Consider the following 224,322-nt stretch of genomic DNA (forward strand, 5'->3'; position numbering starts at 1 on the left):
GCGCATGTCATGCGTGACGTTGGCGAAGACCGTCGGGCGGACATGGTAGCCGCGGTTGAGCTCGGCCGGGCGGCCGGGGCCACCGGCAACCAGGGTGGCGCCTTCGTCGATGCCGCTCTGGATCAGGTCCTGGATCTTGTCGAACTGGAGCTGGCTGACCACCGGGCCGAGCTTCGACGTGGGCGCATCGGCCGGGCCGACGGTGAATTTCTCTGCCGCCTTCTTCGCATAGCCGGCGGCCTCGTCATGTCGGTCGCGCGGCACGAACATGCGGGTCGGCGCGTTGCAGGACTGGCCGCTGTTGCCGAAGCAGCCGGCGACGCCCTTGGTGACGGCCCGCTCCAGATCGACATCGGGGAACAGGATGTTGGCCGACTTGCCGCCGAGCTCCTGATGCACGCGCTTGACCGTGTCGGCCGCCGCCTTGGCGACCAGGATGCCGGCGCGGGTCGAGCCGGTGAAGGACATCATGTCGACATCCGGGTGGCTGGCCAGCGCCTGGCCGACGGTCGGGCCGTCACCGTTGACGAGGTTGAAGACGCCCTTCGGCACGCCGGCCTCGTCGATGATCTCGGCGAAGATGATGGCGTCGAGCGGCGCGATCTCGGACGGCTTGAGCACCATGGTGCAGCCGGCGGCAAGCGCGGGACCGACCTTGCAGGTGATCTGGTTCAGCGGCCAGTTCCACGGCGTGATCAGGCCGACGACGCCGATCGGCTCCTTGACGATGAGCGAGGTGCCCTTGATGTGGCGGAACTGGAAGGTCCTCAGCACCTCGGCCATCTTCTCCAGATGCGCAAGGCCGACGCCGACCTGGCTGTCCAGCGCCATCTGGCGCGGCGCGCCCATCTCGCGCGAGACCGCGAGCGCAAGGTCCTTGCTGCGCTTCTTATAGATTTCGATGATGCGGTTGAGGATGTCGAGCCGCTCCTCGACCGAAGTGAAGCCGAAACTGGCGAAGGCGCGCTTGGCCGCCGCCACCGCCTTATCGACATCGGCCTTGGAGCCCAGCGAAATCTGCGCGAAAGCGTCCTCGTTGGAGGGATCGATGACGTCGAGTGTGTTGGGCACAACAGGATCGACCCACACGCCATCGATATAGAACTGCAGATTGTGTGACATGGTTCTCCTTGGGCGGGATATCTGATGTGATTGGGGGGCGATCGCCGGATCGTCGCATCGCGTCAGAGATGACGATGCGGCAAGAGCGATGTCAAACGCAAGGGCGGGCGATTGAGCCAGGCGGCTACAGAAGAATGTGCCCCGCCGCGACCAGAAGCCCCCTTGCCGCGGCTTTGACGAGCAGATGGTCGCCATCGAAAGTGGATACCAAGAAAAATACCGAGTTCGTTTTCCGACAATGGCTTTATTACCGACAGCACGATGCCTGTTTCGTCGAAGGCAAAGGGACCCTGGAGTTTCAGGGCGACCCAGCCCCTGTCGCGCTGCACCCCGTCCGGCATCCGCTCCTGCAGGCAGACTACCGAAAGCTCGTCCTCGGTCCTGGTGATGCTGACGAAGCCCGGTCCGTCGGCCCAGCCGGGAATGCTCTCTTTTGCTTCGAGGCGCGAAACCGCATACCGCCCCGAGAGTGGCTTCAACCGGACCCTGATTGCCATCCGAACCTCCTCTGTTTGTCGGCGATCACGGATTCGATGCACGTCTGAGCGGCAGCAATCTGCTCCAAACCGAGATTCTGCGTCAACTTGGGAGCAATCCTACAGAGATCATCGATGGCGTTCTGCATCATGCCAGCTTCTTGCTCATATAGACCGTCGTGCCGTTCATGAACGGTTCTTCGCGGTCGATCGTATAGCCGTGCTTCTTGTAAAGCGACACATTGGCTGCGAAGGCGCCATTGGTCAGCAGGCGCAATTCGAAGCGGCTCGCCACGCGCGCCTTGTGCTCGGCCCGTTCGAGCAGCAGCCGGCCAATGCCCCTGCCCTGCGCGTCCGGCGCCACGCAGACATTCTCGATCCAGAGGTGATCCTCCTCCAGCATGGTCTCGATCATGCCGACAATGCGATCGCCCTCGACGGCGAGTTCAAACGGATGCTCGGCAACTGCTCTGTCATAGTCGGCGCGCATCGGCATCGGCTCGCGGCCGATCAACGGCACCCATCTGGAATAGGCGGAGCGCACGATGTCCCTGATCGTGGCAGAGTCAGCACGTTCGGCCGGCCGAAACCGGATGGAAGAATTGGTCACAGCAAGGCTCCAGACATGAAAGCCCCGCCGGCGGATGTCGCGGCGGGGCGGGAAACGAACAAACCGGAATTTATTCGGCCGGTGTTTGTCGTCGCGCAATCGGCTTACCGCTCCCCATCGTATAGAGGCGACGTCGCTTGATGATGGCGGGTGCAAAAACGAACATGCGCCACGCTGGGACAGGAAGTTCAGCCCGTCAAGATTTTGAGATTGGCCCAGCCTGTCGAATTCGGGAGGTGTTCCATCGTCAGCTCAAAAACCAATCGTTCGTGAAAATCGATCATTCCAACCAGAACAATTCGTTGGAAAGATTTGTTCGGGAATGACATTCCTCCGGCACACTCGCCTGGAGAATTGCATTGTCTTCCGCCACTCACATCGCGAACGATATTCCGACAAGCCCGATTTCTGCCGATCTGGCCGCGGGCCGCAAGCGGCTCGATTCAGCGTGGAACGGCATTATCCCCGGCATCGTGCTGGTGGCGATGATCACCGCTGTGGCGTTCTCAGCCCACAATGTCTCAGGCTTTGCCTTGTTCAGCCCGATGATCCTGGCCGTGGTGTCCGGCACGATCTATTCCAACGTGCTCGGCCTGCCCGCCCACGCCAAGGCCGGCATCGCCTTTTCGCAAAAGCGCCTGCTGCGCTTCGCCATCGTGCTGCTCGGCTTCCAGCTCACGTTCGGCCAGGTGTCGGGCATCGGCCTTGGCGGCGTCGGCATCGTCGCGGCCACGCTTGGCGCCACCTTGCCTTTCACCGTCGCGCTCGGCAAGCTGATCGGCGTCGATGCCAAGCTGGCCCAGCTGATCGCCGCCGGCACCTCGATCTGCGGAGCTTCGGCAATAGTCGCCACCAACATTGTCACCGACGCGCGCGACGAGGACGTGACCTACGCGGTTGCCGCGATCACGCTGTTCGGCACCATCGCCATGCTCGGCTTTCCGCTGCTGGCGCCGGTCTTCGGGCTCGACCAGCACGCCTTCGGCCTGTGGGCGGGAGCCTCGATCCATGAGGTGGCGCAAGTGATCGGCGCCGGCTTCCAGAACGGCACGCTTGCCGGCGAGACCGCGACCGTCGCCAAGCTGACGCGCGTCGCCATGCTGGCGCCGATGGTGATCGCGCTCGGCCTGATTGCGCGCCGCGGCAGCAGTGATGCTTCCGGCGCCAGGCCGCCGCTGCCTTGGTTCGTCGCGGCTTTCGTCGCGGTGGTGGCGCTGAACAGCCTGATCGCGATCCCGGCGCAGATCCATTCGGCGATCGCCCTCGCAGCACAGATCATGCTCACCATGGGCCTCGCGGCCATGGGCTTGCAGGCCGATATTTCGGGGCTTCGCTCGCGCGGACTGCGGCCGCTGATGCTGGCCTTCTCAGCCTTCATCTTCATCGGCTGCTTCAGCCTGATGCTGGTGAAGTTCGTGTAAGGCAGGCCGGGGTCGCCTCACCTATCAACCTTCATCATCGTCCTCGAACTCACAGGCCGCGACATAGATCGCGGCGAGCTTCTCTATGCCTGCCTGGTCTTCCTTGTCGAAGCGCCCGGGCAGCGGGCTGTCGAGGTCGAGCACGCCGAACGCGCCTTCGGCATCGCGCAAAAGCACGACCAGCTCCGAGCGCGAATCGGCATCGCAGGCGATGTGGCCGGGAAATTCGTTGACGTCCTTGACCAGCATCGACATGTCGAGCTCGATGGCCTTGCCGCAGACGCCCTTGCCGACGGCAATGCGAACGCAGGCGGGCTTGCCCTGGAAGGGTCCGAGCACCAGCTCGTCATCGGAGGCGAGGAAATAGAAGCCGGCCCAGTTGAGGTCGGGCACCATCTGATAGATCAGCGCCGCGGTGTTGGCGGCGTTGGCGACGGAATCGCCCTCGCCTTCGAGCAGCGCTTTCAATTGCGTGGCCAACTCCTTGTAGAAGACCGGCTTGTTGCTTGTGTCGATTGCCGTTGCCGCAAACATCGTGTTGTTGCTCCGTTGCAAGCCAGCCGAGGGGCCGGCTACAGTTTGGTCTTCTCTGCCACCAATGCAGCACGTGGGAAATACAAAAACGTGAGCGACAGCCTCGCCAGCCGAAAACGCGACCGTGCGCCGCCGGAACCGCGCGAAGCGCCCCTCACCTTCGCAGTGCTGGTTTTCCCTGGCTTTCCGATGATGGCATTTTCGTCCGTCATCGAGCCGCTGCGCGCCGTCAACATTCTTGCCAAGCGCGACTGCTATCGATGGGTGATCGTCGGCGCCGATGCGGGTACGGTTGAGGCATCGAACGGCGTCGTCATCCAACCCGGTTTCTCGGCCGCCGACGCGCCGAAGGTCGACCGCATCGTAGTGTGCTCCGGCGGCGACGCCGACCATGTCGTGGCCGATGAGGCGATGAGCTGGATCCGCAAAAGCCTGCGTGGCGGCGCGCATATTGGCGCCGTCGCGGACGCCGCCTTCTTCCTCGCCCGCGCCGGCCTGCTCGACGGCCATGCCTGCACCTTGCACTGGACCAGCCAGGCAGCCTTCAGCGAGGCTTTTCCGGAAATCGAGCTTCGGCGCGATCTGTTCGTCATCGACCGCAAGCGCTTCACCTCGGCCGGCGGCGTCGGCAGCCTCGACATGATGCTGGAAATTATCACGCGCGACTATGGCGCCGAAATCGCGGCGGGCGTTGCCGAATGGTTCGTGCACTCGCCATTGCGGTCGAGCGTCGACCGCAAGCTGATGCCGCTTAGGCTGCGCACCGGCGTCCAGAACGAGCTGGTGCTGTCGGCCATCGCCATCATGGAGGATGCGGTCGAGGAAAGGCTCGGCATGGCGGAGCTGGCGGAACGGCTCGGCGTGTCGGCCGACAAGCTCGAGCGCAGTTTCCGCGCCGAGCTGGATATCTCGCCCAATGGATATTACCGGCGGCTGCGGCTGAAGCGTGCAGCCGACCTGCTGGCGCATTCGACGCTGATGGTGCGCGATGTGGCGCTGGCGTGCGGCTTTGCGTCGATGTCGAGCTTTGCAAGGGCGTTTCGCGAGGAGCACGGGCACGCGCCTAAGGCGATGCGGCGGCATTAGGTGGAGTGGTGCGGCTCCACGCTCCTTCGTCATCCTAGGGCGAAGCGACGCGCAGCGGAGCGAAGACCCTAGGATCCATGCCGTGACCTGAAAGCGTCTCGGCGATGCAGAATTGGCACCCGGCCGCAGCAAGGATTTTCTGCATCGCTGCATTGTCTGGCCGACGTAACGGCATGGATTCTAGGGTCTGCGCGCGTCGCTTCGCTCCTTGCTCGCCCTAGAATGACGAAGTTATGATGCGGCATCCGGCACGACAATCGCGGAATTCCGCACAAGCCTAAAACCGTACCTGGCTATGTTCTCCACAACAGGAGGCCGCACATGAGCATCGTCGTATTCGATCCCGACAGCACCGAGGATGTGGACTTCAAGGACCGCATGCGCCATCCGGCAGCGGCTGATCCGGCCGGCGGCATGTGGCTTTCGGACACGGAGCCGTCCTTCATCGACGCCGACGCGCTGCGCAAGGGGCGGCTGGCCAAGCTGCGCGCCTGGATGCGCGAGGCGGGCTATGGTGGCCTCGTTTTGTTCGATCCATACAACCAGCGCTACGCCACCGGCTCGCGCAACATGTTCGGCTATTTCCTGCGCAACTCGACGCGCTATTTCTTCATCCCGACCGAAGGGCCGATCGTGCTGTTCGAATATCCGCAGAGCTACCATGTCTCGATGGTGCTCGACACGATCGACGAGGCGCGGCCGTCCAAGCTCGTCTGGTCGTCGGTGTCGGGCCGCGACGACGAGACCGCCGGGCCGTTCGCCGACGAGATCGCCGAGCTTCTGAAGAAGCATGGCGGCGGCTCGATGAAGCTCGGGCTCGACCGCTGCAGCCATCTGCAGGCGCTGGCGCTGGAAAAGCGCGGCTGCGAGGTGAAGGACTGCCAGGGCGAGATACTGGCGGTGCGCGCGGTCAAGACGCCGGAGGAAGTGAAATGCCTGCTGGCGTCGATGGCGGGCGCCGAGGCCGCGGTGGCGGCGGTGCGCGAGGCGATCAAGCCTGGCGTTTCCGAGAACGAGCTGTTCGCCATCATGTATGGCGAGGTGATCCGCCAAGGCGGCGAGTTCATCGAGACCCGGCTGCTCACTTCGGGACAGCGCACCAACCCGTGGTTCAACGAGGCGAGCGGGCGCAAGATCAGGCCGGGCGAGTTGCTGGCGCTCGATACCGACACGATCGGCTGCTACGGCTATTATTCCGACTTCTCGCGCACCTTCCGCTGCGGCCCGGGCAAGCCGACGCCCTATCAGAAATCGCTTTACCGCATGGCGCACGACCAGGTGCAGCACAACATCTCGATCGTGAAGCCCGGCATGGCGTTCCGCGAGATCGCCGAAAAAGCCTGGAAGATCCCGGACCGCTTCGTCGACCAGCGCTACACCTCGGTCATGCATGGCGTCGGCATGCATGGTGAGACGCCTTTCATCGCGCACGCGATGGACTACGAGACCTATGGCCGCGATGGCATCATCGTGCCCGGCATGGTGGTGAGCGTGGAAAGCTATATCGGCGAGAAGGGCGGTCGCGAGGGCGTCAAGCTCGAGGATGAGATTCTCATTACCGAGACCGGCACGGAATTGCTTTCGCGGTTTCCGTATGAAGACGAGTTTCTTGACAATTAGCGCCGACGCATCGACAGCACATTTCGCATGAAAACACCCATTTCCATCCGACGCGGTACAGTGGCCGCGGTGTTCATCGATCTCCAGGAGGAGCATCGCAAGGACAAGCGCTATCTGGTCGAGGGTTTTGCCGACATCCTCGCCAATGTGCAGCGCCTGCAGGAGGCGGCGCGGCGCAACTTCGTGCCGCTCTATCATTGGGCGTATATCGTCGATCTCGCCGCGGCGCGGCCGTTCCACCCAGTCGATGAAAGCGGCAAATCGGCCTTCTCCGACAAGGACGATCCGCTGACCGCAATCTGCCATGAAGTGGCGCCGCAAAATGGCGAAGCCACGCTGGTCAAGCAGGAAGCCAGCGCCTTCGCCAAGAACGATTTTGGCGACAAGCTCAAGACCTCGGGCATCGAATGGCTGGTGATTGCGGGCGTTTGGACCGAGGCCTGCATCGACGCGACGGTGAAGGACGCGGTAGCGCGCGGCTTTCGCGTGCTTTTGGTCAAGGATGCCTGCGGCAGCGCCAGTGCCGCCATGCACCAGACCGGCATCCTCAACCTCGCCAACCGCCTCTATGGCGGCGCCGTCACCAACACGCTCGACGCCTGCCGGCTGTTGGCGGGAGACACCGTGAAGGTGTGGCAGGTCGAGGGCTCGGTGCCGCTGCGTTTCACCTTCGAGAACGCTGTGCAGCTCTACGCCGAGCTTTGACGGCAGTGACCCGAGCCCAAACCGATCCGTCGAGCCGCGGCCAATATGCCGACCGGCTCGATCCGGAGTTGTGGGATTATATCGACGAGGTCAACAGCTGGTACCCGCCGGAGATCCTTGCAGCATCCATAGCCGAGCAACGCGCGATCTATGATCGGATGTGCGTCGCGTTTCACCAAGGTCATCCGGAAGGCGTGACGACCAGCGACGGTCTCGTAACGACGGCCGCGCATGCGATCCCGATCCGATACTACCGCATGGCCCACAACACCGCGGCGGCGATCATCGTCTATTACCATGGCGGCGGTTTTGTGCTTGGCGACCTCGATAGCCATGACGACATCTGCGCCGAAATCTGCGTCGGCACCGGTTTCGAGGTGGTCTCTGCCGGCTACCGGCTGGCGCCGGAGCATCTGCACCCGGCCTCTTACGACGATGCGCTTGCCGTGTTCGAATGGGTCGCCGCGGCGAGCACACTGCCGATTGTGCTTTGCGGCGAAAGCGCCGGCGGAAATCTCGCTGCCGCGGTGGCGCAAGCGACGCGGCGCCATGAACGGCACGCTGTTGGCCAGATGTTGATCTATCCGGAGCTGGGCGGCGACGAGACCGGGCGCTCTTATGTCCAGCATGCCGAAGCGCCGCTGCTCAGCGTAAGCGACATCGAGTTCTACCGTGGCATCCGGTCCGCGCCCGGGCAGTCACAGGACGATCCAACGTTCTCGCCGCTTCGAGACCACGATTTCTCCGGCCTGCCGCCGACGATCATCGTCACCGCCGAATGCGACCCGCTATCGTCCGACGGCGAAGTCTATTGCGACCGCATCCTTGCCGCCGGCGGCCACGCCTGGTGGCGCGAGGAGAAGCGGCTGGTGCACAGCTTTCTGCGGGCAAGGCCGACCGTTCCGCGCGCTGCGGAGGCGTTCGCGAGGATTGTTGCTGATGTTCACGCGCTCGGCGCAGCGACGAAGCGCTGATCTAGGAGCCTTGAGAGAAATCCTGCAGGACAGAGGGCCTGTGAAGGATCGCGGCCCCGGGAGATCAAGGTTCCTCGCCCCACGAAAGTGGGGAGAGGTGGCTCGGCGAAGCCGAGACGGAGAGGGGAGCGCCCTACGAAGGCCCCCTCTCCGTCCGCTTCGCGGCCACCTCTCCCCCGCCTTCGGCGGGGGCGAGGAACCCAAGCTTGGTTACTCTGCGGAACAGCGCACAAGAACTGCGGAAACCAAACCATTTCGTGGCGGAAAGCGGACCTATCATTCCCTCGCAGGCAACGGCGCTCCGGCGGACGCATCCGCCCCCGCATGGCGGCCCGGAGCGCCCAACAACAGAGGGAACGACGATGAAATTCATGCTGACCGACAGAAAACTGCACCCGCGTGCCAAGCCGATCGCCGACGATTTCAAGAAGGGCGCGATCAGCCGGCGCGAATATCTGGCTTTGATGGCCGGCTTCGGCGTCAGCGCCGCCGGCGCCATGGCGCTGGGCGGTATCGCTCCCTCACCTGCCTGCGCCGCCGAGCCGAAAAAGGGCGGCGTGCTGCGCGTGGCGATGAACGTCAAAGGTTTTAAAGACCCGCGCACCTTCGACGGCGTCGAGATGTCGAATGTCGCGCGTCAGTGCAACGAATATCTGGTGCGCTGGAAAACCGACTTCTCCTTCGAGCCCTGGCTGCTCGAAAGCTGGGAGACCAGCGACGACGCCAAGACGATCACGCTGCACGTGCGCAAGGACATCACCTGGTCGAACGGCGACATTTTCAACGCCGAGGACGTGATCCACAACCTCAACCGCTGGTGCGATGCCTCGGTCGCCGGCAATTCGGTCGCCGCGCGCATGGGCGCGCTGGTCAATGCCGACACCAAGAAGCCGGTCGACGGAGGCATTCAGAAGGTCGACGACTACACCGTCAAGATCAACCTGCCGAAGCCCGACATCTCGCTGATCGCCGGCATGGCCGACTATCCGGCGCTGATCATGCACCGCTCCTATGAAGGCGATGCCGATCCGAAGAAGGCTTTGGCCATCACTACCGGCCCTTGCGAGCTGGTGAGTTGGGACGCCGAGACGGGCGCGGAGGTGAAGCGCAAGGACAAGCCCTGGTGGAAGGGCGAATTCTATCTCGACGGCATAAAATGGGTCGACTACGGCTCCGATCCCAACGCCACGCTGTCCGCCTTCGAGTCCGGAGAGATCGACACCGACCACGAGACCACGGCGGATGCCGTGTCGCAGACCGATCAGATGGGCCTGCAGAATTCCGAGATCGCCACCGGCTCGACCATCGTCGCGCGCTTCAATGTCTCCAACGCGCCCTATGACGACCTCAAGGTGCGCCGCGCCGCCCAGCTTGCCGTCGACAATGCGGCCGTCCTGAAGCTCGGGCTCGACGGCCGCGGCAAGCCCGCCGACAACCACCATGTCGGCCCGATGCATCCGGAATTCGCCGATATCGGCCCGGCCAAACGCGATGTCGAACAGGCCAAGAAGCTTATTTCGGAATCCGGCAAGGCCGACCACGAATATGAGCTGATCTCGGTCGACGTCGAATGGCAAAAGAGCACCGCCGACGCGATTGCCGCGCAAATCCGCGAGGCCGGCCTGAAGATCAAGCGCACCGTGCTGCCGGCCGCGACCTTCTGGAACGACTGGGCCAAGTTCCCCTATTCCTGCACCGAATGGCTCGGCCGCCCGCTCGGCGTGCAGGTGCTGGCTTTGGCCTACAAATCGGGCGGCGCCTGGAACGAAAGCGCCTATGCGAACAAGGAGTTCGACGAGCTTCTCGACAAGGCGCTTGCAACGCCGGATGCCACCCAGCGCAAGGAGATCATGGCCAAGATCGAGACCAACCTGCGCGACTCCGGCATTATCGTCCAGCCCTATTGGCGCTCGGTCTACCGCACCTATCGCAAGGGCGTGCAGGGCTGCGAACAGCACCAGGCGCTTGAGCAGCATTTCGAGACGGTGTGGCTGGAGTCCTGATCCTCCCAGGAGCGAGCGGCCGGCGCGACCTTCCCGTCGCGTCGGCCGTCTGCCATTTGCCAGCGATTGCCTTCAGCTCAGATTGCGTCGGCGGCGCCGATTGCTAGGAAAAGACGGCCAACAGTTTGTCGACGCCACCGCCCTCCTTCGCACGCCGCAAGGCTATGTATGTGGTCGTCGCGACGGCAGGGCGAAAAAGCACACGGCGACCGCCAGCGAGAGAACTGGATTCCGTCCGACGAACGCCCAGCCGGAATTTACCGGCTGCACCTGGGCTTTCCAAAGCCATCGGGTGATCTCTGCTGCCTAGGAGAAGATCTCCGCCAGTTCGTCGATGCTTGCGCCTTCTTTCGCCTGGCGCAGCTCGACATAGCTCACCGCGGTTGCGATCGAGAGCACCATCGAGACCACCGTCTGCACCAGCGCGGCTCCGATCTCGGCGATGATGCCGCCGAACAGCACCAGAACGAGCAGCATCCCCCACTGGATGATCATCGCGATGATGACGAGAATGAGGAACAGACCGAAAAGCCCCCAGCGGCTGCCCTTGGTGAGAACCCGGCTGCGCGACATCGAGCCGAAGACGCCACGCCGCTCCTGGATCAGGACCGGCACCGACATCGACCAGCCGAGCCAGAGGATAATGCCCGGCACGATCAACAGCATCAGGCCGATACCCGCACCGAGACCGACGAGCAGGCCGATGCCAAGCGTCGGCAGCAGAAAGCGGATCGCAATCTGGATGCAGTCGGCAAAGGACGGACGCTTGCCATTGAGGTCCTCAATGGTCGCCCGCACCAGCGCCGACTGCAGCAGCAGCGCGCACGCGAACGAAATCAATCCGGCAATGATGGTGATGTAGGAATTGCGAAACATGGCGCCTGGGTCGGCCATGGTGCCGGGGTCGCGCTGCATCATGGCGTCGATCTGCGGCTGGGTCCACAGCCTGATGAGCAATGCCGGCAGACCCGAAAACAAAGCCGCCAACCCCGCGCAAAGTCCGAGGTTTCGGCCAATCACTCCGAAGGTGTTGCTGAATACCCTGCCGATCTCGAATCGGCCGGGTCGTCCCAACGTTGCCGTCGTCATGATAATTTTCCCCCGAGTCACCGCAGCATTCATCGGCGACTTCAAAGTAAATTTGCCAAGATTGAAAGGCTACGTCCAGTGCGCTTGCAATTGTCATGGCGTATTGCCAGTGTCGGCCCCGAACCGCAGGTTGCAGGGGGAACGAGCGGGTGACAGCCGCAGGGACGGAAGAGGCCGGACGGCTGGCGCAGCTGCACAAGCAACTGCTCGGGGACGATTCGATCCAGTTCGCCTTGCCGACCTACGTGCGGCCCGAGCCGCCGGAGTGGCTGAAGCCGCTTCTGGACGGCTTGGCGACGCTCGGTCCCTACATGATCTATCTGTTCTGGGGCGCGGTCATCATCGGCGTCGCGATCATTGCTTTTCTGCTTTTCCTTGAGGCGAAAGGCGTTGCCTGGCGCCTGCCATGGCGGCGGAAACGCGAAGAAACCGAAGCGAAGGAAGAGTGGCGCCCTGACGCGGGGGCGGCCCAGGTCCTGCTCTCCGAGGCCGATGCGCTCGCCGCGCGCGGCGAGTATGACGAGGCGGTACATCTTCTGTTGCGCCGCAGCGTCTCCGACATCGCCACCAGGCTGCCGGATTTCCTGCGTCCGTCTCTCACCGCGCGCGATATCGCCGCCGCCGGTTCCATCCCCACCCGGCCCCGCGCCGCCTTCAGCGAGATCGCCCGCATCGTCGAGGCGGCCTTGTTTGCCCGCCGACCCGTCGGGGTCGAAGGCTGGCAGCAGGCGCGCGGGGCCTATGAGCGGTTCGCCTTCCGGGATGCCTGGGCATGACCGCGCAGATGACAGGCGCAGCGCAAGAACCGTTCAGCCGCAAGACACTGTTCTGGGGCATTTTCGCCAGCATGCTGGCGGCGGCCGGGTTTTTTCTGCTGTCCACCTATGCGCCGGATTTCCGTCAGCCCCAGGGCGGTGCCACACCGTTCTCGAAGGGCGGCACCGGCTATGCCGGGCTTGTCGAATGGCTGAAGCTCACCAACGGACAGGCGCCGCCGATGGAGCGCGGCGAGAAGGACCTCGCGTCCCCCGTGGCGTCGACCTTCCTGCTCGTCGTCACCATCGCGCCGGGCAGCGACCCGGCCGCGCTCGATCGCCTTATCAAGCTGCGCTCTGGCAAAGACACGTTGTTCGTGCTGCCCAAATGGCAGACCTTTCCCTTGTTCAGCCATGAAGGCTGGGAGGAAAAGGTCGGGCCGCTGCCCAACAACGTCGTCAACGACTGGCTCGGCCGCATCGCCAAGACCAAGCTCGGCGAGGCCAAGAACACGCTCTCGCAGATCAACATCGCGGGCCGCATAGTGGCCGCGCCGGAGGAGCTGCAATGGGTGGCGGACGACCATCCGCTGATCGCGGCGGGCGACGGCAGGGCTATCCTGACCGAGCTCGACAACGAACCCTTCTACATCCTCACCGATCCCGATTTCCTCAACAATGCCGCGCTGAAGGACGAGCAGAAGGCGGCCGCCGCGCTCGACATCATCGCCATGCTGGAGCCCGCCAAGGGAGCCGTCATGTTCGACCTGACGCTGCACGGCATCGGCGGCAACTACGATCTTGCCAAGCTGCTGATCGAACCGCCTTTCCTGGCTTTGACGCTGTCGGTGCTGGTGGCGGCCGCGCTCGCCTTCCTGCACGGGCTCGGCCGCTTCGGTCCGCCGCGCGCCGAAGGGCGCGCCATCGCCTTCGGCAAGCGGGCGCTGGTCGACACCACGGCGATGCTTTTGAAGCGCGCCGGGCGGCTGCAGGAGCTTGGCGACCGTTACGCAGCGCTGATGCGCCAGCGCGCGGCCGCCCTGCTCGGCGCGCCGCACGGACTGCAGGGCGAGGCGCTCGACCGCTGGCTCGATTCCCGCGACAAGGAAGAACAGCACGGCTTCACCGCCCGCTTCAGGGCAGTACACGATTCCAACAATCTGGCCGCAATGCACTCAGCAGCCGAAAAGCTGCATGACTGGACGGCAAGGAGGCTCATTGAACGTCGATGAAGTGAAGACCCTGGCGAACGCGATCAGGGAAGAAGTGGCAAAAGCGATCACCGGACAGCGCGACACGGTCGACCTGATGCTGACGGCGCTGTTTGCCGGCGGGCATATCCTGCTCGAAGGCCCGCCCGGCACCGCCAAGACGATGACGGCGCGCTGCTTCGCGCAGGCGCTCGGCGTCGCCTATGGCCGCATCCAGTTCACGCCCGACTTGATGCCCGGCGATATCGTCGGCGCCAACATCTATAATTTCCAGACCGGGCAGTTCACGCTGACGCGCGGCCCGATCTTCTGCGACCTTTTGCTCGCCGACGAAATCAACCGCACGCCGCCGAAGACGCAAGCCGCGCTGCTCGAGGCCATGCAGGAGCATGCCGTCACCTTCGACGGCACCACCCATTCGCTCGGCCGGAATTTCATGGTGGTGGCGACGCAGAACCCCATCGAGCATCAGGGCGTCTATCCGCTGCCCGAGGCGCAGCTCGACCGCTTCCTGTTCAAGCATCGGGTGAGCTATCCGGATCTCACCGAAGAGCGCGCCATCATCGTCCATCACGGCGGCGGCTCGGCGTCGCACGACATCGAGCAATACGGCATCAAAGCGCGGACCGACCGCAAGATGCTGGAAGCGGCGCTGGCCACCGTCGGCGACGTCACGCTGGTCGACGACGTCGTCGGCTATATCGCGGCACTTGTGCGCGGCACGCGCGAAAGCCCCGACCTGGAAGTGGGAGCGAGTCCACGAGCGGGCGCCATGCTGGCGAGAGCCGCGCGCGCCAGGGCGGCGCTCGACGGCCGCAACTATGTCATCCCCGACGACGTCAAGGCGCTGGCCGTGCCGGCGCTGCGTCACCGTGTCGTTCTCTCGCCGGCCGCGCAGATCGACGGGCGGCTGGTCGAGCAGATCGTCTCCGACCTCGTCGACAATACGGAAGCGCCGCGTTGATCTATCCGAGCGGCCGAGCGGTCTGGACAGCTGCGGCGGGGGCAATCCCCGCCTTCCTCATCGCGCTCGCTTTGCCGCATGTCTGGTATCTCGGCCTGTTGTGGATCTGCCTGCTGCTTGCCTTCCTGGCGGTGGACGCAGCCGCAGGCAGGGGTCGCGCCTCGCTCGACGCCACGCTGACGGCGCCGCCGCAGGTCGGCGTCGGCGGGCGCTTCACGCTGCACGTGGCGGCCGGCGCCGGCGCAAGGCTGCGGCGCCTGCAGGCGCGTGTCGGGCATGACCAGCGGGTCCAGCCATTGGCCGGCACTGGCGGCGCGCTGCCGGCCAATGGCGGCACGCTCGATCTCGAATTCGAGGCCATCCGCCGCGGCATCGCCGGCTTCGACCGTCTCTGGCTGCGCTGGCAGGGTCCGTTCGGACTGATCTGGAACCAGGTCGTGTTGCCGGTCGACCGCAAGGTCGCGGTGCTGCCCAATGTCAACAGCGCGCGCGACGAGGCGATCACGCTCTTGCAGCGCTCGGCCCTTGCCGACGGCCATACGCAGAAGCGCGTCGGCCAGGGCCGCGAGTTCGAAGCGCTGAAGGATTACCAGCCCGGCATGGGGCGGCGCATGATCGACTGGAAGCGCAGCGCCCGGCACGGCAAGCTTCTGGCGCGCGAGTTCCGGATCGAGGAGAACAACAACATCGTTTTGGCCATCGATAGCGGCCGGCTGATGTGCGAGCCGGTCGACGGCGTGCCCAAGGTCGACCGCGCGGTGACGGCAGCACTTCTGTCGGCCTTCATCGCGCTCAAGGGCGGCGACCTCGTCAGCCTGTTTTCCTTCGACGCCCGGCCGCGCGTCTCCAGCGGCGCGGTGCGCGGCTCGCCAAGCTTCACCATGATCCAGAAGCGCGCCGCCGAGATCGACTATTCGACCGAGGAGACCAATTTTACTCTCGCGCTGACCACGCTTTCAGCCAGGCTCGACCGGCGCTCGCTGGTCATCGTCTTCACCGATTTCGTCGACCCGATCAGCGCCGAGCTGATGCTGCGCACCGTGGGCCGGCTGACCGAACGGCATCTGGTGCTGTTCATGCTGATGCGGGATGTCGAGCTTGAAACGCTGGCCGACATGGCCCCGGCGGCGCCCGAGGATGTCGCCCGCTCCGTCACCGCCGGCGATCTGTTGCGGCAGCGGCAGGTGGTGATCGGCAGGCTCAGGCTGCTCGGTGCGCATGTCATCGAGGCCGACCACCAGCGGCTCGGCCCGGCGCTGGTCGAGCGCTATATCCAGCTCAAGGAGGAGAACCTCTTATGACGCTGTCGGCCGGCACCGATTCCGTGCGCCAGTCGCTGGCAAGCTTCCGCCAGGAGCGCGAGGCCGACTGGAAAGCCTTCGAGGCGCTGCTTGCGCGCGTCGAGAAGCGCGCGCCGCGCGCGCTGTCGGAAGACGAATTGCTGTCGTTGCCGCTCCTCTACCGTTCGGCGCTGTCGTCGCTTTCGGTGGCGCGCGCGACCTCGCTCGACAGCGCGCTGATCGCCTATCTCGAGGCACTCTGCCTGCGCGGCTATTTCTATCTCTATGGCGCGCGGCGGAGCTTGAGAACGCGCATCGGCGACTTCTTCCTGCACGACTGGCCGGCGGCGATCCGCGACCTTTGGCGCGAAGTATGGACATCGGTCGGGCTCACCGTCATCGGTGCCATTGCCGGCTATTGGCTGGTCGCTTCGGACAAGCGCTGGTACGACGCCATCATCGCGCCGAGCCTGGCGGGCGGGCGCACCCCGGATTCGTCGGCCGAGACGCTGCGCAGCGTGCTTTACGGCGGCGGCGATCATTTCCTGTCGGGCTTCGCGGCCTATCTCTTCACCCACAACACGCAGGTCTCGATCCTGGCCTTCGCGCTGGGCTTCGCCTTCGCCGTGCCGAGCGTTCTGATCATCCTGATGAATGGCTGCATGCTCGGCGCCATTTTCCAGATCTATGCCGCCAAGGGCCTGGGTTTCGAGCTCGGCGGCTGGCTTTCGATCCACGGCACGACGGAGCTGTTCGCCATCGCCATCGCGGGAGCTGCCGGCATGCGCATCGGCACCAGCATCGCCTTTCCCGGCGAGCTGACCCGCATGGCGGCCGCGGCGCGAGCCGGGCGCGTGGCGGCGACCGCCATGATCGGCGTCACGGTGATGCTGCTTTTCGCCGGACTGCTGGAAGGCATCGGCCGGCAGACGATCACCAGCGACCTCGCCCGCTATTCGATCGGCGGCGGCATGCTGGCGATCTGGATCTCATATTTCTACCTGTTGCGGATGGTGCGGCATGGCGACCGCTAGGACAGGGAGGGTCAAGAACCCGGCAGCGCTGATCCGTCCGCTGGTGACACCCGAAGGCGTGGACCTGCGGGTCAAGCTGGCGGATGCCGGCACCCGCGCTTCCGGATTCCTGCTCGACGTGGTGATCATCGTCGTCACGGCCGTGATCGTCTCGCTGGTGATGATCTTCGGCCTTGCCGGGCTTGGTATCCAGGATGCGCAGCCGCTGTTCATCGTCTGGATCATCTTCATCTTCTTCCTGCGCAACGTCTATTTCATCGCCTTCGAAGCGGGCCGGCGGGCAGCCACGCCGGGCAAGCGCATGGTTGGCGTGAGGGTCGCGTCGCGCAGCGGCGCCGGCCTCACCATCGACCAGGTCATCGCGCGCAATCTGATGCGCGAGATCGAAGTTTTTCTGCCGCTGTCGATCCTCGCCGCGCGCGCCAGCGCCGATGTCGCCGACACGCTGACGACCATCTTCGGCCTGGTCTGGGCGCTGCTGTTCTCGCTGTTCCCGTTGTTCAACCGCGACCGGCTGAGGATCGGCGACCTGCTCGCCGGCACCTGGGTGGTCGAGGCGCCGAAAGTGGCCCTGGTCGAAGACCTTTCGCAGCGCAAGGACCTGGTCGCGGCCCGCTTCCAGTTCAGCCCCGCGCAGCTCGACGCCTATGGCATCGCCGAACTGCAGAAGCTTGAGGAAGTGCTGCGCCGCGACGATTCTTCGGCGCTGAAGGCGGTAGCCGAGACCATCGCCCGCAAGATCGGCGCCCGGGTCGAGCCGATCGATTCAAAGGCTTTTCTCACCGCCTATTACGGCGAGCTGCGGGCGCATCTGGAGCGCAAGCTGCTGCTGGGGAACCGCAAGGCGGACAAGTATGCCCGGTAGCGGAGCGTCCCTCGCCTACCCCACCCACTTCTCGTAATCCGACACCAGCAGGTGCAGCGGCGCCACATCCTCGTCGATGTTGGAGAAGCGGCCGATCGGGTCGCGGAAGACATTGTCGGTGAGGTCGTCATTGACCGTCGAGACCTCGCCGATCAGCACATCCTTGCCCTCGGCCCAGAAGGCGTGCCAGACGCCGGGCAGCAGCGTCACGCTCTGGCCCGGATCGAGCTTCAGCAGCCCGCCTGCCGGCAGTCTGGTCATGGTGCCGTCGACCGGCACCGAGACTTCGGCCTTGGGGTCGATGCCGCCGTCGCGGTCGTGCATGAACAGTTCCAGCACCAGCTTGCCGCCGCCGCGGTTGATGATGTCCTCGGCCTTGATGTTGTGGCGGTGCATCGGCGAGAGCTGATCCTTGCGCGAGATCATGATCTTCTCGGCATAGAGCATGCCCATGCCGAGCTTCATGTCCTCGTAACGGCCGTTGCGCACGGTGAACAGGAACAGGCCGAGCTCGTCGAACTTCTCCTGGCCGTAGTCGGTGATGTCCCAGCCGAGACGGGAGGTGAAGATGGCCGGGGAGTCGCCCTTATGCGCCTTCATCTCTTCCGGCGACCAATAGGCGAAGGGCGGCATGATATAGCCGAAGGAGCGGATGAAGGCGTCGGCTTCGCGGATGATGTCGTTGATCTTGGAGCGCTTCATGGGTTCTCTTCCTTCCGGCCGCCGCCTGCTGAAATCCGTCCTTCCGAATAGCCCAATGCCGGTCCTCTGTCGACGCAAACCGGCGGATCTGGCCCCGTGACATGGGCTTCGTTCGGGGCCATAACCCAACTGATTTGTTTTAACGCAATGTCTTTGTCCCACAGCGGATCGCCGCGCGGAAGACATGCTCGGACGGGTGATCTCATGGCAAGCATAGCCGATCTCGACACACCGGCGATCCTCATCGATGCTGCCCGCGCCGAGGCGAACATCAAGAAAGCGCAGGCCCATGCGGATGCTCACGGGCTGAAGCTCCGCCCGCATATCAAGACGCACAAGCTGCCTTACTGGGCGAAGAAGCAGGTGGAGGCGGGCGCCGTCGGCATCACCTGCCAGAAGATCGGCGAGGCCGAGGTGATGGCTGATGCCGGGCTGACCGACATTTTTCTCCCTTACAACATCCTTGGTCGCGCCAAGCTGGAGCGGCTGAAGGCGCTACATGGGCGCGTGACGCTATCGGTGACGGCGGACAGCCATGAGACGCTTGAAGGTCTTGCCGCCACTTTCACCGACGCCGGCCATCCACTGCAGGTGCTGGTCGAGTGCGACACGGGCATGGGCCGCTGCGGCGTGCAGAGCGCCGACGAAGCGGTGGCGCTGGCGAAGGTGATCGATCAGGCCAAGGGCCTCAGCTTCGGCGGGCTGATGACCTATCCGGCGGCTGGGCGCGCCGCCGAGACGGAGGCATGGCTGAGCAATGCACGCTCTACGCTAACAGCGGCCGGGCTTGAATGTGCCCGCATTTCCAGCGGCGGCACGCCGGACATGTGGCGCTCCGGCGAGGACGGCGTCGTCACCGAATACCGGCCCGGTACCTACATCTATCTCGACCGCTACCAGGTCGCCAAAGGCGTCGGCACGCTGGACGACTGCGCGCTGACCGTGCTGGCAACCGTGGTCAGCCATCCGACGGCGACTCGCGCCATTCTCGACAGCGGCAGCAAGGCGCTGTCCTCCGATACGCTCGGCCTGCCGGAGTTCGGCGAGTTGCTCGGCATGCCGGGCGCCCGCGTCACGGGCTTGAGCGAAGAGCACGGCTCCGTCACGCTTTCGGACGGCGCCAAGCTGCGCATCGGCGAACGCGTGCGCGTCGTTCCCGATCATTGCTGCGTGGTGACGAATTTGTTCGACCAGGTGCATCTGATCGACGGCGACAAGGTGCTGGAAACGCTGCCGGTGGCGGCAAGGGGCAGGATGGGGTGAAACGCGCCTTTCCCTTCTCCCCTTGTGGGAGAAGGTGGCCGCGAAGCGGCCGGATGAGGGGTGCTCCAGGCAACACAGACGTCTCACTCCGCTGGAACACCCCTCATCCGTCTCGGCGCTGCGCGCCGATCCACCTTCTCCCACAAGGGGAGAAGGTTAAGTGCGCTCCGCCTGCCGCGCGGCAACTCTGCGCATCGCGGTCACGCGCCTGCGGAAAATCTCCGTGCGCATCGCCATCAGGTGCAGCACGAAGAACAGCACGGTGAAGCCGAGCGCCATCACGGCCAGCGGCCACAGCATCGAGGGGTCTATGGTCGGGCCGCCGAGGCGGAAGACCGAGGCCGGCTGGTGCAGCGTGTTCCACCAGTCGACCGAGAATTTGATGATCGGGATGTTGATGAAGCCGACCAGCGTAATAATGGCGGCAGCCCAGGCGGCGCGGCCGGCATCGTCCAGCGCGCGGGTCAGCGCGATGATGCCGAGATACATCAGGAAAAGCACGAAGACCGAGGTCAGCCGCGCGTCCCAGACCCACCAGGTGCCCCACATCGGCTTACCCCAGATGGAGCCGGTGATGAGCGCCAGCGCGGTGAAGGTGGCGCCGATCGGGGCCGCCGCTTTCAGGGCCACATCGGCCAACGGATGACGCCAGACCAGCGTGCCCAACGCCGAGATCGACATGATCGTGTAGCACATCATGGCGAGCCACGCGAAAGGCACGTGAATATACATGATGCGCACGGTGTTGCCCTGCTGGAAATCCTCGGGCGCGGTGAAGCTCATATAAAGGCCGACGGCGAGCAGGATCGCCGCGATCGCCGCCAGCCATGGAACGACTTTGTCCGCCAACCCGACGAAGCGCGTCGGATTGGCGAGATCGGCCCAGGCGCTTAAGCGTGAGGTAGTGTCGCTCATGCCGACCTAAATAGACCGGAGATTGGCCTGGGGCAATCGGGGGAGTGTCGCGCTTTCCCTTCTCCCCTTGTGGGAGAAGGTGTCGCCGAAGGCGACGGATGAGGGGGTGTTCCAGGAAAGCCAGCGTCTCACTCCGCTGGAACACCCCTCATCCGTCTCGGCGCTATCGCGCCGATCCACCTTCTCCCACAAGGGGAGAAGGGAGAAGCGTTCTGTCTTACGCCGCTTCCGTCACCGGACGGCTGAGGCGGCGGACTTCCTCGTCGTTGAGCAGGCCGCCGGCGCGCAGCAGGGCGGCGAAGCGGCCGTTGCGCAGCGACAGCTCGGTGAAGCCGCCCATCTCGACCACCCTGCCCTTGTCCATGAAGACGACGAGGTCGGCGTCGCGGACCGTGGTCAGGCGGTGGGCGATGATGAAGGTCGTGCGGTTGCGGCGCAGCTCGTCGATGGCCTCCTTGACGCGATCCTCGGTTTCGACGTCGAGCGCGCTGGTCGCCTCGTCGAGCACCAGGATCGGCGCATCCTTGAGCACCGCGCGGGCGATGGCGATACGCTGGCGCTCGCCGCCCGAGAGCTGGCCGCCGCGCTCGCCGACGACGGTGTCGTAGCCGCCGCTCTTGGCCAGGATGAAGTCCTGAGCGGCGGCGGCATTGGCGGCAGCGTGAACCTCGTCATTGCTGGCATCGGCGCGGCCGACACGGATGTTGTCCTCGATCGAGCGGTTGAGCAGGCCGGCGTCCTGGAAGACGGTGGCGATCGAATGGCGCAGCGACTTGCGGGTCACCGTGCGGGTGTCGATGCCGTCGATCAGGATGCGGCCGCTGGCGGGCGTGAAGACGCGCTGCAAGAGATTGATGAGCGTCGTCTTGCCGGCGCCGGTCGGGCCGACGATGGCGACCGTCTGGCCGGCCTGGACCTCGAAGGAGACGTCCTCGATGCCGTGGCCCGAATTGGCGAACTCGAAGCTGACATCCTCGAAGCGGACGTGGCCGGTGACGTTGGTCAACTCGCGCAATCCGTCGGGCTCGGCGGTCTCGGCAGCCGAATCCTCGAGACGATAGAACTCCTCGAGCTTGGCACGAGCCTCGGAAATCTGAGTGGTGAAGGCCGACATCTGGTCGAGACGGGCGATCAGCATTCCGGCAAAGCCGGTGAAGGCAACGACATCGCCGACGCGGAGCTGGCCACGGGTGACGAGATAAGCGCCGATCGAGAGCACGATCATCATCGAGATGGTCGACGACAGACGGTTCAGCGCATTGGCGATCGCCCACCAGTCGAGCACCGGGTTCTGGGCGTCGAGCAGATCCTTCACATAGCGCTTCAGCGTCGCAGTCTCGTGGCCGATGCGATTGTAGCTCTGCAGCACGGCAACGTTGCTGACGCTGTCGGTCACGTGGGCAAACACGGTATGGTAGTGGCGTTCGACGGCAGTCTGCCCCGACTTGGTGCGGCGCATGACGAGGCGGCCGATACCGACATAGAGCACGCCCAGGCCAAGCAGCACGACGGACATGCGGATGTCCATGGACAGCGCGGTCGGAACCAGCAGCACCAGCGCGATGGCCGTCGAGAGATGCACGCGCATGAATTCGAGCCACAGGCTGAACAGGGTCTCGACCGCGCGCAGCAGCGTGTGCAGCGAATTGGATGTGCCGCGCTGATGGTGCCAGGCAAGCGGCATGGTGATGACACGCTCGAAGGACTGGCACAGCACCTCGGAGCGGCGGGCATGGGCGAAGCGGTCGGCGCCGCGCGCCACCAGCACGAAGGCGACGACGTTGAAGGCACCAAGAGCGGCCCAGACGGCGAGCGTCGAAAACACCGCGCCTTTTTCGGAGATGGCACCGATCACCCGGCCCAGGAGGATGGGCTCAAGGATCGCGATCGCCGCGAGCGCGACATTGGCGCCGCAAATCAGCGCAACGCGCTTCTTGTCGGACGCCAGATAACCCAGCGCTCTAAAGTAGATCTGCAGAAGTGACACTTCAGCTACTCCGCCAAACTCTTGTCTGTGCTCAATGCCCGAATTGTGCACCGCACCATTTTCTGACACGTATCGGTTAACGTGTCGCGAAACAATGCGTCGTCTATCGCTTCCGTTCCCATTTAGCGAACAAAAGATGACGACGGTACGAAATCTGACGTGATCACCTAACGGTTTGAGATAAAAGGTGAAATGTCAGGCTTGCGGCAAAATAATGGCACCTGCCTCGCGCTGCCACATTTTTAATCACAAGCTGCTTGCTTAGGCTGCCCTAAAGGAAGGCGCGCGATCGGGCGCGAGAGGCCGCGCCAAGTAAAAAGGGCGTCGGCCGCGCACCCCGAAAGATGCGCGGCCGACGAACCAAACCTTTGATTTTACGCAGGTATCCTGACGACGACCTCGGTCTTGTCGCCAGCTTTCGGCTCGAAAGAGGCCGATTTTTTCTTCGAACCATCGACTTCTAGCGAGATCGACTTGGTCTTTTTGTCGCGGATAACACGAAGCTTGATCTCGCCGTCGAACATCTTGAGCGTCGCGGCGTAGCCGTCCCAGTGCCCGGGCAGCTTCGGCCTAAACGTGATCTCCTTGCCGCGCCGCTCGATACCGAGAATGCCCTCCACCGCGGCGCGGTAAAGCCAGCCGGCCGAGCCCGTGTACCAGGTCCAGCCGCCGCGGCCGCCCTTGCCTTCGCCGGCATAAATGTCGGCGGCCACGACATAGGGTTCCACGCGATAGTGCTCGGCCGCCGCCTCGTCCGAAGCGTGGTTGACCGGGTTCAGCATCGAGAAGCAGCGATAAGCCTCGTCGGTGCGGCCCATTTCAGCCAGCGCGATGACGAACCATGTCGCGGCATGGGTGTATTGGCCGCCATTCTCGCGCACCCCCGGCGGATAGCTCTTGATATAGCCGGGATCCTTCTCGCTCTTGGAGAAGGGCGGCGTGAACAGCTTGACGATCTTGAGCTCGTCATCGACCAGCATCTTGGTCGCCTGTTCCATGGCCGTCGTCGAACGGGCAGGATCGCCCTCGCCCGACAGCACGCTCCAGGACTGGGCGATGGAGTCGATCCTGCACTCGTCCGAATTGTGCGAGCCGAGCGGCGTACCGTCGTCGAAGCTGCCGCGCCGGTACCACTGGCCGTCCCAGGCGGTGCTTTCCAAGGCCCGTTTCAGCGCGTCCGCGTGCTTGGTCCAGGCCTGCGCCCGCTTGGTGTCGCCCTGCCCTTTGGCGACAGGCGCGAAGTCGGTGAGCGTCTTCAGCAGGAACCAGCCCAGCCACACGCTCTCGCCCTTGCCGCCCTCGCCGACACGGTTCATGCCGTCGTTCCAGTCGCCGCCAAGGATGAGCGGCAGGCCGGCGGGGCTGCTGCGCTTGATCGCGAGATCGAGCGCCCGCGCGCAATGTTCATAGAGCGGCGCGGTGTTCTTGGTGATCTCCGGCGTGAAGAAGGCGTCGTGCTCGCCCTCGCCGAGCTGCTGCCCGTCGATGAAGGGCAACTGCTCCTTGAGGATACCGGCGTCGCCCGTCACCTCGATGTAGCGGGCCGTCGCATGCGCCAGCCAGACGACGTCGTCCGAGATCATCGTGCGCACCCCGGCATCGGTGCGCGGCAGCCACCAATGCTGCACGTCGCCTTCCGGGAATTGCCGGCGCGCCGCGTTGAGGATCTGGTCGCGCGCCAGCGTCGAGTCATGCGCCAGAAGCGAGAGCGTGTCCTGCAACTGGTCGCGGAAGCCGAACGCGCCGCTCGCCTGGTAGAAGGCCGAGCGCGCGCGGATGCGGCAGGCCAGGCTCTGGTAAGGCAGCCAATGGTTGACCATGGCGTTCATCGCTTTGTCGGGCGTCTCGACCTGGATGGTGTCGAGGAAGCCGCGCCAGGCGCGCTCGTTATCGGCCAAGCGCTGATCGAAATCCTTGCCGCGATGGGTCTGCACCAGCGCGCTCGCCTCGGCGGGCGTGGCAGCGTCGCCAAGCAGCCAGGACAGTGTCACGTCGCCGCCGGCGGGAATGTCGATGTCGCTGGCGACGACAGCGCAGGGATCGTCGCCCGCCTCGATGCGGCCGGAAAGCGCAAGCCCACCAAGCACGGCCTGCGGATATTCGGTCGTGCCGTGCCTGCCGATGAACTCGCTGCGGTCGGCGGTTACCGAATGGACAGGATGGCTGGCTGCCAGGAAGGCGACACGCTCGCCGAAATCGAGGCCATAGGGATTCTGCGCCAGCATGGCGTCAGTGGCAGCGTCGCGCGACGGCACGATGGTCGCCGCCGTGCGCGAGCGATGGCCGCCCAGCACCCATTCGGCATAGGCGTAAATGCGCAGCCGCGCCGGCGCCGGCCCGGCATTCTGGATGCGCAGCCGGGTGATCTTCACAGGATCGGTGGGATCGACCACCTGCGTCAGGTCCATCGACAGCGAACCGCGCTTGGAGCGGAAGGTCGAGAAGCCCTGGCCGTGCCAGGTCTCGTAGGTCATCGACGGATCGCGAACCGTCGCAGCCATCGGCGAGAAGGCCTTGCCGCTCAATTGGTCGAAAATATAGAAGCCTTCGCCCGGCCGGTTCGACACCGGGTCGTTCGACCACGGCGTCAGCTGGTAGTCGCGGCTGTTGCGACTCCAGGTGAAACCGGCGCCTTCGGCCGAGACGTGGAAGCCGAAGGAGGCGTTGGAGATCACGTTGATCCAGGGCTGCGGCGTCGAACGCCGGCCGGTCAGCCGGGTGACATAGTGGCGGCCGTCGCCGTCGAAGCCGCCAAAGCCGTTCCAGAGGCTGAGACCGCTGCCGTCGGCGGCGATATCGGCTCCGCCCCGGCTTGCCGGCACCGGCATGGGGAGCGGCGGAACGGGCTCGCGCGGCGTGCCGCCCTCGGCCTGCATCAAGGCGTCGCGGGCCTGGAGCGCCGCCGTCTCGGCACGTTCGAGCTGATCGAAGATCGTGCCGTTGCGGGTGTGCAGCACGACGCGCGCCACAGACAGCAAGGTCTTGTAGGTCGGCTCGTCCATCAGGTCGCGACGCACCGCGAAGATGTGCTGGCGGGGCCCGAGCTCACGGCCGCGCAGGCGGCTGTTCTCGCACAGCGTCTCCACCGCGCGCTGCAGGTCCTGCACATAGGACGAGGCCTGCTCGTTGACAACGACGAAGTCGATCATCATGCCCCGCGCCCGCATATATTCCTGGAAGCGGAGCGCCTGGGCGACGATCTCGAGATCGGCGACGTCGCCGATGCGCACGAGGAAGATCGGGAAATCGCCGGAGATGCTGGTCGGCCAAAGGCTCGACTGGCGGCCGAGGCCCGACGCTATGGATTCCGCCGGCAGGCGCAGGAACGGATCGGGATAGATCAAATAGCGCGCCAGCTTCTGCACATTGGCGGCGTCGGTGAGGCTGAGCCCCAGATGGCGCGTCTGCACCTGGCTGCGCGTCCAGGCAAGCATGGCCTGGCGGGCGAAGCTCTCCTGATGGTCGAGACGGGCGATCGCCTCGTCGAGCTCGCCGCGATTGGCGCCGACGGCGGTCCAGAAGGTCAGCGATATCTTCTTGTTGGCCGGAACGCGCACCTGGCGGCGCAGCGCCGCTACCGGGTCGAGGGTGAAGCCCTGGCTGCCCGAAAGCCTGACGCCGGGGTCGAAGGCGACGGCATCGGCGATGGTGCGGCCACGGCCGATGAAGGCGCGGCGGTCGGTCTCGGCCTCGGCATCGCGCGACGGGCCGGACGGGTCGGTGACGAAATGCACCATTGTGAGATCGGGATCGTTGTTGTCGCGCTTGCGCCTGGTGGCGAAGATCGCGCTGTTGTTCGGCGCGATCTCGGTCTCGACGAACATCTTGGAGAACGCCGGATGCGCGTTGTCCGACGTCTCGTTGCCGAGCACCAGCTCGGCGAAGGAGGTCACTTCGATGTGCCGGTCGGTGGCGCCGTCATTGTAGAGCGTGATGCGGCGGCCTTCGCCATTGCCTTCTGAAATGACGATGCATTCGACTTCCGAACGCAGCGAACCCACCGTCTTGGTGAAGCTCGCCTTGTCGTCGCCAAACAGCGTCTGGACGCGCTCGCCCTCGGCGCGCTTCGGCTCCGCGGTGGCGGACCACCAGTCGCCGGTCGCCGCGTCGCGCAGGAAGATATAGGAGCCGAGGCGATCCTCGCTCGGATCCGGCTGCCAGCGGGTGACGGCAAGCTCGCCGAAGCGGCTGTAGCCGGAGCCGGTGGCGGTGACCATGACCGAATAGCGGCCGTTGGACATGACGTTGGTCGCCCGCAGCGCCTTGATCGGATCGAGCACGACACGGCTGTCCGGGCTCTCGGCCTCGGTCTCGTCCTTGGAGCGCTCGTCGGCTTCCGTCCTGACGGTCGCCGTCGGAATGTCGCGCGGCGCCTTCTCCTGCAGCAGAAGCTCGGCCGATTCGATCACCGGGTCGCTGTGGAAACGCTCGCGCAGCCGGCCCTCGAAAATAGCGTCGGCTACCGCCGCGATCGTCATGCCGGAATGGTGCGCCATGTAGTTCTGCACCACAGCGTGGTCGGTGCCTTCGGGCACGCGTTGCGGCGTGAAATCGACCGCGTCGTAGAAGCCGTGGCGGCCGAGCGCCCCGATCGAACGCAGCCGCTGCAGGTTCTGCACCGCCTCGCGCGGATTGAACTGTGCGGCCAGGATCGTCGCATAGGGCGCGATCACGGTGTTCTGGCCAAGGCCGCGCTTCAGGCCGAGCCCGGGCACGCCGAAATTGGTGTACTGATAGGTGAGCTCGCGGTCGCGGGCGTTGTAGGCCGCTTCCGAAATGCCCCAGGGCACGTTCTTGGAACGCGCATACTGGATCTGGCGCTTGATGATGAGCTTGCTGGTCTGGTTGAGGATCGAACCCTGCGGCTCCTTCATCACCAGCGGCGGCATCAGATACTCGAACATCGAGCCCGACCAGGACATCAGCGCCCCTTGGAAGCCGATCTCGACGATCGGCCGTCCCAGACGGAACCAGTGCTCGGTCGGCAGGTCGCCCTTGGCGATGGCGAACAGGCTGGTGAGCCGCGCCTCGGAAGCAAGCAGGTCGTAGCAGCTCTCGTCGAGCTGGCGCTCCTCGACGCGGTAACCGATCGAGAGCAGCTTGCGCTCCTGCCGCATCAGGAAGGAGAAATCCATCTCGAAGGCGTAGCGGCGACAGCGCTCGCGCAAGGCGAGCAGCTTGGCGCGCAGAGCGGCGACCGCGCTATCGTCATTGTGCGAGTCGTGCACATGCGCCTCGCAGGTCGCTTCCAGCCTGGCCGCCCAGTCGGCGATGACATCGCTCTTCGGCGACGCCGCCTCGGTGTGGATGGCGGTGGCGAGCTTGCGGATCTCGCCGGCCAGCACCGCAAGGTTGATGGTGCGGATCGACGCCATCTCAGGCTGCGCCTTGATGGTCGCCACCGCGCGGCGCATGCCGTCGAGACGGTCGGCAAGGCGCTGGCGCAGCGGCCGCAGCTGCCGGCGGTCGTCCGGCAGCTCGTCCAGGCTCTCGTCGAGGATGGTGACGGTGTCGATGATGCCTTCGAAATCGCCTTGCAGATGCACGGACGGCGCTTCGGCCCATTCGGCGCAGGACGCCGCCACCGCGACGAGATGTCCAGCGAGATTGCCACTGTCGACCGCCGAGATGTAGAGCGGATAGAGCGGCTTCAGTGTCGTGGTGTCATACCAGTTATAGAGATGGCCGCGATCGCGCGGCATGTTCTCGATGGTCGTCATCGTGGCGTCGATGCGGGTGATGGCGTCCGACAGGCTGATCCAGCCGAAATCGCGCGCCGACACCACCGAGAGGAGATAGACGCCGATATTGGTCGGCGAGGTGCGCGGCGCCACAACCGGCGCCGGGCTTTCCTGGAAATTATCCGGCGGCAGGTGATGCTGCTCGGCCGTCACGAAGGTCTCGAAATAGTGCCAGGTGCGGCGCGCGAAGGTGCGCAGCGCGTGGATGTCGGCGGTCGAGATACGCAGCCTGTCCTCGGTCTCGGCCGAGCGGCTGATCCAGCAGGCGACGGCGGGCGAAGCGATCCAGAAGATGGCGAAGAAGAAGGCGACGAAGGCGCCGGTGGAATCGGCCAGCACCGGAATCGCCAGGCCGACGACGCCGATGATCACCGCGCCATACATCATGCCATAATAGGCGCCGAGATCGTTGCCGCCCTTGGCGGCTTGCGAGGCGGTACGCCATTCCAAAAGATTTTGCCGGCTGACGAAGAGCCGATAGATGGTGCGGATGATGGCATCGCCCATCATCCAGGCGAGATGCGCCATCAAAAGCACTTTCAATGCCACGAGCGCGGTGCCGAACACGGTATCGCGGGCCAAGGCGGAGAAATGGCCCCGCGGCGTCTGGTCGCCGCTCTTCGGCAGGATGCCGTTCACGATGTCGAAGGTCGGCGCCATGAACAGGCTGAGGATCATAAGAGCCTGCCACTGCGCCGCCTGGGTGAAGGGCAGCAGCGTCCAGCCGGCAATGCAGGCCATGACCCAGAAGATCGGGGTGACCGAGCGGCGCAGATTGTCGACCATCTTCCAGCGCGACAGCGCAGGCACGCCGGAGCGCGGGTCGAAGATGTAGCCGAGCAGCTGCCAGTCGCCGCGCGCCCAGCGGTGGTGGCGCGAGGCGTCGACCGAGTAGCGGGTCGGATAGTCCTCGACCAGCTCGACGTCGGTGACCAGCGCGGCGCGCGCCAGCGCGCCTTCGAGCAGGTCATGGCTGAGGATGGTGTTTTCGTCGATGCGGTTCTTCAGAGCCGCTTCGAAAGCGTCGACATGGTAGAGGCCCTTGCCGGTGAAGGAGCCGTCGCCGAAGACGTCCTGGTAGAGGTCGGAGACCGCGAAGACATAGGGGTCGAGGCCGCGATTGGCAGAGAAGACGCGCTGGAAGAAGGAGGCATCGTCGCCGCTGGTGAGCGAAGCGGTGATGCGCGGCTGCAGGATAGTGTAGCCGGCGGTGACGATGCGCTTGACCGGATCGAAATGCGGGCGGTTCAGCGGATGGGCGAGCTTGCCGACCAGGTCCGAAACCGCGTCGCGCGTGGTGCGCGTGTCGGCGTCGAGCGTCATCACATAGACGACGTTTTCCGGCAGCGGCACGTCGAGCGGCAGGAAGGTCGTATCACTGTCGCCGCGTAAAAGAAGGTTCAGCTCATGCAGCTTGCCGCGCTTGCGCTCCCAACCCATCCAGCAGCCCTGCGCCTGGTTGTAGAGCCGGCGGCGATGCAAGAGGTAGAAGCGCGGCGAACCTTCGGACGGATAGCGGGCGTTGAGCCTGGCGATCTCGTCGCGGGCGTATTGCAGGATCTCGATGTCTGCGACGTCGATCTCGGTCTTGGAATCCGGCCAGTCGGACAACAGCGCGAAACGGATCTCGTCCGCCGTGTTGGCGAGGTGGTGCACCTCGATGTTGCGGATGTTTTCCTCCACGTCGTCGCGCGAGCCAATCAGCGAAGGCACCACGACCAGGGTGCGCGATTCGGCCGGGATGCCGTGCTTGTTGTAATCGTAGCCGACAAGCCTGGTCGGTTTCAGGAACAGCGCCACCACGGTGTTGAAAAAGGCCAGCGCGCCTTCGCTGGCCGGAACGGCGAACAGCGCCAGCATCAGCGTGATCGATTCCACCGACAGGCCGAGATTGGCGAGCGCTTTGCCCGACAGCACCAGCAGCAGCGCCGTCAAAAGGAAAACCGGCACGACGATGCCGAGCCAGCCGGCGCTGGCAAAGCCTCGTTTGAAGGTCACATAGAAAGGCGGCCGGTAGCCAATCGCCCTTTCCAGCTCCTGCCGGCGCGGGCCGACCAGGAAGAAGCCGACATCGGTGTGCACGGCGGGGTCGGCGGTTTCGGGCACGCCGGATGCATCGGTGAGGCCGGGCGTGTGGCCGGCAAGCTCGATCGCCTTTTCGGCGACGCGGTACTCGGAGAGATGCGAGCGGCGCGCCAGCTGTTCGATCGCGGTGCGGTACTGGTCGCGCGAGAAGAAATCGAGGTTGGCGAAATCGGTCTTGTCGCGCAGCAGCGTGTCGATGCGGCTGACGCCCTCGAACCAGACCGTCCAGTCGACGTCATTGATGAGGCGCAGACCGCGAATGATGTTGCCGGTGGTGACATTGCCCGAGGACAGCGTCTGATGCTCGGAGATGATGATCTCCTCGGCATCGGAACCGGTCTTTTCGAGCTCGCCTTCCAGCCATTCCAGCGCGCGGCCGGCGTTCTGCGATCCGTCGCGCAGGCGGTAGAGCAGTTGGGTGGCGAAGGTGGTGTCCTGCGCATGCGCGCTGTAGTTGGACAGAATCCTGGTGCGGTCGGCATTGTCGTCGGTCGCCAGAACCCGGTCGGCGACCTCGTTGGCGGTCTGGCGCATCTGCCTGGTGCGCTCTACGCGCACGGCGATGCGGCGCAGGTTCTCGATCAGCACGAAGCGCAGTAGCGACGGCAGCGCCCAGAGCTCGCCGATCTTCATCGGCTCGACCGACTGGAAGCCCTCGACGATAGCCTTGAACATGCTGGCCGACACGGAGCTGTCGGAATGCTCGACATAGCTCCAGGCGACGACGAAGGCGCGTGGCAGCACCGTGCCGTCGCCGAGCGTGAGCGTCGGCAACTGCCGGTAGAAGCGGCGCGGCAGGTCGCGCTTGACCTGGAAGATGGTCTCCTCGACCAGGTAATTGTTGTCCAGCAGCCATTGCGCGGCCGGCGTGATGGTCTCGCCCTTGGCCTGCGCGGCATTGGTCGAGCGGTAGACTTCGAGAATTTTTTTGGCGCTGTCGCGGATGCGGGCCTGAAACTCGAACGGAGCCAGGCCGAACAGTTCCTTGACCTCGCCCTTGGCAAGCGCGACGCCCAAGGCGCGCAGCCGATCCTCAGGCAGGAAATTGGAGCGTATCGGCGCATCCGTTGCCGCCGGGAAGCCGGCGCTTGTGAGTTCGATCTTGTTGGGATTGGTCTGAATGTTCATTGAAAATTCCGTAAGCGGGGGCGCAATGCGGCGTCACCGCCACGGCAATGGCCCTAAAACCGGTTCAATTGCAATTGGTTGCATGACTGATCGGCCGAAAGTTTGTTTTGCGCACCACAACCGGGGCGTGCCCTTTCGACAGCTCGTGGGCGAACGCCCCTCGCTCTCCGCCCCCGGTTGGATCAGGGCAAGAATTCAGGCTTTTTCGTGATACATGCAAGGGCCCGGGCGATAATTCGCCCGAGCCGCGATCATGTTTGGCAACAGCCGTTAATGGTTGGCCGCGAGGCGGTGGAGCCCGATCACGAAAAGCAGGCCCTGCCCTTTAGGCTGAAGCCGCATTTCCGGGCTGTCGCGGTCGAGGATCAGCGTGTCGAGCGATCCAAGGCACGGCCCATCGTCCGTGAGGAGCGTGGCGCCGGCGCCGACGGCAAGAATGAGCGTGGTGTCGGCGCGCGGCGCGATCCGAATCTCGGCGGTGAAAGACCGGCGCTCGACCTCATGGGCCATGCGGCCACGGCGGGTCATGATGTTGAGATCGGTGATCGGGCCGCCGATCAGCGCCGCGCCGGTCGGCACGTCGCCCGGAAAGGCGAGCGGCGCCGAGGCCATGGTCAACCGCGTCGGCGCCTGGCCGGCAATGTCGAGAATGATCCCCTCGCCTTCCAGCACCGACAGTGTTCGATCGATGCCTGCGAAGCTTGAGAACGGGCCGCTCGTCTCGACCCGGGCCATCGAGACGCGCCAGTCGAAATCCTCGAGCCCGGCGCCGCCGGGCGAAACGGCGATTTCGGTCGTCGTGCCGCCGCCATTCTTCCACGGCATGACGCGGTAATCGGCGGCACGAAGGATGCGCATTCGGCTCAGACCCGGACGATTTCAAGTCGATTCGACCTGAAATCATCCGGCTCTGTCTTTTTGGTGAGGAGCATGATGTTGTCCGAAAACCGCTTCACACTTTTCGGCATCATGCTCTAGCCCAGAATGCCCGGCAGGTTCAGTTGGTGCTCCTTGGCGCACTGGATAGCGATGTCGTAGCCGGCATCGGCATGGCGCATGACGCCGGTCGCCGGGTCATTCCACAGCACGCGCTCCAGGCGCTTTGCCGCGTCAGCCGTGCCGTCGGCGACGATGACCATGCCGGCATGCTGCGAGAAGCCCATGCCGACGCCGCCGCCATGATGGAGCGACACCCAGGTGGCGCCGGACGCGGTGTTGAGCAGCGCGTTGAGCAGCGGCCAGTCGGAAACGGCGTCGGAGCCGTCCTTCATTGCTTCGGTCTCGCGGTTCGGCGAGGCGACTGAGCCGGAATCGAGATGGTCGCGGCCGATGACGACCGGCGCCTTGAGCTCGCCCTTGGCCACCATCTCGTTGAAGGCAAGGCCGAGCCGGTGGCGGTCGCCGAGGCCAACCCAGCAGATACGCGCCGGCAACCCTTGAAAGGAGATGCGCTTGCGCGCCATGTCGAGCCAGTTGTGCAGATGCGTGTTGCCGGGGGTCAGCTCACGCACCTTGGCGTCGGTCTTGTAGATATCCTCCGGATCGCCCGAGAGCGCCGCCCAGCGGAACGGACCGATGCCGCGGCAGAACAACGGCCGGATATAGGCCGGCACGAAGCCCGGGAAAGCGAAGGCGTTCTTGAAACCCTCGTCCTTGGCGACCTGGCGGATGTTATTGCCGTAGTCGAGCGTCGGCACGCCGGCGTTCCAGAATGCCACCATCGCCTCGACATGCTCGCGCATCGAGGCGCGGGCGGCCTTCTCGACGGCCTTCGGATCCGAGATGCGCTTCTCGCGCCACTCGGCCATCGTCCAGCCCTTGGGCAGATAGCCGTTGATCGGGTCATGCGCCGAGGTCTGGTCGGTAAGAATGTCGGGGCGGATGCCGCGTTTGAACATCTCAGGCACGATCTCGGCGGCGTTGCCGAGAAGCCCGACCGATTTTGCTTCGCCGGCCTTGGTCCAGCGATCAATCATCTCCATCGCTTCGTCGAGCGTCTCGGCCTTCTCGTCGACATAGCGGGTGCGCAAGCGGAAGTCGATCGAGTCCGGGTTGCACTCGATCGCGAGGCAGGAAGCGCCGGCCATGACTGCCGCCAAGGGCTGGGCGCCACCCATGCCGCCGAGGCCGCCGGTCAGGATCCACTTGCCCTTGAGGTCGCCATTGTAGTGCTGGCGGCCGGCCTCCACGAAAGTCTCGTAGGTGCCCTGCACGATGCCTTGCGTGCCGATATAGATCCAGGAGCCGGCCGTCATCTGGCCGTACATCATCAGGCCCTTCCTATCGAGCTCGTTGAACTTCTCCCAGGTCGCCCAGTGCGGCACGATGTTGGAGTTGGCGATGAGCACGCGCGGCGCGTTGGCGTGGGTTTTGAAGACGCCCACTGGCTTGCCCGACTGCACCAGCAGCGTCTCGTCCTCGCCCAGCGTCTTCAGCGAAGCGACGATACGGTCGAAATCGTTCCAGGTGCGCGCCGCCCTGCCGATGCCGCCATAGACGACGAGCTCGTTCGGGTTCTCGGCGACCTCGGGATCGAGGTTGTTCATCAGCATGCGCAGCGGCGCTTCCGTCGTCCAGTAGCGAGCATTGAGCTTGTCGCCGCGGGGGGCGCGCACTTCACGTATGTTGTGACGAGGATCGGTCATCATTGTCCCTTTCAAGCAAGGCGGGCGGCGCGGGTCAGCGCCCGGCCCAGTCAATGGCGGTTTCGAGGATTGTTTTCAGCGTGGCGCGGATCGGCGCGGCATAGCTTGGGTCGTAAGGCACCGGCCAATTTTCCGGCGAACCTTTTTCCGCAGGCTCGCGCATGTAGCCACGGTTGGAGAGCTCCATCTGCAGCGCATGCACGCCGTTCCCGGGCTGGCCGAAGCTTCTGGTGATCCAGCCGCCCTTGAAGCGGCCGTTGACCACCCAGGTCTCGCCGGTCGCGGCCAGGATGGCGGCCACTTTTTCCTGCAGCACGGGATCGGTGCTCTTGCCGTCATTGGTGCCAAGGTTGAAGACCGGCAGCGTGCCGTCGAACAGGCGCGGCAGCACCGAGCGGATCGAATGGCAGTCATAGAGCACGATCTTGTCATGTATGCCGCGCAACCGGTCGATCTCGGCCTGGAGGGCGGCATGGTAAGGCTCGAAATAGGTCTCGCGGCGCTGGTCGATCTCGGATGGGCTCGGCTCCTCACCCATGCGGTAGAGCGGATCGCCGTCAAACGTGTCTGTCGGGCAAAGGGTGGTCGTCGCCTGCCCGGGATAGAGCGAAACGCCCGACGGATCGCGGTTGACGTCGATAACAGTACGCGAGATGGCGGTGTGCACGACGGTTGCGCCGAGGTCGGCGGCGAAATCATAGAGCTTGTCGATCCACCAGTCGCAATCGCGCCGCCCGAGCCAAGTCGAGACGAGGCGCGAGTCGAGGCCTGCCAGGTCGATGCCGGTGTGCGGGATCGAAACCAGCAGCGGCGCGGTACCCTGGGTGACCGTGAGCCAACCGGGTGAGGTCATGAGAGACCTCCACACGTTGGCGCCCTACGGCGCCCCCCTCTGCCCTGCCGGGCATCTCCCCCTCTTGGGGGGAAATCAGATGTCACGACGGCTTTCGCCAATCGCCTGCGTTGAAGGAAGAGCGGCGCCAAAGCCGCTGCTGATCTCCCCCCTAGAGGGGGAGATGGCCGGCAGGACAGAGGGGGGCGCGAAGGAACTCGACCTCTCATAGCGTGAAGCCTCACGACGCGATCCCCGGCAGCTTCACGGCACCCGCCGCATTCACTGCGGCGCCGCTGCGGACCATGGCGATCGCCTTCTCCATGTCGGGATGGAAATGGCGGTCATTGTCGAGATGCGGGACTTCGGCCCGGACCAATTTGCGCACCGCCTCCAGCGCCTCGCTGGATGCAAGCGGCGCGTGAAAATCGCAGCCTTGCGCGGCGGCCAACAATTCGATGCCGATGACGGCGGTCGCATTCTCGATCATGCCGAGCAGCCGGCGCGCGCCGTGGGCGGCCATCGAGACATGATCTTCCTGGTTGGCCGACGTCGGAATGGAATCGACGCTCGCCGGGTAGGCCTTCTGCTTGTTTTCGGAAACGAGGGCCGCCGCCGTCACCTGTGGGATCATGAAACCGGAGTTCAGACCGGGCTTCGGCGTGAGGAAGGCCGGCATGCCGGACAATGCCGGGTCGACCAGCATGGCAATGCGACGCTCCGACAGCGAGCCGATCTCGCAGACGGCAAGCGCAATCATGTCGGCGGCGAAGGCCACCGGCTCGGCGTGGAAATTGCCGCCCGAAAGCGCGGTGTCGTCCTCGGCGAAGATCAGCGGGTTGTCGGTGACGCCGTTGGCTTCCGTCTCGAGCGTGTCGGCGGCCTTGCGCAGCACGTCGAGCGCAGCGCCCATCACCTGCGGCTGGCAGCGCAGGCAGTACGGATCCTGCACGCGCTCGTCGCCGACACGGTGCGATTCACGAATGGCGCTGCCGGCCATGAGATTACGCAGCGCGTCCGCGGTCTCGATCTGGCCACGATGCTTGCGCAACAGATGGATGCGCGGGTCGAAGGGGGCGTCCGAACCCTTGGCGGCATCGGTCGACAGCGCGCCGGCGACCAGCGCCGACTGGTAAAGAACCTCGGCCTCGAACAGGCCGGCGAGCGCGAAGGCGGTGGAGAACTGCGTGCCGTTGAGCAGCGCGAGACCCTCCTTGGCGCCTAATGTCACCGCCTCCAGTCCATGCGAGACGAAGGCCACCTTGGCCGGGAACCGGCCATGCGGGGTAAAGCATTCGCCGACGCCGATCATGACGGCGGTCATATGCGAAAGCGGCGCGAGGTCGCCGGAAGCGCCGACCGAGCCTTGCGCGGGCACCACCGGAATGACGTCGTTGGCGAGCATTGCTTCCAGCAATTCTATGGTCTGAGGCCGCACGCCGGATGCGCCCTGGGCGAGGCTGGCGAGCTTCAGCGCCATCATCAGCCGCACCACGGCGACAGGCATCGGCTCGCCGACGCCGGCGGCATGCGAGAGCACGATGTTGCGCTGGAGCGTTTCGAGGTCGTCAGCCGGGATGCGGACGCTGGCCAGCTTGCCGAAGCCAGTGTTGATGCCATAGACCGGCTCGCCCTTGGCGACGATGCGGGCGACGGCCTCGGCGCTGTCCCGGATCTTCAGCCGGCAGGCGGCGTCAAGCCGCGGCACGGCGCCGCGATAGATGGCGCGCCAGTCGGCAAGCGTCGCGTTGCCGGGCTTCAGGGTAAGTTCCGTCATTGTCCTCTCCAGATACGGGCATGGAGCGGGTTGAAGCCCATGCGGTAGACGAGTTCGGCCGGACGCTCGATATCCCAGATGGCGAGATCGGCCGATTTGCCGGCTTCCAACGTGCCGGTCTGTTCAAGCAAGCCCAACGCCCGCGCAGCCTCGCGGGTGACGCCGGCGAGACACTCGTCGACAGTCATGCCGAACAGCGTCGCGGCCATGTTCACGGTGAGCAGCAGCGAAGTAAGCGGCGAGGTACCGGGATTGGAGTCGGTGGCGACAGCCATCTTCACGCCGTGGCGGCGGAAGAGATCGACGGGCGGCTTCTTCGTCTCGCGGATGAAGTAGTAAGCGCCGGGCAGGATGGTCGCCACGGTGCCGGCCTTGGCCATCGCGGTGGCTCCTTCCTCGTCCGTATATTCGAGGTGGTCGGCGGACAACGCGCCATAGCGGGCGGCAAGTGCTGCGCCATGCAGGTTGGAGAGTTGGTCGGCGTGGAGTTTTACCGGCAGGCCGAGCGCCTTGGCCTTATCGAACACGCGCGCCATTTGCTCCGGCGAGAAGGCGATGCCCTCGCAGAACCCATCGACGGCATCGGCGAGCTTTTCGGCAGCGACTTGCGGCAGGATCGTGCCGGCGACCAGATCGATGAAGGCGTCCTTGTCGCCCTTGGCTTCCGGCGGCAGGGCGTGGGCGGCGAGACAAGTGGTGCGGATCGTTACCGGACGCTCACCGGCCAGACGGCGGGCTGCGCGCAGCGATTTCTTCTCATTATCGGCATCAAGGCCGTAGCCGGACTTGACCTCGACGGTGGTGACGCCTTCGGCGATCAGCGCGTCGAGCCGCGGCAGCGTCTGGGCGACAAGCTCGTCTTCGCTCGCGGCGCGCAGCGACTTGACCGAGGAGACGATGCCGCCGCCGGCGCGGGCCACTTCCTCATATGTGGCGCCGGCCAGACGCATCTCGAACTCGTTGGCGCGGTTTCCCGCATAGACAAGATGCGTGTGACAGTCGATCAGGCCGGGGGTGATCCAGCGTCCAACACAATCGACGGTCTCGGCGCCCTGCCCGGCCGCAACCGGCATCTCGGCTTCGGGGCCGGCATAGACGATAAGCCCGTCACGCGCGGCGACCGCGCCTTTCTCGACGATGCCGAGGCCGGCCGCACCCTCGGCCACGGTCGCCAGGCGCGCATTGCGCCAGACCCGATGACCGCTTCTGTTGTTTGCTCCACCCATCATCTTTTCCATTTGAAAGGATGGCGATTATGTATATACATATTGAAACGCGACGCAAGCAATATCGTCGCTCACACATCGAGATTGGAGACGCAGGTGACGGCGATCTTTGCGGAACAGGCGCTTCTGCCCGAGGGCTGGCAAAGCAATGTCAGGATCGTCTTCAAGGATGGCCGCATCTCGAAGGTCGAGGCCAGCGCTTCCGCGCAAGCCGGCGACGAGCGCCACGCCATCGTCATGCCCGGCATGCTCAATTTGCACAGCCACGCCTTCCAGCGCGGCATGGCGGGTCTGGCCGAATTGCGCGGCCCTTCGGCCGACAGTTTCTGGAGCTGGCGCGAGGTGATGTACCGCTTCGCGCTGTCGATGACGCCGGACCAGGTCGAGGCGGTAGCGGCGCAGCTTTATGTCGAAATGCTGGAGGCCGGCTTTTCGCGCGTCGGCGAGTTCCACTACCTGCACCACGATCACGACGGACAGCCTTACGCCAATATCGCTGAAATGGCTGAGCGGATCTCGGCTGCCGCCTCAGACACCGGCATTGGCCTGACGCTGCTGCCGGTTTTTTACGCCCATTCGTCCTTCGGCGGCGCGGCTCCCAACCAAGGGCAGCGGCGATTCATCAATGATGTCGGGCGCTTCGCACGTCTGCTTGAGAAAAGCCGCGAGGGGGTTCATTCGCTGGAGCAGGCCGTCGTCGGCGTTGCACCGCACAGCCTGCGCGCCGCGACGCCGGATGAGCTCGATGCGGTCGTCGCGATGGCGTCGGACGGACCGATCCATATCCATGTCGCCGAGCAGATGAAGGAAGTCGAGGATTGCGTTTCCTGGTCGGGCAAGCGTCCGGTCGAATTCCTGCTCGCCAACGCCAAGGTGGACAAGCGCTGGTGCCTGATCCACGCCACGCATATGACCGAGACCGAGACGATTGCCATGGCACGGACCGGTGCCGTCGCCGGGCTCTGTCCGATCACCGAAGCCAATCTCGGTGACGGTACGTTCGCGGCGCCACTGTTCATCGAGCATGGCGGCCGCTTTGGCGTCGGCTCCGACTCTAATGTGCTGATCGGCCTGCCGGACGAGCTTCGGCAGCTCGAATATTCGCAGCGCCTCGCCCATCGCGCCCGCAATGTGCTAGCCCGCGCTGGCGGCTCAACCGGGCGCGCGCTGTTCGACGCTTCGCTCGACGGCGGCAGCCAGGCGCTCGGCGCCGGCCAGTCGCGGATTGCCGCCGGCGGCCCCGCCGATTTGGTCTCGCTCGACGCTGGCCATCCGTTGCTTGCCGGCAAGGCTGGCGACGCGATCCTCGACGCCTGGATTTTCGCCAATGGCAGCAAGGTCGATTGCGTCTGGGTGCATGGCAAGAAGCAGGTCAGCGGCGGCAGGCATGCCAAGCGCGAGGCGGTTGCCAAGCGGTTCCGCGAAGTCATGACCGCATTGTCACAGGGCTGAACAGGAACATCAGATGAGCCTTGTCGAGATAAATGACATGGAAGGCGGCGAGATCCTCTCGCTGCATCAACGCATCCTGTCGGATATCCGCGAAAAGATCCTGTCGGGCGCCTGGGTGCCCGGCCATCGCATCCCCTTCGAGCACGAGCTGACGGCTCACTACAATTGCTCGCGCATGACGGTGAACAAGGCGCTGTCGCAGTTGGCCAAGGCCGGGCTGATCGAGCGCCGCCGCCGCTCCGGCAGTTTCGTGCGCCAGCCGCAGTCGCAGGCGGCGGTGCTGGAGCTGCACGACATCAGGATCGAGGTCGAGGCGCTCGGCCTGCCCTATCGCTATGAGCGGTTGGAACGCCTGAAGCGGCGCAGTGGCGCCGAGGACCGCGCGCTGCTCGGGCTTTCCCGATCAGGTCCGGTGCTGGCGCTGGAGGGCCTGCATTTTGCCGGCGAATGTCCGTTCGCGCTGGAGCAGCGGCTGATCAATCTTTCTGCGGTGGCCGAGGCAGCCGAGGAGGAATTTCTCGACATCGCGCCAGGCCCGTGGCTGATCGGCCGCGTTCCGTGGAGCGAGGCCGAGCACCGCATCCGCGCCATGGCCGCCGACGAGACGATCGCCGATGCGCTGGACATCGACGTGGGCGCGCCCTGCCTGGTGGTCGAACGCCGCACCTGGAGCGCCGAGCATCCGGTGACCCATGTACGGTTCATCTATCCGGCGGAGAGCCACACGCTGGTGGCGCGGTTTACCCCGTCGCAGGGGTGAGCTCTTCTCCTTCTCCCCTTGCGGGAGAAGGTGGATCGGCGCGCAGCGCCGAGACGGATGAAGGGTGTTCCAGCGGAGTGAGACGCTGGCGTTCCCTGGAGCACCCCTCATCCGGCCGCTTCGCGGCCCCCTTCTCCCACAAGGGGAGAAGGAAAGGCGGGCGCTTAAATCGCCGCCGTGACAATAATCTCGACCAGATATTCCGGGGCGGCGAGCTTGGCCTCGCCGGTGGCGCGTGCCGGGGTATGGCCTTGCGGCACCCACTTGTCCCATTCCGAGTTCATTTCGGCGAAGGTGCCCATGTCGGCCAGCCAGATGATCGCCTGGACGATCTTGGTCTTGTCGGTGCCGGCCTTGGCGAGCAATTCGTCGATGGTCTTGAGGATGTCGCGGGTCTGCGAGGCGACGTTGCCGCCGGGCTCGCCGACCTGGCCGGCCAGATAGACGGTGTTGCCATGGATGACGATCTGGCTCATGCGCGGGCCGACATCGATGCGACGAATGCTCATTGGAGGTTCCTTCGTTATGGGAGTCGCTGCTCTTTAGAGTCCGGGCGGACGCGGGGCAAGGCCGGCGGACGCGAAACCAATTGAGCCAAGTGTCCGGTCTCTGCCGCCCACCTACACGGCGAGTTGACCGGTCGTGACACAATTGCGCCAGCCTGGCGTGTTGACTAATGTAATAACATCACATATCGACAGCTCACTCGATTTCGCGGACCGCCGCCCGATGACCAATGCCTGCCTGACTTTCCGCGACCTGACGCTGGGCTACAACAGCCACGCGGCCATCCATCATTTGAACGGCACCGTCCGCAAAGGTTCGCTGACCGCGGTGGTCGGCGCCAACGGCTCGGGCAAATCGACGCTGATGAAGGGCATCGTCGGCGTGCTGAAGCCGATGGAAGGCGCGGTGGTCCGCATGCCGGGTGTCCGCACCGCCTATCTTCCGCAGCAGTCGGAGCTCGACCGCTCCTTTCCGGCGCGCGTCGTCGATCTGGTCTCGCTCGGCCTATGGCCAAAGCGCGGCATGCTCGGGCGCTACACCAAAGAGGACCGAGAATCCGTCAGCAAGGCGCTGATGGCGGTCGGGCTCGGCGGCTTCGAGAAGCGGCCGATCGACACGCTGTCCGGCGGACAGCTGCAGCGCACGCTGTTTGCCCGCGTGCTGTTGCAGGACGCCGACCTCATCCTGCTCGACGAGCCGTTCAACGCGGTCGACTCCAAGACCGTGGGCGATCTCATCCAGTTGATAAAGCGCTGGCATGGCGAGGAGCGCACGATCATGGTCGTGATTCACGACCTCGACCTGGTGCGGCAGAATTTCCCGGAGACGCTGCTGCTTGCCCGCCAGCCTGTCGCCTGGGGCGACACCAAGGACACGCTGCGGCCGGAAAATCTGCTCAAGGCAAGGCGCTTCCACGAGGCGTGGGAAGAAAACGCGCCGTGGTGCGAGCCGAGTGAGCATGAACACAGCCATGATCGCGCGCACGATCATGATCATGGGCATGACCACCGACACGACCATCATCACGGCTCCGGACCGAGGGCGGCATGATGGATTTCCTCTACGGCCTGTTCATCGCGCCCTTCGCCGACTTCGCCTTCATGCAGCGGGCGCTGTTCGGCTCGCTGATGCTGTCGCTCGGCGCCTGCCCGGTCGGCGTCTTCCTGATGCTCAGGCGCATGAGCCTGTCGGGCGACGCGATGGCGCATGCCATCCTGCCCGGCGCTGCCGCCGGCTTCCTGCTTTATGGCCTCGAAATCCTGCCGATGACCATCGGCGGGCTGATCGCCGGCATCATCGTGGCGCTCGGCGCGGGTGCCGTCTCTCGCTTCACCATCCAGCGCGAGGACGCCTCGATGGCGGCCTTCTACCTCATCTCGCTGGCCGTCGGCGTGCTGATGGTGTCGATCCGCGGCTCCAGCGTCGACCTGATGCATGTGCTGTTCGGCACGGTGCTGGCGCTCAACGATGAGGCGCTCATCCTGATCGGCGGAATCGTGGCGGTGACGCTCGCCTGTCTCGCCATCTTCTGGCGCGCGCTTGTCGCCGAGTGCCTCGACCCGCTGTTCCTGCGCTCGGTGAGCCGCATGGGCAGCCCGGTGCATTTCATTTTCTTGGGCCTTGTCGTGCTCAACCTCGTCGGCGGCTTCCAGGCGTTGGGCACGCTGCTGTCGGTCGGACTGATGATGCTGCCTGCCGCCGCGGCCCGCTTCTGGACGGCGCGCGTGGAGCCGATGTGCGCGCTCGCCGTGCTGATCGGCTTCGCCTCCTGCATCGCCGGGCTGCTCTTGTCCTATCACGCCTCGCTGCCTTCCGGTCCGGCGATCATCCTTTCGTCCGGCGTCGTCTATTTCTGCTCGATCCTGTTCGGCACGCGCGGCGTGCTGCGCGCCCGCATCGTGCATCACCGGCACCGCACCGCCTGACCCTCATTCCCACCCCTTAAAAGGAGACGTTGCCAATGCTGAAATCCTTCCGAGCCGCCCTGGCGTTGAGCGTTATAACATTAAGCGCCTTCGCAACCTCGTCAGCCTTCGCGGCGCCGCTCAAGGTCGTGGCGAGCTTCACTGTGATTGCCGACTTCGCGAAAAATGTCGGCGGCGACCGGGTCAACATCACCACCATTGTCGGGCCGGACGGCGACGCGCATGTCTATGAGCCGAGCCCGGCGGACGCGGTGGCGATGGCCAAAGCCGATGTCGTGCTGGTCAACGGCCTGCATTTCGAGGGTTTCCTGCAGCGCCTGGTCGACGCCAGCGCCACCAAGGCCGCGATCGTGACGCTGACCAAGGGGGTCACCCCGATCGACTTCAAGCCGGAATTCGCCGACGCAGATGCCGCAGAAGGGGCCGGCACCGGAAGCGGCAAGACGGTCACGGATCCGCACGCCTTCCAGTCGATCGCCAACGCCAAGATCTATGTGAAGAACATTGCCGACGCTTTCTGCGCGGCCGACAGCGCAGGCTGCGACAGCTACAAGGCCAACGCCGCCGCCTATACTGCCAAGCTCGATGGGCTGGAGGGCGAAGTGAAGGCGGCGATCCAGTCGATCCCCCAAGCCAAGCGCGTCGTCATCACCTCGCATGATGCTTTCGGCTATTTCGAGCACGAATACGGCCTGACCTTCCTCGCGCCGGAAGGCATCTCGACCGAATCCGAGCCCTCGGCGGCCGATGTCGCCAAGCTGGTTAGCCAAGTGAAGCAGGACAAGGCGGCGGCGATCTTCGTGGAAAACATCACCAATCCGCGGCTCATCGAGCAGATCGCCGGCGAGACCGGCATCAAGGTCGGCGGCACGCTCTATTCGGACGCGCTGTCTCAGCCCGATGGTCCCGCCTCGACCTATATCGACATGATGCACAACAACATCACGCAGATCAAAGGCGCGATCCTGGGAAGCTGAGCGGCGAGGCATCAACCGGCCCGGCATCTTGGGTTGCCGCAGCGTCCATTGCGTATCCGAGAGGGACGCGGCGCTGCGGGAGCCGGTTGGATTTTCCGGCGCACATTCTCTATTTGGCAGAGAAATCCGCTCGTACGGATTGCCGCTCATGCCCCGGGGTGGCATGACTGCGCCAAAGAGATTGCGAGGACCACATCATGGAATACCGCCAGATCAGCGACGACTATTCGGTCTCCGGCCAGATCCAGCCGCAGGATATTGCCGCCATCAAGGACGCCGGCTTCAAAAGCGTGATCTGCAACCGGCCGGACGACGAGCAGCCGGGCCAGCCCTCGGCCGATAGCGTCAAGGCAGCGGCCGAGGCGGCCGGCCTTGCCTTCCGCTACATTCCGGTGATCAGCGGCCAGATCACCATGGACAATGTCGAGGACCAGGCCGCCGCGCTCGACGAACTAGAAGGCCCGGTCTTCGCCTATTGCCGCTCAGGCGCGCGCTGCACCAATCTTTACGGGCTGATCCAGCAGCAGCGGGGGTGACGGATTTGCCGCGAAAGTGTGCTGAGATTCAGGTCAGGCCGAGCCGAAAATGGTGGCTTCCGAGAACCGGAGCGGAGCGTACTTAAAGTACGTGAGCACCGGAAGCGCAGGAAGCCGCCATTTGCAGGCCGGCCTCACCTGAATATCGGCACACTTTAAATCGGCAGCGCGCCGGTTTCCTTCAGCGTCTCCAGCACGATCGCCGTCTTCACGTGCTGCACGGATTCGTGCGGCAGGAGCACGCCGTTGACGAACTCGGACAGTGACTTGAGGTCGGGCGTCACCACCTTCAGGATGTAGTCCATCTCGCCGGTCAGCGCGTGCGCCTCCTGCACTTCGGGCAGGCGGGCCACCAGCTCGCCGAAGCGGCGGGCATTGTCGCGGTTGTGGGTGGCTAAAGTCACCGAGATGACGTTGACCAGCGAAAAGCCCAGACGATCGCGGTCGAGCACGGCGCGGTATCCTTTGATGTAGCCATCATCCTCCAGCCGCTGGCGGCGGCGCGAGCATTGCGAGGGCGAGAGGTTCACGCGCTCCGAAAGGTCATTGTTGGTATAGCGTGCATCCTCCTGCAGAAGCGCCATTATCTTGCGGTCAAATTGATCGAGACGCGTATCATCCACGAGCAATCCTCCATTCATGCATAATTTGCGCACATGATGACAATTTCAGGCGGTTGAATGCAAGCACCGTGCGGCTGCTCCGCGCTATTATGGCGAAAGATGGCCAAGCTTGGCCGCAACAGCTTTCGGAGGACTGCCATGGGCCCGTTCCCGCACGACGCCCCGCCCGCCAGGATCAGCAAGCAAAACCCCGCCGGCACCGACGGTTTCGAGTTCGTCGAGTTTGCGCATTCGGAGCCCGAAAAGCTCGCCGAATTGTTCACCCGCATGGGCTATGTCGCGGTCGCAAGGCACCGCACTAGGAACATCACCGTCTGGCGCCAGGGCGACATCAACTATGTCGTCAATGCCGAGCCCGGCTCGCATGCGATGAAGTTCGTCGACAAGCACGGCCCCTGTGCCGCCTCGATGGCGTGGCGCGTGGTCGATGCCAAACATGCCTTCGACCACGCCGTCTCAAACGGTGCCACACCCTATGAAGGAAGCGACAAGGCGCTCGACGTGCCAGCGATCGTCGGCATTGGCGGCTCGCTGCTTTATTTCATCGAAGCCTATGGCGAAAAAGGCTCCGCTTACGATGCCGAGTTCGAGTGGCTGGGCGAGCGCGACCCGAAGCCCGAAGGCGTCGGTTTCTATTATCTCGACCACCTCACCCACAATGTCTATCGCGGCAACATGGACAAATGGTGGGACTTCTACCGCGACCTGTTCGGCTTCAAGCAGATCCATTTCTTCGACATCGACGGTAAGATCACCGGCCTTGTCAGCCGCGCCATCACCTCGCCCTGCGGCAAGATCCGCATTCCGCTGAATGAGTCCAAGGACGAGACCAGCCAGATCGCCGAGTATCTGAAGAAGTACAATGGCGAGGGCATCCAGCACATCGCGGTCGGCACCGATGCGATCTACGAGGCCACCGACAAGCTCGCCGCCAACGGGCTGAAATTCATGCCCGGCCCGCCCGACACTTATTATGAGATGTCGCATGAGCGCGTGCACGGCCACGACGAGCCGATCGAGCGCATGAAGAAGCACGGCATCCTGATCGACGGCGAAGGCGTCGTCGACGGCGGCACGACCAAGATCCTGCTGCAGATCTTTTCCAAAACCGTGATCGGCCCGATCTTCTTCGAGTTCATCCAGCGCAAGGGCGACGAAGGTTTTGGCGAAGGCAATTTCCGCGCGCTCTTCGAGTCGATCGAGCAGGACCAGATCAAGCGCGGCGTTATCAAGCTGGGCGGCAAGGCGGCTTAGACGATCCGATTCGGATAGCTTGCGATGCGATCAATTATGACCTAAATTATGGTCATAAAGGATCGCATCCATGAATGTCTCCATCGCCGAAGCCAAGGCCAAATTGTCGGAACTCGTAAGCCGCGCCGAAGCCGGCGAGGAGATTGTGCTTACGCGCCATGGCAAGGTTGCCGCGCGTATTGTACCTCCAGAGGTGGTCGAGCCGCTTCCGCGTATCGGCGCCCTGAAAGGGAAGATATGGATTGCGGACGACTTTGACGAACTCGGTCCCGAATGGGACGAGTACGTCAAATGACGACAGGTCCGTTTCTCGCCGATACGCACATTATCCTCTGGTCGATTTCGGACGACCGACGTCTCAGCGAACAGCACCGCGCCATCCTGAACTCGGAAGCCATGGTGTTCGCGAGCGCGGCAAGCGTTTGGGAAATCGCCATCAAACGGTCAATTGGAAAACTTCAGGCGCCAGATGACCTGCCGGGATTGCTTCCGAGGATGCGGTTTCAGCCCCTCGCCGTTACCTTGCAGCATGCGCATGCCGTCGGCGACTTACCTCCGCACCACGGCGATCCATTCGATAGGTTGCTGATTGCGCAAGCACAGGTGGAGAACCTGACCATCCTGACATCCGACTCGCATTTCGCTCGATACAGCATTGCGCTTGCCTAACTTTCCAGCCCTAGCCGCTTGACCTCGTCCTTCCTCAGCTTGACGTCGTAGTCGAGCAGAAACTCATCCAATTGCGGCGGCGCCACCGAAGTGCCGGAGAGCATCGCATGCACTTGGCCGCGATGGTGAATGTCGTGCAGGAAGACGTGGGCGAGAATGTCGCCGATCCGTTCGGGGATCATGCCGTCCTCGCGCCGGTCGGTGACGACGCGCCGGTCGAGATCGGCCTCCGACAGGCCGTCGCAGAAAGCGATGAGCTTGCGGTCGAAATCAGCCTGTGCCGCTGCCAGGCTTGCGGCGGCGTCTAACGGTATGAAGTCGTCGTAAGCCGCGGCACCCATGCCGCCATCGGTCAGGAAGTCGAAATAGAGAAGGTCGACCGCCAAGATGTGATTGAGCGTCTCCCTGATCGAAGGGAAGAAGCTGACGCGCCCGGCCTCGAACTCGCCGGGCTTGAGCGCGAGCACCGCGCGGTAGAGCCGGTCGTTCGACCACAGATTGTTGCGGGCCATGCGGCGCAGGTGCTCGAGCAAGGTCACCGTCGGGTTCTCACCCCCCGTATTTCTCGACCTTCTGCTCGATGGCGCCGAAGATCGAATGGCCGGCCTTGTCCTTCATCTCGATGCGCACGGTGTCGCCAAAACGCAGGAAGGGCGTTTTCGGTTCGCCGGACTCGATGGTTTCGATCATGCGCAGCTCGGCGATGCAGGAATAGCCGGCGCCGCCGGCCGAGACGGGTTTGCCCGGCCCGCCGTTCAGCTTGTTGGAGACGGTTCCGGAGCCGATGATGGTTCCGGCGGCGAGCGGCCGGGTCTTTGCGGCATGCGCGATCAGCGTCGGGAAATCGAAGGTCATGTCGACGCCGGCATTGGCGCGGCCGAACGGCTTGCCGTTGACGTCGACCAGCAGCGAGAGATTGACCTTGCCGCCGTCCCAGGCATCGCCCAGCTCGTCGGGCGTGACCGCGACTGGCGAGAAGGCCGACGAAGGTTTCGACTGGAAGAAGCCGAAGCCTTTGGCCAGTTCCGGCCCGGTGATAGCGCGCAGTGTGACGTCGTTGACCAGCATAATGAGGCGGATTGCCTCCTTCGCTTGTTCCAGACTGGCGCCCATCCGGACGTCGTCGACGACGACCGCGACCTCGGCCTCCATGTCGATGCCGAAGGCCTCGTCGGCCATGCGGATCGGATCGCGCGGCGCAATGAAGGAGTCCGAGCCGCCCTGGTAGATCAGCGGGTCGGTCCAGAAGCTTGCCGGCATCTCGGCGCCGCGCGCTTTCCGCACCAGCTCGACATGGTTCACATAGGCGGAGCCGTCCGCCCATTGATAGGCGCGCGGAAGCGGCGAATGCGCGTCGTGCTCATGGAAACGCGCCGAGGGCACCGCGTTGGTCTCAAGCGATTCGGCCATGGCCGCCAGATGCGGCGCAATGCGGCGCCAATCGTCGAGCGCAGCCTGCAGCGTCGGCACCAGGAAGGAAGCGTCGGTGAACCGCGTCAGATCGCGCGAGACCACGACCAGTTTTCCGTCGCGCGTCCCGTTCTTCAATGTGGCAAGCTTCATGCGGTTTCCTCTCCTGACGCGGTGTCCTGACCGCTTAGCCCCACAACAAGGCCGTCGCGGGCAATCGTCAAGTCGCCGGACCAAGTTTTCCTGACGGCGTCGATCCAGTCGTCCTCGCCGATCGCCGGATCGTCGGCTGGAATGAGATGGTTGAGCACCAGCCGCCTCACCCCGGCATCGCTGGCGATGCGGCCTGCTTCGTCGGCAAAACTGTGGCTGGCTAGGAGATGCTCGCGCAGCCGCGCGCCGTTGCCAGTCCGGGCGACCAGTCGCTCCACGCCTCCCTCCAGCATGGCCTCATGGACAAGGATGTCGGCAGCTTTGGCAAACTCAGCCAGTGGCGGAAAGAAGGCAGTGTCGGCGGAAAACACCACGCTCTTGCCGCCCTGCTCGAAACGCAGCGCAAAACAGTCGGTGACCGGCGGATGGTCGACGCGCAACGAAGTCACCGTCAGACCTCGCTCGTCCAAAACCGACCCTTCGCCGAACTCCTCGACCGTGATCAGGTCGCGGATGTCCGGCCTGCCTTCGTCGATGATGCGGATCTCGATGTCGAACTCCATCGCCTGGCAGAAGCATTGCCAGTAGTACCCCGTGCCGGGTGGGCCAAAAACGGTCACCGGCGTCGCCAGCCCCGCCGTCCAGGCGGTGTGGATCAGCGGCCCGAGTTCCAGAACGTGGTCCGAATGAAGGTGCGTGACGAAGATCAGGTCGAGCGCCTTCAGGCTGACGCCGGCATCAGTCAGCGCACGCGTGACGCCCAGCCCGCAATCGACGACGATGGTGCGCCCACCGATTTCAAGCAGCGACGAACTCGGCCAGGGTCCGCCCGGCCGGACTGCCGGGCCACCCTTGGAGCCGAGCAGGACGAGCCGATCCACGTTTTCGGTATTCAAGACCAGTCGCCTTCCGGGGTGCCGTTGAAACGCTTCTTCAGGTCGGCCCAGCAGTCGATGTAGTTCTCCTGCAAGGTGCCGAGCTCGGCGGCGTAGCGCGTCAGCATCTGCGGAAAGCGCGTTTCGAACATGAAGGCCATGGTGTTGTCGAGCTTGACCGGCTTCAGGTCGGCGCGCGTCGCCTTCTCGAAGCCGGAAGCATCCGGGCCATGCGCCAGCATCTGGTTGTGCAGGCTGATGCCGCCGGGCACGAAACCTTCCTCCTTGGCGTCGTACTGGCCATGGATCAGGCCCATGAACTCGCTCATGATGTTACGATGGTACCAGGGCGGCCGGAACGTATTTTCGGCCACCACCCAGCGCGGCGGGAAGATGACGAAGTCGACGTTGGCCGTGCCCTCCTCGCCGCTCGGCGCCGTCAGCACGGTGAAGATCGATGGATCGGGGTGGTCGAACAGGATGGCGCCGACGGGCGAAAACGTCGCCAGATCATATTTGTAGGGCGCGTAGTTGCCATGCCAGGCGACGACGTCGAGCGGCGAATGGCCGAGTTCGGTAACGTGGAAGGCGCCGCACCATTTGACGATCAGCCGGCAGGGCGTCTCCTTCTCCTCGAACCAGGCGCAGGGCGTTTTGAAATCGCGCGGATTGGCCAGGCAATTGGCGCCGATCGGGCCGCGGTCGGGCATGGTGAACTTGGCGCCGTAATTCTCGCAGACATAGCCGCGCGCCTCCTTGTCGGCGAGCTCGACCTTGAAGACGAGGCCGCGCGGCAGCACCGCGATCTCGCCGGGGCGAAGCTCAATCACCCCCATCTCGGTGACGAAGCGCAGCGCGCCCACCTGCGGCACGACCAGCAATTCGCCGTCGGCGTTGAAGAAATGGTCGTCCACCATCGACCGGTTGGCGACATAGACATGCGCTGCCATGCCCGACTGGCCAACCGCATCGCCGGCCGTGGTGAAGGTACGCATGCCGGAAATGAAGTCGGTCGGCTCGGTCGGCATCGGCGTCGGGTTCCAGCGGTATTGGCCGAGCGCCAGCTCGTGATCGCCGATATTGGGCCCCGTCTTCCACAAAGGGTAGCTGGCGCCCTTGAAGCGGCCGGTGTGCTTTACGCTCGGACGGATGCGGTAAAGCCAGGAGCGCTCGTTGGTGCCGCGCGGCGCGGTGAAGGGCGAGCCCGAAAGCTGCTCGGCATAGAGGCCGTAGGCCGGCCGCTGCGGCGAGTTGCGGCCCTGCGGCAGCGATCCGGGCAGCGTCTCGGTTTCGAAATCATTGCCGAAACCCGGCATGTAGGAAAAGCCCATCCGATCCTCCCTGATCCCGGCTTGCAAGCTTCAAGAACTTGGCCTGCAGGCGATGTTGACCAAACTGGTTTCATTTGTAACCATTGAAAATGTAACTATCAACGGCCACGATGCATCCCGGAGCGCTTCATGGAACCGGATATCCTTGAACTGGAAAGCTTCCTGCCCTACCGGCTCTACCGGCTTGCCGACACCGTCAGCCGCGAATTTTCGCGGATCTACAAGGAGCGTCACGGCCTGACGCGACCGGAATGGCGCACGCTGTCGGGGCTTGGCGAGCGGGGCACGATGACGGCGACGGAGCTCGGCGAGCAATCGGCCATGCACAAGACGAAGGTGTCGCGGGCGGTGGCGGAGTTGGAACGGCGTAGGTGGTTGACGCGGACGCCGGATGAGAATGATCGCCGCGTAGAGCGCCTCGCCCTGACCAAGACGGGTTTAGCCGCCTATCGCGAGATGGTGCCGCTGGCGAAGGCGTTTGAAAGGGAGTTGCTGGGGAAGCTGAGTGTGGAGGAGCGCGCGGCGATTGCCAGGGGGGTGGCGGCGCTGGAAGAGGCTTTGGAGAGAAAGTAGATGAGAGGCCGGCGGGACAGCGCCCCCCTCTGTCCTGCCGGACATCTCCCCCTCTTGGGGGGAGATTGGCAGCTTTGGCGACGGCGCTCGTCTTGCAAGGTCCGCGATTGGCGAAGGCCGGCGTGACGGCTGATCTCCCTCCTTGAGGGGTAGATGTCCGGCAGGACAGAGGGGGGCGAAGGAACTCGACATCTCTCCAGAGGCTCTCACCAATCCATCACAACCTTCCCAGAACTCCCACTCCTCATCGCATCGAACCCCACCTGGAAATCGTCGATCCCGATGCGATGGGTGATCAGCCCCGAGACATCCAGCGGGCCTTGCACCAGGGCGATCATCTTGTACCAGGTCTCGAACATCTCGCGGCCGTAGATGCCTTTGAGATGCAGCATCTTGAAGATGACCTTATTCCAGTCGATCTCGAAGCCGGTCGGCGCGATGCCGAGGATGGCGATCTTGCCGCCATTGTTCATGGTGTCGATCATGTCGCGAAAGGCAGGGGCCGCGCCTGACATCTCCAGCCCGACGTCGAAACCTTCGCTCATGCCGATCGACGGCATCACATCGCGCAGCTTTTCCTTAGAGGCGTCGACGACATGCTGGACACCGAGTTTTCGCGCCAGATCCAGTCGCACCGGGTTGATATCGGTGATGACGACCTTTCGCGCGCCGACGCATTGCGCCACCAGCGCACCCATGATGCCGATCGGCCCGGCGCCGGTGACCAGCACGTCCTCACCGACCAGATCAAAGGACAAGGCCGTGTGCACGGCATTGCCCAGCGGATCGAAGATAGCGGCGATCTCGTCCGGCACATCGTCGGGGATCGGCACGACATTGTGCTGTGGGATCGCCAGATACTCGCCGAAGGCGCCGGGGCGGTTGACGCCGACGCCGATCGTGTTGCGGCAGAGATGCCCTCGCCCGGCGCGGCAGTTGCGGCAATGGCCGCAGACGATGTGGCCTTCGCCCGACACGCGCTGGCCGACCTTGTATTCGGTGACCGCGGAGCCGAAATCAGCGACCGTGCCGACGAATTCGTGGCCCGTCACCATCGGCACGGGCACCGTCTTCTGCGCCCACTGGTCCCAATTGTAGATATGGACGTCGGTGCCGCAGATCGCGGTCTTCTTGACCTTGATCAGCACGTCGTTGGGGCCGATCTCCGGCACCGGCACCTCTTCCATCCAGATGCCCGGCTCGGCCTTGGCCTTCACCAGCGCCTTCATCATGTTCGACATCAGACGCTCCTCAAAAATCTTGCCTCTCTCGATGGGATCGGTTTCATCAGTGCGCCGCCTCCAGAATGTTCTTCAGCCGGAGCAAGTCTCGATCGGTCGAACGCCGAACGGCCAGGGCGATAAACGGCGCCACAAGACGGGAAAAGCCTGTCGGGGTACCGCGGTTCCGGAGCGCCATATGGGTAGCGCCTTCTCGGGTATCGCGCCATGCATAACTCGTTTCCATGGGAAACGGTCCTTCGGCGGTTCGCATCACCAGCCGCTCGCCCTGCACGAGATCTACAATTTCGTAGGTGTAAACAAGCCGCCGTCCGAGGAACTGCGCTACGAACGCAATTCTCGATCCTACCTGGACCGGTCGGGGCGTCTTCCATTCGACCGATTTGATATTGACGTACCAGCGGGGCACGTTGTCCGGATCGGCGGAAAAGGCGGCGACGACCGCGCGGGGCCTGGCGATCTCGATCCTGCTCGTGACATCGATCGTCATGGCCGACTTCTGTTTTCCTCGGCGTGGGTCAAGCGATTACACCCAGTTCTTTTCCCACGTCGCCGAAGGCCGCGACCGCACGGTCGATGTCGGCGCTGGAATGGGCGGCAGACATCTGCGTGCGGATGCGCGCTTGGCCCTTCGGCACCACCGGGAAGGAGAAGCCGATGACATAGATGCCGCGCTTCAGCATGCGCTGCGCCATCTCCTGCGCCAGCGCCGCGTCGCCCAGCATCACCGGGATGATCGGATGATCGGCGCCAGCCAGCGTGAAGCCGAGCTTGCCCATCCTGGAACGGAACCGGTCCGCATTGGCATATAGGCGCTCGCGCAACGCGTCGCCATGGCGGATCAGGTCGAAGACCTTGATCGAGGCGCCGGCGATCGCCGGCATCAGCGTGTTGGAGAAGAGATAGGGGCGCGAGCGCTGGCGCAGCCAGTCGACCACCTGGCTTTTGCCCGACGTGTAACCGCCCGAGGCGCCGCCCAGCGCCTTGCCGAGCGTGCCCGTGATGATGTCCACCCTGCCCTCGACGCCGCAATGCTCGGCCGAGCCGCGGCCGTTCTTGCCGACGAAGCCGACCGCATGGCTGTCGTCGACCATGACCATGGCGTCGTATTTCTCGGCGAGGTCGCAGACGCCCTTGAGATTGGCGATGATGCCGTCCATCGAGAACACGCCGTCGGTGGCGATCAGCCGGAAGCGGCAGTCCTTGGCCTCTTTCAGCCGGGCCTCGAGATCGGCCATGTCGTTGTTGGCGTAGCGGAAACGTTTGGCCTTCGAGAGCCGCACGCCGTCGATGATCGAGGCGTGGTTCAGCGCATCCGAGATGATGGCGTCCTCCTCGCCGAGCAGCGTTTCGAACAGGCCGCCATTGGCGTCGAAGCAGGAAGAATAGAGGATGGTATCGTCCATGCCCAGAAAGGAGGAGATGGTCGCCTCGAGCTGCTTGTGTTCCTCCTGCGTGCCGCAAATGAAGCGCACGGAGGCCATGCCGTAGCCGTAGCGGTCGAGCGCGTGCTTTGCCGCGTCGCGCAGATCCGGGCTGTCGGCGAGCCCGAGATAGTTGTTGGCGCAGAAATTCAGCACCTTTTCGCCGCCGACCTCGATCTCGGCGGATTGCATCGAGGAGATCACCCGCTCGGACTTGTAGAGTCCGGCCGATTTCAGCCCTTGAAGCTCGCTTTCGATATGGGAAAGGAATGCTTTGCTCATGGTCGGCCCTGTTCGGTTCGAGGCCGGACTGTCGCGCTACGGGCACGAAAAATCCATCGCAAAAGCGACCGCTTCGGTGGCGCTGCGAAAGCCCGGTCGCAATCCCTGCGATGGCGTGGCGGCAATAGGATCAAAAAAGAGATGTGCGAGAAAGGACGTGATAACCATCTTGCGAGCTTTTCCGCGCTGCCGCGATCACCTTGCCGACCCGTTAACCCTTTCAAGTTAATCGTTTTCCCGCCACGAATCCTTGGCAGGTATCCGTCGACCGGAGGGGTCACCCAGTTATGTCGCAGCAGCCAGTGCAGAGCGTTTCGCGCAAGCTGATCCTGCTCATCAAGACCGGCTACTGGCTGGCGCTGACGATTATCGCCGCCATGGTGATCGCCTCCTTCATCCTTCTGCAGCAGTTGATGGCGCAGCAGCAGCATAATGATGCGCTGCTCGACATCGTCCAGACGCAGAAGGCGCTGTCGCAGCGCATCGTCTTCCTGGCCAGCGCCACGGGTGCTGCCTCGCGCGACAAGCAGCCGGCGCTGGTGACCGCGCTCAAGCAGGCGACCGGCGAGTTCGAAACCAATTACGACCGGCTGCTCACCGAGACCGGCGCCGACCCGCTGTCGCCGGCGCGCAACGATCCCAAATCGATCGAATACGTGCTGTTCAGCAAGCCGTTCCATCTCGACTATTTCTCCGTCGGTCTGGTGGCCAACGGAGAGCGACTGGCCTCGTCCTTCGGATCCCAACTCGGCATGCAAAGCGATGGCTACAAGGGCGGCACCGAGCGCGCCGGCCTCGACGCCTCCCTCGCCAATGCGACCTTGTCCGGCTATGCCGCGCTCGGCCAGCGCATCAGCGCCTTTGCAGACGAACGCTCCGGTCAATTGCTCAACCTGCACCGCACCCTTTTCTTTGCCACCCTTGGCGTCATCGTGCTGGTCGCGTTGTTCATTTTCCGGCCGATGTCCAACGCCATCCTGCGCAAGACACGCGAGCTGGTCGACGCGCGCAACTCGATGGCCTTCATCGCCGTGCATGACGGCCTGACCGGGCTGCACAACCGCACCTTCCTTACCGACCATTTCGAAACGCTGATCAAAGGCGCTCACCGCCGCCGCGAGCGCCTGGCGGTGATCCAGCTCGATCTCGACCGCTTCAAGCAGATCAACGACACGCTTGGCCATGCCGCCGGCGACTACGTGCTGGTGGTGACCGCGCAGCGCATGCGCGATTCCTGCCGCGCGTCGGATCTGTGCGCGCGGCTTGGCGGCGACGAGTTCGTCATGATCCTCAACGGCGCCGGCAGCACCGAGGACATCCATGCGCTGGCCAAGCGCATCCTCGGCGAGATCAACGAGCCGATCACGTTCCAGGGCACGACCATCATGCCCGGCGCCAGCGCCGGCATCGCCGTCTATCCGGTCGACGCCGACAACGCGCAGGACCTGCTCGTCCATGCCGATCTCGCGCTTTATTCCGCCAAGAAGCTCGGCGGCGGCAACTTCTCCTTCTTCTCCGAGGAACTGCGCCGCGAGCTAGACTACCGCAAGCAGCTCGAACAGGACATCCGCACGGCGATCGCCAACAAGAGTTTTGAGGTCTATTTCCAGCCGCAGGTATCGCTGACCAGCGGCAAGATCAGCGGCATCGAGGCGCTGGTGCGCTGGAAACACGCGACGCGCGGTATGATCTCGCCCGGCGAATTCATTCCCGTCGCCGAAAAATGCGGCTTCATGCCGGATGTCGGCCGCATCGTTATCGCCAAAGCGATCGAGGAAGCCGCCGAATGGAACCGCGCCGGCATCGATTTCGGGCGCATCGCCGTCAATGTCTCGGGCACGGAGCTGCGCGAGCTCGATTTCGACGCCTTCTTGTTCGGCACGCTGGAGCGGGCAGGGCTGCCCCCACAGAAGCTGGCGCTGGAGATCGTGGAATCCGTCATCCTCGATGACGAGAAGACCGGGATCGCCGCCAAGCTGCGCCACATCCGCGCCGCCGGCGTGCATCTCGAGCTTGACGACTTCGGCACCGGCTATGCCTCGCTCAGCCACGTCAACCCCAACGAGATCGACCGGCTCAAGATCGACCGCCGCTTCGTCCAGAACATCAACGAGAACGGCGACAACTCCAAGATCGTGCGCGCCATCACCGAGCTTGCCCGCGGGCTCGGCATCTCGATCGTCGCCGAGGGCGCCGAAACCGAGGCCGAGCTCGACTCGCTGATGGCGATCGGCTGCGACCAGGTGCAAGGCTATTCCATCGCCTTCCCGATGCCGCAGGACAAGGCGCGCGAATGGCTTTTGGCGCGTAGCCCGAAGAAGACGAAGCTGAAGGTGCTGCAGGGCAGCTTGGCCTAAGGTCAGTTGCTATTCGGGTGAGGCCGGCCCGTGAACAGCGGCCTTCTGCGCTTCCTGCGCTCACGTACGTTAAGTACGCTCCGCTCCGGTTCTCGCCGGCCGAAGCCCTCATAAGTGTCTCCGCCCTATGAAGGGTACGGCGACGCTACATCTTCGGCGCGACATCGGACTACGACTGAGGCGGCTGGCGCGCGGCCCCTACAAAAAGCAAGCCGCTATGTTGTAAGCCCTGCGGCGATCGGGATGGGGAAAAAAGCGGGGCGCATTGGGGAAGGCGCCCCGGTAAGCGGAGTTCCGCGCTCTTATTTGGTGCTGTTGCCAGGCCCAGTCGTCGTGGTGGTCGTATCGCAATTGTTACAGTCGAGCTTCCCATTGTTTATCTGACCGCTTGGTCCGGTCGTTGTGGTGGTCGTGGTCGTCCCATTGTCATTGTTTGGCGGGTTCCCGCTATGTCCCTGTTCAGACGTGGTCGTCGTAGTGCTGCCTTTAGGGTCCGCAAGCGCGGGAGCGGAGGCTGCGAATGCAAGTGCCGTCGTGACGATAAGAAGGGTTCTCATGGTTTTCCTCCCTAAGACGCTTTGTACGCCGCATCATTGGAGGCAGGGCCCTCTGTGCCTAATATAAGCATACTCTAATAAAACTTGAGGACAATCTATAATCGGATTATAGGCGCTGGAAGGCCTCCTAGAGGTGAGCAATTTCAAACTGACCCACTACCCAGTGTTCAGCCAACTTGACACGTCGGTTCAGCCATGGCGGCCTGAGAGATCGCAACCGGATCTCGCGGATGCCGCTTCGCCTTATCCTGCCACTGCTGTTGTCGATCGCATGGCCGGCCTTGGCCGCCGATCGCACCATTTACGTCACCTTCGACGACGGTCCGCTGAACGGCACCAGCAACATCCTCGACGTGCTCTTTTGACGGCAAGGCGAAACTGACGGCGTTGATCGCGGCGCTCAAGCTGCGCCACTACGCCTTCGGCGCGATAGCCGGTTACGACTGAGGCGGCTCGGCGTTGCGCCTAAGGGCCGCAAGCACCTGCGTGAATTCGGCGAGCTTGTCATCGGGGATACCAGCCCGCAGACGCTTGTCGAAGGCTACCGCCGCGAGGCGCAACTTTTCGAACAGCGCTTCGCCGGCTTCCGTCAACGCCACCTGATGGACCCTGCGGTTTTCCGGATCGCGGCGGCGTGTCAGCAATCCTTGCGCCTCCATGCCGTTGAGGTGATGGGTGAGAGTCGCGCCCTGGATACCGATCATGCCGGCAAGCTCGCGCTGGTTCGCCAGTTCCTTCGACTTGACCGACAGCAAAGTCACCCAGACCGGCAGCGTGCCGCCGGCCTCAACCATCGCGGCATCGAAAGCCTGCGCCACCACTTTCGAGGTACGAGCGAGAGTCATGCCGACGGGCGGACGGTCAAACGGTGTCATGACCTGACAGTAGAGCAAAGCGATTGGAACATGAAACCTGGCTTCATGATTGACATCTAACCGTTAGATATCTAACTTTGTCTTATTGATGGCGTCGGCATGCTGCGACGCGCGGCGGGCGGCAGAGAGGAATGCGGTCATGCAATATGTGTATATCGTCACCATCGGTCTGCACGTCATGGCCGGCGTGTTCTGGGCCGGCACAACCATTGCGGTTGCCCGCGATCCGGAGATCAAGGCGGAGCGCTTCATCCGGCCGCAGCTCGGCGCCTCCGGCCTGGCGTTCCTGACCGGCATATTGCTCTGGTATTTCTTCCACGAAGGGGCTTTCGGCTCGATGGAGAAGGTGCTGGCGCTGGGCATTTTGACGGCGCTGGTCGCCGCCGGCGTGCAGGGTGCGCTTGTCGCCTCCGCCAGCAGACAGCTGGCCGGTGCCGATCAGGCGACGCAAATCCAGCTGCGGGCGAAAATGACCAGAGGCGAACGCATTGCCGGCGGGCTGCTGGTCATCACCGTGTTTTGCATGGCGTCTGCCAAGCTGTTTTGAAACGCACGGCCGGCAAAACCGACCGGGCGCGGCGCGCAACGGACCAAAGCGGCAGGTGGCTCTCCTTGCAAAGGTCCGTTGCGCGTCACAACCCTCAGATCCTGATCCCGAACCGGATGCCGTCATAGATGGCGGCGTGGATGTTGCGCGAGGCGACAGCGTCGCCGATGCGAAACAGCACGAAGCCGCCTTCGGCATTGCGAGCGGGGAAGATGTCGCCGCCGCTCACCAGCCGCTCATAGTCGACCGCGCCGCCGTTCTTCGACAGGGGTTTGAGCGACAGATAAAGATCGTCGAGCGGCACGGTGCCGTGCTCGACCACCACCTGGTCGATGCGCCGCTCGCCGCGCCAGCCGTCGGCGAAGTCCGAGGCCAGCTCGGCGACGAGCTGGTTGCCCTCGCGCCGCACCGAACGCAGGCGGGTGTTGATGGTGACGGTGACGCCTTTTTCGTGGAAGGCGCGCATATAGGGCACGTGGTTCAGACCGCCCATTTCCGGCGCGAAGAAGCGCTCGGGCGAAACCAGTTCCAGCTTCGAGCCACTGTTGGCGATCAGCTCGGCGGCGCCCATGCCCTGATGGCCGCCATTGTCGTCGTAAAGCAGCACGTTCTCGGCCGGCTTGACGCTCCCGGCCATGATGTCCCAGCTCGAGGTGACAAGATTGTCGCCGGCCGTCAGCGGCGGGTTCTGCGGCATGCCACCGGTGGCGACGATCACCACATCCGGCGACAGCGCCAGCACATCGCTCTTCTCGGCCCAGGTGTCGTAGCGGATTTCAACGCCGAGACGGTCGAGCTCGGCCAATCGCCAGTCGATGATGCCAATCAGTTCCTTGCGGCGCGGGTTCTGAGTTGCCAAGCGCACCTGTCCCCCGGCCTGGCTTGAGGCTTCCAGCACTGTCACCTGATGGCCACGTTCGGCTGCGACGCGGGCGGCCTCCAGGCCGCCGGCGCCAGCGCCCACCACCACGACTTTCTTCTTCGGTCCCTCGCTCTTTGCGATGACGTGCGGAATGGTCGCCTCGCGGCCGGTCGCTGCGTTGTGGACGCAAAGCGCCTCGCCGCCCTCATAGATGCGGTCGAGGCAATAGGTGGCGCCGACGCAAGGCCGGATCTCGTGCTCGCGGCCCTCCATCACTTTGCGGACGATATGCGGATCGGCGATATGCGCGCGGGTCATGCCGACCATGTCGAGTTTGCCGGTGGCGATGGCGTGGCGAGCCGTGGCGACATCGGAAATGCGCGCCGCATGGAAGGTCGGGAACTTCGTCGCCGCCCTCACCTCGCCGGCGAAATCGAGATGCGGCGAGGACCGCATGCCGGCCACCGGGATGACCTTGGTCAGCGACGCGTCGGTCTCGATCGTGCCGCGGATGATGTTGAGAAAATCGACCTTGCCGGATGAGGCCAAGCGCCTGGCGATCTCGACGCCAACTTCCTTCGTGATGCCATTTTCGACGTCCTCGTCGGCGACCATGCGGATGCCGACGATGAATTCTCTACCGACCGCGGCGCGGACCGCATCCAGAACCATGTCGGTGAAGCGCAGCCGGTTGCCGAGCGAGCCGCCGAACTCGTCGTCGCGATGGTTGGTGAGCGGTGACCAGAAGCCGTCCATCAGATGGCCATAGGATTCGAACTCGATGCCGTCGAGCCCGGCTGCCTGGCAGCGCTGCGCGGCGGAAGCATAGTCGGCGACGATGCGCTCGATATCCCACTCCTCGATGGTCTTCGGGAACGCGCGGTGCGCCGGCTCGCGCACCGGCGAGGCCGACAGCACCGGCAGCCAGTCGGCCTTGTTCCAGCCCGTGCGGCGGCCGAGATGCGTGATCTGGATCATCACCTTGCAGTCATGCTCATGGCAGGCATCGGCGAGTTCGGCCAACCACGGCACGATCCTGTCGTCATAGACATGCAGATTGCCGAAGGCAGCCGGACTGTCGCGCGAGACGATCGCCGAGCCCGCCGTCATGGTCAGCGCCATGCCACCCTTGGCTTTCTCGGCATGATAGAGCCGGTAACGCTCCTTCGGCATGCCGTCCTCGGAATAGGCCGGCTCATGGCTCGTCGACATCACCCGGTTCTTCAGCGTCAGGTGCTTGAGCTGATAGGGTTGGAGAAGCGGGTCGTTGCTGGTCATCTTCTTCCTGCCATTTCAATTGTGTTAAGGAGCCGCCAACAGCCGCGCCCGATTGGCTTGCGGCAGCAAGGAGCTACCATGACCGACGCCAAGAACCTCACCCAGCTCGGCAAGCACGTCGAGACGCCACAGAGCCCCGAACAGGCAGTCCTGGAGACCGTGCCGTTCCAGCGCGGCGACGGCCCGCCGGCGATCGTGCGCTTCACCTGCCCCGAATTCACCTCGCTGTGCCCGGTCACCGGCCAGCCGGATTTCGCCCACATCGTCATCGACTACGCGCCTGACCGGACGCTGGTGGAATCGAAGTCGCTGAAATTGTTCATGACCTCGTTCCGCAACCACGGCGCCTTCCATGAGGAGTGCACCGTGATGATCGGCCGCCGCATCGTGGAGGCCACCAAGCCGCTCTGGCTGCGCGTGGGCGGCTACTGGTTCCCGCGCGGCGGCATTCCGATCGACGTCTTCTGGCAGACCGGCGCGCCGCCCAAGGACGCCTGGCTGCCGGATACTGGCGTTGCGCCCTATCGCGGAAGGGGTTGAGATTTGTTGCGAAAGGCTGGCGGGACAGCGCGCGAAGGAACGCCAGCCCTGATCTTCAATCACCATTATCATTCGCACTGATACTGGCTGAGCGCCCACTCGCCGGTGACCGACAGAAGGTCGGAGACCTTCCAGGCGCCGCCGACCTTCTTCAGCTTCCATTCCAGCCGGTGCTGGTGGCCTTCGACGACGAAGGCGACGACCACCTTGGCCTCGTCGCCATTGACGGCTTCGATGGTGCGCAGGCTCCGGTCGATGGCGAGCTTGTCATAATCTACATTGTCGAGCGCCATGTTGGGGTCGAGGCACTCGCCCTGCCCCGAGACGCGCAGCGCATCGCTCTTGTCGAGCACGGTTTTCGCCGGATCGATGAAATTCTTGCGCTGAGAAGGGTCGAGTTCCAACCCGACATGTTCGTAGAACGGCTTCACCACCGCGGTCGGCGATCCGGGCAGGACAGGTGCGACGGGCGCCGGTTCGGTCGGCTTGATTTCCGGCGCCGCGGCAGGCGGCGACTTGTCGGTCTTGGGCGCTTTGTCGCCTGAAGACGCGTTCGGGGGCGGCGAGCCGAAGAGCGCCTGCGCCGAGGCTCCGCCGCTCAGCCCCGCGGCCAGCATCGACAAGCTCGACAGCACGAGGACGGACCAGCGAAGCACGGCGTCACTCCGTCGAGGCGCCGCATTCCAGCGCGCTGAGCTTCCAGTCGCTGGTCTTGGAGGTGATATCGGCGATCTTCCACTTGCCGCCCACTTTCTTCAGCGGCCACACCATTTCGCGTTTGGAGTCATCGCCTTCCGGGAAAAGATTGAAGCTTGCCGTCACCTCGGCGGTGTCGCCGTTGACGGCTTCGGTGAGCTTCAGCGTCTTCGACAGGGTCTTCTGATCGAAGTCCTGGGCGTCGAGGCCGGGGGCGAAGTCGATGCAGGACACCTCGTCGGGCTTCTCCTTCTGCGCCCTGTCGTTGGCTTCGAACAGCTTGGTGACCGGCTCGGTGAAGCGGTCGCGGTATTTGGCGTCCGCCTCGAACTTCACCTCCGGCATGTAGAAGAACTTCACGGTGTTGGAAGCCGGCCCGGCAAGCGCGGCGCCGGGCAAGGCTATCGACATGGCAGCGGCAAGCATTGTCGGCTTCATGCAGGAACTCCGAGGTTCGGTGCGTGGCGGCAAGCTCGCTGCCACGCATCCTGCATACCGGCTTTTTTGCGGCTCATGAAGCCCAGTCGCGCTCAGGCATCCAGCCAGACGTTCTGGAAGTCCATTTCGTAGGTCTGGTGCATCGAATAGTTCTTCACCTTCTTGTTCATATGGCAGTAGAGCTTCTGCCAGAAGGGCTGGATGATGACGCCGGAATCCTGCAGGATCGCCTCGACATCCTTCATCACCTCCTTGCGCTTGGCGACGTCGATCTGCGACAGCGCATCCTTGAGCTTGGCGTCGAACTCCGGGTTGGAATAGGCCGTCTCGTTCCAGGCCTCGCCGGTGCGGTAGCCGAGCGCCAGCACCTGCACGCCGAGCGGGCGCATGTACCAGATGGTCATGGAATAAGGATATTTCGTCCAGTCGTTCCAGAAGGTCGAGCCGGGCAGCACCGTGCGCTTCACCTTGATGCCGGCGTCGCGCAGCTGGCCGGCAATCGCATCGCCGGTGTTCTTCTGCCATTCGTCCTCGACCGTGATCAGCTCATGCTCGAAATCGGCCTGACCTGCCTCCGCCATCAGCTTCTTGGCGCCGGCGGCGTCGCGCTCCTTCTTGGGCAGCGGGTAGTATTCAGGATGGATCGGGCTGACATGGTGGTTCTCGCCGACCGTGCCGCGGCCATTATAGCCGAGCTGCATCACCTGGTTGTTGTCGACCGCCATCTGCAGCGCGTTGCGCACCCGCTTGTCGTCATAGGGCTTATGCGTGATGTTGGTGCGGGCAACGAGCGTGGTCGCCGTCGCGACCTCCGACTTCACCAGATCCATCTTGTCTAGCGGGTCGATGTAGTCGGCCGGCGTTTCGAAGTCGAGGTCGATCTCGCCGGAATCGAAGGCATTCAGCGTAGCGTTGAAGTCGGTGCCGTAGTCGATGAACTCCACGCCGTCGAGCGGCGCTTCGCCGCCCCACCACTTGCCGTTCTCGCGGCGCTTGACGACCGCCTTCTGACCAACCGAATAGGACACCAGCTCGAAAGCTCCGGTGCCGATCGGCTTCTTGATCGGGTCGGCGCCGTCCTTGTCGAAGTCGCGGTGCACGACCAGGGCCGGATAGTCGGTGAGGCCGGGGATGATGGCGATGTCGGCTTCGTTGAGCTTCAGCTTGACCGTGTGGTCATCGACCTTGGTGATCGCGCCGTCCTTGGCCTTGCCAGTCTTGGCATCGATAAGCGCGCCGACACGAGCCGCCATGGAATTGCCGGACGCCCCCTTCTCGCACCAGCGGTTCAGATTGAAAACCACATCATCGGCGTTGAAGGCATCGCCATTGTTCCAGGTCACGCCCTTGCGCAGGTGCAGCGTGTATTCGGTGGCGTCGTCATTGACGTCCCAGCTTTCGAGCAGCACCGGCTCGAAAGTGAACTGGTGCGTGTAGCGCACCAGCGGTTCCAGCCACGTGCGGGTGACGTTTGCCATCTCCGTCCAGTCATAGGTGCGCGGATCCTTCTGCGCCTTGACCGACATCGCGACATGCAGCGTACCGCCCTTCTTGGGCTCATCGGCAAGGGCCTTGGTCGGCGCGGCAAGGCCGAGCATGCCATAGGCGAAAGCCGTCGATGCACCGAAAGCGCTTGCCAGAGCCAGGAATTCGCGCCGGTCGACACGCCCTGCCCGCGCCTCCTCGGCCATCGCTTCGATAGCGGCCGGAACCCGGTCGCCATTGCTTCTGAACAGTGTCATTCTCTTTCTCCCATTGGTTTGAGCGGGTCTTTTGCCCTTTTGCTTGAACTTTCGTCTATTAACTAACGCTGTCCGGCAGCTTTTCCTCACGCCGGGCGATCAAATCCCTGAGACCTTCGGCGATGCCTTCGTCGAGCTTCGGCTCCTGGTAGTCGGCGAGCATGGCGCGCGCCTTTTCTCGGCCGCGCGTGTCATGATCCTTGGCGCCTTCGGCGCTCCACTGCTCGAAGGAATTGAAGTCCATGATGTTGGGCATGAAGAAGGCGCTCTCGAAATGCTCGAGCGTGTGCTGCGTGCCGAGGAAATGCCCTTGCGGACCGACCTCGCGGATTGCCGCCATCGCTTCCTTGAAATCGTCGAAGGGAACGCCGCCGGCATATTTATACCAGCCGACGAGCTGCTCGCAGTCGGTGGCGAATTTCGAATAGCCGCAGGTGAGGCCCGCCTCCAGCCAACCGGCGGAATGCCAGATGTAATTGGCGCCGGAAAGGATCGCGGCATGCATCAGCATGTTCGCTTCATAGCCGGCTTGGGCGTCGTTGAGCTTGGAGCCGACATGGAAGCCGGAGGTGCGCCAGGGCAGCTTGTATTTCCTGGCCAAGGCGCCCATCAGATACATCATCTGCGCCGCTTCCGGCGTGCCGCCCATCGGCGCGCCGGTCTTCATGTCGACGGTGACCATGAACTGGCCGTAGAGCTGCGGCGAGCCGGGCCGGATGAGCTGAGTGAGCGCCACGCCGGCGAGCGCCTCGGCGTTGACCTGCGCCACCGCGCCGACGGCGGAGGCCGAGGTCGAGGCGCCGCATAGCGCGAAAGGCGCCAGGATCAGCGGCTGGTTGTGGCTCGCATAGACCCGCATGGCGTCGATCATGGTGGCGTCCCAGACCAGCGGCGAATTGCAGTTGGTGATCGCCACCAGCACCGGGTTGTCGCGCACGAAGTCCTCGCCGAAGACGATGCCAGCCATCGCCATCGTGTCCTCGGCGCGCTCCTTCGACGTCACGATGCCCATGAACGGCTTGTCGGAATGTTTCAACGCCGAATGGATGATGTGGAGATGTCGCTTCGGCACCGCGATTTCCATCGGCTCGCAGATGACCGAGCTCGAGGAATGCAGCGCCGGCGCCATGTAGGCCATCTTGTGGAAATTGTTGAGGTCGGCGAGCGTGCCGTAACGGCGCTTGTTGTCGAGGTCGCGGATATAGGGAGCGCCATACATCGGCACGAAGATCGAGTTCTTGCCGCCGACGCGCACCGTGCGCTCCGGATTGCGCGCGTTGAGCGTGAACTCAGGCGGAACTTTCGAGACGAGTTCCATCAGGAGCGCGCGGTCGATGCGGACGCGCGTTTGCCTGACATCGGCGCCGGCCGCTTTCCAGAGCTCTATCGCCCCGTCGTCGCGGAATTCGCAGCCCACCTCCTCGAGGATCTTGAGCGATTCCTCGTGGATCAGTTCCACCGCCTCGTCGGGCACGATCTCATAGGCGGGGATCTTGCGCACAAGGGTCGGGAAGGACGCGATCGGCGCGCTTCTCAGCGCCTTGCGGCCAAGACGGCCACCGCCGCGGCGGTGGGTCTGTTCGGTCAATTCAACGGCCGGTGCGTTCATGGAGGCTCCTTCTTCCCGCCACTCACGTTAGCGAGGCAAAATATGGCTGTGACGCTGGAAAATCCTGATCTTCTGTATAAGTTCACCTTATGCGAAGCCTGCGCCACCTCCTGCCCTCGGCCGGCAGCCTCATCGTCTTCGAAGCCGCCGGCCGGCTGTCGAGCTTCACCGCCGCCGGACGCGAGCTCGGCATGACGCAGGCCGCCGTTTCCTATGCCGTGCGCGGGCTGGAGGAGCAGCTCGGCGCCAAGCTCTTCCAGCGGCGCCATCGCCAGGTGCTTCTGACGGAAGCCGGCGAGCGCTTCCATGCCGACGTCTCGCTCGGCCTGTCGCATATCCGCAAGTCGGCAGAGGACCTGCGCCTGCAGGCAACCGGCGGGCATGTGACTTTGGCCGCCTCGACGGCTTTCGGCTCGTTCTGGATGATGCCGCGCCTGCAGCAGTTCCGCGACGAACTGCCGGGTATCGACCTGCGCATCCAGACCGCCGACCGCGACCTCGACATCATCGCCGAAGGGATTCCGCTCGGCGTGCGCGGCGGGGTGCCGCGCGACTGGCCGGACTACCACTCGCTGTCGCTCTCTGACGAGGAGATCTTCCCGGTCGCCGGCCCGAGCTACCTCGCCAAATTCGGCAAGCCGAAGACGGTCGAGGAACTGGCAACGCACCGGCTGATCCATCTCGAGGAACCCTATCGCGAGGCGCCGAACTGGGACGAATGGTTCGCGTCGGCCGGAACCAGCCTGCGCAATGCGGAGCGCGGGTTGCGCATCAACGATTATGCGCTGGTGATCCAGGCGGTGATGGAGGGACAAGGCATCTCGCTCGGCTGGCGGCATCTGGTCGAGCGGCTGGTGGCATCAGGGCTGCTGGTGCCGGTGACCGATCATGTGATGCGGACCGGCATCGGCTTCCACGTCATCTGGCCGAAGAACCGCGACCTCAGCGAGAATGCGCGCAGGGTCAGGGACTGGCTGGTGGCGCAGGCTTAGATTTGCATTCGTTCGGTGATGCAGGCAACGCTGGCGGGACAGCGCCCCCTCTGTCCTGCCGGCCATCTCCCCACGAGGGGGGAGATCAGATTTCGCGCCGACCTTAGCCAATCTCCAACGCAAGGGAAGCGCCACCGGCGAAGCTGCCAATCTCCACCAACTGGGGGAGATGTCCGGCAGGACAGAGGGGGGTGCGAAGGACTGGGGCGTTAATTGTTGCCAACTTCATCCTGCCCCTCCCCCACGCCGGTCGAATCCGCCTATAGTCGCCTCATGCCCATCCGCCAGCTTTCCGAAACGATGATCAACCAGATCGCCGCCGGCGAGGTCATCGAGCGTCCGGCGAGCGTGGTGAAGGAGCTGGTCGAGAATGCGCTCGACGCAGGAGCCTCGCGCGTGGAGATCGTCACCGCCGGCGGCGGGCTGAACCTCATTCGCGTCACCGATGACGGTTCGGGCATTCCGGAACAGGAACTGGCGCTGGCGGTCGCGCGGCACTGCACCTCCAAGCTCTCCGACAGCATCCACGACATCCGCTCGCTCGGCTTCCGCGGCGAGGCGCTGCCTTCGATCGGCTCGGTGGCGCGGCTGTCGATCCGCTCGCGCACGGCAAGCGGCGACAGCGCTGCCGAGATCAGCATCGATGGCGGCCGGGTCTCGGCGGTGAAGCCGGCGGCGGCGAATCGAGGCACCACGGTCGAGGTGCGCGACCTTTTCTTCGCCACACCGGCCAGGCTGAAATTCATGAAGGGCGAGCGCGCCGAAAGCTCGGCCACCAGCGACGTGGTGAAGCGTATTGCGATCGCCTTTCCCGCTGTCCGCTTCACGCTGGCCGGCGCCGACCGCTCGACGTTGGAACTGCCCGCAACCAGCGACACGCCGGAGGGCCGGCTTGCCCGCGTCTCGCAAGTGATGGGCAAGGATTTCCCGGACAATGCCATTGCCATCGATGCCGCGCGGGAGGGAGTTCACCTTGCCGGCCACGTCTCAATCCCGTCCTACACGCGTGCCAATGCGCTGCAGCAATATGCCTATGTCAATGGACGGCCGGTTCGCGACAAGCTGATCGCCGGCGCGATCCGCGGCGCCTTCACCGACGTGCTGCCGCGAGACCGGCATGCGGTGACGGTGCTCTTCCTGTCGCTGGATCCCTCGACCGTCGACGTCAATGTCCATCCCGCCAAGGCCGATGTGCGCTTCCGGGATCCCGGCCTGGTGCGCGGGCTGATCGTCGGCGCCATCCGCGAGGCGCTGGCCGGCGCCGGCATCCGCGCGGCGACGACGGGCGCCGCCGGCATGATGGCGGCATTCCGGCCGGGCGCGGCGCCCTATTCGCATGCCGGCCCGGCCAACGGCCATCGCAGCTACGAGGCCGCTTATCACGCTTCCGCCTCCGGAGGCTTCGACCCGTTGCGCTCGGCGCAGCGGCCGCTCGACATGGGCGAAGCACGGGCGCCACGAAACGGCTTCGCCGAGAACGAGCAGGCGGCCTTCGACACCGGGCCGCTCGCCAGCGCCGATGTCCGCGCCGGCATGGCCGAGCCGACTGAGGCGCTGCTCGGCATGGTGCTGGGCGCGGCGCGCGCGCAGGTGCATGAGAACTACATCGTCGCCCAAACCAGGGATTCGCTCGTCATCGTCGACCAGCATGCCGCGCATGAGCGGCTGGTCTACGAGGCGCTGAAGAATGCGCTGCATTCTCGCGCCGTGCCGTCGCAGATGCTTCTTCTGCCCGAGATCGTCGACCTGCCGGAAGAGGATGCCGAGCGGCTGGCGATGCATTCCGAGACGCTCGCCAAATTTGGCCTAGGCCTCGAGCGCTTCGGCCCAGGCGCGGTGGCGGTGCGCGAGACGCCGTCGATGCTGGGCGAAACCAATGTGCAGCAGCTGGTGCGCGACCTTGCCGACGAGATCGCCGACAACGACACCGTCGAGACGCTGAAGGAGCGGCTGGACAGAATAGCCGCGACCATGGCCTGCCACGGCTCGGTGCGGTCAGGGCGCCTGCTCAAGGCCGAGGAGATGAACGCGCTGCTGCGCCAGATGGAGGCGACACCCGGCTCCGGCACCTGCAACCATGGCCGCCCGACCTATATCGAGCTCAAGCTCACCGATATCGAGCGGCTGTTCGGGCGGCGGTGAGCGTCCCCTGGCTCGTTGCAACAGCAAGGGTCGGCGCCATACGCTGAATATCATTTCTTGAGGTGGTATTTTCCTGTCGTCGGGTTGAGAACATAGTCGTTCGCGCCTGCGAATTTGCCGCCTCCAAATTCCACCGAAATGATGTCCTTGCCTGCCTCCACCCATTTTTGCACGTTCATATAAATGGGCGTCGTCGACATACCGGCGTTGCAATCCTCATCGTCGAAGCCGATCTCCTGAACGGCCGTCTTTTTCTTCTTGTTGATCACCAGCATTTTCGTCATGCAGATGCCGGCGTCGGACTTCGTGTAAATCCCCGCAAATCTGTCGCGGGTCGTCTCAGCCCAAAAGGGAATTTCGACGGTCCCGTCGATCTTCAGGTCGCCTGTATTGTCGAGACTCGCGACCTTCCTGAGCGTAACGGGAAATTTGTCCACGCCTTTGCTCCAGCTTCCCGCCGCGCCGCTTTCACTGATCTCGATAGAGAAAGGACATCCGGTGGTGTCGACGGGTGTTTTCGACCCCATGACGAGGACGCGTTGAAATTCCTGGTCGTCCGCGATCTCGCACAGCGTGAGCTTTGAGCCCTCCGCCTTGCCGTAGATCGCGATTGGGCTTTGCTTGGCGTCGTAGAAATAGCTTCCCTTGACACTGATGCCGCTGCCGAAGCTGGCATAGCGCTGCAGGGAGACGTGAACCGGGTTCGGTCCGATGGAGCCTTCGTAGTTTTCCACCTGGTACCAGCCCGCCAAGGCTTTCCCGCTTAGCATCAGCAGGCAGAAAACCGTGGCAATGAAGCCTCTTCCCATCCCGATCCCCTCCATCAAAGGCGGATCAGGATAGCTTGCCTCACGTCCGCATCACAGGGGGCGCCCGGTTACCGAGTCCAACTTGTTAATTTGAGTCTAGAAACGATCGCAACCAGTTGATTTACCGCTTCAAATTCACAACGATCACGCCGCCCAGCGCCAGCGCGCCGCCGAGGATGCCGAGCAGCGATGGCACTTCGCCCAGCCAGAAGAAGCCGATCAAGGCGGAGGTCGGCGAGACGAGATAGAGGAAGTTCGAGGCGCGCGCGGCGGGCAGGCGCGACAGCGCGGTCGCCCATGCGGCATAGGCGATCAACGAGGGTACGATGCCGAGATAGATGACGGCGCCAAGACCGGCGGTGTCGGCGACCGCTGCCTGCGAAAAAGCCTCGGGCAGGAAGGGCGACAGGCAGAGCGCGCCGAGCACCATGTTGGAAGCGGATATCGTCAGAGGATGATGACGGGCAAAGAGCGGCTTCTGCACAATGGTATTGACGGCGGAGCAGAGCGCGGAGCCCAGCACCAGCAGCGCGCCGGCGTTGAAATGAAGGCCGTGCCCGTCGGCCAGCGCGATGATGCCGATGCCGGCGAAGGAAATGACGGTGCCCAGCCAGGCAAGCACCGAGAAGCGCTCGCCAAGCAGCGCCATCGCCATGATGGCGGTGAAGATCGGGCTGACATTGATGATGAAGCCGGCCGCACCTGCCGAGACGGTCAGCTCGCCGAAATTGAGCATGGCGGTGTAGAGCGCGACGAAGATGGCGCCGCCGAAGCCGAAGCGCCACAGCTCGTCCACTCGGGGCAGTGCCGGGCGCTTCACCGCGAGGAAGATGGCGGCCGGAACCGCCGCGATGGCAAAGCGCAGCGCGCCGAGTTCCAGCGGCTGGAAGGCGGCAAGGCCGGCGCGGATCGCCGGGAAAGCCGAAGCCCAGCCGATGACCGTCAGCGTCACCGCGATTGCGGCCGCGGTGTCCATGCGCTGTGTCTCATTCAACGTGCCGGTGTAAGCGCTCATTGCCGTAGCCTCGTCTTTCTGCGTCATGGATGCAGAGAACGCCATTGCCGGCCAATTGACAAACGACCAATTCGAGAGTCAGCTGTGAGCATGGATCACAGCTCTGACCAGATACTGCCGCTTGAAACCCTGCGCGCCTTCGATGCGGCGGCGCGCATGGGAAGTTTTTCCGCGGCGGCTGAAAAGCTCAACCTCACTCATGGCGCGGTGAGCCGTCAGATCGCCAAGCTGGAGGACTGGCTTGGCTTGAAAGTGTTCGAGCGCAACGCGCGTGGCGTGACGCTGACGATCGAGGGCAACCGGCTGCATTTGAGGACAGCCGAAGCCTTCGCGCTGATCTCGTTCAACTCCGACCGCTGGGTCGAGCCGCGCGGCACGGCCGTGGTGCGGCTGGCCTCGATCCCGTCGGTGAGCGGGCTGTGGCTGATGCCGCGCATGGCCGCGCTGGAGAACCATCCGACCAAGCTGCGCATCGTGCTTGACGTCGACAACCGCCAGGCCGATCTCGCCGACGAAGGCATCGATCTTTCGGTGCGCTGCGGGCGCGGCCGCATTCCGGGCCGCATCTCGGTGCAGCTATTCGAGGAGCATATTTTCCCGATCGCCTCGCCGGAGCTGGCGAAGGAGATCGGACGAGGCGACCCTGCCCGGCTGCTGAAATTCCCGCTGATCAACGATTCCGACGCATCCGCCTGGCGCGCCTGGCTCGCGGCGCAGGACATGGACTATCGCCCGCGTCCGCAGGACCGGCGTTTCGAGGACTATAATCTGGTGCTCGATGCGGCCGCGCATGGGTTGGGCATAGCGCTGGCGCGGCCACCGCTGACGGCAGACCAACTCCAATCCGGCCGCATCGTTGCCGTCGACGAGCGCGTCGCGCTCAATCCGGTGTCTTACTGGATGGACCGCCCGGTCGGCCGGCCGCGCGCGGCAGCGGCGGACCTTGCCAGGCGCATCGCCGAACAGGCAGGGCTTGCTCCGGAAAAGCTCGAGGCTTTCCTTCAGGACGGCGTTTGAGCGGGCTTATCGAAGCAAGAGCACCATAATCGTTGCCGTCACCGCCGAGACGACGGCCGTGACGACCGAGATCGTCCAGAGCGATACCGCAACAGAATCGGATCGCGGCGCGTGACCAGCCGGACGAACCGCGGCGCCGCGAGGCTGCGGTGCATTGGCGTTGGCCGCGACCAGCATCGCGGCGGAAGCGACGGCCGGCGAAAATGTGGACAATGCAGGCGCAACCGGGGCTCTGGGCGCATTGTCGGCGACCGCTGCCTGCGGTGAGGCGAAGCCGCGCGGTGCCTGATCGGTATCTGTCGCCGCCCTGCCCGTCGAAGGTCTTGCCGGCGCGTCATCCAAGGCAGCATCGGGCTCCATGACGGCCCGGTAAGCGTCCTCGGCCTCGGAGGACGACAGGCGTGGCGATGCCTGGACGGCAGGGCGCGGCTGTGCGCTCTGCAGCGTCTGCGCAGCGAACTGCGCCGCCTGCACCATTGATGGCGCCGGCGGCTGGACCAGCGTCTTGATCAAAGCCGCCGTCGCCGGATCGGCCTTCGGCGAAGGCATCGCATGCGGGGTGAGCGGCTCATTGATCAGCGTGTTCAAGCGGGGCGGAGTGATGTTCATGCCGGGGCTCCGGGAACCATTTGTCGCTGCAGCCATACCGGATGAGCATTGCGTCAAGCTTGACGTTGCTTGCGATTTATGGCGATTGAAACCCGATGAACTGCAGCGTCCTTTCATGATGAACCGTTTCGAAGGCCCGGGCGGCAGGGAAGCCCGGATCCGTTATCTCGACGGCGACTTCCAAGTCACCAGTCCCGGCTCCTTCGTGCGCTGTGCGGTGACGGGCGAGAACATTCCGCTCGACGAGCTCAAATATTGGAGCGTCGCCCGGCAGGAGCCCTATGTGAACGCCGCGGTGTCGCTTGCCCGCGAGATCGAGATGCACCCGGAATTGCGCAAGCGCGGATAAGCCTTGCGAGCCCATGGCGCTTGGCAGCCAAGCTCGACCGCTCAGGGTACTACATTGAAAAACTTCAGGAAATCTCTCAAGACACTTCTTCGCATGCCGCTTGTCATGCGCGCGAGATGGCGCGATCGGGCGGTGTCGAGGGCGCCCCGATTCAAGCTGACGGCCTGCGCAATCTTCCGCGAGGAAGCGCCGTTCCTGGCCGAATGGATCAGGTTCCATCAGAATGTGGGATTCGAGCATTTCTATCTCTACAACAACTTCTCGACCGACGACTTCAAAGCCGTATTGAATCCGTTCATTCAGGAGGGCCTGGTCACGGTGGTCGACTGGCCGCGGCCGGTGGGGCAGCTGTCGGCTTATAGGGACTGCATCCGCAGGCGCTGGCGCGAAGCGTTGTGGATCGGATTCTTCGACATCGATGAGTTTCTTTTCGCGCCCGACGGACGTGACGTAGCCTCGGTTCTGAGGGACTATCGCGACCTGCCAGGCGTTTGCGTCTGGCAAGCTTTCTATGGCTCCTCTGGCCAAGCGGAGCGACCAGAACGGCCGGTGGTCGAGGCCTATACGATGCGAGCCGGGCCGGACATCACGACGGTCAAGACAATCCTCAACCCGCGCATGGTCTACAGAGTGGGCGTCCATCAGTCGAAATTCCTGTCCGGTGAAGGGATGGACACCCGTCGACGGACCATCGCGCCCGGCATGCCTCCCCAGTTCGATATCCTGAGGATCAATCACTATTGGTCGCGATCACTTGCCGACCTCGACCAGAAAATCCGGCGCGGCGACGCCTCGACTTCCGCGCTGCGCGACAGGGATTGGCATTTCGACTTCGAAAGCAAGCTCAATGTCGAGCGCGACGAGGCGATCCTGCAGGCGATGCGGCGCGCAGGATAGCCGTAGCCACTTCTTCCCTTCCCATCGATGGTCCCACTCCGTCGTTTCAGTGCTGACACTTTCGCCTTTCTGGGGCTATAGACAGCAAAGGGCGACGGGTACGGGGGTTTGTTGTGAAGGTTCTTGTGACGGGTGGGGCCGGCTTTATCGGCTCGCATCTTTGCGACCTGCTGCTGGCACAAGACCGGCAGGTACTATGTGCCGATAATTTTTCCACCGGCTCGGCGCAAAATATCGGTCATCTTCTGGGCAATCCACATTTCGAGTTTCTGAGGCACGACGTTACCGTGCCTCTCAAAGTCGAAACGGATGAAATCTTCAACCTCGCCTGCCCGGCCTCGCCTGTTCACTATCAGCGCATTCCGATCGAGACCACCAGGACCTGCGTCTATGGGGCGATCAACATGCTCGATCTTGCACGCGCTTCCGGGGCCAGGATCCTTCAGGCATCGACATCCGAGGTCTATGGCGATCCGCAAGTCCATCCCCAGACCGAGGCCTATTGGGGCCACGTCAATCCGATCGGGCCGCGCAGTTGCTACGACGAAGGCAAGAGATGCGCCGAGGCGCTGTTCTTCGACTACCGGCGTCAGTCGAAATTACCCATCAAGGTGGTGCGCATATTCAATACATACGGGCCTCGCATGCACCCGTCGGACGGACGGGTGGTCAGCAACTTCATCGTCCAGGCCTTGCAGAATGATCCCATAACCATCTACGGCGACGGTAGCCACACCCGCAGCTTCTGCTATGTCGACGATCTCGTCGATGCGATGGTTCGGATGATGGCTACGCCCGACGATTTCGTGGGCCCCCTCAACGTCGGCAACCCGACGGAAGTCACGATCCTGGAACTGGCCGAACTTGTATTGAGCCTTGTGGGCGGCAAGTCCAAAATCGAGTTCAAGCCCCTGCCGCAGGACGATCCCCGCCAGCGCCAACCCGACATAGGTCTGGCGCGGTCGACGCTGGATTGGTCTCCTCGCGTCGCTCTCGAGGATGGGCTCGGCGAAACGGTTCGCTACTTCCGCCGCCTCATCAACAGCAATTGACGGTGGGCGCGCCGCTTTAAGTCTTTGTCTTCATGCATGTCGTTATCGCAAAACCGCTGCACATTTTTTGCGCGACATGCATTAGCCCCGCATCTTGCGCAGGCGCCAGGCGTCGAGCGTCTCGTCGACGATGCGTTCGGGCACATGATCGAGCTCGAACACGGCCTCGATGTCGAGCACGTCCAGCTGGGCGAGGAAACCGGCAGGCGTCTCGCCATGGCGCAGCCGCGCGGCGTCCTTTGCGGTGGTGACGAGGCGCAGCCCCTCCTGCCGCGCGAGCGCCAGGAGGTCGGCAAGCTCGTCCTGGGCGTAGAAATGATGATCCGGAAAAGCGCGCGACTGAGCCACTTCGCCGCCCGCGCCGCGCACCGTGTCGAAGAATTTCTCCGGATGACCGATGCCGGCAAAGGCCAGGAAGCGGCCGCCGGCGAAACGCGACGGGTCGGCCGGCTCGACATGCGCCAGGAAGATCGGCCTCCCGGCGCGCGCCGCCTGGCGCACGACGCCGTCGGCGGCGGTCCCCTCGCCCATCTTCAGCAAGCCGCTGGTGAAGACCAGTTGGTCGACGACCTTGGCGCGGAGAGGCCCGCCCGGGATGACGCGGCCGTTGCCGATGCCGAAGCGGGCGTCGACCACGACCAGCGCATAGTCGATATGGACGCGCGCCGACTGGAACCCGTCATCCATGATCAGGAAATCGCAGCCACGTTCTTCGATGAGCAGCTTCGCACCGGCGGCGCGGTTGGCCGTCACCGCGACGGGCGCATGCTCGGCCAGGAGCAGCGGCTCGTCACCGACATGCTTGGCGGCGTCGTGATGCGCATCGACGACATGAGGCTTGGCGAACGAGCCGCCATGGCCGCGCGACAGGAAGCCTGGCGTGAGCTGCATGCGCTTGGCCTGCTTGGCCAAAGCGATGGCGACCGGTGTCTTGCCGCTGCCGCCGACGGTAAGGTTGCCGACGCACAGGACCGGCGCTGCGACCTTCTCGCGCGGCGCGTGGCGCATGCGACGGCCGGCGACCAGCCCGTAGATCGCCGATGCGGGCGACAGCGCAAGCACGCGCCAGTCCGGCTTTTCCCACCAGAAGGGTGGCGCTTCGCTGGTCATCGCGCCTGCCCCATGCGTCTCGGCTTCGCGCATGGACTTTTCCAAAAATCGGATCCGATTTCTGGGGTCATGATCTAGCGCCCGTTTGCGCCTTTCAGGCGCGCCTTGACGACCAGAGGCTGGATATAGGGCTCCAGCGATTTCAGCGTGCGGGCAAGCGCGCCGCGCATTTCGTCGACGGTGGCGGCACCCGCCGCCATCATCTCGTGGCGCGCCACTTCGTTGGTCAAAAGGAAATTGACGGCGCCGGCCAGCATGTCACGGTCGCGCACCAGCTTGGCGCCGCCGCTGTCGAGCAGGCGCTGATAGGCCTCGCGGAAATTCTGCACGTTACGCCCGGCCAGCACGGCGGTTTCGAGCATCGCCGGCTCGAGCGGGTTCTGGCCGCCTTGCGAAGTCAGCGAGCGGCCGACAAAAGCGATCTCGGTCAGCCTCAGATAAAGGCCCATCTCGCCGATCGTATCGCCGAGCAGGATGTCGGTATCGTGGGAGATGCGGTCGCCCTTGCCGCGCCTTGCCACGGACAGGCCCATGCCGGAAATCTGCGCGGCCAGCGCATCGGCGCGATCGGGGTGACGCGGCACGACGATGGTCAAGAGCCCGTGATGGCGCCTATGCAGGCTGGCATGGACCTCCGCGGCCACGACCTCCTCGCCATCATGAGTCGAGATCGCAGCCCAGGTCGGACGGCCGCCGATCTGGCGCTGCAGGGTGGCCAAGGCCCGCTCGTCGACCGGCGGCGGATTGGTATCCACCTTGAGGTTGCCGGAAACGGTGACCGGCCGGGCGCCCAGCGCGCGGAACCGCTCGCCGTCGACATCCGACTGGGCGATGACGTGGGCAAGATTCTCGAACAGCGCCTCGGCAACGCCGGCGCGCTTCTTCCAGGACATGAAGGAGCGGTCCGACAGCCGGCCGTTGACCAGAACCTGCGGCACGTTGCGGGCGCCAAGTTCCAGGATGGTCATCGGCCAGATTTCCGATTCGGCGATGATCGCCAGTTCCGGCCGCCAGTGATCAAGAAAACGGCTTACCGCGGGCTTCAGATCGAGCGGCACATATTGGTGGATGATGCGGCTGCCGAGGCGCTCTTCGGCGACCTTGGCCGAGGTCACGGTGCCCGTGGTCAAGACGATGTTGACGCCATAGTCGAGGATGCTCTCGACCAGCGGCACCACCGCGATCGTCTCGCCCACGCTTGCGGCATGGATCCAGATCACCGGTCCTTCCGGACGGGGACGGCCGGCGATGCCATAGCGTTCTCGGCGGCGGACACGATCCTCCTTGCCGCGCGAGGCGCGCCAGGCGACATAGGGGCCAATCAGCGGATAGGCGGCCGCCCCCGCATAGCGATAGGCAGTCAGGGCCGCACGCGCCCAGCGCTCGCTCATTTGCCGCCGTCCACGAGGCGATAAGCCTCAGCCGTCGCGGCGTTGAGGGAGGCCGTGACCTCCTGGCGCTTGCGCTCCATCTCGGCGTCATCGGCATCGGCGGGCACGAAAACAGGCTCGCCCACGATGACCGCGGAGCGGCCGAACGGCAGGTTGATGGTGGTCTTGTCCCAGCTCTTCTCCAGCACCTTGCGGCGGCTGGTGGCGATGGCCGATGGCAGGATCGGCCGGCCGGAAAGCCTTGCCAGGAGAACGATGCCAAGCCCAGCGTCGCGCGGCGTGCCATTCGGAATATCGGCGATCATGGCGACGTTCTTGCCGGTGGCAAGCGCCTTCCTCAGCGCGATCAAGGCCTTGGCGCCGCCCTTGTCCAAATGCCTCGAATTGTCGCGGCCGCCGGAGCCGCGCACTGCCTCGATGCCGAATTTCTCGATCATCAGCGCCTGGAGCTCGGCGTCGGCGCTGCGCGAAACCATGGCGACCAGCGGCCGGCCCTCGGGGTAATAGGCAGGGGTCAAAAGGTGCTGGCCGTGCCAGAGCGCGATGATGCCCGGCTCAAGATGCGCATAAGCGCCGCCGGCTACCCGGGTCGAGCCTTCGACGAGCGGGCTGGTGACGCGAATCAACCGCAAGAACCAGGCGAACAGGCTGGCGATGAAGTTCTTGACGAAACTCGACTGCGCCAAAGGCTCGCGGATGCGCCGCCACAGCGTGCGCGTTCCGCCGCGTCTGGCGGCGCGCGGCCGAGTCGCCCCTTTCACCGCTTCATGCTCCATCGACGTCAACCGCCGACCTTCGATTCTGGATCGAGCAAGCGGTGTAGATGAACAACGAAATAGCGCATATGAGCATTGTCGACACTTGCCTGCGCCTTCGCCTTCCAGGCGGCGTGCGCCGATTGATAGTCGGGATAGATGCCTACAATGTCGAGCGCGTCCAGGTCGCGAAACTCGGTTCCACCCAGCTTTTTCAGCTCGCCACCGAACACCAGGTGCAAAAGCTGCTTCTTTCCGTCTTCCACGGCCATGCCGATCCTTCGCAGATTCATGAATTTTGTGAAACGTTTAGCCCAAAGCAGCCGATTTTGGAACTGCGGGCCGACTCACCCTTGGTCAATCCCAGCGATCACCCTGGCGAGCACGCCGAGCAGCTCGCCGCTGCCCGCGGCGAGCGCACCATGGTTGATCACCTCGCCGGCATAGCGCGGCGGCTTGCCGGTGCGGTCGAGCAATGCTCCGCCCGCCTCGGCAAGGATGAGGTCTGCGGCGGCGATGTCCCAGTCATGCGCGCTCGGCTTGACGAAGGTCGCATCGAGCTTTCCGGCGGCGATCATCGCCAGCCGATAGGCAAGCGAAGGGATGTAGGCCGTCCGCCGCAGCCTGTCCTGCCATGCCGGCGGCATCAAGTCGACCAGCGGCTTGGGTCCGCCGATATCGACGCTTTCGCCCAGCGGGCGCACATAGATACGCTTGTCGTTGAGATAGGCGCCCTCGCCCGGCAGCGCCCAATAGGTCTCGCGTTTGGCCGGGCATTCGAGCACGCCGGCGAGCGAGCGCCCGTTCTCGACCACTGCGACGCTGACACACCAGGAATGCAGGCCGTCGAGAAAGCCGCGCGTGCCGTCGATCGGGTCGACCACGAAGGTGCGGCGGGCCGACAGTCTGGCATGGTCATCGGCGGTCTCCTCCGACAGCCAGCCATAATCCGGACGCAGCCGGAGCAAGGTCTCGCGCAGGTAGGTATCGGCGGCGTGATCGGCCTCGCTCACCGGCGAGGTGCCGCCCTTCATCCACACCTGCGGGTTCTTGCCGAAATAGCCCATGGCGATTGCGCCGGCTTCGCGGGCGGCGTCGCGCAGCAAAGCAAGATCGTCGCGGGCCTCGCTCGAGGTCAATTGGTCAAGCGCCGGCAAGGGTCATCCCTTCGATCAGGAGCGTCGGCGCCGCGGTGCCGAAATTACGGTCGAGATCGTTCGCCGGAACCATGTTGAGGAACATGGCCTTCAGGTTCGAGGCTATCGTGACCTCGGCGACCGGATAGGCCAATGCGCCGTTCTCGATCCAGTAGCCGGAAGCGCCGCGGCTGTATTCGCCGGTCACCATGTCGACGCCCTGGCCGAATACCTCGGTGACATAGAAGCCGCTCTTCAACGACGCGATCAGATCTTCCGGCGAGCGCTCGCCGGGCTCGATGGCAAGGTTGGTCGAGGACGGCGAAACCGACGAGCCGCTGCGCGAGCCGCGCCCGTTGGTGACAAGGCCGAGCTCGCGCGCGGCCGAGGTGGACAGGAACCAGTGATTCAAGATGCCCTTCTCGACCATCAGCAGCTTCTCGCCCTCGATGCCCTCGCCATCAAAGGGGCGCGAGGCCTGGCCGCGCCGCCGCAAAGGCTCGTCGGTGACGGTGATCGCGGCCGACGCCACCTGCTTACCCATCATGTCGCGCAGGAAGCTGGTCTTGCGGGCGACCGCGGCGCCGTTGATGGCGCCGGCGAGATGGCCGGCAATGCCGCGCGCGACGCGCGGATCGAATACTACGTCGACCGGGCCGGTCTTCGCCTTGCGGGCGCCGAGGCGGCGAACGGTACGTTCGCCCGCCTTGCGGCCGATCTCTTCCGGCGTGTCGAGGTCGGCGAAATGCTGGCGCGACGAGAATTCGTAGTCGCGTTCCATCGCCGTTCCCTCACCCGCAATGACGCTGGTCGAGCGCGAGAAACGCGAGGCGACGTACTGGCCGACAAAGCCATGCGATGTGGCGAGAACCATACCGCCCAGGCCGGCGCCGGCGCTGCTGCCCGAGGAATTGGTGACGCCCTTGACGGCCAACGCAGCCGCTTCGGCGGCAAGGGCAGCTTCCTTCAGCTCGTCTGCCGATACCTCTGTCGGGTCAAAGAGGTCGAGATCGCGCAAATTGCGCGCGAGCAGCGCGGGATCGGCGAGGCCCTGGAACGGGTCTTCGGGCGAAACCCTGGCCATAGCCACGGCACGCTCGGCGAGCGCCTTCGGGTCGGATGCGGCGGTGGCCGAGACGCTCGCCACACGCTGGCCGATGAAGACGCGCAGCGACACGTCCTCGCTCTCCGATGATTCGGTGCCTTCGACCTTGCCCAGCCGAACCGACACGCCGGCCGAACGGCCGCGCACCGCCACCGCGTCGGCCGCATCGGCGCCGGCGCGCCTGGCGGCCTCGACGAGCGCCGCGACGCGATCGGTCAATTTCGCTGCGTCGAGCTTATCGGTCATGCGGTTGTTCCTGTCTGTTCACGCGGTCTGTCAGGTCGGGATCACGCCCGCGCCCATCCATTGATGCTCACACACTGTCTGCGGATGCTCACGCACCATCTGCTGGATGCTCACGCACCATCTATTGTTCCATTGCCGCTTGTGCAATGGGCTCAGGGCAATCAGGATACCGCGGCCAAACCGTCCAAAGCGACCGGAAGGGGTTCCGATCGCTGGAACAGTGTCACGTTCTGACGAAATGGGCTTGGCCGCGCGCGCTTCAGCGCCGGGCTAATGGGGGAAGGATGGATTATTTTGTCGACGGAGAGTTTACCCATGACTGGACCTCCCATCACCTGAAGCTTTGGGAGGAGCTTCTCGGCGACAAGGCCGGCACGGCGACGGCTGTGCTCGAAATCGGCTCGTTCGAGGGGCGTTCCGCGCTGTTTTTCCTGCAATTCCTGCCAAAATCCCGCATTACCTGCGTGGACAGCTTTCAGGGCAGCGAAGAGCATCTCGAGCCTGGCTCGAAGCATGAATCTGATATGGCCGAGGTCGAACGACGCTTCGACCGCAACCTCAAGCCCTTCGCCGGCCGGGTCGAGAAACGCAAAGGCCATTCATTGACGATCCTGCCAGGCCTTGCCGGCGAAGGACGGCTGTATGACGTGGTCTATGTCGACGGCGATCATTGCGCCACCTCCGTTTACAGCGATGCCCGACTGGCCTGGGACCTGCTCGACAATGACGGTGTCATGATCCTGGACGATTACCGGTGGGGGCCGGATCTGCCGATGGCCAGGCGTCCCCAGGCAGGGATAGAAGCCTTCCTGAGCCAGGTCGCCGGGGAATACGAGCTGTTGCACCGGGGCCAGCAGATCGTCATTCGCAAGAGCGAGAACGTCGCGGCCAAGTCATTCACGATCGCCGGCCGCGACATTGACGGGCTCGCCGGCGGCGCGCTGTCGCCGCCGCTGGTCAGCTTCGTCGTCATCAACTGGAATTACTGCGGCTATGTCGGCGCGACGATCGATTCCATACGCAGACAGGACTATCCGCATTTCGAGTGCATCGTCATCAACAACGGCTCGACCGACGACAGCGCGCAGGTGATTGCCCGGCATGTCGAAGGCGATCCGCGTTTCCGGGTGGAGACGCTGGCGCAGAACCACGGCCAGCTCGGCGCCGCGCTGTGGGCTCTGGACAAGGTGAACGGCGGATTCGTCACCTTCGTGGACGCGGACGACGTGCTGTTCGACAACTACGCTTCGACGCACATTCAGGTGCATATGGCATTGCAACGAAGCGTCGGCTTCACTTCGGCCAACGTCGCAGAGATGGACTCGACAGGCGCAGCCCTGACGGCCTCGTACCAGCAACTCCGGCTGAACAGACCGGGCGCGCAGCGAGGCCTGCGAGGTGAGCGGACCGTGCTGCGGCTGCCGACCGTCTCCCCGTCGCAATACCGGCTCCTCGACGCCAGCACGGCGACCATACCGCGTGCGCACGTCGGCTGGTTCTGGGCGCCGGGCAGCGCCAACATGTTCCGCACCTCGGTCCTGCATCTGCTGCGGTTGGACGATGGCAGCAAACCCTGGATGACGTCTGCCGACGGCTATTTCAATACAATATGCCATGCGGTTGCCGGCAGCGCGCTGATCGACATGCCCTTGTCCGGCTATCGTCTGCATTCAAGCAATTATTTCGCCACCGGCGAAAGCGTGGAGGGCATTCGCAGCGGAACCAGAGAATACGCGGCCAAATTGCAGAAATTCACATATGAAAGCGTCAAGTATCTGATCGAAGGAAGCGAAAGGTTCGACTGGCTTTCAGGAGGCGAGTTCTGGCCGGTCGTGGACCGGGTCACGCGAGAAAACCCCGACAGGTTGCGCGACTATTTCAGCGACGAGATCGCGGTCGAGATATTCGAGCGCAACGCGCCGCAATTGAGGTCTGTTTTCGGTGCCAGGAGGTTCAGCAGAGAGGTGCTGGCCCGGTTTTCCGGAGCCCAGGCAAGATCCATCCTCAGAGCCGGTTTCGGCGGCCGAATTCCAATGCGCGTCCTCTCGAAATCGCTGTTGCGCGATGTCCGCATCTCTCTGAGGATCGGACGGAAGCGATAATGACCGCACCGAAGATCAGCTTCGTCATCATCAACCACAATTACGGCCAGTATGTCGGCCAGGCGATATCGAGCGTTCTGTCGCAGGATTACGGCGAGTTCGAATGCGTTGTCCTCGACAACGCCTCGACCGACGACAGCCGCGATGTCATCGCGCGATTCGAGAATACCGACCCCAGGCTGGCGTTTGAATATCTGGATGACAACCTGCACCAGATGGGCGCGTTCCTTCACGTTCTGGATCGCCTGGCGGGCGAATTGGTCTGTATCGTTGACGCCGACGATTTCCTGTTCGCGAACTTCGCGGCCTTTCACGCCCAGCTTCATTGCGATTGCCCGACGATCGGCGCCACGTCGGGCGGCGTTCTTGAAACCGATCATGCCGGGCGGCCGCTGTCTTCTGGTTTCGCATGGTTGCTGCACCGCAGAGTGGGCGGCCCCCTTGATCCCGACCGTTCACACTCAGATCACATGATTCTGGGACGACGGGAGCGCGAGCTGCTCGGGCAACAGTCCACGGTGATAGAGCCTCACGAAGCCGGCTGGCACTGGTCGCCTGGTACGGCGAACGTGTACAAGCGGCATTATCTCGTCCGATGCAAGCCATCCCTGGCTGTGGTCGGCAATGCCGCGACCGACAATTATTTCATGCCGTTCGTGCATGCCTTGGCTGGTTCGGCCTGCATAGACCTTCCGCTTTCGGCCTACCGAATTCACGGAGGCAACGTGCATGGCGCGCAGCCCTCCTTGCCGAACTTGAGGACATTCAGCAAAGCCGCCCATCAGCGTTCGCGCGTGCGGCGAAGTGCTATGGTGCGCGAACTGGCCTCACGTGCCCGGGATTTTGTGTCGACACACGGACATGCTTTCTGGACCCTGATGGATGCTCCCAGCGTGCCGGACGGGATTTCGTTGAAGGCATATTTCAACGACCCTGCAATTCAGGATATTTTGGCTGATCACTTCGACGAGATCCTGGCGGCATGCGGAGAGGCCGAGACGCGCGAGGCGTTACGCGCTCGCATGGGGCGCAAAGGCTATAAGCAATTCCTGGCCTTGCAGGGTCAGAGAAAATCCCGACCTGACTCGAGGGCCGACGGCGGCTAAAATCACGCCACCGGCGCCCAGATCACGTCGTCGACCCTTGCGGCCCCTGTTGCCAGCATCACCAGCCGGTCGAAGCCGAGGGCCGAGCCGCTGGCTTGCGGCATGATGGCCAAAGCGGCGAGGAAATCCTCGTCCAGCGGATAGCGCTCGCCATAGACGCGCTCTTTCTCATCCATCTCGGCGGCGAAGCGGCGGCGCTGTTCGGCCGCATCGGTCAGCTCGCCGAAGGCGTTGGCAAGCTCGACGCCGCAGCAATAGAGCTCGAAGCGCTCGGCGACGCGCGGATCTTCAGCGCTCGGCCGGGCGAGCGCCGCTTCCGAAATCGGATAGCCGTATAAGATGGTGGCCCGCCCCTGCCCAAGCACCGGCTCGACTTTTTCGACCATCACCCGGCTGAACAGGTCGGCCCAGTTGTCGTCGGGCGCAGTGCGCAGGCCGGCGCGGACCAGTGCCTCGTGAAGGGCGTCGCGGTCGGTGCTGCCGTCGGCCGATACGGTCGCGAGCAGGTCGATGCCGGCGTGGCGCAGGAAAGCCTCCGCCACGCTCAGCCGCTCCGGCTCGGCGAACGGATCGGCCTCGCGGCCGCGAAAACGGAAACTCTTAGCGCCGGCTTTTTCCGCGGCGAGCGCCAGGAATTCGGCGCAGTCGGCCATCAGACGCTCAACTGTATCGCCGACGCGGTACCATTCAAGCATGGTGAACTCGGGGTGATGCAGCGGCCCGCGCTCGCGGTTGCGCCAGACCGGGCCGAGGCTGAAGATGCGTTCCTCGCCGGCGGCGAGCAGCTTCTTGCAGGCGAATTCCGGCGAGGTGTGGAGATAGAGCTGCCGGCGCGATGCGTCGGGCCCGATCGCCTCGGTGGCGAAGGCGGCGAGATGCGCCTCGTTCCCCGGCGAAACCTGCAGGGCCGAGGTCGTCACCTCGACGAAATCGCGCTGCGCGAACCAGCCGCGCAGGGCGGCGGCGATGGCATTGCGCGCCATCAGCCGGGGCCGGCGGTCGGCATGAATATGCGGCGTCCACCAGGGCGAAGCGGCGGTCATGGGCAGGAAAATCGCCCGACAGGCTGGCGGTTCGGCGCAAGATGCGCTAGGGCGCACGCGATGGCCGCCGTCGCCGCTTCGCGGAAATCGACGCTTGCAGGCCGAAAAACTCGAACGGGATCGAATATCGTGGTCAAGGTCATCGCCAGTTCCTTACGCAAAGGCAACGTCGTCGATAAGGACGGCAAGCTTTATGTCATCCTCTTTGCCGAAAACATCCACCCTGGCAAGGGCACGCCGGTGACCCAGCTCGACATGCGCCGCATCGGCGACGGGGTGAAGGTCTCGGAGCGCTACCGTACGACCGAAATGGTCGAGCGCGCCTATGTCGAGGAGCGCGAGCACACCTTCCTCTATTCCGACGGCGAAGGTTTTCACTTCATGAACCCGGAAAGCTACGACCAGGTCGTGGCCTCGGAAGCCGTGGTCGGCGACATGGCGCCCTATCTGCAGGAAGGCATGGCCGTGCAGCTCGCGCAGTTCAACGGCGTGCCGATCTCGCTGGTGCTGCCGCAGCGCGCCACCTTCGAGGTGGTCGACACCGAGCCGGTCACCAAGGGCCAGACGGCGTCTTCGTCCTATAAGCCGGCGATACTCTCCAACGGCGTGCGCACGGCCGTGCCGCCACATATCTCGGCCGGCACGCGCGTGGTGGTGATGACCGCCGACGGTTCTTACGTCGAGCGCGCCAAGGACTGAGATTTTAGGGCGATTGAAGTGGCTCGCCTGAGCACAGGCGGGCCTGCAATTACACATAGTTGGCTTTTTTGACCCGTATCCGCCAGTTTCGCCTGCGGACGATCGCTTACGCCTCACTTCAGCCGCGCGAACCACGAATGCCGACACCCGAAAGCTGAAATAGTGTTGGCACCAAAGGCCCGCGCCGCCGCATGTGCATCTGCTGATTGCCCAAATACCCAGCGCACGCTGCGTTTTATCAAAGGCAGTTACCCTCCGAACGTTTAGCGAAAGGCGAGACACGCTTGTATCGCCGCATCATTCCTTTGATGGATTTCAGAGGCCAAAAAGCAAGATAGCGTGCGGCGCGCGGAACGGGCGCGGTCGCCGTCATGCAAATAAGCAACAAACAGGCTCCTGCTTTGCAGGCAGTGATGAAAGAGGCCAAACGCGCCATAACGCCGCTTATCTGGTTCAGCGGCGGCATCAATATACTGATGCTCACCGGCTCGTTCTACATGCTTCAAGTCTACCACCGGGTTCTGTCCAGCCACAGCGTGGAAACTTTAGCAGCGTTGTCGTTGATCGCCTGCGCGGCGATCCTGACAATGGCAGGGCTCGAAATGGTACGCGCCCGCCTGCTGTCAACCGTAGGCGCCTGGATGAACTCGAGGCTGGCCCCAGTCCTGTTGACCGCGTCAGTAGAGCAGTCGGCCGCCACGCCGGGTCAAGGCAGCACGCGGTCTCTGCGCGATCTCGACCAAGTGCGGAATTTCTTCACCAGCCCGAGCATCTACCCAATCCTCGACGCACCGTGGGCGCCAATCTTCTTCATCGCCATCTTCTTCATGCATCCGTGGCTCGGCTGGTTGGCGCTGGCCGGCGGGTGCGTGTTGTTTGCGCTGGCATTGCTCAACGAACTCACCACCCGCAAACCGCTGACAGAGGCCGGCAACGCGCAGGCACGGGCTTTCACCCAAGCCGAGTCGGCAGTCCGCAACGCCGAGGTCGTCCAGGCCATGGGCATGCTGCGGCCGTTGCTCGACAGTTGGCAAGAGCAGCAGGATGAAGCGAGCGCCGGACAAGTCGCCGCCGGTAACCGCGCCAGCGCCATCGCGTCTGTCGCACGTTTCTGGCGGATGGCCTTGCAAATGGCGGTGCTCGGCCTCGGCTCTTACCTGGTGCTGCAAAACGAGGCCTCTCCCGGCATCATGATCTCATCCTCAATCTTGATGGGTCGCGCGCTGGCCCCCGTAGAGCAAGCGATCAGCACGTGGAAGGCGACGCTCGGGGCACGCGCCGCTTACAAGCGTCTTACCGCGTTTGTCGGCCAACGCCCTGAGGCCAAAGCAGTGTGGTCTTTGCCACGCCCACAAGGAAAGGTCGAGGCAGAGAGTATTGTCCTCGCCCGGCAGGGTGGCGGCGAGCCTGTCTTGAAAGGCGTGAGTTTCCAACTCAAGCCCGGTGAAGTGATGGCGCTCATCGGCCCGAGCGCATCCGGCAAGACAAGCCTGGCCCGCGTTCTCGCCGGCGCTTGGCGCCCATCAGCCGGTCGCGCTTTGCTCGACGGCATGGACGTCGCCGAGTGGCCCGCCGAGGACCGTGGTCGGCACGTCGGGTATTTGCCGCAGGACATCGAGTTGTTCGCCGGCACGATCACCGAGAACATCGCCCGCTTCGCGAAGCTCAGTCCCGCGGTCTTCAACAGCGTGATCAAGGCCGCGCAACTGGCGGGCGTTCACGAATTGATCAAGGGCTTGCCGAAAGGCTACGAAACTCAAGTAGGGGATTCAGGCGCATCGCTGTCAGGCGGACAGCGCCAACGAATCGGGCTGGCGCGGGCACTCTACGGCGATCCGACACTCATCATCCTGGACGAGCCGAATTCCAACCTCGATCGCGAGGGCGAAGACGCCCTGATGGCCGCGATCGGCGCGGTCAAGGCGACGGGCACCACGATGATCCTAATCGCACACCGCCCAAGCATCATGGAGAAAGTCGACAAGGTGCTGGTGCTCAATCAGGGCAGACAAGAATTATTCGGGGCGCGTGACACGGTCTTCAACGAACTCGCCGCCCGCGCCAGGAGAGTGGCCCAGCTGCCCAACACCACCCACGTCACGGCGGTCACGTCATGACCCGCGCAAACCCAGCAGACAACGATATGAACATAGTCGCTCTCCCCCAGCCACTGCCACCCCCGCCGACGTTGCAACCGCTCCGTCTCAGAGCCGTCACGAACGCCGGTTTCTCAATCATGTTCCTGTTCTTCGGCGTGGCCGGGGGCTGGGCGGCCCTGGCACCGCTCGACAGCGCGGCGGTGACGACCGGAGTGGTCAAGGTCGACGGCGACCGCAAACTCATCCAGCACCTCGAAGGCGGCATTATCGCCGAACTGGACGCCGTCAACGGCGACGTCGTCAAGAAGGGCAAAGTGCTCGTCCGTCTCGACAACACCCAAGCCAAGGCTCAACTGGACTCGATCCAAAACAAGATCGCCACACGCGAGGCACTCGTCGCCCGTCTCCGGGCCGAACGCGATGGCAAGGACAGGATCGCGTTCGACCAGGCACTGCTCGATAACCCGGACCCCGCCGTCAAGGACGCGGTGGCCACCCAACGTGACGTCTTCAACGCGAAGCACCGCAACCTGAAAGACGAGAAGGCAATCCTCGACGAACGCCGCCAGCAGACCGCCGAGCAAATTACCGGGCTGCAACAGCTTATCGCGACCGAGGACAAGCGGATCGCGGCATTCGCGAATGAGAACAAAGACCTCGAGGCGTTGCTCAGCAAGGGGCTCACCACCCGAGAACGCAACCTGACGCTCACCCAGCAACAACGCCAAACCGAGGGAGAACGCGCCACGAATGTCGCGTCGATCGCCCGCGCCCGCAGCTCTATCGCCGAGATCGACATGCAAATCCTCAACCTTACAACTCAACAGTTGAACGAGTCCGTTGACGAATTGAGCAAGGTCGAAGCGGAGCTGTTCGACTTCCGGCAGCAAGCGCGCGCGGCCGAGGATGTCCTCAAGCGCACCGACATCACCGCCCCCGTCGACGGAATCGTGATGGACGTGAAAGTCCACACGGCGGGCGGAGTGGTGAAACCCGGCGACACGCTGATGACGGTCGTCCCGCTCGGCGAGAAGCTGGTTGTCGAGACAATGGTCAAGCCCGAGGACGTCGAGACGATCGCCCCCGGCCAGACAGCCTATGTCAGCTTCCCGGCCTTCGCCAAATACAACCTGCCGCAGCTCAGCGGAGTTGTGGAAACGGTGTCGGCCGACCGGTTGGTGGACGAGCGCACGAACGCTCCTTACTTCGCCGCAACGGTGGTGATCGACAAGAGCGAACTGGCCAAGCTTGACGGTCGCAGGCTGCTGCCGGGCATGTCGAGCGAGGCCATGATCAAGACCGGCACCCGCACCGTGCTGGCTTATCTCGCCGAACCGCTCACGCAAAACATCCGTCGCTCATTGCGTGAGAAATAATGCAAACATCAGTGGCTCACGTGCGTATCCATGTCACAACAAGGGAGGATCCAGATTAAAGACAGAAGTCTACACCTCGCCTCATTTATGTCCATACCCACACTATAGAGTTATAAATCGCACAATTGTGTGTGCAGTAGGGAGGAAATACCGTGGCGAAAAATCCAGTAATTATAACAATCGGCCCCGATTTCTCACTGTCAGCGGCCAGCGTCGACCTGAACTTGCAAAACCACACAGTGCAGCTCGAAGAGAACCCCCCGAGCGCGACAGTCGTCGACGAGTCCGCTTACTTCGCCGGCAGTAACGGCATCGCCTACACCACCGACTTCACCAACCCCACCGGGGATTATCTCCGTGTTTACACCGGCTCGGAATTCTCAGACCGAATGATCGGCGACGATCTCCTCAACCATCTTCTCGGCGGCGGCGGCAACGATTTCATGTACGGCGGCGGCGGTGACGATTGGATTGAAGGCGGTGACGGTAGCGATTCTATTGCCGGTGACGCCGGCGACGATTCCCTCTACGGCAACGCCGGCGACGACACCATCAAAGGTGGTGACGGTAACGACTTTATCAGAGCCGGTGACGGTAACGATATCATCAACGGCGGGGCCGGTGATGACGCCATCTATACCAGTGACGACAGCCAAGCCCACTACTCCCCTGGAGTCGACATAGTCAATGGCGGTGGCGGCAACGATTTTATCAGGGCCGGCCGTGACGGCGGCATATTCAATGGCGATGCTGGCAACGACACCATCACCGGCAGCGAGGGCCAGGACACTATCAACGGCGGGGCCGGCAACGACACCCTCTACGGCGACAACGGCGCTATGAATAGCAACAGCATCGACACCATCCACGGCGGTGCCGGTGATGATTATATCGAAGGTGACGTCATGTTTCTCCCGTCCGGCAGAGCTAACTTCCTGTACGGTGACGGGGGCAACGACACCATCGTCGGGTTTATCGGTGACGACACCATCAACGGTGGGGCCGGCAACGACACTATCGAAGGGGGTAGGGCAAATTTCTCGATCAATTCCGGCAGCGACACCCTGACGGGCGGCGGGGGTAACGACACCTTCGTCTTCCACAGCCACACCTTCGTCGCCGGCCAACATGACGTCATCACCGACTTCAAACACGGTGACGATAAGTTCGACCTGAGGGACACTCACGACACCGCGTTCCTGCAAGGCCCCACCTTTAACTCGGCACAGTCGGCTATCGATTATCTCCACGCGCACAATCTCTCTGTCGAGAGTACAGTAGTAAAGGTCATCGACGGTTCTGCCGTCGACCTCGTCAGTTTTAGCGACGACGCCGGCACTCTCGACCTCAACGTGTCGGTAAGCGCGCCGGCGGCGGCGCATATCACACAGGCGGACTTCCTCTTCGGCGCTCTGGTGTAACCTACAGTGAGGGGCGGCGCACAAGTCGCCCCCCCAACACCTGATAGTGAGATACACGTATGCGGACAGAGGTAGCGAGTGCGCGGTTTAGGGGGTGCCCGAAGCGGTATCAGAGCCGACCTAGCCGCCTCCATACACCTCGGCCTCGGGCGGCGATAATACAGACGGCTTCCAAATCTCCGACGGGCTCGGCGGCGTGGACAAAGTCTGCTGCCGGGTATGTCGAGCGAGGCCATGATCAAGACCGGCACCCGCACCGTGCTGGCATATCTTGCCGAACCGCTCACGCAAGATATCCGTCGCTCATTGCGCGAGAAATGAAATCTTCAACAGCTCCGTACGCATCCTTTTCACAACAAAGGAGACCCAGACCAAAGACACATATTTCATATCCGCAGTGTAGCGCCACAACGCGCACAATCTTGTGCACAACAGGGAGATGAATACCATGACTAAAAAGCCAGTCTTAGTATCAGTCGGCCCGGATTTCTCGCAGTCGACGGCGAGTGTCGATCTGAATCTGCACACCCACACAGTCCAACTCGAAGAGAACATCCCGCCGAGCGCGACAGTTACCAACGAGGCCGCTTATTTCGCCGGCGGGACCGCATACACCACCGACTTCACATACACCGGCACCTGGTTCGGTTCGGCTTTCTCCGACCGAATGATCGGTGATGATCTCACCAACCTATTTTCCGGTGGCCCCGGCAACGATTTCCTCCACGGCGGCGCCAGTGCCGACGCCCTCAACGGCGATGACGGCAACGACTTTATCACCGGCGGGGCCGAGGATGATCTTCTCGACGGCGGTGCCGGCAACGACACGATCAATGGCGGCGCTGACAACGACACACTCCGAGGCGGGATCGACAGCGACGTGATTTACGGCGGCACCGGGGACGACACTATCTACGGCGGCAGCGGGATTCGCCCGAGCGACGGTCAGGATCACACTCCCGGCGACACGAACGACACACTCTACGGCGGTGCCGGCAACGACACGATCTTCGGCAACGCCGGGGACGACTATATCGAGGGCGGTGCCGGCAACGATACCCTCTACGGCGACGACACCGCCACCTCCCCCACCAGCGGTAACGACACCATCCACGGCGGTGCCGGCGATGACGTGGTCGAAGATAGTCGCGGTACCAACACCCTATACGGCGATGCCGGGAATGACTTGATATTGGGTGGAGACCAGAACGACACCATCTATGGCGGCAAAGGCGCCGACATCATCCTCGGCGGCGCAGGCGCGGACTGGATGTCGGCGAACAATGGCATCACCACCGGGGACGGCGCCCGGGACACCTTTGTCTTCTTCTCGGGCGAATCATCGGCGACCGTTCAGGACACCATCCAGGGATTCAAGCATGGCGAGGATAAAATTGATCTGCATGAGTCGCGGCACGTCGCTTTGATCCTTAACGACTCTCCCGGTACTAACGGAACTTTCGCCTCGTCTCAGGCAGCTCTCGACTATCTTCACGCACACAACATATCCGCCGAAGGAGCAGTGGTGAAAGTCGACACCGGAAGCAGCGGGCTCATTGTCGGTTTCAGCGACGACGCCGGTACAATCGACCTAAACGTGGCGGTGGGCGAGACGGCGGCAGCTCACATCACCGAATCAGACTTCCTCTTCGCGTAGAAAAGCTGCGCCTGTAAAACTTGCAGTGGAGTACGAGCGCCAATTCTCGGTTACTGAGGTCAGCCCTTTTGGAGCGCGGCGCTCCGGCGGGGCGGCTGCGTAATGCCGATAACAGAGAGCCTCCCGACGCCAATCGAGAAGGCGGCTGGTTGCGTGATTGTCCCGCCCTTGAACCGAACCCAAAGGCGGGCATCGGCAGCGCCGGCGCCATGAGCAGAGTTGCGCCATACCAAATTGATGACGCACTTTCCCGGAAAGTTCGCCCTTGGATTTGCGCGGCGCCGGAACTGTTCTGAAATTTCCGAAACGTCTACTATGCCTGCATGCACGGGACTCGCATCGCTTTTGGTCCGTTCGTACTCGACCCCGACATCGGGACGCTCCTTAGAGAGGAGATCCCGGTCGCTGTTGGGCATCGTGGACTGACGCTGCTTGCTGCGCTTGCGGCACGGCCCGGCGAGATCCTGACCAAGGCCGAACTGCTGGACGCTGCCTGGCCGGGAACCGCCGTCGAGGAAGGCAACCTTACCGTTCAAATCGCGACACTAAGAAAGGCTCTCGGTCCGAGTGATAATGGCGGTGAGTGGATCGCCACGGTGCCTCGCGTCGGCTACCGCTTCACCGGGACTGTCAAGCCGGTAGCGAGCGCATCCAGCAAACCGATACCGCCGTCCGGCAAGCCTTCGATCGCGGTGCTGCCTTTTGCCAATCTGGGCGGCGATCAGGACCAGCAGTATCTCAGCGACGGCATAACCGAGGACATAATCACGGAGCTGGCCAGGTTTCGCTCCCTCCTCGTCATCGCGCGCAATTCGTCTTTTCAATTTCGCCATCCGGCAATGGACATTGCCGAAGTACATCGCAAACTCGGAGTTCGCTATCTCGTCGAAGGCAGCATAAGAAAACTCGGTGATCGCATTCGGATCACCACACAGCTGATCGACGCCGCCACCGGCACCCATCTATGGGCCCAACGCTACGATCGGGCCCTTAACGACATCTTCGCGTTGCAAGACGAGGTTGCAGCGCTTATCGCCTCGATGGTCGAAGGGCAAGCGGAGGCGGAATCGGCGACCCGTACCAGACGCAAGCCACCCGCCGATTGGGATGCATACGACTACTACCTGCAGGGGCGCGCGCACTTTTACCGATATGAACTGGAAAAGTCCGAGCCCCTCTTCGTTCGGTCCGTGGATCTCGATTCGTCGTTCGCTCAAGCCCACGCCTTCCTCGCGCAGGCCCTCGTCGGCAGATTTTGGTACGACAATGATCCGCGGACGCTAAAGAAGGCCTGGGACTCGGCACGGACGGCGCTCTCTCTCGACAGAAGCGATGGCGTCTGTCACCAGAGCATGGGGCTGGTGCTTACACACATGCGCCAGCATAGCGATGCAGGAGTGCATTTTGAGCTCGCGCGCTCGTTGAACCCGCTAGACGTGAATATAGCGGGGGATTACGCAAGCTGGCTCAACTACGGCGGACGGGCCGAGACGGCACTCAACGTGCTCGAAACCGCGCTCCTGCGCGAGCCGTTACCTCCGGTGTGGTTCTGGGAGGTGAAGGGCAGCTCTCTGTTCCTGCTTGGAAGGTACTCGGAAGCTGTCGCTTCGTATCGGAAGGCCGGTGACCAATTCTTCATCCATGCCTTCCTCGCAGCGTCATACGCACATTTGGGCGAGATGGAGAAGGCGCGCGCTGAGGTTGAGGAAGCACTGACAAGGAAACACGAGCTGACCATCCGGCTGATTTCAGGTCTCCCGTTCACCGATCAAGTCGCCCTTGAGCTTTTCACGTCAGGCTTCAGAAAGGCCGGTTTTCCCGTGTGAACGTATCTACGATCCCAGCCTATCTCGATTTTTGGTAAATACGCGGACGATCCTGATGCCCCGCAGGACAGCAGGTCCGCCTGCAACCAAGCGAGCCACGGTCAGCACGGTTGCCCGCCGTCTGGATGTTAGGCTCTCACCCGAAGCGATAAGGAGATCCTGCCCGCGATGACAGATACAAAGTGGGTGACCTTGGCTCCAAAGCCCGGCTTGGCTAGACTTCGAAAGATGCTGGACGCCATTCACCACGTCGCGCTTATCTGCACCGACTACGATCGATCGCGACGGTTCTATGTCGAGCTTCTCGGCCTGGACCTGATCCGCGAGGTCTATCGGGAGGAGCGGCAGTCCTGGAAGGCCGACCTGCGGATCGGGTCCGCCCAGCTGGAATTGTTTTCCTTCCCTGCCCCAGCGCCGCGGCCGTCTTATCCAGAGGCGACAGGGCTGCGGCACTTGGCATTTGCTGTGGGGAACCTCGACCTCGTAGTTGCGCGCCTGGAGGCCGCCGGCGTTGCCGTAGAGCCAATCCGGATCGACCCATATACGGATCGGCGCTTCACCTTCTTTAGCGACCCGGATGGATTGCCTTTGGAACTCTACGAAGCGCAATAAAGTGCCGTTTATACGACAATCTGGGTATCGCACGACGGAACCATTCGGCACTTCGGGGGCGGAGCTGGGTTTCGAGTCAGCCGATCCAGGCAAAGACCCGACAACCGAGCCGGACCTGATGATGCTGTGGAACGTCCTGGACTTGACGCCGGAAGGTTGCGGGACCGACTGGTACCCGAAGGTCACCTACTAAGCGGTCGAGATGGTTGGCCAGGAGTCTGGCGTTGCGGAAAAGGGTGGAGACCTGCCAATCCGCTCACGGCTCCGCTTAAGGCATCGCGATGTTGCCATCAAGGGTCTGCAACTGGCGCTCAGTGGCACGTCGGCGGGCCATCATCAGGCCGCCCCTTCCACCGGCAGGCCGGCCGCCTTCCATTCCGGCATGCCGTCCTCCAGCCGGCGCGCCGCATGCCCGACCGAACGCAGCGCGGCCACCGCTTCGAAGGACATCACGCACCACGGGCCGCGGCAATAGGCGACGATTTCGCGGCCGATAGCGGCGTCGGCTGACCAGGCCCTGACTTTCCCCAGCGGGACATTGATGGCGCCCGGCACATGGCCGAGCGCGAACTCGTCCGCCGGACGGACGTCGATCAGTGTCACCAGACCGTCGCGCATCAGCCTCTGAAGCTCGTCGCGTGTGACCGGCTGCATGTCGTCACGCGCATCGAAATAGCCGCGCACGATGCGGTCGACCTCGGCGAGCTGCCGCTCGGCGACGCCGCGCACAGCGGCGAAGGCGGAAAGCACGCTGTCATCGGCCAGCGAATAATGCACGAACTTGCCGTCGCGCTCGGCCGAGACGATGCCGGCGCGGCGCAGCGCCTGCAGATGCTGCGAGATGTTGGCGACGGGCCGGCCGAGCTTCGCCGCGAGCGCCTCGACGCTGCGCGCGCCTTGCGCCAGATGCTCGATCATTTCCAGGCGCAGTGGATGCCCGAGCGCCTTGGCGACGATCGCGAACTGCTCGTACAGCGCCTGTTTCGGATTGCGGATTGACATCGACCTTTCTGCCGTCATTCAATGGAATAATTGAATGACGGTTTCGACCATTGCTGTCAAGCAGAGCGGCTCCCCGGGGCGCAGCCGCTCGTTCGGAGGAAAAAGCGATGATTCTCAGGCAGTTCCTGCACAACGATCCGGTTGCCGCCTCCTATCTGTTCGGCTGCGGCGGCAAGGCTTCCGCGGCCGTGGTCGACCCGGTCGGCGACATCGCGCCGTATGTCGATGCGGCGCGCGCGACCGGCATGCGCATCCTCTATGTCGTCGACACGCATATCCATGCCGACCACATCTCGGCCGGACGCGCGCTGGCCGAGGCGACGGGCGCGGAATACGTGCTGTTCGAAGGGGCCGAAGCAGGCTTCCCGTTCCGGCGTGTCAAGGATGGCGAGGTGCTCGAGCTCGGCAATGTCACAGCGACGGTCTTGCATACACCGGGCCATACGCCGGAGCATCTGAGCCTTTTGGTCACCGACCGGACGCGGTCGGCCGAACCGTGGTTCGTGCTCACCGGACACACGCTGATGGTCGGCGATCTCGGTCGCACCGAGCTTGCTTCAAGCGCCGAGGACGGGGCGCGCGCGCTTTATGCCAGCGTGCGGCGGCTGAAGGAGCTGCCGGACCATATCGAGGTGCTGCCCGGCGCCTATTCGGGCTCGGTCTGCGGCCGCTCGCTGAGCGGTAAGCCGACATCGACCATCGGCTTCGAGCGACGCTTCAACAAGGCCTTCCGCATCGAGGATGAGGGTGAGTTCGTCGCAGCCATGACCGCCGACATCCCTCCCCCGCCGCCGCAGGCCGCCCGGACCCGGGCCGTCAACGCCGGAGCGAAATCTTGAACATAGCGGCGTCTGCCGTCGCGCTCGGCCTCAAGGCCAACTGGAAGCAGTTTTCGCTCCTGGTGCTGATCAATGCCTTTGTCGGCGGCATGGTCGGCATCGAGCGGACCGTGGTGCCGCTGATCGGCGCGGAGGAGTTCGGCGTAGCGTCGACCACGCTGGTCGTCTCCTTCATCGTCAGCTTCGGCGTGGTCAAGGCTTGCGCCAACCTTGTCTCCGGCCAGCTTGCCGACAGATGGGGCCGCAAGCGCGTCCTGATCCTCGGCTGGCTGTTCGGCCTGCCGGTGCCCTTCATCATCATCTGGGCGCCGAGCTGGGGCTGGATCGTAGCCGCCAACGCGCTGCTCGGCATCAACCAGGGCTTCGCCTGGTCGATGACCGTGATCATGAAGGTCGATCTGGTCGGGCCGAAGTCGCGCGGGCTCGCCGTCGGCCTCAACGAGTTCGCCGGCTATCTCGCCGTCGGCGTCACTGCTTTCCTGACCGGCTATCTGGCGAGCCGCTACGGCTTTCGTCCCGTGCCGATCTATCTCGGCGTCGGCTACGCGATCCTGGGTGCGGCGCTGTCGATCCTGCTCGTGCGCGACACGCGCGAGCATCTGCGGCTGGAGCTGGCCAACCATCCAAGACAAGCTTCCCCGCTCAGCTTCCGCGAGATCTTCATGCTGACCTCGTTCAGCGACCGCAATTTGTTCGCAGCCTCGCAGGCCGGCCTGGTCAACAACCTGAACGACGGCATGAGTTGGGGCCTGTTTCCGCTCTTCTTCGTTGCCAACGGCCTCGGCATCGAGCGCATCGGTGTCCTCAAGGCGGTCTATCCGGCAGTGTGGGGCATCCTCCAGGTGGCGACCGGGCCGTTGAGCGACCGCTGGGGCCGCAAGGGGCTGATCGTCGCCGGCATGTGGGTGCAGGCGGCGGGGCTTCTCACCACCGCCATGACGCGCGATTTCGGCTGGTGGCTGCTGGCCAGCCTTTTGCTCGGTCTCGGCACCGCGATGGTCTATCCGTGCCTGATCGCGGCGGTGTCGGACGCATCGCATCCCTCCTGGCGGGCGCGCTCGCTCAGCGTCTATCGCTTCTGGCGCGACCTCGGCTATGCGATCGGGGCGCTGTCCGCCGGCCTGATCGCCGACTTCTTCGGCTTCGTTGCGGCGATCGCGGCCATTGCCGCATTGACCTTCCTATCCGGCGCGATCGTCGCGGTGGCGATGCGCGAGCCGCGTTCCGCCACCGTGGTTCCGACATCGGGCGATCGTTGAGACCGCCTCGGAAACGAGGGCCGCGTTTACGTTAATGGGAGCTTGATGCTGCGCGGGACGTGCCTGTCCGCTACAATCTGGACAGGTACATTTCCTCGAGACCGTTCATGAGCAATCCGAACCGCATGCCGTGGGTGGATACGGCAAAAGGTCTTTCCATCCTTCTGGTGGTGATGATGTATGCCGCCTACAACACCGGCGAATACACCGGCGGCGTCGGCTTCCTGCATTATGTCATCGGCTTCGCGACGCCGTTCCGGATGCCGGAATTCTTCCTGATCTCGGGCCTGTTCCTGTCGCAGGTGATCGACCGGCCATGGCGGCGCTATATCGACCGCCGCGTAGTCCACTACCTCTATTTCTACGTGCTTTGGGCGGTCATCTCGATCGGGCTGAAGATCGGCATCTTCAGCCGCGACCCCGCCGGCATGCTGCATGATCTCGCGATGGCCGCCGTCCAGCCATACGGCGTGTTGTGGTTCATCTACATGCTGGCGGTGTTCGGGATCGTCATCCGCGTGCTGCGCGAGCTTCGCGTGCCGCACTGGATCGTCATCTTGGCTGCCGCTGCGCTGCAGATGTGTGCGCCGAAGCCGGACAGCTACGCGCTTGAGCAGTTCGCGGCCTATTTCGTGTTCTTCTACCTCGGCTTCGTGCTCGCGCCGCTGATATTTCGGCTGGTGGAGTGGACGCAGGCACGGCCGGCGATCGCCGTTCTCGGCCTGCTCGCCTGGGCGATCGTCAACGGCCTGCTCGTCTATTCGCCGGGCTATGCGATGCAGCCGGTCGGCATGCAGATGGGACTGGCGGCATGGCCGCCGCTGCATCTGTCGCTTGCCGTCGCCGGCGCCGTGGCGCTCTGCGTTGCCGGCGGTTTCCTGTCGAAATTCGCTTCCATGGAATGGCTGCGCTGGCTCGGCGAGCATTCGCTGGTCGTCTATGTCGCCTTCACCATCCCGATGTCGATCTTCCGGGGCGTCATGCTGGCGAGCGGTCTCCTGACCGATACCGGCATGCTCAGCCTGGCGGTGCTGCTGGTCTCGGTCATAAGCCCGGTGGTGCTCTACTTCGTCGTCCAGCGCGTCGGCTTCGGCACCTTCCTGTTCGAGCGGCCGGCCTGGGCGCATTTCGACAGGCCGACAGCCGCCAAGGCCTCCAGCAAGCCCATGACCCGGCCGGCACGCGAGGCGGCCTGACCGGGCCGCCCGTTCCGGCCATCCGTTATTTGCCAGCGTCGTATCCCGGCCGGCGCACGGCCCTGATCTTGCCGCTGCTGCCGCCGCCGCAGAAGAAGCAGCCGTCGCCATCGGATTCCAGTCCCGACACACCGGAGGGCATCGCTACCTCCTGCAGCACGTCACCCGTCTCGGGATCGATGCGCAGCAGATCGCCCTCCTCACCTTCCCAAGTGGCATGCCAGAGTTCGCCGTCGATCCAGGTGACGCCGGTGACGACGCGTTTCGACTCGATGCTACGGATCACCTGGCCCGTTTCAGGATCGATCTGGTGGATCTTATGGGCCCTGTATTCGCCGACCCAGAGCGAACCTTCGGCCCAGGCCATACCTGAATCGCCGCCATTGCCCGGCGCGGGAATGGTGGCGACGACCTCGCCGGTCTTTGGGTCGACCTTGTGAATGCGATCCTCGGCGATCTGGTAGAGGTGCTCGCCGTCGAAAGCGGTTCCGGCATGCGAGGCGACGTCGATCGATTGCACGATGGTGCCACTCTCCGGGTCGAGGGCCTTCAATTTGTCGCCGGTGGCAAACCAGACATTCTTGCCATCGTAGGTGACGCCATTGACGCGCTCGGTGTCCGGAAAGGGTCCATATTCGCGCAGGATCTCGGCAGCGGCTCTTTTCATCTTCCAATCCTCATCGGTCTCTTGTGTCAGCTTCGACTTTAGCCGCTCTGCTGCAAACCTGGGAGCAACAACACAGTCGGGAATTTATGAACCGCCTCAAAGCTCGATGCAGACCTTGCCGAAATGCTTCTGGCTCTCATACGCCCGGAAAGCCGAGGCAATATCGCGCAGCGGAAAGCTCCGGCCGATAACAGGCCTCAGGCCGTTGGCCGTTATCGCCCGGATCATATCTTCCTGGTCAGCTCTGCTGCCGATGGAAATTCCGTTGATGCGGATCTGATTGGAAAACAGCGCCGGGATCGACACTTCTGCGGCAAAGCCGGTCAACACGCCGATCAGCGCGAGGTGGCCGCCCATCCTGCAGGCCGTTATCGACTGCGCCAGCGTGCCGGGGCCGCCGACCTCGACCACGTGATCGACACCGCGTCCATCGGTCAGGTCCCTGGCCTTCCGGCCCCAGTCGGGCACGGCCTTGTAATTGATAAGATGATCGGCGCCGAGCCGCCTGAGCTTTTCGAGCTTGTCATCGGAGGAAGATGTCGCGATGACACGGGCGCCCGCCATCTTGGCGAACTGCAGCGCGAACAACGACACGCTGCCCGCGCCGAGGACCAGCACCGTATCGCCAGCCCTCACCTGACCGCACACCACCAGTGCCCTCCAGGCGGTTACCCCGGCGCAACTGAGTGTAGCCGCCTCCACATGGGTGTAACCCGCCGGCGCCTTCGTGAAAGCATGCCACGGCATCGAGGCATATTCCCTTGCATAGCCATCGACATCATCGCCCAGTTCGCCCTGCTTGGTGGCGGGCGTAGCCTCGCCACCCAGCCAATTGGGCCAATAGCAGCTGACAACGGCATCGCCGGTCTCGAATGCGTCCACGCCCTCTCCGACGGCAATCACCTCGCCAGCACCATCGGACAGCGGAATGCGGCCGTCAGCACAGGGCTTCTTGCCCGTTGCAACCATGCTGTCGTGGAAGTTCAGCGAGCATGCCCGGATTCGGACCAGCAACTCGCCCGGTCCGGGCTCGGGCCGATCCTCCTCGACCAACGAGAGTTGTTCCAGGCCGCCGGGCGCTCTTAATCTGATCAGTTTCATGACGTCTCTCCCCCGATGCCGAGTACCGGCAAACTAGTCGCTCGGCAGCGGACCGGGGAGTAACAAGACAGTCGGGAATCCGGTGACCGGCGGCATCATCCAGCGGCGCGCCCGGCCGCGGCCCACCGCCTGCACCTTGTGCTCGGCCGACAACTGCTCCAGCGCCCGCTGCACGGTGCGCGCGCTGGCGCCAAGCGCGATCGCCAGCGCCGAGCTCGACCAGGCCTCGCCATCGGTCAGGAAGGCAAGCACCGCGCCATGCTCATCCTCGACAGGCGGCGCCAGCACGACGATCTCGGCGGCGTTCAGCGGCGTCAACGCAAAGCCGCCGGCGGTCGCATTGATCTCGGCCAAGCCGGCGAGCTCGGCGCGGAGCCGCCCCATCTCGACCCTGAGCCGCGCACGATGCGATTCATCGGCGTGCTTCGCCCGGAAGGCGCGCTTAAGCAGCGTCTCGCGCGATGCGTCGGCCGGCCACGCCTCGGCGAGCGTGCGCGCCAGCGCAAACAGCACCGGCCGGGTCGCCAGCGAGACCGCGGCGCCGCCTTCGCGCACGACGTTGCGGCAAGCATCGATGACCAGCGCGCCGGACCCCAGCAGCGCCTCGACCTCGTCGAGCAGCAGCTCTTTCTCCGCGCCGCGCGCGATCAGCCGGCCCACCGGCGTGTTCAGCACCAGGGACGCCGCTTCGACTTCGGCCTTCAATGCCGGGATGTTGGCTTGATAGGCGGCAAGCGATGCGCGGCCGAATGCCGAGCGCGCCGCCTTTGTCCTCAGGCGCCGGACGGCGATGCCGGCCGCGGCCAGTTCATGCGCGACGCGCGCCACCGGCGGCAGCGGCGTCGGATCGAAGTCCGCAAGCAGGCGCTCGGCCTCGTCGAGGCGGCCGACCAGGATGAGGCGGCGCGCCTCGAGGCTGCCGGCATAGGCGGCGTTCAGCCGGTCGCCATGCGCGGCGAGCGTCGCGCGGGCGGACCGCAGCGCCTTCTCCGGCCAGCCGAGGTCGCGCGAGACCAGCGCGATCTCGGCCTCGGCGACGACGCAGCGGGCGCGCGCCACCGCTTCCCTCGGACTGAAGGCGCGGGCGGCGTCCTTCAGCAGCGCCTTGGCCTTGGCGAAATCGCCGAGCTGCGCCATCGCGATGCCGCGCAGGGCCAGCGCCGGCGCGTCGTCGCGCAGCGCGACGCGCTTCAAGGCGCCGAGCGGATCGCCCGCGGCGAGCGCGCGGCCGGCGGCATTGATCAGCGAATCCATGCCACCGTCTCAGCGCCCGCCGCAGCAAATCGCGTCACACTTGTAACTCTCACCATCGCAGTGCGCTGTCCTATGTCTGTCCTCGTCACCCCCAACCAAACCCAAGAACGGGACAAGAGCAATGACCCAACATATGAAGACACCGCCGGTCGTTTCGCAGGAAGCGTGGGAAGGCGCCTATGAAGAGATGCTCGTGAAGGAAAAGGCGCTCACCCGCGCCCGCGACGCTTTGGCCGCCGAACGCCGCCGCATGCCGTGGATGGAAGTCAAGAAGGACTATGTGTTCGAAGGCCCGAACGGCAAGATGAGCCTGCTCGACCTCTTCGAAGGCCGCCGCCAGCTCGTCGTCTACCGCGCCTTCTTCGAGCCCGGCGTCTATGGCTGGCCCGAACATGCGTGCCGCGGCTGCTCGCTCGGCGCCGACATGGTCGGCAACCTTGCCCATCTCAACGCCCGCGACACCACGCTTGCCTATGCCTCGCGCGCGCCGCAGGCCGACATCCAGCGGCTGAAGCAGCGCATGGACTGGAAGATGCCCTGGTACACCATCACCGATAGCTGGGATAAGGATTTCGGCGTCGACGAATGGCATGGCCACAACGTCTTCATCCATGACGGCAAGCGCATCTTCCGCACTTATTTCGTCAACAACCGCGGCGACGAAGCCTTTGGCACCGTCTGGAGCTATCTCGACGTCACCCCGCTCGGCCGCCAGGAGGTATGGGAGGATTCGCCCGAGGGCTATCCGCAGACCCAGACCTACAAATGGTGGAACTGGCACGACAATTACGAGGAAGGCGCCGCCCCCGACCAGAGATGGGTCGAGGTCTCGGATGCCGGCGAAGCGGCGTTCCGCAACAAGAACGCCTGAGCGTGAAGCGGTTCCGGCGGCGCAAACCGCGCGCCGCCGGAGCCGATCGCCTCGCGCTTGTTCCAACGGGCTCGAACCCTGTCCGCATCAGAAGGTGGATATCATGAGCATCGACAATCCTGCCCCTCGCCCAAACGGCCTGAGCGGCTTCGGCCTCGCCGACTGGCTTTGCCTCGCCGCGACTCCTACCTTCGCCATGATGGCGCTGCTCACGGCGGCCTATGGGGGCCAGGACATGATGTGCATGTCGGGCGCCTCGGCGCTCAGCGGCATGGTGCCGATGTATCTCCTGATGGCAGCGTTCCATCTGGCGCCGTGGCTGCGGCTGGCGGCGCGGCGGGGGTGATGGCCGCTGAGCAATCTAAGGTCCGACCCTGCCCCTCCAGGTCTTGACGAAAATAGGCGCGCCTGAGACACGGGAGCAGACATTTGCTCCATGGGAGACGGGCAGGCGGTGGGCAGGCTGTGAAGCGCGTTTTTCGATTGCTTGCCGCGGCGATCCTGGCGTCCGGCGTGACTGGATGCACCAGCATTTCCTACTACGCGCAGTCGTTGGAGGGCCATGTCGAGATCATGGCCGCGCGCAAGAACGTTGGAAGACTTATCCGCGATCCGTCGACGCCACAGGCGTTGCGCGCCAAATTGACCTCCGCCAGCGCCATACGCCGCTTTGCCACGGAAGAGCTGGCGCTGCCCGATAATAACAGCTACCGCAGTTATGTCGACGTCGGTCGGAACAATGTGACCTTGGCCGTGTTTGCTGCGCCGCAATTCTCGCTTGCGCCGATAACTTGGTGCTTTCCAGTCTTCGGCTGCGTTCCATACAAGGGATATTTTTCGCGCAAAGACGCGCTCGAAAGTGCTGCTGAACTGCAGCGGCAGGGGCTGGACGTCTATGTGTCGGGCGTCACCGCATATTCCACGCTGGGCTGGTTCAGCGATCCGCTGCTCAGCACCATGCTGCGTCAGGACGACACCTACCTCGCAAGCCTTATTTTCCATGAGCTGGCGCATCAGAAAGTCTATGTGAACGGCGACTCCGCATTCAACGAGGCTTTCGCGGTTTCCGTCGAAACCACCGGTACGAGGAAATGGCTCCGCGCCACCGGCAATCGCGCCGGATTGCGCAGCTACGAAATCGATCGCAAGCGCAAGGCCGATTTTCTCGGACTGATATCGAAAACCCGGGATGAGCTGAGGCAGGTCTATGGAAGTCCCCGCAGCCCGCAGCAGATGGCGGCCGCCAAAGCAGCCGCCATCGACAGGCTGCGGATGCGCTACCGGCAAATGCGCGACAGGCGATGGGCTGGATACCGGGGATATGATGCCTGGTTCGATAGCCCTATCAACAACGCAAAGCTCGCCGCGACCGCTGTCTACGGCGAACAGGTCCCGGCGTTTCTTCGCTTGTTCGACTTGTGCTCCGGCGACTACCCGAGGTTCTACGCTTCTGTTCGACGGATCGGAAAGTTGCCCGCACCTTCCCGAGCCGAAGCGCTTAGAACCGTGGCTGCGTGCAATTGACCTTATAAGGAATTCGGCACCCGGAGGCCGCGCGGACAATGTTGGACAATTATGAGGTGGACAGGTTCGGCGTGATCCACCAGATCGACTTCACACCGATCAAATACGACAAGAAATATATCTCCTATTATGAAGACCTGAGCGACCGGACCATCAAGCTCGGTTATCAGCGGCTTGGCTGGGTGCTTGGCATCACCGGCGAGATTCCTCGTTCCGTGCTGGAAATCGGATATGGCACGGGCACGTTCATCGAAGCCGCGAAGATAACCGGCGTCGCCGATTGCGCCGGCTGCGATATCGCTGAATTCCCACTGCCCAAGGGTGTCCGCTTCGTCGATTGGGATGAGGCGCTCGCCGGCGCCTGGGACCTCGTCGCCATGTTCGACGTGCTGGAGCACATCCCCGATCTCAGCTTCCTTTCCCGGCTTCAGGCCCGCCACCTGGCTGTCGCCGTCCCCTATTGCCGCTGGCGCGAGCTCGGCGCCGAGGGCGACGCGTGGTTCGCCAAATGGCGCATGCGTCTGCCCAACGAGCACCTGCACCATTTCGACCGCGACTCGCTGGTGGCGCTTCTCGGAGCCAATGGCTTCGAATGCGTGACGCTGAACTGCTTCGAGGACGGGATCAGGCTACGGCCGGGCGAAGCGGGTCCGAATATTCTGTCGGGTTTTTTCAGGAAGCTCTAGGCCGGCGGCCTTGCCGCCGGCTCTAGCGCGCCGCGACACTGTGCCGACCCGTGACCGCTGAGCGGCGATAGGGACTACTCTTCCGAGGCGAGTTAGCCCAGATGGCGACGGACCCAGCTCATCTCTTCGGAAGCCGTGCGTCCAAAATGCCGCTTGAAGTCGCGGCTGAACTGAGCCGCGCTCGCATATCCGACCAAAGCCGCGACCTGAGCGATCGTTGTCTTGCGTGCGATCATCAGTCTTGCCTCGTGCAGCCGCATGGCTTTCACGTACTGCATCGGGCTGCTTCCGGTCATTTCCTTGAAATGAACGTGGTAAGAAGGCACGCTCATGCCTGCTTGTCCCGCGAGATCGGCGACCGAGATTTCAGCGCTGTAGTTTTCCCGCAGCCATGCGAGGCTCCGCACGATCCTTCCCGACCTGCCTCTTTGCCGCAAGGCAGCGATCATCGCCCCGCCTTGCGGGCCGATCAGGACGCGGTAATGCAGCTCGCGCAGAAGGCTCGATCCAAGAACGGCGGTCTCGGCAGGATTGCGAAGCGCCGTCAGCAGGCGCAGCAGGACATCCTCGATGTCGGAGCCCATGCTGCTCGATACGAGACTTCGCGGCCGGTCGCTTCCCACATCCGAATGCATCTCCAGCTGCGCGGCAATCTCGGCCGCCATCCGCATGTCGAATTCGACATAGACCGCAAGCAGAGGACGATCGGGGCTGGCCGTCGATTCCATCCGAAACGGAACAGGGACCGACACCGCCAGATAATGGTCTTCATCGTAGAGGTAAACCTCCCGTTCGAGGATGCCTCGCTTGCTTCCCTGCAGGACAAACACCGCACCCGGTTCATAAAGTACCGGGACGTCGTGAAGCATCGCCTCGGTCCGGAGCACGCGCACACGCTCGAGCGCGGTCGCATTATAGCCAACACGGTCGGCGATAGCTCCGGCCAACTCGACCAGCTTTCGTCTTCGCCCGACGTCCGCCCTGATAGGATTTGGCAAGCTATTCATAGAAACCGCAATCGTGGACGCAACCGCACCATACTATTTGCCAAGCTGCACTCCATCAATGAAGGACCGCAGATCATGGCAAAAAAGACCTTCTTCATCACTGGCGCCAATTCCGGCTTCGGCCTCGCCATCGCTTCCGCCGCCATCCAGATGGGCCATACGGTCATTGGCACCGTCCGGACCGAGACGTCACGCGCGGCACTTGCCGGATCCCTCCCGGCGATCCGCACCGTCATCTGCGATGTCACGGAGTTCGACCGCGTGCCGGACGTCGTCGCGCAGGCGGAGGAAGAGCACGGGCCTGTCGACGTCCTGATCAACAATGCCGGCTACGGCCATGAGGGCGTGCTTGAAGAGTCGTCACTGGAAGAGATGCGGCGTCAGTTCGATGTGAACGTCTTCGGCGCCGTGGCGGTCGCCAAGGCGTTTCTTCCCAGGTTCCGCGACCGACGCCGCGGCTTCATCGTCAACGTCACGTCGATGGGCGGCATGATCACAATGCCGGGCATCGCTTACTATTGTGGCAGCAAGTTCGCGCTCCAGGGCATATCGGAAGTGATGCGTTCCGAAATGGCCCCATTCGGCGTTCGCGTTGCCGCCGTCTGCCCAGGCTCCTTCCGGACGGACTGGGCCGGACGTTCCATGGTCCGGACCGGGAGGTCCATCAGCGATTACGATGCGCTGTTCGATCCGATCCGGGAGGCCCGACAGGCGAAAAGCGGCAAGCAAATTGGCGATCCGGACAAGCTTGCGACGGCCGTATTGGCCCTGGTCGAAACCGAAGCCCCGCCGCCGCAGCTTCTGCTTGGCAGCGACGCCCTCAAGCTCGTGTCCGAGCGAATCCAGCGGCTGCAGCAAGAGATCGATGCCTGGAAAGCCGTAACTATCTCGACCGACAGCTGACCGCATAGCGACAAAGGCAAACGCGGTCAGGGGCATTCGGCAAGCCTGACCTTGCCGAGTGTTCGGCGGGGGGCCATCGACGGGGCGAGTTTCGGACCAGCCTCACCGTCCGCATTGCCTTCCGCGCCGGCTCGCACAATAGTCGGGCCGATGTTCGAGGCGATTGCGAGTCACTGGTCGACGCTTATCCTGATCCTGTCGCTGGCGATGGCGGCGGTGGGCATCGTCCACGCCATCATGACGAAGGAAGACGTGCGCGCGGCCACCGGCTGGGTGGGCGTGATGCTTCTGTCGCCTTTCCTCGGCGCGATCATCTACGCCATTGCCGGCATCAACCGGATCCGCCGCGCGACGATCAGCGCCATGCGGCCGGTCTCGCCCGAGGCCGCTGCCGCCAGGCATGACCGGGACGTCGCGCTGGAAGCCTTGATCAACGCCGAATTCGGCCAGCGTTTCACCGGGCTGAAGACGCTTGGCGACAGAGTGGCGCGGCGCCCGCTCACCTCGGGAAACACCATCGCCGTGCTCAAGACAGGCGACGAAGCCTATACGGCGATGTGCCGGGCGATCGATGCGGCGCAACGAAGCGTGCTTCTGGAAACCTATATTTTCGACAATGACGCGGTCGGGGCGCTTTTCGTCCAGTCGCTCGGCAACGCCGTCAGGCGCGGCGTCACCGTGCGCGTGCTGATCGACGCCGTCGGCGTACGCTATTCGGTGCCCAGCATCCTGAAGCAGCTCAGGGAATCCGACGTCACGGTCGATCTCTTCAACGGCAACATCGTCATGGGCCTGAGACTTCCCTATGCCAATCTCAGGACCCACAGGAAGATACTGATTATCGACGGCACGGTGGCGTTCACGGGAGGCATGAACATCCGCAAGGGATTCTCGGCCGAGCTCGCCGGTTCCGACAGTTCGCGTGACACGCATTTCGAGGTCACCGGGCCGGTGGTGGCCGATCTGTTCTCGGTGGCCGCCGAGGACTGGCGCTTCGCCGGCAACGAGGCCCTGAAGGACGGGCCCTGGCAGGTCGAGCGTGTCGCGCCGCCGCCAGGGCAGCCGATGCTGGTGCGCGCGGTCGCGACCGGGCCGGACGCGTCTAACGAAACCAATCTCAAGTTGCTGATGGGAGCGTTTTCGGTCGCCCGCAAATCGATCCGCATCATGTCGCCCTATTTCCTGCCGGACCGGGAGTTCATCAGCGCGCTGACCACGGCCGGCCGGCGCGGCGTCGAAATCGACATCGTCGTGCCGGCGGTGAACAACCTCTTCCTCGTCGACCATGCGATGACGGCGCAGTTCGACCAGGTTTTGAAGCACTATTGCCGCGTCTGGCGCCACGAAGGCGCGTTCGACCATTCGAAGCTGATGGCGATCGACGGCGTGTGGGCCTATGTCGGCTCTTCCAATCTGGACGCCCGCTCGCTGAGGCTGAATTTCGAGATCGACTTGGAAGTGCTGGATAAAAATTTCGCCGCCGAGATCGACGCCCGTATCGCGGCCGCCATCTCGACCGCGCAGCCGGTGACGCTGCAGACGCTGAAGGCAAGGCCGTTCGCAATCCGCGTCTTCGACCGTTTGCTGTGGCTGGGATCGCCCTATCTTTAGAGCAGGAAATCGAGCATCGGGATCATGGAGATAGACGACATCAAAGGACGCAGCCTGCCCGAGACCGTGCTGCTCTCGATCCGCAGCAGAAGCGCACGCAAGGCGAAGGCGACGCCGCGCAAGCGCGTCAACGACACGGAAATCGTCGTTGCCTCCTACAACGTCCACAAATGCATCGGCACCGACCGCAGATTCGACCCCGAACGGACGGCGCGCGTCATCCGCGAAATGAGCCCCGACGTGATCGCGCTGCAGGAGGCCGACAACCGCTTCGGCGACAGGGCCGGGCTGCTCGACCTGGCCCGCCTGGAGCTGGAAACGGGGCTGGTGCCAGTGCCGGTCAGCGGCAACGGCAAGGGGCATGGCTGGCGCGGCAATGTGCTGTTGTTCAAGCGCGGCACCGTGCGCGACGTCCACCAGCTCAAGCTGCCCGGACTGGAGCCGCGCGGCGCGCTGGTCGCCGAGATCGATCTCGACGAGAAACGGTCGCTGCGCGTCATTGCCGCCCATCTCGGCCTGCTGCGCCGCTCGCGCTCGGAACAGGCCCGCGTCGTGCTCGACATCATGAGCAGCGCCGACGAGAGGCCGACGCTGCTTCTGGGCGACCTCAACGAATGGCGGCTCGGCAACCGCTCGGCACTGAACACGCTGCACACGACCTTCGGCCCGACGCCGGCGGTGCCGACTTTCCCATCCGGCCTGCCGGTGCTGGCACTCGACCGCATCATGGGCAACCGGCACGACCTGGTTTCAGGCGTCGAGGCGCATGACACGCCGCTGTCGCGCGTCGCCTCCGACCACCTGCCGCTGACGGCCTTCGTGCATCTTTGAGATAGGCCGCCTTCACCCTTCCCTCAGCCAGACCAGCATCTCGCCGGGATCGCGATTGTCCCAGGCAAAATACGGGACCGCCTTGAGCTTCGTTTCCTGCGTCACCGGCGGTTCGGGGCGGTAGAGATCGGCGCCCCAGTTCTCGGTCTCGGCCCTGCTGCCGATGGCCGAGAGCGTGACGATGCCGCCGAGCAGGTTCGGCTCCTTATGGGCTTCGAGCCTTGCCTCGCGCGGCAAGGCGATGCGATACAGCCCGCCGCCATTGTCGGTCTCCTCGACGCAATAGATCAGCGGGCCGCGCGCGAGCGCCACGCGGCCGATGTCCTGGCGCACCTGCGGGTTGGCGAAGAGGCGGGCCATCGACATTTCGAGGTCGAGCTCGACCTTGTCGCCCTGGCGCCATTTGCGGCGGATCGCGGCATAGCCGTCGACCGTCGCCGCTTCCAGATCGACGAGCTTGCCGTTGACACGCAAAGCCGCCTTGCGGCACCAGGCGGGTATGCGCAAGTGAAGCGTGAACTCTACGGGCGCCTCCGGCCCGATCTCGATCGCAATCGCGCCGTCCCAGGGATAGCTGCTGGTCTGGACGAGCGTCACCTGCCGGCCGGCGATCTCGAAGCGCGCAGTCGAATCGCCATAGAGGTGCACCGCCAGCGCATCGTCGGCGAGGCCGTAGAAATAGCTGCCGATGGACGCCACCATGCGGCCGATATTGGGCGGGCAGCACGGGCAGCGGTGCCATTTCCAGCGATGGTGGCCACCGCGACTCTCCAGCGGGTTCTCGTAGAAGAACAGCGAGCCGTCGAGCGACAGGCCGGAGATCGAGCCGTTGTAAAGCGCCCGTTCCATCATGTCGGCGTAGCGGGCGTTCGGACCCATGCCCAGCATGCGGCTTGCCCAGAACACCAGGCCCACCGAAGCGCAGGTCTCGGCATAGGCGGTGTCGTTGGGCAGGTCGTAGTCGCTCGTAAAACCTTCGTTGTGCGCCGACGGACCGAGACCGCCGGTGACATAGAGGCTCTTGGTCATGAGATCGTCCCACAGGCGGTCAAGCGCGACCCTAAGCGTGTCGTCGCCATATTCGGTGGCGATGTCGGCCATACCGGAATAGAGATACATCGCCCTCACCGCATGGCCGACGACCTTGTCCTGCTCGCGCACCGGCTTGTGCGACTGGTTATATTCATAGGTCTTGAAGTGATAGGCTTTGGGATCGGCGCCGCGGGCGCGCGCCTCCTCGTCGAAATAATGGGGCTGCTGGCCGCGCTGGTCGATGAAATATTTCGCCAGGTCCATGTACTTCTTCTCGCCAGTCACCCGAGCGAGCTTGACCAGCGCCAGCTCGATTTCCTCATGGCCGCAATAGCCCTTCTTCTTGCCGGGCTCGGGACCGAACACCGAGCCGATGTGGTCGACATAACGGGACAGGATGTCGAGCAGCTTGCGCTTGCCGGTGGCCTGAAAGTAAGCGACCGCGCCCTCGATCAGATGGCCGGCGCAGTAGAGCTCGTGGCAGTCGCGCAGGTTGGTCCAGCGCAGGCCGGGCTGGATGCGCTGATACCAGCTGGAGAGATAGCCGTCCTCCTGCTGCAGCTTGCCGTACATGTCGATGACGGCGTCGATCTTCTTTTCCAGATCGGGGTTGCGGCGCCGGTAGAGCGAATAGGCCGCGGTCTCGATGGTCTTGCCCCAATCAGAATCCCAGAACATCTGCGTCGTCACGGTGCGCGCGGTAAAACCGTCGCTGACATGGAAGGGGATGACGACGCCCGGCGACGGCACGTCCGGATCGATCTGCTCCAGCATGCGCGCCTCGACGCAGCGGTCGTAGAGGATCTCGGCGGTGCGCGTCGCGACCGCTTCGACACGGTCGCCCCAGAAGCCGCGGACATCGACCTGCGGCACTGGCAACGGCCGGAAGGCGAGCTGCGGCTTGGCGGAGGGCTGCGCGGCGGGCTGGGATGCGGTCATGATTTCACTCCATTCGAATTACTTGACGGCCCCGGCCATCAGGCCGCGGATGTAGAAGCGCTGCAGCGCCAGGAACAGGATCAGGCAAGGCACCATCATCACCGTGACGCCGGCCTGCACCGCGCCCCAGTCGATGGCGCCGAAGCGGCCGGACTGAAGGGCGGTCATCATCACCGGCAGGGTGAATTTGGACTGGTCGGTCATCAGCACCAGCGCCGCCAGGAACTCGTTCCAGGCGCCGAGGAAGGCGAACAGCGCAATGGTGACGACACCCGGCCAGACCAGCGGCAGCATCACCTTGACGAGCATGGTGACGTTGTTGGCGCCGTCCATGCGCGCGGCCTCCTCGATCTCGCGCGGCACGGCATCGAAGGCGTTGCGCATCATGAAGATCGAGAACGGCAGCTGCAGTGTGACATAGACGCAGACCAGGCCCGTCAGCGTGTTGTGCAGGCCGAGCTTCGTCAGCACCAGGAAGATCGGCGTCAAGATCGACTGGAACGGGATCATGATCGTCGACAGGATGAGGATGAAGAAGAAATCCCGGAAGGGGAACCGGAAGCGCGAGAAGCCGTAGCCGGCGAGCACGCTGACCAGCACCGAGAGCAGCACCGTCATCACCGAGACATAGATGCTGTTCTGCGCCGAGACCCAGAGCCCGTCGCCGAAGGAGTTCAGCGTCTGATAATTCTCGATCGAGAAACCGGTAGTCGGCCAGGGCGGCAGCGGCGGCTGGCGCGCCTCCTGCGCCGGCTTGAAGGTCGACAGCACGGTCCAGACGATCGGCGCCAGGAACAGCACCGAGGCGATGATGCCGGTGGAGTGCCTGGCGAGGCTGAAGCCGACTTTCCGGTTTTGCGACATCGCCTCGGCCATCAGTCGAGCCCCTCCGGCTTGCGCAGCAGCCAGAGCTGGATGAGGCTGAGCGCCACCAGGATGACCAGCAGCACCATCGAGAGCGCGGCGCCGTAGCCGAGCTTGAACGAGACGAAGGACTGGTTGAAGATCCAGTAGACCGCCGTCAGCGTCTGGTTGCGCGGGCCGCCGCGCAGGATGATGTAGAACTGGTCGAAGGCGAGGATCGAGCCCGCCACCGACAGGATTAGCGCCAGCGCCAGCGTGCGGCGCATCAGCGGCAAGGTGATGGCCCGGAACCTTGCGAACGGCCCTGCCCCGTCGATGACCGCCGCCTCCTGCAGATCCTGCGGGATCGACTGCAGGCCGGTCATCAGGATGATCATGGTGAAGCCGGCCACCTTCCAGACCACCATGGCGATGATCGACCAGAAGGCCGGCTGGAACGTGGCGAGAAGATTGACCTTCTTCGCGGTCAGGCCGAGGTCGAAGGCGGCCGGGCTGAACAGGCCGGAATCGACGTTGAGCAGCCAGGACCAGAGCAGGCTCGCCGAGGCGAAGCCGACCACCGCCGGCATGAAGAAGGCGGTGCGGTAGAGGTTGGTCAGCGGACGCGGTTTTTCGATGAAGATCGCCAGCGGGAAGGCGACGGCGAAGATCGCGATGGTGACGATCACCGTGTAGTAGAAGGTGAATTTCAGCGCATTCCAGAAGCGCGTGTCGCGCAGGATGGCAAAGTAGTTGTCGAGGCCGATGAACGCATGCTCACCCATCAGCGGCCAATTGTGCAGCGACATCCAGGCGGTCATGCCGAGCGGGATGACGAAGAAGACGGTGACCAGGGCGACGGCCGGCAGGACATAGAGCAGGCCCACCCATTGCCGACGGCTGACGCCGATGCGTGAGCGGGCGGGTGCGGAGGCGGCTGTGATGGCGGTCATGGCTTGCCTCCCCCTTCTCCCCTTGTGGGAGAAGGTGGATCGGCGCGTAGCGCCGAGACGGATGAGGGGTGTTCCAGGGAACGCCAACGCCTCACTCCGCTGGAACACCCCTCATCCGTCGCCTTCGGCGACACCTTCTCCCACAAGGGGAGAAGGGGGAGCGAACGTCGCGGCGCCGCAAATTGGTGAGCGTGCTTTCTCAACGCGATAAAACCCTGCCATTCAGCGATGCAGTCCCCGGCCGCCCGGCCAGGGAGACGGGCGGGCGGCCGGTCAGAGCCTTGGCAGCGAGGCGTTGCGCGATCCTCGCCGCCGGCTGGCCCTGGTGTCTACTTGTTCGGCGCCTGGTCGATAATCGACTGCATCGTCTCCTGCGCGTTCTTGATGGCGCCATCGACATCGTCGCCGAAGAACACCTCGTTGATCATCTGCGTCCACGGCCCGTTTGCGGAGTTGATCAGGTCGTTGAACACCACCGAATAGGGCGTCCTGCCCTTGGCCATCGCTTCGGCCGCCACCTGGTAGCGCGGGTCGAGATCCTTCAGCGCGTCCTTGGCGATGTCGTTTCGCACCGGCAGGCTGCCATATTTGGCCAGAATGGTCTGGCCCTCCAGCGAATAGGCGAAGTCCAGGAACTCCTTCACCACGGCGATCTTCTTGGTGCCCTTGGTGACGACGAAATTGTCGCCGCCGGCGAAGGACGACCAGCCGCCATCCTTGCCCGGCAAGAAGGTGATGCCGTAGTCGACGTCCGGATATTGCGTGTTGAGCGCGCCGATGGCGAAAGCGCCGGACGGCGAGATGCCGATCTTGCCGCCGGCGAAGGCGGCGAAGAAATTGGCGCCGGTGTCGGTCTGCGCGCCCTCGGGCACCAGCCCCTTCTTGACCATCGAGCGATAGAGGTCGATCGCCCCGCGCAGCTGCGGGCTGTCGAGCGTCGCCTTCGAGCCGTCCTCGGACAGGATGTCGCCGCCCGAGGCCCAGATCAGCGGCGTGAAGGTGAAGATGTTGCAGCCGCCGCAATTGCCGGAGAAATAGAAGCCCTTGATGTCGCCGCCGAGCGCGTTGACCTTTTCGGCATCGGCCTCGATCTCGGCCCAGTTGGTCGGTCCCTTCTCGGGGTCGAGCCCGGCCTGCTTGAACAGCTTCTTGTTCCAGATCAGCACCGAGGCATCGGCCGAGAACGGCAGGCCGTAGATGCGGTCCTTATACGTGCCGGTCTTCACATGCGCCGGCGACAGGCTGGCGAAATAGGGCAAGGATTTCGCCCAATCTGTAATGTCCTCCAACTGGCCGGCGGCGGCGAAGGACGGCGTGTAGATCAGGTCGAGCGAGAGCGCGTCGGGCGCGGTGCCGCCGGCGGCCGCGGCGCCATATTTCGGGATGATCTCGGCGTTGGGAATGATGTCGAGCTTGATCTGATCCTTGTTCGCCTTGTTGAAGGCGTCGACGATGCGCGGCATGAAGTTCGAGCCGTCGGCGCGCACCCAGATGTTGGCGGTCTCGGCGGACGCCGCCTGCAGGCCGCCGCCGATGACGGCCGCGGCCAAAGCCAGCTTGGCAAACATGGTCTTCATTTTACTCCTCCTCATGGTTCTCCTCCCTGTTTTGGCCGCGCCGCCCGGTCTAACCGGGCGCGTAGCCTTGTTGCTTCATTGCGGCGGACTGCCGCATGACTGACGCACCACCAGCCGGCACGGCAGTTTCCTGATGCCCGGCGCGGCCGGGTGGCCGTCGACGAGCGAAAGCAGGGCAAGCCCGGCCTCGCGCCCGAGGCTCGCCAGGTTCATGTCGATCGAGGTCAGCGGCGGGCGCGTCGCCTCGGCCACGATCTCCCAATTGTCGAAGCCGATGACGCCGACATCCTCGGGCACGCGGATACCGCGCTCGCGCAGCGCATCGATGACGCCGCGGGCAATCTGGTCGTTGCCGCAGAAGACGGCGTCCGGCCATCCTTCCCTGCCCGCCTTGCCGAACAGTCTTGCCACCGCATCGTGGCCCCAGGCCTCCGACCAGGCGCCCAGCAGCGGCTCGGCTGTGGGCAAGCCGTTCTCCCTCAGGACGTCGCGATAAGCCTCGGCCCGCGTATGCACCACGGCGAAGCTCGCCGGACCGCTGACATGGGCGATGCGTCGGCGCCCGAGCCGCAAGAACTGCTCGACCGCCAGCCGCGCGCCGCCGGCATCGTCGGAGACGAGGCCGACCGCGCCGGGATCCGGCTGGGTGAAGGCGTAGACGACCGGGATGCGCAGGTTGGAGAGATCGACCGGCAGATGGCGGTCGATGCGTTTTCCGGTGGCGACGATGCCGTCGACGCGCTTGTCGAGCATGGCCTCGACATGCAGCTGGCCGAGCCGCTGGTCGTCCTCGACATTGCACAGGAACACCGACACGCCCTTGTCGACCAGCGCATCCGAAACGCCGGCCATCAGCGGCAGCGAGAAGCGGCCATAGGTATCGTTGGTGAGCAGGCCGACGGTGAAGGAGCGTTTTCGCAACAGGCTCTGCGCCAGGCTGTTCGGCCGGAAGCCGAGCAGCCGCGCCGTCTCGCGGATGCGCTCGCGCGTCTCCGCCGTCATGCGCCCCTGCCCGTTCAGCGCCTTCGACGCCGTGGCGACGCTGACGCCGGCCGCGGCGGCGACTTCGCGCAGCGTGACCGGCGGCTTGGCGGAAACTGGCGCTGGCTCGGCGTCGGAAGGCATGGGCGCGGCGGATTCCCTTAGCTTGAGAAAAGGTTTTCTCTTATCGACCTGCGCGGTGATGACGGGTAAGGTCAGCGGGCGCAGAGCGGGTTGGGAAAAGGTTTTCTCAGGTGGGAGATTAGGGGAAGGTGGTGGGGTTGGCAAGGGGAACGTTCCGCTTCAGGGAACCTCGTGTGACTGTACCTCGTTTGCCGAGGTAAGGCTGGTCGTTTCACTGATGCCCGGTTATTTAGAGGCGCTCGACAGATTGGAGAGTGCCGGTGGCGGCGCGAACTCGACGGCAAGAATCCCGAGAAAGACCGAGAAAACAAAGATAAGAACTCCGTTCCGAACCGCACTAGCCGCCGCGCTAGCTTGGTTCGCGCGCATAATATTGTCGCGTTCCGAAGCGTTGGCTGCTGCAATCAGTTCATTGCGCTTGGCGTCGCCGCCTTGCGACATGATGCGTAGAAACGCAGGACCGTAGCCGTAACGCGCCCTTGGTCGAAGACCGTCGAAGCCCACGATGACGCCGACAACGAGATAGAGCTCAGCAATCAAGAACGAAAATGCAGTGGCGGTTTTCAACCAAGAAGCTGAGAGGCCACCAAGCATCGTTTGGCCAACCAGGCCGCCAACTGTCACTGCGACGGATAGCGCTGCAGTCAGCTTTTGAAGTTTCTCGTCAAGTTCCTTAGCACGTACACCATCGGCCACGAGATAGCTTGACAGATCGGCATCGGAGAGCTCGGCAATATCGGGATCAGAGAATTTCTCCGCACGTAGCCCGCTGTTGGCTATCCACATCCGAATCGGCTCGATCGCTTCCTGAAGAGCCCCTCGCGGTAGCCCGCAGAGCGCACGCATCATCCTGTTCAGGCGGCAATCGATCGGCATGCCAGTTCTCCTGCAATAGCTGCAGCGATCGACCGGTCGGGCCGTTCCAGCCAGCCCCACTCGCCGGTCGGGTTTATCTCTATGAACCAATAGCAGCCATCTACCAGCGCTAAATCGATGGCGCCGAATACCAGCCCCAAGCGAGCGACGAGTGCACGACAGCACTGCTCTATCTCGCGGGGCAGAATGTGCTCCGGATAGGTTAGTTCGTGTTTCGGAGTAAGGCGCCAATCTCCTTCAATTCGCTCGCCAACCCCGCGCACCTCCGCGCACCAAATCGTCTCGCCGACGACCGTCACCCGCAGATCTAGTTTTGGCTCAAGCGGCACTTGGATGGTCGCAGGTGAGAGGCGCAGATCCTCGACTGCCACGTGCTTGATGTCCAGCAATGTCGTATATCCAAATAACTGGGCGTCGCCTTCGCGTAGGAGCAAAGTATCAATGCTTTTAAAGGCGACACGAGTTCCAGGTTCTCGGTCAGCGAAACCAACAGGATCGTTGCTCATCACTGTTTCCGGAATATCGAACCCTACCTCACGAGCGATTCTAAGCTGTAACGCCTTGGTCTCGGCCGCATAGGTTGCGGCGGGGTGATTGATCCATCGCGCGCCTGTGAAAACCATCATGCTACGAAGAAATGCGCTCCACTGGGTACGCTGAAGCTGTGTTTGCAGATCGAGCGAGCGATCCGAAATTTCCCGGTCGAAGGTGCCGACGCGCCACCAGACCGAGCGCAGACTACTGTCCACGATCCAGCTTCGACCTTCGAACCTACAGCGAAGCGTTGGCGTGACCGGGTCAAGGGTCAAGCCTAGTGCTGGCAGGGATTCGCGATTCAGTCGTAGAAACGGAGAACCGCGCAAGCCGAGTTCGCGGCATACAAGGTCTGTTGCAAAATCAAGATCGCTGGAGAGAACCAGGACATCAACGGCCTCAGCCAAACTACTGTCCTTTCTGATCCTCGCCGGTTTCGACATCGAACTTCTTACTTGTGGGGAGCTCATCCGGATTATCGATCAACGGCCCAGCCTTTCCATTCCAAAGACCGGATACGAAGTCGTAGGTAGCGCCCGTCGGGCGTGCTGCGCGTTCGTCGATCGGTGTCCGACGCGCGAGAGCAAGAAGCGGATGCATTTCGATTTCCTTTAAACGGGGTTCTAAATTGTTTTGTTCGTGTCGTGTTAGAATCAGGTCTTTTTACTATAACTATAGGTAACCGTTGGACTCCGATTTGCGGACAGTCCGAACTTCACGTCCAATCTATCACATTCAATCCAGCACTGTCAGGAGCACCGAAGCTCTGTCCGAAAACGGGCACGCAATGCCCGCCAGCTCCAAGCCCGGCCTTGCAAAGGCGTGCGCATAGACGCAAGAGAACGCTACAAGCACAACAGGCGGGCTATGGCGGACACAATCATACAAGGGTCGGAAGACGCGATTTGCGCAGGATGCGTCGGCGAAGCGTATCTTAGTGCCGAAATCGAAAAGCACGGAGAACTGCGCGAATGTCGATATTGCAGCGCATCCGCGAGGACTTTCACATTGGAAGAGTTCGCCAATCGTATCGAAGCTGCGTTCGAAGACCACTATACGCTGACCGCACGAGATCCTGACGGTTTCGAGTACGCTATGATGAGGGACAAAGAGATCGATTACGACTGGGAGCGTAAAGGCGAGCGGAGCATTTATGCCATCATGAACGCGGCGGAAATCTCGGAAGACGCCGCCGGTGACATTCAGGACATCCTGGAAAACCGGCACAGTGATTTGGAATCTGCGCAGATGGGCGAAGAGACTTCGTTCTCATCGGAGGCCCACTACGAAGAGACTAGTCCGGGCGACCGAGAGTGGCAGAAGGCCTGGTACGAGTTCGAGCGAAATCTCAAATCGACGGCACGCTTCTTTAGTCGCACCGCCGCAACGCAGCTAGGCGCGCTTTTCGACGATATCGACAAGATGATCACGCGTGACGGAGCACCGCTCATTGTCGAGGCCGGCCCGGGCACCGCGCTAACACATTTCTTCCGGGCGCGTGCTTTCCAATCGGACGACAAGCTGGAGAAGGCAATGATGCGGCCGGATCGAGAACTGAGCGCACCCCCGTCACGTTTCGCAACGGCGGGCCGCATGAACGCAAAGGGTATCTCAACTTTCTACGGCTCTACCACCCCGGACCTTGCACTAGCCGAAGTGCGGCCGCCGGTTGGCAGTCAGGTTGCTATGGCGCGCTTCGAGGTTATTCGCCCTTTGAGGTTGCTCGATCTCAACACCCTCAAAGGTGTCCATGTCGAAGGGAGCATATTCGACCCCAACTATGCTCCCGAACTTAGTCGCATGTCGTTTCTTCGTAAGCTGTGTGATCGTATAGCTCGCCCAGTCATGCCCGACGACCAAGATTTCGAGTACCTTCCCACCCAAGCCGTGGCTGACTACTTGGCGACCGAGGGCAAGGTCCCTCTGGACGGGATTTTGTTCCCCTCAGTCCAAGCAGGCGGCGTCGGGCTTAACGTTGTACTCTTCCACAAAGCCTCTCGCTGTAAGGAATTAGATATTCCGCGGGGAACCGAACTCCGCGCTAATTCATGGAGCGATACCGAAGATGGGCCGGAGCATGATTACTTCGTAATTGAGGAAACGCTACCCCTCCCAAAGCCGAAGGAGGTGCCGCCATTCGCTTTTTCGTTCGACGATGTGGCCGATCCTCCAGCGATGGAAGAGGCCGACTACAGAATTGCTGCTTTAAAAATTGATCCAGCCTCCATGGCTGTTCATATCGTCCACGCTGTGAAGGTTGAGACAACGGCGTACAGGGTCTGGCGCCATCGCTGGGAGAAGACCGAGAAAGAACCATTCTGAACCAAAACTCCACTACCGAGGAGCACCGCCATCACCAGCGATCCCTTCGCCCCGCTGCGCCAACGCTTCCTCGCCCGCTGCGCCGACGAGCTTGCCGAGCTGAAGGCCATCGCGCATCAGGCCGCTCCCCTGCCCGGCAACGATCCGTTGATCCGGCTCGCCCATTCGTTGGCCGGCGCTGCCGGCACATTCGGCTTTGCGGAGATCAGCGCGCGGGCCTCAGTGCTGGAGACGCTGCTCGTCGAGCAGGCGGAAGCGTGCGCGCGGCGCTCGATGCCTTGATCGCGGAGATCGAGCGGACGCTGGCTTGACATGGCGCTGGCCTGAGCGGGCCGGCCGCGCCTATTTCTTCGCGCCGCCGGGCAAGATTGGCCAGCAATGAGCGCCAGATCTTGGTCATGATTCTCAGCTTCTTTTTCCCGATAGACGCCGGCAAAACCTATCCGAGATCTAAGGAGCCGCCTCGCATCGCCCGTGTTGAAATGATCGCCTTGGTCGGGCCGGCCATTCTTGGAAACATCGCCTGCTTGTACCTGTCGTAACGGCAGTTTGCCCGTGGGTGTGGTATTTTTGCCACCACAAATTCCCACAACCCCTGCTAGAACCTCTGCGGGTTTTAACTTGGGGTTATGGGCTATGCTTCTTCGTATTTCCGCGAAATCCGTTTTGCTGGGCGCCGTTTCGGCCGTCGCTTTGATGTCGGCCGCGCAGGCCGCCGACGTGGTCCAGCAGCAGGCCGCTCCGGGCTTCAACTGGAGCGGCGTCTATGTCGGCTTCGGCCTCGGCGCCGGCGCCAATGTGCACAAGCTCAGCAGCGATTTTGTGCCTGTTTCGCTGAACGGCATCGGTGGCGAAGGCGTCTACGGCCAGGTGACTGCCGGCTATGATTACATGGTCTCGCAGCGCTTCCTGCTCGGCGGCCTGATTGACGCGCATGTCGGCACGATCAAGACTTCGCTCGATGCCGGCGGCTTCAATGCCGACATCAAGGAGACCTACGGTTTCGACGTCGGCGTGCGCGCCGGTTACCTGTTGACGCCGAGCACATTGGGCTACGTTCTGGGCGGTTACGCCTGGCAGAAGTACAAGCTCGACAGCAATGCCGGTATTGGATTCGATTGGGATCAGGGCGGCTACTTTGTCGGCGCCGGTGTTGAAACGGCGATCAACAGCAACTGGACGCTGAAGGGCGAGTATCGCTACACCCGCTTCAGCACCAACGACAGCCTGCTCTCGGATGCAGGCCTGCCGGTGCCGGACGGCACGCTCAACCTGGACACCTCGCGCCATACGTTCGAGGTCGCCGCCAGCTATCGTTTCAACTCCAATGACGGCGGCGGCGCCAGCTTCGAGACGCCTTCCTACAACTGGACCGGCTTCTATGTCGGCGGTGGGCTCGGTGCCGGCGCGGTCGTGCACCAGATCGAGATTCCGCCCCTCGCCGGCGCCAAGTTCAATGGCCTCGGCGGCGAAGGCGTGTTCGGCGAAGCCAGCATCGGCTACGACCAGGACATGGGCAGTTGGGTGGTCGGCGGCCTCGTCGACGCGCGTCTATCCGGCATCAAGTCGAAGCTTGAGCTGGGCGGGTTCCTGGGTGTCGATTCGATCAACCTCAATACCGATTATGGTTTCGACGTGCTCGGCCGTATCGGCATGAAGGTCAACGAGGCGACGCTGGCCTACGCGCTCGCTGGCTACAGCTGGCAGCACTTCAAGCTCGATGCTCCGGCACCGCTCGACGCCGATTGGGGCTCCAGTGGCTTCTCGGTCGGCGCGGGCCTGGAAACTGCCCTGTCGGACAAGATGACCGTCGGCATCGAATACCGTTACTCGCAATTCGAGAAGGAAGACTTCTCGGATGCATTGCCGATCCCGAGCGGTCTCGCGATGGCGACCCCGTCCTTCCACACTGTGCGGATCGACGCCAAGTACAAGTTCAACTAAGCCAAGGCCTCCAGCCAAAGCGAAAGCCCGCCGGTCATTCCAGCGGGCTTTTTTATTTTGTCGGGAACACGCCGGCGTGACCGTCCTATGGTGCGAGACCTGACCAATAGAGGAAGCCATGAGAAAGCTCATCGTCACCGAATTCATCGGCATCGACGACGTCGCCGAGCACGAGAGACTGCCGAACGTCGCCTGGAACGACGAGATGCAGGCCTTCAAGGAGGATGAGCTTGCCGACAGCGGCGCCATGCTTCTCGGACGCGTCACCTACGAAATCTTTGCCGGCCACTGGCCTGCCGAAAAAGGCGACTTCGCCGACCGCTTCAACGCGCTGCCGAAATATGTCGCCTCGGCGACCTTGAAAGCGGTCGATTGGCATCCGGCCGAATTGCTCGAAGGCTCCCTTACCGATGCGGTCACCCGGCTGAAGCAACAGGCCGGCGGCAACATCTATATGCATGGCAGCCTGAGCGTCGCCCGGCAGCTTCTCGGCGCCGGGCTGGTCGACCGCGTGCGGCTGCTCGTCTATCCGGGGGCGGCCGGCCGAGGCAAGCAGCTGTTTCCGCCCGACGCACCGATCGCGCTCGACCTGGTCTCGGCGGCACCACTCGGCAATGGCGTGGTGGCGATGGAATACAGGCCGGTTGCGAAAAGTTAGAGCGGTTCAGCGTTTCACGGAATTGCCCGAACCGCTCTCAGTATTTTTGCGCAATTTCCGGACGCAAATCCATTACGGACTTTTGCCGAAATTGCTCTAGTCTAGTGGCCTACTGCCTAAAAGCCCGGCTGATCTGATCCTGCAGCGGCTTGACCAGGTAAGACATCACCGAACGATCCTCGGTCCTGATGAAGGATTCCACCGGCATGCCGGGAACCAGCTTGACCTCGCCGAGCCGCGCGACCTGCGCGGCGGTCGTGGTGATGCGGACCGTGTAATAGCTGACGCCCGTGCGCTGGTCGGTGGTGATGTCGGGCGAGGTCCGTTCGACCACGCCGTCGATCTGCGGCGTGGTGCGTTGGTTGAAGGCCGAGAAACGCAGCGAAGCGGGTTGGCCAACCCATAGCTGGTCGATGTCGCTCGGCGCGATCTTGGCTTCCACCGCAAGGCTGTCATTGTCGGGCACGACCTGCATGATCGTCTCGCCCGGCTTCACCACGCCGCCGATCGTATAGGCGATCGACTGCTGCACGACGCCGTCCTGCGGCGCGCGGATGTCGACCCGCTTCAACTGGTCCTCGGCGGCGACCTTGCGCTCCAGAAGCTCGCCCATCTGGCCGTCGACGTCGCGCAGGTCCTTGTTCACTTCGGTGCTGAGGTCGAGATCGATCTGGATGATCTGCAGCTTGATCTCGGCAATCCGTCCCTGCGCCTGAGCCTGGGCCGCAATCAGCTGGCCGCGCTCGCCGTCGAGGCGCGTGGCCTCTCGCTCGGTCTGGGTCAGCCGGTCGATGGAAATGAGCTTCTTGGCCCAGAGCGTACGCACCGAGGCAAGCTCCTTCTGCACCAGCTCTATCTCCTTGCTCTTGGCCTCAGCCTGCGCCGTGTCGCCGGCGATCTCCTTTTCGAGTTGCGCGATGCGTTCCTCCAGCTGGCTCTTCTGGCCGGCGCGGGACGTGCGCCGTGTCTCGAAATGCTGCTTCTCGCCGGCCACCGCCTCGGCGACGTCGGGATCGGCAATGCGGTCCAAAAGCTCGTTCGGAAAGATGATGGCGTCGCTGCCGCGGCGCTCCGAATCGAGGCGCGCCTTGCGCGCGGCGAGCTGGTCGAGCGCCTTGCTCACCACGCCAAGGTTGGCTGCCGGCACGGTGCGGTCGAGACGGACCAGAAGATCTCCCGCTTTCACGTGGTCGCCGTCCCGGGCGTCGATCTCCGCAACGATGCCGCCGGTGGAATGCTGCACGTCCTTGACGTGGGAATCGACGACGAGGGCGCCGGGGGCGATGACCGCGCCGGCGATCTCGGTGACCGATGCCCAGCCACCGACGCCGCCCGCAAGCAGGAGCACCACGCCGACGCCAAGCCGCGTGTAGAAGCGGATGGATAAATGCGAGGCGCCTGATATAGCCATGTCAGCGCCCTGCCTCGGTTCCGTCGGCAACGGCCAGATGGGGACCGTCGGAAGCCACTCTCAGTTGCGGGGCGCCGGTCGGCACCGGCCGCAGCGTCGGGAACATCTTGGCGAACACCTCGTCTTTCGGGCCGAAGGCATGGACGCGTCCCTGATTCATCGCCAGCACGAAATCGACGGCCGCCAGCACGTTCGGCCGGTGCGCGACGAGCACGACAACCCCGCCCCGTTCGCGGACGCCCAACATGGCCTTGATCAGGGCCTGCTCGCCGTCCATATCGAGGTTGGAATTCGGCTCGTCCAAGACCACGAGGAAAGGATCGCGATAGAGCGCGCGCGCCAGCGCGATGCGCTGGCGCTGACCGGCCGAGACCGCCTCGCCGTGCTCGCCAATCTCGGTTTCGTAGCCTTCGCGAAAACCGACGATGAGCTCGTGCGCGCCCGCTGCCTTCGCCGCGGCGATGATGGCGCCGGGGTCCGCGTCCGGCTCGAAGCGCGCGATGTTCTCGGCCACGGTGCCGGCGAAGAGCTCGACATCTTGCGGCAGGTATCCGATATGGCGGCCGCGCTCGGCCTGAGACCATTGATCGAGGTCGGCGCCGTCCAGCTTGATGCGGCCGGCGACCGGTTGCCAGGCGCCGACAAGCGCGCGCACCAGCGTGGACTTTCCCGACCCGCTCGGTCCGATGATGCCGACGCCGTGGCCCGCCTCCAGAGCGAAGCTTGCATCGTGAACCAGCAATCTCTGCGTGCCCGGGGCGCCGACCGAGACGTTTTGCATGCCGACATTCGCGCTCGGCGGCGGCAGCAACATCGGCTCGGTTTCAGCCGGCAGCGCCGCCAGCACCCTGTTCAGCCGCTGCCAGCCCTGGCGCGCGGTGACGAAGCCCTTCCAGTTGGCGATCGCAAGATCGACCGGAGCCAGCGCGCGGCCGCTGAGGATCGAGGCGGTGATGATAATACCCGCCGTTGCCTGCCCCTCGATGACCAGCCAGGCGCCGAGGCCGAGCATCGACGACTGCAGCAGCATGCGCAGGACCTTCGATATCGCGCCGAAGCCGCCGGCCACGTCGCTCACCTTGCGCTGCTCGGCGATGTAATCGAGGTTGGCGTCTTCCCACCGCGCGGTCAGACCGCCTGCCATGCCCATGGCGGCAACGACCTCGGCGTTGCGGCTCCCAGCCGAGATCAGACCGTTGCGCCGAATACCGGTCAAAGTCCCGGACGACACAGGCTTTCGCGTCAATCGCTCGGCAAGCACGGTCAGAGCCACCAGCACGATCGCCCCAAGCAGCGCTGTCACGCCTAGCAACCAATGGAACATGAAGATGATGACAAGGTAGAGCGGCAGCCAGGGCAAATCGAAGAGCGCCGTCGGCCCCATGCCGGACAGGAAAGCACGCACGCTGTCGAGGTCGCGCATCGGCTGCAGGCTATCGCCCGCGCGCCCGTTTTTCAGCGGCAACTGCAGCATCGACGCATAGACACGGCGGCCCAGCGCCTCATCCAAGGCTCCGCCAATGCGCACAAGCACGCGACCGCGCACGAAATCGAGAATGCCCTGGCCGCAATAGAGGATGACCAACAACACGGTGATGCCGATGAGTGTCGGCAGGCTGCGGCTCGGCAACACGCGATCATAGACCTCGAGCATGTAGAGCGAGCCCGCAAGCATCAACACGTTGAGCACGCCGCTGAACAACCCGACCGCGAGGAAAGCCGACCGGCAGGAGCGAAGCGCCTCGGCGAGTTCGGAGCGCGCGGATTGCGCTCGCCGGCCTGTCGGTTTTGCCGGCCGCTTGCCGCCTATAGGCGCATTGGTTTGCCTGGCGATATCGCCGATGCTGCTGTCCGGCGTGGGCCGGCGCGCGCGAAACAAGGCCAAGCCGCCGAAGCCCACCATTGCCGCACCAAAAAGCGTCTCCCCCATCGACCCGGGCCGTCCTGGCGAAAGCCAGCCGTTGCCGCCGAGAAGGAGCAGCACAGCGCAAGCAACTAGGACGAGGCCGACGAGCCTTACCTTTGCCTGCGCTGAACCAGATGCTGCCTTGGCTACCATTGTCGAAGCGACACTGAACAAAACACTCCGGTCATCCAACCTGCCTGTCGCACGTCATGGCTCGACAGGCCGACCGCTGCCTCAGCCGCCGTCATTGGCGTAGACATGCAGTATCGCCCCTTCGAAGGTCATGCCGGTATTGTTGTAGAAATCGAGCTCCTGGTGGATGAGGTTTCCGGCAAGCTCGGACCCGGCAGTGACGGATTCGGCATCCAGTCCCACGTTCCAGGCTGTGCTGCTTGCCTTCACTGCACTCCCACCGCCCCAGTCCTCGAAGTGAGAAGAAGAATTCCCGCCATTCGTCACCTGCAGCCAGTCGATCGCCTGGTCGAGATATTTGTGCGGGCTGTTGGGATCGGAGGCATCGCCGATCGGATTCCCGGCGAGGTAGTTGAGCCAAGTCGCGACCGCGTCGCGGGCAAGGACGAAGCGTGTATCCTGCTGATCCTTGACGGACGCATCGATCACCTTGAGCGCATCGGCGTAGGAAATGAAGAACGTATCCTCACCGGCGTCGGTCAAGCCGTTCTTGTTGTAGTCGCCGATCAAGAGGCCTGGCTTGCCCGGATCCAGCGTTCCGTTGTGATCGGCATCGACAACATAGCGCAATTCACCGGAGGCGAAGTTCGGGCCGGATTTGTCGGCGCCTGCGACGCCATCCCAGAATGATTTGCCGAGATTGGTCCAGAAGCCCGGCGTGCGCACGCCGGGACCTGCGAATGATTGGACCGTCGCGGTATCATTGGCGGAAACGTCATTGGTGGTATCGTCGTCATGGGCATGCACCACGACCGTGTTGGTTCGCGAGTCGGCATTGGGAAGCAAGTTGAACGAGCTGTTGGCCGTGAAGACCCAAGTCTCGTTGCTGTCGACCTGATAGTCGTTGTCGAGATCGCCGGACACATAGTGAGTGCCATGCGAACTGTTGGCCACGAAGCCGCTGAGCAGGTTGATGTCGTCACCGGTATTTCCCGGTGTGCCGTTGTCGTCGACGAGTGAGGTCAGCGTGAGCGGGTCGAACGCACCGGCTGCGCTCGTGTTGGTTATCTCATAGTGATAGGTGACGTTCTGTGCACCCGACTGGACCGTTTCGGACGAGTGGAAAATACCGTCATGATCGGCATCGACGGTCTTCTCAATGGCCACTGACGGCGCGACATCCTTCACCGTCACGGTCGCGTCGTCGGTAGCATACACGTCGCTGGTGCTGTCGTCGTCATGGGCGTGCACGACCACCGTGTTGGTAATGCTGCCCGCATTGTGAGCATCGACGCCGACGGTGGCGCTGAACACCCACTTCTCGTCGCTGTCGACAAGGTAGTCGCCATCGGTGTCGCCCGACACATAGTGCGTGCCATGGTCGGAGCCGGCGACAAAGCCGGTCAGCAGGTCGATGTCATCGCTGGTGTCGCCGGGTGTCGCATCGTCGTCGATCAGCGAAGTCAGCGTCAGCGGATCGAAGGCGCCGGCCGCGCTCGTGTTGGTCACCTCATAGGTGTAGGTGACATCAGCGGCCGAGCCCTCGTTGATCGAAGTCGGGTTGGCGGTCTTCTCAATGGCAATCGACGGCGCGACGTCCTTCACCGTCACGGTCGCGTCGTCAGTGGCATGCACGTCGCTGGTGCTGTCGTCGTCATGGGCGTGCACCACCACAGTGTTGGTAATGGTGCCGGCATTTTGAGCACCGACGCCGACGGTGGCGCTGAACACCCACTTCTCGTCGCTGTCGACGAGATAGTCGCCATCGGTGTCGCCTGTCACATAGTGCGTGCCATGGTCGGAGCCAGCGACAAAGCCGGTCAGCAGGTCGATGTCATCGCTGGTGTCGCCGGGTGTCGCATTGTCGTCGATCAACGAAGTCAGCATCAGCGGATCGAAGGCGCCGGCCGCGCTCGTGTTGGTCACCTCGTAGGTGTAGGTGACGTCAGCGGCCGAGCCCTCGTTGATCGAAATCGGGTCGGCGGTCTTCTCAATGGCGATCGATGGCGCGACGTCGTTGACCGTCACGGTCGCAGTGTCGTTGGCGGACACGTCATTGGTGCTGTCGTCGTCGTGAGCATGTACCACCACCGTGTTGGTGATGGTGCTGCCGGTGGCATGAGCGTCAATGTTGACGTCAGCGCTGAATATCCAGGTCTCGTTGCTGTCGACAAGGTAATCGTTGTCTGTATCGCCCGACACGTAGTGGGTGCCATGCGAGCTGTTGGCGACGAAACCGCTCAACAGGTTGATATCGTCGCTGGTGTCTCCCGGCGTCGCATTGTCGTCTACCAGCGAGGTCAGCGTCAGAGGATCACCGGCGCCATCAGCGCTCGTATTGGTCACCTTGTAGGTGTAGGTGACCGTCGTCGACTCGCCTTCATCTATTGAGGTCGGATCGACCGTCTTCTCGACCGCGACCGCGGGAGCGTGATCCACGCTGGCTTTTGCGATGACGCCCCATTCCTCAAACCCGCCATCCGAGTCACTTGGGTTCCCGAAAGCCGAATAGAGATAGACGTAGTTACCGGTTGCCCCGGCGAAGAAACTGGTCGGAATGTAGACAAACAGATCGCCCACCCCGCTGCCTGCGGGCGCGTCCTTTCCAGCGTCCAACTGAACCGTCACGTCACCGTCGGTGGCATTTCCATCAACATTATAGAGTAGTTGCTGCGCCTGAAGCGTCGCAAGGGTGGTGATATTTGGATCCGTCGCCGAATATATCTGTAATGAGTTGAGCGACAGCAGCGATCCCTTGTCGCTGTTCGGCTCATTGGCGTCGAGCTTGAAGACGTAGTAATCGTGGCCGTTCACGGACACTACCTGCATATCGCTCAGGAGAAGCGCATTGGTGTGCTCCTGCTGCTTATCATCCAGCGGCAGCGGAGAACCATCGGTGTTGAAGCCGCTCTCGGTGCCGTTCGCGCCAAGCACGAGAAAGCTATTGTAGTTGCCCGTGCCAGCACCGCTTTGCTGTTCAGCCGAAAATACGGTGCCGTCGGTCAAAGTCTGCGACGTTGTCCCGTTGGTCAGATCAACCACTGTGGCCATGTTCAACTCCCTTAGCGCCTAGGCGCGCCACTTGTTGGCCGCCTAAGGCGGCTGATTTACCCCATGCCAATAGCACCGAGATCGGCGCCCAATTCCGTGCGGGAGGAGGATCGACGTGGCATTCAGCAAGCAGCGACCACCGGCCGGCAGCAAGCGCCACATACAAGATGGCTGCTCACGACTGCTGGTGGCTCGATGTGATGGCTGTAGCGGCACAGATGCCGCGCTGCGTTCCCCTACCCCAGTAGCGCAGTATCTCGTTGTTGCCGATCTCGAGATTGTTCACGCTACTATATTAGGATATTATTAACTCTACCGCAGCGTGCGTCAACGGGCAATTCGATGAAGAGTTAATGACAGAACTCAAATCCGGGTGCGAATTCGACCATTCGGCATAAAGAATACTGTGCTCTATTCTTAGGTCTTATTTTATAAGGGACCTTTGCGCCGACCATTCAGGCTTCGGTTGTCGGACCTTCGTCGACGTCATATGCACCTGAACCGAGGCGGCTGGAGGAGGCTCTCAAACCGCCTTCTTGTTGTCCTGCCTGCCGCCATGCGCTTCCACGGCCTTCTCCACGGCGCGCTTCAGCTCATCCTTGATCTCCGCCGTCTCGGCCATCAGCGCCTCGATCTTGAGAAAATCGAGCACGCGGTACTTCGAGACTTTTGGGCGGATCAGGATGTCGGGGCTGGACTGCTGCAGCTTGTTGGCGATGATCGACTGCATCATCAGCTGCGAGGCGCCATACATCAGGTCGACCGTAGTCGGATGCTTGCGCTCGGCGTCGCTCGGCGCACCGACCACGTCGATTGCGATGATGATATCGGCATCCTTTTCGAGGAGATCGAAGGGGACGGGATTGTAGATGCCGCCGTCGATCAGCAGGCAATCATTGCGCACCACAGGGCGGAACACCGCCGGAATGGCGGCCGAGGCCGCAAGCGCCGAATGCAATTCACCCTCGGCGAACACGGCGAGCTTGTGGCCGAAATAGTCGGTCGCCGTCACCTTGAGCGGAATCTTCAGCTCTTCGAAGGTGGCGGGGATATCCTGAGGCAGGAACGCCTTCAGGATGCGCTCTATATTGAACTGGCCGACGCGGATGCCGCCCTGCATGGCTTCGGCGATCGTGCCCGGCCGCGACCGCCACATGCGCGCCGCTACTTCGGCCCGGCTGCCGAGGATCGACCGGGCATAATCGTGAATCTCGGCGCCCTTCATGCCCGACGCCATGCCGGCGCCCATGATGGCGCCGATCGACGAGCCGGCAATCGCCGCCGGCTTGATGCCAAGCTCGTCGAGAGCCTCGATGATATGGATATGCGCAAGACCGCGCGCGCCGCCGCCGCCGAAGGCCACCCCGAAGGTCGGGCTCATCCCTTGCGGCCTCCCGCCACCTGAACCAGCGGCGGCCCGATGACCATCACCGCCGGATCGGACGACAGGAGCTTCTTTGCCGCCGCCTTGACGTCGGCCAGCGTCACCGCGTTGATGAGAGCCGCGCGCCGCTTGATATAATCGATGCCGAGATGATCGATCTGCAGCTCCACCAGCGTCGCGGCAATGGAGCTGGACGAATCCAGATTGCTGATGGCGTAGGCGCCGACCATGTATTTCTTGGTCGCCGCGAGCTCCTCCTCCGAGGGGCCGTTCTCGGCCATGTCCTTCACCACCTGGCGCACGATCGCAAGCGTTTGGGCCGCGCGGTCGGAACGCGTCGCCGTCGTCACCAGCAGCGCGTTGGAATGCTCGTGATCGACGAGATCGGAGCTGACGCTATAGGCAAGGCCGCGCTTCTCGCGCACCTCTTCGTAGAGACGCGACGTGAATGTCGAGCCGCCGAGTATCTCGTTCATCAGCGCGGCGGCGTAGAAGTCGGGATCGCTTCGCTTCACGCCCGGCCAGGCAAGCTGCAGGGAGGTCTGCGGCAAGTCGTAATTCACTTCGAGCTGCTGGCCGAGCTTGGGCGTGACGTCGACAATCGGCGCCAGCGCCTGCTTGTCCGGCAGGTCGCCGAACACCTCGTCGAGCCTGCTGCTCAACGTGGCGGCGTCGATATCGCCCACCACCGCCACATGCAGGCCGCCGCGGGCGAAATTTGCTTTGTGGAAGGCCCTGAGGTCGTCCGCAGTGATGGTGGCGAGGCTGTCTTTGTTGCCCTCGTCCGGCCGCGCATAGGGATGCTGGCCATAGATCGCGCGCAGCCAGCGCTGCTGGCCGATCGTGTTGGGATCCCGTTCGTTGGCGAGGATCCCGGACAGTATCTGGGCGCGGATGCGGTCGATCGGCGCCTGGTCGAAGCGCGGACTGTTCACCGCCAGCTTCAGCAGGCCGAAAGCCTCGTCCTTCTGCTCGGACAACATGCGCATCGAACCATAGGTGCCATCGCGGGCGGCCTGAAAACTCATCTCGGCGCCGGCATCGTCGAGCTTCACCTGGAAGGCCTCGCTGTCGAGGTCGCCGGCGCCCTCGTCGAACAGCCCGGTCATCAGGTTGACCAGGCCTTCCTTGCCGGCCGGATCCTGCGCCGTGCCGCCGTCGAAGACGAAACGGATCGCAACCAGCGGGATCGAATGGTCTTCCACCAGCCAGGCGGTGACGCCCTTCTTGGACTTCACCTCCTGGATGTTCATTTCGGCGCGCGCGGCAAGCGCCGGCAAAAGCAGGAAGAACAGGGCGAAGCAAAGGATGGCGACGGCGCGATAGACGCGCCCACCTTCTCCCGTTGTGGGAGAAGGAAAGATGCTCGTGCGGCCAAGAACCATGCTCATCATCAATTCCCCGCCTGCTGCTGCGGCAAGAGATAGCCACTGGTTGAGCGATCGAGCACCAGATAGCGGGCAGCGACCGCCTTGACCTCATCGGCGGTTACCTTGCGGATGCGGTCGGGCCATTCCTGGACGTCCTTGACATTGCCGCCCGTCGCAAGCGTCGAGCCGTACATGTTGGCCATGTCGTCCTGCTTGTCGCGCGCAAAGATCATGGAGCGCACATAACGGGTCTTGGCCCGCTCCAGCTCATCGTCGCTCACGCCGTCCTTGACGATGCGGGCGATCTCGGCATCGGCCGCCGCCTCGATATCGACAAGCTTGGCGTCGCCGCGCGGGGCGCCATAGACGGTGAAGTTGGTGGCGTCGAGCATGGTGCCCTGGAAGTAGGCGCCGGCCTCGGAAGCGATACCCTGCTTGACGACGAGCTGCTGGTACAACCTGCTGCGGTTGTCGCCGCCGAGGATCTCGGCAAGCAGGTCGAGCGCCTCGGCTTCGCCGGGCTTGGCCGTATGATAGGATGGCACCACCCATTGCGTCGAAAAGCTCGGCACCGAGACGCGAGCGTCGGTGAGCGTCACCGTGCGCTTCGTGTTCTGCTCGGGCTCGACCGGACGGATGCGCGGCCGCAGGTCCGGGCCGCGGGCGACCTTGCCGTAAGTCCTTTCGGCCATCGCCTTCACCGCGTTGGGATCGACGTCGCCCACCACCACCAGCACGGCGTTGTTCGGCCGATAATAGGCGTCGTAGAAGGCTTTCGCGTCCGGACGGTTCAACTGCTCCATCTCCTGCATCCAGCCGATCACCGGAATGCGGTAAGGCTGGTTCTGCCAGAGCGTCGCGTCGACCTCCTCGTCGAGCACCGCCTGCGGGTTGCCGTCGATGCGCGAGCGGCGCTCCTCCAGGATCACGTCGCGCTCGGTCTTGATGACATCGTCGGTCAGGATGAGGTTACGCATGCGATCGGCCTCGAAGCCCATCATCTGCTCGAGCGCCGAAGGCGGCACCGTCTCGTGGAAGGCGGTGTAGTCGTAAGAGGTGAAGGCGTTGTTGGAGCCACCGATCTCGGACACGGCGCGGTCGAACTCGCCGGCGGCGTGATTTTTCGTGGCCTTGAACATCAGGTGCTCGAAGAAATGCGCGATGCCGGATTTGCCGGGCGGCTCGTCGGCGCTGCCGATCTTGTACCAGACCATGTGGGTGACGATCGGGGCGCGATGGTCCGGGATGATGACCACTTCCATGCCGTTGTCGAGCAGGAAATCCTTGACCTCGCCGTCATCGGCCGCGCGGGCCGGAGCAGCCGCGGCAAGCGCCAGCGCGCCCGCCAGAAGCGCTGCGCGCAGCCCAATCCCTGTTTGTCTCATCAAGTTCTCCGGTCGCGGTTGCGCGACGATAGGCAAGGTTCGCTGGTGAGGCAAAGTGATTTGTTCGGCATTTTCGAGGCGAGGCTAGTTGGCCTCGACGAAGCGGATGACCGTTTCGCCGTAATTGCGCTCGTCCATCACGGAAAAACCGGCGCCCGGTTCGAACGCCGCCGAGGCAGCCTCCTCGACGACGCAGAGCGCGCCAGGCAGCAGCCAGCCGCCGGCCTTGGCCGAGCGCAGCGCGCGTTCGCCGAGCCCTTTGCCATAGGGCGGATCGGCGAAGACCAGGCCGAAGGGCGAGATCGTGCCGGCTTCGCCCAAATGAGCGGCGTCGCGACGAAAAATCTTGGTGCGGCCGGTGAGGCCATAGGCCTCGACATTCTCGCGGATCAGGCCTCGCCCTTCGGTCGATTCTTCGATGAAGACGCAGTAGGAAGCGCCGCGCGACAGCGCCTCAAGTCCGAGCGCGCCGGTGCCGGCGAAAAGGTCGAGCACGCGGCCGCCCTCGAGCTTTTCCGCGTAGCGATGCGCCAGGACGTTGAACACCGCCTCGCGGGTGCGGTCGGTGGTCGGGCGGATTGCGTTGCTTTTCGGCGTCGCCAGCGGACGCCCGCGGAATTCACCGCCGACGATCCGCATCGCCGCCCCTCTTCGGACCGCGCGGCCTGTCGCCGCCATCACCTTCAGGACGCTCGCCGCGAGGCTTGCCGAACGGCTTCGCGCCTGGCTTGCCCTTGCCGCCCGGCTTGTAGGATGCCTTGCGCGCCTTCGCCTCGGCGGCCTTGGCGGCATCGGCCTCCGCCCTGCCCTTGCCGATCGGGCGGGCGCCCGGCGCCATCCAGACATTGGCCTTGCGCTGGCCCGGCGGCTCGATCGGCCGCTGCTCGCGCTCGGATTTCTTGCCCCCAAACCGCGGCTTGTCGCCGAAACCGCCGCGGTCGGATTTCGGGCCGCGCTCGCCGAACGTCCGGTCCGGCCCAAATGCCCTGTCCGGCTTTGTCGAGAGCTTGCTCAGCGCCTCGTCGCGGCTGCCTTCGCGGCGCTTGCGCGCCTTGATCAGCCCGCCCTCGCCGATCGGCCGGTGGTCGCCGTCGCGCGTGAATTTCGGCCGGTCGGCCTCTTCCCGGCGAGGCCCGCCGCCGCGCACCGGCTTGTTGGAGAACGGCTTTTGGATCTCGGCATCGAAATTGGCGCCGGACTCCTCGATCAGCCGCTCGCCAAGCTGCTCGCGCAACACGCGGCCCTTGATCTCGAGCACATGGCCCTCCGGCAGATCCTCGAGCTGGAACGGCCCGTAGGAGATGCGGATCAGCCGCGTCACGTCGAGGCCAAGCGCGCCGAGGATGTTCTTCACCTCGCGGTTCTTGCCTTCGCGCAAGCCGAGCGTCAGCCACGCATTGGTGCCCTGCTCGCGATCGAGCGAAGCTTCGATCGAGCCGTAGAAGACGCCGTCGACGGCGATGCCTTCGCGCAGGCCGGCGAGCGCGCTCTCCTCGACCTTGCCGTGGACGCGCGCACGATAGCGCCGCAGCCAGCCGGTCGCCGGCAATTCGAGCACGCGCGACAGCCCGCCGTCATTGGTCAAGAGCAGCAGGCCCTCGGTGTTGATGTCGAGCCGGCCGATCGTCATCAGCCGCGGCAGATCCGGCGGCAGCACGTCGAAGACGGTCTTGCGGCCTTCCGGATCGCGGTTGGTGGTGACGACGCCCGCCGGCTTGTGGAACAGGAAGAGGCGCGTGCGCTCGATCGGGGGAATCTCGGTGCCGTCGAGATGAATGACATCGTTGGCGCCGACATTGAAGGCCGGCGAGTCCAGCACCTTGCCGTTCACCTTGACGCGGCCGGCGGCGATCAGCTCCTCGGCGTCGCGGCGCGAAGCGATGCCGGCGCGCGCCAGCCGCTTGGCGATGCGCTCGCCGCTTTCCGGCGCGGCTTCCGGGGGACGCGGCCGCGGCTTGAAGCCGCCTTCCGGCTTTCTTGCGGTGGCGTCGCGCGGCGGGCGATCGCTGAAGTCGCGCTTCGGCCGGTCGGCGAAGTCGCGTACCGGGCGATCACCGAATTCGCGCTTGGGACGGTCGAAACGTCTTTCTTCCCACTCACCGTCGGCGGCCACCGGCCGGTCGCCACGCGGTGTGTAAGGCTTGCGTGTCTTCTCGAAGGGCTTGCCGTCGCGTGGCGGACCTTTGCGGAAAGGCCTTTCGCCGCGCTCAGCGCCCTCGCCCGCTTCGCGTGGCTTGTAGCTGCGCTGGAAATCCCGGGCTGGGCGCTCGCCGTCGGCAGCCGTCGGCCGGGCGCCGCGCGGTGCGTAGGGCTTGCGGCCCTCGCGCTTCTCAAACGGCTTGCCTTCCGGACGCGGGCCTTTGCGGAAAGGCCTTTCGCCGCGCTCAGCGCCCTCGCCCGCTTCGCGTGGCTTGTAGCTGCGCTTGAAGTCGCGGCGTCCGCCGTCGACATCGCGGCGCTCGCCTTCGGCGGCCATAGGCCGCTCGCGCTTCACGAACGGTTTCTTGGGACCGAAGCTCGGCTTGCCGCCGCGGCCTCGCTGGTCCGCCGGTTTCGAGCCGCCTTTGCGAGGCCCGCGTGGAGATTTCTTGTCGTCGTTCATTACTTTGCTCGTCTTTGCCTGCTACGACGCCGCGCGCCCTTGCGGACGCCCAACGCAGGCAGTGTCATTCTTGATTTTGCGCATATGCCAGCGCGGCAAAAACCGATTCCGGTTTTCAAGGTCTCGCGCTAGATAACAGGATCGCTGTCGGGTGGCGAGGAGTAATCGGAATGGAGACCGCTTGAAACGACCGGATTTCATGGCCCTGGCGCTTGAAGAGGCCGAAGCGGCCGCCGGCCGCGGCGAAGTGCCGGTCGGAGCCGTGATCGCGAATGGCGGCACGGTGGTCGCGAAAGCCGGCAACCGCACGCGCGAATTCTCGGACCCGACCGCGCATGCCGAGATGCTGGCGATCCGCGAGGCCTGCCGGAAGCTCGCAAGCGAGCGTCTCACCGGCCACGATCTCTATGTGACGCTGGAGCCCTGCGCGATGTGCGCCGGCGCGATCTCCTTCGCCCGGCTGCGGCGGCTCTATTTCGGCGCCGCCGACGAGAAAGGCGGCTCGGTGATCAACGGCGTGCGCTTCTTCGCTTCGCCCACCTGCCACCACACCCCGGACATCTATCCGGGAATGGGCGAGAGCGACGCCGCCCTCATACTCAAGGACTTTTTTCGCGAGAGACGGGATGGTGGGTGAAGTGGAGTGAGTAGTGAGTAGTGAGTAGGTGACTACTGACTATTCAGAGCCCCAGCCAGTCGAACCAGCCGCCCTTCTTGCCTTCGGCCTGCGCCTTGAGACGGCGCTCCTTCTTGTACTCGTCCTCGCCGAGCTCGTTCTGCGGCGCGGTGGCGGCCGCCTGGCGATAGGCAAGCGGCGGCTCGCTCAGATATTTGCGAGTGGTCGGATCGCCCTGCTTCTGTTCGGCCAGCCGGCGCTGAACCTCGGCGCGGCGCGTGGCGCTGGAATCATCCGGCGACCAGCGCGGCGGGTGGCTGGAACCCGAATCCGCCATCGCCTTCTTCACCGCTTCGGGATCGGTCTGCACATCCTCGGCCGCTTCAGGCTGGTAGTTCGGATCGTTCTGGTGCGCGGTGGCGTCGGCGCGGATGCGGGCGCGGCGCGCCTCCGGCGATTCGGGCCAGTCGGCGCTCGCCGTCTGGATGCTCTGCTGCGGCGCCGGCAGATTTTCCTTCTGCCCGGGAGCGGGCTTCACCAGTTCAGGACGCGGCTTGTAGTCGATCGGATCGCGACGCTTCGGCGTGATCGCGGCAGCGCCGGAAACATCATCGAACAGCTGCGCGGCGGCGGTCTTGCCGGTCCCGTAGGTGGGCGAGCTCACGCAGCCGGACATTGCGATGGCCGATACCACAAGCGGCGCCATCAGCGCGGCGCGCGCAAACGTTCTGTCGGTCATGCCAAAAAGTCCCACTCTAACAGCCTTTCGGTCGCCACCGGCCAACGGCACGGTCCCCTTCTTCCCCGCACTTGCGATGGAAATCCGGCGACAATTTGTCTGCCGGAGTGTCGCGTGTTTACCTCAACCACTTATTAAGGGCAACGCGCGGGCGGCGATTGGCCGCCCGGCGTGCTACTTTTGCACTGGATCCCAAAACCGCTGCGCCCGCCCGGGTCAAGCCCGAGCGCATGCTTTTGGGCGACATGCGCTAAAACCGCCCAAGCGCCTTCAGCTCGTGCAGCACGGCCGCATCGCGGGCCGAAACGTCCGGGAATTCCGGGTCCTGGCCGACATCGGCGGTGTAGCGCCAGGAGCGCGCGCATTTGAGCAGACCGCGATCCTCGGCTTTCTCCACCACAACCGCCACGCCCTTGACGTCGTCGAGCGTGAAGGCGCCTTCCGGCGCCTTGCCGCGGCTGATGACGAGGTCGCTGGTGATCGCCATCTCGGCCATGTCGACATCGGCGATCGCCGCCTCCAGCGCGGCGTCGTCGATGGTGACCACCGGCACGGCCTCGAGCGAAGAACCGATCAGCTTCTCGGCGCGCGCGATCTCCAGCGCGGCGGTGACGACGCGGCGCACCTGTCTCACCTTGCGCCATTTCTCGGCCAGCGCCTCGTCGCGCCAGTTCTGCGGGATCGCCGGGAACTGATCGAGATGCACCGAGACAGCTTCCGGATGGCGGTCGAGCCAGGCTTCCTCGGTGGTGAAGGGCAGCATCGGCGCGAGCCATTTCACCAGGCATTCGAAGAGGTGGCGCACGACTTGCACGGCCGCCCTGCGGCGCAGGCTCGACGGTCCGTCGCAGTAAAGCGCGTCCTTGCGGATATCGAAATAGAAGGCCGAAAGCTCCACCACCATGAAGTCGAGCAGCGCACGGGTGATGCGCTTGAACTCGAACGCGTCGTAGCCCTGGCGCACCACCTCGTCCAGCTCCGACAGCCGGTGCAGCATCAGCCGCTCCAGTTCCGGCATGGCCTCGACCGGTACATCCTGGCCGTCGTCATGGGCAAGCGTGCCCAGCATCCAGCGGATCGTGTTTCTGAGCTTGCGGTAGGCGTCGATATTGGTCTGCAGCACGTTCTTGCCGAGGCGCTGGTCTTCCCAATAATCGGTCGTCACCACCCAGAGCCGCAGGATATCGGCGCCGGACTGTTTGATGACGTCCTGCGGCACGACGGTGTTGCCGAGCGACTTCGACATCTTGCGGCCTTCCTCATCCATGGTGAAGCCATGGGTGATGACCGTGTCGTAGGGCGCCCTGCCCCTGGTGCCGCAGCTTTCGAGCAGCGAGGAATGGAACCAGCCGCGATGCTGGTCCGAGCCTTCGAGATAGACGTCGGCCGGCCATTTGAGGTCCGGACGGTCTTCCAGCGTGAAGACATGCGTCGAGCCGGAATCGAACCAGACGTCGAGGATGTCCATCACCTGGTGCCATTTCGAGGCGTCGTGATTGCCAAGGAAGCGCGCCTTGGCGCCCTCGGCGAACCAGGCGTCGGCGCCTTCCTTCTCGAAAGCGTCCATGATGCGCCGGTTGACGGCTTCGTCCTTGAGCACATTGCCGTCCTCGTCGGCGAAGACGGCGATCGGCACGCCCCAGGCGCGCTGGCGCGACAGCACCCAGTCCGGGCGCTCCTCGATCATGGCGCGGATGCGGTTCTGGCCCGCCGCCGGCACGAAGCGCGTGTCGTCGATCGCCTTCAGCGCGCGGCTGCGCAGCGTCGTGCCGTCGCCCAGGTCCTTGTCCATATAGACGAACCATTGCGGCGTGTTGCGGAAGATGACCGGCTTCTTGGAGCGCCAGGAATGCGGATAGCTGTGCTTCAGCCGGCCGCGCGCGAAGAGCGCGTTGCGCTTGATCAGCTCGTCGATGACCGCCTGGTTGGCGTTGCCCTTCTTGCCGTTGTCGTCGATGACGCGCGCCGCACCACCTTCGCGTCCTGGGCCGAAGCCCGGCGCGTCCTTGGTGAAGAAGCCGGCATCGTCCACCGTGAAGGGCATCGTGGTGTCGACGCCTCGCGCCCGAAGGTCAGCGGCCGCCTCCATCCAAGCGTCGAAGTCCTCGCGGCCATGGCCGGGCGCGGTGTGCACGAAGCCGGTGCCGGCATCTTCGGTGACATGCTCGCCGGCAACCATCGGCACCGGGAACTCATAGCCGCCACCGAGGCCCTTGAAAGGATGCGAAAGCGTAAGCTTCCCAAGTTGTTCGGCCGAGACGCTGTGAAGCCTGTTGAACGTGACCTTGGCCTTGGCGGCGCATTCCTCGGCCAAGGCGTCTGCAAAGATCAGCTTCTCGCTGGGCTGCGGGCCAAAGGCGTTCTCCGCCGCCGTCACCTCATAGAGGCCATAGGCGATGCGCGGCGAATAGCTCACGGCGCGGTTGCCGGGGATGGTCCAGGGCGTGGTGGTCCAGATGACGACATGCGCCTCGACCAGATCGAGCGCGGCTTTTTCCAGCGCCGGCGCGGCGCCGGCGACCGGCTGGGCGAGGCTCGCGACCGGAAACTTCACCCAGACCGTGTCGCTCTCATAGTCCTGATATTCGACTTCGGCCTCGGCGAGCGCGGTGCGCTCGACCACGCTCCACATCACAGGCTTCGAGCCTCGGTAGAGCTGACCGGACATGGCGAATTTCAACAGCTCGCCGGCGATGCGCGACTCGGCATGGTAAGCCATGGTCGTATAGGGATTATCGAAATCGCCGATGACGCCGAGGCGCTGGAACTCGCCGCCCTGCACCTTGATCCAATGCTGGGCGAAGTCGCGGCATTCCCTGCGGAACTCGTTGACCGGCACCTCGTCCTTGTTCTTGCCCTTGGCGCGGTACTGCTCCTCGATCTTCCATTCGATCGGCAGGCCGTGGCAGTCCCAGCCCGGCACGTAGTTGGCGTCGTAGCCGCGCATCTGGAAGGAGCGGTTGATGACATCCTTGAGGATCTTGTTCAGCGCATGGCCGATATGGATGTTGCCGTTGGCGTAGGGCGGGCCGTCATGCAGCACGAATTTCTGTCGGCCGGCGGCCTCTTCGCGCAGCTTTCTGTAAAGGTCCATGTCCTGCCAGCGCTGGACCAGGCCAGGCTCCTTCTCGGGCAGGCCGGCGCGCATGGGAAAATCCGTCTGCGGCAAATAAAGCGTTTTGGAATAGTCGATCGTCTTAACGGTGTCGGTCATTGATCTGTCATCTCAGGGTACCCGACGACAAAAGTCGGGCGTTCAGGTCTTGCTTTGACGCATATCGTTTTCCCAAAAAAACGAAGCCACCTTCGAGCGATATGCGTTGATGTTCATGAAAAAACGCGAGGGGCGCGCGCGAAAACTCCCGGCGGCTCCAGCGGCGCTCAGGCCGCCCGGAACACCGGGCCCGTAATTCGTATCGCGATCGCGAAAAGGCGCGAAAAGCTCGTCATGGCGTGCCTTTTAGCGGATGGCGCGGCAGGAATAAAGCGCGGATTTCAAGGCATGAGGCCGCTTTCGCGACCTACATCGTGAAATTGAAGCGGTAAGTGGTCGAGACACCGAAGGTCCACTGGTTGCGGTCGCCCCGTTCCTTGACCAGGCTGGAATCGGCAGCCGGCCCCATCAGGCGCGAATATTCGGTGAAGACGCTCGCTGTCATCGGCTCGGTCACCTTCCAGGTGATCGCGCCGCCGAGGCCTGTCGACTTCACACCGCCGCCCGGATGGTACTCGCTCAAGCCCGAAGCCGCCGCTTCCTTGGCATTGACGCCGTAATAGGCATCGAAATAGTCCGATGAGGCGAAGGAAACGCGCGGACCGCCGGAAATGCGAACGGTCGGCGTGATGTCGTAGAAGGCGTCGGCCGCGATATCGGCGACGAAGCCGTTGTGGGAGCGGATGCCATGCCGCAGCTCGGCCCGCGCGCGCAGCCAGTCCAGCGGATAAAATTCGAAGAAGCCGCCCACCTCGCCGCCGAAGCGCACCGGATCGAGCCCCTTGAGCTCATCCTTGCTCTCGCGCGAGAATATGAACTTGCCGGTCAAGCCGGCGCGAACGGAACCGTCATCGATCAGCGCCAGCGAGATATTGTCGTTGCGCGAGGTGAAACGCGCCTCCGGACCGACCTTGCCGAGCGAAATGATCGGCTGGGCGCTGAGCATGTATTTCTTGCCGCCCTCGAAGTTCGGCGCGACCAGCGCTGTGGCGCCGAGCGTCAGATACCAGTCGCCGGATATCCAGCTGCCCTCGCCAGCCTGGGCGGAGGGCGCGGTGGACAGGCCCATGGCGACGGCCAGCGGAATCGTCCCGACAATACGCATCGTCACCCCTTACGCGAAACGCGCCGGCAGCACCACCTGCCAGCGCTCAAGCCATGCCGTGCGTTCGGTAAAATTTGACTTAAAGTCGTAACGTCGGAACCAGCGGAATCGACGGACGAATTAGGCGACACGCCGGGTGCGGCGAGACGTCTCTATCAGATCGCAGGCCGCTTCCAGTCCGCCGGTAAGCGGATTCGATGCCCCGTAGGCAAGAGCCGCCTTGTGCCATTGCGCGGGGACCGCCGGGTTGCCGGCCTTCAGGATTGCCTGCCGCCAGATTTCAGGATCGTCGCGGTTGGCCACCACCAGCCCCGCTCCGCTGGCTTCGACATATTTTGCATATCCGCAGGCGTCCGATGCGATGACGGGCAAGCCGTTTGCGAGTGCCTCGAGGATCACCGTGCCTGTATTTTCAAGACGAGCCGGATGCAGCATGAAATCGCTTGCAACCACAATCGCCGGAATGTCTTCCTGGATGCCCAGCAGGGTAACCCGTTCCGACATGCCGGATTTGGCAATCAGAGCGCGAAGTCGCGTTTCTTCCTCGCTGCCTTTTCGAAGACCGGCGATCAGCCAATGAATATCCGGGAACGGCTGAAGGCCCCTTACCGCCCGATCGAGACCCTTCACCTTCAATCTGTTGGCGATGGTCAAGGCAATGACGGATTTGCGGGGAAGCCCAAAACGATCGCGGATCTCATTGCGGTCGACAGTGAGCAGTTCCGGTCTGCGGCGTTTCGGATCGAGCGTCGGGCCGACGACGTGAATGCGCGATTCCTCGGTTCGCCAGAAGTCTCGGTAAAGCGCTGCCTGGTTTTCGCTGAGCGCAATGATCTGCACGGTGTTGCCAGGGGCAAAGATCATCGATTCGAGATTCTGCTGGCGCATGAAGCGGGGCGAAAACGGCCGCCACCATCCGAGCTTCGACACAAAATAGGGCGGATCGCCGGCATAGTAGATGTCCAGACCCGCCATCTTGTTGAAACCGACCACGCAGTCGAAGTCGCGCCTGGCCGTCAGCACCGACCTTCCCAGCGCATATTCGGTGCCCGGATTGGAGAGAACCCTTGCCGGCTGGATTTTTATCGTAGCCGAACTCTCGACATGACCGACCTGGCGCGTCGTCAGGATCGTCACGCTGTGGCCGCGCCCGACCAATCGGTCGCTGATATTGAGACAATCCCTCTGCAGACCCCCATTCATGAAGAGGGTAGAGATTGCGCAGCAGATTCTCATCGCGTTTTCCGGAGCGCCACCCCACCCCCAAGTCAGATCGGAGAGAGACCCCGGGTGCGCCCCAGACTTCCCCATTCAAACAAACACGCCGGGCGCTCAAATGTTGGTCGTGTTGAAAAGACGCATATGCTGTATATAGCCCGTTATCAAGAGACCTGGATGCTGTTGCATTCGAGCTTTTTCAAAAAACTCAATTGGAGCGCGCATGAAAATTCCACGGGGCGATCGTGGCTGCCAAGCCGGGTCCGACTGAAAGCCGCGGCGGCCGTGCCAAAGGCCCTGCGCGAATATGACTTGCGGCAATGGCTGAGGCTGCAGCCGCTGCTGCATGCCGTCAAGAGTGCCCGTTACCGGAAAATCGACCGAAGATTTCTGCGTCAGCCGCTCAAGAATGGCGACATCCAAGGGATCCGTGCCGCCGCCCGCGATCGCTATGTCCTGATTACCGTCGCTTTCGGCGATGCTCAGTGCCTGGAATTGCAGTTGCGGCTGACGAGACGATTCGTTCGCCATGATCTCCACATCGTTGCCGACAACAGCATCAGCGAAGCTTCCGCACGCGACAACAGGCAGGTATGCGCAACCCATGGCGCCGCGCATGTCAGGCTGCCGACCAATCCGTGGACCGCAAGAAGCCCGAGCCGGTCCCATGGCGCGGCGCTCAACTGGATGTGGCACAATATTCTGAAGCCTGCCGCGCCGACCGCGTTCGGATTCCTGGACCAGGATCTTTTCCCGACGCAGCCATGCGACCCTTTCGAGCCTCTTGAAGTTGCGCCGTTTCACGGCGACCTCCGCAGGGCAGGCTCGCGATGGTATTTGTGGGCCGGCTATTGCTTCTTCCGATTCGACGCCGTCGGCCGCAAGCCTCTCGATTTCGGGCTCGACTGGTTCGCCGGCCTCGACACCGGCGGAGCCAACTGGGAGGCGCTCTATCGGTATGTGGATCCGAGCACGGTTCCGCAACGGCCGATAACCGCATTCGCGGCCTTGCCGGGGGTTGAGCTCAGACGGGCCTATTGCGAATGGCGGGGAAGCTGGCTTCATGAAGTCGGCCTCGATGGCGACCTCTCGTTGAAGGCGAAAAAGCGTGAGGCGGTGCTGCGGCTGCTCGCGCCCGCGCTTGAGGTCCCGCTCGGATCGGCGCGACAAGGAAATTGACGGTCGACAGACCGAGGAAACTTTGGAATTGGAATTTTGAAGCCAGGCTGCCGACATCCGAGAATTCAACGGCCATTCGGTCGCGGCCGATCATCGCAAGGAAAGTTCCATTGCCGACAGTAAGCGTCATCATTCCGGTGCGAGACGGCGCGCAATATGTCGGCGAGGCGCTGCAAAGCATCCTGGACCAGGATCTGGCGGATATCGAAATCATCGTTGTCGACGACGGATCTTGCGACGACAGCGCCGCGATCGCGACATCGATCGGCAACCGTGATGGCCGCGTCAAAGTTGTCGCCAACCACGGCAAGGGGATCGTCGATGCGCTGAACATGGGGATTTCGCTCGCGCGGGCCCCTCTTGCCGCGCGCATGGATTGCGACGATATCTCGCTGTCCGACAGGTTGCGCCTGCAGGTGGCGTGTTTCCGGGCCGACGCCGATTTGCAGTTGCTCGGCACGGCGGGATTGCAGATCGACCGGGACGGAAACCCGTTGGGGCCGATAGACGTTCCGGCCGGCAACGACCAGTTGCGGGACGCGCTTGCCAGGTACAATCCGATGCTTCATCCGACGGTGATGTTCCGGACCGAGGCCGTCCGGCGCGCGGGAGGCTACCGTCGGGCGTTCACCTATGCCGAGGATTACGATCTTTGGCTGCGGCTTTCCGAGACCGGAAAACTGGCCAACATGGATGCGCAGCTCGTGAAGCTGAGAGCGCATCCGGGACAGGTATCGCGCATGAAGCAGGATCAGCAGAAGGCGGCAGCGGCCTTGGCCAGGCAGTCGGCGCTGCTGCGTCGCAATCGCGCCGAGCCGTTCGACACCAACGGCCAACCCGCCGAGGCCATCGCGAGCTTTCTGGCATCGCGCGCCGCCACCGGGGCCGGCATCTCCAGCCTGGAAAGACGCGACATCGAGTTGCTGTTGCGAACCGCGGGCATACCCATGGCCGTCACTTGCAAGCTGCTGTTCCTGGCGGCTGTCGGCGCCCCTTCCTTCAGGACGCTTGCGCTGGGACCTCGACTGGCCTGGCGCAGGATGATCTCGCGCCCTGCAAGAATTCGGCCCAGCTGATGCGGCTTGTCGTCGATCTCTCCAGCATGGTGCGCTGGCTCGGCCCCCCGGTCGGCCTGGTCCGCGTGCAACGCCACTACGCAGCCGCGGCGGCCGCATTCAAGGCCTCCGAGGTGGCATTCACGGTGTTCGACCCGATCGAGCGGGTGCTTAGACGGGTTTCGCTGACCATGGCGGCGGAGATCATCGCCGGCAACATTTCGTGCGACATGAGCTTTTACCCGGACCCTGCCCGCTTCAAGATGCGTTTTTACGATCGCTGGCCGAACTGGGCCCGGCGGTCGCTGATGGCGATCATCAGACCGCGCCGGATCCTGATAATGGAAATCGGCGCGTTCGGCCTGCGCAATCCCGGCAGCCCTTTGCTTCGTTTCCTCGAGCGGATCGAAAACCGGCTGATGAAGGAAACCGAGCGGCGGCAAGTCGCTGGCGTGGGCGGTTCACGCGCCCGGATCGTCCCGCTCAGGACCGTGGCCGGCAACAAATACGATCTTTCGCCCGGCGACCATCTGCTCCTGATGAACAACGACTGGGCGCATACCGATATCGAGATCATTTCGCGCGGGGCGCGCTTGGCCGGCGCAAAGCTGATCGTGCTGTTGAACGACATCATTCCGATCCAGTTTCCCGAATGGTACAAGCCGCACGATGTCAAGAGATTCACGGACTATGTGGATCTGGCGATGAGGCTGGCAGACCGTTTCATCCTGACCTCGAGGCGCGTCACCACCGATATCGAGGAATATGCCGCCAAGCGCGGCGTCCACCTGCCGCAGCTGGAGCATGTCCCTCTCGGCTGCGACAGTGCCCGCAAATCGAAGGCGGACGGCCGCCTGCCGGATGGGCTCGAGACGGATCGCTACGTCGTCTTCGTTTCCACCATCGAACCGCGCAAGAACCACTCGCTGCTCATGGATGTCTGGACGCGCCTCGTCCTGGACGGAACAGTCGCGCGTAGCGGCATGAAGCTGGTTTTCGTCGGCCGCAGCGGCTGGATGGTCGACGGCATCCTGGCCAAGCTTCGCGGCCATCCTGCCTACGGCAAGAGCCTCGTTCATCTCGACAACGTCGATGACGGTACGCTGTCCCTTCTTTACCGCAACAGCGCGTTCTGCGTGTACCCGTCGCTCTATGAGGGATACGGGCTGCCGCCCGTCGAGGCGCTGGCCTACGGCAAGGCGCTGATCGCCTCGACGGGCGGAGCCATTGCCGAAGTAGTCGGTTCGTCGGGACTCTGCCTTGATCCGCTCGACGTCGAAGCATGGGAAAACGCGATGCGGGAGTGGATCACTTCGCCCGCGGCCCGTGCTCCGTACGAAGCGAAGGCCACAGATTTCGTGGCGCGAAGCTGGGGGCAGGCCGGCCGGGAGACGCTGGAGGCGACGCTGGCGCCCTTCCCGGACGAAATCCAGCCGCCGCCAGGTTGACGATCTCTGCACGCCCGCCGATCGCGGTCATCCGGCCGACGCCGGCCAAGTCGGTTCGTCGGCAAATGGCGGCCTGACGAAGGCGGCGCTTCGCACGCGCCGCGCTGCTCGCTGGACGCTCAAGTTCATCGGGACTACCTTCCTTTCACCCGCAAGCGGCGCGGCGACATCGGAGGGAAAAGATCATGACCTTGCAAGGCGATGCTCTGAAAGACGCGATCGGCCAGACGCGGGACAAATGGGGATGGTTCGTGGCGCTCGGCGTGTTGCTGCTGATCTTCGGCGGCATCGCTTTCGGCAATCTGTTCATCGCCACCGTCGCCTCCGTCTATGTCGTCGGCTGGCTGATGCTGATGGCGGGTATCATCGAGATCATCCACGCCTTCGGGGTCAAGACCTGGGGACGTTTCTTCTACTGGCTGCTGAGCGGCCTGCTCTACGCCGTCGCCGGCTTCTTCGCCTTCGACAACCCGTTGCTCGCCTCGGCGGTGCTGACGCTGCTATTGGCCATCGCGCTCGTCGCTTCGGGGCTTTTGCGGTCCTGGGTGGCCTTCCATCATCGGCCGCAGCAAGGCTGGGGATGGCTGCTGGCGGCCGGCATCATCACCATTCTGCTCGGCCTGATGATCGCCATGGGCTGGCCGGTGAACAGCCTTTGGGTTCTTGGCATCTTCCTGGCGATCGACCTGGTGTTCCAGGGATGGAGCTTCATCGCCATCGGGCTCGCCTTGAAGCGATAGAAACAACAGGACGACCTAGAACGCGATTTCGGCATCCAGTTGCGAGAGCGGGCGCACGCCCTTGAGCAGCGCTCTCGCCTCGGCCTCGTCTTGTTTCATCTGCGCCACCAGCGCGTCGAGACCATCGAATTTGAGCTCCGGCCGCAGGAAGCCGAAGAACGACACCTGGCAGGTCTCGCCATAAAGATCGCCGGAAAAATCGAAGACGTAGGTTTCAAGCAGCGGCACGCCATTGTCGTCGACGGTGGGACGCCGGCCGAAGCTGGCGACCCCGTCATGAAGCGCGCCGTCGGCGCGACGGAAGCGGACGGCATAAATCCCCTCCTTCAAGGCCGCTTCCGGCGAAAGCCGCATATTGGCGGTCGGGAAGCCGAGAGTGCGGCCAAGCCGCTGACCGCCGATCACCTCAGTCTCGACGGTGAAACGGTAGCCGAGCAGGCCGGCGGCCTCCTCCACCTTGCCTTCGGCGAGCAGGTCCCGGATGCGGCTCGACGAAACCACCTCCGCGCCTTCATCGCGGAAGGCGTCGACCAGCGTCACGCCGAAGCCGTGCCGTTCGCCGGCCGCCATCAGAAAGGCCGGCCCGCCCTGGCGGTCCTTGCCGAAATGGAAGTCGAAACCCGTGACGGCGTGGCGGATGCCGAGGTTCTTCTCCAGCACATCGGTCACGAAAGCCTCGGGCGAGAGCGAGGCAAAATCGGGCGTGAACGGCTGCTCGACCAAAGCGGCAAAGCCAAGCCCGGCGAGCAGCCGCGCCTTCATCGGCGGCGGCGTCAGCACGAAGAGCGGCACCTGTGGCCGGAACACCTTGCGCGGGTGCGGCTCGAAGGTGAGCACCAAAGCGGGCACGCCATTGCGGGTTGCTTCGCTCAGCGCGCGCTCCAGGACGGACTGATGGCCGCGATGGACACCGTCGAAATTACCGATCGCCACGACGCCGCCGCGCAGATGCGCGGGCAGCGGCGCGACAGCCGAAAGACGTTGGAAGTCTTGGTTCATGTCGAGGCGCCCGTCATGGCCACACCACCAAACTATTGCAGACGCGCAATGACGGCGACCGGCCGGTAGCCGTGCTTTTCAAGGAAGCCGGCGAGCCTTTCAGGATCGGGGCGGAGCGGATCGCCGTAGTCGCGAGCGTGGATGCCGCCCGAGACATAGAGCACGTCAAAGCCGTTGTGGGCCGCGCCCTTGACGTCGGTCATCATGCCGTCGCCGATGGCGAGGACCTCGCTGCGCTCGACGGCGCGGCCAAGAAGGCCGGCGACCTCTTTCATGGCGACATCATAGATCGGCGCGAAGGGCTTGCCGGCAATCAACGTACGGCCACCCAGCTGCGCGTAATCTCGCGCGAGCGCGCCGGCGCACCAGATGGTGCGCTCGCCGCGCTCCACCAGGATATCGGGATTGGCGCAAATGAACGGCAGATTGCGGGCACGCAGCCGCTGCAGCATTTCCGCATAGTCGGCGGGCTTCTCGACCTCGTCGTCATAGAGGCCGGTGCAGACGATGCCGGAGGCCTCGAATTCCTCGACGAGATCGACGTCGAGCCCATCATAAAGGGTGAAATCGCGCGCGGGACCGATGTGAAAGATCTTCCTCGGTCCTTCGGCGATCAGGTCGCGGGTCACGTCGCCCGAAGTGACGACGCGGTCAAAGGTGTCGGCCGGTACCCCGATCACCTTCATCTGGGCGACGACGTCGGCGCTGCGACGCGGCGAATTGGTGATGAGCACGACAGGCACATTCGCCGCGCGCGCCCTTGCAAGCGCCGCGGCAGCGGCCGGAAAGTGCCATTCACCATTGTGCACGACGCCCCATACGTCGCACAGTATGGCGGCGTAGCGCCCCGCAAGATCGTCGAGCGAAGCGATGATGTCAGGCGAATCCGCCATGCCGTGTCCCTGATTTCGATCCTGACAAGACCGCGACAGCCACTCATCAGTTCAGAGGACGCCACGGCCGATCCCGCATAACCGAAGCGCTTCATCCTGTCACCAGCTTTCCGGCATCGGCCTTCGACGGCGCGTCGGTGCACAGGGTTAATGCCTTGTCAAACGACCGTGCGGTCTTGACGCTTCCGAGGGAGCTAAAATTTAACGATTCTTGGATCATGCTAAACGAGAAACTATAGGATCCTGGCGGGGGCTAAGGGCATTGATCCGCAAATTCCTACGCGACAGACGAGGCAACTATGCCTTGATGACGGCCGTCACCATGATACCGCTGATGGGCGGTGTGGCGCTTGCGGTCGACTATACCGAGCTCATAAGGGAGCGGCAGGAGACGCTGAACGCGCTGGACGCCGCCGGCATCGCAACGGCACAGCAGATCGTCGCCGGCGCCACCGACGCCGAAGCCAAGGCCTATGCCAAGACATTTTTCGAGGCCAATCTGAGGCACGTCCTTCCGGCGAACACGACGCTGACGGTCACCTTGCCCAACAACAATGCGGGCGGCGGCACGCTGGTGCTCGAAGCCGCCCTGAAGTACCAACCTTACTTCCTGCCGGCCGCGGTCGCATTGCTTGGCGGAACGCCGGGCCAGACGAACGTCAACTTCTCGGCCAGATCTGAAATCCGCCTTAAGAACACGCTGGAAGTGTCGCTGGTGCTCGACAATTCTGGCTCGATGGCCGAACTCGGCCACGGCTCGAATCAAGTACGTTTCGACCTTCTGAAGAGTGCCGCCAAGCAGCTTGTCGACCAGTTGTCGGGGCAAGCGCAGCTGATGAAGCAGATTTCCAAGCCGGTTCAGTTCAGCCTGGTTCCGTTCGCCGCCTCGGTGAATATAGGCCCGGCCAACTCGACGGCGGCGTGGATGGATCAGGATGGCATCTCGCCCATCCAGCACGAGAATTTCGACTGGACAACGATGACCCAGGGGAATTCGCCCTGGCCCCAGAGATATGTCGAGAAGGTCGGCAGCATCTGGTATGCGCGCGGCACCGATTGGGATCCCACCCAAAAAGACAAGCCGCTGACGCGCTTCTCGCTCTACAAATGGATGCAGCGAATTTCGGCTTGCACCAAAGATTCGAACAATGTTTGCACGTCCAACATAACCTACGCGCCGATCGCGAGCTGGAGCGGCTGCGTCGAGTCGCGCCCCTATCCGTACAATATCCAGGATACGGCCGCCTCGACCTCCACACCGGCGACGTTGTTCGTGCCGATGTTCGCGCCTGACGAGACCGACTATACCGACGGCTACTCCCGGCCCGCAAACAACAACTGGCATCTCGACGTGACGTCCAGCAGCGACAGCCCGACACCGACGCGACAGAAATACATGCCGAAATATTTCAACTACGGCAACAAGGTCACCCCCGCCTACGGCAACAATGCCGGCCCGAACACCAGTTGCAGCACGACCGCGATCACGCCGCTGACCGATGTCTCCACCTCTGCCGGCGCCACCACGGTCAAGAACGCGATCGACGCCATGGTCGATGTCGGCGCCACCAACGTGCCGGAAGGTATGGCCTGGGGCTGGCGGACGCTTTCCAGCACCGCGCCCTTCACCGAGGGACGCCCGGAAACACAAAAAGGCAACGACAAGGTTCTGATTGTGCTGACCGACGGGGCCAATACCTATTACACGCCGGATTCGGTGAGTGCCCAGTCGTACTCCGGCACTTACTACAGGAGCGGCGGCAACGATCTTTCCGGCAACAAGGCCATCTATTCCGCGCTTGGATATCTTGCCTACGGCAGCCAGACCAAGCCGTTCGGAAGCACCTACACCTATGGCCGGCCATTCCTCGGCACCAGCATCAATGTCAGCAAGAGCGATTATTCGAACGCCAACTACACCAAGGCCATGAGCGAGCATCTGGCAACGCTATGCGACAACGCCAAGGCGGCCAACATCATCGTTATGACCATCGCGCTCGATCTCGACTCCACCAACACGGCCGAAGCTGCGCAGATGAACGCCTTGAAGACCTGCTCGTCGGACTCGCGTTTCCGGAAAGATCCGGCCGACCCGAGCAAGCCTCAGAAATTGTTCTGGAATTCGACTGGCGCGTCACTGTCGGACGACTTCAAGGAAATCGGCAACGAATTGTCAAACCTGCGCATCGTCAGCTGATCTGCTCGAACAAGCGATCGATGACGCCCGCCCTCCAGGCGGGCGTTTTCATCGTGCAGAGCACCACCAGAAATGATTTGGTTAGCGACTGGTGAAGCCGCCGTTAAGCAATCGAGCGGTTTGCCAAACCGGTCCTTCAGCGTTTTGTGGAAGTGTGGCCCGACAGAGAATCCGCCGGCGGGGGGCCGCTCGAGAAAAATGCGCAAATTCTGGCATCAATTCTGCCGTGACCGCCGCGGCAACTATGCGCTCATGACCGCAATCGCCATGGTGCCGCTGATGGGAGCAGTGGCGATGGCGGTCGATTTCAGCGAGCTCAACCGCCAGAAGCAGATGGTGCTCAACGCGCTCGACGCCGCCAATTTCGCCGCGGCGCGGCGGCTTGCCGAAGGCGCCACGGATGACCAGATCAGAGCCTATGCGGTCGACTTCTTCAACGCCAACCTGAACAACATCGACCCCGCCGACATCTCGCTCAACATCACGCTGCCCACCAGCCAGGCCGGCGGCGGTCTGCTCACGATGAGCGCGACGCTGAACTATCACCCTTATTTCTACCCGTCCTCCTCGCTGCTCGTCGGCGCATCCACGGTCGATGCGAACAAGTCGATCAACCTTGCCATGGACTCCCAGGTGCGGCTGAAGAACACGCTGGAAGTGGCGATGGTGCTCGACAATTCAGGCTCCATGACAACGCCCGGCACAGGCACGGGACAGAAGCGCATCGACCTGCTCAAGCAGGCGGCCAAGCAGCTCGTCGACACGCTGGGGCAGCAGGCAGCGCAGATCAAGCAGATCGACAAGCCGGTCCAGTTCAGCCTCGTGCCGTTCGCGGCATCGGTCAATGTCGGGCCGAACAACGACAACGCCTCCTGGATGGACACCTACGGGCTGTCGCCAATCGCCAACGAGAATTTCGATTGGTCGACGCTGAACGCTCCCGCCAAATACGCTCAGAAAATCAACGGCATCTGGTATAAAAAGGGTACCGGCTGGGGCGCGGAGGAAGGGCAGATACTGACCCGTTTCGAGCTCTATCGGGATATGAAGGTCGTCACCAGCCACGAACGCATCGCCGGCAGCAAGCGCGTCGTCTGTGACAAGTACCGTTCCAATCATACCTGCTCGGATAGCCACGACGAATACGACTACAACGACACCTATGGGCCGTTCGCCAGTTGGCAGGGTTGCGTGGAAGTGCGGCCCTATCCCTACAATATCAACGACACGCCGGCCTCCGGCGGGCCTAACAACACGGGCATCGGCGTCGGCGATCCGGCGACCATGTTCGTGCCGATGTTCGCGCCCGACGAGCCCGGCAACCATTGGTATGTCACACAGGATCCTGACGAACCGAGGCCGGTGACCTATGGCGCCGCCAACAGCTGGTGGAACGACGATCCGTCGAGCACCACCGGCAAGACCAGGCAGTCCAATATGGCCAAATACTTCATGCCACGGCCGATCAATGCTCCGGTATTGAGCCCGGGCGCCGGGCCGAATTACAGCTGCACCACCACACCGATCACGCCGCTCACCGACGTCACCCAAACAGATGGGCTTGCCGCCATCAAGACGGCGATCGACCTGATGCAGCCCAACGGCAACACCAATGTGCCCGAAGGCATGGCCTGGGGCTGGCGCACGGTTTCGAGCGCCGAACCCTTCACCGAAGGCCGTCCGGAATCCGAGCGCGGCAACGACAAGGTCGTCATCGTGCTCACCGACGGCGAGAACACCTATTCGACGGTTAGTTCCGATCCGGCCGGCAACAAGTCGACCTATGCCGCCTACGGCTATACCGGCGTCGGCTATAACGGCACATCGGTCACCCGCCTGTTCGGCGGCACGTCGAGCGCCATCGGCCAGTTCAACTATTCGTCGAGCAACTACACCGCCGCGATGAACGAGCAGATGGCGAAGCTGTGCGACAATGCCAAGGCGGCCAACATCATGGTGATGACGGTGGCGCTCGACATGTCGTCTATCAGTTCAAGCGACCAGAAGGCGATGGCCGCGCTGAAGGCCTGCTCTTCCGATTCCCGCTTCCGCAAGGATCCGACCGATCCCAGCAAACCGGCCAAGCTGTTCTGGAACGCCACTGGGGCGACGCTCTCCGACAACTTCAAGGAGATTGCCAACGAGCTGTCGAATTTGCGCGTGGTTGGGTAGCGGGAGCCAGCGCTGAAGCTGCCAATCTCCCCCCTTGCGGGGGAGATGCCTGGCAAGGCAGAGGGGGCTGCTGTCCCGCCGGCCTCTCCAGCCAGCCTATACATCGTCTATGTCTTGGCCCAGTTGGCAAGGGGTAGGCGTTCCTTCGCACCCCCCTCTGTCCTGCCGGACATCTCCCCCGCAAGGGGGGAGATCAGCAGCTGCGGCGCTTTCGCCGATTTTCGAGCACTGGCGCAAAAGCCCGGGCGATCATGCTCTTGCCGTTGGCGGACGTCGGTGGTCAGTGTCTTCGCTCTTGGAGACTCCGATGCCCGACGCCGCCAATCATCTCACTTTCGCGCTGATCTGCCTCGGCATGGTGCTCACGCCTGGGCCGAACATGATCTACCTGATCTCGCGCTCGCTGTCGCAAGGGCCGAAAGCCGGGCTGATCTCGCTCGGCGGCGTGGCGCTGGGCTTCCTGTTTTATGTGGTCTCGGCAGCGTTCGGCATTACGGCGCTCATCTTCGCCGTGCCATACGCTTACGACGCGCTTCGCTTCGCCGGCGCGCTCTATCTGTTGTGGCTCGCCTGGCAGGCGCTGAAGCCCGGCGGGCGCTCGCCCTTCCAGGTCCGCGAGTTGCCGAGGGACAGGCCGCGCAAGCTCTTCGTCATGGGGCTGATGACCAACCTGCTCAATCCGAAAGTGGCCGTGCTCTACCTGTCGCTGCTGCCGCAGTTCATCAATCCGGCCAAGGGTCATGTTCTGTCGCAGCTTTTGGTGCTCGGCGTGACGCAGATCTCGATCAGCCTCACCGTCAACGCCATCATTGCGGTGACGGCCGGCTCGATCGCGAATTTCCTCGCCGGACGGCCGTTCTGGCTGGTCGTGCAGCGCTGGATGATGGGCACGGTGCTGACCGCCCTGGCCTTGAAGATGGCGACCGAGGCGCAGCGCTAGGGCACATTGATATTCAGGTGAGACCGGCCTGCGAATGACGGCTGTCTGCGCTTCCGGTGCTCACGTACGGCAGTACGCTCCGCTCCGGCTTTCGCCGGCCGAAGCCCTCATAAGTGTCTTTGCTCTATGAAGGCTACGGCCGGCGTAGGCCGGTTCTCGACAGCCATCATTCTCGACTCGGCCTGACCTGAATCTCAACGCACCCTAAGGGCGAGCCATCAGATCTACATCGGCCGGCGTACAGGCCGGATCTGCTCCGGCTCGACCACCTTGCGGTAGAGATGCCAGGTCGCGTGGCCGAGGATCGGCATGACGACGGCAAGCCCGGCAAATAGCGGGATCGAGCCGATCACCAGCAACACGGCGACCGTAAGCCCCCAAAGCGCCATCGTCAGCGGATTGGCCATGACGGCACGGGCCGAGGTTTCAATTGCCGAGACGGCGCCGACGTCGCGGTCAAGCAGCAGCGGAAAGGCAATGACGGTGGTGGCCAAAACGACGGCGGCGAAAACGAAACCGACGGCGTTGCCGACGAGGATCAACGTCCAGCCCCTGCCGGTCGTCAGCACATCGCGCAAAAAGGCGCCGACCGAAGCGGGCGGCTCGGCGCCGAACAGGCTGGTGTAGAGCGACTGCGCGGCGAACAGCCACAACAGGAACAGCGCGAAGAGCAGGACGCCGATGACAGCGATCGACGGCAGCGCCGGCGAATGGCGCACGTCGAGCGCATGATGCCAGCGGCTGCTCATGCCGAGCTCGCGCCGGCGGCTGATCTCATACAGGCCAATGGCCGCGAAGGGCCCGATCAGCGCGAAGCCTGACATCAGCGGATAGACGAGCTGGATGGCGTTGGAGCCGGAGCTCCACCGGGTCAGGATCAGGCCGACGATCGGATAGATCAGGCACAGGAACACATAATGCGACGGCTTGGCCCAGAAATCCTCGGCGCCGAGCCTCAACGCATCCCAGAGATCCGACGTGGTGATGTGGCGCACCGTGGGCTGCACATGCATCCCGCGCGCGTCCGCCATGACATGAAAACCAGCCATAACCGTCCTCCGTTTTATATCGGGGGCGGTCACCGCCTGGGTGGCCGCCCGTGGCTGCCACTTTCAAGAACGCCGGGATGATAACCGATCTTCCGGGGAATGTCGCGCTTCATGCGATTTTCATCGCCCTGCCCGGCAAAAGCCACGATCGCCGGTATCAGAGGCCGCATGACCACCTCGATCACCACCTCCCCCGATTTCAACCGCCGCACGTTGCTCGCGGCCGCCGGCCTAGTGGCGCTTGCCGGCATAGCCGCCTGCAGCACCGTCTCCGTGCCGACCGGCGAAGGCGCCGGCGTCTCTTCGTCCGCGACAGCGACGTTGGCCAGTATCCGCAGCTCCGCCGGTCTGCCGACGCTGACGCCGGACGCGCAGCTCGAACAGGCGGCGCTGCAGCAGGCCGGCTATATGGCCTCGCGCGAGCGCATGAGCCACACCACCGGCTGGGGCAAGGATTTCGCCTCGCGCATGAAGGACAATGGCGTGCGCGGCGCCGCCGCCGAAAACATCGCCGAGGGCCGCTTCGACCTTGAGAAGCTGTTCGACATCTGGATGCATTCGGCCGGCCACCGCCGCAACATGCTCGATCAGGACTTCAGCCGCTTCGGGCTGGCTTACGTGCGCGACGGCCGCGATCCGGCGTTGCGCTATTGGGCGCTGGTGCTGGGCCGCTGAAAAGGCGGCCGGCTGAGAGCAGCGACTTTATCAATCCATATGCGCGGCCGGCGCCCCGCCCGCCGGTGCCGCTTTTGGCTTGCGCAGCAGAATGACGAAAGGAATGGCGGCCAGCGTCATCACCATCAGGATCTTGAAGTCGTTGATATAGGAAATCATCATCGCCTGGGCATTCACCGCGCGGTCGACCTGCGAAAGTGCTAGGGGATTGCCGGCGGCGGCCGCCGGAGAAGCGGCCCACAGATTCGGGTTGTACGGATTGATGAAGGCCGACAGCTCGGTGTGGTTGATCTGGGTGTTGCGCACCATCAGCGCCGCGACCACCGATACGCCGATGGAGGAGCCCAGATTGCGCACCAGGCTGAACAGCGAGGTGGCGTCGGTGCGGTAGCGCGCGTCGAGCGTGGCGAAGGCGACCGTCGACAGCGGCACGAACACCATGCCCATGCCGAGACCCTGGATGACGCCCGAGGAGATGATCAGCCAATTGTCCATCTGCGGCGTGAAGCTCGCCATCGTGTAGAGCGACTGCGCGGTGAGCAGGAAGCCGATGGCGACGAGGATCCTGGCATCGATCCTGTGCATGATGCGGCCGACGACCAGCATCGAAATCATCGTGCCGATGCCGCGCGGACCCAGCACGACGCCGATGGTCACGGTCGGATAGCCGAAGATGTTGGCCAGCATCGGCGGCAACAGCGACATCGAGGCCAGTATCAGTACGCCCATGACGAAGATGAAGCCCAGCCCGGTCACGAAATTGCGGTCGAGGAATATCTTCGGATCGATGAAGGGATGCTCGGCCGTCACCGTGTGGATGATGAACACCCAGAAGCCGGTGAGCGACAGCGCGAGCTCGATCCAGATTTCGGCCGAGTTGAACCAGTCGACCTCGCCGCCGCGGTCGAGCAGAAGCTGCAGCGCGCCGACACCGAGCGACAGCATGGCGAAGCCGAAGAAGTCGAAGCCGCGCACGCGCTTGGCGATGACCGGCAGGTAGGCGGCCATGCCGAGGAAGGCGAGGATGCCGACCGGCAGATTGATGAAGAACACCCAGCGCCAGTTGAAGTTTTCCGTCAGCCAGCCGCCGAGCGTCGGCCCCAGGATCGGCCCGAGCATGATGCCGGCGCCCCAGATCGCCATTGCCTGGCCATGGCGCTCCTTCGGGTTGATGTCGAGCAGGAAGGTCTGCGACAGCGGCACGATGGCCGCGCCGAACACGCCCTGCAGCAGGCGGAAGAGCACTATGGTCTCGAGGCTCCAGGCAAGACCGCAAAGCATGGAGAAGATGGTGAAGCCGACGACGGCGGTGAGGAACAGCTCCTTGCGGCCGAGCCTGTCGGCGAGCCAGCCGGTAACTGGCGTCATGATCGCCGCCGCCACGATATAGGAGGTCAGCACCCAGTTGATGTTGTCGGGCGAGGCGCCGAGGTCGCCGGTCATGGTCGGCAGCGCGACGTTTGCGATCGTGGTGTCGAGCGCCTGCATGATCGTCGCCAGCATCAGCGCGACTGTGATCAGTCCGCGGTGCGGCACTTCCTTGAAAGGCTCGGGCGTGCTCATGATGCTGAACTTCCAGCAGGTAACAAAAACATGTACGTTAGCATGATGCCGAAAAGTATCATGCGCTTTGATTTAGAGGCGGGTTCAGATTTCAGGTCGAACAGGCCCGAAATCATCCGGCTCTAGGTTTCCGGGCGGCAAAGCCTTCGTTGAGAGACCTTCATCGCGGTGGGACGCGACTATCGATGTGGGGGTTACATCGACTGAAAGTCTCTGTTGGAGCGGATGCCTGCCGCCCGGAAACCTGAGGACCAACGGGTCCGTGGCCGGGCCTCAGCTTTCGAACGAGCCGCCATGCGGCTTGCCTTGCTGATCCCTTGCCACGTCTCCACCAGACCAATCCCCTCAATGCCCGCCGGATCGCGACGGGCTCGCTGTCTTACCGCGCCTGCTCCCCTGCCGTGGCGTGACCGAAGATCGGCGGCAGGCCGCGCGCCACGCCGGTATCGACGGTGACGGTGGCGCTCATGCCGGTGCGCAACGCCATCTTGGCGTCGGGGTCGGTCAATTCCAGGCGCACGGGAATGCGCTGCGTGACCTTGACCCAGTTGCCGGTGGCGTTTTGCGCGGGCAGCAGCGAAAACTCCGCGCCCGTCCCGGCGCCGATGGCTTTCACGGTCGCCTCGAAGGTGCGGCCCGGATAGGTGTCGACGACGATCTCGGCCTTCTGGCCCGGCTTCATGTTGGTGAGCTGGGTCTCCTTGAAATTGGCATCGATCCAGGTGTCGCCCGTCTCGACCAGAGCGAACAGCGGCGTGCCGACGCCGACATACTGGCCGACCTTGAACGACGCGGCCTGGTAGACGATGCCGTCGGCCGGCGCCTTGACCGTCGTCTGCGCCAGATCGTAGGCGGCCTTGTCGCGCGCGGCGAGCGCCGCCATCACGGTCGGATGCTTGTCGGTCTCGATATCCGGATTGCCACCGAGCGCTGCCTTGGCGCTGACGATGCCCTGCTGTGCGACGGCGAGCTGCTGCTTGGCCTTGTCGAGATCGTTGCGGGCCTCGTCGAGCGACGACTTGGCGTTGATGCCTTTCTGCGCGAGATCGGCGGCGCGGCCATATTGCGACTGCGCATAGTCGACCTCGCTGGAGGCGGACTTTTCCTGCGCCATCGCCTGGCTGTAAGCGGCGCGCAGCTGCTCGACATTGAGGCGCGCGGCGGCGACCGCCGCATCGGCCTGGGCGAGCGCAATCTTGTAAGGCTCGGGGTCGATGACGAAGAGAAGGTCGCCCTGCTTGACCAGCTGGTTGTCGGCTATGCCGACCTGGACGATACGGCCGGCCGTGTCGGAGGCGACCGAAATCCTGGCCTGCTGCAGGTTGGCGTTCTCGGTTTCCTGATAGCGGCCGCCCGTGATCCAGACATACGCGCCGCCGGCAAGCAGGGCCAGCGGCAGGGCGACCATCAACAGGAAGCGCCCGGGGCGGCGCTTCTTCTTCGGCGCCGGAGCGAGCCGCGGCTCGGCAGCCGCCGCAACCGGAGCGGCCGCCGGCTGGGCCGGCGCTTCCGCGACCGGCTGCGCCGGCGCATTAACGACCGGCTGCGCCGGCGCAAGCTTGGTGACGTTGTCGTCTTCTATCTTGGCTGCCGCGTTCATGCTGCTGCCCCTTCCGTATTCTTCATCTTTTCCAGGGACGTCTCAGCGTCCGTCAAATTCTGCACGATGGCGTCCAGCACTCGGATCAGGACGCGGCGTTCTTCCGCCGACACGCCGGTCAGCGATTCCTCATAGACCTCGCCGGCCAGGCTCTTGACGTCGGCATAGGCCGCGTTCGCCTTCTCGGTCGGAAAGATCATGCGCACGCGCCGGTCGGTCGCGTCCTGGCGACGCTCGATCCAGCCGCCCTCCTCCATGCGGTCGACCAGGCGGGAGACGCTGATCGGCTCGATTTCGAGGAGCTCGGCAAGCCGCGCCTGCGCGACGCCCGCCTCCTTGGCAACGCGCACGAGCAGGCGCCACTGCGCCGAGGAAAGACCCAACCCACTGGCGCGCGCCTCGAAACGCTTGCGCATCAGGCGCTGCACGTCGTGGATCAAAAATCCTAATCTGTCGATACCGTCGGAAACCATGAGCGATACATATAATAAGCGTGCTTACTATTCAAGAGGCTGCGTTGTTCCAGAAGCCGGCAAATCGACATGGCAGCAAGGCAAGCTCCCTTACGGTTAGCGATCGATGAACGTGCAGGGGTCGGTGCCGATAGGCCCATCCCAAGGCCAAGAGATCACGGCCGGTTGCGCATCAGCATGGTGACGACGAAGAAGGCGGCGAGCGAGCTCGTGATGATGCCGATCGAAGGGCGCCATACATTTGGAGCGCCGACGTCAATCCTTTCGAGCCTGTCTCTCGGACAAACATCGGAAAATTTTCAGAAACCGTTCGGGATTTCCCAGGCCGGAAACCGCAAGAAGATGGGGCTGGCGAAAGACAGGCCGCGAACGCCCGATCCCCTCTCCAGCCGACACATTTCCCGGTCGCATCCTCCCAGCGCGGCCGCAACCTTGGTCATGGAGACAACATGATTGCACTTTTTCATAACAGGCCGCTGCGGCGCCGCCTTATCGCAGGATCGATCGCCGTTCTTGCCGGCGGCGGCGCCATGGCCTGGCACGGCGCCAGAAGCGAGGCCTCGAACGTGAAGCCGGCCACGCCGGAGACGAAGCTCGTCAAGGCGATAGCGGTCGCCCCGATGCTCGGCGCGGACACCCGCACCGCCGTCGGCGAGATCCGTCCGAGGCTCGAAAGCGACCTCGGCTTCCGCGTATCGGGCAAGCTGGTCGAACGCGTCGCCGAGATCGGCGCGACGGTGAAGAAGGGCGACGTGCTCGCCCGCATCGACGATCAGGACTATCGCAACCGGCTCGCCAGCGCCGAGGCCGATGTCGCGGCGGCGCAGGCCGTACTTGTCGAGGCAAATGCCGCCGAGGCGCGCATCGGCGCGCTGCTCGCCAAGGGTTTTACGACGCGGGCCAATTATGACGCGACGCTGAAGAACCTGCGCTCGGCGCAAGCCAAGCTCAAATCGGCGACCATTGCCTCCGATATGGCCAAGGACCAGCTCGGCTATACCGAGCTGCATGCGGAATTCGACGGCATCGTCACCGCCGCCGGCGCCGAAGCCGGCCAGTCAGTCAATGTCGGACAGATGGTGGTGCGCGTCGCCGATCCGGACAGCCGCGACGCCGTGTTCTCGATCGCGGAAGCCGCCTTCGCCAACGCTCCCGACACCAAGCGGCCGCCGCAGGTGACCGTTTCTCTACTCAGCAATCCGGCGATCACGGCCGTCGGCACCATCCGCGAGATCGCGCCGATGGCCGATGCCGCGACCCGCACCTTCCAGGTGAAGGTCTCGATCGACAATGCACCCGACGAGATGCGTTTCGGCGCAAGCGTCGCCGGCCGCGCCGAGATGGGTGGTGGCGCGCCGGTCATGGTGCTGCCGGGCAGCGCGCTCTTCGACAAGGACGGCAAGCCGGCAGTCTGGGTTGTCACCTCTTCGTCCGCTGTCGAACTCAAGCCCATCACGGTCGCCCGCTACGAGACCGACCGCGTGGTGGTCAGCAACGGGCTCGCCAAGGGCGATATGGTCGTCACCGCCGGCGTGAACCGGCTGCGGGAGCACGAAAAAGTTCGTATCATCGAGGGAGAAGGAAAATGACCATGTCCAAGGCAAAGGTCCTCATCGCCGGTGCCGGTCCGACAGGGTTGACGCTCGCGCTGTGGCTGACCAGGCTCGGCGTGCCGGTGCGCATCTTCGACAAGGCCGCCGCTCCCGGCGAAACCTCGCGGGCGCTGGCCGTCCAGGCGCGCACGCTGGAGTTCCACCGCCAGATCGGCATCGTCGACGACGTGCTGGCGGCAGGCGTGAAGCTCGAGCGGCTTACCGTGCACACGCCGGCCGGCGTCGCCGCCAGGCTGCCGCTGTCGGATTTCGGCCGCGGCATCAGCCCTTACTCCTTCGCCTTCGCGCTGCCGCAGGACATCCACGAGCGCGTGCTGATCACGCATCTGGAGCGCGCCGGCGTCGAGATCGAGCGCAATACGGAGCTCGTCGCTTTCCAGGACAAAGGCGAGGCGGTCATCGCCACGCTGAGCAGGAATGGCCGGATCGAGACCGTCAGCACCGCCTATCTCGCAGGCTGCGACGGCGCCCGCAGCGCGGTGCGCCACGGGCTGAACATCGGCTTCCCCGGTGGCACCTACGAGCAGTCCTTCTACGTCGCAGACGTGAAAGGTAGCGGCGATATCACCCGCAACGGCATGGACACGACGATCAGCACCTACGGCTTCGCAATCGTCATGCCGGTGCGGCAGTCCGGTTCGGTCCGGCTGATTGGGATCGTGCCGAAGGCGCATGAAGCCGACGAGACGATCAGCTTCGAGGCGATCCGCGCCGATGTCGAGCGCGACACCGGCGTCAAGGTCGACGAGGTCAACTGGTTCTCGACCTACCGCGTCCATCACCGGGTCGCCGAGCGCTTCCGCGTCGGCCGCGTCTTCCTCGCCGGCGATGCCGGCCACATCCACAGCCCGGCCGGCGGCCAGGGCATGAACACCGGCATGGGCGATGCGGTGAATCTCGCCTGGAAGCTCGCGGCGGTCGTACAGGGCCGGGCCGATACGCGCCTGCTCAACAGTTACGAACCGGAACGCATTGCCTTCGCGCACAAGCTGATCGAGAGCACCGACACCGCTTTCCGTTTCATTACCAGCCGCTCGCGGCTCGTCGGCCTGTTCCGGCGCTACCTGATGCCGAAGATCCTGAACATCGCCCTGCACACCTCGATCGGCTCGCGCGCCTTCTTCGGCGTGATCTCGCAGGCGGCGATCCAGTATCGCGCCGGGCCGATCAGCTCGGGGGTGGCGGGCAAGGTCAGCGGCGGCGATCGCCTGCCCTATGTCGCTTGCGACATCATGGGCGCGGGCGGCGACAATTTCGAGCCGCTGCGGTCGCTCGACTGGCAGATCCATGTTTATGGCGAGGTCAATTGCGATTTCCGGGCGATGCTCGCACCGACAGGAATTGCAGTGCATGCCTTCGCTTGGACCGACGCAGCCGGGAAAGCCGGGCTACAGCGCGACGCAGCCTATCTGGTGAGGCCGGACGGCCATGTCGCGCTCGCCTCGCCGGTTCAGGAAGCCGCCGTTTTCCAGCGCTATCTCGCCGGCCTCGCCATCCGACCGAGGACCGCCGAACGCGCGCCCTACCGTGTGCCGGGCACCATGCACAGCCTGGCCTGAATTGCGACAGTGCCCGCCGAGCGGCGGGCGCTGACTGAACCCAAACCGTCATTTGTTTTGGCCAGCCGGCAAGCGCCGGCGGAGCGCGCTTGCGCGCGCCCTGAAAAGGAACCGCATCATGACCAGCTTCAATCTTTCCGAATGGGCGCTGCGCCACCGCAGCTTCATCGTCTATCTGATGGTCGCGGCCGCACTTGCCGGCCTCTACGCCTATGGCGGCCTCGGCCGCGAGGAGGACCCGCCCTTCACCATCAAAACCATGGTGGTGAAGACGATGTGGCCGGGCGCCAGCACCAGCGACACAGTGGAGCAGATCACCGACCGCATCGAGAAGAAGCTCGAGGAACTGCCGGACCTCGACTACGTCAAGAGCTACACGAAACCCGGCGAATCCGTCGTCTTCGTCAATCTCAAGGACACGGTGGCCGCCGACCAGGTGCAGCCGCTCTGGTACCAGGTGCGCAAGAAGCTCGACGACATCAAGCCGACGCTGCCGTCAGGCGTGCAGGGCCCGTTCTATAACGACGAGTTCGGCGACACGTATTCGCTGATCTATGCGCTCACCTCCGACAGCCTCAGCCATCGCGAGTTGAAGGATCTCGCCACCAGCCTGCGGGCCGGGCTGCTGGCGGTGAAAGATGTCGCCAAGGTCGACCTCATCGGCCAGCAGGACGAGAAGATCTATCTCGAATTCTCGACGCAGAAGGTGGCGGCGCTCGGCCTCGATGTCGGCACGCTGTCGCAGGCGCTGCAGGCGCAGAACGCGCTGACGCCCAGCGGCACGGTCGATGCCGGCCCCGAGCGCATCGCCATCCGCGTCTCGGGCAGCTTCACCTCCGAGGAAAGCCTCAAGGCGATCAACTTCTATGCCAACGGCCATTACTTCCGGCTGGGCGACGTCGCCGAGGTCAAGCACGCCTATTCCGACCCGCCGCAGCCGATGTTCCGCTTCAACGGCAAGCCGGCGGTCGGGATCGCCATCTCGATGACTTCGGGCGGCGACGCGCTGGCGCTGGGCGAGACGGTCAAGGAGAAGATGCATGAAATGGAGGGCGAGTTGCCGCTCGGCGCCGAACTCGGCCTGGTCGCCGACCAGTCGCATGTGGTGGAAGAATCCGTCGGCGAGTTCACCAAGAGCCTCGGCGAGGCGATCGCCATCGTGCTCGCCGTCTCGCTGCTGGCGCTCGGCTGGCGTCCCGGCGTCGTCGTGGCGGTCGCCATCCCGCTGGTTCTGGCGATCACCTTCGTCACCATGCAGTATTTCGGCATCTCGCTGCAGCGCATCTCGCTCGGCGCGCTGATCATCGCGCTCGGCCTGCTGGTCGACGATGCGATGATCGCGGTCGAGATGATGATCGCGCGTATGGAGGAAGGCTACGACAAGATCTCGGCCGCCACCTATGCCTACACCTCGACCGCCTTCCCGATGCTCACCGGCACGCTGGTGACGATCGCCGGCTTCGTGCCGGTCGGCTTCGCCAAGAGCGGCGCCGGCGAATACTGCTTCTCGCTGTTCGCTGTCGTAGCGATCGCGCTCGTTGTATCCTGGGTGGTTGCGGTGCTGTTCACACCGCTGACCGGAGTCTTCCTGCTGCCCGATCGCATAAAGGGTCATGGTGGCAGCAATCATCCCTCGCGCATCGCCCGCGGTTTCCAGGCGCTGCTCGAAATGGCGATGCGGGCGAAGTGGCTGGTGCTGTCGGCGACGGCCGGACTGTTCGCGCTCTCCGTCGTGGCGATGGGCTTCGTCGGCCAGGAGTTCTTCCCGAAGTCCGACCGGCCCGAGGTCATGCTCGACCTCTCCTTGCCGCGCACTGCTTCGATCAAGTCGACGGATGCCGTGGTCGAGCGCGTGGAGAAGCTGCTCGCCGCCGATCCAGATATCGACCACTGGAGCTTCTATGTCGGCCAGGGCGCGGTGCGCTTTTACCTGCCGCTTGACGCGCAGCTCGCCAACGACTTCTTTGCCCAGGCCGTGGTCGTCACCAGGGGCCACGCCGTACGCCAGGCGGTCATCGACCGGCTGGAGAAAAAGCTGTCGACCGGCTTCGACGACGTTATGGCCCGCGTCACGCCGCTGGAGCTCGGCCCGCCGGTCGGCTGGCCGCTGAAGTTCCGCGTCAGCGGTCCGGACCCGGACAAGACGCGCAGCCTCGCGCAGCAGTTCGCGCAGGTGCTGGGCAGCGATGCCGCCGTGCGCAACATCAACTACGACTGGAACGAGCCGGCCAAGGTGATCAAGGTGGATGTCGACCAGGATCGTGCGCGCGCGCTGGGCATCTCCTCGCAGCAGCTGTCGGAGACGATCAACGCAGTGCTGTCCGGCTCCAAGATCACGCAGATGCGCGACGACACCTATCTCGTCGACATTGTCGCACGTGCCGTGGACAGTGAACGCGCCAGCATTGACACGCTGCGCGGTCTGACGATCGGCGCTTCGGGCGGACGGCGGGTGCCGCTCGAACAGGTCGCGAAGCTCAGCTACCAGACCGAGCCGCCGCTGATCTGGCGCCGCGGCCGCCTGCCGACCGTGACCGTCCAGGCCGACGTCGCACCTGGCGAGAACGCCACCACCGTGTCGAAGCGGCTAGCGAGCCCCATTGCCACCTTCGAGGCGCAGTTGCCGGCGCGCTACAGCGTCGAACAGGGCGGCGTGATCGAGGACAGCGCCAAGGCGCAGGCCAGCATCTTCGTGGTCTTCCCGCTGATGCTGTTCATCATGGCCACCGTGCTGATGATCCAGTTGATGAGCTTCCAGCGCCTGGTGCTGGTGCTGCTCACCGCTCCGCTGGCGATCATCGGCGTGGCCGGCGCACTGCTTCTGTCGGGAGCACCGATGGGCTTCGTCGCGATCCTCGGCGTAATGTCGCTGATCGGCATGGTGATCCGCAACTCGGTCATTCTGATCGCGCAGATCGACCAGCATATCGCCGCCGGCGAGGAACCCTGGGCGGCGGTGATCAGCGCCACCACGCATCGCTTGCGGCCGATCTTGCTCACGGCGGCGGCCGCCATTCTCGGCATGATCCCGATCGCGCCAACCGTATTCTGGGGGCCGATGGCCTATGCCGTGATGGGCGGCCTTTTGGTCGCGACCGTGCTGACGCTGGTCTTTCTGCCGACGCTCTACGTCACCTGGTTCGGCATCAAGGCGCCGGTCGAGAGCGCTCCCGCGGCCGAGCCGACCACGGCCGCCGCCGAGCCCCAACCGCTGGCGGCCTGACCGGCGCTTCCTCCAACAGCCACGGCGGATGCCGCCGTGGCGAGCCTTCATCCAACACGGAAAGGAACGATCATGACACCCTTCTTTGGCAATCTTCTGGTTCGCTTCAACGCCGGCTTCCTGATCCTCGCATCGGTCGGCGGGCTCGCCACCGACATCGCCGGCTCCTTCTTCGGCCGCGGCGCCGAGGCCGTGCTGCTCAACAACGCGCCCGGCACCGGCATCGGCTTTATCGAAGCGCATGGGCTCGCCTTGATCATCGGCGTGACGCTCTGGCGTATCGGCTACTCCCGCATCTGGCATGCCGTGATGGCTGCCGTGCATGTGCTGCTCGGAACGGCAAACCTCCTGTTCTGGCAGTTCTTCATCGCCGCCGACGTGCTCGTCGTCGGCGGCGTCACAACCGCGGCGCACTGGCTGTTCGTGGTTGCTCACCTGGCGGTGCTGACGGGTTCGACCCGGCTTGCCGCTGCATCCTCCCACTAGACCTCACCAACATCTGGAGAAACCAACATGCTTATGAAATCCCTCAGGAAATTCCGTTCAGCAGCAGCTCTGCTCGCCCTTGCAATCACCGCCGTCGAAATCGTCGGCAGCGCCGTTCCGGCCCTGTCGCTGGTCAGTACTGCCGAGGCACGAATCGGCGCGCCCTGGACGCCGCGCAGCGCAGCGGGCGTTGCCCGCCGCACCACCACCTGGCGCGTGCTACGGCATACGACAGCCTGGGTCGCAACGCTCCCTGCGGGCTGCGTCCGCACCAAGGTCAACGGTTTTGACGTTTGGCGCTGCGGCGGCACCTACTACCGCGCCTACCAGGGTCGCTACGTCGTGGTCGTGGCCGATTGATTGGTCCCGAGCACGACATAAAGCGCGTCGCGCGCTGAAACGGAGTCGGGCGACGCGCTTTAGGTCTTTGTTTCTGGTGCACGTTGTCTCGGAACCCCTGCACGTCTGAGCGACATGCATTTAGCCGAGGGCAAGCCTAACGCCTTCGGCGAGATGCTCGGCATCCGCCTGGCTTTCGAACGGAACGCCGCGCAACGCATAGTCGAGCGGCGAGAACGGAGCGCCCTCGTCGACGAGGGCGATCTGCCGACGCGCCTTCTCCATATCTCCCATCTGGGCATAGCAGGCCGCCAGCCGCGTGCGGATCCAGGGCGCCGGGCGCGTTGCCAATTCCAGCGCCTCTGCCGCTTGCCGGTACTCCCCCATCATATAAAGCGCCAGCGCGCGGTCGAACTGGTACCAGTGCGGATGCAAGGGATCGATGCGAATGCCGCGGGCCAGCCAGGTCAGCGCTTCTAGTGGCCGGCCGCGCATGGTGAGCAGCATTCCCATCTGCTCGATGCTGTCGGCGTCATAGGGGTTGAGCTCAAGCGCGATGCGCATGTGATGCTCGGCCGCCTCGTGATCGCGCATATAGAGGCGGATCAGGGACTGCACGCGATGGCCGGTCGGCTGATCGGGCGACAAGGCCAGGCCCTTGTCGGCAAGGTCGCGCGCGTTCTCCAGCACGGCATCGTTGGCGCGCCCGAACTCCCCGTCCAGCGAGCGCGCCAAAGCGAGATAGGAGTAGGCAAGCCCGTAATTCGGGTCCTTGGCGATCGCCGCCTCGAACAAGGCCTCGGCGCCGCGCTGGTCGGTCTGAGCCGGATCGCGCAACAGCGCAAAACCGCGCAGCAGAAGCTCGTAGGCGGCGAGGCTGGTCACCGGCTTGCGTGAAGCTCGCTCCAGCCCGGCATTGGTGACCCGCGTCACCAGGCGGCTGACGATCTGCTCGACGATCTCGCGTTCGATGGCAAACAGCCCGGCGCCTTGGGACTGGTAGCGGTCGCCCCAGAGCTGTCTGGCGCTGGCGATGTCGACAAGGCTGACGGCCACCACGACATGCTCGCCCTGCCGACGCAGCGACCCCTCGACCAGATAGTCGGCGCCGATGCGGGCGCGGATCTGCGGCCACTCGGCGCGGCCGAAGGAGGTGAAAGAGAAGCTCGAATTGCGCGCCAGGACCGTGACCGTGCCAAACCGCGCTACCCCGTTGATCAGGTCCTCGGCAAAGCCGTCGACCATCGCCTCGTCGGCCGGATCGCCGCTATCGTTGCGAAAGCGCACGACGGCCACGATCGGCTGCGAACTGATCTCGGGCGCGGCTTCGGCCTCGGCGGCAAGCATGTAGCCGCGCTTGGAGATGGTGCGCACCATATCCTCGCCCAGCACCTTGCGAATTTCGCGTACCGATTGCGTCAGCGAATCCTCGGTGACGTAGACGCCCGGCCAGACGACATCCATCAGTTCCGATTTCGGCACGACGCGGCCCATGTTGCGGGCAAGATGCGACAGCAGCGCATAGGCTTTCGGGCGCAGGAACAGCGGCTCGTTGACGCCGCGCAGCGTACCCATGGCAAGGTCGAGCGTGAACCCGCCAAACCGGAACACCTGATCGGCCGTCGCCGTCGTCATCGGGAACACCCCTTCCCGCCTATCGTGCACAATGTCAGCCCTTCCCGCTCGACCCGGCTCGCACATCACCATTATTGCCCAGAGCGCAATTTCGATCAAACTGGCCGGCGGCGTAGGGCTAGTATCGTCCCGCCAAATGCGAGGAGCCATGAACCCGACCGAGAAGGCGCTATGGTTTGTCGAAAGCCACTTGCCCGACGCCATCAGCCTCGACGAGATAGCGGCAAGCAGCGGCGTGTCGCGCTTCCATGTGACGCGCGCCTTCGGCGCGGCCACGGGACGATCGGTGATGGGTTATATGCGAGCGCGGCGGCTCAGCGAAGCGGCGCGCAAGCTGGCCGGCGGCGCGCGCGACATTCTCTCGGTCGCGCTCGATACCGGCTACGGCTCGCATGAGGCGTTCACGCGGGCTTTTCGCGAGCAATTCGGCACCACGCCGGAGCTGGTGCGCGCGCAAGGCTCGACCGAAAACCTCGACCTCGTGGAGCCCATTCTGATGGACAGTTCGCTTCTCACCACACTCGAGCCGCCGCGCTTCGAGACCAGCCGCCCCTTCCTCGTCGCCGGGCTCGGCGAGCGCTACAGCTGCGAGACCAGCGCCGGCATCCCGATGCAGTGGCAGCGCTTCGCCCCTTATATCGGCAACATTCCGGGCGAAGTGCCCGGCGTCTTCTATGGCGTGTGCACGAATGGCGACGATGCCGGTAATTTCGACTATGTCGTCGGCGTCGAGGTGACGGACTTCTCCGACCTGCCGAAGGATTTCCACCGCGTGCGGGTGCCGGCGCAGAAACATGCGGTATTCTCGCATCGCGAGCACATCTCGACCATCCGCCGGACCGTCAACACGATTTGGAACAGCTGGCTGCCGGCCTCCGGCCACGAGATCGCCGACGCGCCCGAGTTCGAGCGCTATGGGCCCGAATTCGACGCGCGCACCGGCAATGGCGGGGTGGAGATCTGGGTGCCGGTCAAGGGGTGATGGTTTTCCCTTCTTCCCCTGTGGGAGAAGGTGGATCGGCGCGCAGCGCCGAGACGGATGAGGGGTGTTCCAGCGGAGTGAGACGTTGGCATTCCCTGGAGCACCCCGCGCCTTCGGCGGCACCTTCTTCCACAAGGGGAGAAGGAAAAGCGCTAAAGCTCGAGATTCCACGTTTGCCCGACAAGATCCTTGCCGAAGGAATGATGGCGTTCTTCCTCGACCAGCTTGAAGCCCGCGGCCTGATAGATGCGGCGGGCCGAGCTCAATATGTCGTTGGTCCAGAGCGTCAGCGTCCGGTAGCCCTTGGCGCGCGCGAAGGCGATGCATTCGTCGACCAGCCGCCGACCGATGCCGAGGCCGCGCGCCGACGGTTCGACGTAGAGCAGCCTGAGCTTCGCGACCTTGGGTGACTTGCGCATGACGAAGACCGAGCCGACCACCTCGCCTTCGCGCTCGGCGATCCAGCTGCGCTCCCATTGCGGGACGAAGTTCTTGACGAACTCACCGAGGATCTCTGCGACCAGCGCCTCGTAAGTTTCGTCCCAGCCATAGTCCTGCGCGTAGATGAGGCCTTGACGGTGCGTGATCCAGCCGATGTCGCCGACCTGCAGCGGCCGCAGAATATAGGGAACCTTGGCTTCAGGTCTGTCGCCGAGCAAGTCTTGGACGGTGCGCATGGCGTTGACCAGCCGCTCCTGTTCGGCCGGCGCCAGGCGATCGAGCAGCGCGCGCACCTGGTCATGCGAATCCTGGTTGAGAGGCGCAAATGCTTCCCTGCCGGCTGGCGTCAGCGCGATCGAGGCGCGGCGCGCGTCGGTCTCACTAGCTTCGCGTCCGACCAGGCCGCGCTCCTCGAATTTCTTCAACAGCCGGCTGACATAGCCGGGGTCGAGGCCGAGGTCGCGCACCAGGTCGCTTGCGACCAGCCCATCGCGATGGGCGAGCTCGTAAAGCACCCGCGCCTCGGTCAGCGAGAACGGACTTTTCAGCAGGCCCTCGTCGAGCAGGCCGAGCTGGCGGGTATAGAAGCGGTTGAAGGCGCGCACCGCATCGATACGGTCCTTGCCGGGGTGATTGTGGACGGTCATGGGAAATCCTCCTGTCCTGGACAGGATCAACCATTTAGTTGACTTAGTCAATGAAATGATCACCGCGCCTTCGTCATTCCAGGGCGGAGCAAGGAGCGAAGCGACGCGCGCAGACCCTGGAATCCATGCCGTTACCTACGATCGATACAACGGTGCGGACCCTGACGCCAAAACGCTGGCATAGGATACCTTCTTCTGCGCCGTATTCGTTCTTCGGCAGGTGGAACGGAATGGATTCTAGGGTCTCCGCTCCGCTTCGCGTCGCTCCGCCCTAGAATGACGACGTCACGGTAGCCGGCGCTAGTCGCGAGCGTCTGAAGCGCCTCTCAACCCAACGGCAGCACTGGCCAAAACTCCACAATACGCCCGGCCGAGAACACAGCGATCGCCCCGAAATGTTGCAGCACCGCCTCGCTCTGCGTTGGCCGCAGGAAGGCATAGTCGCCGGGCTTCACATCTGCGCCCGCCGGCAGGCCCATGAATTGCTGGTTGGACGACAGGCCCATCAATCCGTTCGGTTTCATGCCTTCGGGAAACACCGGCTCGGCCATCCATTTGCCGCCATAGAGATAGCAGCCCTTGCGCGGGAAGAGGCCAAGCCCCTGCAGCGCCCTGGAAACCGCCGGCGGGCCGGGCAGCATCGGATCGAGCGCCTTGAGGATCGGCGTGGCGATAAAGGCCGCCGGCTGGAAGCCCTCCAAGCCAGGCGTGTCGAAATCCTTTGGCAGCACGAAGGCCGAGCCGATCGACACTTCGTTGGCGACGCCGCCGCCATGCAGCAGCGCGGTCTTGGAGCCGCCGATGTTGATGGTGCGGCGCTGGTCCGGATCGAGGGCAGCGACGAATTCCGCGGCTTTGGCAGAGGCGTGCTTCAGCGCCTTGGCCGCGCCAGCGAACAGGCCCGGTATTTCCGGTGCATGCGCCTCATAGGCCATGATGCCGTCGCAGAGCAGACCTTTTGGAATCGTGAGCGCGTTAATCTCGGCGGGATCACGAAAACCGCCGCGATGCAGGCCGACATCCACCTCGAAAGCGAAGCGCAATTCGGTGTCGAGCGCGGCAGCGAGCGCGCCATATTCCGCCAGCCGTTCCGGCGTGTCGATCAGCCAGCAGACGCGCGACCACCAGCCGGCGCCACCCCTGGTCAGCGCGGCCTTGGCGGCACCCACCGGCATCGGCTTGCCGTAGAGAAGATCGCCCTCGGGAAACGCGTCAAGCATGGCCTGCGTCACCGGCGGATGGAAGGTCATAAAGCGGTTGGTGCCAAGCGCCTTGGCGATATGCGAAAGCAACGGCACGCAAGGCAGCGACTTGTCGACCAGCCGCAAGCCAAGGCCCGGCGCCAGCCTTTGCTTCACCAGCGCGATGTTGCCGTCCAGCCGGTCGGCATCGAGGACAAGGCAGGGCCGGAAAATCTCGGCGGCCATCAATGCATCGGCCAGGGCGGCGAAATAGGCGCTCATTGTTGGATGCCGAACAGGCCGGCCATGTAGGGCGAGACGAAACGGTTTTGCGGATCGATGTCGCGCCGCACCGCCATCGCATCGTCCCAGCGCGGATAAAGCTTCTTGAAGTCCGCCGCCTTCAGGCTGTGCATCTTGCCCCAATGCGGCCTGCCGCCACACTTGCGGAAGATCGGCTCGGCGGCGCGCATGAAAGGCAGCGGGTCGTTCGCCGCATCGTGGTGGATTGCGATCGAGCAGGTCAGCCTCTTGTAGAATGGCGAAAGCCAGAATTCGTCGGCCGCCACCGAGCGCACCTCGATCGGGAAATAGACTTCCGGGAAATGCTTTTCCGTAAGCGCAATGATCTCGGCCAACGCTTTGGGACCCTCCTCGTAAGGCAGGTGATACTCCATCTCGTTGAATTTGGTGCGACGCTCGCTGGCGTAGACGTTGAGCCAGTCCTGTACATAGTCTTCCGCCGGCACCTTCTTCACCGCCCCTCTGATCAGCGCGCGGCGCAACCGCGGCAGCCAGGGTAACGCGGTGCGCAGCTTACGCAAAGTCGCCAACCCTTCCTCGTCGTCTTCGGTCGGCCGCGTCGTCGGCGCCGCGTCGCTAAGATCGCTGGCGATGAACTGGGCGTAGCCGGAGAACGGGATGTAGTAGAACTCGGCCGAGCGATGCGCCGCCATCATCTCGAAATTTTTGAGCATGTCGCCGATCGGCAGCACCCATTTGCGGCGGCGCAGCCGGTAGGTGGCGATGTTGTTCATCGCCACTTCGGTCAGCACGCCGAAGGCGCCTAGCGCGACGCCCGTGGCGTGGATCATGTCCAGGGCGTCAGCCCGGCTGAACTCGCGCAGCTCGCCTTGCCCATCGACGAGTTGCAGCGCCTCCAATTGCGTGTGATAGGCGCCGAGAGTCGGCCCGGAGCCATGCGTTGCCGTGCCCAGCGCGCCGCCGATCGCCTGGCGGTCGATGTCGCCCATGTTGGGCAGGCCTTGGCCGATGTCCTGCAGGATGTGCATCAAGGCGCCGAGCCGCGTGCCTGCCCTCACCCGCGCCCGGTTGTTCGCGGCATCGTGCGAGACCAGCCCCTCGATCTTCTCCAGCGAGACGATGGTGCCGTCGGACTGCACCAACGGCGTGAAGGAATGGCCGGCGCCGGCGACGCGCAGCGGACCGGGCGCCGAGCGCACCAGTTCGGCCAGCTCGCCGGCATCGGCGGGCGCCGCGATCGATTTCGGGGAAGCCGTGACGAAGCCGGACCAGTTGCTCCAGGCGGTTGCCATCTTGACCCCTTTGCTCAGACCCGGCCGCGCCGCCGCGCGACCAGCACGAAAATGCCGAGCAAAAGCACGCTCGCCAAAGCGGCGGCGGCGGCGAATTCGGGCACGGGCCGGAAATCCGCGCCGTCGATCAGCAGCGAGGCGGCGACCGGGCCGATGGCGAGGCCGAAGAGCTGGGCGGCCGGCACCAGCAGCACCGCGGTGCGCGTCTCGTCGGCGGTGATCGCCAGCCGGATCTGGTAAGGCACGATGAAGAGCAGGATGAAGCCCATCACCAGCGCCACGGCCCAGAACACCGAAAGACCCGGGCCGGACGCAAGCAGCAGCGAGCTGATCGCCGCGACGATCGTGATGACAGTGATGGCAAAACGATAGTCGATGCGCGCCTCGAAGCTTGTCGCGGTCATCGCGCCGAGCACCTGCGCGGCAAGGCTCGCCGAAACCATCAGGCCGACGGTGCGGCCATCGATGCCGAACTGCGCGCCGATGGGCTCGAGAAAAGCCCAGACGGCGCCGAAGAACATGAAATAGCAGAAGATCGACAGCAGCGCGGCGATCGCCGGCACGGTCGCAACGTTGGCGAACTGCTCTTCCTTCGGCAGGTCGGCATAGTCGTCCGGCACGGTCCATGCCACGACGAGCGAAAGCAGGCAGACGATGCCGAGCGCGATGAAGCCGCCAGCCGAGCCCGCTCGCGGCACGGCAAAGAGCGCGAGGATCAGCGCCAGCGCGCATTGCGCCAAGGTCTGCAGCGTAACGAAATAGCCGCCGATGCGCTCGGCCCGGCGCGAGCGGGCGATCAGCTCGGTCGCGACGGCGACAAGCCCGCCCTCCGCGAGGCCGGCCAGCGTGCGCGCGCCAATCAGCGCATTGGGGCTGCCGGCATAAGCGGTCCAGACATTGGCGAGTGCCAGCAGCATGAGCAGCACCGTGCTTTTCCAGCGCATGTTGCGCGCCGGCAAGAGCATCGCCACCACGCCCGAGCCGATCGCTATCGCGATCATCTCGGCGGTGGCGACCAGCGCCAGCTCGTCGCCGGTGATATGGCCTTCGCTGTAGAGCGCACCGAGCAGCACCGGCTGCAGTCCGAGGATGAGGAGACCGACCGAGCCGATCCACAGCGCCGAGGCCAGTTGCAGGCCGGTCGGATTGCCGACAAGCCAATCGCCATTTTCCGCCTGCACGGCTTGCGATGCGGTCACGAGGCGCTCTCCCTTGCAGCTCGCTCAAAAAACTGACAAGTTGTCAGTATTTGACGGAACTGATACTTGATCATGTTTCTTGTCAACCGCGAATTCGCGGCTTTCACGAGATTTGGCGCATGACGCAGACAAGGCGAACAGCGACGGAACCGCGGCGCAGGCCGAAGCAGGAGCGCAGCCGCGAGCGCATCGACGCGATCCTTGCCACGACCATGCGCCTGATTGGCGAGAAGGGCATCGACGCGGTGACGATGAAGGAAGTCGGCGCGCTGGCCGGCGGGCCGATCGCTACCGTCTATCATTACTTCCCCAGCAAGTCGGCGATCCTGGCGATGCTCTATGAGCGGTTCTCCGAGGAAAGCCGCGCACGCTTCGGCGCGATCATCGCCGGGATAGGCCGGCTGGATGACGTGACCGCCGCGGCCGACCAGCTGCTCGACGATTATCAAGCCCGTGTCGCCGCGGACCCGGCTATCCAGGACCTGCAGAACGCCATCCAGGCCGACAAGGCGCTGCAGCATCTCGACATCGCCGAGACGAGGCAACAGGCGAAGATGTTCTGCGATAAGGTCGGACCGATGCTCCAAGCGGAGCAGCGCGAGGCGTTCGGACGTGTCGTGTTCCTGATCTTCCAGCTCGCCGGCGGCGTCGTGCGGCTGGCGCTGACACAGGACGAGGCGGAGGGAAGGAGGACGATCGAGGATTATCGGTCGATCATCCATACGCAGTTGAAGCTGTTTTTGTAGCCGACGCCATACTCGGGGCCGCGCCTAGCTGCCTCAGCCCGCTTCCAGCTTCGGCCCCAGAATCTCCACCAGCCAATCCACAAACACTCTCACCCTTGGCGAAAGCTGGCGGCTCGGCGGATAGAGCACCGAGATCGGCGTCGGCGTCGGCGGATTGTCCGGCAGCACCTCGACCAGCCGGCCCGCTTGGATGTCGGCGGCGAAGCGGCGGCGCGGCGCCTGGTAAAGGCCGAAACCCTGGCGCACGAGCGTGGCGGCGGTGTCGGAATTGGAGACGGTGACGCGCGACGGCAGCACGATCTCGCGGATCTTTCCATCGACGGTGAACTCCAGCGGCATCACCTGGCCGGTGCGGGACGAGACGAAGCCGATCATGACGTGCCCGGCAAGCTCGTCCAGAGTGCGCGGCAGGCCGTAGCGCTCGACATAGGCGACGCTGGCAACCGTCGCCTCGCGCGCCATGCCGATGCGGCGCGCGATCATGTCGCTGTCGGGCAGCGTGCCGGCGCGGACCACGCAATCGACGCCTTCGCGCACCAGGTCGACGAAGCGGTCGCCCTCGCCGATATGCACGCTGAGCCCGGGATAGCGGGCGAGCAGCGCCGGCAGTTCCGGAATGACGAAGGTGCGGGCCATGTTGCCGTTGAGGTCGATGCTCAGACGTCCGCGCACCTCATGCGCGCCGAAGCCGCCCTCGGCATCCTCGATGTCGGCGAGGATGCCGATGCAGCGCTGGTAATAGGCCTCGCCGTCCAGCGTCGTGGTGACGTGGCGCGTTGTGCGCCTCAGCAATTGTACGCCGAGCCGCTCCTCGAGCTGCTTGATTGCGGCGGTGGCGCTGGAGCGCGGCAGGGCGAGATCGGCGGCGGCCGCAGTGAAGCTGCGCCGTTCCACGACGCGGGTGAAGAGCCGCATGCTGTCGAATCGGTCCATCGCTTATTGTTCGCACATACTGAATAGTGTTGGCAATTCATGGCCGATTATATCGGCCCACCGGGCGAGTATATGCATCTCCGTCCAGACAGAAGGAGATTTCGCCATGACCACCCGCCCCATCGCTCTCATCACCGGCGGCAGCCGCGGCCTCGGCCGCAACACCGCGATCCACCTTGCCCGGAGGGGCGTCGACGTCATCGTCACCTATCGCTCGCGCGCCGACGAGGCGAAGAGCGCAATCGCCGAGATCGAGGCTGCCGGCGGTCGAGCAGCGGCGCTTGAGCTCGACGCCGGCGCCGTCGCCAGCTTCCCGGCTTTCGTTGAATCGCTGAAAAAGACCCTTCGCGAGATCTGGCAGCGCGACCGCTTCGACTATCTCGTCAACAATGCCGGCACCGGCCTGCGCAAGATGATCGCCGAGACGACGGAAGAGGAATTCGACACGCTGATGAACATCCATCTTAAGGGCGTGTTCTTCCTTACCCAGGCGCTGCTGCCGCTGATCAACGATGGCGGCCGCATCATAAACGTCTCGAGCGGTCTGGCGCGCTTCTCGGTCCCGGGCTCCGCCGCCTATGCGATGATGAAGGGCGGCGTCGAAGTGTTCACGCGCTACCTCGCCAAGGAACTGGCGGCCCGGCGCATCACCGCCAACACGGTGGCGCCGGGCGCGATCGCCACCGATTTCAACGGCGGTCATGTGCGCGACGACGCCGAGATCAATCGCGTCGTGGCCGACATGACGGCGCTCGGCCGCGCCGGTGTCGCCGACGACATCGGCCCGATGATCGCCTCGCTGCTGTCCGAGGACAATCGGTGGGTCAACGCCCAGCGTATCGAAGTGTCGGGCGGCATGAACATCTAGCCTAGCTGGCGAATCAACCCTTCGAAGCCGTCGGCAAGATTGGCATTGCCGGCGGCGAGGAAGGCAGACAGGTTGCGGACGCGTCCGGGCGTCTTGTTGGCGTCAAGCAGCACGGCCCTGCCTTCGTGCATGACGAAATCGAATTTGCCGTAATCGAAGCCGAGCTGGCGCCGCAGCGCTCGCAGCTCCTCGGGAACAGGAACCGCCTCGCGGCGGATGGTGTCTTCGCCCTTGACCAGGCTCTGCGGCGAGACATGCCGGGTACACCGCTCGCGTTCGCCGCAGAACAGCCAGAAGCGAGCGCCAAAGCCGTCAGGCTCGGGCTCGGGAACGAACTTTTCCACCACCAGATCCTTGCGGTCGAACACTCCCGGGGAAACATCCGCAAGCGAGCCATGGATGCGGTAGCGATCGAGCAGCTTGGCATCGGGAAACGGCTCCGGCCTGCCGGCGCGCCGCGATCGTCGGTTGAGCGTCTGCTCTCGCGTCCCCAGATTGTTGAGGCTGCTCTTGACGATGACAGGGCCTTGCCAGCCGTGGTCCCGGTCGATCACGGCGCCGCTGACGCGACGCTTCGAGATGTCGGCTGCGCCGATGTTGAGGCAGAAGGGATAAGTGCGCGCGTATTCGACATATTCAGTTGGCGTCACGGTCGCGTCGACATGCAGTATCGCGATATCCGCCTCCGGCTTGGCCGAAGTGCCCGCAAGAACGCGCACGGAATGTCCCCGACGTTTCAACTCCTCCAGGAGATCGAAGAGCATGTAGGGGCTGTCGCGGCGCAGCAACGGCCCGCGACGGCGTTCAAAGCCGTCAAACTCATGTGTGATAACCGCGATATGTGCCATCCGCCCCGGCTTGGTTTCTTAAGCGTCCTCGATTATGCATTCGAATGCAATATCCTACGGGCGGGCTTGCATGACAGAGCATTGGAATGCAATTCGCAGACATTGGCAGTTGCTCGGGTCGCCGCTCAGGCCGCCGCCGCAAGTCGTCGAGGCTTATAACCGCGAACTTGACCTCGCTCGATCGCATGTCGTCATGCTCGGCGTGACACCCGAACTCGCCGGGCTTGGCGCGAGCACGACGGCGGTGGACGAATCCAGCGACATGATTGCCGGCATCTGGCCGGGCGACACCGATATGCGCAAGGCGGTGCAGGGCGACTGGTTCGACTTGCCGTTTCCCGGCGCGAGCATCGAAGCGCTGATCGGCGATGGCTGTCTCTCGGTCATCGGCGCCGCCGACCTCAGACGCTCACTGTTCGTGTCGATCGCGCGTGCGCTCAAATCCGACGGGCGTGCCGCCATCAGGCTTTATGCTTCCCCCGGAACTCCAGACGACCCGAAGGATGTCCGCGCCTTGGCGCTGAGCGGCGGCGTCTCGACCTTCCATGAACTCAAATGGCGCGTGGCCATGACCGCCATCGGCGGAGCGCCTGATTACACGATACCGGTGAGGGGCATCCTCGAACAATTCGACAGGATGTTTCCCGACCGCGAGGAGCTGTCGGCTCGAACCGGGTGGGAGCTGCCGACCATCGGGACCATCGACGTCTACCGGAGCTCGTCCGTAGTCTATAGCTTCGCCCCGGCGGCAGCGCTGATCAAGGAAGCCCAGACCTTCTTCGATGACGTACGGCTGGCCTCGACCGGCACATACGGGCTCGCAGAACGCTGCCCGCTGCTGGTGCTGCGTTCGCCGAAAGGCCTGGACTGACGGGCAGGATTGCTCGTCGGCGCCTCGCGACAGCCCGTGCATCTCGGCCTGGCGTTTCTCAGGAGAAAAATTTCGCGTCGTCGCCCCGTTGCGCGCGCCTTGACTCCGGCAACCCAGCGGCCTATCTCAGCGCCACGTTAGCACTCGCCTTTGGTGAGTGCTAACTTATATCCGGCGGCCTCGCCGGATGGAGGAACAGTTCTCACCGTTCTCATTCGAGGAAGAAAACATGGCAAAGTCCAAGTTCCGCCCGCTTCATGACCGCGTGGTCGTTCGCCGGGTCGAATCCGAATCCAAGACCGCCGGCGGGATCATCATCCCGGATACGGCGAAGGAGAAGCCGCAGGAAGGCGAGATCATCGCCGTCGGCTCCGGCGCCCGCGACGAAAGCGGCAAGCTCGTGCCGCTGGACGTCAAGGCCGGCGACCGCATCCTGTTCGGCAAGTGGTCGGGCACTGAAGTCAAGCTCAATGGCGAAGACCTTCTGATCATGAAGGAATCCGACATCATGGGCATCATCGGCTGATCATCGGCCTCACCTGAATCTTCATCTTCGGGCTCTTCCCGAGCCCCTGCCAGGAGCTAAAACATGGCTGCCAAAGACGTAAAATTCTCCCGCGATGCCCGTGAGCGCATGCTGCGCGGTGTCAACATCCTCGCCGACGCGGTGAAGGTCACCCTTGGCCCCAAGGGCCGCAACGTCGTCATCGACAAGTCGTTCGGCGCTCCGCGCATCACCAAGGACGGCGTCACCGTCGCCAAGGAAATCGAGCTTGAGGACAAGTTCGAGAACATGGGCGCCCAGATGGTCCGCGAAGTCGCTTCGAAGACCAACGACATCGCCGGCGACGGCACCACGACCGCAACGGTTCTGGCGCAGTCGATCGTCCAGGAAGGCCACAAGGCGGTCGCCGCCGGCATGAACCCGATGGACCTGAAGCGCGGCATCGACCTCGCCGTCACCGAAGTCGTCACGGCGCTCGGCAAGGCCGCCAAGAAGATCAAGACTTCCGAGGAAGTCGCCCAGGTCGGCACGATTTCAGCCAATGGCGACGAGTCGGTCGGCAAGATGATCGCGGAAGCGATGCAGAAGGTCGGCAACGAAGGCGTCATCACCGTCGAGGAAGCCAAGACCGCCGAGACCGAGCTGGAAGTCGTCGAAGGCATGCAGTTCGACCGCGGCTACCTGTCGCCCTACTTCGTCACCAACGCTGACAAGATGGTCGCCGATCTCGAGGACGCCTACATCCTGCTGCACGAGAAGAAGCTGTCCAACCTGCAGGCCATGCTGCCGGTCCTGGAAGCCGTCGTCCAGACCTCGAAGCCGCTGCTCATCATCTCGGAAGACGTCGAAGGCGAGGCCCTGGCCACGCTGGTCGTCAACAAGCTGCGCGGCGGCCTGAAGATCGCCGCCGTCAAGGCGCCGGGCTTCGGCGATCGCCGCAAGGCCATGCTGGAAGACATCGCCATCCTCACCGGCGGCCAGGTCATCTCGGAAGACCTCGGCATTAAGCTCGAGAATGTCGGCCTCAACATGCTCGGCCGCGCCAAGAAGGTGTCGATCTCCAAGGAGAACACCACCATCGTCGACGGCGCCGGCAAGAAGGCCGAGATCCAGGGCCGCGTCGCCCAGATCAAGCAGCAGATCGAGGAGACCACCTCGGACTACGACAAGGAGAAGCTGCAGGAACGTCTGGCGAAGCTCGCCGGCGGCGTTGCCGTGATCCGCGTCGGCGGTGCGACCGAAGTGGAAGTCAAGGAAAAGAAGGACCGCGTCGATGACGCCCTGAACGCGACCCGCGCGGCCGTCGAAGAAGGCATCGTCGCCGGCGGTGGCGTCGCGCTCCTGCGCGCTTCGGGCAACCTCAAGGCCACCGGCGCCAACTCCGACCAGGCCGCCGGCATCAACATCGTGCGTCGCGCGCTGCAGGCTCCGGCCCGCCAGATCGCGGCCAACGCCGGTGCGGAAGCCTCGATCGTCGCTGGCAAGATCCTCGACAACAAGGGCGCGACCTTCGGCTACAACGCCCAGACCGGCGAGTATGGCGACATGATCGCCATGGGCATCGTCGACCCGGTCAAGGTCGTGCGCACGGCTCTCCAGGACGCGGCCTCGGTCGCCGGCCTTCTGGTCACGACCGAAGCCATGATCGCCGAAGCTCCGAAGAAGGAGTCGGCTGGCGGCGGCATGCCTGGCGGCATGGGCGGCGGCGGCATGGGCGGCATGGGCGGCATGGACTTCTAAGAAGTCTGACCCATCACTGATACGGAAAGGGCGCCGAAAGGCGCCCTTTTTGTTTTGCATTTGGAGATCCGAGTCCTCAGGCGGCACTCTCCGCCTGCCGTGTCGCCTTGCCAGCCAGCACCGCCTGCTCGACCAGCGCAGCGACCTCGTCGGCAACCGCCTGGACCGGGGCACGGTCGCGGGTGGCGCGGGCGATCACCATCAGGCCTTCCAGCGAGGATTCGACCAGCAGGGCCAGCGCCTGAGCGCGCCGCTCCGGCACCCCTGCCCTGACGAATGCCTGGCGCAGCAGTCCGATCCACTGCTCGAAGGCCGAGCGGCAGATTTCAACCAGGTCCGGCACATCGTTCGGCGCATCGAGCACCACCGGCGCGACAGGACAGCCGAGCGAGAATTCGTTCTCCTCCAGCATGCGGGCCACCGACTGATAGATGTGGTGAACGGCAACGGCGGGATCGCTTTCCTCCAACAGCGCGGCGCCCAGCCGCTCCGTCACGTCGGCGACACTGGCGCGCGTCACCTCGACTACCAGTTGGTCCTTGCCGCCCGGGAAATGGAAATAGAGCGACCCGCGCGGTGCTGCGCTGGCGCTTAGAATGTCGTTCAGCGACGTGCCGTGATAGCCGCGCTTGCGGATGAGCAGCGCCGTCGCCTCGATCATGCGGGTGCGTGTGTCCGTCGCCACGTCGACCTCTCAAAATGTCAACCTCTGTCAGGAGCACGCATTATAGGGCTTGCCCTGAATATGACAATCGGTCTACATAATATGTAAATCGATCTACATATACCGGAGGCAAAAATGCGGACTTACCGCCTCGAGGAGTTCGGCGACATCCAGGGGCTGGTCATGCGCAAGGAAGCGCTTCCCAAGCCGGGTGCAAACCAGATCCTGGTACGAGTGCGCGCCGCCTCGCTCAACCGCCGCGACACGATGATCCTCAACGGCACCTATCCTCTGGCACCCCGCGCGGGCATCGTGCCGCTGAGCGACGGTGCCGGCGAAGTCGCGGCCGCCGGCGACGGCGTCACTCGCTTTGTCGTCGGCGACCGCGTCACCGGCAGCTATTTCGCGCGCTGGATCGACGGCCGCATCCATCCGGGCGTAATCGACCAGCTCGGCTGCACACTGGACGGCGTGCTGAGCGAATATGCGCTGCTTGACGAGCAATGGGCGGTGCGACTGCCGGACCATCTTTCCTGGCAGGAGGCTGCGACCTTCACCTGCGCCGGGCTGACCGCCTGGAGCGCGCTGACGCACGCGGAGATTCCGAAGCCGGGGCAATGGGTTCTCACCATTGGCTCAGGTGGTGTTGCGTTGTTTGCCTTGCAGTTCGCCAAGCTCATGGGCTGCCGTGTGGCCGCTGTCACCTCGCGGGCGGAGAAGACCGACAGGCTGCGGGCGCTCGGCGCCGACCTCGTCGTCGCGGCAGCCGAGACACCGGAATGGGGCATGAAGCTGCGCGAGGCGACCGGCGGCATCGACCTGGTCATCGAAACCGGCGGCCCGGCGACTTTTGCGCATTCGCTGATCGCCAGCACGCTTCACGGGCGCATCGTGCTGCTCACCGTGCAGGACCGCAACGGCAAGTCGGTCGAAATTCCGGGCGCCGTCTATCAGCGCAGCCTCGTTACCATCGCCCGTCTCTTTGTCGGCAGCCGCAACGGGCTCGAGGCGATGCTTGCCGCGGTCGCCACGCACCGGCTGAGACCGATCATCGACAAGGTCTTCCCCTTCGCCGAGGCGCGCGAGGCTTACCGCCATTTCCAGCTGGGCGACGTCTTCGGCAAGGTCGTCATCGACGGCGCGTGACCATCATGCTTTCCCGCAAACAGAAAGGAGATCAGCCATGACAATCCGCGAAGCCTCGGCCCAATGGCAAGGAACGCTCAAGGAAGGATCCGGCCGGCTGCGGCTGGGCAGCGGCGTTTTCGAAGGCGCTTATTCCTTCCCGTCGCGCTTCGAGAACGGCCCAGGCACCAATCCGGAAGAGCTGATTGCGGCCGCCCATGCCGGCTGCTTTTCGATGGCGCTTACCGCCGTTCTCGGCGCCGAAGGCCACACGGCCGAGAGCATCCACACCATCGCCAAGGTGCATCTCGGCGCGACCACGGCCGGGCCGACGATCACCCGCATCGAGCTCGAAACTCAGGCGCGCATCGCCGGCATATCGGCCGACGATTTCGAGCGGCTGGCGCAAAAGGCCAAGGCGGCCTGTCTCGTCTCGCGCGCGCTGGCCGGCGTCGCCACCGTCACGCTCAAGGCGAGCCTCGTAGCTCAATGAAACGACAGGAGAAGATCAAATGACCCATGAACACATCATCGACATCGCCGCGGCCAAACGCTCCGCCGAAACGGCGGAAATCATGCGGCGCTACAACGACGTCTTCCAGCGCCACGACCCTTCGGCACTGGACGAACTGGTGGCGCAGGACTGCGTGATCGAGAACACCACGCCGGCGCCCGACGGCGCCCGCCGCACCGGCAAGGCGGCTTGCGTCGAATTGTGGTCGGCGATCGCTACCGGACCCGGTACCCGCTTCGACATCGAAGAGACGTTCGTCGCCGGCGACCGCGCCACGATCCGCTGGCGCTTCTGGGTGGCCGACGGCAGTTCGCTGCGCGGCGTCAACCTGATGCGTGTCGCCGATGGGCAAATCGTCGAGGCGATGGGCTATGTGAAAGGCTAACCGTCGACCACCGCAACCGCATCGACCTCGATCAGATATCCAGGCGACAGGCTGGCCACTCCCAACACGACGTTGGCCGGCTTGTGGTCCCCGAACAGAGCCACGCGGGCGGCATCGATGATCGGGTAATGGTCATCGAGCCGATAGTCGACAACGTAGATCATGATCTTCGCCACGTCGTTGGGACGGGCGCCTGCGGCGGCAATAGCCCGACCGAGATTGGCGAACACCTGGCGCGTTTGAGCCGTGAAATCACCTTCGCCGACAAGCTTGCCGTTCAGGTCTTCAGGTTCCTGGCCGGCGATAAATATCAACCTGGTGCCCTTCGCCACGACGACTTGGCTGTATGTGTCAGGCTTGGGCAGATCCTGGGGATTGATGCACTCAAGCGTCACTGCGACCGCCTTTCTTATTCGGATTTCCGGCCTTACTCGGATTTCTGGATCTCTCGAGCCTCATTAGCCCAAAGCTCCCCCGAGGCGACATGGGCTACGTAGAGGGCTGGCGCCAAAGGCTACCGATCGGCAAGCGCCAGCTTCGCGCCGAGCATGACGAACGCGGCGGCAAAGCTGCGGCGCATCCATGTCAGCACCTTCGGCCGCGACACGATGTGGCTGCGCACCGATGCCGCGAAGACGCCGTAGATGGCGAAGACGACGAACGTCATCAGCATGAAGACGCCGGAGAGCTCCAGCATCTTGGGCAGCGCGTGCGGCTCGGTGGTGCTGACGAATTGCGGCAGGAAGGCAAAGAAGAAGATCGACAGTTTCGGGTTCAGGATGTTGATCAGGATGCCCGAGGTGATCGTTCTGGCGGTCGAGCGCGGCGCGGCGTCCTCGTCGATGCTGAGGCCGCCTTTTTCCTTCAATGTGTTCCAGGCCATGTAGAGCAGATAGGCGACACCGAGATATTTCAGCGTCTCGAAGGCGATGGCGCTTGTGTGCAGCACTGCGGCCAGGCCGGTGATGGCGGCCGCCATATGTGGGATGATGCCAAGCGTGCAGGCGAAGGCCGCGATAATTGAGGCGCGCGCGCCGCGCGAGAGGCCGGCGCCAAGCGTGTAAATGACGCCGGTGCCGGGCGAAGCCACGATGATCAACGACGTCAACAGGAATTCAATGCTCATGGATTTCCTCCGCTGCCCTGCCCGGCGGGAAGGTACCGGGAGGCTTGCAACAGGGCAAGCGGGACACTTTTCCTCGCCCCCGCGATGCGGGGGCGAGGAAACTAGCTGACCGCCAGCCCATGCGCCGCCCTCGCCATCAGGCAGTCGCCGCCGCCGGGCATGCAGGCGCGGCAGACGTCGGGGCGCAGCTCGTAGATGCCGCAGGCCGTGTGCTTGCCCACCTCGCCGGTGAGCGCCGAGCATCGGCCGCCCTCGCAGCGCATGCCGGACTGGTCGGCCGCTACCAGCTCGGCCGGGATGCGGTCGAGCTGCTCATCCTCCTCGGTCGAAAAGCGCGGCCAGTCCGCCGAGTAGGAGCAGCAGGCGCCGCAGCTCTGACAGTCGAAGACGGCGACCGCGCCGCTGTCCTCGTCGACAGACACAGAGGACTGACCGAGCAGGCCGAGCGGCCCGGCTGTGCGACCGCCGTCCTGCGGCAAGGGCGCTACTTCTTCCTGGTCTTGCGCGCCGGCGCTTCGGCCGGCGACTTGAACAGATCGGTCGCAACCTCTGCGGGCGCATCCGGCTTTGCCGCCGGCTTGGCTGGCCTGGCCGCGGCGGGTGGAGCTGTCGGCTGGTCCTTGGCGGAGAATTTTATGGCCATGTCAGTCCTCGTCAGAAAAGCGCGATGATGGCGCATTCGGATTGCGCAAGCGGCCGATCAGCGCCGAGACCGCCGTGATGTTCATTTCCTCGGGCGACCAGTTCCTGGCGTCCTCTATGTGGTGCGGCGCCAGCTCACGATGCGTGCTGCCGCTGTAGGCGGCATCCTGATAGCTGGTGCGTTGACGGGTCTTGGCGTCTTCCCGCACATACTCAATCAGATAGTTCGGGGCTTCGGCGCGGCCGCGCACGCCAACGCGCACCTGGGCATCGCCATGCGCGCGCTTGCAGCGTTCGAGCCTTTCCAGCACTCGGCGAACATATTCGATCGGCTTGTCAAGGGTGTCGACCATATCGGCGATGGTCGCATCGGCGGCGATCGGCGTAGATGGCACGCGTTTGGAGGCCATCAGCGTGTGCCTGCCGGTTTCGGCAAAGCCTGCCCACATGATTCATTCGAGCTAGCGGTCAAAATCTTCTCCTGCCCGCAGGTTGATGCCGAAATGGCAGAGCGTCTTTCGGCCATGACCACGCACAAAGCAACATTGGCGTCGGATTAAATTGCGGACGTCCGCATCCTAGCCTTGCAGCATCCTTATCACATCGTGGCGGACGTTGGGGCTATCCGCAAAAGGGCAAAAAATTCGTCGGCTGCGGAACCAATGTCCTGGCGGGCCGTTTCCACTCAAGCCGTCAGCAATTCACGAGCAATCGAGAACGGCTGACGGCAAAAAGCGCCTCCCGCGCCATAACAAGCGCGAGAGGCGTTTTCTGTTTTTCACCGCTCCTGATCGGTCGGACGGATAAGTATCTCGTTGACATTGACCCTTGGCGGCTGGCTGACGGCATAGAAAATCGCGTTCGCAATGTCTTCCGCGGTCAGCGCTTCCATCGTGGCGAGACGGTGTTCGAGTCCGGCCTTGGATTGCACGTTGGTGATATGATCGCCGAGTTCGGTACGCACAAGGCCCGGCTCGACGACGGTGACGCGCACCTTGTCGGCATAGACCTCGCGACGCAGCGATTCCGAAAAAGCCACCACCCCGAACTTTGTCGCCGCATAGCCGCTGGCGCCGGGATTTGCGACCCGGCCGGCGACCGAGGAGACGTTGACGATGTGACCCTTTGAAGCCTTCAGGTGCGGCAGCGCCACCTTGGTGGTCGCCATCAGGCCGATAAGGTTGAGCTCGATCATCTGGCGCCAGTCGTCTAGATCGGCTTCGGCCGCAGGAGCAAGCAGCATGACGCCGGCATTGTTGACGAGGATATCGAGCCGCCCCCATTCGGATACGACCTTGTCGACCATCGCGGTGATGTCGCCGGGCTTGGCGATGTCGGCTTCAATTGCGAGCGCGACGCCATCGGCCTGTTCGATGCGCGCAACCAATGCTTCGAGGCGATCGGCACGACGGGCGGCGACCACGACTTTCGCGCCGGCCGCGGCAAGGACCACGGCGGTGGCCTCGCCGATGCCGGACGAAGCGCCGGTGACGAGCGCGACCTTGCCCGTGAGTGGTGAATTTGAGGTTGTCATGAGAAATCTCCAGGAGCCCGGCCCGCCCCTTCAAATAGGCCGCGCCGCCGGGGCTTGAAGACCCCATCAGAGCAGTCGAAGCAATTGCCGAGCCGACCCGGGCTCAATCCTGTTCGTGCGGCCCGGGCTCCGGCCAAGGCTCCCTGGCGGCTTCCGCATACCAGTGCCGCATCGCGGGCGTCGCCAAGACCGCGTCGACATAGGCGCGGGTGACGGGCGCCAGTTCGCCGCCATAGGTGTCGAAGCGCGTCACCACCGGCGCATACATGGCATCGGCCGCGGTGAAATGGCCGAACAGGAACGGCCCGCCCTCGCCATATTGCTCGCGGCACTGGCGCCAGATCGCTTCGATCCTCGCCCGCTGCGCCTCGCCCTCGGCATCGAGCGGCTTATGGGATTTCGGCCGGCGCAGGTTCATCGGCCAGCCGTAGCGGACCTCGCGGAAGCCCGAATGCATTTCCGTCGCCACCGAGCGCGCCAGTTGACGGGCACCGAGATCGGTCGGCCAGAGCCCTTTTCCCGGATAGAGATCGGCCAGATATTCAAGGATGGCAAGCGTTTCCCAGACAATCCTTCCATTGTGATTCAAGACCGGCACGAGGCCGGTCGGCGACACCTTGGCGAGGTTGGCCGCCGTCTCGGACGTGCGCAGCCGCACGAAGCCTTCCTCAAAAGGGATATCCAGGTGCTTCATCGCCACCCATGGCCGCAGCGACCACGAGGAAAAGCACTTGTTGCCGATATAAAGGGTGAATTCAGTCAAGACCGACCTCTCCTCATGCAGGTTGCGGCCAACCTAGCCGCTTCACCTTCGAGCCGAAAGTCATTGTCGCAACGCCGGCTTGCGGGACCAAAATCTCTGCGTCCGTTTGGCTGCCGGATGCGGTTCTCGCATCCGGCTCCCATCCAGACCCAGGACATGCGCGCATGGTGAACAGGGATCAGGTCGCCGGCATTGCCAAGCAAATGAAGGGTTCGGTCAAGCCGGCGGCCGGCAAGGCCACCGGCAACCGGCTAACCCAGATCTGAAGCGCTGCCGACAAGCTCGCCGGCAAGGTGTAGAAGACCTGTGGCGACGTGGATAAGGTCCGTAAGGTCTTCTGGTTTTGGTCGAAAGAGTCAGCCAGGAGGCGGCCTTTCATGTCTGGAATTGCTTGGCCAAGGCATTGGTGAAGACGATCTCGCCGTGATCGCCGACCGCCTCGCCCAATGCCACATCCATGTTGCCGGCCGTCACCCGCGCCAAGGCGAAGCCCCCTAAAAAGGCGGCCTTCGGCTTGATGATGTCGAGCCCGTCACGCTGGTAGATCATCGGCACTTCGTGCTGGTGGCCGTGGAAGACGGCAATCACATTGTAGCCCTTGATCGCGGTCACCAGCGCCTGGCGGTCGGTCTCGCCCCACCAATGCGGGCGGCCGGAGCCATCGTCATCATAGGTGCGTTTCAGCGGATCCCAGCGCTCCGTCGAGAAAGTGTCCCAGCCATAATGCTGGAACAGGACGACCGGCCGGCCGTCGCCGGCATAAGTGGCGAGGTCCTGCTTCAGCCAAGGCAGGCTGCTTGGCGCGCCATGGCCGGTATCGCCGGCGAAGCGGTGCATCTGGACGAGATGCAGGCCGCCCCAGTCCCAGGAATAGCAGTCGGTATCGACGTCGTATTCGGTAGCGGGCACCGGCGGCTTGAAGAACACGCCGGGACGATGGTTGACCTCGACATAATCGCGCAATTCGCGGCGATACCAATCGACGTGCGGGGGCGAGCCGTTCTGGTCGAGATCATGATTGCCGAGCCCGACATAGACCGGGATGTGGATCCGGTCCGGCCCGACACCTTCCTGATAGCGCTTGGAGAACTGCAGAAGCTGCGTGCCTTCGCTAGGCTCGGTGACCTGGCCGCCGCCGTCGTCTGTGATGTCGCCGCCGGTGACGAGGCCGAGCGGCGTGCCGATGCGGGTGCCGGCCGAATGCAGGCCGGTGGCAACGCCGTCGATCTCGGCCGGCCACTTCTTGTCGGCAATCGCGTTCAAGGCCGCGACGTTGCGCAGAAGTGCTGCATCGGTCTTGCCTTCCTGCAGGCAGTTGGGACTGAGCCCGTTCGCCATGCGGCAGGCATGAATATCGGCGATGAAGAGGAAAGTGGCGTCGATCGGCTGGATGCGCCTGCCGGTCTGGCCGAAGGCGACGCGAGGCAGCGCGCCGGCAGCAGCGAGACCTCCGGCGATGAAGACGCGGCGCGAAACGGTTGCTGGCGAAGAGCGATTCATCGTCACCCGATTAAACAACCTCGGACCGCCTCCCTCTGTCCTGACAGCGTTTATCGCAACAGCACCCTGCGGCGTCGTCTCATTGCCAATCCGCCCGAAGACGGATGCACGCTTTCCAGCCCCCTCAAACACTCGCGCAACACCCCCGCATCCTGCGATGTCTTGGCCATCGACATGGCGCCGGAATAAGCAGCCACCGCAAGCGCGGCGAAGCGGTCGGGATCGGTCCCACCCTCCCCGCCGTCCTGCTGGTCGGCTCGGATCTTGTCGGCGATCGCCCTCCGCCAGCCGGCGAAAATCTTGGCAAGCGCCAGGCGAAACTCGTCGTCGGCCAGCGACAGTTCATGCGCCAGATTGTTGAGCGGGCAGCCGCGGACATAGCCCTGTCGCTCTAGCTCCGCAGCCACAGCCTCGAACACGGCCCGCACGCCTTCGCGGGCCGATGACGCCGCCAGCATCGGGTCGATCCAGGTCTCCTGGACCGCCGCCGCCACTCGTTCCTCGATCACTGCGAGCGCCAGCGCCTTCTTGGTGGGGAAATGGTGGTGCAGCGCGCCGCCGGTGACGCCGGCCGCCGCCATCAGATCGCCAAGGCTCGAGGCGTGATAGCCGCGCGCCTGGAAGGCGCCTTCCGCCACGTCGAGGACGCGCCGGCGCATGCCTTCCGGATCGTTGGTGCGCTTTTTGCGCGGGGCCATGGCGATCTCTCCCCCTCTCCGCTTGTTGGAGAAGATACCTGAGCGAAGCGAAGGCGGATAAGGGAAGCCAGCGTCTCACTCCGCTGGAGCACCCCTCATCCGTCTCGGCGCTGCGCGCCGATCCACCTTCTCCCACAAGGGGAGAAGGGGAAAGCAAGATAGCAGATTGACAAAACAGGACAACCGGTCTGTTTATGAACAGGACGATCACCCTGTTTTGAGATTCTGGCCATGAACGGACCTTCCCGCCTTGCCTCGCCCGTCGTCGAGCTTCGGCAATACACGCTGAAGCCCGGACAGCGCGAAACGCTGATCGCGCTGTTCGAGCGGGAGCTCGTCGAAACGCAGGAAGCGACGGGCATGACCGTCATCGGACAGTTCCGCGATCTCGACCGCCCCGACATGTTCGTCTGGCTGCGCGGTTTTGAGGACATGGAAACGAGAAAGGACGCGCTGAGCGCCTTCTATGGCGGCCCGGTGTGGGCAGCGCATCGCGATGCCGCCAATGCGACGATGATCGATTCCGACGACGTGTTGCTGCTCAAACCGGCTTGGCGGGGCGCGGGGTTCGACCTGTCAGGGTTGCAGCGGCCGACAGCCACCGAGGCTGAAACCATGAGCAATGGGAGCCGGTTGCCCGGCTTTGTTGAGATTTCGATTCACCATTTGCGGCCAGGTGCCGAGGCCGGCTTTGCCGAACGCTTCCAGGCTGAGGCGGTTCCGCTGCTTGCGGCAAACGGCGCCCGGCTTCTCGGCGCCTTCGTCAGCGAGCATTCCGAAAACACATTTCCTCGGCTGCCCGTGCGGGCCGGCGAAAATGTCTTCATCGCCATTACCGGTTTCGACGATGGCGATGCCCACGCGGGCGATCAGGCCGCTCTCGCCGCTTCGCCGGAATGGCAAGTGGTTCGCGAAACCCTGCAAGCTGTTTCGACCAAGCCGACCGAGACGTTGCGCCTGACGCCCACGGCCCGGTCGCTGTTGCGATAGTCACGCTGCCGACAACATGCCGGCTATTGCCTCGGCGACAAAGGCCGGATCTTCCCAATGCGGGTTGTGGCCGCAATCCTGTGCCCACACCAGGCGCGATCCGGCCAGCGCCCCTGCCATCGCCCGCTGATGCGCTTCGCCAAAAAGCGGATCGCGCCCGCCTGCGATGATCAGCGTCGGGGCCTGCACGGCGCGCGCCGCGGCGGTCAGATCGGTGCCACGGACTTCTTCGAGAACGGCGCGCCAGCGCGCCGCGGGGATCGCGGACGCATCTTGCGCGAGACCGGCGAGAAAGGCCCGCGGCACGCCCGGCCGGCAGGCATGCCACCAATCATAGAAGGGATCGACCGGCGAGATCGGATCGCGCAACGCGGCGACTTCATCGATCAGTTGGTGATCCTGTTCGAAACCGGGCATCAGCGCGCTTGCCAGGATCACCAGCCCGCCGACCAGTTCCGGATGCCGTGTGGCCAGCGCGATCGACACCATGCCACCCAGTGAATGGCCGACGACGACCGGCCGGTCGAGCCGCAGGCGCCGGATCAGCCCCGCGATGTCGTCGGCGAAATCGGCGACGCCGCAGCCCTCGCCCGCCTGCGAGCCGCCGTGGCCACGCAGGTCCGGCATGATCAGCCGGCGGCCGGGAAGATGCGGCGTCAGCAGAGAAAAACTGCGGCTGGTGTCGGTGAAGCCGTGAATCAGCAGCAGCGGCGGCTCCGCACCGGCGATCTCGACATAGGCAAGGTCGAGACCGCCGATATCGACGGTCCGCTTGCGCGCGGCCCAAGACGCCTGCTCGGCCTCCTGATCCGTCAGCTCCAAGGCTGCCGGCCTCACAGTCCGAGCTTTTCCTTGACCGCGGCAAGGCCGGGCTTGCCGTCAAAGGTGGTGACGCCGGCGAGCCACGCATCGAGCCGATCCTTGTGCAGGGTGATCGACTTCAGCGCCCCATCCTCCGGCTTCATGCCGTCATTGATGAGATAGCCCATACCGACATTTTCCATGTCGATGTCGAAGGCAAGGTTCTTCAGGAACTGCGCGACGTTGGGGCATTCCTGCAGGAAACCCTTGCGCACCTGGGTGGTCACGGTGGCGGCGCCGAAATTCGGGCCGAAGAACTTGTCGCCGCCGGTCAGGTACTTGAAGTCGTACATCGTGTTCATCGGGTGCGGCGCCCAACCCTGGAAGACGATGAACTGCTTCTCCTTGATCTCGTAGCCGACCTCCGAGAGCATGCCGGCTTCGCTCGACTCCACCACTTGCCAGCCATCCAGACCATATTGCGGATCGGCAATGGCATCCATCATGAGCTGATTGGATCCGGGCTCGATGCCGTACATCTTCTTGCCGAACTTGTCGGCGAATTTATGCAGGTCCGACAGGTCCTTGACGCCGGCGTCCCAGACATAAGTCGGCACGGCGAAGGTGTATTTGGCGCCGACCAGGTTGACGCGCACATTCTCGATCGAACCGTCCTTCTTGTAGGGCTCATAATAAGTGACCATCGCAGGATCCCAGTAGCCGAGGAACAGGTCGAGGTCTTTGTTCTTCATCCCTTCATAGATGACGTTGATGCCAAGCACCTCGCTTTGCGGCTCGTAGCCGAGCGCCTGGAGCAGCACCTTGGCCACACCCGTGGTGAAGGCGAGATCGTTCCAGCCGGGTTCGGCCATGCGAACCGCTTTGCAGCCTTCGGCTTCGGCGGCGCCGGCCGCCTGGGAAGCCGCCATTAGCGCCGCGACACAGACGCCTCTCGCAAGCATGCGCAACATTCCGGTTCTCCTCTTTCGGTCCTTTTTTGACCTTGCGGTCATTTTATTGTCCCATTGGTCAATCATTGATCTGAGCGGACGAAAATGTCAACGTGGATTCGTTATGCATGGATCGGTCCGGTGAAACTCACGCGTCTCAGCGACATACGCCGCAAGGAACTGCGGCAGGCGGCCTTCGCGGTGCTGGAGCGCGAAGGCATCGCCGGCGCGACGCTGGAAAAGGTCGCGGCCCAGGCCGGCGCCTCGAAGGGCATCGTGCTGCATTATTTCCGTAACAAGCAGGAGCTTTTCGAGCACGCCATGCGCGAGGCGAACGCCGTGCTCTGTGACGCCGTCGTCGCCCGGCTTCAGCGGGCGCGAACGCCGATGGAACGGCTGGACGCCGTGATCGAGGGCAATTTCGAGGAGCATTTGTTCCTGCCGCCGCTTTGCCACGCATGGCTGTCGCTCTGCGCCGAGGTGCCGCGCGACGAGAAGCTGGCGCGCATCCAGAAGGTCATCCACGCGCGCATGCGCTCGAACCTCTTGTCCGGCCTGCGCGGCCTCGCTTCGCCCGAACTGGCCGAGGAGACCGTGCTCGGCGTCACCGCTTTGATCGACGGACTGTGGCTCAGGCTTGGCCTGCAGCCGGGCAGTGTCACGCGCGAACAGGCCGTGCGCCAGGTCAAGGATTTCGTCGCGGGCCGGCTGGGCCTGCGCCAGCCCGCGCCGGTCGAGCTAGCCTCAGCCGGATAAGGTTCATACCGACGATCGCTCCCGCGCTTGACCGTCCGCGTTGCTCAGCGCTGCACTCCCGCTCCAACGGCAGCTATACCCCCGGGAGAGCACTTGCGGTGCCGTCCCGGTCCTTGAAGCCGAGCGTTCCCACCTCATCGAGTATCTGCTCGCGGATCCAGCGATGCGGTGGCTCATCATCGCGGCGGGCGTGCCAGTACATTCTGACCGCCGGCGATGGTATCGGGATCGGCGCCCGATAGATGCCGATCGGCAGGAATTTTGCCGCCGCTACAGCGAACTGCGTTGGAACCGCAGCCAGATAAGGCCCGTTCGCCACGGCCAGCGCGACGGCCTGGAAGTGCGGCAAAGCAAGCATGACGCGACGCGCCCGGCCCATCCTGCCCAGCGCATCGTCGGTGAAGCCCGACATCGATCCATCGATGGAGCGCAGCGCATGCGGTAGCGCGCAGAACAGGTCGAGTGGCACCTCTTCGCCCTCGGCGATGCCGGCCTGGCCGAGCGCCGCATTGTCCTTCGCCGCGACAATGGCGAAGGGCGAGCCGAACAGCGCCGCGCTTGAGACCCACTCCGCGACCTCCAGCGGGCGCTCCAGCGCAAGGTCGATCCGATCGTCCTGCAACAGCTTCGAGACGTCGCCGATGGCGCTGTCGAGGAAACGGAACGATACGCCGGGCGCCACCGCCGCAATGCGCGCGGCGAAGGGCGGCATAAGAAGCATGGAGAAGAAATCCGCGCCCATGAAGGTGAAGGTCCGTTCCAGCCTTGCCGGATCGAAATCGGTCGCCGGCTGAAAGGCGCGCTCGATCTCGCGCAACGCCGCGCGCACCGGCTCCGCCAGGCTTTCGGCGCGAGGCGTCGGCACCATGTCGTTGCCGCGGCGCACGAAGAGTTGGTCGTTGAGCGCATGGCGCAGGCGGTTGAGCGCGGCGCTAACAGCCGGCTGGCTGAGGCCGATCTGCTCGCCGGCGCGCGTCACGCTCTTCTCGCGCAGCAGCGCGTCGAGCACCCTCACCAGATTGAGGTCGAGCGCGTTCAAATTCATCGCATCAATCCCCCCCATACGATCATTCGATTTCCATCACCGGCTCATCCTTGCTTAGGTCGCCGTCGAAGCCGCTTTGTCGGCACTCAACAAGGGAGAGCAATGATGACAATGATCAACACGATGATCGCAGGCAAGGAACTCCTCTGGTTCAACAACACGCTCGTTGCCATCCAGCTTTCGTCGGCCGACGGCGAGGACGGCATCTGCATCATCGAGCACCGCCAGCCCTACGGCGATTCCGCGCCGCTGCACGTGCACCGCAATGAGGACGAGGTGTTTCATATCCTCGAAGGCCGGATACGTTTTGTCGTCGACGGCCGCGAGCGGCTTGCCGGCGCCGGCGAAACGGTGCTCGCTCCGAAAGGCCTGCCGCACACTTACAAGGTCGAGTCTCTCGAAGGCGCCCATACGCTCACCGTCACGCGCGGTTCGGATTTCGAGACGATGGTGCGCAAGGCTAGTCGCCCTGCGGAGCGAGCCGAACTGCCGCCGGCGGCAGCGCCGACGCCGGAGATGATTGAGGTGTTGACGAGCCTGTGCGCCGAGAACGGCATCGATATTGTCGGGCCGCCGCTGAAGCGCTGATCTCCCGCCGGGCATCTCCCCATAAGAAGGGGGAGATTGGCCGTCACCGCCGTCTCGCCCAGAGCGAGAAGAAGAGGCCTCTCTTCAACCGATTTGCATCTTCCCCGACCGCAATCTCCGCTTGAAGCGGTTTGTGCAACGCGATACGCCCTTGCCCAAATCGACAGACGGAGACTTGCCGTGAGCGCTGAAAAGACCAGAACCGAAACCGATACGTTCGGCCCCATAGAGGTGGCGGCCGACCGCTATTGGGGCGCGCAGGCGCAGCGTTCGCTGGGCAATTTCAAGATCGGCTGGGAGAAGCAACCGGCTTCGATCGTGCGCGCACTCGGCATCGTCAAGCGCGCCGCGGCCGAAGTGAACATGGAGATGAAACGGCTCGATCCGGTCATCGGCAAAGCGATCGTCGAGGCGGCGCAGGAAGTGATCGACGGCAAGCTTAACGATCATTTCCCGCTGGTGGTTTGGCAGACGGGCTCGGGCACGCAGTCCAACATGAATGCCAACGAGGTGATCTCCAACCGGGCGATCGAGATGCTCGGCGGGGTGATGGGCTCGAAGAAGCCGGTGCATCCGAACGACCACGTCAATATGAGCCAGTCGTCCAACGACACCTATCCGACGGCCATGCATATCGCCTGCGCCGAGCGGGTCGCGCATCACTTGATCCCTGCCCTGCACCACCTGCACAAGGCGCTCGACGCCAAGGCCCGCGCCTTCAACCATATCATCAAGATCGGCCGCACCCATACTCAGGACGCCACGCCGCTGACGCTCGGCCAGGAATTTTCCGGCTATGCCGCGCAGGTCGCCTCCTCGATCAAGCGCATCGAGCTGACGCTGCCCGGCCTGCAGGAACTGGCCCAAGGCGGCACCGCCGTCGGCACGGGCCTCAACGCGCCGGTCGGCTTCGCGGAAAAGGTGGCGGACCGCATCGCCGCCATCACCGGCATCGCCTTCGTCACCGCGCCAAACAAGTTCGAGGCGCTCGCGGCACATGATTCCATGGTGTTCTCGCATGGTGCGATCAACGCGGCGGCCGCGGCGCTGTTCAAGATCGCCAACGACATCCGCCTGCTCGGCTCCGGCCCGCGGTCGGGTCTCGGCGAGCTCTCGCTGCCGGAAAACGAGCCGGGCTCCTCGATCATGCCGGGCAAGGTCAACCCGACCCAGTGCGAGGCGCTGACGCAGGTCTGCGTGCAGGTGTTCGGCAACAATGCAGCACTTGCCTTCGCCGGCAGCCAGGGCCATTTCGAGCTCAACGTCTACAACCCGCTGATGGCTTACAACTTCCTGCAGTCGGTGCAGCTGCTGGCCGATGCTTCCGTCTCCTTCACCGACAATTGCGTGGTCGGCATCGAGGCGCGCGAGGACAACATCAAGGCCGCGCTCGAGCGCTCGCTGATGCTGGTGACGGCGCTGGCGCCGACCATCGGCTACGACAACGCCGCCAAGATCGCCAAGACCGCGCACAAGAACGGCACGACCTTGCGCGAGGAGGCCTTGGCCACCGGGCTGGTCAGCGAAGCCGATTACGATCGGCTGGTGCGGCCGGAGGACATGACGCATCCGGGGTAGTTTTCGCCATCGGGGAAAGTCACGTCGTCATTCAGGGTCTCCGCGACGGAGCTTCGCTCATGCTACGCCCGAGAATGACGAAGCATTTGACGTGTCGGCGAATCTCCGAAAGCCGGCGACTGCCGCTGCCCAAACCACCGACTCGGTAGCAGAGCCATTTGGTGGCAGAACAATTTACTCCCCCGGCGCAACCTGCCGACAGGTTTTTAGCGCACTGCTGCCGATATCGGAATATATATTCTGTGAACAATGTGTCGTCACATAGGTGGCTTTGGTGAACAGTTACTGTCGTCTATCTGACGGACTATTCAACCCCGTTCGGAGAACCGCCATGTCCATCAACTCTTCCGTCGCCGGCACCGCGTCCAACAGCTCCACCACGATCCTCCTGGGCCGCATTCTGCTCGCCGTCATCTTCCTGCTTTCCGGCTTCGGCAAGCTCACCGCGATTTCCGGTACTGCCGGCTATTTCGGCGCTCTCGGCCTGCCGATGCCAACCGTAACCGCCGTCCTGGTCGGCCTGATCGAGCTGCTCGGCGGCCTTGCCATTCTCGTCGGCTTCCAGACCCGGATCGCCGCCTGGGTGCTCGCCATCTTCACGATCGCCACCGGGCTGGTCGCGCACACCGGCTGGGCCGACCAGATGCAAATGATCCAGTTCCTCAAGAACCTCGCCATCACCGGCGGCTTCATACTGCTCGCCTCCTCGGGCGCCGGCGCCTATTCGATCGACGCCAAGCGCGGCTGATCTTTTTCCTCCCATACTGAAGCAATCCTCCCAAACTGAAACGAAAGCGGTGCGGAATTTTCCGCATCGCTTTTTCGTTTTCCGGTTGTAGGCGTAGACTGCGCCGGCAGCCGGCCTGATGCCGGCAAGGGAGATGACCAATGCCCCGCAACGCATTGCTTCTCGTCTCGCGGCTCCTGCTCGCCGCGTTGTTCGTGCCCTCCGGCTTCCAGGCGCTCACCAATATCGCCGGCACGACCAGTTACTTCGCCGGCCTCGGCCTGCCGCTGCCGACCTTGGCGGCATGGGGCACAGGCCTGTTCGAGTTGATCGCCGGGTTGTTGGTCCTCGTCGGTTTCCAGACGCGGATCGTGGCGCTGCTGCTTGCCACCTTCAGCGTAGTCGCCGGTTTCATCGGCCATTACGGCCAGGGCGCGGACGACGCCACGCTGTCCTTCATGCACCAGCAGATGCTGATGAAGGACATCGCCATTGCCGGCGGCTTTCTGGCGCTGGCCATGGCCGGCGCCGGCGCATGGTCGGCGGACGGGCGTGGCTTCGGAATCGGCGCCGACGTCAGCTGATCCGTTATTTCACCGAGACGCTCGGCCCGCCCTCGACCGCGAGCACCAGGCGGCGATTGGTGATACGCGCCAGTTGCGCCAGCCGGCCGGCCGGGCGCTCACCATAGAGGTCGGAAAGCGAGGCCGGCAGCACCAGCGCGAGCGCTCCGTTGCCGCGGTTCTCCCATTTCAGCCTCGGCATCACGCCCGGCATAGCCGCCGTCAGCAGATAGACGACGCGCATCATGGCCGCCAGCGTGCGGGCGCGTTCCAGAAGGCGCGGCGGCGCCAGCGCCTTGATCTCGGGTGCGATGCCGTCGTTGAAGACGCCGTCATGGCGATAGGCGTTGGCCAGAGCCAGATAGGCGCGGCCCGGATGGTCGACGCCGGTGAAGGAGGCATGCGCGATAATGTTGAGCGACTGCCGGCCGCGATATTCCGGATGCGCGCGCCAGCCGATATCGGCAAGCAGGCAGGCGGCATGACGGTAACGCGCCTCATCCTCCGTCTCGTCGATGCCGAAGGCCTTGAAGGCCTTGCCGGTCCATTCGACCAGGTCATGCGCGTGATGCACCGAGCGCGAGCGCAATAGCGCCAGTTCCTCGGCGGCCGAGATCAGCGGGTCGGCCTTCTGCTCGGCGGCGTCGAGCAGCGAATAGAGGAAGCCCTCGCGCACGCCCTGCGCCGAGACGACGATCTTCGACGGCTGCATGGCCGACATGATCTCCTGCAGCACGACGGCACCGTAGGGCAAGAGCGAGCGGCGGTTCTTGGAAACGCCCTCGATGCCCCTCACCTTCTCGACCTCGCTGCGGGCGACCTGCTTGAGGAAAGTCTGCGCGCTGTCGGCCGATATCTCGTAGTGATGCATGACGCCGAGCGGGTAGTTGTTCATCTCCATATGCAGCCGGGCAAGGTTTCGCCAGGTGCCGCCGACTGCGTAGAAAACCCTGCCCTGCCCGCCCTTCAGAAGCTTCGCCCGCGCCAGTTCCTGGCGCGCGATCTTTTGGGCCTGCACGAGCGAGTTCTTCGCCATATCCTGCAGGCGCAGGCCGCCGAGCGGCAGCGTGATGCCGTCGCCCATCGCTTCGCCATTGATGTCGATCAGCTCAAGGCTGCCGCCGCCAAGATCGCCGGCGATGCCGTTGGCCGGATGGAACCCGGAAATGACGCCGAGCGCCGAATAATAGGCCTCCTGACGGCCGGTGAGCACGCGGATCTCGGTCTTCAGCACCTCCTCGGCACGGTGGATGAAATCGGGGCCGTTGCCAGCTTCGCGCGCCGCGGCGGTAGCTAGCACATACATATGTTCAGCGCCCGCCTGGTCCGACAGCGCGCGGAACCGGCGGAATTCCTCCATCGAGCGCGTCACCGCCTCCGGGTCGAGCTTGCCCGTCGAGACGATGCCGCGGCCGAGGCCCGCCAGCATCTTCTCATTGAACAGGAGCGTGGGCGAGCGCGCCAACCCCTCATAGACGACAAGGCGGATCGAGTTCGATCCGATGTCGATGATCGACAGCGGCCGCCGGTCCTGAAGCCGGCCCTGGGAAACTGCAGTCACGCGGCGCTGTTCTTCTTGCGGCGCTTGAACTGGGCAATGCGCTTGGGCGCATGCGATTTCAGCGCGTCGCCCCGCCCGGAGAGGCTCGGATTGGTCATGAAATATTCCTGCGCGTTGAACGGCTCCTCGCCCTCCTCCAGCACAGCGCGCCGGGAGGTGCCGTCAGCCAATACGTCGAAACTTTGCTGGTTGTCCATGATGTTGCCCAGCATGATCTGGCCAAGCACCTGTTCATGCACAGTTGGGTTGGTGATCGGCACCAGGGTCTCGACGCGGCGGTCGAGATTGCGCGGCATCATGTCGGCCGACGAGATGTAGACGACCGCCTCGTCGGACGGCAGGCCGTGGCCGTTGCCGAAGCAGAAGATGCGGCTATGCTCGAGAAAGCGGCCGACGATCGATTTCACCCTGATGTTCTCGGAAAGACCCGGCACCTGCGGCCGCAGACAACAGATGCCGCGCACGACGAGGTCGACCTCGACGCCGGCGCGGCTGGCGTCGTAAAGCGCGTCGATGACGGTCGGATCGACCAGCGCGTTCATCTTCATCCAGATGCGCGCCGGTCGGCCGTCGCGGGCATGAACGATCTCGTCCAAGATGTGTTTCAGGATGCGCTTGCGCAGCGTGAAGGGCGATACGGCAAGGCGCATCTCCTCGGCGGGCTCGGCATAGCCGGTGATGAAATTGAAGAGCTGCGCGACATCGCGCGCGATCGTCGGGTCGGTGGTGAAGAAGGACAGGTCGGTGTAGATACGGGCGGTAACCGGGTGGTAGTTGCCGGTGCCGAGATGCACGTAGTTGCGCAGCCGGCCATCCTCGCGGCGCACGATCAAAGACATCTTGGCGTGGGTCTTCAGCTCCAGGAAGCCGAACACGACCTGGACGCCGGCGCGCTCGAGGTCGCGCGCCCAACGGATGTTAGCTTCCTCGTCGAAGCGCGCCTTGAGCTCGACAAGTGCCGTGACCGACTTGCCGGCCTCGGCGGCGTCGATCAGCGCGCGCACGATCGGGCTGTCGTTAGAGGTGCGGTAGAGCGTCTGCTTGATCGCCACCACTTCCGGGTCGGCAGCGGCCTGGCGCAGGAACTGCACCACCACGTCGAAGGACTCGTAGGGGTGATGGACGACGATGTCCTTCTCGCGGATGGCGGCGAAGCAGTCGCCGCCATGCTCGCGGATGCGCTCGGGAAAGCGCGGATTGTAGGGGGTGAATTTGAGGTCGTCGCGCGGAATGGCGACAATCTCGGAGATCTGGTTGAGCGCCAGCGGGCCGGTGAGCACGCTGATTCGGCTCGACGACACGCCGAGCTCGCCGGCGACGAAGTCCCGCAACGCAGCCGGCATCAGCGTGTCGAATTCGATGCGGATCACCGAGCCGCGACGGCGCCGCTTCAGCGCCGTTTCGAACAGGCGCACCAGGTCTTCCGACTCTTCCTCGACCTCGATGTCGCTGTCGCGGATGATGCGGAACGTGCCGGAGCCCTTGACCTCGTAGCCGGGGAAAAGCTTGCCGATATAGATGCCGACCACTTCCTCCAGCGGAATGAAGCGGACATGGTTCTTGCGGTCGGGCAGGCGGATGAAACGCCTGAGCGCCACCGGCAGGCGCAGCAGCGCGCTCATCTCCTCGCCATTCTTGCGATGGCGCAATTGCAGGGCGATGGAAAAGCCGAGATTGGGGATGAACGGAAACGGATGCGCCGGGTCGATCGACAGCGGCGTCAGCACCGGGAAAACCTGTTCCTGGAAATGCTCCTCCAGCCAGGCCTTCTCATCCTTGGTCAGCGCGTCGCGGGTGATGCTCTCGATGCCTTCCTTGTTGAGCAGCGTCATCAGCGCCGAGAGGCTCTTCTGCTGGTCTTCCTGAAGGCGCTCGACCTCCCGCAACAATTGTTCCAGCTGCTGTTCGGGCGTGCGGCCGTCCGGGCTCTTCAGTGCGATGCCCTCGCGGACCTGGCCGGCAAGGCCGGCGACGCGAACCATGAAGAACTCGTCGAGATTGGCGGCAGAAATCGACAGGAAGCGGACGCGTTCAAGCAGCGGATGATGCTCGTTCAGCGATTCCTCCAGCACGCGGCGGTTGAATTGCAGCCAGGAGAATTCGCGGTTGACGAAACGATCGGGATTGCCGCCGTCGGGGCTTGCGGCCTCGACGGTTATGAACTCGCTCTGCACAGGCTTCAGTTCGTTCATGGTTTCCTGCTCTTGCCCGCAACCGTTCCCAGGAGGCGCCGCATACTGCCGTTCAACGACGCTCTAGCATGTCTTTATGACGCATGATCGTCACGGAATCGCTCCGGCACCGGCCCCATGCGCTTAACCGGCTCAACTTATCCTCTGCCAGCCTTTTGCGACAGTTTGATTTCATCGATCTTGCAAACTGGCCTGTTATGCTCCAGATGCAAACTGGTCACACCCACTGGCCGAACCCAATTGGAGACGACGATGGCAGGCGGCAGCATTCCCCATTTCCAGAACGACGCGGGCCATCCGGTCATCGAGATCGGCGTCAAGGAATTCATGTGCACCGGCGCCAACCCGCCTTTCGACCATCCGCACGTATTCCTCGACATGGGCGACGACAATGAAAAGGTCTGCCCTTACTGCTCGACGCTCTACCGCTATTCACCGTCGCTGAAGGCGACGGAAACGCAGCCGGCCGGCTGCCTCTATGTCGACCAGGCCGCCTGATCGCCCCGATCAACCATGACTGAAATAAGGTCCCGGCAGATCGTCATCGCCGGGGCTGGCATTGCCGGGCTCGTGGCGGCGCTTGCCTTTGCCGAGCGTGACTTCCCGGTAACACTGTTCGAGCAGGCCAGGCAACTCGAAGCGGCCGGCGCCGGCCTCCAGCTTTCCCCCAACGCGACCCGGATCCTGCGGCGGCTCAGCGTGCTCGATCGCCTGCTGCCCAACGCGATCCGGCCGCGAGCGGTGGTGCTGAAGGACGCAAGGAGCCTGCGAGAGCTGGCGCGCGTGCCGCTTGGGGAAACCGCAGAAAAGCGCTGGGGGGCGCCCTATCTCGTGGCGCACCGCGCCGACCTGCAGGCGGCGCTGAAGGCGGCAGTGGCGGAACGGCCCGGTATCGCGCTTGTCACCGGTGCGCGCGTTACCGGCTTTGCCGTCGACCCGCAAAGCGTTACCGCGACGGTCGAGATCGACGGCAAGGCGACGGATGTCGCATGCGGTTTGCTGGTTGCAGCCGACGGCGTCTGGTCGTCGGTTCGCGCCCAGCTTGCCCGGACGGCCGGCTTTGCGGTAAGCCGCTTTTCGGGCGAGCTCGCCTGGCGCGCGACGGTCACGGCGCAAAGCGCCGCCGGCCAGGCCTTTATGCAAATCGGAACCACCGACAGCGTCACCACTTTCCTGCATCCCGGCTTCCACATGGTCGCCTATCCGGTGAGCACGGGCAGCGCCGTCAACCTTGCCGCCTTCACCAAGGGCGAGCGCATTGCCGAAGGCTGGTCCGGCCATGCCGACCCTGCGATTCTTTCGGCTGCCATGCGAGGCACGGCGGCAGCGCTGGCGGAGCTGGCGGCGCTTGCCGGGCCGTGGACAGCCTTCCCCATCCACACGGTCGCGCAGCGGCGCTGGACCATGGCGGAGGGAGTAGCACTGATCGGTGACGCTGCGCACGCCATGACGCCGTTCGCGGCGCAAGGCGCGGCCATGGGGATCGAGGACGCCGCTATGCTCGCCAATCTCGTTGCCGATTTCCCCGGCGATCCAGCTCGAGGCCTTGCCATCTGGGAAAATCTCAGACGCCCGCGCGTCGAGAAGGTGCTGAAACGCGGCGCTCTCAATCGGCTGGCCTGGCACGCCTGGGGGCCGGTGGCGATCGCGCGCAACCTGGTGCTGGCGGCGCGACCGGCGGAAAAGCTCGCGGCGGACCTGGACTGGCTCTATGGCTGGGAAGAGCGGAAGGTAGTGAGGCGGTAGCGCGCCCGACGGCCAGATAGACTGGCAGGACAGAGGGAGGCCAAGGAATGAGGCGCTTCTAATTATACAGGCTCAGCGACCAACCCCAATGACATCGGCAGCGGGTTCCACAAACCTGTCCGGATGCCGGCGGTGCGCAGCGCCGCCGCGGTCACGTATTGCAACCGACCAGCGCGTTGAAATGGCCGTTGGCCTCGTAGAAACGGTCGAAAGTTGAATAGCCCGCATTTTCAATCGCCATCGGCCCGCCCGCCTCTCCCTGCCGGAAGCCTGCCGCGATATCGTCGAGCAGCGCCGAGAAATGGTCCTCATCGATGTCAAAACCGGCGACATCCGGATGCGGCTCAAGAATAGCGCCCGCGACATCGACATGCATCACCGCGGCGTCGAGCGTAAGCGCCTTCAGCACCGGCATGGTCTTCAATTGCGACCAGGTCGGCGTCTCCAGATAGAAGGCGCGGCCGCCCCAGCCGAAGACGATGTAGCGCGCCCCCGGAGCCTCGATCGGCAGGCCGGTATCGGCGAGAAAGGCAAAGCGCCGGCGCACGCCGTCATCGAGGGGCACGGCGATGTCGGTGTGGATCGGGTTCTTCAACACCAATATGTGCCGCGTCCCCTTGCCTTCGGCCCGTGCCGCCGGCCAGAACGGACGCGGCACCAACGTGCCAAGCGCAGCGGCAAGCACCGCCGCTCCCAACAGCATCACCATACATCGCAGGACTCGTCTCATCGGGCGCGGTCGTTCCGTCTCGTCTGCGTCAACCCCAGGATAACCTGGACGATCAGGCTAGACGATTTCGCAGCGTCAACCAAAAATGAGCCGATCCTTGTCCGATCGCCCGAATGCAAAAAAGCCCGGCTGTTTCCAGCCGGGCTTCCTAAAATCTAGCGATCGCGCCCGCTCAGTGCAGGATCTGCGACAGGAAAAGCTTTGTGCGTTCATGGCGCGGATGGTCGAAGAATTCGGCCGGCGTGTTCTGCTCGACGATCTGGCCCTGATCCATGAAGATTACGCGGTTGGCCACCTTGCGGGCAAAGCCCATCTCGTGGGTGACGCAAAGCATGGTCATGCCCTCTTCCGCCAGCCCCACCATCGTCTCCAGCACTTCCTTGATCATTTCCGGGTCGAGCGCCGAGGTCGGCTCGTCGAACAGCATGATGCGCGGATTCATGCACAGCGAGCGCGCGATCGCAACGCGCTGCTGCTGCCCGCCGGAGAGCTGGCCCGGATATTTGTTGGCCTGTTCCGGTATCTTGACGCGCTTAAGGAAATGCATGGCGATTTCCTCGGCCTGCTTCTTCGGCATCTTGCGCACCCAGATCGGCGCCAGCGTGCAGTTCTCCAGGATGGTCAGATGCGGGAACAGGTTGAAATGCTGGAACACCATGCCGACCTCGCGGCGCACCTCGTCGATCTTCTTCAGATCGTTGGTGAGTTCCTTGCCGTCGACGATGATCTTGCCCTTCTGGTGCTCTTCCAGCCGGTTGATGCAGCGGATCATGGTCGACTTGCCGGAGCCGGACGGACCGCAGATGACGATGCGCTCGCCACGCATCACCTTGAGGTTGATGTCCTTCAGCACATGGAACTCGCCATACCATTTGTGCATGCCGACGATGTCGATGGCGACATCGGTGGTGGAGATGTGCATCTTGGCGGCGTTGACCTTGATTTCTTCCGCGCTGACGGCGTTTTCGGTGGCCATAACCTGTTCCCTTTTTATCGTTTATAACCGGTGTCGAGCCGGCGTTCGGTGTACATTGAATAGCGCGACATGCCGAAGCAGAACAGCCAGAAAACGAAGGCGGCAAAGATCAGGCCGGATCTCGCGGTCTGCGGGGTCGCCCAGTTTGCATCGGCGAAATTCTGCTTCACCACGCCGAGCAGGTCGAACATCGAGATGATCAGGACCAGGCTGGTGTCCTTGAACATGCCTATGAAGGTGTTGACGATGCCCGGAATGACCAGCTTCAGCGCCTGCGGCAGCACGATCAGGCTCATCTTCTGCCAGTAGCCGAGGCCGAGCGAATCGGCGCCCTCATACTGGCCCTTCGGGATCGCCTGCAAGCCGCCGCGAATCACTTCGGCCATGTAGGCGGCGGCAAACAGCGACACACCGATCAACGCACGCAGATACTTGTCGAAAGTAACGCCCGCGGGCAGGAACAGCGGCAGCATGACGCTGGCGAAGAACAGCACCGTGATCAGCGGAATGCCGCGCACCGTCTCGATGAAGACGATACAAAGCCATTTGATGATCGGCATCTTCGAACGGCGCCCGAGCGCCAGCACGATGCCCAAAGGCAGCGACACCGCAATGCCGACGAAGGAGAGGCTGAGCGTCACGAGAAGCCCGCCCCAGCGCGAGGTCTCGACCACCGGCAGGCCGAACACGCCGCCAAGCAGCAGGAAGAAGGCGACGATCGGCAGCGCTACGAACAACAGCACCGCATTCAATCCCTTGCGCGGCACGCGCGGGATCAGCATCGGCACCAACAGCGCCACGAACAGGATGGCGACCAGGATCGGCCGCCAGCGCTCCTCGATCGGATAGGTGCCGAACATGAACTGGCCGAACTTGGCGTTGACGAAAGCCCAGCAGGCACCGGTCCAGCCGTCGGGCTGGATGCCGCCTTGCGTGACGGTGGTGCAGACGGTGCGATCCGGCCCGGTCCACTGGGCATTGAGGAAGGCCCAGCTGATGACCTGCGGCAGGATCCAAAGCACGATGGCGATGCCGAGGATTGTGAGGACGGTGTCGCCGACCGAACCGATCAGGTTCTTGCGCACCCAGGCATAGGCGCCGCGTTCGGTAGGCGGGGCCGGCTGGGCAAGCGCCATCTCGGTGCGCACCCAGGACATGTCATGTTCCTGCATGGCCCTACCTCTCCACCAGCGCCATTCTGGCATTGACGATATTCATGACAAAGGACGTCACCAGGCTCAGCACCAGATAGGCGATCATCATGATGAAAACGCCCTCCACCGCCTGCCCGGTCTGATTGAGCACCGTGCCGGCGGTGGCGGTAAGGTCCGGATAACCGATAGCGATCGCCAGCGAGGAGTTCTTGGTCAGGTTGAGATACTGGCTGGTGAGCGGCGGGATGACTATGCGCATCGCCTGCGGGATGACCACCAGCCGCAGGATCGGACCGGAGCGGAGGCCGAGCGCCGCCGCCGCTTCGCTCTGCCCTTTGTTGACGCCCCTGATGCCGGCGCGCACGATCTCGGCGATGAAGGCCGCCGTGTAGAAGGAGAGCGCCAGCAAGAGCGACAGGAATTCCGGCTTGACCCAGAAGCCACCGGTCAGGTTGAAGGTCGATTGCTTCGGAAAATCGAAGGTGAGCGGCATGCCGCCGAGCAGGAAGGCCAGCACCGGCAGGCCGACGATAAGTGCGACCGATGTCCAGAAGACCGGAAATTGCTGGCCCGTCGCCTTCTGCCGCTGTCGCGCCCTGTGGGCGACGAACCAGACCATTGCAATGGCGAGCAGCAGTGCGACGCCGATCAGCCAGGAGCCATCGCCCCAAACGGCGCGCGGAAAATAGAAGCCGCGCTGGTTGAGGAACGAGCCGAAAGGCAGGTGGATGCTCTCGCGCGGCGGCGGCAGCACGGCCAGCACGCCGGAATACCAGAAGAAGATGACCAGCAGCGGCGGGATGTTGCGGAAGATCTCGACATAGACCGTGCAGATCTTGCGGATCAGCCAGTTCTGCGACAGGCGGCCGATGCCGATGGCGAAGCCCACGATGGTCGCAAGCACGATGCCGGCGGCGGCGACAATGATCGTGTTGAGCAAACCGACGGCCAGCGCGCGGAAATAGGTCGAATCGGACGTATAGGCGATCGGCGTGTCGGAAATGTCGAAGCCGGCCCTGCTCCTGAGAAAACCGAAGCCCGACGCGATGTGCAGACGCTGGAGGTTTTCGATGACGTTGTGGACGATCCACCAGATCGAACTGAACAGCAGGATCACGACCAGCGTCTGAAAGAACAGGCTGCGAATTCTCGGGTCATTGATGAAGGAGCCGCGACTCGGCTCCTCGCGAAGGATTTCCTGCGAAGCCATGGACCGTCCTCTGGAAAGAGAAACCGGGAGACAGACGACCTGCCTCCCGGATCACGTTTCAATCAGCGGATCGGCGGACCGTATTGCAGGCCGCCCTTGGTCCACAGCGCGTTGATGCCGCGCGCGATCTTGAGCGGGCTGCCCGAGCCGACATTGCGCTCAAACATTTCGCCGTAGTTGCCGACAGCCTTGACGATGTTGACGACAAAGTCGTTGGAGAGGCCGAGATCGGCGCCATACTTGCCGTCCGGTTCAGTGCCGAGAAGGCGCTGGATGTTCGGGTCGGTCGACGCCTTCATCTCATCGACATTGGCCTGCGTGATGCCTGCTTCCTCGGCGTTGAGCAGCGCGAAATACGTCCAGCGCGCGATATGCGCCCACTGGTCATCGCCCTGGCGCACGGCCGGGCCGAGCGGCTCCTTGGAGATGATCTCGGGCAGCACGACATGGTCGGCCGGCGAGGAGAGCGTCAGACGGATACCATAGAGGCCGGACTGGTCTGTGGTGTAAGCATCGCAGCGGCCGGCGTCATAGGCGGCGTTGACCTCTTCAAGCTTCTCGAACACGACGGGGTTGTACTCCATCTTGTTCTTCTTGAAGTAGTCGGCGAGATTGAGCTCGGTGGTGGTGCCGCTCTGCACGCACACGGCGGCGCCCGAAAGCTGCAGCGCGGAATTCACGCCGGGCAGCTTCTTGGCGTTGATCATGAAGCCCTGGCCGTCATAGTAGGTGATGCCGACAAAATCGAGGCCGAGCGCGCTGTCGCGGTTGCTGGTCCAGGTGGTGTTGCGCGACAGGATGTCGATCTCGCCCGACTGCAAGGCGGTGAAACGCTCCTTGGCGCTGAGCGGCGTGAACTTGACTTTGGAGCCGTCACCGAAGACAGCGGCCGCAACGGCGCGACAGAAGTCCGCGTCGATGCCCTTCCAGTCGCCCTTGTCGTCCGGCGCCGAGAAGCCGGCGAGGCCGGTCGAGACGCCGCACTGGATAAAGCCCTTCTGCTTCACGGTATCGAGCGTGCCGGCCGAGGCGGCAGACGCCATGAACCCGAGCGCGGCGACGCCAAGAATGCCGATTGCAATGTGTTTCATGACCCACAGACCCTTTTCTGTTACAGGCGCCCCTATTGCCAGGCGACGCTTGATCTTTTTTCGTTTGTGAATGCAGCTCCCACTCCAAGGCCCACTCCCGGGACCCGCATCGGTTGCCGATGCGCTGCCTCCCATTCACGAAACGCATCGAAGGCGATTATTCCTGTGAGGTCAAGGGAAATGACCGATTCCAGGGAGGTTTGGAAAGCAATTGGCGCAAATGCCTGAATTGCGGACAAGAGCACATGAAACCGGCAGGCCGTGCGAACAAATCAGCCAAGTCGCGCCGTCGCGAGTCCGTGGTCCGGCGATAGAATCCGCTGCGGCACTAGCGGTGCTCTACTGGGCTTGTGCGCCTTTGGATTGGCCCAGCGGAAGACCGGCTTTTGGCGGGCCGGGCGCGGTTGCGCCGGCTTTGCCGCCGCTTTATGGCTGGTCCCCTGACATCATTCGATAGGCGACGAACCATGGCTAGAGACGGCATCGAGATGGGCATCAACACGCTGCTTGCCCATTCCGGCAACAACCCGCGCGACTATTTCGGCTTCGTCAACCCGCCGGTCGTGCATGCCTCGACAGTGCTTTATCCCGACGCCGCTTCGATGGCTGGGCGCAGCCAGAAATACACTTACGGCACCCGCGGCACCCCGACGATGGACGCGCTGACGCTCGCCGTCGATGCGCTGGAAGGCTCGGCCGGCACGATCGCGGTGCCTTCCGGACTGGCGGCGGTGACGGTGCCGCTGCTCACCTTCCTTGCCGCGGGCGATCACTTGTTGATCGTCGACAGCGTCTACCACCCGACGCGCCACTTCGCCGACACGATGCTGAAGCGGCTCGGCGTCGAGATCGAATATTACGAGCCGCGCATCGGCGCCGGCATCGCTTCGCTGATCAAGCCAAACACAAAGGTGGTGTTCACCGAATCGCCGGGATCGAACACTTATGAGGTGCAGGACATCCCGGCGATCTCCAAGGCGGCACATGCGGCGAACGCCATCGTCATGATGGACAACACCTGGGCGACACCGCTCTATTTCAAGCCGCTCGACCATGGCGTCGACATCTCGATCCACGCGGCGACGAAATATCCGGCCGGTCATTCCGACGTGCTGCTCGGCCTGGTTTCGGCCAACGACGCCTGCTGGACAAAGCTTTATGATGGGTTTTGCGCGTTGGGCTGCTGTTCCGGTCCCGACGATATCTACCAAGTGCTGCGCGGCCTGCGCACGATGGGCGTGCGGCTCGAGCATCACCGCAAGAGCGCGCTCGACATCGCGCGCTGGCTGGAGGAGCAGCCTGGCATCGCGCAGGTGCTGCATCCGGCGCTGGAAAGCCATCCCGACCATGCGCTCTGGAAGCGCGATTTCTGCGGCTCGAGCGGAGTCTTCTCGATCGTGCTCAACAGCGGCGGCCAGAAGGCCCAGCACGCCTTTCTCGACGCGCTCAAGATCTTCGGCCTCGGTTATTCCTGGGGCGGCTATGAAAGCCTCGCCGTTCCGGTTTTCCTCGGCGACCGCATGCTTGCCAGAGGCTCGTATGCCGGCTCGCTGATCCGTCTGCAGGTCGGGCTCGAGGATGTCGAAGATCTCAAGACCGACATTCTGCGCGGACTCGCGGCGGCCGCCGCAGCCGGATGACAGGATGATCGGCACGGAATCCGCACCGGCGGCAGACAAGCCCCGGTCGAAGCGGTAGCATGGGGTCGTGCAGCCAGCTCGGGAACCTTTTGTCGGCAGGCGCATCCAACCGTGGATGCAACATCTGTCGGGAGATCGGGCGCGATGATAAAGCCCGCCATCGAAACCGCCGAGGTCGGTACGACCGAAGCCGGCGACATGGCATTGGTTCGCCGGGCGCTTGCGCGCGATCCGAATGCGTTCCGTGCCATCATCAAGACGTACAACCAGCGACTCTACCGCATCGCGCGCGGCGTGGTGCGAAACGACGCGGAGGCCGAGGACATCGTGCAGGAGGCCTATTTGCGCGCCTTCGCCAGTCTCAGCAGCTTTCGCGGCGAGGCTTCGCTCTCCACCTGGCTGTCGCGCATCGTCATCAACGAAGCGCTCGGCCGGCTGCGCAAGCGCAAGCGCGTCGCGGCCATGCATGAGAACCCGGAGGCGCAGATCATCCGGTTTCCCTTGAATCCAACCGACTTGAACCCAGGCGACGATCCGGAGCGGACGATGGCGCAGCGGCAGATTCTGAGGCTTGTCGAACGGGCGACCGACAGCCTTCCCGATGTCTATCGCACCGTGTTCGTCGCCCGCGTCATCGAGGGCCTGAGCATCGAGGAAACCGCCGATTTTCTCGGCGTGAGGCCCGAGACGGTGAAGACCAGGCTGCACCGGGCGCGAACGCTGGTGCGAAAGGCACTGGACGACGAGATCGGTCCGGTGCTGCTCGACGCCTTCCCCTTTGCAGGCCGGCGTTGCGAGCGGCTGACGCAGGCGGTGATGAAAAGGCTGGATTTCGAGGTCTAACTTTCCCGGGAACGTTTTGACGCGTCCGGCATCCAATCTACCGTCAACCTCAAATGAAGCCCGAGGCCAGCGCCGTCGGGCGAAGGAGATGCCATGTTCATGCGATCAACCGCCGCCCTCGCCGCTCTTTTCTTCGTGAGCACGGCGCCACTGGCGCTAGCCGCCGAAAAGCCCACCGATCCGCAGATCGCCCACATTGCCTATACGGCCGGCACGCTCGACATCGAAGCGGCCAAACTGGCGATCAAGAAGTCCAAGAACAAGGAGGTCGTCGACTTCGCCAAAGACATGGAGCGCGACCACGAGGCGGTGAACAAGCAGGCGCTCGACCTCGTGAAGAAGCTGAAGGTCACGCCCGAGGACAACGACACCAGCAAGGCCCTGACCAAGGCTGCGAAGGAAGAAGACGCCAAGCTGGCGAAGCTCAAGGGTGCCGCCTTCGACAAGGCCTATATCGAGAACGAAGTGGCCTATCACAAACAGGTCAACGGCGCGCTCGAAACCTTGCTTATCCCCTCGGCAAGCAATGCCGAACTGAAGGACCTGCTGGAGACCGGCCTCAAGATTTTCCGGGGGCATCAGCAACATGCCGAACACGTCGCCGGCATGTTGAAATGAGGCTGCTATTGCTTTGTTTTGAGGCAATTCCTGACGGAAGGCTACGGCGAAGTCGCTGCGCCCAACCGTTTCACACTTTTCCAGGAATTGCTTTGCTCACTCTGGCGCTGGCGCTCATCGCATCGCCGGCGTTCGCGGGGACGATCGAGATAACGATCGACAAGCTGGTCTTCTCGCCCGCAAACATTCAGGCCAAGGTCGGCGATACGATCGAGTGGACGAACAAGGACGTGATCGCCCACACCGCGACGGTGAAAGGCGGCTGGGACGTGATGATCCCGGCAAAGTCGAAGGGCAAGGTTACGCTGAAGGCGGCGGGAACAGCGGACTATTTCTGCCGCTTCCATCCCAACATGAAAGGCCATGTCGAGGTGGCGCCCTAGCTATCCGAGAGCGAGGCGCGCGCAGCGCCTCGCTTGACCTTGCAGCAATCCTCCCATGCCCCAGCCTCAGCGCCGCGCGCCGCACTCGCACACTTTCGCCTAGGCCAGACATTCGGGCGAATTGCCGAACCGACTCTGCAAACCGTCGTAAAGGCTTGGCGCGATTGAGAAAGCCGAGGCCGCTGGCGGCGCGTCCTGCGCGGATCGCTGTGCAATAATATTCCCTTCAGCGGCGAATCTACGGATTGGTTTGGCTTTCAAATCCGCGGCTTCAGCGGCATTGCGGGCAACGCAATTCCACCTCTTCGATCCAGGGCCTGCCATGGCGTTTCGCCTTTTCGTTCCGATCCTTGCTGGCGCGACGCTTCGCGAGCGGCTGCTTGCCTGCATCGGCGCTACCATCGGTATCGCGCTCACCGGCATGATCAGCGGGCTCGCCATGGGTAGCGGCCCGCTTGTGGCGATGCTGGTGGCGCCAATGGGCGCTTCGGCGGTGCTGCTCTTTGCCGTTCCCTCGAGCCCGCTGGCGCAGCCCTGGTCGATCATCGGCGGCAACACGATTTCGGCGCTGGTTGGCGTGACGGTGGCGCATTTTGTGCATGACACGGTGATCGCCTCCGGCCTAGCGGTGGCACTGGCGATCGCCGCCATGTCGTTCACGCGCTCATTGCATCCGCCGGGCGGCGCAGCGGCGCTTACCGGCGTGCTCGGCGGGCCGGCCGTAGCCGCCGCGGGCTTCCTGTTTCCCTTCGTGCCGGTAGCACTCAACTCGACCATCCTGGTTGCGCTCGGCTTCCTTTTCCACAAGCTGTCGCGGCGCAACTATCCCCATGTGCACGTGCCCACCGCCCGCGGCCACGGCACCGCCGACCGGCCGCCGGCCGAGCGCGTCGGCTTCCGGCCCGAGGATGTCGACGCCGCCCTCTCGGCGCTCGACGAGACCTTCGACATCGACCGTGACGACCTGGAGCGCCTGCTGCGCCAGGTCGAGTTGCAGGCCATGGTGCGCTCGCAGCGTACGCTGCTTTGCAAAGACATCATGTCGCGCGATGTGATCTCCGTGGCGGAAAAGGCCTCGGCCGACGACGCGCGCAAACAGCTGATCGACCACAATATCCGCACCTTGCCGGTGATCGACGCGGACGGTCGGCTCTCCGGCGCGGTCGGCCTGCGCGAGCTGACAAGGGCGACCGACACGGTCAAAGGGGTGATGTCTAAGGCCGGCACCGCCCTTCCCGACACCCCGGCGATGAGCCTGCTACCGGTGCTGACCGACGGGCGAAGCCATGCGGTGGTGATCGTCGATGCCGAGCGGCGCATCCTCGGCCTGATCACCCAGACCGACCTGCTCGCGGCCGCCGCACGCCTGCAGCAGGCAGACAGGGTGCCGTTGAAGGCGGTGGCCTAAGCAAGGCCCTCACCCCGGCAAGCCGACTGCCAGGTCGAGACGCTGCCGCCGGTCATGTCGCCGCGGCGCCCTCGATCAGGCGGTCCGAAGGGACAGCGTCTTCAGGCCCAGGCCAGCCAGGCGGTTCCGGCAAGAAGCGTCACCAGCGTCAGCGGCAGGCCGACCTTAAAGAAAGCCGAGAAGGAAAGCTCCTTGCCGGCAGCTTTTGCCTGCTCGGCGACGATTAGATTGGCAACCGAGCCGAGCAGCGTGAAATTGCCGGCAAGCGTCGAGCTCATCGCCACGACCAGCCAGGCGCGCGCCGGGTTTTCCAGCCCAGGAACGAAGGGCCGGAGCGCCAGCACCGCCGGCACATTGCTCATGATGTTGGAAAGCACCGCGGTGAAGCCGGAGAGCCGCCAGACATCGTCGAGTCCGATGTTCTTGGCCCAGGCGATCATGTCGGGCGTGAGCAAGGTGCGCTCGGCACCCGCCACCACCACGAACAAGCCGGCGAACATGAAGAGCAGCGGTCCGTCGATCTCGCGGTAAATGCGCCGCGGCTTGATTGCCCGCGTGACCAGCAGGAAGGCGCCGGCAATGAGCGCCGCCTTCGCGACGGGAACGCCGGCGAAAAAGGCGAGCGCCAGCAACACGCAGACGATGGTGGCCTTCAGCACCTGCCCGGGCAGCATGCGGCCGCGATAGACTTCCGGGCTGAGTTCGGCAGGGCGGGAGAATTCGGCCCGGTAGACGATGCGCACGATGACGATGACGCAGAGCAGGCCGAACAGCGCCACCGGCGCGAGCGCCAGCGTGAAAGCCGGATAGGAAATGCCGGACAGCGCACCGATCACCATGTTCTGCGGGTTGCCTGTGATGGTGGCGACGCTGCCGCAGTTCGAGGCCGTGCAGGTAGCGATGAGATAAGGCACCGGGTTGCGGTTGATGACTCGTGTGACGTGCACGACGATCGGCGCCATCACCAGGCAGATCGCGTCATTGACCAGGAAGGCCGAGAGCGCGCCGGTCAGCAGCGTCACCATTACCAAAAGCATGAAGGGCGCGTGGGCATGCTCGATGGCAAAGCCGCCGAGCGCCCGAAACGCGCCCGAGACCTTCAGATGCGCCACGACGATCATCATGCCGAGCAGCAAGGTTATGGTGTCGAAATTGATGGCTCTGTAGGCATCCTCGATGCCGATCGCGCCGATGGCGATCATGGCGGCGCCGCCCAGCAACGCGATGCCGGCGCGGTCGAGCCGCAGGCCCGGAATACGGCCGACGGCGACGCCGGCATAGGTGAGCACGAGGATGAAAAGCGCGCCCGCGCCGGTCCATGTCATTGCAAGAAGGTTCCCTTTGCGTGCCCTGATCCGTCGACGCATCGGGCGGCACCACATTTAACAACGCCAGCGCAAAGGGAAAGCGCACAAGCGCGTGAAAGCCTTATGTCGCTTTCTCGCCTTTCACATTCATAAACCCTAATGTAAAGAATAGTGAATTAACATATGTGACCGATAATCCAGGCGTTGGGGACTAAACGGATGAACACGGTCGTTGAGGCGGAACATGGCGTCCCGTCACGGGAGGAACTGATGCGTCCGCAGGAATGCTCCCGCTGTCACGGGGCCAAGAAGGTTTTCGTTTGCGCGCGCTGGCTGAGCTCGAACGGCCATTGCTGCCCAGAGGGCACGCACCGGCTGAATTGTCCGGGACACAGTATAGTGTGCCTCGAATGCAGTGGGCGCGAGGGCTAGCGGGATTCGCGGATCGGCCGCCGGTCGACCGCAACGCCGCCGAATCCTGTTCGGTGGCAGCAATGATCATCTGACTGCGATGCGCCCTGCGACGGCAAATGCTTCCGCTCCTTGCCGTCGTCGCGCTGATCGCCGCCTAGCCCGCCAAAACTAGCCGAAACGCAGATCGGGAACCGCGACGCCAGCCGCGAGGCAACCGCCCGGCGGCGAAGCTGAGGGACGCGCTGGCGACACTCTGAGGCCTGGTCGCATCGTGGGCCGTCAGATGCGGCCGAGCAACACCAGGATGATCACGATGACCAGGACGAGTCCGAGGCCGCCGCCGCCATAATAGCCGGTGCCGTAGAAAGGCCCTCCGCCTAAGCCGCTGAAGCCGCCAAGCAGGGCAAGAATGAGAATGATGATGAGAATCGTGCCGAGGCCCATGGTTTCTTCCTCTCTGACAGTGCGATCCCGCGCATTGCTATCGAGGAAGTGAACTCGCAAGCCGCGCGCATGTTCCGCCGACGTCGAAGCCGGCTTCTGCTTTCGGACGACACGATCGGTGGCTCAATCCGCTTGGAACCATTTCGCAGCCGGCAACGTTGGAGCCTGCCCATCCGGGCAATCTTGATAAGAAGGCAGGCAAATGGGCGTATCGATCCTTATCGGCATATTGATCACTTTCCTGGTGGTGATCCTGGTGCTTTACCTCGTGCAACGCCTGCCGCTCGATGCCCGCGCGCGCCAGATCGCGCAGATCATCGTCATCATCATCGGAATCGTTTCGCTGCTCAAATATCTTGCGGTGTTCTAGCCGCGATCCATATTCGACACCCGGAAACTTCAAAAACCTGGCGTCCCCATGAGAACCCTGTTGATTGCACTTGCCGTAGGCAAAATGTTGTGCGCCGGCCCAATGTTGTGCACCGTGAGCGCCGCCTACGCCCGGCCGGACACACGCGCGATGACTTGCGAGCAGACGCAGACGCTGATCAAAAGTGATCGTGCCGTGGTCTTGAGCACAGGCGCGGATACTTATGACCGATTCGTTCGGCAATTCGGCAATGAGTGCGACTGGCCGGAAGTGCCTGTGTCGACGACGGTTCCGACCAAAGACGGCGAGTGCCGCGTCTATCGGTGCGAGGAGCCGATCAACCTCCCCGACTGACCGTGCTTCTTGCACGCAGGCGTGGAACCATCGCAACTTGTTGCGGGTTTTAGCAGCGGGCAGCGGGACCTGCCGGGGCGAGCGAAATTGGCTCTGTGCATAGCCGCAGGAGGAACAGCAATGCCTGAAATCGCGCGCAGCGGGAGTTGCCTGTGTGGCGGGGTGCAGTTCCGCGTCACTGGGGAGCCGCTCCGGGTCGGCCTCTGTCACTGCAAGGACTGCCGCAAGACAAGCGGATCGGCCTTCCATGCCTACGCCGTATGGCCGCTAAAAGCGTTCGAAACCACCGGCATCACCAGCAGCTATGGCGCTCGGAGCTTTTGCCCCACCTGCGGAAGCCGCGTTCCGTTCGTTGGCCACGACGAGGCCGAAGTGACGATCGGTAGCCTGGACGTTGCGCCAACCGAAGGGCTGGTGCCGAGCTATGAACTCTGGATCGGACGCCGCGAGCCCTGGTTGCAGGCCCTGCCCACGGCGCGCCAGTTCGAGCATGACCGGATCGCCGATGATTCGGCCGCAAGCGCTGAAGCCGACCTGGAGCCGCGGCAAAGACTGGCTTAGGTTGATCTCTTGGCAGACTTTAGTCTGAACGACAGAGACCTTCAGTCTGGTGACGGCTTCGGACGTCCGGGAGGACGCCCAGCCGCGGACTGATATGCGCGGGCTTTTCTCGAAGTTTCGCGTTTTTCAACCACCGGTCGGTTTGCCGGTCAATCGGCTGACGCTAGCATTTGGAGATGCTGCAAATATGAGGCGGCAAGCCGGCTTGTGGCTCCCTGCAGCAGCACGCAAAGAGTTTTATTCTTTTTACAAAATATAAGAATTTTCAACCATGCCTCTTGCGGAAATACAGCCTCCGGGGTTGTTTCGCCTGCTTGTCCGCCGCGTTTTCGCGTAAAACGCCAAGCGGCAGTTGCAACATCAAAGTGAAAATTCTTTCGGCTCGAGAAATTTTTCTTCGCCGTCTTTCCGGTTATATCAGCATGACATCCCCGAATTGCCAGTGGCAGCAAGTCTTATGACTTCCGGCCTTGTACAAAAGGCCATGTTTGTTTCTTACCGTTTTTGCGACATAGTGCTGCCAAAGCTTGAAACCGGACGGGGCGGTTTTCATGACGTCGGCGCCTGAACACGGCCGCAACATGCACATGCGGTATCCACCGATCGACGGGTTCTGGACCTGGGACATCAAGCGCGACCGCGTTTATGGCGACGCCAATCTTTCAGATTATTTCGGTCTGACACTCGATGAGTTCTCTCATGGCGCTTCGCTTGAACGATGCATGCAAAGCATCGATCAGGACGATCGTTCACGGGTTCGGCTGGCGATCCGCAAGGCCGTGGAGCGCAGGTCCGCATTCAGGGAGGTCTATAGGGTCCATTCCGAGAAGATGGGGTTGCGCAAGATCCTGGCCGTCGGCCAATGCTATGTTGACGGGACAGGCGAGGCAGCGCTCTATCCCGGCTGGTTCGTCGATTTGACGGACGACGCCGCGTGCGAAGAGCAGGCGCTGCGCGAGATCCGCAACCATGTCGGGCAAGCCAAGGACCTAGCGCGGTCGATCGGACACGACCTGATGTCCTATCTCCTGGATAACATCGAGGAAGAGGTCGAGCAGCGGCTTAGCGCAAGGCTGGGGAGGCGAAGATCGTCTTGAAGCAGCTTTCGCCGATTGCTCGCGGGTCAATTTCGCTTGCCGTGCCGGCCGACTTCAGCCACGACCATGCGCGCAAAATGCGACTGGGGCGACCGGCGCTCTATGAGCTTGGCCCGCTCCAGGGCTGCATCGCCGTAAAATTCGATCAACACGCCGGCAGCCTTGGCGGCGTCGGCTTTCAATCGGCCGAAATCGGCCTGCCCGCTCTCGCTTGGGGGCTCGCTCCTGGCGATCACGTCAAGCATGGCTTGCAACTTGTCAGGAGTGCTGCCCTCGTCTTCGTGCATGGTCGCCATCCGATTGGGCGCGTAAAATATCGACATTTCCGCGCGATGTCCAACAGCTTCGTTGATCGGGCGTCCTCAGTGCAACCGAGTACAGCTTCACCGCGAGCGAGGCGATAATCTTCGTACAAGCATAGTGAGCCAAACTTACCGCACCGACATTTGGGGGCACCCATGGACCAGCCTAGCAAAATGGAAAACCTGCAATTTGCGCAGGGAATCCTGCGAGAACTTCGCCAGAAGGCGGAGGCCGATGGCGAGAAGCTTCTGACCTACCTGATCGACATGGCTTATCTCGAAGCCAGCGACCGCATCCGCGCCCACTGGATCGGCAACCACGAACACGAAGGCCGCCGAGCCAAGGGCTAAGGCCCGCCGGGCCGGGACAACCAGCCGGAACGCAAAAAAGCCCGCCATGCCTTCCGGCACGGCGGGCAGATCAAAGCGTGTGAAGACTATGTCAACACACCGCGGTCGCTGATTATGACGCGGCCGCCTGTTGACGAACCGGAAGCTTCCAGCCCGGCCGTGCGAAATGGCAGGTGTAGCCGTTGGGATAGCGCTCGAGATAGTCCTGATGCTCGGGCTCGGCTTCCCAGAAGGGCCCGACCGGAGCGAGCTCGGTGACGACCTTGCCAGGCCACAGGCCGGACGCGTCGACATCGGCTATCGTGTCCTCGGCGATCCGTTTCTGTTCATCGCTGGTATAGAAAATCGCCGAGCGATAGCTCGCGCCGATATCATTGCCCTGGCGGTTCTTCGTCGTCGGATCGTGGATCTGGAAGAAGAATTCGAGCAGCGTGCGGAAGCTGGTCTTGGCCGGATCGAAGATGATCTCGATCGCCTCGGCGTGGGTGCCGTGGTTGCGGTAGGTGGCGTTGGGGACATCGCCGCCGCTGTAGCCCACTCGCGTCGAGATCACGCCGGGCAAGCGCCGGATCAGATCCTGCATGCCCCAGAAGCAGCCGCCGGCAAGGACCGCACGCTCGGTGGAAGAAGCCATGTCGTACCTCCTTTGGATTGCTCCATAGATAGGCGTTGCGCCTGGATTCTTCCAGCGGCTCGAGCGGGCAAACCGCTGATACCGTCATCTTGGTATCGTGTGGACGATCTCCCGGTCGATGTCTCGATGCCTGCACGGTGTCGGTCCGCCGCGATCAGGAATCCGGCGTTTGTTTGAATCTTCGCACGACCACCTCGAAAACGATGTCCGAGATCCACATGGCCGAGACTCCGATGAGGAAGGCTGCGGCGAGCGTGGTGGTGTCGTCGGCGGCGGGAATTGGCAGGCCGCTTGCCCGGACCCAAGCGACGACAGGCAATGTCAGATAGGCGGCGGCCAAGGCGCCGCAGATGGGCGAGGCAATCATCTCGCGCAGCTTGTAGCGATGGCGCGACAGCGCCCGCAGCACGCCGCCGGCGAGCCCCGCTGCCACGACCTGGCCCTTGATGCCGAGAAGATCGAAGATGTCATGCATCACGGCCTCCAGCCGCAGAGTTTTTCGCCCTTGCGGTTGTGCGCAAGCAGCGCCCTCGCCTCCTGGTCGGACAAGGCATCGACCGCGCTGGCAGAGAGGCGCATCGGCGGCGCGACGGCGCAGAAGCTGCCCCTGGCCGTCGTGCAGCCGGCGAGCGCGGCGACGATGGCGGCGACGATCAATCCCTTGCCCATGACTTCAGCTCCTTTCTGACCGCGTCAGCCGGCAAAGCGCCGACATCGTTGTCGACCTGGTCGGCGACATCCCGGGCCGCGGCCTCGGCGTCGGCCTGCTTGCTGCGCTCAGCCCTTGCGCCTGCGAGGCGCTGGCGGAAGCCCCAGCCGAGCGCGCCGACAAGGCCGGCTCCGATCGCCAGGATTGTCGGATTGGTGAGAAGCCATGCCAGCAGCGCGCTCATAGCAGCGCTCCGATGAGAAGACCGGCGACAAAGCAGGCGGCGCCGATAACGACATACGGGCTGGCGGCTTCGATACAGGCGGTGAGCAGAGCTTTCAGATTTTCCATGGTCAATGCTCCCAGCCGAACCGGCGCGCGAGCAGATGCCACCACTCGGCCGCGGCGGCGATGGCAAGACCGAGGCCGGTCTCCAGCGCCATTTGAATGTCGGGATCGGCAGAGAATGCCGAGGCGTCGTCGGCGCCCAGAAGGCCGCGCGCGACAAGCACGCCCGCGCAATAGCGCAGGGCGACGCGGATGATAACGGCAGTCATCGGCAGAGCACTCCGAAAAGATTGCAAGGAAGATGCGCGGTCCAGGCGATGAGCGAGCCGAGCGCCAGCGCGATCAGGGTGAGAATGCCGGCTACCTTGGCACCCGATGCGGATTTGTGTGGCAGAGTGGGCGCCTCGCCGGCGGCAGGCAATCCGACGCCGGCAGACGCTGCGGCTAGCGGGACGTCATCGGTGGATGCCGGCCTCGGCGAAGCGTATCCCTCAGTCGCCGACGGCGCGGCCGACATCAGCAGCGCCTGCCGGCGCACGGAGGCGACTCGGACGCTCCAGCCCCGGCCGAAGCTCGGCCAGGTCGATAGTTTTTCCAGGAAGGCGAGCCGCGCGTCGCACAGCGCATCGATGACGACGCCGGCGGGTTTTGCCCTCACCGCCGCCAGCGTGGCCGGGCCAATGCGGCCATCCTGAACAACACCGAGCACACCTTGAAGATACTTCGCCGCCCTGCCCGGCCCGCTGTTCACGGCGAAGTCGAAGAGCGCGTAGTCGATGCCGCCGGGGAGCTGAGCGCCCACCACAGCATCCCAATAGAAACGGCGGTAGACGGTGGCGACTTGGTCATCCGAGATGGCGCGCAGATCGGCCTTCGTGGCGTCTGCTTTGACGTAGCGGCGGAAATTGGCGAGCGTAACGCCCTTCATGGTCGCACCGCCGGGGTCGGCGGGGTTGTCGGACCAGCCGCCTTCGGAGGTGAGGACGAGCGAAAGGGCACGCGCAAAGTTGCGGTCCATGGGGGTTCCTTTCCGCCGGGAGGGGCAGTCAATGTTGGCTTTGATGGGGAAGCTGCTAAACTGTGCGCCAAACAGAGACTGGCGCGCGAAATGGAAGAGAACCTGCGAGCAGGCGAAATACTGGATGGCGAGACCTTATTAAGCGAGGAGCCAAACTTGCTCCTGTGGGCGCTGGTCGGATCGCTTGTATTGAATGTTGTTTTGGGGGTGGCGCTAGCCGGCTTTTATTTCGGACTGGTCAACTAGTCCCCAGGCCTTGTCGTCGCGTCGGCCAGCGTACCCGATAACGTGAACCCGCCACCCCCGCCTTTGTTGGTCGGCCATCCCGAAGTGGGGCCGCTGAGACGGATCAAAGGTGTCCCCAGAGCCGCGACCGCCACGGCTGGGTCAACTGGCTTCTTGATGGAATCGATGAACAGTCGCCTATTAGCTACTACCGAAAGGTCGAGGTAAGTCGGCCACACCAGCAAGTCAGCCATATCGCCCGGATATTTCAAATTTCCCGTTCCGCCGCCGCTTATGAACCAGTCGACCAGCGTCCAATCGACGGTCGATCCAGTCGCGTACGTTGGCACCGTCGCCAAATCGGAAACGTCATTCATGTACAGCCAGCGAGTCGCTGTGCTGGCGAGCTGGAATGACACCAAGAAATGACACCAACCCGACGCCACAAAGTACGACGCGGAAGAACGCATGTCGCCGATAACGGTCCCCGATGAGTTGCTGACAGAAGCTTGAACAGCCCCGGAGCCTCCCAGCGCCAAGAACACACGAGAACCCGTCGCCCCCGCTACCCCAATACCGCCAAGTGCGGTTCCTGATACCGCGTCAGATGATTTTTTGAACCAAAGCGAGGCCAACAACGAATTGCCGTCCACTGCGCCGGTAAGCCCTCCGCCGCGCGAAAGGACGGTGGTCGTGCCGTCGAAATTGACGGCATTCGCCCGATAGCGCGGCCGGGCTGTGGCCGGGATGATGCCGGGCAGCATCCTACAGGCCCAGCCCCAGCACGGACTTCAGCTCGCTGATCGACACATCGAAATTCGCCAGCATGGTGCCCACCTTCTCCTCTGCCGTCGGCGGCTCCGGTGGCGGCGGGGTGTCCTCGATTTCGTAGACCTGCTGGATCACGCCATCGGTTTCCACATAGGACGGTGCGCCGACAACCTGTTTTCCTTCCGGCACTATGAACGGCACAGCAATCCTGCCGCCCAGCGCCTCGACTTCGTCGATCGTCCAAAGGCCCTGGTCGTAGAAGCAGCGCAGGCTGTCGCCGTTCATCTGGATTTCAACAGGATAAGGATCGCATGGCGTCTCCACTTGCCGGCCATCCCCGTAGATGGCGGTATAGGTACCGACCATCTGGGTCACGATCGAGGAGGCGTGCCACTCCTGCCAAAGGTCATTGATCTTACGAACGAGAAGGGACATCGGGTTCTCCTGTTAGGTTCTCAAAACGCTGGTGATGACAAGGCGGCTCGCCGTGTCGACAAAGCCGGCCAGGAAGACGGTTTCCGTCGTCTGGATGGTGATCGGAAAGCTCTCGACGCCGGCCGCTGGCACAAGATTTGCGCTTAGGCTCACGGTGCGTGCGGACGTCACGGCGGTGATCTTGAGCACGAAGCCGAACTGGGGCACCGCATTTGTCGGATTGCCGATCGTGACGTTCGTCGACGCAGCCAACGAAGCGTTGTTGCCAAGCGACATATCCCACGAGACCGACGCGCCGGACGTAAGTGTCTGGTAGGCTACGGTCGACTTTAATGCGGCCGCCGTGAGAAGCTTGCTTGCCGTGCCGAGCTGGAATTCGCTGTTCGACGCGATCGCCGCCGAAGCGAGCATGGCATAGGTCACCAGCCCGGCCGGCACCATGCCTGCCGTCAACTGGCCGAAACCCAGCGCCGAGGACACGCGCCGCAGCAGAGTGTCATCCGACCCGGCCGCGATATCCGCGCGCGTGCCGCTCGAATTGGCCGATCGGCCGAGGACCGACACCGCAGCGCTGTCAGCCAGGGTGTTCAGTGCTATGGCGTTCGCCGGCGGACTGAAGGTGCCGGTGAAAGAGGCATTGACTTTCGGCGCCAGGCTTGCCACCGCCACGCCGCTGTCCTTCACCAGCTTGCCCGTCGTGCCGTTGAATGTGGCGATGTTGTCGGCCGCGGCCGAGGCCGGCCCTGCCACAAGGCTTCCCACTGCCACGCCACTGTCCTTACCGGCCTTCCCCGTGGTGCCGGCGAAGGTGACGATGTTATCGGTCACCGAGGAGGCCGGGCCTGTGAAGTCACCCACGCCGGTGCCATCCGCGCCCTTGTCGCCAGCGCGGGTGAAGATCAGCCAGATGCCGTCGGTGCTGGTCGGCAAAGTGCCGGCGCCGCTGACATAGGCGAGCGTAAGCTTTCGATAGCGTGTCGCGGCCATGAGATCGTCACGCAGCTTCATCACTTGGCCGTTCTTTCGATGAAAAAGCCTGAATTCCTCAAACCATGCGTGAAGGGTGGAAAACACCTTGAAGCGGCCGGACTGCATGCGGTCGAGCATTTCCATCAGCCCGGCCTCGACCGAAACCGAACCGTCGGCGAAGCGGGCGTGGCTGGTCAGCATGTTCAGCCCGTGGGCGGCATATTGCTTTGCCAGCGCCACACCGGCGCCTTCCAGCGTTTCGCGGCGGCCATCGCGCGGCCAAGCGAAGGGCAGCCAGTCGCCCCAGCCCTTCAGCGCCAGCGCCTGCATCGCCGGCGTCTGCTGCGAAGCCCGGTGAGCTTTCGTCACATAGACGACATCCGCTTCGGTATCCCAGGCAAGCTCGACCGCGGCCGACGGATGGTCCCAGCCGAAATCGAGCGCGCCGATGCGCGGCCACCACCGCGGCAATTTGAACGGCTCGCAGGCGATCGTCTCCTCCGCCACCGGAAAGATGCGGCCTGAGCCGAGAACAGGGATACCTTTCGCGCGGGCTTCGCGCTCATGCTCGGGATAGGCCGCGACGATCTCGGCGCGCTGCCCGGGCGAATAATGTCCGGCATCGTCGATGGTCATGAAGGTAACGTGGCGGGACATGGCAAACCTTTCCCTTCTCCCCTTGTGGGAGAAGGTGGATCGGCGCGCAGCGCCGAGACGGATGAGGGGTGTTCCAGCGGAGAGACGCGCTGGCGTTCCCTGGAGCACCCCTCATCCGGCCGCTTCGCGGCCACCTTCTCCCGCAAGGGGAGAAGGAAAGAACTTCACGTCGCGATGTCGTTCACCGGCGCCAGCGGCGCGGGAAGCGCGGTCTCGCCAAGCCCACGGCGCAGCTCGATCTCGATGTCGCGGCAGATTTGCGAGATCGGCACGTCGTTGGCGTTGCCCTCGAACGGATTGGCGCTGCTTTCGCCGACCAGGTCCAGCGACATGTAGACCCAGCCCAGCAGCGCGCTGAACGGGATGGTCAGCCAGATCGAGATCCAGCCGAGCACGCCGCCCAGTTTGGCCATGTCGGCAAAGACCGGAACGACGCCGAAGGGCAGCAAGGTGCAGAAGATGATCATGAACATCGAGCTCACGATCGCGTATTGCCGGGGATAGGGATTGTTCTTGATGCGATCGCAACGCGCCTGCTGGTCCTGGAAGTCGCGTATCAGCTTGATCAATTCGGAATAGACCTGCGTCGGAACGGCTGAGCTCTTCAACAAGCCGTTGACCTCGGCCAATTGCCTGTCGAGAAGTTCTATCGCCGGCTGCGGCGATTTCAGCACGCTTGCGGCTTCCTCGCCCAACAGGCTGCGCAGTTCCTCGGCAAGCGACGTCTTGTCCTCCTCAATGTGATAGCGGCGGCGCCGGAACTCGATGTTGGCCGCTTTCGCCAGCGATTCCCAAGGCATCGGCCGCCGCAGCGAAAAGCGCAG

208 protein-coding genes and 3 pseudogenes (2 of these 211 only partly in view) are annotated in these 224,322 nt (G+C 63.7%); 100 read left to right on the plus strand and 111 right to left on the minus strand.

Annotation, left to right across the window (positions count from 1 at the left end; translation table 11 throughout):
• The 3 genes and pseudogenes from LB526_RS07565 to LB526_RS07575 form a co-directional block, all read right to left on the minus strand.
• Window positions 1–1,122, minus strand: partial view of an aldehyde dehydrogenase family protein gene (locus tag LB526_RS07565; RefSeq protein ID WP_224627085.1) — the 5' portion only. It extends 312 nt beyond the left edge of the window; only the first 1,122 of its 1,434 coding nucleotides appear in the window; it begins with the start codon at window positions 1,120–1,122; the stop codon falls past the left edge of the window.
• Window positions 1,123–1,246: 124 nt separating this feature from the next.
• Window positions 1,247–1,619 (minus strand): annotated as a pseudogene (locus tag LB526_RS07570) (ACT domain-containing protein).
• Window positions 1,620–1,746: 127 nt separating this feature from the next.
• Window positions 1,747–2,208, minus strand: a complete 462-nt coding sequence (locus tag LB526_RS07575; RefSeq protein WP_140842612.1) for a GNAT family N-acetyltransferase — start codon at window positions 2,206–2,208, stop codon at window positions 1,747–1,749.
• 359 nt (window positions 2,209–2,567) lie between these two features.
• On the opposite strand from LB526_RS07575, the gene LB526_RS07580 reads away from it, so the two are divergent.
• Window positions 2,568–3,629, plus strand: coding sequence for a YeiH family protein (locus tag LB526_RS07580; protein ID WP_224627086.1), 1,062 nt, complete (start codon window positions 2,568–2,570; stop codon window positions 3,627–3,629).
• A 24-nt stretch (window positions 3,630–3,653) separates the two neighbouring features.
• Here the strand turns inward: LB526_RS07580 and LB526_RS07585 are convergent, their stop codons facing one another.
• Complete coding sequence (locus LB526_RS07585) at window positions 3,654–4,163, minus strand: GAF domain-containing protein (protein ID WP_095767767.1); 510 nt, start codon at window positions 4,161–4,163, stop codon at window positions 3,654–3,656.
• A 189-nt stretch (window positions 4,164–4,352) separates the two neighbouring features.
• On the opposite strand from LB526_RS07585, the gene LB526_RS07590 reads away from it, so the two are divergent.
• The 5 genes from LB526_RS07590 to LB526_RS07610 all read left to right on the plus strand — a co-directional run bounded on the left by LB526_RS07590 (window position 4,353) and on the right by LB526_RS07610 (window position 10,551).
• Window positions 4,353–5,249 (plus strand): GlxA family transcriptional regulator, encoded by an 897-nt coding sequence (locus tag LB526_RS07590; RefSeq protein WP_224532761.1) that lies wholly within the window; start codon window positions 4,353–4,355, stop codon window positions 5,247–5,249.
• Between the two features lie 321 nt (window positions 5,250–5,570).
• Window positions 5,571–6,869 (plus strand): M24 family metallopeptidase, encoded by a 1,299-nt coding sequence (locus LB526_RS07595; protein WP_224627087.1) that lies wholly within the window; start codon window positions 5,571–5,573, stop codon window positions 6,867–6,869.
• 27 nt (window positions 6,870–6,896) lie between these two features.
• The gene (locus LB526_RS07600) at window positions 6,897–7,574 is read left to right on the plus strand and encodes an isochorismatase family protein (RefSeq protein ID WP_224627088.1); all 678 of its coding nucleotides are present in this window, start codon (window positions 6,897–6,899) and stop codon (window positions 7,572–7,574) included.
• Entirely contained in the window at window positions 7,571–8,548 is a 978-nt protein-coding gene (locus LB526_RS07605) for an alpha/beta hydrolase (protein ID WP_411967240.1), read from the plus strand. The genes LB526_RS07600 and LB526_RS07605 overlap by 4 nt, the downstream gene beginning before the upstream one ends.
• 362 nt (window positions 8,549–8,910) lie before the next feature.
• A complete protein-coding gene (locus LB526_RS07610; RefSeq protein ID WP_224627090.1) occupies window positions 8,911–10,551 on the plus strand; it encodes an ABC transporter substrate-binding protein in 1,641 nt (546 codons plus the stop codon).
• A 306-nt stretch (window positions 10,552–10,857) separates the two neighbouring features.
• Here LB526_RS07610 and LB526_RS07615 read toward each other — a convergent pair whose 3' ends face one another.
• A complete protein-coding gene (locus LB526_RS07615; protein ID WP_224627092.1) occupies window positions 10,858–11,640 on the minus strand; it encodes a hypothetical protein in 783 nt (260 codons plus the stop codon).
• Window positions 11,641–11,789: 149 nt separating this feature from the next.
• Between LB526_RS07615 and LB526_RS07620 the strand changes: the two genes are divergently transcribed.
• Genes LB526_RS07620 through LB526_RS07645 form a run of 6 tightly spaced genes read left to right on the plus strand, consistent with a single transcriptional unit; the run spans window position 11,790 to window position 17,749 of the window.
• On the plus strand, window positions 11,790–12,416 hold the full coding sequence (locus LB526_RS07620) for a DUF4129 domain-containing protein (RefSeq protein WP_224627094.1): 627 nt from the start codon (window positions 11,790–11,792) through the stop codon (window positions 12,414–12,416).
• The gene (locus tag LB526_RS07625; RefSeq protein WP_224627096.1) at window positions 12,413–13,627 is read left to right on the plus strand and encodes a DUF4350 domain-containing protein; all 1,215 of its coding nucleotides are present in this window, start codon (window positions 12,413–12,415) and stop codon (window positions 13,625–13,627) included. The genes LB526_RS07620 and LB526_RS07625 overlap by 4 nt, the downstream gene beginning before the upstream one ends.
• Entirely contained in the window at window positions 13,614–14,570 is a 957-nt protein-coding gene (locus LB526_RS07630; protein ID WP_224544791.1) for an AAA family ATPase, read from the plus strand. Before LB526_RS07625 ends, LB526_RS07630 begins: the two co-directional genes overlap by 14 nt.
• A complete protein-coding gene (locus tag LB526_RS07635; RefSeq protein WP_224627097.1) occupies window positions 14,567–15,871 on the plus strand; it encodes a DUF58 domain-containing protein in 1,305 nt (434 codons plus the stop codon). The genes LB526_RS07630 and LB526_RS07635 overlap by 4 nt, the downstream gene beginning before the upstream one ends.
• Window positions 15,868–16,884 (plus strand): stage II sporulation protein M, encoded by a 1,017-nt coding sequence (locus tag LB526_RS07640; protein ID WP_224627098.1) that lies wholly within the window; start codon window positions 15,868–15,870, stop codon window positions 16,882–16,884. Before LB526_RS07635 ends, LB526_RS07640 begins: the two co-directional genes overlap by 4 nt.
• Window positions 16,871–17,749: an RDD family protein gene (locus LB526_RS07645; RefSeq protein WP_224627099.1), complete on the plus strand. Its 879-nt coding sequence runs from the start codon at window positions 16,871–16,873 to the stop codon at window positions 17,747–17,749. The genes LB526_RS07640 and LB526_RS07645 overlap by 14 nt, the downstream gene beginning before the upstream one ends.
• A 15-nt stretch (window positions 17,750–17,764) precedes the next feature.
• Here LB526_RS07645 and LB526_RS07650 read toward each other — a convergent pair whose 3' ends face one another.
• Window positions 17,765–18,451: a D-lyxose/D-mannose family sugar isomerase gene (locus tag LB526_RS07650; RefSeq protein ID WP_095767778.1), complete on the minus strand. Its 687-nt coding sequence runs from the start codon at window positions 18,449–18,451 to the stop codon at window positions 17,765–17,767.
• A 204-nt stretch (window positions 18,452–18,655) separates the two neighbouring features.
• On the opposite strand from LB526_RS07650, the gene LB526_RS07655 reads away from it, so the two are divergent.
• Complete coding sequence (locus LB526_RS07655; protein ID WP_224627100.1) at window positions 18,656–19,714, plus strand: D-TA family PLP-dependent enzyme; 1,059 nt, start codon at window positions 18,656–18,658, stop codon at window positions 19,712–19,714.
• 156 nt (window positions 19,715–19,870) lie between these two features.
• Here LB526_RS07655 and LB526_RS07660 read toward each other — a convergent pair whose 3' ends face one another.
• The 8 genes from LB526_RS07660 to hutI form a co-directional block, all read right to left on the minus strand.
• Window positions 19,871–20,629, minus strand: coding sequence for a heme ABC transporter permease (locus LB526_RS07660; protein ID WP_224627101.1), 759 nt, complete (start codon window positions 20,627–20,629; stop codon window positions 19,871–19,873).
• Window positions 20,630–20,846: 217 nt separating this feature from the next.
• Window positions 20,847–22,616 carry a glucan ABC transporter ATP-binding protein/ permease gene (locus LB526_RS07665; protein ID WP_095767781.1) on the minus strand — a complete coding sequence of 590 codons (1,770 nt, stop codon included), beginning with the start codon at window positions 22,614–22,616 and terminating at the stop codon, window positions 20,847–20,849.
• A 374-nt stretch (window positions 22,617–22,990) separates the two neighbouring features.
• Window positions 22,991–31,570, minus strand: coding sequence for a GH36-type glycosyl hydrolase domain-containing protein (locus LB526_RS07670; protein WP_224627102.1), 8,580 nt, complete (start codon window positions 31,568–31,570; stop codon window positions 22,991–22,993).
• A gap of 270 nt (window positions 31,571–31,840) precedes the next feature.
• Window positions 31,841–32,428 (minus strand): HutD family protein, encoded by a 588-nt coding sequence (locus LB526_RS07675; RefSeq protein ID WP_224627103.1) that lies wholly within the window; start codon window positions 32,426–32,428, stop codon window positions 31,841–31,843.
• 116 nt (window positions 32,429–32,544) lie between these two features.
• A complete protein-coding gene (hutU, locus tag LB526_RS07680) occupies window positions 32,545–34,218 on the minus strand; it encodes a urocanate hydratase (protein WP_224627104.1) in 1,674 nt (557 codons plus the stop codon).
• Window positions 34,219–34,249: 31 nt separating this feature from the next.
• Window positions 34,250–35,068: an N-formylglutamate deformylase gene (gene hutG, locus LB526_RS07685; protein WP_224627105.1), complete on the minus strand. Its 819-nt coding sequence runs from the start codon at window positions 35,066–35,068 to the stop codon at window positions 34,250–34,252.
• Window positions 35,069–35,288: 220 nt separating this feature from the next.
• Window positions 35,289–36,824 (minus strand): histidine ammonia-lyase, encoded by a 1,536-nt coding sequence (hutH, locus tag LB526_RS07690; RefSeq protein ID WP_095767785.1) that lies wholly within the window; start codon window positions 36,822–36,824, stop codon window positions 35,289–35,291.
• Window positions 36,821–38,050 carry an imidazolonepropionase gene (gene hutI, locus LB526_RS07695; protein WP_224627289.1) on the minus strand — a complete coding sequence of 410 codons (1,230 nt, stop codon included), beginning with the start codon at window positions 38,048–38,050 and terminating at the stop codon, window positions 36,821–36,823. Before hutI ends, hutH begins: the two co-directional genes overlap by 4 nt.
• Window positions 38,051–38,146: 96 nt before the next feature.
• Between hutI and LB526_RS07700 the strand changes: the two genes are divergently transcribed.
• Together LB526_RS07700 and hutC are read left to right on the plus strand one after the other, a co-directional pair.
• On the plus strand, window positions 38,147–39,502 hold the full coding sequence (locus LB526_RS07700) for a formimidoylglutamate deiminase (protein ID WP_224627107.1): 1,356 nt from the start codon (window positions 38,147–38,149) through the stop codon (window positions 39,500–39,502).
• Window positions 39,503–39,515: 13 nt separating this feature from the next.
• Complete coding sequence (hutC, locus tag LB526_RS07705) at window positions 39,516–40,262, plus strand: histidine utilization repressor (RefSeq protein WP_224627109.1); 747 nt, start codon at window positions 39,516–39,518, stop codon at window positions 40,260–40,262.
• A gap of 164 nt (window positions 40,263–40,426) precedes the next feature.
• On the opposite strand, the gene LB526_RS07710 is transcribed toward hutC, so the two are convergent.
• Window positions 40,427–40,771, minus strand: coding sequence for a RidA family protein (locus LB526_RS07710; protein ID WP_140697768.1), 345 nt, complete (start codon window positions 40,769–40,771; stop codon window positions 40,427–40,429).
• 220 nt (window positions 40,772–40,991) lie between these two features.
• On the opposite strand from LB526_RS07710, the gene aztA reads away from it, so the two are divergent.
• The 4 genes from aztA to LB526_RS07730 all read left to right on the plus strand — a co-directional run bounded on the left by aztA (window position 40,992) and on the right by LB526_RS07730 (window position 44,207).
• A complete protein-coding gene (gene aztA, locus LB526_RS07715) occupies window positions 40,992–41,819 on the plus strand; it encodes a zinc ABC transporter ATP-binding protein AztA (RefSeq protein ID WP_224529070.1) in 828 nt (275 codons plus the stop codon).
• Window positions 41,819–42,694 (plus strand): zinc ABC transporter permease AztB, encoded by an 876-nt coding sequence (aztB, locus tag LB526_RS07720; protein WP_140841086.1) that lies wholly within the window; start codon window positions 41,819–41,821, stop codon window positions 42,692–42,694. Before aztA ends, aztB begins: the two co-directional genes overlap by 1 nt.
• A gap of 35 nt (window positions 42,695–42,729) precedes the next feature.
• A complete protein-coding gene (aztC, locus tag LB526_RS07725; protein ID WP_224627111.1) occupies window positions 42,730–43,671 on the plus strand; it encodes a zinc ABC transporter substrate-binding protein AztC in 942 nt (313 codons plus the stop codon).
• Window positions 43,672–43,868: 197 nt separating this feature from the next.
• A complete protein-coding gene (locus LB526_RS07730) occupies window positions 43,869–44,207 on the plus strand; it encodes a TIGR01244 family sulfur transferase (protein WP_042646282.1) in 339 nt (112 codons plus the stop codon).
• 155 nt (window positions 44,208–44,362) lie between these two features.
• Here the strand turns inward: LB526_RS07730 and LB526_RS07735 are convergent, their stop codons facing one another.
• A complete protein-coding gene (locus LB526_RS07735; protein WP_095767792.1) occupies window positions 44,363–44,830 on the minus strand; it encodes an Lrp/AsnC family transcriptional regulator in 468 nt (155 codons plus the stop codon).
• Between the two features lie 138 nt (window positions 44,831–44,968).
• Here LB526_RS07735 and hppD point away from each other — a divergent pair, with 138 nt between their 5' ends.
• The 3 genes from hppD (at window position 44,969) to LB526_RS07750 (ending at window position 46,753) form a co-directional block, all read left to right on the plus strand.
• The gene (gene hppD / locus LB526_RS07740; RefSeq protein WP_224627112.1) at window positions 44,969–46,084 is read left to right on the plus strand and encodes a 4-hydroxyphenylpyruvate dioxygenase; all 1,116 of its coding nucleotides are present in this window, start codon (window positions 44,969–44,971) and stop codon (window positions 46,082–46,084) included.
• Window positions 46,085–46,154: 70 nt separating this feature from the next.
• Entirely contained in the window at window positions 46,155–46,379 is a 225-nt protein-coding gene (locus LB526_RS07745; protein WP_128259409.1) for a type II toxin-antitoxin system Phd/YefM family antitoxin, read from the plus strand.
• The gene (locus LB526_RS07750) at window positions 46,376–46,753 is read left to right on the plus strand and encodes a type II toxin-antitoxin system VapC family toxin (protein ID WP_140841003.1); all 378 of its coding nucleotides are present in this window, start codon (window positions 46,376–46,378) and stop codon (window positions 46,751–46,753) included. Before LB526_RS07745 ends, LB526_RS07750 begins: the two co-directional genes overlap by 4 nt.
• Here the strand turns inward: LB526_RS07750 and LB526_RS07755 are convergent.
• Genes LB526_RS07755 through hmgA form a run of 4 tightly spaced genes read right to left on the minus strand, consistent with a single transcriptional unit; the run spans window position 46,750 to window position 50,522 of the window.
• On the minus strand, window positions 46,750–47,292 hold the full coding sequence (locus LB526_RS07755; RefSeq protein WP_224627114.1) for a DinB family protein: 543 nt from the start codon (window positions 47,290–47,292) through the stop codon (window positions 46,750–46,752). The genes LB526_RS07750 and LB526_RS07755 overlap by 4 nt on opposite strands.
• Window positions 47,293–47,302: 10 nt before the next feature.
• On the minus strand, window positions 47,303–48,316 hold the full coding sequence (locus LB526_RS07760; RefSeq protein ID WP_224627115.1) for a fumarylacetoacetate hydrolase family protein: 1,014 nt from the start codon (window positions 48,314–48,316) through the stop codon (window positions 47,303–47,305).
• The gene (locus LB526_RS07765) at window positions 48,313–49,212 is read right to left on the minus strand and encodes an MBL fold metallo-hydrolase (RefSeq protein ID WP_224627116.1); all 900 of its coding nucleotides are present in this window, start codon (window positions 49,210–49,212) and stop codon (window positions 48,313–48,315) included. Before LB526_RS07765 ends, LB526_RS07760 begins: the two co-directional genes overlap by 4 nt.
• Window positions 49,209–50,522 (minus strand): homogentisate 1,2-dioxygenase, encoded by a 1,314-nt coding sequence (gene hmgA, locus LB526_RS07770; protein ID WP_224627117.1) that lies wholly within the window; start codon window positions 50,520–50,522, stop codon window positions 49,209–49,211. The genes LB526_RS07765 and hmgA overlap by 4 nt, the downstream gene beginning before the upstream one ends.
• 129 nt (window positions 50,523–50,651) lie before the next feature.
• On the opposite strand from hmgA, the gene LB526_RS07775 reads away from it, so the two are divergent.
• Window positions 50,652–51,095 carry a MarR family winged helix-turn-helix transcriptional regulator gene (locus tag LB526_RS07775; protein ID WP_224529342.1) on the plus strand — a complete coding sequence of 148 codons (444 nt, stop codon included), beginning with the start codon at window positions 50,652–50,654 and terminating at the stop codon, window positions 51,093–51,095.
• Window positions 51,096–51,301: 206 nt separating this feature from the next.
• On the opposite strand, the gene tdh is transcribed toward LB526_RS07775, so the two are convergent.
• Genes tdh through LB526_RS07790 form a run of 3 tightly spaced genes read right to left on the minus strand, consistent with a single transcriptional unit; the run spans window position 51,302 to window position 54,042 of the window.
• Window positions 51,302–52,336, minus strand: a complete 1,035-nt coding sequence (gene tdh, locus LB526_RS07780) for an L-threonine 3-dehydrogenase (RefSeq protein WP_224627118.1) — start codon at window positions 52,334–52,336, stop codon at window positions 51,302–51,304.
• A 46-nt stretch (window positions 52,337–52,382) separates the two neighbouring features.
• Window positions 52,383–52,826: an SRPBCC family protein gene (locus LB526_RS07785; RefSeq protein ID WP_224610922.1), complete on the minus strand. Its 444-nt coding sequence runs from the start codon at window positions 52,824–52,826 to the stop codon at window positions 52,383–52,385.
• 28 nt (window positions 52,827–52,854) lie between these two features.
• Window positions 52,855–54,042, minus strand: a complete 1,188-nt coding sequence (locus LB526_RS07790) for a glycine C-acetyltransferase (protein WP_224627119.1) — start codon at window positions 54,040–54,042, stop codon at window positions 52,855–52,857.
• 287 nt (window positions 54,043–54,329) lie between these two features.
• On the opposite strand from LB526_RS07790, the gene LB526_RS07795 reads away from it, so the two are divergent.
• Window positions 54,330–56,399, plus strand: coding sequence for a putative bifunctional diguanylate cyclase/phosphodiesterase (locus LB526_RS07795; RefSeq protein WP_224529099.1), 2,070 nt, complete (start codon window positions 54,330–54,332; stop codon window positions 56,397–56,399).
• Window positions 56,400–57,186: 787 nt separating this feature from the next.
• Complete coding sequence (locus LB526_RS29555) at window positions 57,187–57,321, plus strand: hypothetical protein (RefSeq protein WP_263482482.1); 135 nt, start codon at window positions 57,187–57,189, stop codon at window positions 57,319–57,321.
• Between the two features lie 72 nt (window positions 57,322–57,393).
• Here the strand turns inward: LB526_RS29555 and LB526_RS07800 are convergent, their stop codons facing one another.
• Window positions 57,394–57,801 carry a MarR family winged helix-turn-helix transcriptional regulator gene (locus LB526_RS07800; RefSeq protein ID WP_224529100.1) on the minus strand — a complete coding sequence of 136 codons (408 nt, stop codon included), beginning with the start codon at window positions 57,799–57,801 and terminating at the stop codon, window positions 57,394–57,396.
• A gap of 169 nt (window positions 57,802–57,970) precedes the next feature.
• Here LB526_RS07800 and LB526_RS07805 point away from each other — a divergent pair, with 169 nt between their 5' ends.
• On the plus strand, window positions 57,971–58,378 hold the full coding sequence (locus LB526_RS07805; protein WP_224627120.1) for a hypothetical protein: 408 nt from the start codon (window positions 57,971–57,973) through the stop codon (window positions 58,376–58,378).
• Window positions 58,379–58,472: 94 nt separating this feature from the next.
• Here LB526_RS07805 and LB526_RS07810 read toward each other — a convergent pair whose 3' ends face one another.
• On the minus strand, window positions 58,473–60,518 hold the full coding sequence (locus LB526_RS07810) for an FAD-dependent oxidoreductase (protein ID WP_224627121.1): 2,046 nt from the start codon (window positions 60,516–60,518) through the stop codon (window positions 58,473–58,475).
• Between the two features lie 78 nt (window positions 60,519–60,596).
• Between LB526_RS07810 and queF the strand changes: the two genes are divergently transcribed.
• The gene (gene queF, locus LB526_RS07815; protein ID WP_126083116.1) at window positions 60,597–61,058 is read left to right on the plus strand and encodes a preQ(1) synthase; all 462 of its coding nucleotides are present in this window, start codon (window positions 60,597–60,599) and stop codon (window positions 61,056–61,058) included.
• A gap of 68 nt (window positions 61,059–61,126) precedes the next feature.
• Here queF and LB526_RS07820 read toward each other — a convergent pair whose 3' ends face one another.
• The 4 genes from LB526_RS07820 to LB526_RS07835 all read right to left on the minus strand — a co-directional run bounded on the left by LB526_RS07820 (window position 61,127) and on the right by LB526_RS07835 (window position 65,543).
• The gene (locus LB526_RS07820) at window positions 61,127–61,714 is read right to left on the minus strand and encodes a hypothetical protein (RefSeq protein WP_224627122.1); all 588 of its coding nucleotides are present in this window, start codon (window positions 61,712–61,714) and stop codon (window positions 61,127–61,129) included.
• Between the two features lie 4 nt (window positions 61,715–61,718).
• Complete coding sequence (locus LB526_RS07825) at window positions 61,719–62,192, minus strand: DUF3828 domain-containing protein (RefSeq protein WP_224627123.1); 474 nt, start codon at window positions 62,190–62,192, stop codon at window positions 61,719–61,721.
• Window positions 62,193–62,284: 92 nt separating this feature from the next.
• Window positions 62,285–63,934 carry an ABC transporter substrate-binding protein gene (locus LB526_RS07830; RefSeq protein ID WP_224601679.1) on the minus strand — a complete coding sequence of 550 codons (1,650 nt, stop codon included), beginning with the start codon at window positions 63,932–63,934 and terminating at the stop codon, window positions 62,285–62,287.
• Between the two features lie 58 nt (window positions 63,935–63,992).
• A complete protein-coding gene (locus LB526_RS07835; protein ID WP_140840959.1) occupies window positions 63,993–65,543 on the minus strand; it encodes a trimethylamine methyltransferase family protein in 1,551 nt (516 codons plus the stop codon).
• 89 nt (window positions 65,544–65,632) lie between these two features.
• On the opposite strand from LB526_RS07835, the gene LB526_RS07840 reads away from it, so the two are divergent.
• Together LB526_RS07840 and mutL are read left to right on the plus strand one after the other, a co-directional pair.
• The gene (locus LB526_RS07840; protein WP_140634096.1) at window positions 65,633–66,535 is read left to right on the plus strand and encodes a LysR substrate-binding domain-containing protein; all 903 of its coding nucleotides are present in this window, start codon (window positions 65,633–65,635) and stop codon (window positions 66,533–66,535) included.
• Between the two features lie 273 nt (window positions 66,536–66,808).
• On the plus strand, window positions 66,809–68,677 hold the full coding sequence (mutL, locus tag LB526_RS07845) for a DNA mismatch repair endonuclease MutL (RefSeq protein ID WP_224627124.1): 1,869 nt from the start codon (window positions 66,809–66,811) through the stop codon (window positions 68,675–68,677).
• Window positions 68,678–68,727: 50 nt separating this feature from the next.
• On the opposite strand, the gene LB526_RS07850 is transcribed toward mutL, so the two are convergent.
• Both LB526_RS07850 and LB526_RS07855 read right to left on the minus strand, forming a co-directional pair.
• Complete coding sequence (locus LB526_RS07850; RefSeq protein ID WP_224627125.1) at window positions 68,728–69,486, minus strand: hypothetical protein; 759 nt, start codon at window positions 69,484–69,486, stop codon at window positions 68,728–68,730.
• Window positions 69,487–69,607: 121 nt separating this feature from the next.
• The gene (locus tag LB526_RS07855; protein ID WP_224627127.1) at window positions 69,608–70,501 is read right to left on the minus strand and encodes a DMT family transporter; all 894 of its coding nucleotides are present in this window, start codon (window positions 70,499–70,501) and stop codon (window positions 69,608–69,610) included.
• Between the two features lie 90 nt (window positions 70,502–70,591).
• Between LB526_RS07855 and LB526_RS07860 the strand changes: the two genes are divergently transcribed.
• A complete protein-coding gene (locus LB526_RS07860; protein ID WP_095767816.1) occupies window positions 70,592–71,518 on the plus strand; it encodes a LysR substrate-binding domain-containing protein in 927 nt (308 codons plus the stop codon).
• 6 nt (window positions 71,519–71,524) lie between these two features.
• On the opposite strand, the gene LB526_RS07865 is transcribed toward LB526_RS07860, so the two are convergent.
• A complete protein-coding gene (locus LB526_RS07865; RefSeq protein ID WP_224627129.1) occupies window positions 71,525–72,127 on the minus strand; it encodes a hypothetical protein in 603 nt (200 codons plus the stop codon).
• A 115-nt stretch (window positions 72,128–72,242) separates the two neighbouring features.
• Between LB526_RS07865 and LB526_RS07870 the strand changes: the two genes are divergently transcribed.
• The 3 genes from LB526_RS07870 to LB526_RS07880 all read left to right on the plus strand — a co-directional run bounded on the left by LB526_RS07870 (window position 72,243) and on the right by LB526_RS07880 (window position 74,425).
• Entirely contained in the window at window positions 72,243–72,476 is a 234-nt protein-coding gene (locus LB526_RS07870; protein ID WP_040986608.1) for a DUF2093 domain-containing protein, read from the plus strand.
• A 93-nt stretch (window positions 72,477–72,569) separates the two neighbouring features.
• Window positions 72,570–73,373, plus strand: a complete 804-nt coding sequence (locus tag LB526_RS07875) for a glycosyltransferase family 92 protein (protein WP_224627131.1) — start codon at window positions 72,570–72,572, stop codon at window positions 73,371–73,373.
• A 113-nt stretch (window positions 73,374–73,486) separates the two neighbouring features.
• On the plus strand, window positions 73,487–74,425 hold the full coding sequence (locus tag LB526_RS07880; RefSeq protein ID WP_224627133.1) for a UDP-glucuronic acid decarboxylase family protein: 939 nt from the start codon (window positions 73,487–73,489) through the stop codon (window positions 74,423–74,425).
• An 81-nt stretch (window positions 74,426–74,506) separates the two neighbouring features.
• Here the strand turns inward: LB526_RS07880 and lpxK are convergent, their stop codons facing one another.
• The 6 genes from lpxK to LB526_RS07910 all read right to left on the minus strand — a co-directional run bounded on the left by lpxK (window position 74,507) and on the right by LB526_RS07910 (window position 80,168).
• Window positions 74,507–75,535, minus strand: a complete 1,029-nt coding sequence (gene lpxK, locus LB526_RS07885) for a tetraacyldisaccharide 4'-kinase (RefSeq protein WP_224627291.1) — start codon at window positions 75,533–75,535, stop codon at window positions 74,507–74,509.
• 74 nt (window positions 75,536–75,609) lie between these two features.
• A complete protein-coding gene (gene waaA, locus LB526_RS07890) occupies window positions 75,610–76,926 on the minus strand; it encodes a lipid IV(A) 3-deoxy-D-manno-octulosonic acid transferase (protein WP_095767820.1) in 1,317 nt (438 codons plus the stop codon).
• A complete protein-coding gene (locus tag LB526_RS07895) occupies window positions 76,923–77,702 on the minus strand; it encodes a lysophospholipid acyltransferase family protein (RefSeq protein WP_224544759.1) in 780 nt (259 codons plus the stop codon). Before LB526_RS07895 ends, waaA begins: the two co-directional genes overlap by 4 nt.
• A gap of 5 nt (window positions 77,703–77,707) precedes the next feature.
• The gene (locus LB526_RS07900; RefSeq protein ID WP_041002569.1) at window positions 77,708–77,953 is read right to left on the minus strand and encodes a DUF4170 domain-containing protein; all 246 of its coding nucleotides are present in this window, start codon (window positions 77,951–77,953) and stop codon (window positions 77,708–77,710) included.
• Window positions 77,954–78,028: 75 nt separating this feature from the next.
• A complete protein-coding gene (locus tag LB526_RS07905) occupies window positions 78,029–78,838 on the minus strand; it encodes a 3'(2'),5'-bisphosphate nucleotidase CysQ (RefSeq protein ID WP_140840939.1) in 810 nt (269 codons plus the stop codon).
• A complete protein-coding gene (locus tag LB526_RS07910; protein ID WP_224627135.1) occupies window positions 78,825–80,168 on the minus strand; it encodes a TldD/PmbA family protein in 1,344 nt (447 codons plus the stop codon). Before LB526_RS07910 ends, LB526_RS07905 begins: the two co-directional genes overlap by 14 nt.
• A gap of 146 nt (window positions 80,169–80,314) precedes the next feature.
• Here LB526_RS07910 and LB526_RS07915 point away from each other — a divergent pair, with 146 nt between their 5' ends.
• Entirely contained in the window at window positions 80,315–82,270 is a 1,956-nt protein-coding gene (locus LB526_RS07915; RefSeq protein WP_224627137.1) for a glycosyltransferase, read from the plus strand.
• Window positions 82,270–83,376 carry a glycosyltransferase family 2 protein gene (locus LB526_RS07920; protein WP_224627139.1) on the plus strand — a complete coding sequence of 369 codons (1,107 nt, stop codon included), beginning with the start codon at window positions 82,270–82,272 and terminating at the stop codon, window positions 83,374–83,376. Before LB526_RS07915 ends, LB526_RS07920 begins: the two co-directional genes overlap by 1 nt.
• A gap of 2 nt (window positions 83,377–83,378) precedes the next feature.
• Here LB526_RS07920 and epmA read toward each other — a convergent pair whose 3' ends face one another.
• Window positions 83,379–84,419 (minus strand): EF-P lysine aminoacylase EpmA, encoded by a 1,041-nt coding sequence (epmA, locus tag LB526_RS07925; protein ID WP_224544754.1) that lies wholly within the window; start codon window positions 84,417–84,419, stop codon window positions 83,379–83,381.
• Between the two features lie 129 nt (window positions 84,420–84,548).
• On the opposite strand from epmA, the gene efp reads away from it, so the two are divergent.
• The 7 genes from efp (at window position 84,549) to LB526_RS07960 (ending at window position 94,109) form a co-directional block, all read left to right on the plus strand.
• On the plus strand, window positions 84,549–85,118 hold the full coding sequence (gene efp / locus LB526_RS07930; protein WP_095767917.1) for an elongation factor P: 570 nt from the start codon (window positions 84,549–84,551) through the stop codon (window positions 85,116–85,118).
• A 413-nt stretch (window positions 85,119–85,531) separates the two neighbouring features.
• Window positions 85,532–87,235 (plus strand): type I secretion system permease/ATPase, encoded by a 1,704-nt coding sequence (locus tag LB526_RS07935; protein WP_224627140.1) that lies wholly within the window; start codon window positions 85,532–85,534, stop codon window positions 87,233–87,235.
• A 26-nt stretch (window positions 87,236–87,261) separates the two neighbouring features.
• On the plus strand, window positions 87,262–88,593 hold the full coding sequence (locus LB526_RS07940; protein WP_224627293.1) for an HlyD family type I secretion periplasmic adaptor subunit: 1,332 nt from the start codon (window positions 87,262–87,264) through the stop codon (window positions 88,591–88,593).
• Window positions 88,594–88,745: 152 nt separating this feature from the next.
• Window positions 88,746–90,014 (plus strand): calcium-binding protein, encoded by a 1,269-nt coding sequence (locus tag LB526_RS07945; RefSeq protein ID WP_224627141.1) that lies wholly within the window; start codon window positions 88,746–88,748, stop codon window positions 90,012–90,014.
• A 448-nt stretch (window positions 90,015–90,462) separates the two neighbouring features.
• Window positions 90,463–91,671, plus strand: a complete 1,209-nt coding sequence (locus tag LB526_RS07950) for a calcium-binding protein (RefSeq protein WP_224627142.1) — start codon at window positions 90,463–90,465, stop codon at window positions 91,669–91,671.
• Between the two features lie 323 nt (window positions 91,672–91,994).
• Entirely contained in the window at window positions 91,995–93,497 is a 1,503-nt protein-coding gene (locus tag LB526_RS07955) for a winged helix-turn-helix domain-containing tetratricopeptide repeat protein (RefSeq protein WP_224529175.1), read from the plus strand.
• Window positions 93,498–93,725: 228 nt separating this feature from the next.
• Window positions 93,726–94,109, plus strand: coding sequence for a VOC family protein (locus tag LB526_RS07960; RefSeq protein WP_224529348.1), 384 nt, complete (start codon window positions 93,726–93,728; stop codon window positions 94,107–94,109).
• A 336-nt stretch (window positions 94,110–94,445) separates the two neighbouring features.
• Here LB526_RS07960 and LB526_RS07970 read toward each other — a convergent pair whose 3' ends face one another.
• Window positions 94,446–95,111, minus strand: a complete 666-nt coding sequence (locus LB526_RS07970; RefSeq protein ID WP_224529178.1) for an ArsR/SmtB family transcription factor — start codon at window positions 95,109–95,111, stop codon at window positions 94,446–94,448.
• Window positions 95,112–95,218: 107 nt separating this feature from the next.
• On the opposite strand from LB526_RS07970, the gene LB526_RS07975 reads away from it, so the two are divergent.
• The 3 genes from LB526_RS07975 (at window position 95,219) to LB526_RS07985 (ending at window position 98,405) form a co-directional block, all read left to right on the plus strand.
• Window positions 95,219–95,950, plus strand: a complete 732-nt coding sequence (locus LB526_RS07975) for an MBL fold metallo-hydrolase (RefSeq protein ID WP_224627143.1) — start codon at window positions 95,219–95,221, stop codon at window positions 95,948–95,950.
• Window positions 95,947–97,209: an MFS transporter gene (locus LB526_RS07980; protein WP_224627144.1), complete on the plus strand. Its 1,263-nt coding sequence runs from the start codon at window positions 95,947–95,949 to the stop codon at window positions 97,207–97,209. Before LB526_RS07975 ends, LB526_RS07980 begins: the two co-directional genes overlap by 4 nt.
• A 107-nt stretch (window positions 97,210–97,316) precedes the next feature.
• Window positions 97,317–98,405, plus strand: a complete 1,089-nt coding sequence (locus LB526_RS07985; RefSeq protein WP_224627145.1) for an acyltransferase family protein — start codon at window positions 97,317–97,319, stop codon at window positions 98,403–98,405.
• 25 nt (window positions 98,406–98,430) lie between these two features.
• Here the strand turns inward: LB526_RS07985 and LB526_RS07990 are convergent, their stop codons facing one another.
• The 3 genes from LB526_RS07990 to LB526_RS08000 form a co-directional block, all read right to left on the minus strand.
• The gene (locus LB526_RS07990) at window positions 98,431–99,072 is read right to left on the minus strand and encodes a DUF5074 domain-containing protein (RefSeq protein ID WP_224627146.1); all 642 of its coding nucleotides are present in this window, start codon (window positions 99,070–99,072) and stop codon (window positions 98,431–98,433) included.
• A 96-nt stretch (window positions 99,073–99,168) separates the two neighbouring features.
• Entirely contained in the window at window positions 99,169–100,173 is a 1,005-nt protein-coding gene (locus LB526_RS07995) for a zinc-dependent alcohol dehydrogenase family protein (protein ID WP_224601636.1), read from the minus strand.
• Window positions 100,174–100,206: 33 nt separating this feature from the next.
• Window positions 100,207–101,427: a helix-turn-helix domain-containing protein gene (locus LB526_RS08000; RefSeq protein ID WP_224627147.1), complete on the minus strand. Its 1,221-nt coding sequence runs from the start codon at window positions 101,425–101,427 to the stop codon at window positions 100,207–100,209.
• Between the two features lie 121 nt (window positions 101,428–101,548).
• On the opposite strand from LB526_RS08000, the gene LB526_RS08005 reads away from it, so the two are divergent.
• The 4 genes from LB526_RS08005 (at window position 101,549) to LB526_RS08020 (ending at window position 104,508) form a co-directional block, all read left to right on the plus strand.
• Complete coding sequence (locus tag LB526_RS08005) at window positions 101,549–102,298, plus strand: DUF899 domain-containing protein (protein WP_224601632.1); 750 nt, start codon at window positions 101,549–101,551, stop codon at window positions 102,296–102,298.
• A 103-nt stretch (window positions 102,299–102,401) separates the two neighbouring features.
• A complete protein-coding gene (locus tag LB526_RS08010) occupies window positions 102,402–102,644 on the plus strand; it encodes a hypothetical protein (protein WP_411967258.1) in 243 nt (80 codons plus the stop codon).
• Between the two features lie 119 nt (window positions 102,645–102,763).
• Window positions 102,764–103,822 carry an aminopeptidase gene (locus tag LB526_RS08015; protein ID WP_095767841.1) on the plus strand — a complete coding sequence of 353 codons (1,059 nt, stop codon included), beginning with the start codon at window positions 102,764–102,766 and terminating at the stop codon, window positions 103,820–103,822.
• A 38-nt stretch (window positions 103,823–103,860) separates the two neighbouring features.
• On the plus strand, window positions 103,861–104,508 hold the full coding sequence (locus tag LB526_RS08020) for a class I SAM-dependent methyltransferase (protein ID WP_224627148.1): 648 nt from the start codon (window positions 103,861–103,863) through the stop codon (window positions 104,506–104,508).
• Between the two features lie 92 nt (window positions 104,509–104,600).
• On the opposite strand, the gene LB526_RS08025 is transcribed toward LB526_RS08020, so the two are convergent.
• Entirely contained in the window at window positions 104,601–105,515 is a 915-nt protein-coding gene (locus tag LB526_RS08025; RefSeq protein WP_224627150.1) for an AraC family transcriptional regulator, read from the minus strand.
• Between the two features lie 75 nt (window positions 105,516–105,590).
• Between LB526_RS08025 and LB526_RS08030 the strand changes: the two genes are divergently transcribed.
• The 3 genes from LB526_RS08030 to LB526_RS08040 all read left to right on the plus strand — a co-directional run bounded on the left by LB526_RS08030 (window position 105,591) and on the right by LB526_RS08040 (window position 108,860).
• Window positions 105,591–106,418 (plus strand): oxidoreductase, encoded by an 828-nt coding sequence (locus tag LB526_RS08030; protein ID WP_224627152.1) that lies wholly within the window; start codon window positions 105,591–105,593, stop codon window positions 106,416–106,418.
• A gap of 150 nt (window positions 106,419–106,568) precedes the next feature.
• The gene (locus tag LB526_RS08035; RefSeq protein ID WP_224627154.1) at window positions 106,569–108,029 is read left to right on the plus strand and encodes a phospholipase D-like domain-containing protein; all 1,461 of its coding nucleotides are present in this window, start codon (window positions 106,569–106,571) and stop codon (window positions 108,027–108,029) included.
• A 24-nt stretch (window positions 108,030–108,053) separates the two neighbouring features.
• The gene (locus LB526_RS08040; protein WP_181170758.1) at window positions 108,054–108,860 is read left to right on the plus strand and encodes an endonuclease/exonuclease/phosphatase family protein; all 807 of its coding nucleotides are present in this window, start codon (window positions 108,054–108,056) and stop codon (window positions 108,858–108,860) included.
• 12 nt (window positions 108,861–108,872) lie between these two features.
• On the opposite strand, the gene LB526_RS08045 is transcribed toward LB526_RS08040, so the two are convergent.
• From LB526_RS08045 to LB526_RS08080, 8 genes are all read right to left on the minus strand, one after another.
• The gene (locus LB526_RS08045) at window positions 108,873–110,831 is read right to left on the minus strand and encodes a glycoside hydrolase family 127 protein (RefSeq protein ID WP_224627156.1); all 1,959 of its coding nucleotides are present in this window, start codon (window positions 110,829–110,831) and stop codon (window positions 108,873–108,875) included.
• Between the two features lie 18 nt (window positions 110,832–110,849).
• A complete protein-coding gene (locus LB526_RS08050; protein WP_224610983.1) occupies window positions 110,850–111,707 on the minus strand; it encodes a carbohydrate ABC transporter permease in 858 nt (285 codons plus the stop codon).
• Window positions 111,707–112,627 carry a carbohydrate ABC transporter permease gene (locus LB526_RS08055; protein ID WP_224627158.1) on the minus strand — a complete coding sequence of 307 codons (921 nt, stop codon included), beginning with the start codon at window positions 112,625–112,627 and terminating at the stop codon, window positions 111,707–111,709. The genes LB526_RS08050 and LB526_RS08055 overlap by 1 nt, the downstream gene beginning before the upstream one ends.
• A 329-nt stretch (window positions 112,628–112,956) precedes the next feature.
• Window positions 112,957–114,204, minus strand: a complete 1,248-nt coding sequence (locus LB526_RS08060; protein ID WP_095767848.1) for an ABC transporter substrate-binding protein — start codon at window positions 114,202–114,204, stop codon at window positions 112,957–112,959.
• A 75-nt stretch (window positions 114,205–114,279) separates the two neighbouring features.
• Entirely contained in the window at window positions 114,280–115,329 is a 1,050-nt protein-coding gene (locus tag LB526_RS08065; RefSeq protein WP_224627159.1) for a LacI family DNA-binding transcriptional regulator, read from the minus strand.
• Window positions 115,330–115,554: 225 nt separating this feature from the next.
• Complete coding sequence (locus LB526_RS08070) at window positions 115,555–116,205, minus strand: hypothetical protein (protein ID WP_224627160.1); 651 nt, start codon at window positions 116,203–116,205, stop codon at window positions 115,555–115,557.
• Complete coding sequence (locus LB526_RS08075) at window positions 116,184–117,146, minus strand: RimK-like protein (protein ID WP_224627161.1); 963 nt, start codon at window positions 117,144–117,146, stop codon at window positions 116,184–116,186. Before LB526_RS08075 ends, LB526_RS08070 begins: the two co-directional genes overlap by 22 nt.
• Window position 117,147: 1 nt before the next feature.
• Window positions 117,148–117,339: a hypothetical protein gene (locus tag LB526_RS08080; protein WP_224627162.1), complete on the minus strand. Its 192-nt coding sequence runs from the start codon at window positions 117,337–117,339 to the stop codon at window positions 117,148–117,150.
• Between the two features lie 408 nt (window positions 117,340–117,747).
• Here LB526_RS08080 and LB526_RS08085 point away from each other — a divergent pair, with 408 nt between their 5' ends.
• The 4 genes from LB526_RS08085 to LB526_RS08100 all read left to right on the plus strand — a co-directional run bounded on the left by LB526_RS08085 (window position 117,748) and on the right by LB526_RS08100 (window position 121,663).
• Window positions 117,748–119,061 (plus strand): RES family NAD+ phosphorylase, encoded by a 1,314-nt coding sequence (locus LB526_RS08085; RefSeq protein WP_224627163.1) that lies wholly within the window; start codon window positions 117,748–117,750, stop codon window positions 119,059–119,061.
• Between the two features lie 108 nt (window positions 119,062–119,169).
• On the plus strand, window positions 119,170–119,343 hold the full coding sequence (locus LB526_RS08090) for an Hpt domain-containing protein (protein WP_318013254.1): 174 nt from the start codon (window positions 119,170–119,172) through the stop codon (window positions 119,341–119,343).
• Between the two features lie 354 nt (window positions 119,344–119,697).
• Window positions 119,698–121,005: an outer membrane protein gene (locus tag LB526_RS08095; RefSeq protein ID WP_224627164.1), complete on the plus strand. Its 1,308-nt coding sequence runs from the start codon at window positions 119,698–119,700 to the stop codon at window positions 121,003–121,005.
• A gap of 118 nt (window positions 121,006–121,123) precedes the next feature.
• Window positions 121,124–121,663 carry a dihydrofolate reductase family protein gene (locus LB526_RS08100; protein ID WP_224627165.1) on the plus strand — a complete coding sequence of 180 codons (540 nt, stop codon included), beginning with the start codon at window positions 121,124–121,126 and terminating at the stop codon, window positions 121,661–121,663.
• Window positions 121,664–121,772: 109 nt separating this feature from the next.
• On the opposite strand, the gene LB526_RS08105 is transcribed toward LB526_RS08100, so the two are convergent.
• The 8 genes from LB526_RS08105 to LB526_RS08140 all read right to left on the minus strand — a co-directional run bounded on the left by LB526_RS08105 (window position 121,773) and on the right by LB526_RS08140 (window position 134,904).
• Entirely contained in the window at window positions 121,773–123,074 is a 1,302-nt protein-coding gene (locus LB526_RS08105) for an HlyD family type I secretion periplasmic adaptor subunit (protein WP_224627166.1), read from the minus strand.
• A gap of 1 nt (window position 123,075) precedes the next feature.
• A complete protein-coding gene (locus LB526_RS08110) occupies window positions 123,076–125,004 on the minus strand; it encodes a type I secretion system permease/ATPase (protein WP_224529262.1) in 1,929 nt (642 codons plus the stop codon).
• 210 nt (window positions 125,005–125,214) lie between these two features.
• Window positions 125,215–128,163, minus strand: a complete 2,949-nt coding sequence (locus LB526_RS08115; RefSeq protein ID WP_224560574.1) for a hypothetical protein — start codon at window positions 128,161–128,163, stop codon at window positions 125,215–125,217.
• A gap of 523 nt (window positions 128,164–128,686) precedes the next feature.
• Window positions 128,687–129,544, minus strand: a complete 858-nt coding sequence (locus tag LB526_RS08120; RefSeq protein WP_140840862.1) for a patatin-like phospholipase family protein — start codon at window positions 129,542–129,544, stop codon at window positions 128,687–128,689.
• A complete protein-coding gene (locus LB526_RS08125) occupies window positions 129,541–130,941 on the minus strand; it encodes a M16 family metallopeptidase (protein ID WP_224627168.1) in 1,401 nt (466 codons plus the stop codon). Before LB526_RS08125 ends, LB526_RS08120 begins: the two co-directional genes overlap by 4 nt.
• Window positions 130,941–132,302 (minus strand): M16 family metallopeptidase, encoded by a 1,362-nt coding sequence (locus LB526_RS08130; RefSeq protein ID WP_224544718.1) that lies wholly within the window; start codon window positions 132,300–132,302, stop codon window positions 130,941–130,943. Before LB526_RS08130 ends, LB526_RS08125 begins: the two co-directional genes overlap by 1 nt.
• Before the next feature lie 84 nt (window positions 132,303–132,386).
• A complete protein-coding gene (gene rsmD / locus LB526_RS08135) occupies window positions 132,387–132,941 on the minus strand; it encodes a 16S rRNA (guanine(966)-N(2))-methyltransferase RsmD (RefSeq protein WP_224544717.1) in 555 nt (184 codons plus the stop codon).
• Complete coding sequence (locus LB526_RS08140; protein WP_224544716.1) at window positions 132,922–134,904, minus strand: pseudouridine synthase; 1,983 nt, start codon at window positions 134,902–134,904, stop codon at window positions 132,922–132,924. The genes rsmD and LB526_RS08140 overlap by 20 nt, the downstream gene beginning before the upstream one ends.
• 181 nt (window positions 134,905–135,085) lie before the next feature.
• Here LB526_RS08140 and LB526_RS08145 point away from each other — a divergent pair, with 181 nt between their 5' ends.
• Window positions 135,086–135,541, plus strand: a complete 456-nt coding sequence (locus tag LB526_RS08145; protein ID WP_224544715.1) for a nucleoside deaminase — start codon at window positions 135,086–135,088, stop codon at window positions 135,539–135,541.
• A gap of 43 nt (window positions 135,542–135,584) precedes the next feature.
• Here the strand turns inward: LB526_RS08145 and LB526_RS08150 are convergent, their stop codons facing one another.
• The 4 genes from LB526_RS08150 to LB526_RS08165 all read right to left on the minus strand — a co-directional run bounded on the left by LB526_RS08150 (window position 135,585) and on the right by LB526_RS08165 (window position 141,889).
• Entirely contained in the window at window positions 135,585–136,226 is a 642-nt protein-coding gene (locus tag LB526_RS08150) for a hypothetical protein (protein WP_411967300.1), read from the minus strand.
• A gap of 283 nt (window positions 136,227–136,509) precedes the next feature.
• On the minus strand, window positions 136,510–139,473 hold the full coding sequence (ileS, locus tag LB526_RS08155; RefSeq protein WP_224627172.1) for an isoleucine--tRNA ligase: 2,964 nt from the start codon (window positions 139,471–139,473) through the stop codon (window positions 136,510–136,512).
• Between the two features lie 307 nt (window positions 139,474–139,780).
• Window positions 139,781–140,578 (minus strand): MipA/OmpV family protein, encoded by a 798-nt coding sequence (locus tag LB526_RS08160; RefSeq protein ID WP_224627174.1) that lies wholly within the window; start codon window positions 140,576–140,578, stop codon window positions 139,781–139,783.
• Window positions 140,579–140,698: 120 nt separating this feature from the next.
• On the minus strand, window positions 140,699–141,889 hold the full coding sequence (locus tag LB526_RS08165; RefSeq protein WP_411967269.1) for a glycosyltransferase family 4 protein: 1,191 nt from the start codon (window positions 141,887–141,889) through the stop codon (window positions 140,699–140,701).
• Between the two features lie 84 nt (window positions 141,890–141,973).
• Here LB526_RS08165 and LB526_RS08170 point away from each other — a divergent pair, with 84 nt between their 5' ends.
• From LB526_RS08170 to LB526_RS08185, 4 genes are all read left to right on the plus strand, one after another.
• Window positions 141,974–142,975 carry a hypothetical protein gene (locus tag LB526_RS08170; protein ID WP_224627178.1) on the plus strand — a complete coding sequence of 334 codons (1,002 nt, stop codon included), beginning with the start codon at window positions 141,974–141,976 and terminating at the stop codon, window positions 142,973–142,975.
• Between the two features lie 110 nt (window positions 142,976–143,085).
• Window positions 143,086–144,051 (plus strand): glycosyltransferase, encoded by a 966-nt coding sequence (locus tag LB526_RS08175; protein WP_224627180.1) that lies wholly within the window; start codon window positions 143,086–143,088, stop codon window positions 144,049–144,051.
• Window positions 144,051–145,478: a glycosyltransferase family 4 protein gene (locus tag LB526_RS08180; protein WP_224627182.1), complete on the plus strand. Its 1,428-nt coding sequence runs from the start codon at window positions 144,051–144,053 to the stop codon at window positions 145,476–145,478. The genes LB526_RS08175 and LB526_RS08180 overlap by 1 nt, the downstream gene beginning before the upstream one ends.
• A gap of 185 nt (window positions 145,479–145,663) precedes the next feature.
• The gene (locus tag LB526_RS08185; protein WP_224601569.1) at window positions 145,664–146,218 is read left to right on the plus strand and encodes an HdeD family acid-resistance protein; all 555 of its coding nucleotides are present in this window, start codon (window positions 145,664–145,666) and stop codon (window positions 146,216–146,218) included.
• A 15-nt stretch (window positions 146,219–146,233) separates the two neighbouring features.
• On the opposite strand, the gene LB526_RS08190 is transcribed toward LB526_RS08185, so the two are convergent.
• Both LB526_RS08190 and LB526_RS08195 read right to left on the minus strand, forming a co-directional pair.
• Complete coding sequence (locus tag LB526_RS08190) at window positions 146,234–147,217, minus strand: bifunctional riboflavin kinase/FAD synthetase (protein ID WP_224627183.1); 984 nt, start codon at window positions 147,215–147,217, stop codon at window positions 146,234–146,236.
• Window positions 147,218–147,249: 32 nt separating this feature from the next.
• Window positions 147,250–148,110 carry a TIGR01459 family HAD-type hydrolase gene (locus LB526_RS08195; RefSeq protein WP_224627185.1) on the minus strand — a complete coding sequence of 287 codons (861 nt, stop codon included), beginning with the start codon at window positions 148,108–148,110 and terminating at the stop codon, window positions 147,250–147,252.
• A gap of 307 nt (window positions 148,111–148,417) precedes the next feature.
• Between LB526_RS08195 and LB526_RS08200 the strand changes: the two genes are divergently transcribed.
• The 3 genes from LB526_RS08200 to LB526_RS08210 all read left to right on the plus strand — a co-directional run bounded on the left by LB526_RS08200 (window position 148,418) and on the right by LB526_RS08210 (window position 153,419).
• Window positions 148,418–150,307, plus strand: a complete 1,890-nt coding sequence (locus LB526_RS08200; RefSeq protein WP_224627187.1) for a pilus assembly protein — start codon at window positions 148,418–148,420, stop codon at window positions 150,305–150,307.
• A gap of 198 nt (window positions 150,308–150,505) precedes the next feature.
• On the plus strand, window positions 150,506–152,479 hold the full coding sequence (locus tag LB526_RS08205; protein ID WP_224627189.1) for a TadE/TadG family type IV pilus assembly protein: 1,974 nt from the start codon (window positions 150,506–150,508) through the stop codon (window positions 152,477–152,479).
• A gap of 307 nt (window positions 152,480–152,786) precedes the next feature.
• Entirely contained in the window at window positions 152,787–153,419 is a 633-nt protein-coding gene (locus LB526_RS08210) for a LysE family translocator (RefSeq protein ID WP_140656967.1), read from the plus strand.
• Window positions 153,420–153,643: 224 nt separating this feature from the next.
• Here LB526_RS08210 and LB526_RS08215 read toward each other — a convergent pair whose 3' ends face one another.
• Complete coding sequence (locus tag LB526_RS08215) at window positions 153,644–154,468, minus strand: DUF2189 domain-containing protein (protein ID WP_224529322.1); 825 nt, start codon at window positions 154,466–154,468, stop codon at window positions 153,644–153,646.
• A 168-nt stretch (window positions 154,469–154,636) separates the two neighbouring features.
• Here LB526_RS08215 and LB526_RS08220 point away from each other — a divergent pair, with 168 nt between their 5' ends.
• Window positions 154,637–155,143 (plus strand): CAP domain-containing protein, encoded by a 507-nt coding sequence (locus LB526_RS08220; protein WP_224610657.1) that lies wholly within the window; start codon window positions 154,637–154,639, stop codon window positions 155,141–155,143.
• Between the two features lie 30 nt (window positions 155,144–155,173).
• Here LB526_RS08220 and LB526_RS08225 read toward each other — a convergent pair whose 3' ends face one another.
• From LB526_RS08225 to LB526_RS08235, 3 genes are all read right to left on the minus strand, one after another.
• Window positions 155,174–156,706, minus strand: coding sequence for a DHA2 family efflux MFS transporter permease subunit (locus tag LB526_RS08225; RefSeq protein ID WP_224627191.1), 1,533 nt, complete (start codon window positions 156,704–156,706; stop codon window positions 155,174–155,176).
• Between the two features lie 379 nt (window positions 156,707–157,085).
• Entirely contained in the window at window positions 157,086–158,306 is a 1,221-nt protein-coding gene (locus LB526_RS08230; RefSeq protein WP_224627192.1) for an HlyD family secretion protein, read from the minus strand.
• The gene (locus LB526_RS08235) at window positions 158,303–158,779 is read right to left on the minus strand and encodes a MarR family winged helix-turn-helix transcriptional regulator (RefSeq protein WP_095767923.1); all 477 of its coding nucleotides are present in this window, start codon (window positions 158,777–158,779) and stop codon (window positions 158,303–158,305) included. The genes LB526_RS08230 and LB526_RS08235 overlap by 4 nt, the downstream gene beginning before the upstream one ends.
• 177 nt (window positions 158,780–158,956) lie before the next feature.
• Between LB526_RS08235 and LB526_RS08240 the strand changes: the two genes are divergently transcribed.
• The 6 genes from LB526_RS08240 (at window position 158,957) to LB526_RS08265 (ending at window position 166,020) form a co-directional block, all read left to right on the plus strand.
• Entirely contained in the window at window positions 158,957–159,232 is a 276-nt protein-coding gene (locus tag LB526_RS08240; protein ID WP_224627193.1) for a hypothetical protein, read from the plus strand.
• Window positions 159,229–160,368 carry an efflux RND transporter periplasmic adaptor subunit gene (locus LB526_RS08245; protein WP_224627194.1) on the plus strand — a complete coding sequence of 380 codons (1,140 nt, stop codon included), beginning with the start codon at window positions 159,229–159,231 and terminating at the stop codon, window positions 160,366–160,368. The genes LB526_RS08240 and LB526_RS08245 overlap by 4 nt, the downstream gene beginning before the upstream one ends.
• Window positions 160,365–161,951, plus strand: coding sequence for an FAD-dependent monooxygenase (locus LB526_RS08250; protein WP_224627195.1), 1,587 nt, complete (start codon window positions 160,365–160,367; stop codon window positions 161,949–161,951). The genes LB526_RS08245 and LB526_RS08250 overlap by 4 nt, the downstream gene beginning before the upstream one ends.
• 118 nt (window positions 161,952–162,069) lie before the next feature.
• Complete coding sequence (locus tag LB526_RS08255) at window positions 162,070–165,174, plus strand: efflux RND transporter permease subunit (protein ID WP_263483160.1); 3,105 nt, start codon at window positions 162,070–162,072, stop codon at window positions 165,172–165,174.
• A 72-nt stretch (window positions 165,175–165,246) separates the two neighbouring features.
• Complete coding sequence (locus LB526_RS08260) at window positions 165,247–165,660, plus strand: hypothetical protein (protein ID WP_224627196.1); 414 nt, start codon at window positions 165,247–165,249, stop codon at window positions 165,658–165,660.
• Window positions 165,661–165,687: 27 nt separating this feature from the next.
• Window positions 165,688–166,020: a hypothetical protein gene (locus tag LB526_RS08265; RefSeq protein ID WP_224627197.1), complete on the plus strand. Its 333-nt coding sequence runs from the start codon at window positions 165,688–165,690 to the stop codon at window positions 166,018–166,020.
• 120 nt (window positions 166,021–166,140) lie between these two features.
• On the opposite strand, the gene LB526_RS08270 is transcribed toward LB526_RS08265, so the two are convergent.
• Window positions 166,141–167,634 (minus strand): winged helix-turn-helix domain-containing tetratricopeptide repeat protein, encoded by a 1,494-nt coding sequence (locus LB526_RS08270; protein ID WP_224627198.1) that lies wholly within the window; start codon window positions 167,632–167,634, stop codon window positions 166,141–166,143.
• Window positions 167,635–167,782: 148 nt separating this feature from the next.
• On the opposite strand from LB526_RS08270, the gene LB526_RS08275 reads away from it, so the two are divergent.
• A complete protein-coding gene (locus tag LB526_RS08275) occupies window positions 167,783–168,616 on the plus strand; it encodes an AraC family transcriptional regulator (protein ID WP_224627199.1) in 834 nt (277 codons plus the stop codon).
• Between the two features lie 152 nt (window positions 168,617–168,768).
• Here LB526_RS08275 and LB526_RS08280 read toward each other — a convergent pair whose 3' ends face one another.
• The 4 genes from LB526_RS08280 to LB526_RS08295 all read right to left on the minus strand — a co-directional run bounded on the left by LB526_RS08280 (window position 168,769) and on the right by LB526_RS08295 (window position 173,640).
• Window positions 168,769–169,704 carry a helix-turn-helix domain-containing GNAT family N-acetyltransferase gene (locus tag LB526_RS08280; RefSeq protein WP_224627200.1) on the minus strand — a complete coding sequence of 312 codons (936 nt, stop codon included), beginning with the start codon at window positions 169,702–169,704 and terminating at the stop codon, window positions 168,769–168,771.
• A 326-nt stretch (window positions 169,705–170,030) separates the two neighbouring features.
• Window positions 170,031–171,167 carry an alanine racemase gene (locus tag LB526_RS08285; RefSeq protein ID WP_224627202.1) on the minus strand — a complete coding sequence of 379 codons (1,137 nt, stop codon included), beginning with the start codon at window positions 171,165–171,167 and terminating at the stop codon, window positions 170,031–170,033.
• Window positions 171,164–172,441, minus strand: coding sequence for a D-arabinono-1,4-lactone oxidase (locus tag LB526_RS08290; RefSeq protein ID WP_224627204.1), 1,278 nt, complete (start codon window positions 172,439–172,441; stop codon window positions 171,164–171,166). The genes LB526_RS08285 and LB526_RS08290 overlap by 4 nt, the downstream gene beginning before the upstream one ends.
• A 14-nt stretch (window positions 172,442–172,455) precedes the next feature.
• Window positions 172,456–173,640 (minus strand): MFS transporter, encoded by a 1,185-nt coding sequence (locus LB526_RS08295; protein WP_224627206.1) that lies wholly within the window; start codon window positions 173,638–173,640, stop codon window positions 172,456–172,458.
• A gap of 119 nt (window positions 173,641–173,759) precedes the next feature.
• Between LB526_RS08295 and LB526_RS08300 the strand changes: the two genes are divergently transcribed.
• On the plus strand, window positions 173,760–174,386 hold the full coding sequence (locus LB526_RS08300) for a TetR/AcrR family transcriptional regulator (RefSeq protein WP_224627208.1): 627 nt from the start codon (window positions 173,760–173,762) through the stop codon (window positions 174,384–174,386).
• A 33-nt stretch (window positions 174,387–174,419) separates the two neighbouring features.
• On the opposite strand, the gene LB526_RS08305 is transcribed toward LB526_RS08300, so the two are convergent.
• Complete coding sequence (locus tag LB526_RS08305; protein WP_224627210.1) at window positions 174,420–175,319, minus strand: LysR family transcriptional regulator; 900 nt, start codon at window positions 175,317–175,319, stop codon at window positions 174,420–174,422.
• Between the two features lie 106 nt (window positions 175,320–175,425).
• Between LB526_RS08305 and LB526_RS08310 the strand changes: the two genes are divergently transcribed.
• Window positions 175,426–176,187, plus strand: a complete 762-nt coding sequence (locus LB526_RS08310; protein WP_224627212.1) for an SDR family NAD(P)-dependent oxidoreductase — start codon at window positions 175,426–175,428, stop codon at window positions 176,185–176,187.
• On the opposite strand, the gene LB526_RS08315 is transcribed toward LB526_RS08310, so the two are convergent.
• Window positions 176,184–176,906 carry a hypothetical protein gene (locus LB526_RS08315; protein WP_224627214.1) on the minus strand — a complete coding sequence of 241 codons (723 nt, stop codon included), beginning with the start codon at window positions 176,904–176,906 and terminating at the stop codon, window positions 176,184–176,186. The genes LB526_RS08310 and LB526_RS08315 overlap by 4 nt on opposite strands.
• Before the next feature lie 199 nt (window positions 176,907–177,105).
• Here LB526_RS08315 and LB526_RS08320 point away from each other — a divergent pair, with 199 nt between their 5' ends.
• The 3 genes from LB526_RS08320 to groL all read left to right on the plus strand — a co-directional run bounded on the left by LB526_RS08320 (window position 177,106) and on the right by groL (window position 180,151).
• On the plus strand, window positions 177,106–177,906 hold the full coding sequence (locus LB526_RS08320; protein WP_224627216.1) for a class I SAM-dependent methyltransferase: 801 nt from the start codon (window positions 177,106–177,108) through the stop codon (window positions 177,904–177,906).
• A gap of 229 nt (window positions 177,907–178,135) precedes the next feature.
• Complete coding sequence (gene groES, locus LB526_RS08325; protein WP_010915433.1) at window positions 178,136–178,432, plus strand: co-chaperone GroES; 297 nt, start codon at window positions 178,136–178,138, stop codon at window positions 178,430–178,432.
• A gap of 63 nt (window positions 178,433–178,495) precedes the next feature.
• Complete coding sequence (groL, locus tag LB526_RS08330; protein ID WP_095768453.1) at window positions 178,496–180,151, plus strand: chaperonin GroEL; 1,656 nt, start codon at window positions 178,496–178,498, stop codon at window positions 180,149–180,151.
• 76 nt (window positions 180,152–180,227) lie between these two features.
• Here groL and LB526_RS08335 read toward each other — a convergent pair whose 3' ends face one another.
• A complete protein-coding gene (locus tag LB526_RS08335; RefSeq protein WP_224627218.1) occupies window positions 180,228–180,836 on the minus strand; it encodes a TetR/AcrR family transcriptional regulator in 609 nt (202 codons plus the stop codon).
• 114 nt (window positions 180,837–180,950) lie between these two features.
• On the opposite strand from LB526_RS08335, the gene LB526_RS08340 reads away from it, so the two are divergent.
• From LB526_RS08340 to LB526_RS08350, 3 genes are read left to right on the plus strand one after another with little or no spacing between them, the layout of a single operon-like run.
• Window positions 180,951–181,961: a zinc-dependent alcohol dehydrogenase family protein gene (locus LB526_RS08340; RefSeq protein ID WP_224627220.1), complete on the plus strand. Its 1,011-nt coding sequence runs from the start codon at window positions 180,951–180,953 to the stop codon at window positions 181,959–181,961.
• Between the two features lie 37 nt (window positions 181,962–181,998).
• Window positions 181,999–182,433, plus strand: coding sequence for an OsmC family protein (locus tag LB526_RS08345; RefSeq protein WP_224627222.1), 435 nt, complete (start codon window positions 181,999–182,001; stop codon window positions 182,431–182,433).
• A gap of 19 nt (window positions 182,434–182,452) precedes the next feature.
• Entirely contained in the window at window positions 182,453–182,839 is a 387-nt protein-coding gene (locus tag LB526_RS08350; RefSeq protein ID WP_224627224.1) for a nuclear transport factor 2 family protein, read from the plus strand.
• Here LB526_RS08350 and LB526_RS08355 read toward each other — a convergent pair.
• The 7 genes from LB526_RS08355 to LB526_RS08385 all read right to left on the minus strand — a co-directional run bounded on the left by LB526_RS08355 (window position 182,836) and on the right by LB526_RS08385 (window position 186,904).
• Window positions 182,836–183,234 (minus strand): RidA family protein, encoded by a 399-nt coding sequence (locus LB526_RS08355; RefSeq protein ID WP_224627226.1) that lies wholly within the window; start codon window positions 183,232–183,234, stop codon window positions 182,836–182,838. The two genes, LB526_RS08350 and LB526_RS08355, sit on opposite strands and share 4 nt — an antisense overlap.
• A gap of 119 nt (window positions 183,235–183,353) precedes the next feature.
• Complete coding sequence (locus LB526_RS08360; RefSeq protein WP_224627227.1) at window positions 183,354–183,965, minus strand: LysE family translocator; 612 nt, start codon at window positions 183,963–183,965, stop codon at window positions 183,354–183,356.
• Window positions 183,966–184,066: 101 nt separating this feature from the next.
• Window positions 184,067–184,387: a YkgJ family cysteine cluster protein gene (locus LB526_RS08365; protein WP_411967302.1), complete on the minus strand. Its 321-nt coding sequence runs from the start codon at window positions 184,385–184,387 to the stop codon at window positions 184,067–184,069.
• Window positions 184,388–184,449: 62 nt separating this feature from the next.
• Window positions 184,450–184,608: a hypothetical protein gene (locus LB526_RS08370; RefSeq protein WP_224627230.1), complete on the minus strand. Its 159-nt coding sequence runs from the start codon at window positions 184,606–184,608 to the stop codon at window positions 184,450–184,452.
• A 1-nt stretch (window position 184,609) separates the two neighbouring features.
• Window positions 184,610–185,017: a hypothetical protein gene (locus LB526_RS08375; protein WP_318013255.1), complete on the minus strand. Its 408-nt coding sequence runs from the start codon at window positions 185,015–185,017 to the stop codon at window positions 184,610–184,612.
• A 368-nt stretch (window positions 185,018–185,385) separates the two neighbouring features.
• Entirely contained in the window at window positions 185,386–186,141 is a 756-nt protein-coding gene (locus tag LB526_RS08380; RefSeq protein ID WP_224627234.1) for an SDR family NAD(P)-dependent oxidoreductase, read from the minus strand.
• 103 nt (window positions 186,142–186,244) lie between these two features.
• The gene (locus LB526_RS08385; protein ID WP_224627236.1) at window positions 186,245–186,904 is read right to left on the minus strand and encodes a glutathione S-transferase family protein; all 660 of its coding nucleotides are present in this window, start codon (window positions 186,902–186,904) and stop codon (window positions 186,245–186,247) included.
• 164 nt (window positions 186,905–187,068) lie between these two features.
• Here LB526_RS08385 and LB526_RS08390 point away from each other — a divergent pair.
• Window positions 187,069–187,203 (plus strand): annotated as a pseudogene (locus tag LB526_RS08390) (CsbD family protein).
• Window positions 187,204–187,279: 76 nt separating this feature from the next.
• On the opposite strand, the gene LB526_RS08395 reads toward LB526_RS08390, so the two are convergent.
• The gene (locus tag LB526_RS08395; RefSeq protein WP_224627238.1) at window positions 187,280–188,404 is read right to left on the minus strand and encodes a metallophosphoesterase; all 1,125 of its coding nucleotides are present in this window, start codon (window positions 188,402–188,404) and stop codon (window positions 187,280–187,282) included.
• A gap of 50 nt (window positions 188,405–188,454) precedes the next feature.
• Window positions 188,455–189,102: a TetR/AcrR family transcriptional regulator gene (locus tag LB526_RS08400; RefSeq protein WP_224627240.1), complete on the minus strand. Its 648-nt coding sequence runs from the start codon at window positions 189,100–189,102 to the stop codon at window positions 188,455–188,457.
• 231 nt (window positions 189,103–189,333) lie between these two features.
• Here LB526_RS08400 and LB526_RS08405 point away from each other — a divergent pair, with 231 nt between their 5' ends.
• Window positions 189,334–190,092 carry an NIPSNAP family protein gene (locus LB526_RS08405; protein WP_224627242.1) on the plus strand — a complete coding sequence of 253 codons (759 nt, stop codon included), beginning with the start codon at window positions 189,334–189,336 and terminating at the stop codon, window positions 190,090–190,092.
• Here the strand turns inward: LB526_RS08405 and LB526_RS08410 are convergent, their stop codons facing one another.
• Both LB526_RS08410 and choX read right to left on the minus strand, forming a co-directional pair.
• On the minus strand, window positions 190,093–190,929 hold the full coding sequence (locus tag LB526_RS08410) for an alpha/beta fold hydrolase (protein ID WP_224627244.1): 837 nt from the start codon (window positions 190,927–190,929) through the stop codon (window positions 190,093–190,095).
• Entirely contained in the window at window positions 190,926–191,864 is a 939-nt protein-coding gene (choX, locus tag LB526_RS08415; RefSeq protein WP_224544672.1) for a choline ABC transporter substrate-binding protein, read from the minus strand. Before choX ends, LB526_RS08410 begins: the two co-directional genes overlap by 4 nt.
• Before the next feature lie 84 nt (window positions 191,865–191,948).
• Here choX and betI point away from each other — a divergent pair, with 84 nt between their 5' ends.
• A complete protein-coding gene (gene betI, locus LB526_RS08420; protein WP_224627246.1) occupies window positions 191,949–192,599 on the plus strand; it encodes a choline-responsive transcriptional repressor BetI in 651 nt (216 codons plus the stop codon).
• A 73-nt stretch (window positions 192,600–192,672) separates the two neighbouring features.
• On the opposite strand, the gene LB526_RS08425 is transcribed toward betI, so the two are convergent.
• Window positions 192,673–193,644, minus strand: a complete 972-nt coding sequence (locus LB526_RS08425) for a LysR family transcriptional regulator (RefSeq protein ID WP_224627247.1) — start codon at window positions 193,642–193,644, stop codon at window positions 192,673–192,675.
• Window positions 193,645–193,746: 102 nt separating this feature from the next.
• Here LB526_RS08425 and LB526_RS08430 point away from each other — a divergent pair, with 102 nt between their 5' ends.
• From LB526_RS08430 to LB526_RS08445, 4 genes are all read left to right on the plus strand, one after another.
• Complete coding sequence (locus tag LB526_RS08430; RefSeq protein WP_318013252.1) at window positions 193,747–194,232, plus strand: cupin domain-containing protein; 486 nt, start codon at window positions 193,747–193,749, stop codon at window positions 194,230–194,232.
• 180 nt (window positions 194,233–194,412) lie between these two features.
• Complete coding sequence (gene fumC, locus LB526_RS08435; RefSeq protein ID WP_224601497.1) at window positions 194,413–195,810, plus strand: class II fumarate hydratase; 1,398 nt, start codon at window positions 194,413–194,415, stop codon at window positions 195,808–195,810.
• Window positions 195,811–196,141: 331 nt separating this feature from the next.
• On the plus strand, window positions 196,142–196,558 hold the full coding sequence (locus tag LB526_RS08440) for a DoxX family protein (protein WP_224610611.1): 417 nt from the start codon (window positions 196,142–196,144) through the stop codon (window positions 196,556–196,558).
• Between the two features lie 140 nt (window positions 196,559–196,698).
• A complete protein-coding gene (locus LB526_RS08445) occupies window positions 196,699–197,121 on the plus strand; it encodes a DoxX family protein (protein ID WP_095768436.1) in 423 nt (140 codons plus the stop codon).
• A 4-nt stretch (window positions 197,122–197,125) separates the two neighbouring features.
• Here the strand turns inward: LB526_RS08445 and ppx are convergent, their stop codons facing one another.
• Window positions 197,126–198,661 carry an exopolyphosphatase gene (ppx, locus tag LB526_RS08450; RefSeq protein ID WP_224627249.1) on the minus strand — a complete coding sequence of 512 codons (1,536 nt, stop codon included), beginning with the start codon at window positions 198,659–198,661 and terminating at the stop codon, window positions 197,126–197,128.
• Window positions 198,658–200,853, minus strand: coding sequence for an RNA degradosome polyphosphate kinase (locus LB526_RS08455; RefSeq protein WP_095768434.1), 2,196 nt, complete (start codon window positions 200,851–200,853; stop codon window positions 198,658–198,660). The genes ppx and LB526_RS08455 overlap by 4 nt, the downstream gene beginning before the upstream one ends.
• Before the next feature lie 252 nt (window positions 200,854–201,105).
• Between LB526_RS08455 and LB526_RS08460 the strand changes: the two genes are divergently transcribed.
• Both LB526_RS08460 and LB526_RS08465 read left to right on the plus strand, forming a co-directional pair.
• Window positions 201,106–201,351 carry a zinc-finger domain-containing protein gene (locus LB526_RS08460; protein WP_027169907.1) on the plus strand — a complete coding sequence of 82 codons (246 nt, stop codon included), beginning with the start codon at window positions 201,106–201,108 and terminating at the stop codon, window positions 201,349–201,351.
• Window positions 201,352–201,366: 15 nt separating this feature from the next.
• Window positions 201,367–202,599, plus strand: a complete 1,233-nt coding sequence (locus LB526_RS08465) for an FAD-dependent monooxygenase (RefSeq protein ID WP_224627251.1) — start codon at window positions 201,367–201,369, stop codon at window positions 202,597–202,599.
• Window positions 202,600–202,657: 58 nt separating this feature from the next.
• Here LB526_RS08465 and LB526_RS08470 read toward each other — a convergent pair.
• From LB526_RS08470 to LB526_RS08490, 5 genes and pseudogenes are all read right to left on the minus strand, one after another.
• Window positions 202,658–203,329, minus strand: a pseudogene (locus LB526_RS08470) (TIGR02117 family protein).
• A gap of 172 nt (window positions 203,330–203,501) precedes the next feature.
• Window positions 203,502–204,251: an amino acid ABC transporter ATP-binding protein gene (locus LB526_RS08475; protein ID WP_176477089.1), complete on the minus strand. Its 750-nt coding sequence runs from the start codon at window positions 204,249–204,251 to the stop codon at window positions 203,502–203,504.
• Between the two features lie 68 nt (window positions 204,252–204,319).
• Window positions 204,320–205,477 (minus strand): amino acid ABC transporter permease, encoded by a 1,158-nt coding sequence (locus LB526_RS08480; protein ID WP_095768429.1) that lies wholly within the window; start codon window positions 205,475–205,477, stop codon window positions 204,320–204,322.
• Between the two features lie 4 nt (window positions 205,478–205,481).
• Entirely contained in the window at window positions 205,482–206,669 is a 1,188-nt protein-coding gene (locus LB526_RS08485) for an amino acid ABC transporter permease (protein ID WP_224627253.1), read from the minus strand.
• 62 nt (window positions 206,670–206,731) lie between these two features.
• Window positions 206,732–207,760, minus strand: coding sequence for an amino acid ABC transporter substrate-binding protein (locus LB526_RS08490; RefSeq protein WP_095768427.1), 1,029 nt, complete (start codon window positions 207,758–207,760; stop codon window positions 206,732–206,734).
• 467 nt (window positions 207,761–208,227) lie between these two features.
• Between LB526_RS08490 and LB526_RS08495 the strand changes: the two genes are divergently transcribed.
• The 5 genes from LB526_RS08495 (at window position 208,228) to LB526_RS08515 (ending at window position 212,652) form a co-directional block, all read left to right on the plus strand.
• Window positions 208,228–209,400, plus strand: coding sequence for a cystathionine beta-lyase (locus tag LB526_RS08495; RefSeq protein WP_224627256.1), 1,173 nt, complete (start codon window positions 208,228–208,230; stop codon window positions 209,398–209,400).
• A gap of 144 nt (window positions 209,401–209,544) precedes the next feature.
• Entirely contained in the window at window positions 209,545–210,243 is a 699-nt protein-coding gene (locus tag LB526_RS08500) for an RNA polymerase sigma factor (protein WP_224627258.1), read from the plus strand.
• A 93-nt stretch (window positions 210,244–210,336) separates the two neighbouring features.
• On the plus strand, window positions 210,337–210,861 hold the full coding sequence (locus tag LB526_RS08505; RefSeq protein ID WP_140840753.1) for a DUF4142 domain-containing protein: 525 nt from the start codon (window positions 210,337–210,339) through the stop codon (window positions 210,859–210,861).
• Between the two features lie 86 nt (window positions 210,862–210,947).
• Window positions 210,948–211,244 (plus strand): cupredoxin family copper-binding protein, encoded by a 297-nt coding sequence (locus tag LB526_RS08510; protein ID WP_224601801.1) that lies wholly within the window; start codon window positions 210,948–210,950, stop codon window positions 211,242–211,244.
• Window positions 211,245–211,566: 322 nt separating this feature from the next.
• Complete coding sequence (locus LB526_RS08515; protein WP_224627260.1) at window positions 211,567–212,652, plus strand: HPP family protein; 1,086 nt, start codon at window positions 211,567–211,569, stop codon at window positions 212,650–212,652.
• A gap of 101 nt (window positions 212,653–212,753) precedes the next feature.
• Here the strand turns inward: LB526_RS08515 and LB526_RS08520 are convergent, their stop codons facing one another.
• Window positions 212,754–213,977, minus strand: a complete 1,224-nt coding sequence (locus LB526_RS08520) for an anion transporter (protein WP_140840747.1) — start codon at window positions 213,975–213,977, stop codon at window positions 212,754–212,756.
• Window positions 213,978–214,652: 675 nt separating this feature from the next.
• Entirely contained in the window at window positions 214,653–214,817 is a 165-nt protein-coding gene (locus tag LB526_RS08525; RefSeq protein WP_095768421.1) for a DUF3309 family protein, read from the minus strand.
• Window positions 214,818–215,019: 202 nt separating this feature from the next.
• Between LB526_RS08525 and LB526_RS08530 the strand changes: the two genes are divergently transcribed.
• The 3 genes from LB526_RS08530 (at window position 215,020) to LB526_RS08540 (ending at window position 216,102) form a co-directional block, all read left to right on the plus strand.
• On the plus strand, window positions 215,020–215,187 hold the full coding sequence (locus LB526_RS08530) for a Thivi_2564 family membrane protein (protein WP_095768420.1): 168 nt from the start codon (window positions 215,020–215,022) through the stop codon (window positions 215,185–215,187).
• Between the two features lie 48 nt (window positions 215,188–215,235).
• Window positions 215,236–215,541 (plus strand): hypothetical protein, encoded by a 306-nt coding sequence (locus LB526_RS08535; RefSeq protein WP_224601476.1) that lies wholly within the window; start codon window positions 215,236–215,238, stop codon window positions 215,539–215,541.
• A 120-nt stretch (window positions 215,542–215,661) separates the two neighbouring features.
• Window positions 215,662–216,102 (plus strand): GFA family protein, encoded by a 441-nt coding sequence (locus LB526_RS08540; protein WP_224601474.1) that lies wholly within the window; start codon window positions 215,662–215,664, stop codon window positions 216,100–216,102.
• Between the two features lie 149 nt (window positions 216,103–216,251).
• Here LB526_RS08540 and LB526_RS08545 read toward each other — a convergent pair whose 3' ends face one another.
• Complete coding sequence (locus LB526_RS08545; RefSeq protein ID WP_224601472.1) at window positions 216,252–216,554, minus strand: hypothetical protein; 303 nt, start codon at window positions 216,552–216,554, stop codon at window positions 216,252–216,254.
• A 99-nt stretch (window positions 216,555–216,653) separates the two neighbouring features.
• Between LB526_RS08545 and LB526_RS08550 the strand changes: the two genes are divergently transcribed.
• Complete coding sequence (locus LB526_RS08550; protein WP_095768417.1) at window positions 216,654–217,199, plus strand: hypothetical protein; 546 nt, start codon at window positions 216,654–216,656, stop codon at window positions 217,197–217,199.
• A 26-nt stretch (window positions 217,200–217,225) separates the two neighbouring features.
• Here LB526_RS08550 and LB526_RS08555 read toward each other — a convergent pair whose 3' ends face one another.
• A complete protein-coding gene (locus LB526_RS08555; RefSeq protein WP_224601470.1) occupies window positions 217,226–217,486 on the minus strand; it encodes a hypothetical protein in 261 nt (86 codons plus the stop codon).
• Window positions 217,487–217,657: 171 nt separating this feature from the next.
• Between LB526_RS08555 and LB526_RS08560 the strand changes: the two genes are divergently transcribed.
• Window positions 217,658–217,852: a hypothetical protein gene (locus LB526_RS08560; protein ID WP_140840737.1), complete on the plus strand. Its 195-nt coding sequence runs from the start codon at window positions 217,658–217,660 to the stop codon at window positions 217,850–217,852.
• A 112-nt stretch (window positions 217,853–217,964) separates the two neighbouring features.
• Here LB526_RS08560 and msrA read toward each other — a convergent pair whose 3' ends face one another.
• The 6 genes from msrA to LB526_RS08590 all read right to left on the minus strand — a co-directional run bounded on the left by msrA (window position 217,965) and on the right by LB526_RS08590 (window position 220,441).
• Window positions 217,965–218,486 carry a peptide-methionine (S)-S-oxide reductase MsrA gene (gene msrA / locus LB526_RS08565; RefSeq protein WP_095768415.1) on the minus strand — a complete coding sequence of 174 codons (522 nt, stop codon included), beginning with the start codon at window positions 218,484–218,486 and terminating at the stop codon, window positions 217,965–217,967.
• A 154-nt stretch (window positions 218,487–218,640) separates the two neighbouring features.
• On the minus strand, window positions 218,641–218,961 hold the full coding sequence (locus LB526_RS08570; protein WP_140545448.1) for a hypothetical protein: 321 nt from the start codon (window positions 218,959–218,961) through the stop codon (window positions 218,641–218,643).
• On the minus strand, window positions 218,961–219,155 hold the full coding sequence (locus LB526_RS08575) for a hypothetical protein (RefSeq protein WP_224601467.1): 195 nt from the start codon (window positions 219,153–219,155) through the stop codon (window positions 218,961–218,963). The genes LB526_RS08570 and LB526_RS08575 overlap by 1 nt, the downstream gene beginning before the upstream one ends.
• Window positions 219,140–219,379 (minus strand): ABC transporter permease, encoded by a 240-nt coding sequence (locus LB526_RS08580; RefSeq protein WP_224601466.1) that lies wholly within the window; start codon window positions 219,377–219,379, stop codon window positions 219,140–219,142. The genes LB526_RS08575 and LB526_RS08580 overlap by 16 nt, the downstream gene beginning before the upstream one ends.
• A gap of 109 nt (window positions 219,380–219,488) precedes the next feature.
• Window positions 219,489–219,692, minus strand: a complete 204-nt coding sequence (locus LB526_RS08585) for a hypothetical protein (protein WP_140840730.1) — start codon at window positions 219,690–219,692, stop codon at window positions 219,489–219,491.
• Window positions 219,689–220,441, minus strand: a complete 753-nt coding sequence (locus LB526_RS08590; RefSeq protein ID WP_224601464.1) for a glycoside hydrolase family 108 protein — start codon at window positions 220,439–220,441, stop codon at window positions 219,689–219,691. The genes LB526_RS08585 and LB526_RS08590 overlap by 4 nt, the downstream gene beginning before the upstream one ends.
• 90 nt (window positions 220,442–220,531) lie before the next feature.
• On the opposite strand from LB526_RS08590, the gene LB526_RS08595 reads away from it, so the two are divergent.
• Complete coding sequence (locus tag LB526_RS08595) at window positions 220,532–220,687, plus strand: hypothetical protein (RefSeq protein WP_224601462.1); 156 nt, start codon at window positions 220,532–220,534, stop codon at window positions 220,685–220,687.
• On the opposite strand, the gene LB526_RS08600 is transcribed toward LB526_RS08595, so the two are convergent.
• From LB526_RS08600 to LB526_RS08615, 4 genes are all read right to left on the minus strand, one after another.
• On the minus strand, window positions 220,684–221,430 hold the full coding sequence (locus LB526_RS08600) for a hypothetical protein (RefSeq protein WP_224530953.1): 747 nt from the start codon (window positions 221,428–221,430) through the stop codon (window positions 220,684–220,686). The two genes, LB526_RS08595 and LB526_RS08600, sit on opposite strands and share 4 nt — an antisense overlap.
• A gap of 1 nt (window position 221,431) precedes the next feature.
• Window positions 221,432–221,872: a hypothetical protein gene (locus tag LB526_RS08605; RefSeq protein ID WP_224601460.1), complete on the minus strand. Its 441-nt coding sequence runs from the start codon at window positions 221,870–221,872 to the stop codon at window positions 221,432–221,434.
• Window positions 221,873–221,884: 12 nt separating this feature from the next.
• A complete protein-coding gene (locus tag LB526_RS08610; RefSeq protein WP_224627262.1) occupies window positions 221,885–223,498 on the minus strand; it encodes a terminase large subunit domain-containing protein in 1,614 nt (537 codons plus the stop codon).
• 164 nt (window positions 223,499–223,662) lie between these two features.
• Window positions 223,663–224,322: the 3' portion of a bestrophin family protein gene (locus LB526_RS08615; RefSeq protein WP_224627264.1), read on the minus strand. The gene runs 342 nt beyond the window's last position; 660 of the gene's 1,002 nt are visible here — the last part of the coding sequence; the start codon falls outside the window, past its right edge; the stop codon is at window positions 223,663–223,665.

The organism is Mesorhizobium sp. CA6 (genome assembly GCF_020165035.1).
Taxonomy (GTDB): domain Bacteria; phylum Pseudomonadota; class Alphaproteobacteria; order Rhizobiales; family Rhizobiaceae; genus Mesorhizobium.

What these genes read in the sequence shown, in the direction of transcription:
- LB526_RS07590 (WP_224532761.1), top strand. Translation starts at nt 4,353, where the DNA reads ATGATGGCATTTTCGTCCGTCATCGAGCCGCTGCGCGCCGTCAACATT.
- LB526_RS07860 (WP_095767816.1), top strand. Translation starts at nt 70,592, where the DNA reads ATGGATCACAGCTCTGACCAGATACTGCCGCTTGAAACCCTGCGCGCC.
- LB526_RS07810 (WP_224627121.1), bottom strand. Translation starts at nt 60,518, where the DNA reads ATGACCAGCAACGACCCGCTTCTCCAACCCTATCAGCTCAAGCACCTG.
- LB526_RS07955 (WP_224529175.1), top strand. Translation starts at nt 91,995, where the DNA reads ATGCACGGGACTCGCATCGCTTTTGGTCCGTTCGTACTCGACCCCGAC.
- LB526_RS08425 (WP_224627247.1), bottom strand. Translation starts at nt 193,644, where the DNA reads ATGAATTTGAACGCGCTCGACCTCAATCTGGTGAGGGTGCTCGACGCG.
- LB526_RS08215 (WP_224529322.1), bottom strand. Translation starts at nt 154,468, where the DNA reads ATGGCTGGTTTTCATGTCATGGCGGACGCGCGCGGGATGCATGTGCAG.
- LB526_RS07915 (WP_224627137.1), top strand. Translation starts at nt 80,315, where the DNA reads ATGGGCTCAGGGCAATCAGGATACCGCGGCCAAACCGTCCAAAGCGAC.
- LB526_RS08160 (WP_224627174.1), bottom strand. Translation starts at nt 140,578, where the DNA reads ATGCGTATTGTCGGGACGATTCCGCTGGCCGTCGCCATGGGCCTGTCC.
- LB526_RS08320 (WP_224627216.1), top strand. Translation starts at nt 177,106, where the DNA reads ATGACAGAGCATTGGAATGCAATTCGCAGACATTGGCAGTTGCTCGGG.
- LB526_RS08005 (WP_224601632.1), top strand. Translation starts at nt 101,549, where the DNA reads ATGACCCAACATATGAAGACACCGCCGGTCGTTTCGCAGGAAGCGTGG.
- groL (WP_095768453.1), top strand. Translation starts at nt 178,496, where the DNA reads ATGGCTGCCAAAGACGTAAAATTCTCCCGCGATGCCCGTGAGCGCATG.
- LB526_RS07995 (WP_224601636.1), bottom strand. Translation starts at nt 100,173, where the DNA reads ATGAAACTGATCAGATTAAGAGCGCCCGGCGGCCTGGAACAACTCTCG.
- LB526_RS08170 (WP_224627178.1), top strand. Translation starts at nt 141,974, where the DNA reads ATGCTGTTGCATTCGAGCTTTTTCAAAAAACTCAATTGGAGCGCGCAT.
- LB526_RS08585 (WP_140840730.1), bottom strand. Translation starts at nt 219,692, where the DNA reads ATGACTGCCGTTATCATCCGCGTCGCCCTGCGCTATTGCGCGGGCGTG.
- LB526_RS08125 (WP_224627168.1), bottom strand. Translation starts at nt 130,941, where the DNA reads ATGATGAGCATGGTTCTTGGCCGCACGAGCATCTTTCCTTCTCCCACA.
- hutU (WP_224627104.1), bottom strand. Translation starts at nt 34,218, where the DNA reads ATGATGACCGATCCTCGTCACAACATACGTGAAGTGCGCGCCCCCCGC.
- aztC (WP_224627111.1), top strand. Translation starts at nt 42,730, where the DNA reads ATGCTGAAATCCTTCCGAGCCGCCCTGGCGTTGAGCGTTATAACATTA.
- LB526_RS08100 (WP_224627165.1), top strand. Translation starts at nt 121,124, where the DNA reads ATGAGAAAGCTCATCGTCACCGAATTCATCGGCATCGACGACGTCGCC.
- LB526_RS08195 (WP_224627185.1), bottom strand. Translation starts at nt 148,110, where the DNA reads ATGGCGGATTCGCCTGACATCATCGCTTCGCTCGACGATCTTGCGGGG.
- LB526_RS07760 (WP_224627115.1), bottom strand. Translation starts at nt 48,316, where the DNA reads ATGAAGCTTGCCACATTGAAGAACGGGACGCGCGACGGAAAACTGGTC.
- LB526_RS07750 (WP_140841003.1), top strand. Translation starts at nt 46,376, where the DNA reads ATGACGACAGGTCCGTTTCTCGCCGATACGCACATTATCCTCTGGTCG.
- LB526_RS08205 (WP_224627189.1), top strand. Translation starts at nt 150,506, where the DNA reads ATGCGCAAATTCTGGCATCAATTCTGCCGTGACCGCCGCGGCAACTAT.
- LB526_RS08520 (WP_140840747.1), bottom strand. Translation starts at nt 213,977, where the DNA reads ATGACATGGACCGGCGCGGGCGCGCTTTTCATCCTCGTGCTCACCTAT.
- LB526_RS08375 (WP_318013255.1), bottom strand. Translation starts at nt 185,017, where the DNA reads ATGGCCTCCAAACGCGTGCCATCTACGCCGATCGCCGCCGATGCGACC.
- aztA (WP_224529070.1), top strand. Translation starts at nt 40,992, where the DNA reads ATGACCAATGCCTGCCTGACTTTCCGCGACCTGACGCTGGGCTACAAC.
- LB526_RS08340 (WP_224627220.1), top strand. Translation starts at nt 180,951, where the DNA reads ATGCGGACTTACCGCCTCGAGGAGTTCGGCGACATCCAGGGGCTGGTC.
- aztB (WP_140841086.1), top strand. Translation starts at nt 41,819, where the DNA reads ATGGATTTCCTCTACGGCCTGTTCATCGCGCCCTTCGCCGACTTCGCC.
- LB526_RS08600 (WP_224530953.1), bottom strand. Translation starts at nt 221,430, where the DNA reads ATGCTGCCCGGCATCATCCCGGCCACAGCCCGGCCGCGCTATCGGGCG.
- LB526_RS08115 (WP_224560574.1), bottom strand. Translation starts at nt 128,163, where the DNA reads ATGGCCACAGTGGTTGATCTGACCAACGGGACAACGTCGCAGACTTTG.
- LB526_RS08560 (WP_140840737.1), top strand. Translation starts at nt 217,658, where the DNA reads ATGGACCAGCCTAGCAAAATGGAAAACCTGCAATTTGCGCAGGGAATC.
- LB526_RS08105 (WP_224627166.1), bottom strand. Translation starts at nt 123,074, where the DNA reads ATGGCTATATCAGGCGCCTCGCATTTATCCATCCGCTTCTACACGCGG.
- LB526_RS08380 (WP_224627234.1), bottom strand. Translation starts at nt 186,141, where the DNA reads ATGACAACCTCAAATTCACCACTCACGGGCAAGGTCGCGCTCGTCACC.
- LB526_RS08515 (WP_224627260.1), top strand. Translation starts at nt 211,567, where the DNA reads ATGGCGTTTCGCCTTTTCGTTCCGATCCTTGCTGGCGCGACGCTTCGC.
- LB526_RS29555 (WP_263482482.1), top strand. Translation starts at nt 57,187, where the DNA reads ATGCCGCTTCGCCTTATCCTGCCACTGCTGTTGTCGATCGCATGGCCG.
- LB526_RS07745 (WP_128259409.1), top strand. Translation starts at nt 46,155, where the DNA reads ATGAATGTCTCCATCGCCGAAGCCAAGGCCAAATTGTCGGAACTCGTA.
- LB526_RS07990 (WP_224627146.1), bottom strand. Translation starts at nt 99,072, where the DNA reads ATGAAAAGAGCCGCTGCCGAGATCCTGCGCGAATATGGACCCTTTCCG.
- LB526_RS07865 (WP_224627129.1), bottom strand. Translation starts at nt 72,127, where the DNA reads ATGAACATCACTCCGCCCCGCTTGAACACGCTGATCAATGAGCCGCTC.
- epmA (WP_224544754.1), bottom strand. Translation starts at nt 84,419, where the DNA reads ATGACCGCCGCTTCGCCCTGGTGGACGCCGCATATTCATGCCGACCGC.
- LB526_RS08525 (WP_095768421.1), bottom strand. Translation starts at nt 214,817, where the DNA reads ATGGGCCTCGGCACGATTCTCATCATCATTCTCATTCTTGCCCTGCTT.
- LB526_RS07830 (WP_224601679.1), bottom strand. Translation starts at nt 63,934, where the DNA reads ATGACACTGTTCAGAAGCAATGGCGACCGGGTTCCGGCCGCTATCGAA.
- LB526_RS08530 (WP_095768420.1), top strand. Translation starts at nt 215,020, where the DNA reads ATGGGCGTATCGATCCTTATCGGCATATTGATCACTTTCCTGGTGGTG.
- betI (WP_224627246.1), top strand. Translation starts at nt 191,949, where the DNA reads ATGTCAACGTGGATTCGTTATGCATGGATCGGTCCGGTGAAACTCACG.
- LB526_RS07595 (WP_224627087.1), top strand. Translation starts at nt 5,571, where the DNA reads ATGAGCATCGTCGTATTCGATCCCGACAGCACCGAGGATGTGGACTTC.
- LB526_RS07805 (WP_224627120.1), top strand. Translation starts at nt 57,971, where the DNA reads ATGCAATATGTGTATATCGTCACCATCGGTCTGCACGTCATGGCCGGC.
- LB526_RS08000 (WP_224627147.1), bottom strand. Translation starts at nt 101,427, where the DNA reads ATGGATTCGCTGATCAATGCCGCCGGCCGCGCGCTCGCCGCGGGCGAT.
- LB526_RS08605 (WP_224601460.1), bottom strand. Translation starts at nt 221,872, where the DNA reads ATGTCCCTTCTCGTTCGTAAGATCAATGACCTTTGGCAGGAGTGGCAC.
- LB526_RS08255 (WP_263483160.1), top strand. Translation starts at nt 162,070, where the DNA reads ATGACCAGCTTCAATCTTTCCGAATGGGCGCTGCGCCACCGCAGCTTC.
- LB526_RS08305 (WP_224627210.1), bottom strand. Translation starts at nt 175,319, where the DNA reads ATGGACCGATTCGACAGCATGCGGCTCTTCACCCGCGTCGTGGAACGG.
- LB526_RS08480 (WP_095768429.1), bottom strand. Translation starts at nt 205,477, where the DNA reads ATGCAGGAACATGACATGTCCTGGGTGCGCACCGAGATGGCGCTTGCC.
- tdh (WP_224627118.1), bottom strand. Translation starts at nt 52,336, where the DNA reads ATGTCGAACATGATGAAGGCGCTGGTGAAGGCCAAGGCCGAGCCGGGC.
- LB526_RS07790 (WP_224627119.1), bottom strand. Translation starts at nt 54,042, where the DNA reads ATGAGCAAAGCATTCCTTTCCCATATCGAAAGCGAGCTTCAAGGGCTG.
- LB526_RS08260 (WP_224627196.1), top strand. Translation starts at nt 165,247, where the DNA reads ATGACACCCTTCTTTGGCAATCTTCTGGTTCGCTTCAACGCCGGCTTC.
- LB526_RS08120 (WP_140840862.1), bottom strand. Translation starts at nt 129,544, where the DNA reads ATGAGCCCGACCTTCGGGGTGGCCTTCGGCGGCGGCGGCGCGCGCGGT.
- LB526_RS07800 (WP_224529100.1), bottom strand. Translation starts at nt 57,801, where the DNA reads ATGACTCTCGCTCGTACCTCGAAAGTGGTGGCGCAGGCTTTCGATGCC.
- LB526_RS07730 (WP_042646282.1), top strand. Translation starts at nt 43,869, where the DNA reads ATGGAATACCGCCAGATCAGCGACGACTATTCGGTCTCCGGCCAGATC.
- LB526_RS07935 (WP_224627140.1), top strand. Translation starts at nt 85,532, where the DNA reads ATGAAAGAGGCCAAACGCGCCATAACGCCGCTTATCTGGTTCAGCGGC.
- LB526_RS08130 (WP_224544718.1), bottom strand. Translation starts at nt 132,302, where the DNA reads ATGAGACAAACAGGGATTGGGCTGCGCGCAGCGCTTCTGGCGGGCGCG.
- LB526_RS07640 (WP_224627098.1), top strand. Translation starts at nt 15,868, where the DNA reads ATGACGCTGTCGGCCGGCACCGATTCCGTGCGCCAGTCGCTGGCAAGC.
- LB526_RS07795 (WP_224529099.1), top strand. Translation starts at nt 54,330, where the DNA reads ATGTCGCAGCAGCCAGTGCAGAGCGTTTCGCGCAAGCTGATCCTGCTC.
- LB526_RS08595 (WP_224601462.1), top strand. Translation starts at nt 220,532, where the DNA reads ATGGAAGAGAACCTGCGAGCAGGCGAAATACTGGATGGCGAGACCTTA.
- LB526_RS08475 (WP_176477089.1), bottom strand. Translation starts at nt 204,251, where the DNA reads ATGCACATCTCCACCACCGATGTCGCCATCGACATCGTCGGCATGCAC.
- LB526_RS08350 (WP_224627224.1), top strand. Translation starts at nt 182,453, where the DNA reads ATGACCCATGAACACATCATCGACATCGCCGCGGCCAAACGCTCCGCC.
- LB526_RS08540 (WP_224601474.1), top strand. Translation starts at nt 215,662, where the DNA reads ATGCCTGAAATCGCGCGCAGCGGGAGTTGCCTGTGTGGCGGGGTGCAG.
- waaA (WP_095767820.1), bottom strand. Translation starts at nt 76,926, where the DNA reads ATGAGCGAGCGCTGGGCGCGTGCGGCCCTGACTGCCTATCGCTATGCG.
- LB526_RS07855 (WP_224627127.1), bottom strand. Translation starts at nt 70,501, where the DNA reads ATGAGCGCTTACACCGGCACGTTGAATGAGACACAGCGCATGGACACC.
- queF (WP_126083116.1), top strand. Translation starts at nt 60,597, where the DNA reads ATGACCGACGCCAAGAACCTCACCCAGCTCGGCAAGCACGTCGAGACG.
- LB526_RS07660 (WP_224627101.1), bottom strand. Translation starts at nt 20,629, where the DNA reads ATGAGCGACACTACCTCACGCTTAAGCGCCTGGGCCGATCTCGCCAAT.
- LB526_RS08020 (WP_224627148.1), top strand. Translation starts at nt 103,861, where the DNA reads ATGTTGGACAATTATGAGGTGGACAGGTTCGGCGTGATCCACCAGATC.
- LB526_RS08405 (WP_224627242.1), top strand. Translation starts at nt 189,334, where the DNA reads ATGAACGGACCTTCCCGCCTTGCCTCGCCCGTCGTCGAGCTTCGGCAA.
- LB526_RS08110 (WP_224529262.1), bottom strand. Translation starts at nt 125,004, where the DNA reads ATGGGGGAGACGCTTTTTGGTGCGGCAATGGTGGGCTTCGGCGGCTTG.
- LB526_RS07950 (WP_224627142.1), top strand. Translation starts at nt 90,463, where the DNA reads ATGACTAAAAAGCCAGTCTTAGTATCAGTCGGCCCGGATTTCTCGCAG.
- LB526_RS08285 (WP_224627202.1), bottom strand. Translation starts at nt 171,167, where the DNA reads ATGAGCGCCTATTTCGCCGCCCTGGCCGATGCATTGATGGCCGCCGAG.
- groES (WP_010915433.1), top strand. Translation starts at nt 178,136, where the DNA reads ATGGCAAAGTCCAAGTTCCGCCCGCTTCATGACCGCGTGGTCGTTCGC.
- LB526_RS07670 (WP_224627102.1), bottom strand. Translation starts at nt 31,570, where the DNA reads ATGAACATTCAGACCAATCCCAACAAGATCGAACTCACAAGCGCCGGC.
- LB526_RS08225 (WP_224627191.1), bottom strand. Translation starts at nt 156,706, where the DNA reads ATGAGCACGCCCGAGCCTTTCAAGGAAGTGCCGCACCGCGGACTGATC.
- LB526_RS08440 (WP_224610611.1), top strand. Translation starts at nt 196,142, where the DNA reads ATGTCCATCAACTCTTCCGTCGCCGGCACCGCGTCCAACAGCTCCACC.
- hppD (WP_224627112.1), top strand. Translation starts at nt 44,969, where the DNA reads ATGGGCCCGTTCCCGCACGACGCCCCGCCCGCCAGGATCAGCAAGCAA.
- LB526_RS08180 (WP_224627182.1), top strand. Translation starts at nt 144,051, where the DNA reads ATGCGGCTTGTCGTCGATCTCTCCAGCATGGTGCGCTGGCTCGGCCCC.
- LB526_RS08095 (WP_224627164.1), top strand. Translation starts at nt 119,698, where the DNA reads ATGCTTCTTCGTATTTCCGCGAAATCCGTTTTGCTGGGCGCCGTTTCG.
- LB526_RS07910 (WP_224627135.1), bottom strand. Translation starts at nt 80,168, where the DNA reads ATGACCGATAAGCTCGACGCAGCGAAATTGACCGATCGCGTCGCGGCG.
- LB526_RS07970 (WP_224529178.1), bottom strand. Translation starts at nt 95,111, where the DNA reads ATGTCAATCCGCAATCCGAAACAGGCGCTGTACGAGCAGTTCGCGATC.
- hutC (WP_224627109.1), top strand. Translation starts at nt 39,516, where the DNA reads ATGAGCCTTGTCGAGATAAATGACATGGAAGGCGGCGAGATCCTCTCG.
- LB526_RS08430 (WP_318013252.1), top strand. Translation starts at nt 193,747, where the DNA reads ATGATGACAATGATCAACACGATGATCGCAGGCAAGGAACTCCTCTGG.
- LB526_RS07785 (WP_224610922.1), bottom strand. Translation starts at nt 52,826, where the DNA reads ATGACGATCGATGTCACGAGCAGGATCGAGATCGCCAGGCCCCGCGCG.
- LB526_RS07870 (WP_040986608.1), top strand. Translation starts at nt 72,243, where the DNA reads ATGATGAACCGTTTCGAAGGCCCGGGCGGCAGGGAAGCCCGGATCCGT.
- LB526_RS08485 (WP_224627253.1), bottom strand. Translation starts at nt 206,669, where the DNA reads ATGGCTTCGCAGGAAATCCTTCGCGAGGAGCCGAGTCGCGGCTCCTTC.
- LB526_RS08045 (WP_224627156.1), bottom strand. Translation starts at nt 110,831, where the DNA reads ATGACCGCATCCCAGCCCGCCGCGCAGCCCTCCGCCAAGCCGCAGCTC.
- LB526_RS07985 (WP_224627145.1), top strand. Translation starts at nt 97,317, where the DNA reads ATGAGCAATCCGAACCGCATGCCGTGGGTGGATACGGCAAAAGGTCTT.
- LB526_RS08220 (WP_224610657.1), top strand. Translation starts at nt 154,637, where the DNA reads ATGACCACCTCGATCACCACCTCCCCCGATTTCAACCGCCGCACGTTG.
- LB526_RS07960 (WP_224529348.1), top strand. Translation starts at nt 93,726, where the DNA reads ATGCTGGACGCCATTCACCACGTCGCGCTTATCTGCACCGACTACGAT.
- LB526_RS08230 (WP_224627192.1), bottom strand. Translation starts at nt 158,306, where the DNA reads ATGAACGCGGCAGCCAAGATAGAAGACGACAACGTCACCAAGCTTGCG.
- LB526_RS08235 (WP_095767923.1), bottom strand. Translation starts at nt 158,779, where the DNA reads ATGGTTTCCGACGGTATCGACAGATTAGGATTTTTGATCCACGACGTG.
- LB526_RS08345 (WP_224627222.1), top strand. Translation starts at nt 181,999, where the DNA reads ATGACAATCCGCGAAGCCTCGGCCCAATGGCAAGGAACGCTCAAGGAA.
- LB526_RS08610 (WP_224627262.1), bottom strand. Translation starts at nt 223,498, where the DNA reads ATGTCCCGCCACGTTACCTTCATGACCATCGACGATGCCGGACATTAT.
- LB526_RS07850 (WP_224627125.1), bottom strand. Translation starts at nt 69,486, where the DNA reads ATGGGAAGAGGCTTCATTGCCACGGTTTTCTGCCTGCTGATGCTAAGC.
- LB526_RS08140 (WP_224544716.1), bottom strand. Translation starts at nt 134,904, where the DNA reads ATGAACGACGACAAGAAATCTCCACGCGGGCCTCGCAAAGGCGGCTCG.
- LB526_RS08040 (WP_181170758.1), top strand. Translation starts at nt 108,054, where the DNA reads ATGGAGATAGACGACATCAAAGGACGCAGCCTGCCCGAGACCGTGCTG.
- LB526_RS07650 (WP_095767778.1), bottom strand. Translation starts at nt 18,451, where the DNA reads ATGAAGCGCTCCAAGATCAACGACATCATCCGCGAAGCCGACGCCTTC.
- LB526_RS08200 (WP_224627187.1), top strand. Translation starts at nt 148,418, where the DNA reads ATGACGGCCGTCACCATGATACCGCTGATGGGCGGTGTGGCGCTTGCG.
- LB526_RS08400 (WP_224627240.1), bottom strand. Translation starts at nt 189,102, where the DNA reads ATGGCCCCGCGCAAAAAGCGCACCAACGATCCGGAAGGCATGCGCCGG.
- LB526_RS08360 (WP_224627227.1), bottom strand. Translation starts at nt 183,965, where the DNA reads ATGAGCATTGAATTCCTGTTGACGTCGTTGATCATCGTGGCTTCGCCC.
- LB526_RS08185 (WP_224601569.1), top strand. Translation starts at nt 145,664, where the DNA reads ATGACCTTGCAAGGCGATGCTCTGAAAGACGCGATCGGCCAGACGCGG.
- LB526_RS08035 (WP_224627154.1), top strand. Translation starts at nt 106,569, where the DNA reads ATGTTCGAGGCGATTGCGAGTCACTGGTCGACGCTTATCCTGATCCTG.
- LB526_RS08280 (WP_224627200.1), bottom strand. Translation starts at nt 169,704, where the DNA reads ATGACCGTCCACAATCACCCCGGCAAGGACCGTATCGATGCGGTGCGC.
- msrA (WP_095768415.1), bottom strand. Translation starts at nt 218,486, where the DNA reads ATGGCTTCTTCCACCGAGCGTGCGGTCCTTGCCGGCGGCTGCTTCTGG.
- LB526_RS07895 (WP_224544759.1), bottom strand. Translation starts at nt 77,702, where the DNA reads ATGGAGCATGAAGCGGTGAAAGGGGCGACTCGGCCGCGCGCCGCCAGA.
- LB526_RS08310 (WP_224627212.1), top strand. Translation starts at nt 175,426, where the DNA reads ATGACCACCCGCCCCATCGCTCTCATCACCGGCGGCAGCCGCGGCCTC.
- LB526_RS08065 (WP_224627159.1), bottom strand. Translation starts at nt 115,329, where the DNA reads ATGCCTTCCGACGCCGAGCCAGCGCCAGTTTCCGCCAAGCCGCCGGTC.
- LB526_RS08500 (WP_224627258.1), top strand. Translation starts at nt 209,545, where the DNA reads ATGATAAAGCCCGCCATCGAAACCGCCGAGGTCGGTACGACCGAAGCC.
- LB526_RS07585 (WP_095767767.1), bottom strand. Translation starts at nt 4,163, where the DNA reads ATGTTTGCGGCAACGGCAATCGACACAAGCAACAAGCCGGTCTTCTAC.
- hmgA (WP_224627117.1), bottom strand. Translation starts at nt 50,522, where the DNA reads ATGGGCTTTTCCTACATGCCGGGTTTCGGCAATGATTTCGAAACCGAG.
- LB526_RS07920 (WP_224627139.1), top strand. Translation starts at nt 82,270, where the DNA reads ATGACCGCACCGAAGATCAGCTTCGTCATCATCAACCACAATTACGGC.
- LB526_RS08445 (WP_095768436.1), top strand. Translation starts at nt 196,699, where the DNA reads ATGCCCCGCAACGCATTGCTTCTCGTCTCGCGGCTCCTGCTCGCCGCG.
- LB526_RS08025 (WP_224627150.1), bottom strand. Translation starts at nt 105,515, where the DNA reads ATGAATAGCTTGCCAAATCCTATCAGGGCGGACGTCGGGCGAAGACGA.
- LB526_RS08590 (WP_224601464.1), bottom strand. Translation starts at nt 220,441, where the DNA reads ATGGACCGCAACTTTGCGCGTGCCCTTTCGCTCGTCCTCACCTCCGAA.
- LB526_RS08010 (WP_411967258.1), top strand. Translation starts at nt 102,402, where the DNA reads ATGAGCATCGACAATCCTGCCCCTCGCCCAAACGGCCTGAGCGGCTTC.
- LB526_RS08165 (WP_411967269.1), bottom strand. Translation starts at nt 141,889, where the DNA reads ATGGGGAAGTCTGGGGCGCACCCGGGGTCTCTCTCCGATCTGACTTGG.
- LB526_RS08300 (WP_224627208.1), top strand. Translation starts at nt 173,760, where the DNA reads ATGACGCAGACAAGGCGAACAGCGACGGAACCGCGGCGCAGGCCGAAG.
- ileS (WP_224627172.1), bottom strand. Translation starts at nt 139,473, where the DNA reads ATGACCGACACCGTTAAGACGATCGACTATTCCAAAACGCTTTATTTG.
- LB526_RS08575 (WP_224601467.1), bottom strand. Translation starts at nt 219,155, where the DNA reads ATGGGCAAGGGATTGATCGTCGCCGCCATCGTCGCCGCGCTCGCCGGC.
- mutL (WP_224627124.1), top strand. Translation starts at nt 66,809, where the DNA reads ATGCCCATCCGCCAGCTTTCCGAAACGATGATCAACCAGATCGCCGCC.
- LB526_RS08245 (WP_224627194.1), top strand. Translation starts at nt 159,229, where the DNA reads ATGATTGCACTTTTTCATAACAGGCCGCTGCGGCGCCGCCTTATCGCA.
- LB526_RS08290 (WP_224627204.1), bottom strand. Translation starts at nt 172,441, where the DNA reads ATGGCAACCGCCTGGAGCAACTGGTCCGGCTTCGTCACGGCTTCCCCG.
- LB526_RS08550 (WP_095768417.1), top strand. Translation starts at nt 216,654, where the DNA reads ATGACGTCGGCGCCTGAACACGGCCGCAACATGCACATGCGGTATCCA.
- LB526_RS08275 (WP_224627199.1), top strand. Translation starts at nt 167,783, where the DNA reads ATGAACCCGACCGAGAAGGCGCTATGGTTTGTCGAAAGCCACTTGCCC.
- LB526_RS08030 (WP_224627152.1), top strand. Translation starts at nt 105,591, where the DNA reads ATGGCAAAAAAGACCTTCTTCATCACTGGCGCCAATTCCGGCTTCGGC.
- rsmD (WP_224544717.1), bottom strand. Translation starts at nt 132,941, where the DNA reads ATGCGGATCGTCGGCGGTGAATTCCGCGGGCGTCCGCTGGCGACGCCG.
- LB526_RS08370 (WP_224627230.1), bottom strand. Translation starts at nt 184,608, where the DNA reads ATGGCCATAAAATTCTCCGCCAAGGACCAGCCGACAGCTCCACCCGCC.
- hutH (WP_095767785.1), bottom strand. Translation starts at nt 36,824, where the DNA reads ATGACGGAACTTACCCTGAAGCCCGGCAACGCGACGCTTGCCGACTGG.
- LB526_RS07610 (WP_224627090.1), top strand. Translation starts at nt 8,911, where the DNA reads ATGAAATTCATGCTGACCGACAGAAAACTGCACCCGCGTGCCAAGCCG.
- LB526_RS08465 (WP_224627251.1), top strand. Translation starts at nt 201,367, where the DNA reads ATGACTGAAATAAGGTCCCGGCAGATCGTCATCGCCGGGGCTGGCATT.
- LB526_RS08495 (WP_224627256.1), top strand. Translation starts at nt 208,228, where the DNA reads ATGGCTAGAGACGGCATCGAGATGGGCATCAACACGCTGCTTGCCCAT.
- LB526_RS08150 (WP_411967300.1), bottom strand. Translation starts at nt 136,226, where the DNA reads ATGGCGCCGCTTGTGGTATCGGCCATCGCAATGTCCGGCTGCGTGAGC.
- LB526_RS07775 (WP_224529342.1), top strand. Translation starts at nt 50,652, where the DNA reads ATGGAACCGGATATCCTTGAACTGGAAAGCTTCCTGCCCTACCGGCTC.
- LB526_RS07710 (WP_140697768.1), bottom strand. Translation starts at nt 40,771, where the DNA reads ATGAGCATTCGTCGCATCGATGTCGGCCCGCGCATGAGCCAGATCGTC.
- LB526_RS07615 (WP_224627092.1), bottom strand. Translation starts at nt 11,640, where the DNA reads ATGACGACGGCAACGTTGGGACGACCCGGCCGATTCGAGATCGGCAGG.
- LB526_RS08250 (WP_224627195.1), top strand. Translation starts at nt 160,365, where the DNA reads ATGACCATGTCCAAGGCAAAGGTCCTCATCGCCGGTGCCGGTCCGACA.
- LB526_RS07625 (WP_224627096.1), top strand. Translation starts at nt 12,413, where the DNA reads ATGACCGCGCAGATGACAGGCGCAGCGCAAGAACCGTTCAGCCGCAAG.
- LB526_RS08395 (WP_224627238.1), bottom strand. Translation starts at nt 188,404, where the DNA reads ATGAATCGCTCTTCGCCAGCAACCGTTTCGCGCCGCGTCTTCATCGCC.
- LB526_RS08060 (WP_095767848.1), bottom strand. Translation starts at nt 114,204, where the DNA reads ATGAAGACCATGTTTGCCAAGCTGGCTTTGGCCGCGGCCGTCATCGGC.
- LB526_RS08505 (WP_140840753.1), top strand. Translation starts at nt 210,337, where the DNA reads ATGTTCATGCGATCAACCGCCGCCCTCGCCGCTCTTTTCTTCGTGAGC.
- LB526_RS08190 (WP_224627183.1), bottom strand. Translation starts at nt 147,217, where the DNA reads ATGAACCAAGACTTCCAACGTCTTTCGGCTGTCGCGCCGCTGCCCGCG.
- LB526_RS08210 (WP_140656967.1), top strand. Translation starts at nt 152,787, where the DNA reads ATGCCCGACGCCGCCAATCATCTCACTTTCGCGCTGATCTGCCTCGGC.
- LB526_RS08050 (WP_224610983.1), bottom strand. Translation starts at nt 111,707, where the DNA reads ATGGCCGAGGCGATGTCGCAAAACCGGAAAGTCGGCTTCAGCCTCGCC.
- LB526_RS08460 (WP_027169907.1), top strand. Translation starts at nt 201,106, where the DNA reads ATGGCAGGCGGCAGCATTCCCCATTTCCAGAACGACGCGGGCCATCCG.
- LB526_RS07940 (WP_224627293.1), top strand. Translation starts at nt 87,262, where the DNA reads ATGAACATAGTCGCTCTCCCCCAGCCACTGCCACCCCCGCCGACGTTG.
- hutG (WP_224627105.1), bottom strand. Translation starts at nt 35,068, where the DNA reads ATGACCTCACCCGGTTGGCTCACGGTCACCCAGGGTACCGCGCCGCTG.
- LB526_RS08055 (WP_224627158.1), bottom strand. Translation starts at nt 112,627, where the DNA reads ATGACCGCCATCACAGCCGCCTCCGCACCCGCCCGCTCACGCATCGGC.
- LB526_RS07875 (WP_224627131.1), top strand. Translation starts at nt 72,570, where the DNA reads ATGCCGCTTGTCATGCGCGCGAGATGGCGCGATCGGGCGGTGTCGAGG.
- choX (WP_224544672.1), bottom strand. Translation starts at nt 191,864, where the DNA reads ATGTTGCGCATGCTTGCGAGAGGCGTCTGTGTCGCGGCGCTAATGGCG.
- LB526_RS08265 (WP_224627197.1), top strand. Translation starts at nt 165,688, where the DNA reads ATGCTTATGAAATCCCTCAGGAAATTCCGTTCAGCAGCAGCTCTGCTC.
- LB526_RS07835 (WP_140840959.1), bottom strand. Translation starts at nt 65,543, where the DNA reads ATGAACGCACCGGCCGTTGAATTGACCGAACAGACCCACCGCCGCGGC.
- LB526_RS08580 (WP_224601466.1), bottom strand. Translation starts at nt 219,379, where the DNA reads ATGAGCGCGCTGCTGGCATGGCTTCTCACCAATCCGACAATCCTGGCG.
- LB526_RS07825 (WP_224627123.1), bottom strand. Translation starts at nt 62,192, where the DNA reads ATGAAGCCGACAATGCTTGCCGCTGCCATGTCGATAGCCTTGCCCGGC.
- hutI (WP_224627289.1), bottom strand. Translation starts at nt 38,050, where the DNA reads ATGGGTGGAGCAAACAACAGAAGCGGTCATCGGGTCTGGCGCAATGCG.
- LB526_RS08270 (WP_224627198.1), bottom strand. Translation starts at nt 167,634, where the DNA reads ATGACGACGGCGACGGCCGATCAGGTGTTCCGGTTTGGCGGGTTCACG.
- LB526_RS07655 (WP_224627100.1), top strand. Translation starts at nt 18,656, where the DNA reads ATGGCAAGCATAGCCGATCTCGACACACCGGCGATCCTCATCGATGCT.
- lpxK (WP_224627291.1), bottom strand. Translation starts at nt 75,535, where the DNA reads ATGACCAGCGAAGCGCCACCCTTCTGGTGGGAAAAGCCGGACTGGCGC.
- LB526_RS08455 (WP_095768434.1), bottom strand. Translation starts at nt 200,853, where the DNA reads ATGAACGAACTGAAGCCTGTGCAGAGCGAGTTCATAACCGTCGAGGCC.
- LB526_RS07600 (WP_224627088.1), top strand. Translation starts at nt 6,897, where the DNA reads ATGAAAACACCCATTTCCATCCGACGCGGTACAGTGGCCGCGGTGTTC.
- LB526_RS08490 (WP_095768427.1), bottom strand. Translation starts at nt 207,760, where the DNA reads ATGAAACACATTGCAATCGGCATTCTTGGCGTCGCCGCGCTCGGGTTC.
- LB526_RS07975 (WP_224627143.1), top strand. Translation starts at nt 95,219, where the DNA reads ATGATTCTCAGGCAGTTCCTGCACAACGATCCGGTTGCCGCCTCCTAT.
- LB526_RS07675 (WP_224627103.1), bottom strand. Translation starts at nt 32,428, where the DNA reads ATGCGCATCCTTCGTGCCGCCGATTACCGCGTCATGCCGTGGAAGAAT.
- LB526_RS08240 (WP_224627193.1), top strand. Translation starts at nt 158,957, where the DNA reads ATGGTGACGACGAAGAAGGCGGCGAGCGAGCTCGTGATGATGCCGATC.
- LB526_RS07840 (WP_140634096.1), top strand. Translation starts at nt 65,633, where the DNA reads ATGCGAAGCCTGCGCCACCTCCTGCCCTCGGCCGGCAGCCTCATCGTC.
- LB526_RS07900 (WP_041002569.1), bottom strand. Translation starts at nt 77,953, where the DNA reads ATGGCCGTGGAAGACGGAAAGAAGCAGCTTTTGCACCTGGTGTTCGGT.
- LB526_RS08070 (WP_224627160.1), bottom strand. Translation starts at nt 116,205, where the DNA reads ATGCCGATCGATTGCCGCCTGAACAGGATGATGCGTGCGCTCTGCGGG.
- LB526_RS08080 (WP_224627162.1), bottom strand. Translation starts at nt 117,339, where the DNA reads ATGCATCCGCTTCTTGCTCTCGCGCGTCGGACACCGATCGACGAACGC.
- LB526_RS08570 (WP_140545448.1), bottom strand. Translation starts at nt 218,961, where the DNA reads ATGCATGACATCTTCGATCTTCTCGGCATCAAGGGCCAGGTCGTGGCA.
- LB526_RS08535 (WP_224601476.1), top strand. Translation starts at nt 215,236, where the DNA reads ATGAGAACCCTGTTGATTGCACTTGCCGTAGGCAAAATGTTGTGCGCC.
- LB526_RS07645 (WP_224627099.1), top strand. Translation starts at nt 16,871, where the DNA reads ATGGCGACCGCTAGGACAGGGAGGGTCAAGAACCCGGCAGCGCTGATC.
- LB526_RS08555 (WP_224601470.1), bottom strand. Translation starts at nt 217,486, where the DNA reads ATGCACGAAGACGAGGGCAGCACTCCTGACAAGTTGCAAGCCATGCTT.